This is a genomic window from Carnobacterium pleistocenium FTR1 (assembly GCF_000744285.1).
Classification (GTDB): Bacteria; Bacillota; Bacilli; order Lactobacillales; family Carnobacteriaceae; genus Carnobacterium_B; species Carnobacterium_B pleistocenium.
This window is the reverse complement of the sequence record NZ_JQLQ01000002.1, coordinates 1,384,114-1,614,799: the sequence shown is the minus strand read 5'-3', so window position 1 is coordinate 1,614,799 and position 230,686 is coordinate 1,384,114. Positions and strand designations below refer to the sequence as shown.

At 34.7% G+C, this 230,686-nt stretch carries 268 protein-coding genes, 1 other RNA gene, 1 riboswitch and 2 other annotated features (2 of these 272 running past the window's edge); of the genes, 233 read left to right on the top strand and 36 right to left on the bottom strand.

Annotated features, from left to right (window positions below):
• Positions 1-188, bottom strand: the 5' portion of a protein-coding gene (locus BP17_RS07950) for a YjzD family protein (RefSeq protein ID WP_035053235.1). 1 nt of this gene lie to the left of the window's left edge; the window shows 188 of its 189 coding nt (coding positions 1-188); it begins with the start codon at positions 186-188; only part of the stop codon is in view: it crosses the left edge, with 2 bases visible at positions 1-2.
• Between the two features lie 197 nt (positions 189-385).
• On the opposite strand from BP17_RS07950, the gene dnaE reads away from it, so the two are divergent.
• The 22 genes from dnaE to BP17_RS07840 all read left to right on the top strand — a co-directional run bounded on the left by dnaE (position 386) and on the right by BP17_RS07840 (position 26,697).
• On the top strand, positions 386-3,718 hold the full coding sequence (gene dnaE / locus BP17_RS07945) for a DNA polymerase III subunit alpha (protein ID WP_035053234.1): 3,333 nt from the start codon (positions 386-388) through the stop codon (positions 3,716-3,718).
• Positions 3,719-3,929: 211 nt separating this feature from the next.
• Positions 3,930-4,892 carry a 6-phosphofructokinase gene (gene pfkA, locus BP17_RS07940; RefSeq protein ID WP_035053232.1) on the top strand — a complete coding sequence of 321 codons (963 nt, stop codon included), beginning with the start codon at positions 3,930-3,932 and terminating at the stop codon, positions 4,890-4,892.
• 57 nt (positions 4,893-4,949) lie between these two features.
• Positions 4,950-6,707 (top strand): pyruvate kinase, encoded by a 1,758-nt coding sequence (pyk, locus tag BP17_RS07935; protein ID WP_035053229.1) that lies wholly within the window; start codon positions 4,950-4,952, stop codon positions 6,705-6,707.
• Between the two features lie 231 nt (positions 6,708-6,938).
• Positions 6,939-7,838 (top strand): CvfB family protein, encoded by a 900-nt coding sequence (locus BP17_RS07930; protein ID WP_035053227.1) that lies wholly within the window; start codon positions 6,939-6,941, stop codon positions 7,836-7,838.
• 87 nt (positions 7,839-7,925) lie between these two features.
• On the top strand, positions 7,926-8,816 hold the full coding sequence (gene xerD / locus BP17_RS07925; protein ID WP_035053225.1) for a site-specific tyrosine recombinase XerD: 891 nt from the start codon (positions 7,926-7,928) through the stop codon (positions 8,814-8,816).
• A 92-nt stretch (positions 8,817-8,908) separates the two neighbouring features.
• Entirely contained in the window at positions 8,909-10,078 is a 1,170-nt protein-coding gene (gene deoB / locus BP17_RS07920) for a phosphopentomutase (RefSeq protein ID WP_035053223.1), read from the top strand.
• 27 nt (positions 10,079-10,105) lie between these two features.
• The gene (locus BP17_RS07915) at positions 10,106-10,927 is read left to right on the top strand and encodes a purine-nucleoside phosphorylase (RefSeq protein WP_035053221.1); all 822 of its coding nucleotides are present in this window, start codon (positions 10,106-10,108) and stop codon (positions 10,925-10,927) included.
• A 225-nt stretch (positions 10,928-11,152) separates the two neighbouring features.
• Positions 11,153-12,466 (top strand): diaminopimelate decarboxylase, encoded by a 1,314-nt coding sequence (gene lysA / locus BP17_RS07910; protein ID WP_035053219.1) that lies wholly within the window; start codon positions 11,153-11,155, stop codon positions 12,464-12,466.
• A 61-nt stretch (positions 12,467-12,527) separates the two neighbouring features.
• Positions 12,528-12,935 (top strand): RibT protein, encoded by a 408-nt coding sequence (locus BP17_RS07905; protein ID WP_035053216.1) that lies wholly within the window; start codon positions 12,528-12,530, stop codon positions 12,933-12,935.
• Positions 12,936-13,709 carry a segregation and condensation protein A gene (locus tag BP17_RS07900; RefSeq protein WP_035053215.1) on the top strand — a complete coding sequence of 258 codons (774 nt, stop codon included), beginning with the start codon at positions 12,936-12,938 and terminating at the stop codon, positions 13,707-13,709. It abuts the gene before it with no gap.
• A 1-nt stretch (position 13,710) separates the two neighbouring features.
• Positions 13,711-14,304, top strand: a complete 594-nt coding sequence (gene scpB / locus BP17_RS07895; RefSeq protein WP_035055336.1) for an SMC-Scp complex subunit ScpB — start codon at positions 13,711-13,713, stop codon at positions 14,302-14,304.
• 9 nt (positions 14,305-14,313) lie between these two features.
• Positions 14,314-15,048, top strand: a complete 735-nt coding sequence (locus BP17_RS07890; protein ID WP_035053213.1) for a pseudouridine synthase — start codon at positions 14,314-14,316, stop codon at positions 15,046-15,048.
• Positions 15,049-15,321: 273 nt separating this feature from the next.
• Complete coding sequence (locus BP17_RS07885) at positions 15,322-16,047, top strand: response regulator transcription factor (protein WP_035053211.1); 726 nt, start codon at positions 15,322-15,324, stop codon at positions 16,045-16,047.
• Positions 16,048-16,055: 8 nt separating this feature from the next.
• Positions 16,056-17,852 (top strand): sensor histidine kinase, encoded by a 1,797-nt coding sequence (locus BP17_RS07880; protein ID WP_035053209.1) that lies wholly within the window; start codon positions 16,056-16,058, stop codon positions 17,850-17,852.
• A 79-nt stretch (positions 17,853-17,931) separates the two neighbouring features.
• A riboswitch (FMN riboswitch) is annotated at positions 17,932-18,055 on the top strand.
• Positions 18,056-18,196: 141 nt separating this feature from the next.
• Positions 18,197-18,778: an ECF transporter S component gene (locus BP17_RS07875; protein WP_035053207.1), complete on the top strand. Its 582-nt coding sequence runs from the start codon at positions 18,197-18,199 to the stop codon at positions 18,776-18,778.
• Between the two features lie 530 nt (positions 18,779-19,308).
• Positions 19,309-20,382: a helix-turn-helix domain-containing protein gene (locus BP17_RS07870; protein ID WP_035053205.1), complete on the top strand. Its 1,074-nt coding sequence runs from the start codon at positions 19,309-19,311 to the stop codon at positions 20,380-20,382.
• Complete coding sequence (locus BP17_RS07865) at positions 20,372-21,817, top strand: RecQ family ATP-dependent DNA helicase (protein ID WP_035053203.1); 1,446 nt, start codon at positions 20,372-20,374, stop codon at positions 21,815-21,817. The genes BP17_RS07870 and BP17_RS07865 overlap by 11 nt, the downstream gene beginning before the upstream one ends.
• 64 nt (positions 21,818-21,881) lie before the next feature.
• Entirely contained in the window at positions 21,882-22,490 is a 609-nt protein-coding gene (locus tag BP17_RS07860) for a LysM peptidoglycan-binding domain-containing protein (RefSeq protein ID WP_035053201.1), read from the top strand.
• A gap of 144 nt (positions 22,491-22,634) precedes the next feature.
• On the top strand, positions 22,635-23,312 hold the full coding sequence (cmk, locus tag BP17_RS07855) for a (d)CMP kinase (protein ID WP_035053199.1): 678 nt from the start codon (positions 22,635-22,637) through the stop codon (positions 23,310-23,312).
• A 103-nt stretch (positions 23,313-23,415) separates the two neighbouring features.
• Positions 23,416-24,636, top strand: coding sequence for a 30S ribosomal protein S1 (gene rpsA / locus BP17_RS07850; RefSeq protein WP_035053196.1), 1,221 nt, complete (start codon positions 23,416-23,418; stop codon positions 24,634-24,636).
• Between the two features lie 188 nt (positions 24,637-24,824).
• The gene (gene der / locus BP17_RS07845) at positions 24,825-26,138 is read left to right on the top strand and encodes a ribosome biogenesis GTPase Der (protein WP_035053194.1); all 1,314 of its coding nucleotides are present in this window, start codon (positions 24,825-24,827) and stop codon (positions 26,136-26,138) included.
• 283 nt (positions 26,139-26,421) lie between these two features.
• Complete coding sequence (locus tag BP17_RS07840) at positions 26,422-26,697, top strand: HU family DNA-binding protein (RefSeq protein WP_013710665.1); 276 nt, start codon at positions 26,422-26,424, stop codon at positions 26,695-26,697.
• A gap of 85 nt (positions 26,698-26,782) precedes the next feature.
• Here BP17_RS07840 and BP17_RS07835 read toward each other — a convergent pair whose 3' ends face one another.
• From BP17_RS07835 to BP17_RS07810, 6 genes are all read right to left on the bottom strand, one after another.
• Positions 26,783-27,928 (bottom strand): tyrosine-type recombinase/integrase, encoded by a 1,146-nt coding sequence (locus BP17_RS07835; protein WP_035053193.1) that lies wholly within the window; start codon positions 27,926-27,928, stop codon positions 26,783-26,785.
• Complete coding sequence (locus BP17_RS07830; RefSeq protein ID WP_035053191.1) at positions 27,928-28,245, bottom strand: hypothetical protein; 318 nt, start codon at positions 28,243-28,245, stop codon at positions 27,928-27,930. Before BP17_RS07830 ends, BP17_RS07835 begins: the two co-directional genes overlap by 1 nt.
• A 114-nt stretch (positions 28,246-28,359) precedes the next feature.
• Positions 28,360-29,028 carry an SHOCT domain-containing protein gene (locus BP17_RS07825; RefSeq protein ID WP_035053189.1) on the bottom strand — a complete coding sequence of 223 codons (669 nt, stop codon included), beginning with the start codon at positions 29,026-29,028 and terminating at the stop codon, positions 28,360-28,362.
• A 191-nt stretch (positions 29,029-29,219) separates the two neighbouring features.
• Positions 29,220-29,846 carry a DUF5067 domain-containing protein gene (locus BP17_RS07820; protein WP_035053186.1) on the bottom strand — a complete coding sequence of 209 codons (627 nt, stop codon included), beginning with the start codon at positions 29,844-29,846 and terminating at the stop codon, positions 29,220-29,222.
• A 72-nt stretch (positions 29,847-29,918) separates the two neighbouring features.
• Entirely contained in the window at positions 29,919-30,341 is a 423-nt protein-coding gene (locus tag BP17_RS07815; RefSeq protein WP_051910502.1) for an ImmA/IrrE family metallo-endopeptidase, read from the bottom strand.
• A 1-nt stretch (position 30,342) separates the two neighbouring features.
• Positions 30,343-30,777, bottom strand: a complete 435-nt coding sequence (locus BP17_RS07810) for a helix-turn-helix domain-containing protein (protein WP_035053184.1) — start codon at positions 30,775-30,777, stop codon at positions 30,343-30,345.
• A gap of 153 nt (positions 30,778-30,930) precedes the next feature.
• Here BP17_RS07810 and BP17_RS07805 point away from each other — a divergent pair, with 153 nt between their 5' ends.
• From BP17_RS07805 to BP17_RS07740, 17 genes are all read left to right on the top strand, one after another.
• Positions 30,931-31,155 (top strand): helix-turn-helix domain-containing protein, encoded by a 225-nt coding sequence (locus BP17_RS07805; protein ID WP_035053182.1) that lies wholly within the window; start codon positions 30,931-30,933, stop codon positions 31,153-31,155.
• Between the two features lie 103 nt (positions 31,156-31,258).
• Entirely contained in the window at positions 31,259-31,981 is a 723-nt protein-coding gene (locus tag BP17_RS07800; RefSeq protein ID WP_035053180.1) for an ORF6C domain-containing protein, read from the top strand.
• Positions 31,982-32,006: 25 nt separating this feature from the next.
• Positions 32,007-32,540: a helix-turn-helix domain-containing protein gene (locus BP17_RS07795; RefSeq protein ID WP_035053178.1), complete on the top strand. Its 534-nt coding sequence runs from the start codon at positions 32,007-32,009 to the stop codon at positions 32,538-32,540.
• 17 nt (positions 32,541-32,557) lie between these two features.
• Positions 32,558-32,857 (top strand): hypothetical protein, encoded by a 300-nt coding sequence (locus BP17_RS07790; protein ID WP_035053176.1) that lies wholly within the window; start codon positions 32,558-32,560, stop codon positions 32,855-32,857.
• A complete protein-coding gene (locus BP17_RS13425; RefSeq protein WP_156956020.1) occupies positions 32,854-33,027 on the top strand; it encodes a hypothetical protein in 174 nt (57 codons plus the stop codon). The genes BP17_RS07790 and BP17_RS13425 overlap by 4 nt, the downstream gene beginning before the upstream one ends.
• 94 nt (positions 33,028-33,121) lie before the next feature.
• On the top strand, positions 33,122-33,289 hold the full coding sequence (locus tag BP17_RS13420; protein WP_156956019.1) for a hypothetical protein: 168 nt from the start codon (positions 33,122-33,124) through the stop codon (positions 33,287-33,289).
• A complete protein-coding gene (locus BP17_RS07785; RefSeq protein WP_035053174.1) occupies positions 33,290-33,493 on the top strand; it encodes a DUF6877 family protein in 204 nt (67 codons plus the stop codon).
• 72 nt (positions 33,494-33,565) lie between these two features.
• Positions 33,566-35,614: an AAA family ATPase gene (locus tag BP17_RS07780; protein WP_035053172.1), complete on the top strand. Its 2,049-nt coding sequence runs from the start codon at positions 33,566-33,568 to the stop codon at positions 35,612-35,614.
• Entirely contained in the window at positions 35,614-35,913 is a 300-nt protein-coding gene (locus BP17_RS07775; protein WP_035053170.1) for a hypothetical protein, read from the top strand. The genes BP17_RS07780 and BP17_RS07775 overlap by 1 nt, the downstream gene beginning before the upstream one ends.
• Positions 35,914-35,932: 19 nt before the next feature.
• Complete coding sequence (gene bet / locus BP17_RS07770) at positions 35,933-36,718, top strand: phage recombination protein Bet (RefSeq protein ID WP_035053168.1); 786 nt, start codon at positions 35,933-35,935, stop codon at positions 36,716-36,718.
• Between the two features lie 2 nt (positions 36,719-36,720).
• Entirely contained in the window at positions 36,721-37,416 is a 696-nt protein-coding gene (locus BP17_RS07765; RefSeq protein ID WP_035053166.1) for an MBL fold metallo-hydrolase, read from the top strand.
• Between the two features lie 15 nt (positions 37,417-37,431).
• On the top strand, positions 37,432-38,430 hold the full coding sequence (locus BP17_RS07760) for a DnaD domain-containing protein (protein ID WP_051910501.1): 999 nt from the start codon (positions 37,432-37,434) through the stop codon (positions 38,428-38,430).
• 30 nt (positions 38,431-38,460) lie between these two features.
• Positions 38,461-38,700, top strand: coding sequence for a hypothetical protein (locus tag BP17_RS07755; protein WP_035053163.1), 240 nt, complete (start codon positions 38,461-38,463; stop codon positions 38,698-38,700).
• 11 nt (positions 38,701-38,711) lie between these two features.
• Positions 38,712-38,942, top strand: a complete 231-nt coding sequence (locus BP17_RS07750; RefSeq protein ID WP_035053161.1) for a hypothetical protein — start codon at positions 38,712-38,714, stop codon at positions 38,940-38,942.
• A gap of 83 nt (positions 38,943-39,025) precedes the next feature.
• Positions 39,026-39,541, top strand: coding sequence for an HNH endonuclease signature motif containing protein (locus BP17_RS07745; RefSeq protein ID WP_051910500.1), 516 nt, complete (start codon positions 39,026-39,028; stop codon positions 39,539-39,541).
• Positions 39,538-39,711: a hypothetical protein gene (locus BP17_RS13415; RefSeq protein WP_156956018.1), complete on the top strand. Its 174-nt coding sequence runs from the start codon at positions 39,538-39,540 to the stop codon at positions 39,709-39,711. Before BP17_RS07745 ends, BP17_RS13415 begins: the two co-directional genes overlap by 4 nt.
• Positions 39,712-40,464, top strand: a complete 753-nt coding sequence (locus tag BP17_RS07740) for a hypothetical protein (RefSeq protein ID WP_035053157.1) — start codon at positions 39,712-39,714, stop codon at positions 40,462-40,464.
• Between the two features lie 235 nt (positions 40,465-40,699).
• Here BP17_RS07740 and BP17_RS07735 read toward each other — a convergent pair whose 3' ends face one another.
• Positions 40,700-41,566, bottom strand: a complete 867-nt coding sequence (locus BP17_RS07735) for a DUF4393 domain-containing protein (RefSeq protein WP_051910499.1) — start codon at positions 41,564-41,566, stop codon at positions 40,700-40,702.
• Between the two features lie 110 nt (positions 41,567-41,676).
• Between BP17_RS07735 and BP17_RS07730 the strand changes: the two genes are divergently transcribed.
• The 41 genes from BP17_RS07730 to BP17_RS13120 all read left to right on the top strand — a co-directional run bounded on the left by BP17_RS07730 (position 41,677) and on the right by BP17_RS13120 (position 71,200).
• Positions 41,677-41,889 (top strand): helix-turn-helix domain-containing protein, encoded by a 213-nt coding sequence (locus BP17_RS07730; RefSeq protein ID WP_035053155.1) that lies wholly within the window; start codon positions 41,677-41,679, stop codon positions 41,887-41,889.
• The gene (locus BP17_RS07725; RefSeq protein WP_051910498.1) at positions 41,882-42,457 is read left to right on the top strand and encodes a Holliday junction resolvase RecU; all 576 of its coding nucleotides are present in this window, start codon (positions 41,882-41,884) and stop codon (positions 42,455-42,457) included. The genes BP17_RS07730 and BP17_RS07725 overlap by 8 nt, the downstream gene beginning before the upstream one ends.
• 75 nt (positions 42,458-42,532) lie before the next feature.
• Positions 42,533-42,667 carry a hypothetical protein gene (locus BP17_RS13765; RefSeq protein ID WP_269544487.1) on the top strand — a complete coding sequence of 45 codons (135 nt, stop codon included), beginning with the start codon at positions 42,533-42,535 and terminating at the stop codon, positions 42,665-42,667.
• 10 nt (positions 42,668-42,677) lie between these two features.
• On the top strand, positions 42,678-43,163 hold the full coding sequence (gene ssb / locus BP17_RS07720) for a single-stranded DNA-binding protein (RefSeq protein ID WP_035053153.1): 486 nt from the start codon (positions 42,678-42,680) through the stop codon (positions 43,161-43,163).
• A 27-nt stretch (positions 43,164-43,190) separates the two neighbouring features.
• The gene (locus tag BP17_RS07715; protein WP_035053151.1) at positions 43,191-43,562 is read left to right on the top strand and encodes a hypothetical protein; all 372 of its coding nucleotides are present in this window, start codon (positions 43,191-43,193) and stop codon (positions 43,560-43,562) included.
• Positions 43,563-43,567: 5 nt separating this feature from the next.
• Positions 43,568-43,759, top strand: a complete 192-nt coding sequence (locus BP17_RS07710) for an XtrA/YqaO family protein (RefSeq protein ID WP_035053149.1) — start codon at positions 43,568-43,570, stop codon at positions 43,757-43,759.
• A 97-nt stretch (positions 43,760-43,856) separates the two neighbouring features.
• On the top strand, positions 43,857-44,420 hold the full coding sequence (locus BP17_RS07705; RefSeq protein ID WP_051910497.1) for a sigma factor-like helix-turn-helix DNA-binding protein: 564 nt from the start codon (positions 43,857-43,859) through the stop codon (positions 44,418-44,420).
• A 263-nt stretch (positions 44,421-44,683) separates the two neighbouring features.
• Positions 44,684-44,818 carry a hypothetical protein gene (locus BP17_RS13760; RefSeq protein ID WP_269544486.1) on the top strand — a complete coding sequence of 45 codons (135 nt, stop codon included), beginning with the start codon at positions 44,684-44,686 and terminating at the stop codon, positions 44,816-44,818.
• Positions 44,818-45,450, top strand: a complete 633-nt coding sequence (locus BP17_RS07700; protein ID WP_035053147.1) for a hypothetical protein — start codon at positions 44,818-44,820, stop codon at positions 45,448-45,450. The genes BP17_RS13760 and BP17_RS07700 overlap by 1 nt, the downstream gene beginning before the upstream one ends.
• A 65-nt stretch (positions 45,451-45,515) precedes the next feature.
• Entirely contained in the window at positions 45,516-45,956 is a 441-nt protein-coding gene (locus BP17_RS07695; protein WP_035053144.1) for a terminase small subunit, read from the top strand.
• On the top strand, positions 45,946-47,238 hold the full coding sequence (locus BP17_RS07690; RefSeq protein WP_035053142.1) for a PBSX family phage terminase large subunit: 1,293 nt from the start codon (positions 45,946-45,948) through the stop codon (positions 47,236-47,238). The genes BP17_RS07695 and BP17_RS07690 overlap by 11 nt, the downstream gene beginning before the upstream one ends.
• Positions 47,239-47,249: 11 nt before the next feature.
• Positions 47,250-48,653: a phage portal protein gene (locus BP17_RS07685; protein ID WP_035053139.1), complete on the top strand. Its 1,404-nt coding sequence runs from the start codon at positions 47,250-47,252 to the stop codon at positions 48,651-48,653.
• On the top strand, positions 48,634-48,909 hold the full coding sequence (locus tag BP17_RS07680) for a hypothetical protein (RefSeq protein WP_035053137.1): 276 nt from the start codon (positions 48,634-48,636) through the stop codon (positions 48,907-48,909). Before BP17_RS07685 ends, BP17_RS07680 begins: the two co-directional genes overlap by 20 nt.
• Complete coding sequence (locus tag BP17_RS07675; protein WP_035053135.1) at positions 48,906-49,217, top strand: ribosomal-processing cysteine protease Prp; 312 nt, start codon at positions 48,906-48,908, stop codon at positions 49,215-49,217. Before BP17_RS07680 ends, BP17_RS07675 begins: the two co-directional genes overlap by 4 nt.
• Before the next feature lie 56 nt (positions 49,218-49,273).
• Positions 49,274-49,540, top strand: a complete 267-nt coding sequence (locus BP17_RS07670; protein ID WP_035053133.1) for a hypothetical protein — start codon at positions 49,274-49,276, stop codon at positions 49,538-49,540.
• Positions 49,541-49,590: 50 nt separating this feature from the next.
• A complete protein-coding gene (locus tag BP17_RS07665; protein WP_035053131.1) occupies positions 49,591-50,970 on the top strand; it encodes a minor capsid protein in 1,380 nt (459 codons plus the stop codon).
• Positions 50,971-50,979: 9 nt separating this feature from the next.
• Complete coding sequence (locus BP17_RS07660; RefSeq protein ID WP_035053129.1) at positions 50,980-51,189, top strand: hypothetical protein; 210 nt, start codon at positions 50,980-50,982, stop codon at positions 51,187-51,189.
• Positions 51,190-51,339 carry a hypothetical protein gene (locus BP17_RS13410; RefSeq protein ID WP_156956017.1) on the top strand — a complete coding sequence of 50 codons (150 nt, stop codon included), beginning with the start codon at positions 51,190-51,192 and terminating at the stop codon, positions 51,337-51,339.
• 214 nt (positions 51,340-51,553) lie between these two features.
• Positions 51,554-52,237, top strand: coding sequence for a DUF4355 domain-containing protein (locus BP17_RS07655; protein ID WP_051910496.1), 684 nt, complete (start codon positions 51,554-51,556; stop codon positions 52,235-52,237).
• 17 nt (positions 52,238-52,254) lie between these two features.
• Entirely contained in the window at positions 52,255-52,572 is a 318-nt protein-coding gene (locus BP17_RS07650) for a hypothetical protein (RefSeq protein ID WP_035053126.1), read from the top strand.
• 28 nt (positions 52,573-52,600) lie between these two features.
• Positions 52,601-53,668, top strand: a complete 1,068-nt coding sequence (locus BP17_RS07645; protein WP_051910495.1) for a major capsid protein — start codon at positions 52,601-52,603, stop codon at positions 53,666-53,668.
• A 19-nt stretch (positions 53,669-53,687) separates the two neighbouring features.
• The gene (locus tag BP17_RS07640; protein ID WP_035053124.1) at positions 53,688-53,945 is read left to right on the top strand and encodes a hypothetical protein; all 258 of its coding nucleotides are present in this window, start codon (positions 53,688-53,690) and stop codon (positions 53,943-53,945) included.
• Between the two features lie 15 nt (positions 53,946-53,960).
• Positions 53,961-54,278, top strand: coding sequence for a hypothetical protein (locus tag BP17_RS07635; protein ID WP_035053122.1), 318 nt, complete (start codon positions 53,961-53,963; stop codon positions 54,276-54,278).
• A gap of 11 nt (positions 54,279-54,289) precedes the next feature.
• Entirely contained in the window at positions 54,290-54,625 is a 336-nt protein-coding gene (locus BP17_RS07630) for a phage head-tail connector protein (RefSeq protein WP_035053119.1), read from the top strand.
• Complete coding sequence (locus BP17_RS07625) at positions 54,622-54,948, top strand: hypothetical protein (RefSeq protein WP_035053117.1); 327 nt, start codon at positions 54,622-54,624, stop codon at positions 54,946-54,948. Before BP17_RS07630 ends, BP17_RS07625 begins: the two co-directional genes overlap by 4 nt.
• Positions 54,949-54,952: 4 nt before the next feature.
• Positions 54,953-55,498 (top strand): hypothetical protein, encoded by a 546-nt coding sequence (locus BP17_RS07620; RefSeq protein WP_035053115.1) that lies wholly within the window; start codon positions 54,953-54,955, stop codon positions 55,496-55,498.
• Positions 55,498-55,860: a hypothetical protein gene (locus BP17_RS07615; protein ID WP_035053113.1), complete on the top strand. Its 363-nt coding sequence runs from the start codon at positions 55,498-55,500 to the stop codon at positions 55,858-55,860. Before BP17_RS07620 ends, BP17_RS07615 begins: the two co-directional genes overlap by 1 nt.
• A gap of 23 nt (positions 55,861-55,883) precedes the next feature.
• Positions 55,884-56,369 carry a phage tail tube protein gene (locus tag BP17_RS07610; protein ID WP_084676321.1) on the top strand — a complete coding sequence of 162 codons (486 nt, stop codon included), beginning with the start codon at positions 55,884-55,886 and terminating at the stop codon, positions 56,367-56,369.
• An 85-nt stretch (positions 56,370-56,454) separates the two neighbouring features.
• Positions 56,455-56,862, top strand: a complete 408-nt coding sequence (locus tag BP17_RS07605; RefSeq protein ID WP_035053111.1) for a DUF6096 family protein — start codon at positions 56,455-56,457, stop codon at positions 56,860-56,862.
• 35 nt (positions 56,863-56,897) lie between these two features.
• On the top strand, positions 56,898-57,251 hold the full coding sequence (locus BP17_RS07600; RefSeq protein ID WP_035053108.1) for a hypothetical protein: 354 nt from the start codon (positions 56,898-56,900) through the stop codon (positions 57,249-57,251).
• The gene (locus tag BP17_RS13640) at positions 57,252-62,150 is read left to right on the top strand and encodes a peptidoglycan DD-metalloendopeptidase family protein (protein WP_035053106.1); all 4,899 of its coding nucleotides are present in this window, start codon (positions 57,252-57,254) and stop codon (positions 62,148-62,150) included.
• A gap of 15 nt (positions 62,151-62,165) precedes the next feature.
• Positions 62,166-62,531, top strand: coding sequence for a DUF6711 family protein (locus tag BP17_RS07590; protein WP_035053104.1), 366 nt, complete (start codon positions 62,166-62,168; stop codon positions 62,529-62,531).
• 13 nt (positions 62,532-62,544) lie between these two features.
• The gene (locus BP17_RS13125) at positions 62,545-66,954 is read left to right on the top strand and encodes a tail fiber domain-containing protein (protein WP_051910494.1); all 4,410 of its coding nucleotides are present in this window, start codon (positions 62,545-62,547) and stop codon (positions 66,952-66,954) included.
• Positions 66,951-67,352 (top strand): hypothetical protein, encoded by a 402-nt coding sequence (locus BP17_RS07580; protein ID WP_035053101.1) that lies wholly within the window; start codon positions 66,951-66,953, stop codon positions 67,350-67,352. Before BP17_RS13125 ends, BP17_RS07580 begins: the two co-directional genes overlap by 4 nt.
• 1 nt (position 67,353) lies before the next feature.
• Positions 67,354-67,629 (top strand): hypothetical protein, encoded by a 276-nt coding sequence (locus BP17_RS07575; RefSeq protein WP_035053099.1) that lies wholly within the window; start codon positions 67,354-67,356, stop codon positions 67,627-67,629.
• Positions 67,630-67,704: 75 nt separating this feature from the next.
• Positions 67,705-68,490 carry a hypothetical protein gene (locus BP17_RS07570; RefSeq protein WP_051910493.1) on the top strand — a complete coding sequence of 262 codons (786 nt, stop codon included), beginning with the start codon at positions 67,705-67,707 and terminating at the stop codon, positions 68,488-68,490.
• Positions 68,491-68,670: 180 nt separating this feature from the next.
• Positions 68,671-69,099, top strand: a complete 429-nt coding sequence (locus BP17_RS07565; RefSeq protein ID WP_035053098.1) for a hypothetical protein — start codon at positions 68,671-68,673, stop codon at positions 69,097-69,099.
• Positions 69,100-69,200: 101 nt separating this feature from the next.
• The gene (locus BP17_RS07560; RefSeq protein ID WP_035053096.1) at positions 69,201-69,617 is read left to right on the top strand and encodes a hypothetical protein; all 417 of its coding nucleotides are present in this window, start codon (positions 69,201-69,203) and stop codon (positions 69,615-69,617) included.
• Positions 69,607-69,897, top strand: a complete 291-nt coding sequence (locus BP17_RS07555; protein ID WP_035053094.1) for a hypothetical protein — start codon at positions 69,607-69,609, stop codon at positions 69,895-69,897. The genes BP17_RS07560 and BP17_RS07555 overlap by 11 nt, the downstream gene beginning before the upstream one ends.
• Positions 69,897-70,262, top strand: coding sequence for a phage holin, LLH family (locus tag BP17_RS07550; protein WP_035053092.1), 366 nt, complete (start codon positions 69,897-69,899; stop codon positions 70,260-70,262). Before BP17_RS07555 ends, BP17_RS07550 begins: the two co-directional genes overlap by 1 nt.
• On the top strand, positions 70,262-71,200 hold the full coding sequence (locus BP17_RS13120; protein ID WP_051910492.1) for an N-acetylmuramoyl-L-alanine amidase: 939 nt from the start codon (positions 70,262-70,264) through the stop codon (positions 71,198-71,200). The genes BP17_RS07550 and BP17_RS13120 overlap by 1 nt, the downstream gene beginning before the upstream one ends.
• Positions 71,201-71,357: 157 nt before the next feature.
• On the opposite strand, the gene BP17_RS07540 is transcribed toward BP17_RS13120, so the two are convergent.
• Positions 71,358-71,996: a hypothetical protein gene (locus BP17_RS07540; RefSeq protein ID WP_035053090.1), complete on the bottom strand. Its 639-nt coding sequence runs from the start codon at positions 71,994-71,996 to the stop codon at positions 71,358-71,360.
• A gap of 317 nt (positions 71,997-72,313) precedes the next feature.
• On the opposite strand from BP17_RS07540, the gene BP17_RS07535 reads away from it, so the two are divergent.
• Both BP17_RS07535 and BP17_RS07530 read left to right on the top strand, forming a co-directional pair.
• Entirely contained in the window at positions 72,314-73,270 is a 957-nt protein-coding gene (locus tag BP17_RS07535) for a Shedu anti-phage system protein SduA domain-containing protein (protein ID WP_035053087.1), read from the top strand.
• Between the two features lie 14 nt (positions 73,271-73,284).
• Entirely contained in the window at positions 73,285-73,470 is a 186-nt protein-coding gene (locus BP17_RS07530) for a hypothetical protein (RefSeq protein ID WP_035053085.1), read from the top strand.
• Positions 73,471-73,545: 75 nt separating this feature from the next.
• On the opposite strand, the gene BP17_RS07525 is transcribed toward BP17_RS07530, so the two are convergent.
• The 3 genes from BP17_RS07525 to BP17_RS07515 form a co-directional block, all read right to left on the bottom strand.
• Complete coding sequence (locus BP17_RS07525) at positions 73,546-73,857, bottom strand: hypothetical protein (RefSeq protein ID WP_035053083.1); 312 nt, start codon at positions 73,855-73,857, stop codon at positions 73,546-73,548.
• On the bottom strand, positions 73,854-74,126 hold the full coding sequence (locus BP17_RS07520) for a hypothetical protein (protein WP_035053081.1): 273 nt from the start codon (positions 74,124-74,126) through the stop codon (positions 73,854-73,856). Before BP17_RS07520 ends, BP17_RS07525 begins: the two co-directional genes overlap by 4 nt.
• 95 nt (positions 74,127-74,221) lie before the next feature.
• Positions 74,222-74,464, bottom strand: a complete 243-nt coding sequence (locus BP17_RS07515; protein WP_035053080.1) for a hypothetical protein — start codon at positions 74,462-74,464, stop codon at positions 74,222-74,224.
• A 440-nt stretch (positions 74,465-74,904) separates the two neighbouring features.
• Between BP17_RS07515 and BP17_RS07510 the strand changes: the two genes are divergently transcribed.
• Positions 74,905-76,170, top strand: coding sequence for a tetratricopeptide repeat protein (locus tag BP17_RS07510; protein WP_035053079.1), 1,266 nt, complete (start codon positions 74,905-74,907; stop codon positions 76,168-76,170).
• Between the two features lie 47 nt (positions 76,171-76,217).
• Positions 76,218-76,793, top strand: a complete 576-nt coding sequence (locus tag BP17_RS07505) for a ReoY family proteolytic degradation factor (RefSeq protein ID WP_035053078.1) — start codon at positions 76,218-76,220, stop codon at positions 76,791-76,793.
• Positions 76,794-76,853: 60 nt separating this feature from the next.
• On the opposite strand, the gene BP17_RS07500 is transcribed toward BP17_RS07505, so the two are convergent.
• On the bottom strand, positions 76,854-77,744 hold the full coding sequence (locus tag BP17_RS07500; RefSeq protein ID WP_035055302.1) for a YitT family protein: 891 nt from the start codon (positions 77,742-77,744) through the stop codon (positions 76,854-76,856).
• 207 nt (positions 77,745-77,951) lie between these two features.
• Here BP17_RS07500 and dapB point away from each other — a divergent pair, with 207 nt between their 5' ends.
• The 9 genes from dapB to nth all read left to right on the top strand — a co-directional run bounded on the left by dapB (position 77,952) and on the right by nth (position 87,753).
• Complete coding sequence (gene dapB / locus BP17_RS07495; protein WP_035053077.1) at positions 77,952-78,743, top strand: 4-hydroxy-tetrahydrodipicolinate reductase; 792 nt, start codon at positions 77,952-77,954, stop codon at positions 78,741-78,743.
• The gene (locus tag BP17_RS07490; RefSeq protein WP_035053076.1) at positions 78,740-79,939 is read left to right on the top strand and encodes a CCA tRNA nucleotidyltransferase; all 1,200 of its coding nucleotides are present in this window, start codon (positions 78,740-78,742) and stop codon (positions 79,937-79,939) included. Before dapB ends, BP17_RS07490 begins: the two co-directional genes overlap by 4 nt.
• Before the next feature lie 105 nt (positions 79,940-80,044).
• Positions 80,045-80,647 carry a nitroreductase family protein gene (locus BP17_RS07485; RefSeq protein ID WP_035053075.1) on the top strand — a complete coding sequence of 201 codons (603 nt, stop codon included), beginning with the start codon at positions 80,045-80,047 and terminating at the stop codon, positions 80,645-80,647.
• A 210-nt stretch (positions 80,648-80,857) separates the two neighbouring features.
• Entirely contained in the window at positions 80,858-81,334 is a 477-nt protein-coding gene (locus BP17_RS07480; RefSeq protein ID WP_035053074.1) for a hypothetical protein, read from the top strand.
• 132 nt (positions 81,335-81,466) lie between these two features.
• Positions 81,467-84,286: an ATP-dependent DNA helicase DinG gene (dinG, locus tag BP17_RS07475; protein ID WP_035053071.1), complete on the top strand. Its 2,820-nt coding sequence runs from the start codon at positions 81,467-81,469 to the stop codon at positions 84,284-84,286.
• Positions 84,287-84,403: 117 nt separating this feature from the next.
• The gene (locus BP17_RS07470) at positions 84,404-84,880 is read left to right on the top strand and encodes a cell wall elongation regulator TseB-like domain-containing protein (protein ID WP_035053069.1); all 477 of its coding nucleotides are present in this window, start codon (positions 84,404-84,406) and stop codon (positions 84,878-84,880) included.
• A 105-nt stretch (positions 84,881-84,985) separates the two neighbouring features.
• Positions 84,986-86,284, top strand: coding sequence for an asparagine--tRNA ligase (gene asnS, locus BP17_RS07465; protein WP_035053067.1), 1,299 nt, complete (start codon positions 84,986-84,988; stop codon positions 86,282-86,284).
• A 102-nt stretch (positions 86,285-86,386) separates the two neighbouring features.
• A complete protein-coding gene (locus tag BP17_RS07460; protein ID WP_035053065.1) occupies positions 86,387-87,103 on the top strand; it encodes a DnaD domain-containing protein in 717 nt (238 codons plus the stop codon).
• Positions 87,104-87,117: 14 nt separating this feature from the next.
• Positions 87,118-87,753, top strand: a complete 636-nt coding sequence (gene nth, locus BP17_RS07455) for an endonuclease III (protein ID WP_035053062.1) — start codon at positions 87,118-87,120, stop codon at positions 87,751-87,753.
• A gap of 94 nt (positions 87,754-87,847) precedes the next feature.
• Here the strand turns inward: nth and BP17_RS07450 are convergent, their stop codons facing one another.
• Both BP17_RS07450 and recU read right to left on the bottom strand, forming a co-directional pair.
• On the bottom strand, positions 87,848-90,460 hold the full coding sequence (locus tag BP17_RS07450; RefSeq protein WP_051910491.1) for a PBP1A family penicillin-binding protein: 2,613 nt from the start codon (positions 90,458-90,460) through the stop codon (positions 87,848-87,850).
• 79 nt (positions 90,461-90,539) lie between these two features.
• Positions 90,540-91,169, bottom strand: a complete 630-nt coding sequence (recU, locus tag BP17_RS07445; RefSeq protein WP_035053060.1) for a Holliday junction resolvase RecU — start codon at positions 91,167-91,169, stop codon at positions 90,540-90,542.
• A 71-nt stretch (positions 91,170-91,240) separates the two neighbouring features.
• On the opposite strand from recU, the gene BP17_RS07440 reads away from it, so the two are divergent.
• The 4 genes from BP17_RS07440 to BP17_RS07430 all read left to right on the top strand — a co-directional run bounded on the left by BP17_RS07440 (position 91,241) and on the right by BP17_RS07430 (position 93,935).
• On the top strand, positions 91,241-91,786 hold the full coding sequence (locus tag BP17_RS07440) for a DUF1273 domain-containing protein (protein ID WP_035053058.1): 546 nt from the start codon (positions 91,241-91,243) through the stop codon (positions 91,784-91,786).
• Between the two features lie 151 nt (positions 91,787-91,937).
• Positions 91,938-92,270 (top strand): cell division regulator GpsB, encoded by a 333-nt coding sequence (gpsB, locus tag BP17_RS07435; RefSeq protein WP_035053056.1) that lies wholly within the window; start codon positions 91,938-91,940, stop codon positions 92,268-92,270.
• A 50-nt stretch (positions 92,271-92,320) separates the two neighbouring features.
• Positions 92,321-92,697, top strand: an RNA gene (gene rnpB / locus BP17_RS13280) — RNase P RNA component class B.
• A 92-nt stretch (positions 92,698-92,789) separates the two neighbouring features.
• Entirely contained in the window at positions 92,790-93,935 is a 1,146-nt protein-coding gene (locus tag BP17_RS07430; RefSeq protein ID WP_035053054.1) for a THUMP domain-containing class I SAM-dependent RNA methyltransferase, read from the top strand.
• Positions 93,936-93,973: 38 nt separating this feature from the next.
• Here the strand turns inward: BP17_RS07430 and BP17_RS07425 are convergent, their stop codons facing one another.
• Positions 93,974-94,381: a ribonuclease HI family protein gene (locus BP17_RS07425; protein WP_035053052.1), complete on the bottom strand. Its 408-nt coding sequence runs from the start codon at positions 94,379-94,381 to the stop codon at positions 93,974-93,976.
• Between the two features lie 90 nt (positions 94,382-94,471).
• On the opposite strand from BP17_RS07425, the gene BP17_RS07420 reads away from it, so the two are divergent.
• Positions 94,472-94,903: an EbsA family protein gene (locus tag BP17_RS07420; protein ID WP_035053050.1), complete on the top strand. Its 432-nt coding sequence runs from the start codon at positions 94,472-94,474 to the stop codon at positions 94,901-94,903.
• Between the two features lie 104 nt (positions 94,904-95,007).
• Here the strand turns inward: BP17_RS07420 and BP17_RS07415 are convergent, their stop codons facing one another.
• Positions 95,008-95,214 (bottom strand): cold-shock protein, encoded by a 207-nt coding sequence (locus tag BP17_RS07415; RefSeq protein WP_035053048.1) that lies wholly within the window; start codon positions 95,212-95,214, stop codon positions 95,008-95,010.
• A 376-nt stretch (positions 95,215-95,590) separates the two neighbouring features.
• Here BP17_RS07415 and BP17_RS07410 point away from each other — a divergent pair, with 376 nt between their 5' ends.
• From BP17_RS07410 to BP17_RS07350, 13 genes are all read left to right on the top strand, one after another.
• On the top strand, positions 95,591-97,492 hold the full coding sequence (locus BP17_RS07410; RefSeq protein ID WP_035053047.1) for an ABC-F family ATP-binding cassette domain-containing protein: 1,902 nt from the start codon (positions 95,591-95,593) through the stop codon (positions 97,490-97,492).
• A gap of 18 nt (positions 97,493-97,510) precedes the next feature.
• Complete coding sequence (locus BP17_RS07405) at positions 97,511-98,458, top strand: thymidylate synthase (protein ID WP_035053045.1); 948 nt, start codon at positions 97,511-97,513, stop codon at positions 98,456-98,458.
• A gap of 24 nt (positions 98,459-98,482) precedes the next feature.
• Positions 98,483-98,977, top strand: coding sequence for a dihydrofolate reductase (locus tag BP17_RS07400; RefSeq protein WP_035053043.1), 495 nt, complete (start codon positions 98,483-98,485; stop codon positions 98,975-98,977).
• Positions 98,978-99,073: 96 nt separating this feature from the next.
• Positions 99,074-99,910: an SGNH/GDSL hydrolase family protein gene (locus BP17_RS07395; RefSeq protein ID WP_035053040.1), complete on the top strand. Its 837-nt coding sequence runs from the start codon at positions 99,074-99,076 to the stop codon at positions 99,908-99,910.
• A gap of 33 nt (positions 99,911-99,943) precedes the next feature.
• Entirely contained in the window at positions 99,944-100,552 is a 609-nt protein-coding gene (locus BP17_RS07390) for a YpmS family protein (protein WP_035053038.1), read from the top strand.
• A 22-nt stretch (positions 100,553-100,574) separates the two neighbouring features.
• On the top strand, positions 100,575-101,093 hold the full coding sequence (gene msrA / locus BP17_RS07385) for a peptide-methionine (S)-S-oxide reductase MsrA (RefSeq protein ID WP_084676320.1): 519 nt from the start codon (positions 100,575-100,577) through the stop codon (positions 101,091-101,093).
• Positions 101,094-101,110: 17 nt separating this feature from the next.
• On the top strand, positions 101,111-101,332 hold the full coding sequence (locus BP17_RS07380; protein WP_035053034.1) for a YozE family protein: 222 nt from the start codon (positions 101,111-101,113) through the stop codon (positions 101,330-101,332).
• Between the two features lie 38 nt (positions 101,333-101,370).
• Complete coding sequence (deoD, locus tag BP17_RS07375) at positions 101,371-102,078, top strand: purine-nucleoside phosphorylase (protein WP_035053032.1); 708 nt, start codon at positions 101,371-101,373, stop codon at positions 102,076-102,078.
• Between the two features lie 60 nt (positions 102,079-102,138).
• Positions 102,139-103,641: a S41 family peptidase gene (locus tag BP17_RS07370; RefSeq protein ID WP_035053031.1), complete on the top strand. Its 1,503-nt coding sequence runs from the start codon at positions 102,139-102,141 to the stop codon at positions 103,639-103,641.
• Between the two features lie 159 nt (positions 103,642-103,800).
• Entirely contained in the window at positions 103,801-104,346 is a 546-nt protein-coding gene (gene lepB, locus BP17_RS07365; RefSeq protein WP_035053029.1) for a signal peptidase I, read from the top strand.
• Between the two features lie 27 nt (positions 104,347-104,373).
• Complete coding sequence (lepB, locus tag BP17_RS07360) at positions 104,374-105,027, top strand: signal peptidase I (RefSeq protein WP_035053027.1); 654 nt, start codon at positions 104,374-104,376, stop codon at positions 105,025-105,027.
• Between the two features lie 67 nt (positions 105,028-105,094).
• On the top strand, positions 105,095-105,949 hold the full coding sequence (ylqF, locus tag BP17_RS07355; RefSeq protein WP_035053025.1) for a ribosome biogenesis GTPase YlqF: 855 nt from the start codon (positions 105,095-105,097) through the stop codon (positions 105,947-105,949).
• A 10-nt stretch (positions 105,950-105,959) separates the two neighbouring features.
• Complete coding sequence (locus tag BP17_RS07350) at positions 105,960-106,733, top strand: ribonuclease HII (protein WP_035053023.1); 774 nt, start codon at positions 105,960-105,962, stop codon at positions 106,731-106,733.
• Between the two features lie 75 nt (positions 106,734-106,808).
• Here BP17_RS07350 and lexA read toward each other — a convergent pair whose 3' ends face one another.
• Complete coding sequence (lexA, locus tag BP17_RS07345; protein ID WP_035053021.1) at positions 106,809-107,432, bottom strand: transcriptional repressor LexA; 624 nt, start codon at positions 107,430-107,432, stop codon at positions 106,809-106,811.
• 164 nt (positions 107,433-107,596) lie between these two features.
• On the opposite strand from lexA, the gene BP17_RS07340 reads away from it, so the two are divergent.
• From BP17_RS07340 to BP17_RS07330, 3 genes are all read left to right on the top strand, one after another.
• The gene (locus BP17_RS07340) at positions 107,597-107,836 is read left to right on the top strand and encodes a DUF896 family protein (protein WP_035053019.1); all 240 of its coding nucleotides are present in this window, start codon (positions 107,597-107,599) and stop codon (positions 107,834-107,836) included.
• A gap of 135 nt (positions 107,837-107,971) precedes the next feature.
• Complete coding sequence (gene tkt, locus BP17_RS07335; RefSeq protein WP_198022526.1) at positions 107,972-109,975, top strand: transketolase; 2,004 nt, start codon at positions 107,972-107,974, stop codon at positions 109,973-109,975.
• A 160-nt stretch (positions 109,976-110,135) separates the two neighbouring features.
• Positions 110,136-110,381, top strand: coding sequence for a YneF family protein (locus tag BP17_RS07330; RefSeq protein WP_035053017.1), 246 nt, complete (start codon positions 110,136-110,138; stop codon positions 110,379-110,381).
• A 442-nt stretch (positions 110,382-110,823) separates the two neighbouring features.
• On the opposite strand, the gene BP17_RS07325 is transcribed toward BP17_RS07330, so the two are convergent.
• Positions 110,824-111,444 carry a lysophospholipid acyltransferase family protein gene (locus tag BP17_RS07325; RefSeq protein ID WP_035053015.1) on the bottom strand — a complete coding sequence of 207 codons (621 nt, stop codon included), beginning with the start codon at positions 111,442-111,444 and terminating at the stop codon, positions 110,824-110,826.
• Between the two features lie 269 nt (positions 111,445-111,713).
• Between BP17_RS07325 and BP17_RS07320 the strand changes: the two genes are divergently transcribed.
• The 31 genes from BP17_RS07320 (at position 111,714) to BP17_RS07170 (ending at position 154,173) form a co-directional block, all read left to right on the top strand.
• Positions 111,714-114,941 carry a DEAD/DEAH box helicase gene (locus tag BP17_RS07320; RefSeq protein WP_035053014.1) on the top strand — a complete coding sequence of 1,076 codons (3,228 nt, stop codon included), beginning with the start codon at positions 111,714-111,716 and terminating at the stop codon, positions 114,939-114,941.
• Positions 114,942-115,127: 186 nt separating this feature from the next.
• Positions 115,128-115,916 carry a 30S ribosomal protein S2 gene (gene rpsB, locus BP17_RS07315; protein ID WP_035053013.1) on the top strand — a complete coding sequence of 263 codons (789 nt, stop codon included), beginning with the start codon at positions 115,128-115,130 and terminating at the stop codon, positions 115,914-115,916.
• Positions 115,917-116,072: 156 nt separating this feature from the next.
• Entirely contained in the window at positions 116,073-116,954 is an 882-nt protein-coding gene (gene tsf, locus BP17_RS07310) for a translation elongation factor Ts (protein ID WP_035053012.1), read from the top strand.
• A 234-nt stretch (positions 116,955-117,188) separates the two neighbouring features.
• Positions 117,189-117,911, top strand: coding sequence for a UMP kinase (pyrH, locus tag BP17_RS07305; protein ID WP_035053011.1), 723 nt, complete (start codon positions 117,189-117,191; stop codon positions 117,909-117,911).
• Positions 117,912-117,913: 2 nt separating this feature from the next.
• A complete protein-coding gene (gene frr, locus BP17_RS07300) occupies positions 117,914-118,471 on the top strand; it encodes a ribosome recycling factor (RefSeq protein WP_035053010.1) in 558 nt (185 codons plus the stop codon).
• A 345-nt stretch (positions 118,472-118,816) separates the two neighbouring features.
• Positions 118,817-120,097, top strand: a complete 1,281-nt coding sequence (locus BP17_RS07295) for an ABC transporter substrate-binding protein (RefSeq protein ID WP_035053008.1) — start codon at positions 118,817-118,819, stop codon at positions 120,095-120,097.
• A 103-nt stretch (positions 120,098-120,200) separates the two neighbouring features.
• A complete protein-coding gene (locus BP17_RS07290; RefSeq protein WP_035053005.1) occupies positions 120,201-121,067 on the top strand; it encodes a carbohydrate ABC transporter permease in 867 nt (288 codons plus the stop codon).
• Positions 121,067-121,888, top strand: a complete 822-nt coding sequence (locus tag BP17_RS07285) for a carbohydrate ABC transporter permease (protein WP_035055293.1) — start codon at positions 121,067-121,069, stop codon at positions 121,886-121,888. Before BP17_RS07290 ends, BP17_RS07285 begins: the two co-directional genes overlap by 1 nt.
• Before the next feature lie 429 nt (positions 121,889-122,317).
• Positions 122,318-123,094: an isoprenyl transferase gene (locus BP17_RS07280; protein WP_035053002.1), complete on the top strand. Its 777-nt coding sequence runs from the start codon at positions 122,318-122,320 to the stop codon at positions 123,092-123,094.
• A gap of 21 nt (positions 123,095-123,115) precedes the next feature.
• Positions 123,116-123,901, top strand: coding sequence for a phosphatidate cytidylyltransferase (locus tag BP17_RS07275; RefSeq protein WP_035053001.1), 786 nt, complete (start codon positions 123,116-123,118; stop codon positions 123,899-123,901).
• 205 nt (positions 123,902-124,106) lie between these two features.
• On the top strand, positions 124,107-125,381 hold the full coding sequence (gene rseP, locus BP17_RS07270; protein ID WP_035052999.1) for an RIP metalloprotease RseP: 1,275 nt from the start codon (positions 124,107-124,109) through the stop codon (positions 125,379-125,381).
• Positions 125,382-125,439: 58 nt separating this feature from the next.
• Positions 125,440-127,146, top strand: a complete 1,707-nt coding sequence (locus BP17_RS07265; protein WP_035052997.1) for a proline--tRNA ligase — start codon at positions 125,440-125,442, stop codon at positions 127,144-127,146.
• Positions 127,147-127,479: 333 nt separating this feature from the next.
• Positions 127,480-131,820, top strand: coding sequence for a PolC-type DNA polymerase III (locus tag BP17_RS07260; RefSeq protein WP_035052995.1), 4,341 nt, complete (start codon positions 127,480-127,482; stop codon positions 131,818-131,820).
• Positions 131,821-132,023: 203 nt separating this feature from the next.
• Positions 132,024-132,497, top strand: a complete 474-nt coding sequence (gene rimP, locus BP17_RS07255; protein ID WP_035052993.1) for a ribosome maturation factor RimP — start codon at positions 132,024-132,026, stop codon at positions 132,495-132,497.
• Positions 132,498-132,532: 35 nt separating this feature from the next.
• Complete coding sequence (gene nusA / locus BP17_RS07250) at positions 132,533-133,810, top strand: transcription termination factor NusA (protein ID WP_035052991.1); 1,278 nt, start codon at positions 132,533-132,535, stop codon at positions 133,808-133,810.
• A 15-nt stretch (positions 133,811-133,825) separates the two neighbouring features.
• Entirely contained in the window at positions 133,826-134,110 is a 285-nt protein-coding gene (gene rnpM, locus BP17_RS07245) for an RNase P modulator RnpM (protein ID WP_035052989.1), read from the top strand.
• Positions 134,107-134,412 carry a L7Ae/L30e/S12e/Gadd45 family ribosomal protein gene (locus BP17_RS07240; protein WP_051910489.1) on the top strand — a complete coding sequence of 102 codons (306 nt, stop codon included), beginning with the start codon at positions 134,107-134,109 and terminating at the stop codon, positions 134,410-134,412. The genes rnpM and BP17_RS07240 overlap by 4 nt, the downstream gene beginning before the upstream one ends.
• A gap of 15 nt (positions 134,413-134,427) precedes the next feature.
• Positions 134,428-136,812, top strand: a complete 2,385-nt coding sequence (gene infB, locus BP17_RS07235) for a translation initiation factor IF-2 (protein ID WP_035052987.1) — start codon at positions 134,428-134,430, stop codon at positions 136,810-136,812.
• Positions 136,813-136,835: 23 nt separating this feature from the next.
• Positions 136,836-137,183, top strand: a complete 348-nt coding sequence (gene rbfA / locus BP17_RS07230) for a 30S ribosome-binding factor RbfA (RefSeq protein ID WP_035052985.1) — start codon at positions 136,836-136,838, stop codon at positions 137,181-137,183.
• A gap of 200 nt (positions 137,184-137,383) precedes the next feature.
• A complete protein-coding gene (locus BP17_RS07225; RefSeq protein ID WP_035052984.1) occupies positions 137,384-138,565 on the top strand; it encodes a LysM peptidoglycan-binding domain-containing protein in 1,182 nt (393 codons plus the stop codon).
• A 130-nt stretch (positions 138,566-138,695) separates the two neighbouring features.
• Positions 138,696-139,097, top strand: a complete 402-nt coding sequence (locus tag BP17_RS07220) for a DUF421 domain-containing protein (protein ID WP_035052983.1) — start codon at positions 138,696-138,698, stop codon at positions 139,095-139,097.
• A gap of 644 nt (positions 139,098-139,741) precedes the next feature.
• Complete coding sequence (gene truB / locus BP17_RS07215) at positions 139,742-140,659, top strand: tRNA pseudouridine(55) synthase TruB (protein WP_035055287.1); 918 nt, start codon at positions 139,742-139,744, stop codon at positions 140,657-140,659.
• Between the two features lie 15 nt (positions 140,660-140,674).
• Complete coding sequence (gene ribF / locus BP17_RS07210; RefSeq protein ID WP_035052982.1) at positions 140,675-141,637, top strand: riboflavin biosynthesis protein RibF; 963 nt, start codon at positions 140,675-140,677, stop codon at positions 141,635-141,637.
• 573 nt (positions 141,638-142,210) lie between these two features.
• Complete coding sequence (locus BP17_RS07205; protein ID WP_035052981.1) at positions 142,211-143,425, top strand: argininosuccinate synthase; 1,215 nt, start codon at positions 142,211-142,213, stop codon at positions 143,423-143,425.
• Between the two features lie 42 nt (positions 143,426-143,467).
• Positions 143,468-144,847, top strand: coding sequence for an argininosuccinate lyase (argH, locus tag BP17_RS07200; RefSeq protein WP_035052980.1), 1,380 nt, complete (start codon positions 143,468-143,470; stop codon positions 144,845-144,847).
• Between the two features lie 302 nt (positions 144,848-145,149).
• On the top strand, positions 145,150-146,187 hold the full coding sequence (gene hrcA / locus BP17_RS07195) for a heat-inducible transcriptional repressor HrcA (protein ID WP_035052979.1): 1,038 nt from the start codon (positions 145,150-145,152) through the stop codon (positions 146,185-146,187).
• Between the two features lie 19 nt (positions 146,188-146,206).
• The gene (gene grpE, locus BP17_RS07190; protein ID WP_035052977.1) at positions 146,207-146,785 is read left to right on the top strand and encodes a nucleotide exchange factor GrpE; all 579 of its coding nucleotides are present in this window, start codon (positions 146,207-146,209) and stop codon (positions 146,783-146,785) included.
• Positions 146,786-146,833: 48 nt separating this feature from the next.
• Positions 146,834-148,672: a molecular chaperone DnaK gene (gene dnaK / locus BP17_RS07185; protein WP_035052975.1), complete on the top strand. Its 1,839-nt coding sequence runs from the start codon at positions 146,834-146,836 to the stop codon at positions 148,670-148,672.
• A gap of 132 nt (positions 148,673-148,804) precedes the next feature.
• Positions 148,805-149,968: a molecular chaperone DnaJ gene (gene dnaJ / locus BP17_RS07180; RefSeq protein WP_156956016.1), complete on the top strand. Its 1,164-nt coding sequence runs from the start codon at positions 148,805-148,807 to the stop codon at positions 149,966-149,968.
• Between the two features lie 468 nt (positions 149,969-150,436).
• On the top strand, positions 150,437-152,260 hold the full coding sequence (gene lepA, locus BP17_RS07175; protein WP_035052972.1) for a translation elongation factor 4: 1,824 nt from the start codon (positions 150,437-150,439) through the stop codon (positions 152,258-152,260).
• Positions 152,261-152,673: 413 nt separating this feature from the next.
• Positions 152,674-154,173, top strand: coding sequence for an FAD/NAD(P)-binding protein (locus BP17_RS07170; protein ID WP_035052971.1), 1,500 nt, complete (start codon positions 152,674-152,676; stop codon positions 154,171-154,173).
• Between the two features lie 303 nt (positions 154,174-154,476).
• Here BP17_RS07170 and BP17_RS07165 read toward each other — a convergent pair whose 3' ends face one another.
• Together BP17_RS07165 and BP17_RS07160 are read right to left on the bottom strand one after the other, a co-directional pair.
• Positions 154,477-154,680 (bottom strand): hypothetical protein, encoded by a 204-nt coding sequence (locus BP17_RS07165; RefSeq protein ID WP_035052970.1) that lies wholly within the window; start codon positions 154,678-154,680, stop codon positions 154,477-154,479.
• A 7-nt stretch (positions 154,681-154,687) separates the two neighbouring features.
• Positions 154,688-155,662 (bottom strand): YeiH family protein, encoded by a 975-nt coding sequence (locus BP17_RS07160; protein WP_035055284.1) that lies wholly within the window; start codon positions 155,660-155,662, stop codon positions 154,688-154,690.
• A 115-nt stretch (positions 155,663-155,777) separates the two neighbouring features.
• Between BP17_RS07160 and BP17_RS07155 the strand changes: the two genes are divergently transcribed.
• The 5 genes from BP17_RS07155 to BP17_RS13560 all read left to right on the top strand — a co-directional run bounded on the left by BP17_RS07155 (position 155,778) and on the right by BP17_RS13560 (position 158,863).
• The gene (locus BP17_RS07155) at positions 155,778-156,656 is read left to right on the top strand and encodes a LysR family transcriptional regulator (protein ID WP_035052968.1); all 879 of its coding nucleotides are present in this window, start codon (positions 155,778-155,780) and stop codon (positions 156,654-156,656) included.
• Between the two features lie 399 nt (positions 156,657-157,055).
• Positions 157,056-157,205, top strand: coding sequence for a 50S ribosomal protein L33 (rpmG, locus tag BP17_RS07150; RefSeq protein ID WP_035052966.1), 150 nt, complete (start codon positions 157,056-157,058; stop codon positions 157,203-157,205).
• A 159-nt stretch (positions 157,206-157,364) separates the two neighbouring features.
• Complete coding sequence (locus tag BP17_RS07145; protein ID WP_035052964.1) at positions 157,365-158,270, top strand: NAD(P)/FAD-dependent oxidoreductase; 906 nt, start codon at positions 157,365-157,367, stop codon at positions 158,268-158,270.
• Between the two features lie 92 nt (positions 158,271-158,362).
• Positions 158,363-158,632 (top strand): 30S ribosomal protein S14, encoded by a 270-nt coding sequence (gene rpsN, locus BP17_RS07140; RefSeq protein WP_035052961.1) that lies wholly within the window; start codon positions 158,363-158,365, stop codon positions 158,630-158,632.
• 108 nt (positions 158,633-158,740) lie between these two features.
• Positions 158,741-158,863, top strand: a complete 123-nt coding sequence (locus tag BP17_RS13560) for a putative metal homeostasis protein (RefSeq protein ID WP_198022524.1) — start codon at positions 158,741-158,743, stop codon at positions 158,861-158,863.
• Positions 158,864-159,042: 179 nt separating this feature from the next.
• Here the strand turns inward: BP17_RS13560 and BP17_RS13755 are convergent, their stop codons facing one another.
• The 4 genes from BP17_RS13755 to BP17_RS07120 form a co-directional block, all read right to left on the bottom strand.
• The gene (locus BP17_RS13755; RefSeq protein WP_269544478.1) at positions 159,043-159,171 is read right to left on the bottom strand and encodes a hypothetical protein; all 129 of its coding nucleotides are present in this window, start codon (positions 159,169-159,171) and stop codon (positions 159,043-159,045) included.
• Between the two features lie 323 nt (positions 159,172-159,494).
• Entirely contained in the window at positions 159,495-160,163 is a 669-nt protein-coding gene (locus BP17_RS07130) for an SHOCT domain-containing protein (protein ID WP_035052955.1), read from the bottom strand.
• Between the two features lie 153 nt (positions 160,164-160,316).
• Entirely contained in the window at positions 160,317-160,688 is a 372-nt protein-coding gene (locus BP17_RS07125) for a hypothetical protein (protein ID WP_035052951.1), read from the bottom strand.
• A gap of 722 nt (positions 160,689-161,410) precedes the next feature.
• The gene (locus tag BP17_RS07120; protein ID WP_035052947.1) at positions 161,411-161,590 is read right to left on the bottom strand and encodes a hypothetical protein; all 180 of its coding nucleotides are present in this window, start codon (positions 161,588-161,590) and stop codon (positions 161,411-161,413) included.
• A gap of 340 nt (positions 161,591-161,930) precedes the next feature.
• Between BP17_RS07120 and BP17_RS13555 the strand changes: the two genes are divergently transcribed.
• On the top strand, positions 161,931-162,074 hold the full coding sequence (locus BP17_RS13555) for a hypothetical protein (RefSeq protein ID WP_035052944.1): 144 nt from the start codon (positions 161,931-161,933) through the stop codon (positions 162,072-162,074).
• A 99-nt stretch (positions 162,075-162,173) separates the two neighbouring features.
• Here the strand turns inward: BP17_RS13555 and BP17_RS07110 are convergent, their stop codons facing one another.
• From BP17_RS07110 to BP17_RS07100, 3 genes are read right to left on the bottom strand one after another with little or no spacing between them, the layout of a single operon-like run.
• Complete coding sequence (locus BP17_RS07110; RefSeq protein ID WP_035052941.1) at positions 162,174-162,485, bottom strand: single stranded DNA-binding domain-containing protein; 312 nt, start codon at positions 162,483-162,485, stop codon at positions 162,174-162,176.
• Positions 162,486-162,504: 19 nt separating this feature from the next.
• Entirely contained in the window at positions 162,505-162,876 is a 372-nt protein-coding gene (locus BP17_RS07105; RefSeq protein ID WP_035052938.1) for a hypothetical protein, read from the bottom strand.
• Positions 162,873-164,171, bottom strand: a complete 1,299-nt coding sequence (locus BP17_RS07100; RefSeq protein WP_035052936.1) for a Y-family DNA polymerase — start codon at positions 164,169-164,171, stop codon at positions 162,873-162,875. Before BP17_RS07100 ends, BP17_RS07105 begins: the two co-directional genes overlap by 4 nt.
• Before the next feature lie 280 nt (positions 164,172-164,451).
• On the opposite strand from BP17_RS07100, the gene BP17_RS07095 reads away from it, so the two are divergent.
• From BP17_RS07095 to dtd, 13 genes are all read left to right on the top strand, one after another.
• Positions 164,452-165,432: an aldo/keto reductase gene (locus tag BP17_RS07095; protein WP_035052933.1), complete on the top strand. Its 981-nt coding sequence runs from the start codon at positions 164,452-164,454 to the stop codon at positions 165,430-165,432.
• Between the two features lie 322 nt (positions 165,433-165,754).
• Positions 165,755-166,492 (top strand): SDR family oxidoreductase, encoded by a 738-nt coding sequence (locus BP17_RS07090; RefSeq protein WP_035052931.1) that lies wholly within the window; start codon positions 165,755-165,757, stop codon positions 166,490-166,492.
• Positions 166,493-166,581: 89 nt separating this feature from the next.
• Positions 166,582-167,439: an aldo/keto reductase gene (locus BP17_RS07085; protein WP_035052929.1), complete on the top strand. Its 858-nt coding sequence runs from the start codon at positions 166,582-166,584 to the stop codon at positions 167,437-167,439.
• Between the two features lie 149 nt (positions 167,440-167,588).
• Positions 167,589-168,035, top strand: coding sequence for a MarR family winged helix-turn-helix transcriptional regulator (locus BP17_RS07080; protein ID WP_035052926.1), 447 nt, complete (start codon positions 167,589-167,591; stop codon positions 168,033-168,035).
• Between the two features lie 18 nt (positions 168,036-168,053).
• Positions 168,054-169,790, top strand: coding sequence for an ABC transporter ATP-binding protein (locus tag BP17_RS07075; protein WP_035050832.1), 1,737 nt, complete (start codon positions 168,054-168,056; stop codon positions 169,788-169,790).
• Entirely contained in the window at positions 169,780-171,669 is a 1,890-nt protein-coding gene (locus BP17_RS07070) for an ABC transporter ATP-binding protein (protein ID WP_035050831.1), read from the top strand. Before BP17_RS07075 ends, BP17_RS07070 begins: the two co-directional genes overlap by 11 nt.
• A 323-nt stretch (positions 171,670-171,992) precedes the next feature.
• Positions 171,993-172,616, top strand: a complete 624-nt coding sequence (locus tag BP17_RS07065; RefSeq protein WP_035050830.1) for a DNA-3-methyladenine glycosylase — start codon at positions 171,993-171,995, stop codon at positions 172,614-172,616.
• 14 nt (positions 172,617-172,630) lie between these two features.
• Positions 172,631-173,125 carry a DUF3013 family protein gene (locus tag BP17_RS07060; protein WP_035050828.1) on the top strand — a complete coding sequence of 165 codons (495 nt, stop codon included), beginning with the start codon at positions 172,631-172,633 and terminating at the stop codon, positions 173,123-173,125.
• A gap of 46 nt (positions 173,126-173,171) precedes the next feature.
• Complete coding sequence (gene prmA, locus BP17_RS07055) at positions 173,172-174,125, top strand: 50S ribosomal protein L11 methyltransferase (protein WP_035050827.1); 954 nt, start codon at positions 173,172-173,174, stop codon at positions 174,123-174,125.
• A complete protein-coding gene (locus tag BP17_RS07050; protein ID WP_035050826.1) occupies positions 174,126-174,887 on the top strand; it encodes a 16S rRNA (uracil(1498)-N(3))-methyltransferase in 762 nt (253 codons plus the stop codon).
• 77 nt (positions 174,888-174,964) lie between these two features.
• Positions 174,965-175,615: a deoxyribose-phosphate aldolase gene (deoC, locus tag BP17_RS07045; protein ID WP_035050825.1), complete on the top strand. Its 651-nt coding sequence runs from the start codon at positions 174,965-174,967 to the stop codon at positions 175,613-175,615.
• 286 nt (positions 175,616-175,901) lie between these two features.
• Positions 175,902-178,112 (top strand): RelA/SpoT family protein, encoded by a 2,211-nt coding sequence (locus BP17_RS07040; RefSeq protein ID WP_035052923.1) that lies wholly within the window; start codon positions 175,902-175,904, stop codon positions 178,110-178,112.
• Between the two features lie 98 nt (positions 178,113-178,210).
• Positions 178,211-178,657 (top strand): D-aminoacyl-tRNA deacylase, encoded by a 447-nt coding sequence (dtd, locus tag BP17_RS07035; RefSeq protein WP_035052920.1) that lies wholly within the window; start codon positions 178,211-178,213, stop codon positions 178,655-178,657.
• A 65-nt stretch (positions 178,658-178,722) separates the two neighbouring features.
• On the opposite strand, the gene BP17_RS07030 is transcribed toward dtd, so the two are convergent.
• Complete coding sequence (locus BP17_RS07030; protein ID WP_035052919.1) at positions 178,723-180,039, bottom strand: N-acetylmuramoyl-L-alanine amidase; 1,317 nt, start codon at positions 180,037-180,039, stop codon at positions 178,723-178,725.
• Between the two features lie 204 nt (positions 180,040-180,243).
• Positions 180,244-180,454: a binding site (T-box leader), on the top strand.
• Positions 180,455-180,525: 71 nt separating this feature from the next.
• Here BP17_RS07030 and hisS point away from each other — a divergent pair.
• The 7 genes from hisS to BP17_RS13750 all read left to right on the top strand — a co-directional run bounded on the left by hisS (position 180,526) and on the right by BP17_RS13750 (position 188,331).
• Entirely contained in the window at positions 180,526-181,851 is a 1,326-nt protein-coding gene (hisS, locus tag BP17_RS07025; protein ID WP_035052916.1) for a histidine--tRNA ligase, read from the top strand.
• A 31-nt stretch (positions 181,852-181,882) separates the two neighbouring features.
• Positions 181,883-183,652, top strand: a complete 1,770-nt coding sequence (gene aspS, locus BP17_RS07020; RefSeq protein ID WP_035052914.1) for an aspartate--tRNA ligase — start codon at positions 181,883-181,885, stop codon at positions 183,650-183,652.
• Between the two features lie 210 nt (positions 183,653-183,862).
• On the top strand, positions 183,863-184,900 hold the full coding sequence (sppA, locus tag BP17_RS07015) for a signal peptide peptidase SppA (RefSeq protein WP_035052912.1): 1,038 nt from the start codon (positions 183,863-183,865) through the stop codon (positions 184,898-184,900).
• 1 nt (position 184,901) lies between these two features.
• Positions 184,902-185,678 (top strand): RDD family protein, encoded by a 777-nt coding sequence (locus tag BP17_RS07010; protein ID WP_051910487.1) that lies wholly within the window; start codon positions 184,902-184,904, stop codon positions 185,676-185,678.
• An 86-nt stretch (positions 185,679-185,764) separates the two neighbouring features.
• Complete coding sequence (locus BP17_RS07005; protein ID WP_035052910.1) at positions 185,765-186,667, top strand: deoxyribonuclease IV; 903 nt, start codon at positions 185,765-185,767, stop codon at positions 186,665-186,667.
• A 211-nt stretch (positions 186,668-186,878) separates the two neighbouring features.
• Entirely contained in the window at positions 186,879-187,466 is a 588-nt protein-coding gene (locus tag BP17_RS07000) for a LemA family protein (protein WP_198022523.1), read from the top strand.
• Positions 187,467-187,500: 34 nt separating this feature from the next.
• Positions 187,501-188,331 carry a TPM domain-containing protein gene (locus BP17_RS13750; RefSeq protein ID WP_035052907.1) on the top strand — a complete coding sequence of 277 codons (831 nt, stop codon included), beginning with the start codon at positions 187,501-187,503 and terminating at the stop codon, positions 188,329-188,331.
• Between the two features lie 140 nt (positions 188,332-188,471).
• On the opposite strand, the gene BP17_RS06990 is transcribed toward BP17_RS13750, so the two are convergent.
• Complete coding sequence (locus BP17_RS06990; RefSeq protein WP_035052906.1) at positions 188,472-189,305, bottom strand: pyruvate, water dikinase regulatory protein; 834 nt, start codon at positions 189,303-189,305, stop codon at positions 188,472-188,474.
• A gap of 163 nt (positions 189,306-189,468) precedes the next feature.
• Here BP17_RS06990 and BP17_RS06985 point away from each other — a divergent pair, with 163 nt between their 5' ends.
• The 14 genes from BP17_RS06985 (at position 189,469) to BP17_RS06920 (ending at position 202,982) form a co-directional block, all read left to right on the top strand.
• Positions 189,469-189,891, top strand: coding sequence for a Fur family transcriptional regulator (locus tag BP17_RS06985; RefSeq protein WP_269544562.1), 423 nt, complete (start codon positions 189,469-189,471; stop codon positions 189,889-189,891).
• 175 nt (positions 189,892-190,066) lie between these two features.
• Complete coding sequence (gene rpsU / locus BP17_RS06980; protein ID WP_013710786.1) at positions 190,067-190,240, top strand: 30S ribosomal protein S21; 174 nt, start codon at positions 190,067-190,069, stop codon at positions 190,238-190,240.
• 33 nt (positions 190,241-190,273) lie between these two features.
• Positions 190,274-190,720 carry a GatB/YqeY domain-containing protein gene (locus BP17_RS06975; RefSeq protein ID WP_035052901.1) on the top strand — a complete coding sequence of 149 codons (447 nt, stop codon included), beginning with the start codon at positions 190,274-190,276 and terminating at the stop codon, positions 190,718-190,720.
• Positions 190,721-191,086: 366 nt separating this feature from the next.
• Positions 191,087-192,100 carry a PhoH family protein gene (locus BP17_RS06970; RefSeq protein WP_051910561.1) on the top strand — a complete coding sequence of 338 codons (1,014 nt, stop codon included), beginning with the start codon at positions 191,087-191,089 and terminating at the stop codon, positions 192,098-192,100.
• Between the two features lie 4 nt (positions 192,101-192,104).
• Complete coding sequence (locus BP17_RS06965; protein ID WP_035052899.1) at positions 192,105-194,333, top strand: HD family phosphohydrolase; 2,229 nt, start codon at positions 192,105-192,107, stop codon at positions 194,331-194,333.
• A gap of 27 nt (positions 194,334-194,360) precedes the next feature.
• Positions 194,361-194,837, top strand: a complete 477-nt coding sequence (gene ybeY / locus BP17_RS06960) for an rRNA maturation RNase YbeY (protein ID WP_035052898.1) — start codon at positions 194,361-194,363, stop codon at positions 194,835-194,837.
• On the top strand, positions 194,821-195,216 hold the full coding sequence (locus BP17_RS06955) for a diacylglycerol kinase family protein (RefSeq protein WP_035052896.1): 396 nt from the start codon (positions 194,821-194,823) through the stop codon (positions 195,214-195,216). The genes ybeY and BP17_RS06955 overlap by 17 nt, the downstream gene beginning before the upstream one ends.
• Before the next feature lie 15 nt (positions 195,217-195,231).
• Positions 195,232-195,642: a cytidine deaminase gene (locus BP17_RS06950; RefSeq protein WP_035052895.1), complete on the top strand. Its 411-nt coding sequence runs from the start codon at positions 195,232-195,234 to the stop codon at positions 195,640-195,642.
• A complete protein-coding gene (era, locus tag BP17_RS06945) occupies positions 195,642-196,550 on the top strand; it encodes a GTPase Era (protein WP_035052894.1) in 909 nt (302 codons plus the stop codon). The genes BP17_RS06950 and era overlap by 1 nt, the downstream gene beginning before the upstream one ends.
• An 83-nt stretch (positions 196,551-196,633) precedes the next feature.
• Positions 196,634-197,449, top strand: coding sequence for a DNA repair protein RecO (recO, locus tag BP17_RS06940; RefSeq protein ID WP_035052893.1), 816 nt, complete (start codon positions 196,634-196,636; stop codon positions 197,447-197,449).
• Between the two features lie 39 nt (positions 197,450-197,488).
• Positions 197,489-197,666: a binding site (T-box leader), on the top strand.
• Positions 197,667-197,753: 87 nt separating this feature from the next.
• Positions 197,754-198,665 (top strand): glycine--tRNA ligase subunit alpha, encoded by a 912-nt coding sequence (glyQ, locus tag BP17_RS06935; protein WP_035052890.1) that lies wholly within the window; start codon positions 197,754-197,756, stop codon positions 198,663-198,665.
• Between the two features lies 1 nt (position 198,666).
• Entirely contained in the window at positions 198,667-200,751 is a 2,085-nt protein-coding gene (glyS, locus tag BP17_RS06930; RefSeq protein ID WP_035052889.1) for a glycine--tRNA ligase subunit beta, read from the top strand.
• Between the two features lie 93 nt (positions 200,752-200,844).
• Complete coding sequence (locus tag BP17_RS06925) at positions 200,845-201,219, top strand: DUF488 domain-containing protein (protein WP_035052887.1); 375 nt, start codon at positions 200,845-200,847, stop codon at positions 201,217-201,219.
• Positions 201,220-201,266: 47 nt separating this feature from the next.
• On the top strand, positions 201,267-202,982 hold the full coding sequence (locus tag BP17_RS06920; RefSeq protein ID WP_035052884.1) for an ABC transporter ATP-binding protein: 1,716 nt from the start codon (positions 201,267-201,269) through the stop codon (positions 202,980-202,982).
• Positions 202,983-203,072: 90 nt separating this feature from the next.
• Here the strand turns inward: BP17_RS06920 and BP17_RS06915 are convergent, their stop codons facing one another.
• From BP17_RS06915 to BP17_RS13115, 5 genes are all read right to left on the bottom strand, one after another.
• The gene (locus tag BP17_RS06915) at positions 203,073-204,239 is read right to left on the bottom strand and encodes a tyrosine-type recombinase/integrase (RefSeq protein WP_035052880.1); all 1,167 of its coding nucleotides are present in this window, start codon (positions 204,237-204,239) and stop codon (positions 203,073-203,075) included.
• The gene (locus BP17_RS06910; RefSeq protein ID WP_035052878.1) at positions 204,221-204,550 is read right to left on the bottom strand and encodes a hypothetical protein; all 330 of its coding nucleotides are present in this window, start codon (positions 204,548-204,550) and stop codon (positions 204,221-204,223) included. Before BP17_RS06910 ends, BP17_RS06915 begins: the two co-directional genes overlap by 19 nt.
• Before the next feature lie 93 nt (positions 204,551-204,643).
• Complete coding sequence (locus BP17_RS06905) at positions 204,644-205,663, bottom strand: SAP domain-containing protein (RefSeq protein WP_035052875.1); 1,020 nt, start codon at positions 205,661-205,663, stop codon at positions 204,644-204,646.
• A gap of 26 nt (positions 205,664-205,689) precedes the next feature.
• Positions 205,690-206,025 (bottom strand): hypothetical protein, encoded by a 336-nt coding sequence (locus tag BP17_RS06900; protein ID WP_035052873.1) that lies wholly within the window; start codon positions 206,023-206,025, stop codon positions 205,690-205,692.
• A 10-nt stretch (positions 206,026-206,035) separates the two neighbouring features.
• A complete protein-coding gene (locus tag BP17_RS13115) occupies positions 206,036-206,668 on the bottom strand; it encodes a LexA family protein (RefSeq protein ID WP_051910486.1) in 633 nt (210 codons plus the stop codon).
• A gap of 165 nt (positions 206,669-206,833) precedes the next feature.
• Here BP17_RS13115 and BP17_RS06890 point away from each other — a divergent pair, with 165 nt between their 5' ends.
• The 3 genes from BP17_RS06890 (at position 206,834) to BP17_RS13550 (ending at position 207,778) form a co-directional block, all read left to right on the top strand.
• Positions 206,834-207,070 carry a helix-turn-helix transcriptional regulator gene (locus BP17_RS06890; RefSeq protein ID WP_035052871.1) on the top strand — a complete coding sequence of 79 codons (237 nt, stop codon included), beginning with the start codon at positions 206,834-206,836 and terminating at the stop codon, positions 207,068-207,070.
• 49 nt (positions 207,071-207,119) lie between these two features.
• Complete coding sequence (locus tag BP17_RS06885; protein ID WP_156956015.1) at positions 207,120-207,380, top strand: hypothetical protein; 261 nt, start codon at positions 207,120-207,122, stop codon at positions 207,378-207,380.
• Between the two features lie 254 nt (positions 207,381-207,634).
• Positions 207,635-207,778: a hypothetical protein gene (locus tag BP17_RS13550; protein ID WP_198022522.1), complete on the top strand. Its 144-nt coding sequence runs from the start codon at positions 207,635-207,637 to the stop codon at positions 207,776-207,778.
• Here the strand turns inward: BP17_RS13550 and BP17_RS13400 are convergent.
• On the bottom strand, positions 207,771-207,935 hold the full coding sequence (locus tag BP17_RS13400) for a hypothetical protein (RefSeq protein ID WP_156956014.1): 165 nt from the start codon (positions 207,933-207,935) through the stop codon (positions 207,771-207,773). The two genes, BP17_RS13550 and BP17_RS13400, sit on opposite strands and share 8 nt — an antisense overlap.
• Before the next feature lie 64 nt (positions 207,936-207,999).
• On the opposite strand from BP17_RS13400, the gene BP17_RS06880 reads away from it, so the two are divergent.
• The 45 genes from BP17_RS06880 to BP17_RS13085 form a co-directional block, all read left to right on the top strand.
• On the top strand, positions 208,000-208,758 hold the full coding sequence (locus tag BP17_RS06880) for a phage regulatory protein/antirepressor Ant (protein WP_035052867.1): 759 nt from the start codon (positions 208,000-208,002) through the stop codon (positions 208,756-208,758).
• A gap of 2 nt (positions 208,759-208,760) precedes the next feature.
• A complete protein-coding gene (locus BP17_RS06875; RefSeq protein WP_035052865.1) occupies positions 208,761-209,282 on the top strand; it encodes a hypothetical protein in 522 nt (173 codons plus the stop codon).
• 4 nt (positions 209,283-209,286) lie between these two features.
• Positions 209,287-209,514 carry a helix-turn-helix domain-containing protein gene (locus tag BP17_RS06870; protein ID WP_035052862.1) on the top strand — a complete coding sequence of 76 codons (228 nt, stop codon included), beginning with the start codon at positions 209,287-209,289 and terminating at the stop codon, positions 209,512-209,514.
• Positions 209,495-209,623 (top strand): hypothetical protein, encoded by a 129-nt coding sequence (locus BP17_RS13745; RefSeq protein WP_269544476.1) that lies wholly within the window; start codon positions 209,495-209,497, stop codon positions 209,621-209,623. Before BP17_RS06870 ends, BP17_RS13745 begins: the two co-directional genes overlap by 20 nt.
• Positions 209,624-209,636: 13 nt before the next feature.
• Positions 209,637-209,777, top strand: coding sequence for a hypothetical protein (locus BP17_RS13545; RefSeq protein WP_198022521.1), 141 nt, complete (start codon positions 209,637-209,639; stop codon positions 209,775-209,777).
• A 25-nt stretch (positions 209,778-209,802) separates the two neighbouring features.
• Positions 209,803-210,111, top strand: coding sequence for a hypothetical protein (locus BP17_RS06865; protein ID WP_035052861.1), 309 nt, complete (start codon positions 209,803-209,805; stop codon positions 210,109-210,111).
• A 73-nt stretch (positions 210,112-210,184) separates the two neighbouring features.
• Positions 210,185-210,394 carry a hypothetical protein gene (locus BP17_RS06860; protein ID WP_035052860.1) on the top strand — a complete coding sequence of 70 codons (210 nt, stop codon included), beginning with the start codon at positions 210,185-210,187 and terminating at the stop codon, positions 210,392-210,394.
• On the top strand, positions 210,381-211,148 hold the full coding sequence (locus tag BP17_RS13110; protein ID WP_051910485.1) for an ERF family protein: 768 nt from the start codon (positions 210,381-210,383) through the stop codon (positions 211,146-211,148). The genes BP17_RS06860 and BP17_RS13110 overlap by 14 nt, the downstream gene beginning before the upstream one ends.
• On the top strand, positions 211,148-212,068 hold the full coding sequence (locus BP17_RS06850) for a DUF1351 domain-containing protein (protein ID WP_035052858.1): 921 nt from the start codon (positions 211,148-211,150) through the stop codon (positions 212,066-212,068). Before BP17_RS13110 ends, BP17_RS06850 begins: the two co-directional genes overlap by 1 nt.
• 11 nt (positions 212,069-212,079) lie before the next feature.
• Positions 212,080-212,778: a putative HNHc nuclease gene (locus tag BP17_RS13105; protein WP_051910484.1), complete on the top strand. Its 699-nt coding sequence runs from the start codon at positions 212,080-212,082 to the stop codon at positions 212,776-212,778.
• The gene (locus BP17_RS06840) at positions 212,771-213,658 is read left to right on the top strand and encodes a phage replisome organizer N-terminal domain-containing protein (protein WP_051910483.1); all 888 of its coding nucleotides are present in this window, start codon (positions 212,771-212,773) and stop codon (positions 213,656-213,658) included. Before BP17_RS13105 ends, BP17_RS06840 begins: the two co-directional genes overlap by 8 nt.
• Positions 213,603-214,427: an ATP-binding protein gene (locus tag BP17_RS06835; RefSeq protein WP_232219640.1), complete on the top strand. Its 825-nt coding sequence runs from the start codon at positions 213,603-213,605 to the stop codon at positions 214,425-214,427. Before BP17_RS06840 ends, BP17_RS06835 begins: the two co-directional genes overlap by 56 nt.
• The gene (locus BP17_RS06830; protein WP_035052856.1) at positions 214,420-214,830 is read left to right on the top strand and encodes a YopX family protein; all 411 of its coding nucleotides are present in this window, start codon (positions 214,420-214,422) and stop codon (positions 214,828-214,830) included. The genes BP17_RS06835 and BP17_RS06830 overlap by 8 nt, the downstream gene beginning before the upstream one ends.
• The gene (locus BP17_RS06825; RefSeq protein WP_035052854.1) at positions 214,823-215,011 is read left to right on the top strand and encodes a hypothetical protein; all 189 of its coding nucleotides are present in this window, start codon (positions 214,823-214,825) and stop codon (positions 215,009-215,011) included. Before BP17_RS06830 ends, BP17_RS06825 begins: the two co-directional genes overlap by 8 nt.
• On the top strand, positions 215,008-215,241 hold the full coding sequence (locus BP17_RS06820) for a hypothetical protein (protein ID WP_035052853.1): 234 nt from the start codon (positions 215,008-215,010) through the stop codon (positions 215,239-215,241). Before BP17_RS06825 ends, BP17_RS06820 begins: the two co-directional genes overlap by 4 nt.
• The gene (locus tag BP17_RS06815) at positions 215,213-215,422 is read left to right on the top strand and encodes a hypothetical protein (RefSeq protein WP_035052850.1); all 210 of its coding nucleotides are present in this window, start codon (positions 215,213-215,215) and stop codon (positions 215,420-215,422) included. The genes BP17_RS06820 and BP17_RS06815 overlap by 29 nt, the downstream gene beginning before the upstream one ends.
• Complete coding sequence (locus tag BP17_RS06810) at positions 215,379-215,585, top strand: hypothetical protein (RefSeq protein WP_035052848.1); 207 nt, start codon at positions 215,379-215,381, stop codon at positions 215,583-215,585. The genes BP17_RS06815 and BP17_RS06810 overlap by 44 nt, the downstream gene beginning before the upstream one ends.
• A gap of 1 nt (position 215,586) precedes the next feature.
• Positions 215,587-215,778, top strand: coding sequence for a hypothetical protein (locus tag BP17_RS06805; protein WP_035052845.1), 192 nt, complete (start codon positions 215,587-215,589; stop codon positions 215,776-215,778).
• Positions 215,779-215,961 carry a hypothetical protein gene (locus BP17_RS06800; RefSeq protein ID WP_035052843.1) on the top strand — a complete coding sequence of 61 codons (183 nt, stop codon included), beginning with the start codon at positions 215,779-215,781 and terminating at the stop codon, positions 215,959-215,961. It begins immediately after the preceding gene.
• Positions 215,958-216,482: a DUF1642 domain-containing protein gene (locus BP17_RS13100; RefSeq protein ID WP_051910482.1), complete on the top strand. Its 525-nt coding sequence runs from the start codon at positions 215,958-215,960 to the stop codon at positions 216,480-216,482. The genes BP17_RS06800 and BP17_RS13100 overlap by 4 nt, the downstream gene beginning before the upstream one ends.
• A gap of 229 nt (positions 216,483-216,711) precedes the next feature.
• Positions 216,712-216,891: a hypothetical protein gene (locus BP17_RS06785; RefSeq protein ID WP_035052839.1), complete on the top strand. Its 180-nt coding sequence runs from the start codon at positions 216,712-216,714 to the stop codon at positions 216,889-216,891.
• A gap of 2 nt (positions 216,892-216,893) precedes the next feature.
• A complete protein-coding gene (locus BP17_RS13095; protein ID WP_051910481.1) occupies positions 216,894-217,214 on the top strand; it encodes a hypothetical protein in 321 nt (106 codons plus the stop codon).
• Between the two features lie 142 nt (positions 217,215-217,356).
• Entirely contained in the window at positions 217,357-217,539 is a 183-nt protein-coding gene (locus BP17_RS06775) for a hypothetical protein (RefSeq protein WP_035052837.1), read from the top strand.
• Positions 217,536-217,934: a class III extradiol ring-cleavage dioxygenase family protein gene (locus BP17_RS06770; RefSeq protein ID WP_035052835.1), complete on the top strand. Its 399-nt coding sequence runs from the start codon at positions 217,536-217,538 to the stop codon at positions 217,932-217,934. Before BP17_RS06775 ends, BP17_RS06770 begins: the two co-directional genes overlap by 4 nt.
• Before the next feature lie 13 nt (positions 217,935-217,947).
• The gene (locus BP17_RS13395) at positions 217,948-218,094 is read left to right on the top strand and encodes a hypothetical protein (protein WP_156956013.1); all 147 of its coding nucleotides are present in this window, start codon (positions 217,948-217,950) and stop codon (positions 218,092-218,094) included.
• Positions 218,094-218,531, top strand: coding sequence for a single-stranded DNA-binding protein (gene ssb, locus BP17_RS06765; protein ID WP_035052833.1), 438 nt, complete (start codon positions 218,094-218,096; stop codon positions 218,529-218,531). Before BP17_RS13395 ends, ssb (BP17_RS06765) begins: the two co-directional genes overlap by 1 nt.
• A gap of 12 nt (positions 218,532-218,543) precedes the next feature.
• Entirely contained in the window at positions 218,544-218,699 is a 156-nt protein-coding gene (locus BP17_RS13390) for a hypothetical protein (RefSeq protein ID WP_156956012.1), read from the top strand.
• The gene (locus tag BP17_RS13540) at positions 218,660-218,902 is read left to right on the top strand and encodes an XtrA/YqaO family protein (RefSeq protein ID WP_198022520.1); all 243 of its coding nucleotides are present in this window, start codon (positions 218,660-218,662) and stop codon (positions 218,900-218,902) included. Before BP17_RS13390 ends, BP17_RS13540 begins: the two co-directional genes overlap by 40 nt.
• Positions 218,903-219,004: 102 nt before the next feature.
• On the top strand, positions 219,005-219,562 hold the full coding sequence (locus BP17_RS06755) for a sigma factor-like helix-turn-helix DNA-binding protein (RefSeq protein ID WP_035052827.1): 558 nt from the start codon (positions 219,005-219,007) through the stop codon (positions 219,560-219,562).
• 58 nt (positions 219,563-219,620) lie between these two features.
• Positions 219,621-220,409, top strand: a complete 789-nt coding sequence (locus BP17_RS06750; RefSeq protein WP_051910480.1) for a terminase small subunit — start codon at positions 219,621-219,623, stop codon at positions 220,407-220,409.
• The gene (locus BP17_RS06745; RefSeq protein WP_084676314.1) at positions 220,399-221,706 is read left to right on the top strand and encodes a PBSX family phage terminase large subunit; all 1,308 of its coding nucleotides are present in this window, start codon (positions 220,399-220,401) and stop codon (positions 221,704-221,706) included. Before BP17_RS06750 ends, BP17_RS06745 begins: the two co-directional genes overlap by 11 nt.
• Before the next feature lie 12 nt (positions 221,707-221,718).
• On the top strand, positions 221,719-223,206 hold the full coding sequence (locus BP17_RS06740; protein WP_035052825.1) for a phage portal protein: 1,488 nt from the start codon (positions 221,719-221,721) through the stop codon (positions 223,204-223,206).
• Positions 223,207-223,210: 4 nt separating this feature from the next.
• The gene (locus BP17_RS06735) at positions 223,211-224,296 is read left to right on the top strand and encodes a phage minor capsid protein (protein ID WP_035052823.1); all 1,086 of its coding nucleotides are present in this window, start codon (positions 223,211-223,213) and stop codon (positions 224,294-224,296) included.
• Positions 224,297-224,448: 152 nt separating this feature from the next.
• Positions 224,449-224,640: a hypothetical protein gene (locus tag BP17_RS06730; RefSeq protein ID WP_035052820.1), complete on the top strand. Its 192-nt coding sequence runs from the start codon at positions 224,449-224,451 to the stop codon at positions 224,638-224,640.
• An 87-nt stretch (positions 224,641-224,727) separates the two neighbouring features.
• A complete protein-coding gene (locus BP17_RS13090; RefSeq protein ID WP_051910479.1) occupies positions 224,728-225,345 on the top strand; it encodes a hypothetical protein in 618 nt (205 codons plus the stop codon).
• Between the two features lie 17 nt (positions 225,346-225,362).
• Positions 225,363-226,232, top strand: a complete 870-nt coding sequence (locus BP17_RS06720; RefSeq protein ID WP_232219606.1) for a N4-gp56 family major capsid protein — start codon at positions 225,363-225,365, stop codon at positions 226,230-226,232.
• Positions 226,233-226,243: 11 nt separating this feature from the next.
• Positions 226,244-226,465, top strand: coding sequence for a hypothetical protein (locus BP17_RS06715; protein WP_035052817.1), 222 nt, complete (start codon positions 226,244-226,246; stop codon positions 226,463-226,465).
• A gap of 9 nt (positions 226,466-226,474) precedes the next feature.
• Positions 226,475-226,852 carry a head-tail connector protein gene (locus BP17_RS06710; RefSeq protein WP_035052815.1) on the top strand — a complete coding sequence of 126 codons (378 nt, stop codon included), beginning with the start codon at positions 226,475-226,477 and terminating at the stop codon, positions 226,850-226,852.
• Positions 226,845-227,171 (top strand): putative minor capsid protein, encoded by a 327-nt coding sequence (locus tag BP17_RS06705; RefSeq protein ID WP_035052813.1) that lies wholly within the window; start codon positions 226,845-226,847, stop codon positions 227,169-227,171. The genes BP17_RS06710 and BP17_RS06705 overlap by 8 nt, the downstream gene beginning before the upstream one ends.
• A complete protein-coding gene (locus BP17_RS06700; RefSeq protein WP_035052811.1) occupies positions 227,171-227,512 on the top strand; it encodes a minor capsid protein in 342 nt (113 codons plus the stop codon). The genes BP17_RS06705 and BP17_RS06700 overlap by 1 nt, the downstream gene beginning before the upstream one ends.
• Positions 227,512-227,898: a minor capsid protein gene (locus tag BP17_RS06695; RefSeq protein WP_035052809.1), complete on the top strand. Its 387-nt coding sequence runs from the start codon at positions 227,512-227,514 to the stop codon at positions 227,896-227,898. The genes BP17_RS06700 and BP17_RS06695 overlap by 1 nt, the downstream gene beginning before the upstream one ends.
• Position 227,899: 1 nt before the next feature.
• Positions 227,900-228,346: a phage tail tube protein gene (locus tag BP17_RS06690; protein ID WP_035052807.1), complete on the top strand. Its 447-nt coding sequence runs from the start codon at positions 227,900-227,902 to the stop codon at positions 228,344-228,346.
• A gap of 64 nt (positions 228,347-228,410) precedes the next feature.
• Positions 228,411-228,788 (top strand): hypothetical protein, encoded by a 378-nt coding sequence (locus tag BP17_RS06685; RefSeq protein WP_035052805.1) that lies wholly within the window; start codon positions 228,411-228,413, stop codon positions 228,786-228,788.
• Between the two features lie 11 nt (positions 228,789-228,799).
• Positions 228,800-229,390, top strand: coding sequence for a Gp15 family bacteriophage protein (locus tag BP17_RS06680; RefSeq protein WP_051910478.1), 591 nt, complete (start codon positions 228,800-228,802; stop codon positions 229,388-229,390).
• A gap of 2 nt (positions 229,391-229,392) precedes the next feature.
• On the top strand, positions 229,393-230,686 hold the 5' portion of the coding sequence (locus BP17_RS13085; RefSeq protein ID WP_051910477.1) for a phage tail protein. 1,121 nt of this gene lie beyond the right edge of the window; the window shows 1,294 of its 2,415 coding nt (coding positions 1-1,294); its start codon is at positions 229,393-229,395; its stop codon lies beyond the right edge, outside the window.

Below are 230,686 nucleotides of genomic sequence, written 5' to 3'. Positions count from 1 at the left end.
TATTTAGTAGCATGTTCATGTCTTTGGTCAGGAAGACTTTTAGCAATCAAAATGACCATGACTCCGATAAATAAACCCATACCTGAAGCAACTACAAAATCATATGAACTGCCGGACAATGAACTTCCAATGTAATTTACGGCTTGTCCTATAAAGAATCCCCAAAATAAAGTTATTAGATATTTCATAAATTTGACCTCTCTTCTTTTACACATTTATTCTATCACTTTCAAGAAGTTTGTAAAGCAGAAGTTAATAGGATTTTTTTACAAACGTTTCGCATTAAAATGAGTAGGCAAGAATAAAAAATTCGTTTAGAAGGTTTGCGTATACGAATCTCAGAAGGGTATAATGGTAAATAGCGAGTTAGAATGGAGTGACAAAAATGTCATTTGTACAATTACAAGTTATAAGTTCTTATAGTCTGTTACAAAGTACCATTACAATTGAAGAATTAGTGATCAAAGCTAAAGAAAGAGGTTATCAAGCAATAGCCTTGACTGATCACAATATCTTATATGGGATGGTTGATTTTTATAAAATGTGTAAAAAACATCATATCAAACCTATCTTAGGATTAACATTGGATGTTGAAGGTATTATAAAAGAAGAGGAGAATCACTCGATTATATTGTTAGCTAAAAATGCTGCAGGATATGAAAATTTGATGACTCTTTCAAGTGAAAAAATGTTGTTAACTGAAAATAAACGATTAACGATCGAACAGATCAAACCCTACAGTCAAAATTTAATTGCGCTGACACCTGGAGAAACAGGAGAAGTAGAAAAGTTATTGCTCCAAAATGAAAAGGATTCTGCAGCAATAGTCGTAAAAAAATGGCAAAATATATTTCCAGAGAACCAATTTTATTTGGGAATCCAACTCCATCAAAATTTGGAATCCATTAAAGATGAGTTAAGCACATTAGCAAGCGGAACAGGAGTCTTAACCGTTGCATTACAAGATATTCGATACATTGATGCAACAGACGATTTTAGCACCCAAGTTTTAAAAGCAATTAACAAAGGCGAAATTCTCTCGCTTCAAACTGCAACTGGCGAATATTATTTGCCTGAAAGTAGTCAAATAGAAAAAATATTCAAAGACAACGGCTTAGAAGAGGCTGCTCAACGAACCAATAAAATAGCTGATATGATCGATGTAGAAATAGCATTGGACCAGCAATTGTTGCCGAAATTCCCTCTTGAAAATGAGAGAATGACAACTGAATTTTTAAGAGAACAATGCCTGAAAGGTCTGAATCTAAGAGTACCAAATTCAGATGAACGATATACTAAACGCTTAGATTATGAGTTAACGGTCATTCAAAAAATGGGATTTGAAGATTATTTTTTAATCGTTTGGGACGTAATGGCTTATGCTCATAAAGTGAAAATTGTGACAGGTGCAGGTAGAGGTTCAGCAGCTGGGTCGTTGGTTGCTTACTTGCTTGAAATCACGGATGTTGATCCAATTGAATATAATTTATTATTTGAACGGTTTTTAAATGAAGAAAGGTATACAATGCCTGATATTGATTTGGATTTTCCAGATAATCGACGAGAAGAAATTCTACAATACGTAAAAAATAAGTATGGACAAAATCATGTTGCTCAAATTGCTACTTTTGGGACTTTAGCGGCTAAAATGGCTTTAAAAGATGTAGCGCGGGTATTTGGTCTAAGCCCTGCAGAAGCAAATGTGTGGTCTAAAGCTATTCCAAAAGTACTGGGGATCACGCTAGAAAAAGCTTATCAACTATCAGCGACTCTCAAAAAGTTAGTTGGAGAAAATGATGAAAACAAGCTCTTATTTGAAACGGCTAGAAGAATTGAAGGGTTACCGCGACACATATCAACACATGCAGCAGGTATTGTTATCAGTGATAAACCCTTAACGCAATATGTTCCTTTGCAACAAGGTGGGGGAGAAATTTTATTAACACAGTATCCGATGGGAAATGTGGAAGAAATTGGTTTGTTAAAAATGGATTTTTTAGGATTGAAAAATTTAACTATTATAGACAATGCGTTAAAACTGATTCAAAGAGAAACTGGAAAACGCATTAATTTGCTGAAAATTTCAATGCAGGACCAAAAAACGCTTCAATTATTTCGTCAAGCAGATATGGTGGGAATCTTTCAATTTGAATCTGAAGGAATTAAAAATGTTCTTCGTAGATTAGAACCCTCCTCGATTGAGGATATCGCAGCTGTAAATGCATTGTATCGTCCAGGTCCTATGGAACAAATCGATACGTTTATTAAAAGAAAGAAAGGCATCCTCCCAATTGAGTATCCTCATGAAAGTTTATCTGCTATTCTAGCGGTCACATATGGTGTAATGGTTTATCAAGAACAAGTTATGCAAGTGGCGGCAAAGATGGGTGGATACACATTAGGCCAAGCGGATATTTTAAGAAGAGCGATTGGAAAAAAACAAAAGGCAATTATTGATAAAGAAAGAAATCACTTTGTATCTGGTGCTAGTCAACTAGGCTATACTAAAGTGGTGGCCACGCAGGTCTATGATTACATCGAAAGATTTGCGAATTATGGCTTCAATCGGTCTCATGCCGTAGCTTACTCTTTTATCGCCTACCAGATGGCGTATTTAAAAGCACATTACCCCAACGCTTTTTTTGTGGCCTTATTAAATTCTGCTTTAAATAATTCAACTAAAATGAAGGAATATATTATTGAAGCAAAGAAAAGAACGATTAAGGTTCTTTCACCAGATATCAATGACAGTCTGAGTGGTTTTACATTAACTGGGAACAATATCCAGTTCGGATTTAACTCAATTAAAGGATTAAGAAGAGATATGATTGTCGAAATGATTCAAAAGCGAAAAAACGACGGGAACTACTTAGATTTAATCGATTTTCTTAAAAGAATAGATAAAAAATGGTTAAAGCCAGAATATATTAAACCGTTGATTTATGCTGGAGCATTTGATCGATTCGAGCATTCGAGAGGAACGCTTTTAGCCTCAGTGGAAGGAATTGTTCAAAGCATAAAAATGAGTGGAGAAAATATTAATTTATTTGAATTATTGAAACCTAAATATGAATTTGCTCCGGATCTAACAATAGAAGAAAAATTAGAGACAGAAGAGCAATATTTAGGAACCTATTTATCTGGCCATCCAACAGAAAAGTATGATCAATTGCGACAATGGAAACAAGTTGACTACATGAGTGAACTAACAGCTGGGAAAACTAGTAGTGTAATCGGAATGATAAAAAATATCCATAAAATCCGAACAAAAAAAGGCGAACAAATGGCTTTCGTGACGATTAGTGATACTTCTGGCGAATGCTCACTTACCCTTTTCCCAACAAAATATCGTCAGTTTATTGACTTGCTTACTAATGGAACGATTTTATATGTAACTGGAAAAGTCGAATCAAAACAAGATGGTCCACCGCAGATGATCGTTAATCAAATGGATGACGCTAATCAGATTGCGGATAATCATACAACTAAAAAATGTTTCATCCGTATACAAGTAGAACAGAATAATAATCAAATTTTAGGACAGATGAAAAATTTGATTATAAAATCAAAAGGGAATATACCGGTTGTTTTATTCTATATGCAAACAAACAAAAAAATTGTTTTAGCGGAAGAAAATTGGATCGATGACACTCCTGAACTTCTTGAACAATTAAAAGCACTTCTCGGAAAAGATAATGTCGTAATCAAAAATAATTGAATCTAAATGAAATTTTAGTAAAATACCATTTTAAAAGACAAAACGGTAAAAGAATGGTAGAATAGTAGCTGAGCTTATGTTTGTAAGTTTGAAAAAAGAATATTGTGCTAAGATATTAAGTTTAATGAGTAAAAAATTTTTTGAATGATTTTAATTGTGAATTGTTTAGAAAAGCTGATTACTTTAATCTATTTTATGAGGTGAAGTCAATATGAAACGCATTGCTGTTTTGACAAGTGGTGGAGATGCTCCAGGAATGAATGCAGCTATTCGAGCTGTTGTACGTAAAGGTCTTTATGAAGGTATGGAAGTATATGGTATTAACTATGGCTATGCTGGTTTGGTAGCTGGTGATATACGTAAACTAACTCGTAGAGATGTAGGCGATAAAATTTCAAGAGGTGGAACTTTTCTTTATTCTGCTCGTTACCCTGAATTCGCTACTAAAGAAGGTCAATTAAAAGGTATTGAACAACTGAATAAATTTGGGATTGAAGGCTTAGTTGTTATTGGCGGAGATGGTTCTTATATGGGAGCTGCTGCGTTAACTAAACATGGCTATCCAACAGTTGCATTACCAGGAACAATCGATAATGATATACCAGGTACTGATTTTTGTATTGGATTTGATACTGCTATTAATACAGTATTAGACTCTGTTGATAAAATACGTGATACGGCAACAAGTCATGTGCGTACTTTCATCATTGAAGTTATGGGACGTAATGCAGGAGATATCGCATTATGGACTGGTGTAGCAGGAGGAGCAGAACAAATAATCATTCCTGAAACAGAATTTAATATGGAAGAAATAGCTAATACGATTCAAAAAGGCCGTGAACGCGGTAAAAAACATAGTATCGTTATTCTGGCTGAAGGCGTAATGAACGGAAATAAATTTGCAGAAGAATTAGCAAAACATGGAGATTATCAAGCACGTGTTACTGTCTTAGGACATGTTCAACGTGGAGGTTCTCCAACAGCTCGTGACCGTGTTTTATCAAGTGTTTTCGGTGCCAGAGCAGTTGATTTATTGAAAGTTGGCAGAGGCGGTTTGTGTGTAGGTATCGTGGATAATAAAATTGTTGAAAATGACATTATTGAAACGTTAAATACTAAGAAACATATGCCTGATGTTAGTTTATATAAATTAAATCAAGAAATATCTTATTAATTAGATTACAAACTTTAAAAAATTGTAATAAAAATTGCTGTTAGGAGAGATAATAGAATGAAAAAAACAAAAATTGTATGTACGATAGGTCCAGCAAGTGAAAAAGTTGAACAACTGGTTCAAATGATAGATGCAGGTATGAACGTAGCTCGCTTAAACTTTTCACATGGGGACTTCGAAGAGCATGGTGCACGCATCATAAATATTCGTGAAGCTTCAAAACGTACTGGCAAAATGGTAGCTATTCTATTAGATACAAAAGGTCCTGAAATGCGTACACACAACATGAAAGATGGTCTTGTTGAGTTCGAAGAAGGAGACGTTGTTCGTATCTCAATGACAGAAGTTGAAGGAACAAGAGAAAAATTCTCAATCACTTATCCTGAATTAATCAATGATATAGAAGTAGGTACTCACATCTTACTAGACGATGGTTTAATAGATCTTGAAATAACAGAATTAGACCATGCAAACAATGAAATTGTTGTTTTAGTTCAAAATCCAGGAATACTAAAAAATAAAAAAGGTGTTAACGTACCAGGCGTATCTGTGAATTTACCAGGAATCACTGATAAAGATGCTGCCGATATTCGTTTTGGTCTAAAAAATGATATTGATTATATTGCGGCAAGTTTTGTGCGTCGCGCATCTGATGTATTAGAAATCACTCAAATTCTTGAAGAAGAAAACATGACTCATGTTCAAATCATTCCTAAAATTGAAAATCAAGAAGGCGTAGACAACATTGACGAAATCTTGAAAGTTGCAGATGGAATAATGGTTGCTCGTGGAGATTTAGGAGTTGAAATTCCTACAGAAGAAGTTCCAATCGTTCAAAAAGCACTTATCCAAAAATGTAATCAAGCTGGTAAACCAGTTATTACCGCTACACAAATGCTTGACTCAATGCAAAAAAACCCACGTCCAACACGCGCTGAAGCAAGTGATGTAGCAAATGCTATTTTCGATGGAACAGATGCTATTATGCTTTCTGGAGAAACAGCTGCTGGAGAGTACCCAATTGAAGCTGTACAAACAATGACTCGTATTGCTATACGTACTGAAGAAGCATTAGTAAACCAAGATGCATTTGCATTAAAAGCTTACAGCCAAACAGATATGACTGAAGCAATTGGTCAATCAGTAGGACACACTGCACGTAATCTAAATATCCAAACGATCGTTGCAGCTACTGAATCTGGACATACTGCACGTATGATCGCAAAATACCGTCCAAAAGCTAACATCGTTGCTGTTACTTTTACAGAACGTCAAATGCGCGGTCTTGCATTAACATGGGGAGCTTATCCAGTTGTTTCTGAAAAACCAGCTTCAACAGATGATATGTTCCACTTAGCAACTAAAATTGCTCAAGAAACTGGATTTGCAACCGCAGGAGATTTAATTATTATTACTGCTGGTGTACCAGTTGGAGAACGTGGCACAACTAACTTAATGAAAATTCAATTAATTGGAACTAAATTGGTTAGCGGACAAGGTGTTGGAACAGATGCTGTTATTGGTAAAGCAGTTGTTGCAGCAAATGCTGAAGAAGCAAATGAAAATGCTGTAGAAGGTGGAATTTTAGTTGTGAAAACAACAGATAAAGACTACTTGCCAGCAATTGAAAAATCAGCAGCTTTAGTAGTAGAACAAGGCGGCTTGACTAGTCATGCAGCGGTTATTGCAATTGCAATGAATATCCCTGTTGTCGTGAATGTTGAAAATGCTACAACAATTATTAAAGATGGTGAATTGATCACTGTTGACTCACGTCGTGGAATCATCTACCGTGGAGCAACAACAGCTATCTAATAAAAATCAAAATTTGAATAAACAAAACTCTCTTGAGGATTGATTTTGGATCTAATAGGGAGTTTTTTTTTGATTGATTGAAAGTTTTTAGTTTACATAAAAATATGGTAAACTTATATTGGACGTTTATCTACTTTTCTATTATGCTTTGCTTTTTCATATAAGATAAAGAAGATAAATCAATGAATTGAAAAATCACTTACTATTTCTAAACTTATGGAGGAAAAAAATATGAATCAATCATTAGGAACAATCATTATTGGACTTGTTACAGATGTAAATGATACAGCATTTTTTGTACAAAAAGATGGCGTAACCTATCAACTGACTAAAACTGAAGGTATGGAGTATAAATTAGGCGATACAGTAGAAGGATTTGCCTATATTTCAATGGATAAAGATTATATGTTGACACAAGAAATACCTAAAGTACAAGTAGGTCATTTCGCGTGGGGAACGGTTATAGACACAAGAAAAGATTTAGGTGTATTTGTTGATATTGGCTTGCCGGATAAAGAATTAGTTGTGTCACTTGATGAACTACCTACGATTAAACATTTGTGGCCTAAAAAGGGCGACCGTTTATTGATAACTATACGAGTAGATGATAAAGACCGTATGTGGGGAGAACTAGCTAGCGATGAAGTGTATCAATCGATGGCAAAAAAAGGAACAGAAGAATTGATCAATCAAAATATCAAAGGAACGGCTTATCGTTTGAAAGTTATTGGAACATTTATTTTAACCGAAGACGACCAAATTGGCTTTGTTCACCCTTCAGAACGCAAAGATGAGCCTCGCTTAGGAGAAGTTGTATCCGGACGTGTTATCGGAGTAAGATCAGATGGCGTGATAAATGTTTCTTTAATGCCACGAGCTTATGAAGCAATAGGTGACGATGCGGCAATGTTAATGGCAATATTAGAACGAACAAAAACGGGTAGTTTCCCATATACTGATAAAAGTTCTCCAGATGATATTGCAGATCGCTTTGGTATCAGTAAAGGACAATTTAAACGAGCAATTGGAAATTTAATGAAACAACGTTTGATCGTGCAAGAAGATGGCGAAACAAAACTTGTTGAACCTTTAGTGAATCTTGAAAAAGAAGAAGGAGAAGAAGAAGATTAAAAAATTAATTGTATAAAAGAGGGCAGTTCACAAAGTGTTCGTGCTTTCTTTTTTTACATCGCTAAAATTGATTTGAGGTGATAAAACATGAATGAAGATCTAGAAGAGTACCTTCGTTTTCTTACCATTGAACGTGGACTTTCAAAAAATACAATTGAAAGTTACAAAAGAGATATCAGACAGTACCTTGCTTTTATTTCAGAAAGTAAGATAACCGAATGGAATCAAATCGATCGGTATACTGTGTTATCCTTTTTACAAAAGCTAAAAGAACAAAAAAAAGCTGCTGGTACCATTATTCGGATGATTTCTTGTTTAAGACGGTTCCATCAATTTTTAAAACAAGAACAACTGTCTAAAGATGATCCTATGCTGCATATCGATACACCAAAAAAAGCACAAAAATTACCAAAAGTATTGTCTATTAAAGAGGTTGATCAATTAATAGAAACACCCAATACCGGTGAAACACTAGGTTTAAGAGATCGAGCAATGCTTGAAGTGCTTTATGCAACTGGATTACGCGTATCTGAATTAACAGAGTTAAAGTTAGATGATCTACACTTATCACTTGGGCTGATTCAAACAATTGGTAAAGGCGATAAAGAAAGAATCATCCCTTTAGGTGATATGGCAATTGAATGGATCGAAAAATATCGACGATATAGCCGGTCAAAATTAGAAAAAGAAAGCCACCGTTCGCCTTATCTATTCCTTAATCACCATGGCCGAAAATTGACCAGACAAGGTGTTTGGAAAAACTTAAAGATAATCGTAAAAAAAGCTGGAATAGAAAAAGAAGTGACACCCCATACTTTGCGGCATTCATTTGCTACGCACTTATTAGAAAACGGGGCTGATCTTAGAGTGGTGCAGGAGTTGTTGGGTCATTCAGACATCTCTACAACTCAAATTTACACACATATTACGAAACAAAGAATGTCGAGCGTTTACAAAACTTATCACCCTAGAGCTTGAAAATAGTCGGAATGTAGAGTTTTGCTCGCTTTATTAAGTGCTTTTTAATATAATGAGAATGTAGAAACCTATAATTAGGAGGATGAAAGCGAATGTCATACAAAAGAATACATTTAATCGTTATGGATTCAGTTGGTATTGGGGAAGCTCCTGATGCTGATAAATTTAATGATTTAGGGAGCGACACACTGGGACACATCGCTCAAGAAGTAGAGCTAACGATACCACATCTTGAACAATTAGGATTAGGAAATATCAAGCCTTTAAAAGGTGTTCGCAATGTTGTGGACAGCTTGGGTTATTATACAAAACTTGAAGAAGTATCTGTTGGTAAAGATACAATGACTGGACATTGGGAAATCATGGGTCTAAATATTCAAACGCCATTTCGTGTTTTTCCTGAAGGTTTTCCAGCTGAATTATTAAAACAAATTGAAGACTTTTCTGGCCGCAAAGTTGTGGGAAATAAACCTGCTAGCGGAACAGCTATTATTGATGAATATGGCAAACACCAATTAGAAACGGGCGATATAATCATCTATACCTCAGCAGATCCTGTACTACAAATTGCTGCACATGAAGAGGTGATACCGCTAGAAGAATTGTACCGTATTTGTCAATTTGTAAGAGATATAACGAAAGATGATCCTTATATGATCGGTAGAATTATTGCGCGTCCATATATTGGTGAACCAGGTAATTTCACAAGAACAAGTGGACGACATGACTATGCGTTAAATCCTTTTGGAAAAACTGTATTGAATTACTTAAGTGAAGAGGGCAAAGAAGTTATTGCAATCGGTAAAATCAATGATATTTATAATGGAGCAGGAATTACAGAGTCTGTTCGAACAGAGCACAATATGGATGGTGTAGATAAGCTGTTAAACGTTATGGATAAAGAGTTTGAAGGTATCAGCTTTTTAAACTTAGTTGATTTTGATGCTAAGTTTGGACATCGTCGTGATGTTTTGGGCTATGCTCAAGCAATAAATGAATTTGACACTCGTATCGAAGAAATTGTCGGGAAATTAAAAGAAGACGATTTGTTATTGATCACAGCTGACCATGGAAATGATCCAACAGCTCCTGGAACAGATCATACAAGAGAATATGTTCCTTTGCTCGCTTATTCTCCATCTATGCAAGAAAATGGTAAAATACCACAAGGGCATTTTGCAGATATCGGAGCCACTATTGCAGAAAACTTTGGTGTTCAAGATACCGGTCTTGGTAAAAGCTTCTTGAAAGAATTAAAGTAAAAGAGGATAAGTAAACGGAGGATGGTTATGACTGTAGCACTTTTAAAAAAAGTAAATGAAGCAAAAAATTATATTATAGAAAATGGTATTCAAGATATCGAATTTGGTTTGATTTTAGGATCGGGCTTGGGTGAATTAGGAGACGAAGTTGAAAATCCAATTGCTATTTCATATAGTAAAATTCCACATTTTCCAGTCTCAACGGTAGAAGGACATGCTGGACAATTAGTATATGGTACGCTTGGTGGTAAAAAAGTAATAGCGATGCAAGGTCGTTTTCATTTTTACGAAGGTTATTCCTTAGAAGAGGTAACTTTTCCAATACGTGTAATGAAAGCTCTTGGCATTCATTCTTTGATCGTTACCAATGCTGCTGGCGGAATCAATACTGATTTCACTCCTGGTGAATTAATGATGATCACGGATCAAATCAACTACACAGGAACCAATCCATTAATTGGTCCTAATGATGATGCAATGGGACCACGTTTTACGGACATGAGCCATGCTTATGATCCAGCTTATCAAGAGATTGTCCGTTCAGTAGCTAAAAATATGGCGATCGACTTGAAAGAAGGAGTATATATCGGATTTTCTGGTCCGACCTATGAAACTCCTGCTGAAATAAGAATGGTTCGTTTATTTGGTGCTGATGCGGTTGGGATGTCTACTGTCCCTGAAGTTATTGTAGCAAAACATGCGGGTATGAGAGTAATCGGTATTTCTTGTATTACCAACCTAGCAGCGGGGATGCAAGCAAATTTAAATCATAAGGAAGTTGTAGAAACAACTCAACGCGTTAAACACACTTTTAAAGCTTTAGTAAAAAATATTCTTTCCGAAATATGATCTATTAGACTCTAAAGAGAAACTGTGAAAAAGCTATGGTTTACTAACCGTACTTTTAAATAGTTTCTCTTTAGTTCATCGTCCATTTTTTCGTTATATAAATAGATTCTTTAAAATTATTGATACCTCTACATATGGTATCAACCTATATTGAGAAAAGCTTTTTTTTGTGTTAAAGTAGGTAAAGCAAAAAACAAGAGAACCTGAAATGGGGATAGTCGATTGATGGACAAAAGATTACTGACCGGAACAATGAAAATAAATCAAGACAACCATTTAGAAATTGGGGGAATAGACACAGTTTCATTGGTTGAAGAATATGGAACACCTTTATATGTCTATGATGTCTCTCAAATTAAACATAGAGCCCAAGCTTTTAAAAAAACTTTCCAAGATAGAAATGTTTCTGCTCAAGTGGCCTATGCAAGTAAAGCTTTCTCTTGTTTAGCTATCTATCAACTAATGGCTAAAGAAGAGATGTCTCTGGATGTTGTTTCCGGGGGAGAACTATACACGGCTATTCAAGCAAATTATCCGAGTGAAAAAATTCATTTCCATGGGAATAATAAATCTGATTCAGAGATTATTGCGGCATTGGATTATGGTATTGGCTGTTTTGTAGTTGATAATTTTCACGAATTAAAAAAATTAAATGACTATACACAGCAACGCAAGGAAAAGGTATCTATTTTGTTGCGGGTCACACCAGGTGTTGAGGCTCATACCCATGATTATATAACGACTGGACAGACCGATTCTAAATTTGGGTTTGATCTAAATAATGGTCAAGCTCAGCAAGCCTTACAATCCGCCCTAGAGATGCCATATATCGATACGATGGGTCTCCATTGTCACATTGGTTCACAGATCTTTGAAACAGATGGATTTAGTTTAGCTGTCGATAAATTATTGATGCAATCTAAGAAATGGCAAGAATTATTTGGTTTTCATTTACGCGTGCTAAATGTTGGTGGAGGTTTTGGTATTCGGTACACGTCAGAAGATGAACCATTGCCAATTGAGGATTATGTGAATAATTTGATTGACGAAGTTCAAACTGTTTCAGCAAAGCTTCAATTGCCGATGCCTGAAATTTGGATTGAACCAGGACGTAGTTTAGTTGGGGAAGCAGGTATTACTTTGTATCAAGTCGGTTCGCAAAAAGTCATACCAGATGTTCGAAATTATTTAGCTATTGATGGAGGGATGTCTGATAACATCAGACCGGCCCTATATGATGCGAAGTATACTGGTATTCTAGCAAACCGTGTAGAAGATAAAGTGGAAGAGACCTATTCTATTGCTGGAAAATGTTGTGAATCTGGGGATATGCTGATATGGGATCTTCCATTGCCAAAAGCTGATGATAAAGATGTCTTAGCCGTTTTTAGCACAGGGGCATATGGGTATGCAATGGCTAGCAACTACAATCGTATTCCAAGACCACCGGTAGTATTTGTTGAAAATGGGCAAGCTTTTTTAGCTATTAAGCGAGAAAGTTATGCGGACTTGATGAGATTAGAATGCTCTCTTTATTAATTTTAAATAAGGTATGCGTTAACATTAAGTTGTTGCAAACTTATAGCACTAGGAGGAGAATATGTTACTCGATTACAAAAATGATTATGAAAAAATTTCAATGGGATTGCTTTCATTCATTCCAGATTTAAAAGATGTTGCGCGTTTGAAAGATGAAATGGAATGGTATCAAAATAAAGAGAATCATAAACTTTATTTATGGAAAAGCGAAGAAACCCAAGATATTATAGCTGTAATAGGTGTAGAAAGTGCAAACGATATGATTTTGTTAAGACGTATCTCAATTAATCCTTCATTTAGAAATGAAGGAATTAGCTATAGTATTTCTGAGGCATTAGAACGTCAATTCCCGCAAAAAAAAATAATGGGAACTTTGGAAACAGCCCCTTTAGTTGCTAAATGGGAACAAGAAAAAAGTAAAAAAAACGAGCAGCAAGAGTTAAGTGCTGATGGAAATAGCGAGGATTAAATGTCATCTGATATAACGATAAAAATTGATGCATTTGAAGGACCGCTGGATTTATTGCTACAATTGATCAAACATTTAGAAATTGATATTTATGACATTCCTATTGCTGACGTAACAGCTCAATATTTAAATTATATTCGAGCAATGAAAGTGTTACAGTTAGATGTTGCCGGTGATTACCTGGTTATGGCCGCAACTTTAATGGCCATAAAAAGTAAATTGTTACTACCTAAACAGGAAATAGATGTAAGTCTAGATGATGAAGACTCTTACCAAACGGGTGAGGATCCTAGAGATGCATTAGTAGAGCAGTTGTTAGAATATCGAAAATTTAAAACAGCAGCAGCGATATTGAAAGTAAAAGAAGAAGAACGAAGTCAATATTTTTCTAAGGAACCAGCCAATCTAGAATTGTTACAAGAAAAAGTCCCTCTTGAACCTCTTCAAATCAGCACGTTTGATTTAGTGGCTGCTTTTCAAGAAATGTTTAATAAAAAAGTGAAAAAAATACCTTTACAAACAAAAATCAAAGCAGAAGAAACCTCTATTAATGAAAAAATAGAATTTATTATGGGGAAATTAAGAAGCGTAAAAAAAAATCAGGGTATTTTATTTACTAATCTTTTTGACACTCCAACAAAAAATGAAATGATAACGACTTTTATGGCTTTACTTGAATTAATTAAAGAAAAAAATGTATTTATTCAACAAAAGGTAACTTATGGAGATATTATCGTCTATCCATCAGTGATAGAAGAAATAGGTGATGAGTAAAATGGATGAATTAGCAGCAATTGAAGCTCTTCTTTTTGTAGCGGGAGATGAAGGTCTGTCTTTAGAGGAAATCTCTGTTTTGCTAGAGTGTTCGACTCAACAAGTTTACCAATTTCTGATGCGTCTCCAAAAAGAATATGAAAGTTTAACATATAGAGGGTTGATGCTTATTGAAGTTGGAAATCAGTATCAATTAGCAACCAAAAAAGAGTATGCTGATATTATAAAGAAATATGCTGTTTCACCTTTGACAACAAATCTTTCACAAGCTGCGTTAGAGACACTTGCGATTATCGCTTATAAGCAGCCTTTAACACGAATGGAAATCGATGAAATACGCGGTGTCCAAACAAGTGGAGCGCTACAAAAATTAACGCTTAGGGGTCTTGTAGAATCAAAAGGCCGCGTAGAAGGTCCAGGAAGAGCTATTCTGTATGGGACATCAGCGTATTTCATGGATTATTTTGGACTCAAAGATTTAGATGATTTACCTGAAATAACCGATTTAGAAACAGTAAATAATGAAAAAGAGTCTGATTTATTTTTTGAACGTTTTAATCAGCAATTTGAAGATGAAAAAAATAGAGTATATTGAGGAGAAAATATGGAAAGATTACAGAAAGTTTTAGCGCATGCCGGGGTAGCTTCACGACGCAAATCAGAGGAACTTATTTCTAAAGGCCACGTTAGAGTAAATGGAAAAGTTGTTAAAGAAATGGGAATTCAAATTGGAAATTCTGATGTAGTTGAAGTTGATGGAGTTCCAGTTTATAGGGAAGAACCGGTCTATTTTTTATTGAACAAACCTAGAAACATGATCACAGCCGTTTCAGATGATAAGGGACGTCCTGTGGTAACTGATTTGTTTCAAAATATTGAGCAACGTATTTACCCAGTTGGTCGCCTGGACTATGATACAACAGGAGCATTGGTATTAACAAATGATGGGGAACTTTCCCAATTATTAATGCATCCTAAGCACCAAATAGATAAAACATATGTTGTTAAAGTAAAAGGCTTAGTAGACAAAAAATCACTGAATAGACTTGAAAAAGGTATTGTTATTGAAGGTAAAAAGACAGCACCAGCAAAAGCAAAAATCCTTTCATCAGATCGTGCTAAGGATGTTACTATGGTAGAATTAACTATACATGAAGGCCGTAATAGACAAGTTAAAAATATGTTTCAAGTTATTGGACACCCAGTAGAAAAATTAAAAAGAGAGTCTTATGGTACGTTAAATTTAGATGGATTACAAACAGGTGAATGGCGTGAGTTAAAAACGTTTGAAATTTACCAGTTACGTAATTCAGCGATACAAGAAGAGACGACTGAATAAGCAATCTAAAAAAATAAAATGTGCGACCCCCAAAAAGTTGGACCTAAAAATCTAATTTCAGGGGGTTTATTTTTATAGCTGAATAAATTTTATTCGAGTAATTAATAAGTTGATTACTTTTTGTCTTATAAAAGGATCATACTAGAGACGTTTCATCTTTTAAACATGGAATCATTTGAATTAGTTGAAAAATGGAACAAATGTTGTGTATACTAACACTAGGATTGGTATCTTATAAAAAAGACCTAATGTAAATTGATGGGGTGTAAATAAATGGAAAATGAAGTAATACATTTGTTAGTAGTAGATGATGAGGACCGAATTCGCAGACTATTAAAAATGTACTTAGAAAGAGAAAATTATCTTGTATTTGAAGCAGATAATGGGGAAGATGCAATTAAATTGGCTTTAGAGAATGATTATGATTTAATTTTATTAGATTTGATGCTTCCTAAGATGAATGGGATTGAAGTGGCTGAGAAAATACGTGAAACAAAGAATACTCCAATTATGATGTTAACGGCTAAGGGAGAAGAAGTAAGCCGAATAGAAGGATTTGAAGTCGGTGCGGATGATTATATTGTGAAACCGTTTAGTCCTAGAGAAGTGGTTTTAAGGGTATCGGCTATTTTAAAAAGAACCCAAAGTACCAAGCCGAAAGAAAAGGTGAATCCCAATTTAATTGAAATGCCGCATTTTGAAATAGATGACCAATCTCACCGTGTTTTGGCAGATGGAAATCCAGTCAACCTAACGCCTAAAGAATATGATTTACTAGTATATTTAGCTCAATCTCCTGATCAAATTTTTGGAAGAGAACAGTTACTGCGCGAAGTATGGAAGTATGAATTTTTTGGTGATTTAAGAACAGTAGATACCCATGTTAAGCGACTGAGAGAAAAATTAACGAAACACTCAGAGCCTGCTGCCAAAATGATTGTAACGGTTTGGGGACTCGGATATAAATTTAATTCTTTTCCAGAAGAATCTGAAAAGTAGGCAAAAATATGTTTAAACTAAGCAGTTTAGTTACTCGTACATGGCTAGCGACAATGTTGGCTATAGGATTTTGTTTTTTCATCTCCACTCAAGTATACGGAATGATTTATAAAAAAAATATAGAAGACAATTATATAAAGGATTTTGAGAGTTCTATCAATTCTTTAATTGATATCCTAGAAGAAGATCCAAATTTTCTAATAGAAAATATTGATAAACTACAAGCTTATGATTCTCACTTATCTTTGATGGTGAAATTAGGAGATGAACCTCCGATTTACTCTTCAAATAATCATTTAGATGACCAATTAAATAACTTTAATCAAGTTAAGTTAACAAGTAAAGTTGAGACTGCTCTAGCAAGTGGTGCAAATTTTTTAATAGTAGATGAACTCAAGTTTGACAGAAAGATAAATACACCATATATTTTAAAAAGTCAAAATTTCGACTCAAATGGTCAAAATGGCCAGCTTTATATTTATGGCGATTTATCATTTTTAAGTAGCACATATAGTAGAATGACAACGTGGTCAGCCATTAATGGTATTTTTTATATCGTTGTAGGAATCCTGTTATTTTACTATTTCCAACGTAGAATGGGAAAACCATTAACACAATTGAGAGATATAGCCTATGACTATGCCAAAAATGACTTTTCTAAACAAGCACAGTCGAATTATAAAGATGAGTTAGCTCAGTTAGCCTTAGCAATGAATAAAATGGGGAAATCATTGGAAGTTACAGGAGCAGCAACTCGCCAAGAAAAAGAACTGTTAGAAAATATTGTTACCTCTATTTCTACTGGAGTGTTGTATTACAATCAAGATAAAACCTTATTAATGTCTAATCCACTGGGAGACGAATTTTTACAACATTCGTACCGAGCCAATCGATTGATGAAAGCGGTTATACCTGAAGCGTTAGAGTATCGAATCGATGCTGTTATAAGATTTCCAGAGAAAGTAAGCTTCGAGAATAATATTGAAGATTACTATTACAAGATAACTTTAATACCTTTATTTGATGAAAATCTAGAAAGTGTACGTGGTGTATTAGTATCTATTCAAAACATAACAAAAGAAAAACGACTTGATATTATGAGAAATGACTTTATAAATAATATCTCTCATGAATTGCGAACACCTTTAGTTATGATACAAGGATATAGTGAAGCTATCTTAGATGATGTGGCTGAAACTCAAGAAGAAAAAAAAGAAATGGCCAAAATAATTGGAGAAGAATCCATTAGAATGAATCGTATGGTGAATGAAATGCTCGATAGTTCTAGGATGGAAGCCGGTTTCATCAAGTTGACAAAGATGGATGTTAATTTTGAAGATTTTTTTGAAAACTTATTTACTCGGTTTGCTACTATGTCTGAGAAAAATAATATCCAATTGAATTTGAAAATTGATCCAAATTTAAATTCATATTTTATGGATGAGGATAAAATGAATCAAGTATTTGTAAACTTGATCAATAATGCTATTAGACACACTAGTTTGGTAGAAAAAGAAAGTAAAAAAGTAGAAATTTTGGTTCATTTAGATAAAATTATGGATGAAGTTTTAATTGAAGTAGTCGATAATGGAACTGGAATTTCAGAAGAAGACATTCCTTATGTGTTTGATCGCTTTTACAAAGCGGATAAATCTCGCATGGTTATAAAAGGAAATAAAGTGGGAACAGGCATTGGTTTATCAATCGTAAAAAACATTGTGGAAGCACATAGTGGATTTGTTGAAGTTAAGAGTAAAGTAAATGAACAGACGAGATTTATTATTCATTTACCCTATTTAGATTAATATACTAATTAAAAGTAAGGAATATGTTGATTTTTATTTTCTTATGTTATACAATGAACTTGTTAAAAAAAATATAAAGATTCGTCTTCAGGGGCAGGGTGAGATTCCCGACCGGTGGTATAGTCCACGAGCTAAATAGCATTATTTAGTTGAACTGGTTAAATTCCAGTACCGACAGTAAAGTCTGGATAAAGAAGATGGAGTTTATTTGAATAGGTATCATTGTTCAAGTGCTCTGTTTAGTTATCTATCTGAAGATAACATAGACGAGCATTTTTATATTGTTTTTTATTTGAATAGACTCAGAAATGCCTAGGCTGATGAATCCTTTTAGGAGGATTTTTATGCAAACTAGTAATACAAAAAAAATGGTGGGAATCGCCATGTTGGCTGCTTTTTCAACCATTTTGATTTCATTTGGCTTTCCAATAATTCCAGGAGTTACTTTTCTAAAAGTAGACTTTAGTGACATTCCTGTTTTGGTTGGTATGTTTTTATACGGTCCAGTTGGTGGAATAATGATTGCGTTTATTCGTTCATTGCTTCATTATATCCAAACGGGCGGTGATGCAGGATATCCTATTGGGGATACTGCAAGTTTTATCGCTTCAATCGCGTATACATTACCGATTTATTTGATTATGAAGTCTAAAATTCATGATACAAAAAATATTATTTTTGCAAATGTGATTGGAACTGCATCATTAACAGTCGTTCTATCAGTTGTAAATTATTTCTTATTGCTTCCTTTATATTTAAGATTATTAAACTTTAGTGTAGGACCTATTAGTGATTATCTATTAATGGGTGTTATACCTTTTAATATAATAAAAGGAGCAATAGTAAGTGCTGTATTTATTTTACTATTTGCAAAATTAAAAACTTGGTTATTTCGTAATCAAATGACAAAAGTTAGTTTTAAATAAAAAAGAAACCTAAAAATTAAAATGGACCCTATAGAACGGACACTAAAAAAAGTGCTTTCTATAGGGTCTATTTTTTGGTTCTCCGCCAAACGGTAAGGATGCTTTAAAAAGAAATTTTTTTATGATGTAACGTGTTTGCTTGTGTAGAGCCAGTACACCTGAAATGGTGTTCTAGAAGGTGTTTTAGAAGGTGTTCCAAGAAGCAGACCCAATGTCCACTTTGTCATGACTGTAGTTGCTTGAACTACGTACAAGCATGATCACTGACCATCTTGCGCTTTTTCTCGCCCCAGGTGCCCCTAGCACTTGAGGCTTCAACCACTGGTTAGTAATTTATAGTGCTTAAAGATTCCTTAAAAGCATTCATATAAACTGTCAAATAACCAAGCTAGATAGGAAATTTGTTATTAATATTCTTTTAAATTTAGAAAAGAATTCCCTAAAAACAATTATTTTTGGTATATTAGATTTAATGATAGATATATTCTATTAAAAAAATTTTATATGTAATCAGAATGTGGGTGAATGTCTTGGAACAATCTTTATATAGCCAGTATTTCTGTCTTTCATTATATTCTAAAGATCATCCTGTTAAACCTTCAACGCTATACCATATTTTAACTGGGAAAAGAACGGCCTCGATTTTATTCAAGGCTCATTCTTATCATATGATAAACTTTTTTTCGATTTTTCCTCATTTACAGCGTGGACAATATGATAAAATGATTCAACGTTTTATTGCCAAAGGGTGGATCAATTCAAAAAAAACCAATGAAGATCTTTATCTTTGTGAAAAAGGAAAGAAAGAAGTAGAAAAATATTTTTCGAAACATTTTTATCCAATAAATATAAATCAAATGACCCAAGGAAAACCAACTAAAGAGTTTTGGAAAAAAATCTTATTTTTGACTCAAGTTCTTTCGGAATTACGGTATAAAAATAACTATTATTTGCCCATTGAAAAAGAATGGAACAGGCAACTATGGGTGAAAAATTGGTTGAAAAGGAATTCATTAGAAAAACAAGAACTAGCTGTTTCTTTTGGAAAAGAATGGATTCAACTGCTAAAAGAACTGAATACGATTGATGCAGAGATAATCGTATCACAATTAACAGGTCATGAAAAATTTGGTAAAACCAGTGCTCAATTAGCAGTCAAATATGGAGTTGAACCAATTGAAATAGCCTTTTTACTACAACGTATTGTTATTCAGTTAATGAATAAAGTAAACGATAAAAAAGAAAATTATCCATTATTTTATTTTATTTATCAAGAATGTGTTAGAGATCGATTCAGCAGTCTAAGCCAAAGTACCAAATTAACGGCTCAATATTTGGAAGAAGGACTCTCGATTGAAAAAATTGCTATGAGAAGAAAACTAAAAATCAACACTATTTCAGAACACATTATTGAATTAGCCATTATTTTTCCGGATTTCAAGGTATCTAGTTTTATACCGCAGAATGAGTATAAACAACTAAATACCTTGTTTAATAGTGATGAAGAAATAACGTACAAGGAATTGTTAATCAAGATGCCTCAAATTCCTTTTTCGTGGTATCGCTTAGTTCAAGTTGAGAGGAGTCGTACTTTTGGACAATAAAGATCTCATAAAAAAGAATTTAGAGACCTATTTTGGATATACCTCTTTTAGAGACGGACAAGAAGAAGCAATTTTAGCAGCTTTAGGAGGTAACCATACATTGGTTATGTTACCAACAGGGATGGGAAAGTCCATTTGCTATCAATTGACCGGTTATTGTTTAGAAGGTTTGGTTGTGATTGTTTCTCCTTTATTATCTTTGATGCAAGACCAAGTAGAACAATTAAAATTAGCGGGTGAAAAAAGAGTTGCTGCTATCAACAGCTTAATGGATGCACATGAAAAAGAATCAGTATTAAACCATCTTTCTGAGTATAAATTTATCTTCCTCTCACCAGAAATGCTTCAACAGACTTACGTCATGACTTGTCTAAAAAAAGTTTCTATTAGTCTTTTTACAATTGATGAAGCTCACTGTATTTCTCAATGGGGATTAGATTTTAGGCCTGATTATTTAGATTTAGGACTTATTCGTAAGCAATTAAATTTCCCTTTAACAATGGCGCTAAGTGCTACAGCTACGAGTCGTGTTAGAGAAGAGATTTTAACATCTTTAAAAATTGATAATGAAAATACCAAGCAGATTATCTATTCGGTCGATCGGTCAAACATTGCTTTTTCTACCGTGATTTGTGAACATGATAAGAATCAGCAACTAATGAATCAAATTCAAAAATTAGAGAAACCAGGAATTATTTATTTTTCTAGTAAAAAAACTGCTGATGAAATTGCTAGATTGATTCGAAATAAAACGGATATTGTTGCTGAAAGCTACCATTCAGATGTAGACTCAGAGGATAAAATTAAAATCCAGCAGCAATTTGTTCATGATGAGATCGATATCATCTGTGCAACAAGTGCCTTTGGAATGGGAATAAATAAAAGTAATATTCGATTTATCATACATTACCATTTGCCAGGTAGCCCAGAGGCTTATTTACAAGAGATTGGAAGATGCGGTAGAGATGGAGAACCTAGTCTAGCACTTTTATTATACGAACCGGGAGATGGCATGATCCAATTCCGTTTACAAGAATATACCTTGCCAACGGTTGACATGTTGGAATATAGTTACAAAAAAGGAGAAGTATTAGAAGGTAGTTGCAGCCCTACACAAAAGCAATTAATAGAAAATTATTTAAAATCTAATTTATCAATTGAAACAGCCAAAAATCAAGTAAAAAGTAGAACGGTTTATAAACAGCAACAATTATCCTACATGGTAGATTATGCTGAAACATCAAGTTGCAAAAGGGCCTTTCTTTTACATTATTTTGATGAAAAAGTAGAAAACAAACCAACTCTTTGCTGCTCTAACTGTAATGTAGGAATTAATGAATTTTATAAGGAAAATGATTTGAAAGAAAAAAGACTATCCGCAAAAGAAAAAAATGCAGAAGAGACCTTAAAGGAATTATTTTTAATTAGAAATTAGTAAGACAATTCTATGTAACAATGATATAATAATAGTGATTTTGGTTTTAGGAGGAGTACTAAAAATGAGTAAAAAAAATTCGAAAAATAACCCTAAAAAGGAAAAAGCATGGAATCGTAAATTTGATGATGATGATAGTTTAGTAGATGATAAATATTCTAGAACGGCAAGAAAAAATGCGAAGAAAAGTGTGCATCCGGTTATAACTTCATTATTGATTTTTTTAGCATTAGTTATTATCTTACCGTTATTAGCGTATTTTTGGTGGTCCAATGAAGATTCTGAGACGACTCAAACGCTGAGCTCTTCTGAAGAAAGAATGATCATTACAGAAAATAGCAATAGTGAGGTAAGCAGTTCTGAAGAATCTGAATCTGAAGAAGAATCTGAAGTTTCGTCTGAAAGCGAAAGTATTGAATCAGAATCTGAACCCGAAAGTGAAGCAATAGTGCCAGAAGAACCAGAGTCTCAAATAGTAGAAGAACCGGTTGTTGAAGAAGAATCTGAATCTGAAGTGGTGGAAGAAGAAGCCATGAATACTTATACCGTTCAAGCAGGAGATAATCTTTATCGAATCGCATTGAACCATAATATGACAACTGAGGAATTAAAATCCATAAACGGAATATCAGGTGATTCGGTCAGTGTAGGAACTGTTTTAAAAGTAAATTAAACAGTAGGTTATACCTTATCTTTAAAGTGGATGCTAAATCTACTTTTTGGAGCACAGTTTAAAATAATCATTTGGATATAGGAAAGGACTGGGGTGGTTTGCCCCAGCCCGTTTTTTACATAAATAAGAAAGTAGGACAAAAATTTGGAAAAAACAATAAAAATTGCAATCGATGGGCCGGCATCTGCTGGGAAAAGTACGGTTGCTAAGGTAGTAGCGAAAAAACTAGGGTACATTTATTGCGATACTGGAGCAATGTATCGTGCGTTAACATATCAAGCAATCGAAAAAAATATAGCAGTAACCGATGAAAAAAGACTAGTAGAGTTGTTGAAAGAATTAACAATCTCTTTTGAACCAAATGGGGACAATCAAAAAGTGTTTGTCAATGGTCAAGAGGTTACAGAAACGATTCGATTGCCAAAAGTAACTAATTTAGTTTCCGCTGTTTCAGCACATGGTGAAGTTAGAACTGAGTTGGTTAAACGACAACAAGAAATAGCTGCACACGGTGGAGTCGTTATGGACGGGCGAGATATTGGGACTGCCGTATTGCCAACAGCAGAAGTTAAAATATTCCTTGTAGCAAGTGTAGATGAACGAGCGCAAAGACGTTATAAGGAAAACATGAGCAAAGGGATAACAACTTCATTAGAAATCTTGAAGCAAGAAATTGCGGATCGAGACTATAAAGATTCTCATCGTGAAGCATCACCGCTTATTCAGGCTAAAGATGCCATTCTTTTAGATACAACTAGTTTATCTATTGAACAAGTTGTTGGAAAAATTAGCGAAATTATCCAGAACAAACTTACAAAATAGAGTTCTTTTTTGGTTTTCAGCCGTTATTGTGGCAATATTTTGTTATATTGGTTAAAATACAAATAGAAAGAATTTTATTGGCTAGTTATAGGAGGGCAAACATATGACGGAAAATGAAAAAAACCACGAAGTCGAAGAACAAGAATCAATGATGGATGCAATGAACAGTGTTCAAGAAATCAATATCGGGGATATTGTCAAGGGTGAAATCTTAACTATCCAAGATAATAAACAAGCTATAGTTGGTATTATCGGTGGCGGAGTTGAAGGGGTCATTCCTAATAATGAATTGTCAGCTGCACCATTTGAGGATGTTACAGAGATTGTAAATGTTGGAGATATCGTTGACTTAGTAGTGATTAAAGAAATTAAAGAAAAAGAAAATGGCAGTTATCTGCTATCTAAGCGTCGGATCGATGCTAAAAAAGTTTGGGAAAAGATTCAAAAAGAATTTGATGAAGGAACGATTATTGAGGCGCCTGTTAAAGAAGTAGTAAAAGGTGGTTTAGTCGTAGATGTCGGAGTCAGAGGATTTGTACCCGCTTCTATGGTAGATGTCCATTTTGTAGAAGATTTTTCTAGCTATAAAGGACAAACATTAAAATTCAAAATCATTGAGATCGAACCAAGTGAAAACCGCTTGATTCTTTCACATAAAGCAGTTGTTGAAGCTGAAAATATAGAAAAGAAAAAAGATTTATTGAGTCATCTGGTTGAAGGCGAAATTGTAAAAGGGAAAATTGCCCGTTTAACAAATTTCGGAGCATTTATTGACCTTGGTGGAGTAGATGGGCTTGTCCACATCTCGCAGATTGCTTATGAACATGTCAAAGATCCTTCAGATGTACTAACTGTTGGAGAAGATGTTAATGTTAAAGTTCTTTCTGTAAATGAAGAAGAAGGTCGCATTTCACTTTCCATCAAAGAAACATTACCTGGACCATGGGATAGTATTGAAGAACGTGCAGAAGTAGGTTCTGTTTTAAACGGTTTAGTTAAACGTCTAACAAGCTTTGGAGCTTTTGTTGAAGTATTCCCAGGTGTTGAAGGACTCGTTCACATTTCACAAATTTCACACAATCATATTGCAACTCCACATGAAATTTTAAGTGAAGGTGACGAAATTAAAGTAAAAGTTTTAGAAGTAAATCCAACAGATCAACGCCTTTCTTTAAGTATCAAAGCTTTAGAAGAAAAGCCTAATCAACCAAAAGAGAAACAAGGTGAAACAAATTACGATATGCCTGAAGAAGATACCGGGTTTACGTTAGGCGACATTCTTGGAGATCAGCTATCTGATATCACAACAGATGAAGACAATTAATAACTAATTTAAAAAGGATATGTGAACAATTTTTGTTCTCATGTCCTTTTTTATGTGAATTTTAATGAAAATAGATCAAATGAATAAGGTTTTTATGAGAGTTTGCCTTATTCCTTAAGCAAAAGCTTGCATGTTTAAAGGTATTTCTATAAACTTACAAGAGAATAAAAAAAAAGGAGGCAAAAACAATGGCAAAACCAGTTGTAGCCATCGTTGGTCGCCCTAACGTAGGAAAATCAACTATTTTTAATCGTATTGTTGGAGAACGTATCTCAATTGTAGAAGATGTATCAGGGGTAACTCGTGATCGTATCTATGCACCAGCAGAATGGTTAGGAAAAGAATTTAATGTGATTGATACAGGCGGGATCGATTTAGGTGACGAACCATTTTTAGAACAAATAAAACACCAAGCTGAAATAGCTATGGATGAAGCAGATGTGATTATTTTTATCACTAGCGTAAAAGAACACATTACTGATGCAGATGAGAATGTAGCAAGAATTCTTCATCGCACGAAAAAACCAATATTGTTAGCAATAAACAAAGTGGATAACCCAGAAATGCGTAATGATATTTTCGATTTTTATGCTTTAGGATTAGGGGAACCTTTCCCAATTTCAGGAAGTCATGGTTTAGGAATTGGAGATCTATTAGATGCGGCTATTAGCCATTTTCCAGATGAATCAGAAGAAGAATATGATGATTCTGTTATAAAATTCAGTTTGATCGGTAGACCGAATGTTGGGAAATCATCTATTATAAATGCCATGTTAGGAGAAGATCGTGTAATCGTTTCAGCAATCCCTGGAACAACTCGTGATGCTATTGATACTTCTTTTGTGGGTCAAGATGGTGCTGAATTTGTTATGATCGATACTGCTGGAATGCGAAAAAAAGGTAAAGTTTATGAAAACACTGAAAAATATAGTGTTTTAAGAGCTCTTAGAGCTATTGAACGTTCAGATGTTGTATTGTGTGTACTGAATGCTGAAGAAGGTATCAGAGAGCAAGATAAGAAGGTTGCTGGATATGCTCATGAAGCTGGAAAAGGTATTATCATTGTCGTAAATAAATGGGATACTCTTGATAAAGACAACCATTCAATGAAAAAATTCGAAGAACAAATTAGAAGCGAATTTTTATACTTGAGCTATGCACCAATTATTTTTGTGTCAGCTCTAACGAAACAACGTCTAAATAAGCTTCCTGAAATTATTGAACGCGTAAGTATGAATCAAAACTTACGTATTCAATCAGCTACCCTTAATGAAGTCATATTAGATGCAGTAGCAATGAACCCAACTCCAACAGATAAAGGGAAAAGATTGCGTATTTATTACGCTACTCAAGTAGCTGTTAAGCCGCCAACTTTTGTGGTATTTGTAAATGAACCGGAAATGATGCATTTTTCTTATGCTCGTTTCTTGGAAAATCGTATTCGTGATGCCTTTACTTTTGAAGGAACGCCTATTCATCTAATTATAAGAAGAAGAAAATAAGTATAAAGAATTATTAATAAGCTGAGCATTTTAACATAACTTTCAAGGGGTTTCAAATAATTTGTTGAATATTTGAAAAATGCTTAATAATATCTCTTAATGCAGTAAAAATCATTGCAGTATCAGTATTTGTGTGATATCTTTTTAAAAGAAATGTCATTTAGAACTACTAATATTGCATTTCGTAATAATTCATTTTTGGGCCACTCAAAAATGTCTAAATGATGTTTATTTGCTTATAAATAATGCATCAATTCTTCTTTCCGAGGGAGGTGAAATACACATGGCTAACAAAGCAGAATTAATCGAAAATGTTGCAACTTCAACAGGTCTTACTAAAAAAGATGCAACTTCAGCAGTAGATGCTGTTTTTGAATCAATTCAAACTTCATTAAGTGAAGGAGAAAAAGTTCAAATTATTGGTTTTGGTAACTTTGAAGTGCGCGATCGTGCTGCACGTAAAGGTCGTAACCCTCAAACAGGGGAAGAAATCCAAATCGCTGCAAGTAAAGTACCTGCATTTAAACCAGGTAAAGCACTTAAAGACGCAGTTAAATAATACAGCACTAAAAACCCTTGATACGTCAAGGGTTTTTGCTGTTTTATGAGATAAAATAATTAAGAAATAGCAAAAAAATAGCTTTCTACAAACCGTTCGATTCGAGTTGATCAATGATGTTGGTTTTCATTTGGCTTGTAACGTGGGTATAAATACGATTGGTGATATCCGCATCCTCGTGGCCAACTCTATCCATGATTGCTTTCAAAGGTATGTTTTTCTCTGCCAATAAGGAGACGTGAGAGTGTCTGAAGATGTGAGAGGATAATTCCTTGTCTTCTAGTCCAACACGTTCTCCTGCTCGTTTTAGAGCTATATTGAAAGAGTTATTTTGAATTGGGGTTCCACTTTTTGTAACAAAAATATATTTTCCTTTCAAAAACTGCTTATTATCTAAATTAGCTAATTGATTTTCTCCGAAAGATTGCTTCACTAATTCGGACGTTCTGGAAGTTATCGAAATATCTCTCATGGACTTCGCTGTTTTGGTGGGTCCTTTTTTTGCGTTTTTATATCCTTTGGTCCTGTCTATGGTACCTGTAATTTTAACAAGCTTATTTTCTAGTTCAAAATCTTTCTCAGTAAGTATGACCGCTTCTCCGAATCGCACTCCAGTTAAATACATAAATTCTGCTAATCTCGCTAAACGATAAGTAGAAGGTCTTCTATAAAGTTCGCTCAAAAGAGATTCAGCTTCGCTTTGTTCAAGGAATTTATTTTTAATTCGTTGTATATCCGCAAATGTTTTAGTGCGTTTATTTAAAACAACATTATCTAACGGGTTTTTATCAATGTACTCCATCAGGTGTGCATACTTAAAGACTAATCCTAAAGTCGATTTAAAAGAAGATATATATTGATCTGAAAATTCTAATTGATTAAAAAATTTCTGGAGAAACTTGGTATCGATTCTGTTAATCAATATATCTTTTTTTATATAATTTAGTACGTGTTTTTTTATAGAGTCATAAACAACGATAGAAGAGGGGCGCAAAGAACGGATATGAGTTTTATACCATTCTTCATAAACTTCATGGAAAGTGATTGATTGTTGTTCTTTTGCATCTAAAGCCTTTGCTATTTTTTTATCTAATATTTTTTGAGCTTTTTTTCTAGATTGAGAAGAGTCAGTGATAAGTCTTACTGATTTAGTTTTATAGTTTTGAGTATATGGATCCTTATATCTCTCAAAATATTGAAAGTTACCATCTTTTGTTTCTTGAACCCACATTAATATCGACTCCTATTTTCATGTTTAAGTGATGCATGCATCGTGTTTCCTTCTTCGTTAATCCACATAGCATCATCATTGTTAAAATAAATATCAGGGTAGATAACTCCAACATCTTTTAATTTGTTCCACACTGTCTGATTAAGAGGACCATCATCATTCCTAGCAATAGCCAAATGGATGCCATCCTCGTAATAATAAGCGAACATCGTATATTCGAAGTCTATTTCAAATACCCTCAATTGTTCAGAACCTATAAATTCCGAAGTTTTTGTACAAAAATCCATCTCTTTTAATGAATTATCTATGATTAACATAAAAACTACTCCTTTTGTGTATTTTTTTACTAAAAATACGAACTTATGTTCTTTTTAATTAAAAAAAGAAAAGCCTTAAAAGGCATTTCTTAGTAAAATAGATTATTATCTATTCTATAGATTTAATAATTCAGCTTTCTTTTTATTAAATTCTTCTTGGCTAATAATGTTCAAATCAAAAAGCTCTTTATATTCTTTTATTTGATCAAGGAAACTTTTTGAATCGTCTACTAGTATGGTATTTTTAGGTTTTGTAGTTTTAAAATTTATTAATTGAGCATTTTTTAAAGAGTCACAGACAATTTGTATGCTAAACTCTTCTGAAGTTTCAACATTTTTAAATCTTAGAGTTGCAATACTAGGAACTTCTACTTGTCTTTGAGTTTCAATAGACTGTGAGCTGTCTTTAGTAACAGAACTATTTTCACCTTTTTTCTTATTTTTACCTTTTCCACCAGCATATGCACCGACTACAGTTCCTACACCAGGAAATAATAAAGTTCCTAAAATAGCTCCGCCAACAACTTTACCCGATTTTCCTTTTTGTTTTGATTTATCTTTTCCCTTAGTGGAAGACATCCCATTTTGTCTTGATTCAACTACGGTATTGTAAACGGGCCCATCAAAAGTATATTCAAGGTATTCAAAATAAACAGGATTTTTTTTATTGAAATAGATTAAACCATCTTCATTTTGTTTCATTTCTCCTAAACCGGTAAAACCTACACCAATTTTTTCTCGTCCACTTTTAATTTGCAACATTGCTTTATTAACTACAATCATTTGAAAGCCTCCAATTTTTTATTTAATAAAAATGTTATCTTCAATCTAAAATAATAAAAACTTATTCTAATTTGTCTAGCAATTTGTATATAATGCCTTATCATATATTCCACATAATAAAATATCGAAATTGAAGCGATTAGTATTAGACTCAATAGCAAGAAGTACTTAAAAAATTCTTCTTGAATAAACTAATTTAAGCTTTCTATAGTATAAAAATCTAATTCTTCAAATGTTTCAGAATCATAAACAAAAACTTCAATCGGTAAATTTTCATCCTCTAAGTAATATGCATAACTTACCTCAATAGTCTTATGTGGTAATAGTTCGTTAGATAAGTCATTATGCTTACCCACCATCATGTTATAGGAATCAGTGTCATCTCCAAATGCATCTAGCTCATAATAGGTATTATCTAAGAAAACAACTGAGGTATCTGTAGTTTGCTGCATTGAAATGTAATCTGTAAGTATCTCAAATGGGACAATATTATCTTCAGCTGTATTAGTTAAATCAAAAGTAAGGTAAACACCTTTAGAATCCTCTGAAGGACTCTGAATTACTTCAGCTTGTTTAAATTTTAATTCAAATACGTCAGAAGATAGGGTGCTGTCATTCGATATAACAGAAAAACTATCTGAGGTCGCTTCTTCGTTTTGTTCCATCCATTCTGCTTGTGTAAGCTCACTTGAGGACGATTCGATAGTTTCTTCTGATATGGTTGTTTCAGTTTCCACTGGAGATTCTGCGGTATTGTTGCATGCAGCCAGAACAATACCGCTTAAACCAATTATTGATAATATTTTAATTTTTTTCACTATAAAGTTCCTCCTAGATAATTTAAGTTGAATGTCTTATGTACTACAATAGTTATTTAAAATAATAAAAAATTAAAAGAATCTTTCTAAGTCATTAGGTAGTCCTAGTGATTCTAATAGCTGAAATTTTGTATATAATTCTTTGTCATCTATCCCACTTAGTAAAACATCAAAAGCGAAGCGGTTAGCCTCATACTCTATAGAAGGAATAAAAGATCCTTTAGCAACTCTGCGTAGAAAAGGGGTATTTATCCCACTATGTAATCTAACATGCCCTAGTTCGTGAGCGATTACAAATTCTTGAACGTTCTCTTCTAAAGCTTGATTTATGACAATAGTATTGATTCGACTTTTTTTAACCGTAAATCCCCAGGTATCGTCGCTCAAATTTAAATAGATGACTTCACATCCGCAAAGCTTAGCTAGTTTAGAGGGGAGAGAGGTATTATGAATGTTAACAACTTTATTGGCTTCTCGGCTTACAAAGTCTTCCATATTAATCACCACTCTTTTTTTTATAGTCATTTCTAGTAAATTTCTTTTTAGCAGCACGTTTACTTATTTGTAGAGCAGTTTCTAAAGCAGCAGCTAAAAGTTCTTTGTCTTCATCTGACATTGGTTCCCCGTAAAAATTAATCTCTGCGTCTGTATTCATTCCATCCAACATATTCTGTACCTCAACAGCTATATCCTTTGTTTCTTTATTTGTTAAATTATATGGGTCTCGGTTAACATCTGTACGTCCTCGTAAATAATCTAAAGATACTCCAAAATAATCAGCAATTGCATTCAACGTATCTGGATCAGGAGATCTGTTGCCAGTTTCGTATCCCGAAACTGAAACTTTAGAAACATGAATTATATCTCCGAGTTCTTGTTGAGTCATTTTTTTCGCTTTTCTTAGCTCTTTTAAACGTTGACCAAATTCCATGTTACCACCTCGCTTGATTATTATATTAACGTTAACTAGAAGTTAACACAAAGAGAAATAAAAAAAGTTAACTAAATGTGTATTTATGTGTTGACAATTAACTATTAGTGAATTATAGTTAACTCAAGGTTAACAAAGGAGGTGCAAAAAGAAATGTCTTTAGAAAAATTAGCCGAAATAAGAAAACTAAAAGGTTTGAGTTTTAAAGAAGTAGGGGAATCGGCTGGTATTACCAAAGAATACTATTGGATGATTGAAAACGGTCAAAGAGGACTGAGTTATCCACTAGCTGTTAAGATTGCTGCTGTTTTTGAAATGAAACCTGATGATATTTTTTTACAATCCGAGTTAACTAAATCGGAACTTAATGATGAATAAATTAACTTATAGTCACAATTTTTTCTTCTTAAACTTAATCTTAATGTTAACTCATAAGTTACAGGATTTAAATACTTGAAAATACGGAAAGTGAGGAAGAAAAATGAACGAACTTCAGATTTTTAATTTCGGACAACAAGAGTTAAGAACTCAGTTAATTGATGGTGAACCGTGGCTTTTAGGAAAAGATGTTGCAGATAGCCTGGGATACCAAAACGGTAGTCGAGATATTAACAGACACGTGGACAATGAAGACCGGAAAATTATTACCATTTTCGACGGTAACCAAAATAGAGAAATGATTTTTATCAATGAATCCGGAATGTTCTCGCTAGTTTTTGGATCTAAGTTGAAGGTTGCTAAAAAATTTAAACGATGGGTAACAAGCGAAGTTTTACCAGCAATCAGAAAAACAGGTTTCTACCAATTACCAACGGAACCAGAAGATATCATGATTGAAACTTTAAAATCTCAAAAAGATATTAAAGCGAATTTGAAATTGGTGCAAGATGATGTCGAGGATTTAAAGCAAGAAATCAACTTAAGTCGGTCGCAAAAACATCATTTGGCTGCGAAAGTTCGAATAAATGTTTACAACGCTTTAGGCGGTAAAAAAGCACAATCTTATAACGATAGAAATTTAAGAGCAAGACTTTACAGTAATCACTGGAGAGAAATAAAAAATTACTTTGATGTAGAAGCTTACGAAGAAATACCAAAACTAAAATTTGATGAAGCTGTCGAGTTCGCTGAATTATGGGAGCCATCTACTGAATTAAAAATGTTAATTAAGGAAAAAAATAATCAGATACCATTAGTAATTTAAAAAAATAAAAGGAGGAAATAAAAAAATGACAGTTTCAAGAACAATCGGAAGCCAATTAAAGAAAGCAATAAAAAGAAAGGATATGTCACAAGTTCAATTATCAGTACAAATCAATCGGTCTGCTTCTACGGTTAATTCATATCTTCAGAACCAGCCAACACCTATCGAAGCGATTCAGGATATAGCAGAGGTCCTTAACGATTCAATGCTAAACCAAAATTTATCAAATGAATTTTTCGGGACATTACCTGCTATGGAAACAATCGTTTACCAGGACAATCCTCACGTTTTAGATTTTCTTCAGCAACAAGAAGCGAATGAAAGAAAAACTAAAAAAGAAGTTGCGCTAAGATCTTTGAGCAAAAATGATCACTGCCTTACTCGAGAAGACCTAGATATCATTAAAAGTTATGCGAACGAATATTTAGATGAAATGTTACTCGAAACAAGACTAGTAATGTCTATGTTAGCAAAAACAGACTTATCTATCATGCAAGCTGTTAGCAACAGAAAAAGTTATTGGAAGATGCAAGGATACCTTGGTGAGGAAAGAAACTAAGAAAAGGAGTGTTACTTATGAAAACACCAACCATTAAAGAATTAATTGAAATTTCTGAGAACAAAAATGTCGAAACTGAATGGGACAGAAAGAAGGAACTTTTAAAACGATTTAACGGATTGTCTAGATCATCACTTGATAATTATCAAAATGAAATGGAGGCTATTCCAGAATTTTCTGAAGGAGTTATCAAACCAGGTCATTCAACTACTTTTATCAATATCCATACTTTTATCTGGTACCTAAAGTGGAAAGAAGCTAATCGTTACTTGAGTAAAAAAATATCTCCAAAAGAAGTCTTAGAGGTTCGTTCATGAGCTTAGAAAAAGATTTAAATAATTTCAGAGCAATCCGTGAAAAACAAATCGGAGCATTAGAACAACAATGTTTTGGAATTTCTGCAGCATTGGATAAGAAGTTGAAAGTTTTGTCTAGGAAGATTGACAGAGCAACCATCAAGGAGGAAGTAGTTTGTTGGAGGGCTTAATTTTAGCACTAACAGGTTTATTCGTAATAATCGGATCTATTTGCTGGTTAGTATTAGTCACCATATTAGTTACACAAATAAAGGAGGAACAATAATGTCAGCAGAAACAGTCAAAAGACTCATTTGGGCTTCAAATATGTATTTTTTCGGAAGTAAAAAGATTAACAAAAAAGACTTCATTTGGTTTTACGGTTTCTTCGGAATACTAACAGTAATAGCAATGATCTCTTTAGTAGTTAAAGGAATTATATGGGTGGTTTAAATGGAAAATAACCATGCAACTGAAATCTCAAAAGCCCTCAGTAATGTTCCTAACGAAGTCGCATTGATTGCTTTAACTGACATAGACAAAAGAGTATCTGATTGGTTAGCAAGTGGAGGTGATCCGGATGCTCCATATATTCAACAACAAGTTAATTATGCAAAAAGACTATCTCAAAGATTTGGAACACAAAAAAATCACTGACCGCCGGCAAGCAAAGTCAGTGACTCGAGTAATATCATTTCTTATATTTTAACATAAAAAAGGGGAGAGCACATGAAAACTATCACGATTAAAAACATGAAAATGCGTAATTTCAAAGGATTCAAAGAATTTGAATTAAATGCTAACGATACCGACTTAACGATTTTTGGCGAAACTGGTTCAGGTAAAACAACTGTATTCGACGCTTTCTGGTATGTGTTATTCGGAAAGAACTCTCAGAACAAACAAGATTTTCCATGGAAGCCCCTGGATGAAGACAATAATCCGCTTCATCATTTAGAAACAGAAGTTGAAATGATTCTCACGGTAGATGAACAAGAATTAAAACTGACCAGGATGACTAAAGAAAATTGGACTAAAAAGCGTGGTTTCGAAACAAGCAAATTTACCGGGCATACAACCACCTACCGTGTTGATGATTTAAAAAAGTCTAAGGCAGACTTCAACAAAGTTGTTGCTGAGTTAATTGACGAAGAATCATTCAAACAGCTTACAAATATCTATTATGTACCGGAAGTTATGGATAAAAAGGAACGTCGGAAAATGTTGTTCGAATTATCAGGAGATTTAAGCGATCAAGCTGTAATTGAAAGTGATGAAAAATTGGCTCCTTTAACTAAAATGCTTGAAGGAAGGTCTATCGATGACAAACGTTCATTAATCTCTGAAGAGGAAACTAATCTTAAAAAACAAATAAAAGAGATTGCGATTCGTATCGATGAAGCAGATCGTTTTAGCGCTGCATTAGAAAGCTCATTAACTGGTATTGACAAAACAGAGTTAGAAAAACAAAAAGAGGCACTGCAAAAAGAGTTGCTTGAATTAGAACAAGAAATATCATCTTTTATCAACGGCAGCTTCATATCAAATAAACGTTCAGAAATACAAACAGAGCGCGCGAAATTAGAAACAAAAAGAAGCGACTATCAAGTCAATCAAAATAAAAAAATAGACGGTCTTCAAAAAGGAAAGCAAGAATCTTTTGATTTGGCCATGGATGCACAAAACGCATTTCTGAAAGAAGAAGAAAAAATAAATAAATATCAATCAGAGATAACGATAAAAGAAACCTCTATCAATTTAATCAAAGAAGACCAAGAAAAACTAAGAAACGAGTTCTTTAAAGTTCGTGATGATGCATTCCCAAGTTTTGACGAACATAAAACCACTTGTCAATTTTGTGGCCAAGAGTATCCTCCGGAAGAGCAAGGTAAAATTAAAATAAGCTACGAAACTGAAGCTGCGGATTTCAATGTTAAAAAAGCTCAAAAGCTTGAAGAAATAAATAAAAAAGGTGTTACTTTAAATGAAAATAAATCCCTTTTAGAAGCTGAAATATCTGATTTTAAAACAATTTTAGAAGTTAAAACTGCTTATAAAAAAGCTGAAAAAAAACGTGATGATTTAAAAGCACAATACGAAGCGATTCAAGGACAAATCAAAACGATTCAATCCGCTGCTATTCCGTTTGAAGATACGAAAGAATTCGCAGCTATCGACAAAGTTATTAAAGAAATTGAATTAGAAGTTGAATCAGCTAACCAATCATCCGAAAGCGAACTGCTCATTAAAAAAACACGATTGAATTCTTTGAAAGCAAAAATTGAAGAAGTTAGCGACACTCTTTACCAATTCGTGATGGTGAAAAAACAAGAACAACGTAAAGACGAATTGATTGCAGAAGAAAAAATGAAAAGCGTCCGTTATGGAGAACTAGAAAAACAATTGTTCCTGCTAGATGAATTCGTTAGAACTAAAGTCGCTTTATTAACAGATAAAATCAATAGCCAATTTCAAATTGTTGAATGGAAGTTGTTTGACACAGCTATAAATGGAGGCCTAGAAGAAGTTTGTGAGCCCACGGTTGAAGGTAGACCATTCACCGGAGGATTGAGCAACGGAGAAAGAATCAATGCTGGTGCAGACATCGTAAACACGTTATCAAGAATGAAAGAAGTAAAAGTTCCGATATTTATTGATAACGCTGAAGGGGTTACGAATTGGAAAGTCGAAGTTGAACCACAACTAATCCAACTAATCGCTATCAAGGATCAAAAAGAGTTGAAAATCGAATCTAAAGAGATGGCAGGTGTAGCTTAATGAAACTATTTGAATTCAACAAAAAAATAGAGTCTCAATTCAATGAATTTGGGAGAGTCAAAATGTCTTTAAACTCTCATGTCAATAAAACTCATTTAGAAGTTGCGTTCCTTCAAGATGAATCAATTCCATTCTCTCCGCCGGTGCCAATTGGTGAGCATTTCATAGCATTAATAGACTTAGAGTCGTGCCACGGTTTAAAAGAGTCAAATTTTGATAACGTTCCTGAAAAAATAAGAACTGCAGTATTTGATACAGTAGTTGAATTTATTGCTACACCATTAGACAGAAGATTTTAAAAAATAGGAGGAAAATAAAATGGCAAACGAAAACGCATTAACTAAACCAATGGAGTACGAAGTTAACGGAAATGAAGTGAAATTGAGTGGAAATATGGTGGCTCAGTATTTAACTAGAGGTAATGGAGCTGTATCGGAACAAGAAGTTGTAATGTTCATGCAATTATGCAAGTTCCAAAAATTGAATCCATTCTTAAATGAAGCATATTTAATCAAATTTGGTAGTCAACCAGCGCAAATCATTGTGTCAAAAGAAGCGTTCATGAAACGTGCTGAATCACACGCTCAATACAGTGGATTAGAAGCTGGAATCATCGTAGAACGCAAAGATGAACTGACTGAAATTGAAGGAGCGGTGAAGCTTAAAAGTGATGTGCTGATAGGCGGATGGGCTAAAGTTTATCGCAAAGATCGTGAACGTCCAATCAGTGTAAGGCTTTCTCTTTCTGAATTTAGCAAAGGTCAAGCAACGTGGAAAGATATGCCTTTGAACATGATCCGTAAAACAGCAATCGTTAACGCTTTGCGTGAAGCTTTTCCGGACAATACCGGAGCTTTATATACAGAAGAGGAAAGCGGCGTTAATGAAGGAGCAGACCTATCCGGACAAGCCCAACAAGAGATTGACAAAAATGCTAATAAGCAAGTTATCGATTTTGAAGAAAAACCAAATAATATTAAAAAAGCAGATAAATTAGATAAAACAGAAAAAGAAGATGAAAACAAAAATGATGCATCCGAGTTTAAACAAAACGCTTTGTTCGATTCAAAGAACCCACCTTTACAAGATGAACCAGTATTCTGATCATGATTAAAGTAAATGTTTACGGCTCTAATAGTGATGGGAACTCTTATGTTATATCTGATGGTGAGAGATCCTTAATGTTAGAGGCTGGCATAAGTTTAAAAAAGATGAATGAAGTTGATTGGCAGTCTGTAGATGGCTGCCTGATTACTCACGAACACGGTGACCACAAAAAATACGTAGACCAAGTTATTAAACAGACTGGAATGAACGTTTTTTTAAGCGAAGGCACACAAGGAGTATTGAACCTGCCTAGTTATCGGTCAACTATTTTAAAACCCTTAAAGCAGCAAAATATTGGCAGTTGGGAAGTCCTTCCCTTTGATGTAGAACACGATGTGAATGAACCACTTGGATTTTTCATTAAATCAAAAAACGATGATCGTTTATTATTCGCGACAGACACTTTTTATGTCAGGTACAAATTTCCAGGCATTACACATTTAATGGTCGAATGTAATTATTCGTTAGACATCCTGGATAAAAACATAGCTTCAGGACGTATCGGAGCCTATCGAAAAAAAAGATTGTTAAAAAGCCATTTTGAATTAGAAAATGTAAAAACGTTTATTAGGTCGAATGACATGAGTCAGCTGCAAGAGGTTTGGTTGCTCCACTTATCCGATGCTAATTCAGACGCAGCACGCTTTAAAAAAGAAATACAAGCAATAACCGGAGTTCCGGTTTACGTCGCTTAGGAAGGAGCGGTATCAATGGCGATTTATAGACAGATTCAAATTAGCTTTTGGCAAGATGAGTTAATCATTGAGTTGGATCCTGAAGAAAAATACTTTTATCTCTATCTGATGACCAATGACAAAACGACTCAATGCGGAATCTATAGAATCAATAAAAAAATCGTTGCATTTGACACAGGTTGGTCAATTGAAAAAGTCGATTTGATGTTGAACAAATTTATCAATCACGGACGTATTGAATACAACGATAAAAATAAAGAAATATTTCTAAAAAACTGGTTGAAATTTAATAAAGGTACTTCTCCAAAAGTTGCTACGGTTATAGATAGAGAATTGGTAAATGTAAAAACTACTAAATTCCTTAACGAAGTGGTCGAACAATGCAAAAGCTATAAATACCCTATCAAAACAAAAAATATAGAGTATCCATACAGTATCGATAGTGGTTCTGAAATTGAAAATACAGTACCGATAGGGGTCGGCAATAAGAACCAGAACCAGAACCAAAACCAGAATAATAACCAGAACCAGAATAAAACCGAAAATGATGATGTTGTTCCTGCTGGTCCTAACGCTCATGAATTTTATCAAAATAACTTTGGAGTAGAAAATTCAATCACTTCTCAAAATATAGAGTACTGGATTGATGATCTAAGCGAAGAGTTGGTTATCGAAGCGATGAAGAGAGCAGCGCTAGACCAAAAAGGCTATAGATACGCTGAAGGCATCATGAAAAACTGGGCTAAAAAAGATATCAAGAATATGGACCAAGTCAAATCTGCAGATGTATCTTTTGAGAATAGCAAGAACAAGTCTTCTTACGGCAATCAATCCACTAGAAAAGAAACGTTACCTGATTGGGCAGCAGAAGATAGTCAACCAGTTAAAGAGACTCCTATGAGCGATGAAGAGAAAGCAGCGTTCACGGAAAGACTTAAAAAGATTCAGAACTTTGATAAAGAAAAAGAATCAAAAATAGAAGATACACTTCATGGATTTAAAGTCGGACACTAGTGACTGTTAAATCCTTCCAGGAGGCAAACGATGCAAGTTACTGCGGAAATTTTGATAAAAGAATTAAAAAAATTCGACAAAAACAAAAAAGTTTTTATACCAGGTGTATTGATCACTGAAAAGTTTCTTTATATCGACGATGATTTTCATATTGAAGAAATGCCAGGAACTTCAGGAAGCAAAGAACCAAGCTTGGTATTTGTACCAACTGAATACAGTAAAAATCGTAAAGAAAATCTTCATTTTGTAGAACAAATAACATTATTCTAGGAGGAAATGTCATGAGAAACACGCTAGGAGATTTAAACAACCATTTATATGCTCAATTAGAACGATTAGGGGAAGAAGATTTGATAGGCGAAGCTTTGACCGAAGAAATTGGCAGAACTAAAGCTATCACGTCCGTAGCTACTCAAATCATTAACAACGGATCATTGGTATTGAAAGCTGAAACATTCAGAAATGAGTTTCCACATTCTGAAAACGTCACACCAAAAATGTTGGAGGGCTAACATGACTAAGCTGCTGAACGAAACACAAAATCGTTTTTTTTCGAGAAAATGCTTTCGGCACACCTAGTCAAAAGTTAGCAGACATGATCAATGAAAAATTTGGTTTAAATCTGCAAGCAAGCCAGGTTAAAAGTTACAAAAGAAATCATAATATTGCTAGTGGTCTTACTGGTAATTTTGAGAAAGGTCACGTTCCTGTAAATAAAGGGAAGAAGTTTCCTGGCCAAACGAACAAAACATCATTCAAAAAAGGCCAAGAGCCTCCAAATAAAATGTCGGTAGGGTCTGAAAGAGTTAATGGAGATGATTACGTCGATATCAAAATAGCTAACCCTAATATTTGGAAGGCAAAGCATAAAGTGATCTACGAAGAGTTTTTTGGAACTATAAAAGCAAACAACGTAGTCATCTTCGCGGATGGAGATAGGCGTAACTTTGATATCGATAACTTAATTATGATACCTAAAAACAAGCTATTGGTTATGAATCGATACCACTTGATTAGGAATAATTCAGATATGACTAGAACAGGCCTAATTATCGCAGATATTCATATGAAAACAGCTGAATTATCAAGAATGAAGGGAACAGCCAAATGATTATTGCTGTGTTAGTAAACTTAGTCGCAACATTTTGTTTCGGATTTTCTTCAGGAAAAAGGTTTATTACTAAAGGGCTAACGCTAAGAGTCGCACAACTCATTAAAGAAGGCGACGACGAAATGGCCAATGTATTTATAAAACTATTAAAAGAAAAGGTGGATAAATAAATGAACTTAGAAAATAGTATTCAAGACGTCATCACTAAAAAAATGCAAGACGGAACAATTGAAAAAATAGTATCAGAGAAATTAGAAGAAGGAGTAAACAGTGCTTTAGATCAATTGTTTGGTCGTTATGGTGACGTGACTGAAGTAATTCAAAAGCAAATTAAGTCAGTTATGGTTCCTTATTTAGAGAACCGAGATTACTCAGAATACATTGTTAAATTAGATGATGTGATGGTCAAAGTGTTGAAGGAAACAACGATAGATAACAAAAAAATACTTAAAAATTTCAAAGGTTTGATTACTCCGGTCGCTGATTTAGAAAAGGAAACTACGGTAACTAAATTATTTGGAAAGTGGATTGAATACGTTTCTGGAGACGTTGATACATCCGGTTTAGAAATTGATTATGACGATGAACCTTGTTACGTAAACGTTCCAGTAAGCGCGCGGTTTGAAAAAGATGAAGCAGGCCGTTCGTGGAGTTCGATTGAACGCGCAACCTTAATATTTGAATGTGAACATGATGAAAAAATGAATGTATTAATACCTTTGTCACGCTGGGAAAAATATTCAAACGGTACCTGGGATATTGATTTCAAATCAACTAGCGATTTAAATAGCTTAAGACATTTAAACGACTTCGAAGTATACATGATGAATCTAACTCAAGCATACGTCAAATTAGAAGTAGACGAGGAAGATCTTGATGAAGACGTTGAACCGGAAGAAAAACCAGAAGCTAGCTTTAATTAAGGAGGTAAATTAAATGAAAGCTTACATCATAGCAACATTAAACAGACCATATATGGTTCCAGCTCACGAAAATATTTTTAAAAGTTTAGGAGGTAAGAAATATGAAAAAAAGTAAGCAGAATAAAGAAAACAGACACAGTGGGTGCCTGATGCAAAAAGATATCAAAAAAAAATTATTAATACAATTAATGAAGCGCTTCAGGTTAAATTAGATTAAAAACATATTAAGTAAGGTTTAAAAACAAATTTTTAGAAAAGCAGAACCTAAAGGTGTAGTAGTAAGAACACCTTTAGAAATGGCTATTTGACTTTTCTTTAAATTTTTATTTAATTGATCATCATCAAGTTTTAAATTTTTTTTTGCTTCCTCTCTACCCGAGAAATCTACGTATTTTGCATAATCTTTTCTAATAGCTTCAAAACTGTTATTTTCTTTTAAATTCAAATAAAAATTATTATTAGAAAACTTATCATATTCTGTCTCATCAATTAACCATTTATCATTATTTATTTTTATAAGACCTAATCTTTCTAGATTAATAATAGATATAGAGTGCATGTTGTAGTTGTTACCTAGCTCCATAAAGAATAATTCAGAATTAATTACTTTGTTCTCAAAAGAATCATGGGTAATTTTATAATCAACAAACGGTAAGGCTTTTTGTTGGCTAAATAATGCAAAAATGTCTGCATCATTTGGTGACATTTGCTTAATTATTTCTACGAATGAATGATGAATGGTTTCATTTTTTCTTTGGTCTAAAGAAGAGGAAATTAAGTTAGCAAACATTTTACGAATTTCTTCCTCATCTATATAAAATCTTGAGGCTTCAATCGCAGGTCCTAAAATACTAATAGGTGGTTCTTGTAGATGTTCATCAGGAATATCAGTTACTTTTTCGAAAATTTCTGATTTAAGCAAATTTACTTTTTGCTCTTGAGCAGCTACTAATAAAGCTCTTTCTTCAGAAGATTTATGGCCATACTTAACATACCACCAATCATTTAATGTTTGCATTGGTCCAGAAAAAAGTTGAGAACCAGTATTTGTTGCAAGAGAAGTTCCAAATGCTGTTGCCATCGTTAAAAGTGTAGGATCCATCTTCTACCTCCAATATTATATTAGTTTTATTATCTACTATATCACAATAAATTGTGTACAAAAATAAATACTGAATTCAATTAATTGATTGAGAGAGGGGTTTCATAATAATGTTATGGGAAGTAATAGAAAAAGAGATTAATAAAAAACAAATAAGCATTTATCAACTTACAAAGAAAGCAGGGTTAAGTGTAAACTGCCTTTATCACTTAAAAAGTGGAAGAACGAAAGATATGTCATTTTTAAATATGTGTTCTATTGCTGAAGTTTTAAATGTGAGTTTGGATACATTTAATATAAAAAAGGGAGGCAACGATGAATAAATTTATCCCTAAAAATTACGCAAACGGATCCCGAACAATATCTAAGCCAAAAGAATATTTTAAAAAGACTCGCAATGATAAACAAATAGCTGGGGCTTCTGCAAAAAAGAATGGCCAATATTTCGAAAGCGTCATAGAAATTACTTGTCGCTACTATAAGCAGCACCAGATAGCGGATATCCAAAAGACGCCAGAGCCTATGCGTATTCTTGAAACATTGGATAAATCAAAAGGAATATTTAAAGCAGTGTTTGAGAAACAAGCACAACCAGATTTTAAAGGCGTTTTAAAAGGTGGCCGTACTATTATTTTTGAAGCCAAACACACGAACGGAAAATCAATCGCACAAGATAGATTAAGCCTCGAACAAATTGAAAACTTTACAAGTCACCATAAATTAGGAGCCGAATGTTTTGTGCTAGTTAGTTTTGAAATGAGAAACTTTTATAAGATCCCTTGGGAAATTTGGAGAGATATGCAGTTCATCTTTAAGAAAAAATCAGTCAATCAATCAGATATTAAAGGTTATGAGGTTGAATACATGAACGGCATTTTAAATTTCATCTAAAAAGAGATATAAATAAAAATTACAGAAGAACCAAAAAAATGGAATATATTAAAAAATGAAAAGGTGGTTAGGTAAATGAAGAATGATAATTACTTGAGTTACAGTTCAAACAGTCGTGATCAAGCAAGGTTTGATGCACAGATTAAACATGATCAATTTAAAAGGAAAATAAACGAACGTCCAAAAAGAAAAAATAAACGTAAAAAGTAGGAGGGTATAAATGATTAATAATGTGGTGCTGGTTGGACGACTAACGAAAGATCCTGAATTAAGATACACATCAAGTGGAACAGCTAACGCAACAGTTACTTTAGCTGTAAACAGACAGTTTACAAATCAAAAAGGAGAAAAGGAAGCAGATTTCATCAATTGTGTCGTTTGGAGAAAAACGGCAGAGTCTTTAGCAAATTATACAAGCAAAGGTTCGTTAGTAGGAATTGAAGGAAGGATCCAAACTCGTTCTTATGACAATCAACAAGGACAACGTGTATATGTTACCGAAGTAGTGGCAGAAGTCATCAGTTTCTTAGATGCCAAAAATAGCCAAAAAACAACCGATACAGAGCGACAAGCTCCTGCTCAGACAAATACCCAAAACTACAATTCAAACCAGACAAGCTCAAATTATTCAAGGCCAGAAACGAAACCATACTCAAAGGATGGAGTAGCGCAGCATGATATATCAGATGATGATTTACCATTCTAATAAATCTCATATAAGGAGTAATTAATTATGAAGACGAGAATAGATAGAAAACATGTACAATTAGCTCAAAGTACAAACTTTATTGATGAATATCAGCCCAATAAAAATCAAAATGTAGCAGATGATTCAGCATTTATCAAAAAGATGAATGGAATAAAGTTTAATGAATTTACTATCGGCCAACATAAAAGAGTTTATAGAATTGCTCTTAGGGGGTTAGGTTTAAGAAGAGCTATCGATAAAGAAATAGCTCTTCAAACAAAAAATAGAGCGGAAATTGCTCATGAAATGGTCATGAATTCTGACTCGTCCATCCTACATCATGAATGGCATAGTATAAATAACATAATAAGAGTACTAAATTCTTTAGTTAAAGATAACAACCAAGTTGGGGGTTAAATTAAATGGATTTTACTCGAATGGAATTGGAAGATTTAAAGCTAACTGAAATAAAAAATGGTATAATAGTTTTAACAAACGGCATAGCAATGCTTAAGGAATTGCCTGATTACGGTAAATCAACTGTAGAGGTACTTACTCATGAAGGAAAAGTTACTTATATTGAAGACCTAACAAAAAAGAAAATTAAAATATAGTCTGACTTGACATACAAGAGGACATTTAACTTTAACGTATTAATTTACGTTGGGTTAGGTGTCCTCTTTTTTTGTAAATAAAAAAGGAGGTATATTTATGTGGCATTATGCAGATGAGTTATCAGATGAGTATAAAAAAGGACTCAGGGAATTGCGTTTGGAAAGAATGAAACGAAAGTCCTTTAAAGATGAACTAAAACTATCAAATAGGATTGATGAATGGACGAATGATATGGAAGTTGAATTAAGAACAATTAGTGGAATGATTAGTGATATGGAGTATGCTATTTCTTGGTTAGAAAACGCTAGAGAACCTGGTTTGAAAAGAGGTATTACAAATAAATCAAGATATCAAAGAACAGAGTTATGGGCAGAAATAGATATTCTTTCAATGAAAGCTTATCGCATGCAATCAACTGTTGAAGGTAGAGAATTGACTCTTGAAGAAGATACTCGGATGAACGAGATATTAGATTGTTTGTCAAAACGTGAAAGAGAAGCTTATAGATATATAATGGGTGAAGGACATACTTATGCTGAAACAGCTTATTTTATGGAAATCACAAGGGGAGCGGTACAAATGTTAGTGAACAGAGCTAAATCTAAAATCCAAGACTGTTTAGAAACGGGAAAAGTTCAGACGACTCTTGTATTTGCATGAAAATATTTTTTACTTTTGTAATACAAGTACCACCAACTAATAGAAGTAGCGAATTCGCTTAAGGTATACTTTCTATAAATACTTATACAAGAATAATCAATAAAAGAAAGATTTAAACTAGATATTCTTTAATGTGAAAATAAATTAAGAGAACATCATAAAATTGACAGTGCAATCAATTTTAAGGTAAACACCTTCTTTATAAAAATTCTGCATTAATTAGTAGGATTTTTTGTTATAATTGAATTAAAAGGAGGGATAATATGAAAGAAGAAGAGTTGAAAAAAGTAATTGAAACATCAGGGAAAAAGTATTCCAACGAAGAAAAAAGTATAAAGCGACCCACAACTCCAGGAAAAAAGGTTCCTGATAGATTACCTAAGAAAGATGATAAATAATGTCAGATTATGTTTCTTTAATAACAATATCAGGAATTTTAGGATTAATAAATTATTGGGTTTTTAGCGCAATGAATTTATTAGATTTTTTTGACCATAATGAATCAGACGAGAAAATTAGTTTGATTATTGGTCTAGGAATGATAAATTTTGTCATAAACGACATACTTATCTACTTGTCGAAAGATAAATGGCTTCTTGGTTTATATATTATCGCATCTTTTAGTATTGCTTTTTTTATTGAAATTCTATTATTTTTTATTCTTAAATGGATTAGTGGTTTTATCAGAAAACAATTCTTTAAGGATAAAAAAAGTATACGTTCGTACTCAACGGTTATAAAAAATTTATTAGAAGAGGATATTGGTTCTGATAAAGAATTATATGGATATATATATGATTTCAGTGATAATATTATTGAACATGGGAGAATAAAATATTATGCTCCCAACAATAAAGAAGAACATTCAATGGCTATCCAAATAGACCCTGGATCTGATAAAATTGAAACTGATTTTAAAAAATTAAGACCAGAATTACCTATTGATAAAACTATGGATGTTTATATTAACTTTGAACATCAATACAAATTGTACATTTTTATAGAAGATAAAGCAGAAAAAGACTCCTGAAAAAGGTCTTTTTTTTATGTCAAAAATAAGCTGAGAAAATATCGTGAGAGTGGTGGTAGATGATTATGAGTAAATTAACAATAAAACAGAAGAAGTTTGCTGATGAGTACATCATCAGTGGAAATGCAACAAAAGCAGCTATTATAGCTGGTTATAGTAAAAAGTATGCTAATACTAATGCTAGTAAATTACTACAAAATACTACAATAAAAACTTATATAGAAGAACGGCTGAAAGAAATTGATTCAGAAAAAATTGCTGATCAAGCTGAGGTTCTTCAATATCTCTCTTCAATCATGCGAGGAGAGCAAAAAGAACAAACGTTGAGAGGACTAGGTGAAGGCTATCAACAGATTGATGATATAGACGTCTCTGCAAAAGATCGAATTAAAGCCGCAGAACTCATCGGTAAGAGATATGCACTGTGGACCGACAAGCAAGAAGTATCTGGTGATCTATCTGTGATTTTCGTTGACGATATCGGAAGTGATCCAAATGGCGGTTAAAAAGGTATCTGAGTTTTTGCCTAATGCTTTTCATAAAACGTGGAGAGCAGCTTTAAATTCAGACATATTGAACATTGTAGAAAAAGGTGGGCGTGGTTCTGGTAAATCTTCGGATGTTGCTCACATTATTACTCAATTGCTTATGAGGTTTCCAGTCAATGCTATTGGTATCCGGCATGTTGATAATACTTTGGAGCTATCAATATTTGAGCAAATGAAATGGGCTATAAGTGAACAGGGTGTATCGCATTTGTTCAAGGTCAACAAGTCACCGATGAAAATAACTTATATTCCACGTGGGAATTACATGGCATTTCGTGGTGCGCAGAACCCAGAACGTTTGAAATCTTTAAAGGATGCAAAGTTTCCTTTTGCGATTGGATGGATAGAAGAATTAGCCGAGTTTAAAACTGAAGATGAAGTAACGACTATTACCAACTCTCTTTTACGTGGAGAATTAGGTAATGGTCTTTTTTATAAGTTTTTTTTTACTTATAATCCGCCAAAAAGAAGACAGTCTTGGGTGAATAAAAAGTATGAGACATCTTTCCAGGCAGCTAATACACATGTTCATCATTCAACTTATTTAGACAATCCCTTCATATCTAAGGCTTTCATCAATGAAGCTGAAGCAACAAAGGAACGCAACTTAAAACGATATGAATGGGAATATTTAGGCAAAGCAATTGGTTCTGGAGTTGTTCCTTTTGATAACCTACAAGTTGAAGCTGGATGCATTACAGATGAAATGGCCGAGAACTTCGACAACATTAGAAACGCAGTCGATTTTGGTTATGCTACGGATCCTTTAGCATTCGTTCGCTGGCACTATGATAAAAAGAAGAATGGCATCTATGCAATTGATGAATACTTCGGACAGAAAATTAGTAATAGAGAGTTTGCTAAATGGCTTAAGAAGAAAGGCTATCAATCAGATGCAATGTTTGCTGATTCTTCAGAGCCTAAGTCCATCGCTGAACTAAAGACTGAACACGATATAAAACACATCAAGGGAGTAAAAAAAGGCCCTGATAGTGTTGAATATGGCGAGGAATGGCTAGATGATTTAGATTTCATTTGTATTGATCCATTAAGAACACCAAACATTGCTAGAGAGTTCGAAAACATCGATTATCAAACGGATAAAGATGGCGATCCTAAACCTCGTTTAGAAGATAAAGATAATCACACAATTGACAGTACTAGATACGCTTTTAGTGAAGATATGAAAGCACCAAAAATTGCTGTAACAAGTAGCAAGTCTAAATACGGCATAAGATAAGGAGGTAAAGCATGGCAATAGCAATTGATAGAGAGTTAGCAGGAGAGATTAATAACCCTTCTGTTGCAGTATTAAAGTACTGTATAGAGCAACACCAAAAAGAATTAGAACGACTTGATAAGCTATCTGACTATTACGATGGCAAACATGAAGTTTTAGAACGGAAATTAGACAACGAGAATACCAAAAATAATAAAGTGATGGTCAATCATGCTAAGTATGTGACTGATATGAATGTTGGTTTCTTAGTAGGTAATCCAATTTCTTATTCATCTGGAGATAATAAAAACCTCGACTCAATACTCGAGTCTTTTGAAGAAATGGATATCGTCTCTCATGATACTGAATTAGAGAAAGATTTATCTGTATTTGGTATTGGATTAGAACTTATTTACCTAAGGAAAGTACCTGGTACGGAAATTGAAACTGAAATGATGATTAAAGCAGTTGATCCAAGAGGTATCTTCTTAGTGACTGATGATACGATTGAAAAGAACCCTTTGTTTGCGGTCCATTATTATAAAAAGTATGACCTAGATGGAAAAATGACTGGATGGCTTTTAAATATTTACACATTTAAGGCAATTATCACACGAAAATCAAAGGACTTAACCTTATCAGAATCAACTATAGTTAAGGCATTACCTCAATACTTTGGTGGTGTTCAAGTCATAGAATACCGGAACAATGAAGAGAAACAAGGCGATTTCGAGCAAGCTATCTCTCTTTTTGATGCTTATAACGTTCTACAAAGTGACCGTATCAGTGACAAGGAAGCATTTATTGATGCATTGCTTATTATTTACGGATTTAAGCTAGAAGGAAACATTTCTGATGGCTTGATAGAGGCTCCAGGTAAAGGAGAAGATGGTGCAGGCGCTGAATGGCTCACTAAAACATTTGATGAATCCCAAGTCCAACTATTGTCTAAATCAATTGAGGACAACATCCATAAAGTAACTTATGTGCCTAATATGAATGATGAAAAATTCGCCGGCAATATCAGTGGTGAGGCCATGAAGTACAAATTATTCGGCTTACTCCAGTTAATGTCAATCAAGTCTCGTTACATGACTAAAGGTTTACGCCAACGTCTTCAATTAATGGCCAACATGATGAATGTCAAAGGCGGCAATGTTGATGTAAGTGGTGCAAAGATTAAAATCAAACCTAATCTACCAATCAACACAAGTGACATCATTGATCAAATTGTTAAAGCAATTGATATTTTACCTTTAGAGACACTTCTTTCTTGGTTGCCTGATATTGATGATCCAGGAGAAGAAATCAAGAAGTTAATCGAACAAAAGAAACAAAACATAGAGTTAGCTAATAAAATGGGCGGTGAAGGTGCAAGTCATGATAATTTAGATAATGAACCAGAGGAGGACGAAGATGAAGTACCAGAAGATTAAAAAGGTAACAATTGATGCTATTCAAATTCAAAGCCAAAATATCAATGAAGTAATGGTATTCGTTGGTAGTGAACCTTTAAATGCTGAAGAGTTTGATAAATTCATAGATGAGATAGAGTCTAAAGGTATTTATGTTCAAGCGCTCGATGGAACAAAGAAAGCCTCTATTGGCGATTACATTGTTAAGACTGAAGAAGGTTACAACGTTGTGAAAGGCACTTTATTTGAATCTATGTACGAGAAGGTGTTGGAATGATTCAGGCCGTATTTCATAAAGACAAAGAAGATAAGATAACTTCGTTCAAAGTAGAAGGACACGCGGGTTATGCTCCTTCTGGACGTGATGTTGTCTGTTCTGCTGTTTCTGCACTAGTTGTTGGAACAGTAAATGGATTGGAAGTGTTAACTGATGCGACTTTTGAAACATCAGTCAGCCATGGATTCACAAAAGTGAATATTAAAGAACCAACCGCTTATAGTAATGTTCTTTTAAACTCGATGCTGCTTTCGTTGGAAGGGATACAAGAAGAGTATCCTGAAAACATTGAAGTTGAAATTAAATAACTTTATTTCTTTTTATATCTATTAAAGATATAATTTAGAAAAAGGGAGGTTAAATGATGTTTTTTTCAACGGGAGATATTAAAGAAAAGTATGAAATAATTGATGTTATAATGACTCATAGTCAAAGTGAGTCTGGATTTTTTAAGCAAGCAAATTACAATGAATCATTTAAAAATGTGAATGTTTCTTTAACTCAGCTCGTTACGGGTTTAGGAGCAGATGGTGTAATTAATCTAAACTATGAACCACAGATGCTGCTAGACAGCAAACGAACATATGCTGGGATATTTGTTACAGGAACAGCAGTAAGATTAGTTAATTAAAAGACCTCTAACCAGGTCTTTTTATTTTACCCAGAAAGGATAGTGAGTGAATGGCAAAGAAGAAAAAGAAGCTACCTTACTGGGATAGACGAGCTATTGATCAAGACATAAAGGTCCACGAAGAATTGAATGCAGTTGAAAGTAAGGTAATGAAGTCTTATCAAAAAGCTCAGTCTTATTTATCGGATGAAGTCAAAAAGATATATAGACGATACCTTACAAAATCAGAATTATCAAAAGATGAAGTCAAGAAAGTTCTTAATATGTCCGTTAATCCAAATAATATTATTGATCTGCAAACAATAGTTAAGACAGTTAAAGATGTTGATATAAAGAAGCAAGCCCAAAACTATTTAACCGGCATGGCCGTAAAGAGCCGTATCACTCGTCTAGAAGACTTAAAGGCAAAGTCTTACCTGGTATCAAAACAAGTGGCAGATGTGCAACTTAGTCGGTCCACTGATTATTATATCGATGTAATCAAAGAAGCCTACAATCAAGCGAGTGCTGAAGCGATCATAGGAAAGTCTGAATCAGCTTTACGGTTGTACGATGATGGCAAATATCCGACTTATGTATTCGAAGATGACAAAACGTTTATTGAGATTGCTGATACGAAAAATGGCAAATCAGTTAAACGTATTGAGATTCAAAGAGATGAAGTTATTCCAAAGTTTAAAGAAATGTCTACTAAGCAAGTTCGAAACGTTCTTGATACGAGATGGCAGGGATCTAACTACTCAAAGCGTATTTGGGATGATACAGATTTATTAGCTAAGAAATTAGAAGAACTCTTCACTGTTGAAGCGATGACTGGTATGTCAGAAAGAGACATGGTCAAAGAAATCCAAACGGCTTTTGATGTTTCTAGAGGAGTAGCTAGACGTTTAATCAGAACGGAAGCTAATTACATGGCTGGTCAAGGGAAACTTAAAGGATGGATAGCACAAGGCGTTGAGTATTATGTCATTGTGGCTACTTTAGACTTAAGAACTTCTAAGATATGCCATGAGCAAGATGGCAAGAAGTATAAAGTATCTGAAGCAAAGGTAAATATCAATTATCCTCCATTTCATCCTTGGTGTAGATCAGTTGTGAAAGCTTGGTTCAATGAACGAACTTTAAGTGCTAAACGAATTGCTAACGATCCAATTACTGGTGAACGCTTTGAAATATCGCATGCTGACTCCTACAAGAAATGGGAACAGATGCTAATTGATAAGCATGGTAAAGAGGATTTACAGATTGTCAGAAAGAAAGTTAAGAACTTTAATGCTGATTTAGAGCAGTTTAACCGTTATAAGAAAGCATTAAATGTTGAGGACTTACCTAAGACATTAGATGAATTCCAGGATATTAAGTATTCAGATTCTGTTAAATATGAGGAGCTTAAAAAGAAATACCTGCAATTATTCAAGAAAACTGGTTAGGAGGCTGTTATGGACTGTGTAATTGAAATATCCGTAACCGACATTGAGCCAATGTCTGATTTTATCCAGGACATGTCTGACATAGTGGGTTATTTGAGGTATAAAGCGAACCCTTCAGTAATGGAATTAAAAGTTATTGAATCATATGATTCTTTTTATAACCAGATTGACAAAGACATAGATGGAAAGCCAAATCTACAATTACTGAGAGGTGATTAAATGATATTTGTAAGGTTGTTCATTGCATTAATAACTTTTATTGCAATGTTTGGTGTAATTGGTGAAAGAGAAAATGAACAGTTGCGTTCAGGAATGGTTATAATTGTTTGTTTTGGACTTGTTGCTTTGTTAGGAACGTTATTATTTTAAATTTAAGTCGCTACCAAAATGGTAACGGCTATTTTTATTGTCCTTTTTCTTGTTGCGGACGCTATAAAGAACAATAAGAAAACAAAAGTGTGTGAGTGTTTAATAACTTATATCTGAAAATGAAATACGGTGTGTGTGGGCCTTAGGGTGTTCATGGGGCGTGAGTAGTTGGTGTGAGGGTAAATGTTCATGGGCTAAAAAGGAGAGAATTACAATGCAAAAAATATCATTAAAAGAAAGTCTATTAAACAGCAAAAATTTGATGCCTTTAAAACTCCAACTATTCGCTGAAGGTGACGATGCAGGAGCAGACCCAGGTGGCGATGGCGGTACAGGAGAATTAGGCGGAGGTAATCCGGGATCTAATGGTGCAGGCGGTGGCGAATCTTTATCATTTTCTTCAGAATCTGAACGTGATAGTTACTTTGATAAACGTACAGCTAAAGCAATAGAAACAGCCAAATCTAACTGGGAAAAAGAAACACAAACTAAAATTGAAGCAGCTAAAACGGAAGCTGAAAAGATGGCCGAGATGACTGCTGAACAAAAAGCACAACATAAAGAACAAGAACGACTTGATGAAATCAGCAAGCGTGAAGCAGATATCACTCGTCGTGAATTACGTGCTCAATCATTAGAAAAACTAGCTGAAAAAGAACTACCAAAAGAACTAATTGACGTTGTAGTCTTTACTGATGGTGAATCTTGTAATGCTTCTATTGATGCGATTGAAAAATCTTTCCGTAAATCAGTTGAAGATGGTGTAAACAAACGTTTAGCTCAGTCAGCTGAAATTCCTGGTTCGGGTGGAAGTTCAGCTAAGTTAAGTGTTGGAGAAACGATGGCCAAACAATTGAATGAACAAACAAAACCAGCAGCTAAATCACTTTGGGATTAAGAAGGAGGAAATAAATAATGGTCTATGTAGGAAAAAAAGAAACAGTAGAAGAAATTAACTTTTTAGGAAGTGCCCATTTTATCAGCTTCACTAATCAAGCAGAAACAAGCATGGTAGAAACTGCAGGAGCAGATGGACGTAAAGTATTGCCTGCTGGAAGTATCTTCCCAGCAAACGACGCAACAGCAATAGGTATCACGATTAATCCAGTTGATGTAACTGATGGACCTCAACCAGTAGGAGTTATCGTAGAAGGATATGTAATTGCTGAACGGTTACCAGTTGAACCATCTACAGAAGCAAAAACAGCTATGAAAGAAATCAAATACCGTTAAAGACGGATTGAAGGAGGAAATGAAAAATATGAAGAAAAACCGATTTTATCAAATTAATTTACAACGCTTTGCTGCAACAAGTATTTTAGATTTATTTAACCAACGTGAAGTATTAGATTACACAAGAAATCGTGAGTTACCAGTTTTATTAGGTGAAACATTATTTCCTGCTCGTAAAACACAAAGCTTAGAATTAGAACAGATCACAGGTGGTGGAAGTTCACCAATCATTGCTTCTGTTCATGCATTTGACACTGAATCTGAAATTGGTTCTCGTCAAGCTTCTAAGGCAACCCTAGAATTGGCATTGATTAAACGTAAAATGCAATTAAAAGAAAAAGATATCATTGCTTTGGAAAATCCGCGTACTCCAGCAGAACAACAATATCTTATGAGTCAAGTGTACAACGACATTGACGTATTGGTACGTGGGGTTAATGCTCGTACTGAATTAATGCGTATGGAAGTATTGGCCAATGGCAAAATTACACTTAATGAAAACGGATTGAATGCAACTGTTGATTACAATGTTCCTGCTGATCATAAAGAAGCATTAACTGGTACAAGCATGTGGACAGATCCTTTAGCTAAACCGCTTGAGGATATTGATCGTTGGTCTGAGGCAATGGATACTACTCCAACTCGTGTATTAACATCTAAAAAAATCTTGAATGCTTTGTTACGTCATCCTCAAGTAAAAGCTTCTGTGTTTGGTAGTGATACTGGTAAAGTGTTAACTCGTGCCGAATTAGACTCATTTATGCAATCTAATGGTATGCCAGTTATTCGTACCTATGATGAAAAATACCGTAAACAAAACAAAGATGGTACTTACACAAAAGTTCGTTACTTCCCTGAGAACAAGTTCGTTATGTTCAATGACGACTTACTTGGTGAAACTATTTACGGTCCTACAGCAGAAGAAATTCGTTTGTCTCGTGATCCTTCAATTGATACTAGCATGGTTGAAAATGTCTTTACTGCTGTTTATGAAGAAGGCGCTGACCCAGTATCTACATGGGAAAAGGCTGTTACCGTTGCATTACCATCATTTGCAGCTGCAGATGAAGTATTCCAAGCTCAACCAATTGCTTAACTAAAAGGAGGAAACGAACATGATTGTTAAAGTTAAAGATGTTGCAGTATTTCATGAAGGGGAACGTTATGAAGTTGGAAAAGAATTAGAAATTAAGAAAGAGGATCATAACGATTCTCTTTTTTCTATTGTTAAAAAAGAATCAGCTATTGATCAAACTGATTTAAGTAAAATGAAAAAAGAAGAATTGCAGGTCTTACTTGATGAAAAAGGAATTGAATATGAAGCTGCAGCAACTAAGAACGATTTGCTTTCGTTATTAGAATCTATTAAATAGAAAGGTTGGTAATACATGGGTTATAAAGTTATAAATGCATTTGTTGATCACAATGATAATGATCGTGTGTATAAGGAAAATGATGTGTTTCCTCACAAAGACAGCAAAACAGAATTAACAAAAGAATGGTTAGAAGTACTTTCTACAAACAAAAACAATTCTAAGGTTCCATTTATCATTGATGATGCTACAAAAGAACCAGAAGAAGATAAACCTCTCAGTAAATACACAAAAGATGAATTAAAACTTTATCTAAGCAAACAAGGTATTGCTTTTGAAGAGGATGCCAAAAAAGATGATCTATTAGCACTTGCTAAGGTAGATGAAGAATAGGAGCGGTCCTATTGGCTGAGAAATATGATTCAATTAAGCAGTTTGAAATACTGTTGAGACGTTACAAAGAAATTGAAAAAGATTCAGATGAAGCAGTGTTATTGAAAGATGATTTTAACGATGCTGAACAAGAAGCTTTGAATTATTGTAACCGAGAAGAATTAGTAATCGGAATGGCTAGCAGTGTACGAGATTTAGCGAAAGTAAGGTTTAATCAAAGAGATGTTGAAGGAGAGACAGGCCGTTCTGAAGGTGGTGTCTCTCAATCTTTTGAAGAAGGCATCCCTAAAAAGATTCGTAGTCAATTAAACAGCTATCGTTTAGGGAGAGCGAGGAAACTTTCTTGAAACTAAGAGAACGTGACCTTTCTACTGTCTATTTAAAGCGATGGCAAGAACTTGAAGATGATGAGGGTAATTCTATTAAAGGATACCCTGAAGAAGCTATAGGTGTAAGGATGAACATACAAAGCGCAGGTGGTCAAATAGCTGCAACTCTTTATGGTTCAGAGCTTCCTTATGTTAAAGCTTGCAAGTATCAAGGAAATGTAGGTATTCGAGAAAAAGATGGTATCTGTTTATACGTTGATAAAAAGGAAAAGCCTGACTATGAAGTGATATCCATTCAACCATTTTCTACGCATTTGAATATCACTTTAAAAAGGATTTGATGTAATGGGTGTTGAGATTAGAGGTCTAAGTAAATTCAATCAGCAAATGAAATCAGTACCTAAATTGATTTCTAAGGCAGTTGAAGGAGCAAATGGAGAATTAGTCGAGTTGGTTCAAGGAGACGCAGAAAGCAACCTTGCTTCAAGTGTGAAACACGGAAGCGGCGAATTAGTAGGAAGTATAAAAACAGAAGTCGCTAGTGATGGTAAAGGTAAAAGCACTGGCCATGTATGGACTGATAAAAAGACTGGTGTTTTTAGAGAGTTTGGTACAGGACCCAATGGTGAAGCTTCTCAAAAGGATTTACCTGAAGGTATTCATCCTGTTTACACTCAAACACCATGGTTTTTCCCTGTTGATTCTGTTGATCAAGATCTAACTGCTCTATACGGAATGTTTAAGATTACGATCAAAGGAAAAGAATACTACAAAACTAGTGGACAACCGGCTAGACCTTGGTTATATCCAGCATTGAAATCAGGAACAAAAGATTCAGGAGAAATCGTTAAAAAACATGTACAAAGCAATATAAGAAAGGGGCTTAGATAATGGATGTCATCAACATTAAGCCGATTATCGTTGGTTTATTAAAAGAAATACCCGAGATTAAGAAAGTGGCCACGGAATACCCAGTGATTTGGACGACATTTCCTGCAGCTATCTATCGTACAACTCAAACTCCTTATGCTATCGATGCGGATAAGAATGAGATGCAGACATTATGGACAGTTACCATTGATTTATATGCTGAGACTAGTTTAACGGCTATTCATTCTAAAGTATCTGAGAAGATGAAGAGTATCGGATTTATTGGTAATGCAGTAGATTCAAACAATGCTTCTCTAATTAGAGTCGCGCGAGAGTTTAAAGCAATTGTAGACAATGAAGAAAGACGAGTATATCAACCATAGAAATAAGAGGAGGAATATTAAATATGAAAAAATTATTGTTAAATAGCACAGGATTGGAAAAGATGAACATTCAATTGTTTGCAGATGATCCTGCAGGTTTATTATCAAAGGGGTCAACATTAGGTTATAAACCATCGGGATCCGCAGAAGGAACTTATACAACTATCGGATCTGTTACTTCGATTCCTGACATTGGTTCAGAACCAGAAAAAGTTGATGTTACGACTTTGGCAGATGGTAATCGTAAATACATTAAAGGATTACAAGATCAAGACAATTTAACATTTGCTTCTTTATATCGTAAATCTATCTTTAATACTTTAAAAGCTGCTGAAAAAACGGATACTGTTTATGATTGGAAAATTTCTTATCCAGATGGCACATCATTCACATTCACTGGTAGCTTCTCACTAATCTTCAGTGGAGCTGAAATCAATGGAGCGTTATCATTCTCAATTGTAGTCGTAGTTTCTAAAGGTCCAGACTTTGTACCGTCACCAACGGCTTAATCAAATTTAAAACAGAAAAATCACTATGAAGGCTAGTTAAATCTAGTCTTCTTTATTTTTATATAAAAATTGGAGGAAATTATACATGGCTACTTTATTGAAAACAAAGAAAGTTTATTTTGGTGGGAAAGAACTCGTTTTACGTTTAGATGGTAAGACAATTGTACAAATTGAAAACAAATTAAATAAGAACTTAATAGGGCTATTTGTTGATAACGGAAAGATGACGTTCCCTAAAACTGGTGAAATGTTATTGATTTTACAAGCTGCTAATACTACACATGGCATAAAAGAATCAGACATGTTTGATCTGCTAGATATTTATTTAGAGGATGGTAATAGTACTACTGATTTGATGACTACTATCCAAGAATTATTGGAAGAATCTGGTTTTTTCGGAAAGGAAAAGACGGAAGAAGAGAACCAAGATGGGGGATTAGTACTTCTGGAAGAAGTAGAGGAAATGGAAGAGACAAGCACTCTCCTGGACTAAAAACTTACGATAGAGCGACTGATTTATTAAATGAGATGGAACCTAAAGCAATTGACTTTGGGATTCCAGCTACTGAATTTTGGATGATGACATTCGGAGAAATAATGTCTCAAATAGAATCTAATCAACGTAAACGTGAGATTGAGTTGAAAGAAAAAGCTTTGTTTGATTACAAATCAGCTCAATTGAATATGTATGCCTTTAATGATCCTAGTAAGATGCCTGCTGCAGAAAAGCATTATCCATTTTTAGTTGATAAAGAAATTAAGAAAATCGTACAACCTGAGCCAGATTTAGAAGATTGGCAGTCAGACAAATCATTAATGATGCAACAAGCAATGCAGTTTAAGGCTACTAGAGAAAGAAGAAACAGGAATGGAGGTGAGTAGATGGATTTAGAGACACTGCAAGTTGTTCTTGAGATGAATGTTGAAAAGGTTCAAGCAAGTATTGATAAAATATTACCGTCAATTAACAACATGATGTCTAAAATTGAACGTGTAACTGGTAAGTCAATGGACCAAACTGAAAAGAAAATGGACATTGATAAAGGTACAGCCAATGTAGAAAAACAATTAGTACAAATGAATAAAATTGTTGAAAAGCAGTTGGCTTCAACAGAAAAACTTGTTGAACGAATGAGCACTAATACGGGTAAAAATTTGTCTAAAGGATTTGCAAAAGGCAGAACTCAAGTGAACAAAGATGTGGATGCCCTTGTTAAAGATATCAACGCAAAAATGATGCAAGCCAAATCTCAACAAGAAAAACTAGCTTTTATTAAAACGCAAAGACAAACAGCATCCAGTATTGGTGATACAAGTGGTGTTATTCGATTTGATGAGCAAATAGCGAATGCACAAGCCGCAATGACACGTTACCAAACGTCTGCAGAGAATTTAGCACGTAGTATGAGGCAAGAGTTCATTTCACTACCTAAGTCTTTAGAAGGTATCTCTACTGCAATGAATAAGAATGAAGCTCAAATAGAGAGTATGCGTTCAAAAATTAAAAATCTGCAGGTTACTTACAATGATCAATTAAAACCAAAAGGAAGTTTTAGCGAAGGATTCAAAGGCGGAGATGAGACAAAATCATCTACTAAAACTGCATCGTTGATTGAAAAGCAAACAATAGCAATGAATAAACTTATTGCACAAAATGACGGACTTCAACAAGCTTATGCGAAAACTCAGGACCGTGCAAAAGCATTGAGTCCTATAATAAGCAAATTGAATACCAACTTAGGAGACACAAACGGTTATACAGCCACAAAAGAGAACGTAAAAGATATAGGGACTAATTTTAAATCAAGTGGTGGAAAACTAGCGAAATTCGGTAGTTTATTTAGTGGTTTAGGAAATAAGATGAACAAGAGTGGTCCTAAGATGAATAAACCTATGAATTCTATCAACAAAACTCTCTCATCTTTTGTTAGACGACTTTTGATTGCTGGATTAGCTTACAAAGCTTTTGCTGGCATGGCTTCTTATATGGGTAAAGCGGTCTTGTCAAATGAACAGTTCTCAAAATCACTTAACGAAGTGAAAGTTAATCTAGCCACTGCTTTCTTTCCGATTTATCAAGCTATAATGCCGGCTTTAAATGCTTTGATTGCTTGGTTAGCTAAAGCAACTGCTTATATGGCTTCTTTTATTGCTACTTTGTTTGGTACTACTTATAGTGCTGCTAAAAAAGGTGCAAATGCATTGAATGAAAACATAGCTGCTATGAGTGATACTGGTTCAAATGCAGATAAAGCAAAAGAAAAAGTAAAGAAATTCCAAAACGTATTAGCTGGATTCGATGAAATTAATACACTCGATTTTAAAACAGATACAGACGATGAAAGTTTAACTGGTAAAGGTCCAGCAAACGGCATTAATTTTGGGATAGCTGATCCTGGTATACCTGCTTGGGTTAATACGTTTGCTGATCGATTTAAATCGATTCTAAAAGATTTATTTGCCCCAATTAAAGCAGCTTGGAATAAACATGGCCAAAAGGTTATGGATGCCTGGAAATATGCTTTAAGTGAAGTAGGAGGATTGCTTTCTTCTATTGGAAAAAGCTTTATGGAAGTTTGGACTAATGGAACTGGAGAAAGATTTGTTGGTAACTTATTGATTCTACTAGCTGATGTATTAAATATTATTGGAGATATTGCAAAGGCATTCAAAGATGCTTGGAACGATGATAACCGAGGTACTAATCTCATTCAGTCTATATTCAATGCATGGAACGGCGTGCTTGAATTGCTACATGAGATAGCAGATTCATTTAGAAAAGCTTGGAATAACGGTAACGGAGAACGTATTGCTGCTAATATATTAGAAATTTATACAAATATTTTTAATACGATTGGAAATATAGCAGATGGACTGAAAGAAGCTTGGCTTGAAAATGATAATGGCTACCGGATATTTGACAATATTTTAGGTGTTGTCGGAGGTTTACTCGAGGATATCAAACAGATGTCAAAAGCTACTGAAGAATGGGCTGATAAATTAGATTTCACACCATTACTAACTTCGATAGCTGGATTGTTTAGTAATGTCAGACCAATAATTAGTACTATTGGTGATGCATTGAGTTGGTTATATGAAAAAATACTCCTTCCAATAGCTAAATGGGCTATAGAAAATGCATTACCAGTGGCAGTAGATGCTATATCTGAAGCATTTAGATTTTTAGGTAACGTTATTGAAAAAGCGAAACCCGTTCTTTCTTGGTTATGGGAAAATCTATTAAAACCAATGGGAGAATTTGCAGGAAAACGTTTAGTTAGTGAACTTGAATCTATTAGAGATGCATTTAAATTTCTTGCTGATGCAGTAGAGGACCCTAAAAAAGCTTTCTCAGATTTATCAGACAAAGCCAAAGAAAAGTTCACGGATTTAAAAGAGAAGTCTGGTGAAATTTGGGGGAAAATCTCAGAATATATTACTGGCGGATCAAAAGAAGCCAAAGACAATGTGAAATTGAACTTTGATGAAATATCTGTAAAAAGTTTCAGTGTTTTTTCTGGTGTAGGTGAGTTAGCTTCTAAAATTTTCCCTAAATTGAGTAAGACAATTTCTGATAATGTTGGAGCTGCTAAAAATGCAGTATCAACAAAATTCAGTGAAATGTACACAGCTACCAGTAATTGGTTTGGAAAAATAGGAGCCAAAACAAAAGAAATTTTTGATGCTGTAAGTTCTAAAGTTTCAGAAAAAGCTAAATCAGCCTATGATGCTGCTTCAACAAAATGGAAAGAATTATCTTCAAACACATCTACAAAATGGGAAGAAATACGTTCAGCAACTAGTACAAAATGGTCTGAGACCAAAGATGCAATTTCAAATAAAGCTTCAGAAGCAAAGAATAACGCTATAAGCGCCTGGTCTATCATGAAATCTAAAACAAGTGAATACATGGATGGTATTAAAGAAAATTCACGAAAAGGTTTTGATCAAGTCGTCTCATGGGCCACTGGTTTAGGCGGGAAAATAGCTGAAGGTTTAAGAAAAGGAATAGAAGGCGTTAAGAAAGCAGCAAAAGAAATGTCACAAGGTCTAGTAAACGTACTTGGAAAAGGTGTTAATGGAACGATTAAAGGGGTCAATTGGGTACTAAGCAAGGTTGGTTCTGATAAAAAATTAGCTGAATGGAAGGTCCCAGAATATGCTAAAGGAACAAGCCGACATCCTGGTGGTCCAGCGTTAGTTAATGACTCAAGTGGTTCAGTATATCAAGAAGCCTACGAATTACCAGATGGTACTAGAGGATTATTCCCTAAGATCCGAAATATGATGGTTGATATGCCAGCTAATACAAAAGTATTAACTGCAGCTAGAACGGTTAAAGAACAAATACCACACTACAAAAATGGTGTTGGAGATTGGATTAGTGAAAAATGGAACGGTGCTAAAGAAATGGCTGGAGATGTATGGGACTATGTCAAAAAACCAGAAGAACTTGTTAAAAATGCTATTTCTAAGTTTACAAATTTGAGTAAAGCAAAAGACCCTGGTGTATCTATTGCAAAAGGAGCTATCGCTACTGCTTCATCTGGAGCTATCCAAATGGTTAAAGATGCTTTTGCTTTTGATAACGGAACCGGTGGAATTGATTTCAAAGGTTTAACAAAGACTTCTGATTTTGGTTACCGTATACATCCAATTACTGGTGTACGCAAACTACATGCTGGTGTCGATTATGGCGGTGGACAAGGTATTGGTCACCCGATTCATGCTCAAGCAGGTGGTAAAGTAACGGCTGCTGGTCCTAATGGAAATGGATTTGGAACAATGGTTAAAGCTTCTAAAGGAGTTTATGATTATATTTATGCTCATTTATCTAAAGCGTTAGTTGATAAAGGAGACAATATCAAAGCTGGTCAAAAGATTGGTTTGATGGGTAATACTGGAGCAAGTACTGGTCCTCATGTCCATTACGAAGTTCGTAAAGATGGTAAACCTATTAATCCTTTATCTGGTACTGGTGGTGAATCGAATAGCCCACAAGGAAGTGGAGTAGCCAGATGGACCTCTACAATCAAACGTGCTTTATCAATGAATGGATTACCATCAACGGCTTTATATACAAATGCATGGCTTAAACAAGTACAATCAGAATCTGGCGGTAATGAAAAAGCTATCCAGGGAAACATTGGAGATATAAATAATAAAACTGGTGACTTGGCCAAAGGTTTATTACAAACAATTTCTTCTACATTTAATGCCTATAAACACAAAGGACATAACAATATTTTTAATGGATATGATAACTCTTTAGCAGCAATTAACTATGCTAAGAGCCGTTATGGAGCCAAGAAAATGTTGAATGTTATCGGTCATGGCCACGGTTATGAAAATGGAGGTTTAATCTCAGAGGAGCAGATGATTAGAGTTGGTGAAGGAAATAATGATGAAATGGTTATTCCTTTAACCAAACCAAGTCGTGCGCTTGAACTGATAGGACAATCATTAGATTACCTAGGTATGGACTTTGGAGATTTAACAATGCCAACGGCCTTACAACCTTCTTACGAATCGTTTGCTTTTGATGGTGGAACTTTTGAAGGTTCTGGAAGTAGTGATCAATTTGAAAGTATGGCTGATTCAATGAGCAATGCAGTTAAAAAAGCATTTACTATGGTTATGGGCGAGAAACAAAGTTCAAATAATGATAGTGGACCTATTGAAGTCACAATGGTTATCGATTCGGATACTTTCGGAAAAGTAGTTGTAAAAAGCGTTAATAAACTAACAAAGAAAACCGGAAAACCGCAAATTATTATGTAGAGAGGGGGTATTTTTTTGGCTGGTTCATTAGCAATAAATGGTGTTACTGTAAAGCAACCTAAATCATTCAATTTTGGTGTGATGGACCTAGATGGAGAATCAACTCGTAATGCAAAAGGGAAAATGACAAGAGATATTATTCGTACTGGCATTCGTAAAATGGAATTAGAATGGGGTTCGCTTAGTGATGGAGAAATATCCTCTATTCTACAAGCGGTTAATACTTCTTTCTTTTCGGTTACCTATCCAGATGCTTTAACAGGTGGACAAAGAACGGGAACTTTTTATGTAGGTGACCGTTCTGCTCCATCTTATTCTTGGAATGACAAGTACAAATCAATGAAGTGGGAAGGTTTATCCATGAACTTCATTGAACAGTAGGAGGTGATGTTATGTGTTAACAGTAAGTAATGAATTAAATAATGCGTTTATGAAAGCAGAAAGAACCATTTATGTACGAATAAAGATAGGGAATCGAACGTTTGATAATGACAACGTTGTTTCTATCGAATATGATTCTGGAAGTTTATCTGGTGAAATTTTTGCTATCGGTTCAACTTATTCAAACTCTATCAAAATCACATTTAGTGAACTAGTAGAAGGTTTAAAAGAATTAGATGAAGTGTCCTATGAAATTGGTATTAAATTATCAAGTGGTGCGATTGAATACGTTCCTATGGGTATTTTTATTATCAACGATGCAATAGGTATGGATCGAAATAATAACAAAACAACAATTGAGTGTATGGATAGAATGATTATGATGGGCGGCACTTATGTGTCGTCTTTAACTTATCCTGCAGCCATTCGTGAAGTAGCTTTAGAGATAGCAAATAAATCAGGTTTGGTAGTTGATTCAACTTCTTTTGAACGATTAAGTGCTGATAAGATAGCAAAACCAGAAGGCTATAATTATCGTGAAGCGATTGGATTAATTGCTCAATTTGAAGCAGGATTTGCAACATTTAACCGATATGGAAAGTTAGAAATTAGAACTTTATCTGATCCAAATTTTGCAATACCTCCAGATAACTATTTTTCAAAAGGTCTCGTAAAAAACGAGGTCTTTTTTCGTTTAGGTGGAATTAGTTGTGTAACAGATTATAGTGATGCAACGATACAAAGCGGAAATACAGCTGGTAATCAAGTAGTTTTAGAAAATAGAATAATGACTAAATTATTATTGGATAAAGTATATCAAAAGATACAAACAATAAATTATTATCCTTTTTCATTAAATTGGCAAGGTAATCCAGTTTTAGAAGCTGGTGATTGGGTTGTAGTAGAAGATTTACAAGGAAATAAATTCAAGACACCTAACCTTAATTACTCGCTATCATTTAGTGGTGGATTAACGGCTAAGAGTAGCGCAGAAACAACAACGCAATCCGATGTGACTTATGGGTACAAAAGTCAGTTACAGCAAAAAATAGAATGGATTTATGCGCAAATTGATGCAGCCGGTGGAAATCTTATTTATGAAGGCATAAATGAGCCGACAAATCCTAAAGAAGGCGATTTATGGTTCAAAATTATTGGACCAGATAAACAAATCCTTATTTTTAAGAAAAAGGCAGATGGAACTTTATTTTGGGAACCTCAGATTTCTACTGCAGATATAAACAAAGTGGCAGAAGAAGTTAATAAGATTATTGATCAAGCTGACAAAGACCGAACAAAAGCAGAGCAAGAAATCAGCCAAGCCCTCCTTGATGCCAAAAACTACACTGAGATAAAGGCTCAAGAGTTTGATAACCAATTACTCATTGTTAATCAAAACGTTACTACAGCTACTAATTCAGCTAATGCTGCAGTACTAAAAGCCGATAAAGCAATTGAAGATGTCGGGTTTTTAAAACCGGATGTCGCTGCCGCAAAAGCAAACGCAATTACGGCAATTCAATATGCTGATACTGCAACACAAAATGCAACAACAGCTATTCAAAACGCTAAAACTGCCTTAAATTCAGTTGCAACATTGTCACAGGAAGTTGAGGTTACCATTACAAATATTAATGGTGAATTGACAAGAAAAGTATCTCAAACAACATTCAATACACTAAACGGAACCGTCGGAACCCACACAACACAAATTGGTCAAACGCAAAATGCCCTTTTAGCGAAAGCGGAAAGCAGTTTAGTCAATACAATTAAGGGAACAGTAGATACGCATACAACACAAATTAAGATTGTTTCTGACGGTTTAGAGGTAAAGGCTGAATCTAGTCTGGTTAATACTGTAAAAGGTACGGTGGATAATCACAGCTCATTAATATCGACAAACTCACAAGCGATTAGCGCGCGACTAACATCTGCACAAATTGAAACGCTATTGACTGGAAAGCAGTACGTTAATCAAACAACACTAGCTGCTACTTCTAGTGGTTTAACGGCTCAAATCACGCAAGTGAGTACTGATTTAAGTAACCTTGATTTTGATGGTAAAGACTTGATAAACAGAGATACATTAAATGAAGGTTATTTGATAAAAACCGGTGAACTTAGAGTTGACACCGCTTGGGTATATACCGACTATATACCAGTTGTAAGTGGTGATACATTATTGGTAAGCCCTAACTGGATAAATTTAGGTATTGCGCCATCAACTGTTTTTTATAATTCAAGTAAAATATTTATTTCTGCAGTAGATAGAGTTGAAGGGCGATATATTGTGACTGTATCTGAAACTGGTTTCGTAAGATTCTCATTTATGAAAACAAACTTAAATATAGTTAAACTTCAAAAAGGAAGTGTCGGTTATGCAAGTAATCTTGAAAAATTTACAACATTAAACGCTACAGTCGATGGTATTCAAAAAACTGTTGGAACAAAAGCTAGTCAAACACAAGTAACGCAACTGGCAAATCAAATTAGTACAAAAGTAGAATCGACAACTTATACTTCTAAAATGACACAATTAGACAGTGCAATCAATTTGAGAGTTGTTCAAGGTGATGTAACGGCTGCTATTTTGGCTGACAAAACTATCATTGATAATAGGAATGATAATCAGTTGCCGGCTTGGTATATGTCAAACTATCCAAAACAAACTGTAGAAGAATTTAAATTAAGAAATGTTATAGGTGCTCCCGGTTCAGCAACATACGGTCATATGACAACTAAAGTGCCGTGGAAGGATACTGCAGGAGGATCACTAACCCAAACATTTTCTTCAAATGACGGTATATTTCAAAGGCAAGGTACGACTTCTTGGGGTGCTTGGGATAAGATTGCAGAAACCGGGAAACTTTTATCACAAATAAACCTTTCAAGTGAAGGTATATTGATTCAAGGTAAACGTATTCAGTTAGATGGTGATGTCACTATGACAGCTGCTTTTGTAACTAGACTAGATGCATTAACATTAACTGCTGTTTATGCAGATATTGCTACATTAAAAACTAAAGTTTTAACAGCAGACGTCATTACTTCTACTCAGCTAAAAACTGATACAGCTTTGATTACTAAACTATTTGCTACAGATGCAAATGTAAATGTGTTAACGGCTAAATCATCATTTATTAACTCAGTAAAAGCGATAGACATAGCAGCGGATCGTATTACTGCTGGAACATTGAATGGGGCGAATGTAAATATTATCAATCTAAATGTTTCTAGTTTGGTGGGTAATATTTCAAGTTTTATTCAATCCTACTGGAATGGAATAAGTACTTCAGTAAGTATTGATAATACTGGTGTGTTAGTAAAAAATAATACGAGCACCGTTACTGCTAGACTTAAAAATGGTTTTATTGAATTTGGTGATAATACGTCAGATATTGTAGGTGGTATTTCTACTGCTGAAATTTACGACCAAGACACCTATTACAAAGGCGCGACTATTTATACAAACTATGATAAATTTTTTGCCATTAATAAAAAATGGGTAAGTAATGGAGCTTATGAACCCGTAATCAGAACCGCTATTCGTTCGAAAGGTTTAGACATATTCGTCCCTACTAACATGAACGGAACCCTTAACATGGGTGGAAATGAAATCCACAATACAGATAGGCTTTATCTAGGAAATACTACACAAGGTATTTTTAGGAATGCAGTCGAGAATGGAACACTTATGATTTCTGCTGGTGGTACTAGAATTGCAACTGGTACTGGTTTGGGTTCTTATGAAACACAGTTAAGAATAAATGCTTCTGCTGTTACGGTAAGCCCAGATTTAATTGTGAATGGATTTTCTCAATTTTATAAAACTATGAATATGAATGGTAATCAGATTCATGGAGTCGATAGATTATACTTGAATGGAACAACTAATGGCCTTCAGCTTTCTGGATCACGACCAATGTTAAATGGTAGTACAGGTGTGTTCTTAGCTTATAACGGAGCTATGAAATTAGATATCTTGAATACCGTTATTAGGGCATATGCTACACTAGACATGAACGGAAACTCATTAATTGGCAACTCGGATAGAAGACTAAAGAAGAATATTGTCAACTCTAATGATCAATCATTAGAGTCTATTAGTCGTTGGAGATTTGTTAATTATGAATGGATTGATACTAACAAACCCAACGGTGTACATTTAGGGGTTATTTCGCAAGAAACGCCAGAATTATGCGTATATGACCAAAAACGTGACATCTACAGTATAGATTCTAGTAAACAAATGATGATGAACAGCCATGCTATTAAACAGTTAAATCAAAAAGTTGTTTCTATATCAAACATTGCTAATGCTAGTAACACACTAGCAAGTAGGGCTTTCTCAGAAATGCAACAGTTAAAAAATAAAGTCACAGAATTAGAACTTAAAATAAAAAAATTGGAGAGTGCAGCATGAAAATAAAAAACAGTGAACTAAACTCAGTCATTACATTTTTAGATGGAATAAAACTAATTGGTGAAGCAAGTATTGGACGAACAAAATTAAAAGATGGATTATCTTTTTTAAACGAGGCATACGGTAAAGATCAAACGATAACTATTGATGAATTTGACCAATGGGCAGATGAGTCAAAAACATCATTCAAAACAACGAACGATAAACTAATGAAAGCAATTAATAAACTAAACAATAAAGAGGTAACCATAAACATTGATGATGTGCTATTTATAGATGATTTAAAAAAGGCTTTAGATGATTATAAAGGTGAGTTAGAGGGTAAAAACGCTGATGCATACGCTATGTTGGTACTGGAATTTAAAGAAAATGAAAGTAAAAAAGAGGAGGTAAAATAATATGAATGGAATCGTAGGAAATCAAATCAAATATATTTTAGTACAAACGAATACAGTAGAGGGCAGTACTGCTCCCCAAGAGGCTATGTTCTACAACGAATATAACAATACCTTAACTTCTTCAGGTGATATTAATACGGCTACTAAATTCAAAGAAGAAGACTTGGAAAAAGTACAATCAATTGCTAGTCTACAAACTCAATTAGCTGCTTTGTTTGGTAAATCTATTAAGTATGAAGTTATTAAAGAAATGATTGAGCGATCTGTAGTCGAATAAATTTTATATTCATAGTATGTAATGTTAATCTTTTCCGATATAATGTTATCAAATTATACCGGAGGTTTATATACTATGAGTAATAATGAATTAGATAAATTTAAAGGGTTTAACAAAATTTCAAAGGGAAATCAGTTACCTAAGCCAAAACTTGATAATATAACTTTATCAGGAGAAGAAATAACTGAAGTTACAAAAAAGCAGACTGTGAAACTCTTAATAGATAAGGGTTTACTTTTATTTGGTCCGTTAGGAGAGGTCGCATCAACAATAATAGGATGGAATGATAATATGAATGATGAGATAGAGAAAGTGAAAGAAAAGAAACTCCTATTACAATATTTTGAAAAGACAGATGAACAAACTGGAACAGTAGATAAATTAACAAATTTTGTCACAGACCCATATGGTTTCACTATTTTCAATAAGATTTTAAGTATTTTAAAAGATACACCTCCTGATTCAGAGCTTGCTGATCACTTGTCAACAGTTCTAAAAAATGTAGTGAATAGTGAAGATTTCGAATTATTGTTTGAAAGTCAAAAGTATGTTTTAACACAGATAGAAAAATTAACTCCTCAAGCTTTAACTATAATATCTGACATGGTTTCTTGGCCATTAATAAAAATTAATGCTAGTACATCTTATACAAAAAAAGTAACCTCCGATTACCATGAAGAGTTTACAAAAGAATATTGTAAAGTTAAAAACATTAAAGATGAATCAAAAATAAAAAGGGTAGAACACTCAATTAGAGAATTGCAAAAAGAAGGATTGCTAGAAGCATATGATAAAGATGGTCCGATAGAGTGTAGATTAACTTCAATTGGTAATGAAATTTATCAATATCTAAAAAATTAGATTAGTTTAAAAGGCTGTCCAAATTCACAGCCTTTTTAAATTACTTAAGAGTAGCTAGAAATGAGCACCCTGTAATGACGTATATGCTATTGAAGATCAAATTGCTGCAGAAATAGCTGAATAATAATGTATACATTGATTCTTTAAATAATAATTATAAAAATAGGAAGTGTGATATTTATGAGTTATGAAGAGTATACAAGGCAAGCACTACCAGAAAGAAAGTATAGAGAATTAATTGGAAGTTCAATAAGTGTTTTTAATTCAAACAATAATTTTATAATTGAAAATATTCTGAATAATGATCATAGCAAGGAGTACAGTTGGCACCAACTTATAGATGTAACTTCTGGTCAGTTAACTAAACCAATTAAAGAAACGATAACTAAAATTTCGGATACCAAAATAAGTAATCTATTTGCAGATGTTGTTTTAATGAGAAATAGAATTATCCATAGTTTTCAAATTACCGATACAGATGGTACTCAAAAATTAGCTACAAAGGAAAAAAAGGGCACACAATTTGTGATAACTGAAGATTATCTTTATAGGTTTATTAAAAAGAACGAAGAATTGAGCATCCTTTTACATGCCTTTAGAGGATTCTAGTTTGAAAAACTTGAACGGTCGAATAGACTATTTATAATTTATTAAATGAAGAGGGACCAGAAATGGTCGCTCTTTTTAATTTGAAAAAAGGAAGGTAAGGAATGGAAAATACAAGATTAAAAAAAGAATTGATTGTAGCAAAAAACAAACGACCATCAGATTTTTGGGGATTTATGGTTGCATTTACCAGCATTCTTCATGGATCTTTTTTGTTTAAATTTGTTGATTATTTAACCGCAAATGCAGAACCTTATTTGAGTGGACTACCAGGAAGATGGATTGGATTAACTCTATTAATAGCTGGGATTATAAAACTAATAGGGGTGTTGATAAGCAATAAGCATCTAAAAGAGTGGTCAATATGGGTCTTAAGCGCCATATGGGGAGGGTTATGGATGGTCAGCTTAACATTCGCTTTTGGAACAGGTTATCCAGACCCTTATCATACATTCATGTTTTTTGTATTCGTTGCTTGTTTGAGGGTCTCTTTGAAAGGAGACTATAAATATGACGTTTGAACAACTACTTGTTTTATTGATTGGAGGAGGAGGAGCTGCTGGTCTTTTATCTGCATTCTTTACACGTAAGAGTGGAAAAGAAAAGACAAATATTGATTTACTAGATCGAGCGTATAAAGAAATTGAACGGATTGATAAAAAACTAAAAGAAGCTTATGCAGAATTGGAACTGGAAAAAGGAAAAAACGAGAAATTAGAAACAATCATTGAAGACATGGAGAAAGACAAGTTTAATTTAGAACAAATAATTATCAAATTAAAAGAAGGTAGGGATAAATAATGGAACAAATACAAACGGCTCTTATTGGAGCGTTAGGAACTATAATAGTTAGCTTGATTGGAGTCATTACCAAAAAGGTAGTGGCTTTTTTAGATGAAAAAGGAATCAATGAAAAACTTAACCGGAAACAATATCTAGTGGATATTGCCGTTAATGCTGCTGAACAGATTTGGCAAAATGAAGATGGATCAATTAAGTTGGCCAATGCTCGTAAAGAAGCAATTAAATTGTTGAATGAAAATAAAATTAACATTACAGATGTGGAATTACAAAACTTAATTGAAGCATCTGTAAAGGCTATGAATGATGCATTTAATAGCACTAAAGTCGGAGTTATTGAATTAGAGAAAGTGGGGAAAGAATAATGGTAGAAATTATTAATAAAAATGTTGCTGGTGGAATTGCTGGTAGACGATCTGGAAACCCAAAAGGAGCCGTAATTCATAATGATTATGGTGCCATGACACCTAAAGACTATGTTTCATGGCTTGCTAAGCGCAAAGCTAACGGTCAATTGAATTTAGGGTTTGCACAATACTATATTAATCGTGATCAAATAGCTAGAATTGAAGATACTTTTAATAAAGCGTGGCACACAGCAACCAACGAAGGTAACGGTTGGTTCTTAGGTTACGAAGTTACACAAAGCTTTGGTGATGTTGTGACGGATGCTGAGTTTATAGAAAACGAAAACATGACATTTATGCAAGTAGCTGAGGACTTCCATTTTTATGGTTTGAAGCCAAATACAACCACAATCAGACTGCATAAACAATTTTCAAGTACGTCATGCCCTCATCGTTCGTGGGAATTGCATGGGTGGTCAAATAGTTCTGTACAAAATTACTTTGTCAAAAAAGTTAAAGAATATATGAATTTAGGGAAGACGGTGGATCAAATGATAAAAGCAACAAATAAAAAAGTGGTGATTATTGCTGGTTCTGGTCATATTGAAACAGAAGGCTGGAAGACAATGAATAATTTAACTGTTGGAATGACGGGTAAATCTAGAAGATTAGAAGCATTCAATTTGATTGTTAAAGTGGATGGTAAGCCAGTCAATGTCAAAGGTTCATTGCATATTGAGGATTTAGGTGATGTAACAAACAACACAAATTTGTTTGGAACAATGGGAATCTCTAAGAGAATTGAATCGGTTAAACTAAACATAGATGCAGCTATAGAATACCGAGTTCATCAGCAATCCTCTGGATGGTCTAAATGGACTAAGAACAATCAATGGTGTGGTATTAAAGGAAAAAGAAAACGAATTGAAGCGATTCAATTTAGAGTTGTTCAATAGACACAATAAAACCCTATCTCTTAATTGAGGTAGGGGTATTTTTAGGAGGGTTAAAATGGTGTGTTTAAAGGATTTTATACATTTAACTCAAGGTGAATTACTAGTAAAGTATTGGTGGGTATGGCTAATCATTATAGTTATTGTAGTTGTTTATGAATTATTCAAAAATAAAACTGACAAATTTTGAACCTAAGTCACTTACAGCAAAACTTTGATCAATATAAGCACCTTGCCCACCTGACAACAGCGTCCCAAATACTAAGTCTAAAAGACCGAAATCTGATAATCTATTTATATTTCCTGTCACAATATTTATATTGCTTTTGTCCTTCTTATAGAAGTCGCCATCGACCACTTTTTTATGCTCATTTTTATTAGAACTGAACAAAATATTTAATTCCAATTCAGTTAAATCAGGTAATAGACGTATAAAATATTTTTCTTCATCAAACGAATCGTTATTAAATCTAAACAGTACATTTTTAAAAGCTTTTTTATAATTATCAATTTTAGATTGAGATGAGGCTTTTTCAACTTCATCATTTATTGACTCTAAAATACTAATAGCTTCATCAGCATTCTCAGTCTCATGAATGACAGGTAATTTTTCTTTCATACTACCAATCTCTATGGATATTTCTTCATAAAATCTTTCCACTCTCTTAAATCTTTTCTCATTTTTGGCTCCAAAATATAAGGTTTGTAGAGCTCCACCAACAGTAGGAATACTACCTATACCTGCTTCGATAATAAGATCCCTTCGATCTTTCCAGCTTAACTTTTCATCATTATCCAAATTAACAACTCCTTTATATTTTATTCTACTTTATTAAACAAATATAAGGTAGGCAAATTATAAATAACCCTATCTCTTGATTGAGTTAGGGTTATTTTTTTGTATATTTTTTTACTAATTAGAAAGCAACATTGTTTGCATTCTTATTCCTTTGTGATTAGCTGAAATTAAATATGCTGTTTCATTTAATTGAGGTGGCTTTTTTGTGTTAAAATAAATAAGAGCCCCACCGTGGAAAGTGCAAGAGCTCATGGATTGTTCTATCTGCTTGCAGCATACCACATCCAGATAGAATTTACTGGAGGAATGATTGGGAAATGTATAATAATAGCCATCAAATATTAATGGGTAATTTACTAAAAAACCTGACATCACGCACTAAAAGTTATTTAATAGAAAATAAAAGTTACTTAAAGGAACTTGATTTTGATATTAAAGCAGATTCTTTAGGGATTGATATTATATTTGCTAAAGAAGATAATAACTTTTTGATAAATTTTAACAACGAAGATCGGCTTTCTTACAATACATTTGATACCAATCCGTTTTATATACGTGTAGAAAATGCAGGAATTGCGAGGTTATCAAATGTTACTATAAATAATGTTACAATTGATAAAGGATTTATAGTAGGAAAAGTACACTACAACTTTTTCTTACTTCATACAGAGAAATTTATGGATAGTTATATATACTCATTGGATAATCCAATTATCGATAAAAAATATAAAATTGAGATTCTTAATCAATTTGAATCTTTGTTAAAGGAGAATCCTAAAGAACTTAAAATCGATAAATTCATAGAGAAGAATCCTTTCATATTAGAACTTTCTCTTCATTTAACTGATTTGCAGCATCAAGTAACATTATTAAACATAGAAGAAGAATTTGAACAAAACTTAAGACCTGATGTTATCGCTTATAAACCTTTAGACAAAAGATGGTATATTGTAGATTATAAAAGAGCTGAACGAAGTCTATTAAAAAATTCTGGTAAAGTCAGAAGCGGTTTTCTTGCGGAAGTTAATTCATTAACAAATCAGCTGAGTGATTACATTGACTATTTTACTGCTTCTAAAATGCAAACAAAATATATAAAAGAAAAATATGATATTCACATAAAATATCCTAAAGGAATAGGAATAATCGGAGATTTAAACCCAAAAGATGAAGAAGCTTACTTGAAAGCCACAAGAAATTTACCTAGAGAAATAGAAGTTTATCCATATAATTATATGGTAGATGAATGCAGAAGGGTGCTAGCTTTTAACTAGATAGGAGGGGTAAGGTGGAAAATTCACTTAGGAAAAAAAGAGTTGAGGAAATAAATGAGATTTATAAAAATGCTAAAAAGCTTAGTGACGAATTAACGGAAACTGGAGAAGACGATACTTTCACAGCAATTATATTGACTAGCGCGACTATCTATCTCCGAAAAGCGTATAAAGAAGCCCAGCATGAAACAAGTATATAGGAATTGAATTTCTTAATAATGTAAACATAAAAATGCTAAAAGCCCTGTCCGTAATTGGATGGGGCTTTTTTTGTATTAAAACATAGTTTTCTTAAAAGGCAGCCGTCTTCCTTTATAATCCCATAATTGCCCTATAAGAGTAGGCTGACTGTCAATTTTATATTCTTGAATAATCAGTTGCTTACGTTCGTTAATCGTACAGTCAACAGTTAAACCAGTACTATTTTCAACCTCGTAAACAAATTTAAAAGCTTTACGTCCAGCAATCAAGCAGTTATGGATTTTCCCATTTACCTCTAAAGCAATGTAGCAAAATGGATATCCTTGTTTTGTATTGATCACTTTGACATCTGAAACCACTTTACCAGTAAACATTGCAGTGTTCATAGTTTCTCATCCTCCACTTCGATAGTAATGATGATTGCATTAACTCCAAAAGGTACGCCATCCATTCGATACTTGCCAACTTCACCCATGTGTATGAGTTGCAGCATAGCTGAGTATTTAACTTCATACTCTTTAATCTCAGGATGATAAACCTTGTTAGTTATGTAATCAAATTGTTTTTTGTCTGGATACTCTTCTTCAAAAATCATTACTTTTTCGTCTGTCATCATATAGTTTGGGTTGAATTCTTGAATAGTTAACTTTTTCATATCGCTCACCTCGTACTTATTATACGAACGTATGTTTGTTTTGTAAAGCGAACAGAATAAAAAAACTCCCACAAAAGTGAGAGTAGAAAATATGCTTATATTTCATCGAAAAACTCTTCAACAGATTTTACTTTATTTAAATATTCATTGATTAATGAATCAGCAAGATGTCGCGTATCATCAATAGTACGGCAATGGTAGGTAGTTGAATCTTTTTCATAGCTAACAATCACGTATGGCAATTTTATAACGGATCTAAATGCCTCTATTTTCAATCTTTCATGCTTAAAGCAACTTATACTGGTATCTGGTGGTAAAAATTCTATAAATGCTTTCATTCAAAATTCTCCTTTAAATGTGATACTTATAATATACGCAGATTAATTTAAATGATTTAATTATGGTATAATCATTTCATCGTCCTACTCACTGATAATATTTATAAATAAAGTTTATATTTTCTTGATTAAAAATTGAAAAAAAAAAGTGCAAAAAAATAGCATTTTAAACAACCGAGTTTAAGTCAGCTGGGTTTAAAAAATCATTTTAAAAGCTTTTAACCCCTTGTATAGCTGTAATTTAGGCGAGTGTGTACCTATGTGTGATTCGGTTATCAAAAAGACGCAGTTAAATAAATTACAAAATAAGAAAAGGGTTAGTGCCTTGCACTAGCTCTTTTTTTATTTGGTTGTAAACAAGCTACGGTGGGTTCTAATCCTATTGGTTTGTGGTAAAATAGAGTAAATAAAAGATCGTTAAATGGAAGAGGTTTTTAGACATGTCATATGGACAAATGATGATTGATTCACTTAAAGAAAATCAATTGGATGAAGCAATGAATTATTTTGAAGAAGCTATAGCTCAAGATACAGATGAAGAACTTTACAATTTATCTGACTCTCTTTACCATCTTGGTTTCTTAAATGAAATAAAAAAAATAAATTTGCATTTACTTGAACGTTATCCTGAAGACGATGAATTAAGGGTAGGTTTAGCAGAAATAGCTATCGAAGCTAATGAATTGGAAGTAGCGATGGATTGGTTATTAGAAGTTTCAGAAGAAAGTACTGTTTATCCGCAATCTTTGCTCGTTTTAGCTGATTTGTATCAAGTCCAGGGTCTTTATGAAGTGAGTGAGCAAAAGCTGCTCAAGGCGAAGGAAATCATACCTGATGAGTCAGTTATTGATTTTGCATTAGCAGAGTTACATTTTTCGATGGGGAAATATGCTCAGGCGCTTCATGGCTACGAAGAATTGATGACCCAAGGCCTCACGGAATTTTCTGGTATTAATCTTGCAGCTCGTTGTGGCAGTTCTTATAGTGCTCTGGGTGATTTAGAACAAGCTATTTTATATTTAGAACAGAGTTTAGAAGAAAAAGAAAATATCGATACATTATTTCAACTAGGATTTTCCTATCTGCAAGACAAACAATACCGTCGTTCAATTGAAATGTTGAATAAACTAAAAGAATTAGATCCGAATTACACAACTTTATATCCTTATCTAGCTAAAGGACTAGAAGAAGAAAACGAACTAGATAAGGCTTTAGAAGCCATCACAGAAGGTCTAAGAGTTGACCAATACAACTACGAACTATTCTACTATGGAGCGGATATAGCGATTAAATTAGAAAATAATGAGTTAGCTGAAGATTACTATTTAAAAGCGATTCAACTTGTCCCAGAAAATTCAAGTATTCAACTAGCTTATACTAATTTATTGCTGCAACAAGAACGCTACGATGAAACCGTCGAGTTAATCCAAAAAATCTTGATCCAAAATGAAGTTGATCCTCAATTTTATTGGAATTTAGCCTTAGCAAATGAAGGATTAGAAGAATATTCTGCAGCGGGAACGGCCTATCAAAAAGCATATCCAGCATTTCGAGGGAATAAGGATTTCTTGAAATCTTATATTTATTTTCTGCGAGAAGAAGGAGAGCGTGTAGTTATTAAAGAGGCAATAAATGATTACTTACTCCTTGAACCAGCAGATGCAGAAATATTAGAAATTTTAGAAGAAATAAATAGCAACTATTAATTGATTAAGTTATAATGAGAAAAAGAGTAAGATAGGGAGGTTTTTACATGAACATCCAAATTTCTTTAGAAGCTAAAAAAATTTTTCTTAGCTGGTTTTTAGACCGCTACCAATTGAAAAGAAGAGAATCTATGTGGATCCTGAACTACTTACTAAACCATGATATTGTATTAAATAAAGTTCATTTTGTTGAAGCCGTTGAAAAAACTCCAAGAGGTATGATGATGTCCACAACTGAGATGGGAAGCGAACCATTTTTATTTTATAAAAATGGTACAGTATTTAGTGATCCAGAACAGGCCTTCCATGAAGTTAGATTAAATTGGCAAGAAGAAATGTATATTGAATTGATTTTTTCAAATCCTTGGAAATCTGCCGAATACCTTACTGTATTAGAAGATAATCCTTATTTTAAATGGAATGAAATGATTAGTGGGAAACTAATTGAGGAAGTTGAATTAGCCCTAGAAACTTTGTCATTAACTGAACGCAAACAAAACACGTTGCATCAAATTGATTTATCTTTAGAAGAAGACGATCGAGAAAAATTTATTCAATTGTCTAATCAACTAAAAAAAATTGAAGATGATTTAAAGAATGAACAAAAAAAGCCAAACCATTGATGTGATGTCCTCAAAATTAGAAAAGTTAGCTACTTTTCTAATTTTGGGACGTATGACACATCAAAGGACGGCTTTTTTTTTGAAAAGAGGCTGTTTAGGTTTAGGATCAAACGAAAAACCTTCGCCTAAAACTTCATGTACTGTTAAAAGGGAAAGAAAAGCTTTTGGATCTATTTCGTGAATAATTCGTTTAGCTGTTACAATTTCATGACTGCCCAAGACACAATATAAAACTTTTTTTTCTTCTTTTGAGTAGGCACCTTCAGCTTTAAAGAAGGTTACTCCTCGTTCCATTTCTAGCATAATGTTTTCAGCTATAATATCGTTTCTATCTGAGATAATTAGCAACCCTCTGGCAGCATAAGAACCATCTTGCATAAAGTCAACGATTTTAGAAAACACATAGGAAGCAAGTAATGTATACATCATATGAGGCAAGTCAATATAAGTAAGCGATAACGTTAAGATGAAGATATCAAAGACCAGTAATGTTTTACCCATTGAAATACCTTTTTTCTTTTCAAGAATGCGGGCAAGAATATCACTTCCACCGGTAGTTCCACCAGAACGATAAATCATGCCGCTGCCTATTCCGCCGCATAAACCAGCTAAAATTCCAGCGATGAAAAGATCATTATCTATATTAATTGCAATAGACGTTCTTTGCCAAATAAATAAAAAGAAAGACAACATAGTTGTGCCATATATCGTATAAATCAGTGAACGATTGCCTAACAATTTCCATCCAATCAAAATAGTTGGAATATTTAGTAATAATGTAGAAAGTGCTGGATCGATTTGAAACCAATACCTTAATAGAAGGGAAATCCCTGTCATTCCGCCCTCGGCTAATTCATTTGCAATGTTGATGTAGACTAATCCAAATGCATAAAGTGCACAGCCAATTGTTATAATAAATAAATCTTTTACTGTTACCTTTTCGTTTATCATACCGTCACTCCAAACTTTATTTACTTTATAAATAATACATTTTTTTTTGAAAACAAGCAACAAGTCTTGCAACCTTCTCGCTTTTTGGTAGACTTAGAAGGTGAGATATCGGTTAAACGAATAATTGGATAGTCGATTAGCATCGGTAATCAATAAGATAAAAAATTTAATTGGCGGTTGAAAAACCGTTTGAAAGGAAAGAATAAAATGATTAATATTGTTGTTGCAGGTTTTAAAGGTAAAATGGGTTTAACAGCCACACAGATGGTAATAAAAAATGATAAATTTACATTAGTGGGTGTCCTTGACCCTCACGCTTCTGAAAAAAATCTAAATGAAATAAGTGAGTTTTCGACAACTGATGTACGTGTTTTTCAAGATAAAGAAGAGTTAGTGAAAGAAATCCAAGCAGATGTGTGGATCGATTTCACTATTCCCGCTGTTGCTTTTCAAAATACTTGTTTTGCTCTAGAACATGGGATCCGTCCAGTAGTAGGGACAACGGGTTTTGCAGAAAGTGAAGTTAAAAAAGTCCAAGAATTAGCGAAAGAAAAGAATGTCGGTGGATTGATAGCCCCTAATTTCGCAATAGGAGCTGTTTTGATGATGGAATTTGCGGCTAAAGCAGCTAAGTATTTTCCAGATGTTGAAATAACTGAGATGCATCACGATAACAAATTAGATGCTCCAAGTGGAACAGCGATAAAAACAGCTGAGATGATTTTCGCAGAACGTGGATATCACTTACAAGGAAATCCAGAAGAAAAAGAAACAATCAAAGGGGCGCGTGGCGCAGATTACGAAGGGATAAAGATTCATAGTGTACGATTACCAGGTCTAGTTGCCCATCAACAAGTTCAGTTTGGAAGTGTCGGTGAAGGGCTGTTGATTCGCCATGATTCATTTGAACGTTCTTCATTTATGACAGGTGTTGCTTTGGGCTGTGAAAAGGTCATGACTTTAAATGAATTAGCTTATGGATTGGAAAACATTCTATGATTTTGTTAGATGATCAGTTTAAACAGGCTTTACCGATCATTGATAAAATACAAGAAGCTGGATTTGAAGCTTACTTTGTTGGTGGAAGCGTCCGTGATACATTATTAAAAAAAACAATCAACGATGTAGATATTGCCACTAGTGCAAAACCTGATGAAATTAAGCTTATATTTCAAAAAACAATTGATGTAGGAATTGAACATGGGACTGTAATGGTTTTATGGAAAGATGCTTCTTATGAAATCACAACTTTTAGAACAGAATCAACGTATCAGGATTTTAGACGTCCGGATAATGTTGAGTTTGTTCGTTCGTTAAAAGAAGATTTGAAGCGTCGTGATTTCACCATAAATGCTTTAGCTATGAATAGAGATGGTCAAATTATTGATTATTTTGATGGTCAAAATGATTTGAAAAAGAAAATGATTAGAGCTGTTGGTATCCCTGAAGAGCGTTTCTTTGAGGATGCTTTGCGTATGATGCGTGGAGTACGTTTGGTTAGTCAGTTGGATTTTGATATGGATAGTGAAACTGAACGAGCTATCAGAATGAATCATGCTTTGCTTGAGAAAATAGCCATTGAACGAATTCAAGTTGAGTTTACAAAACTTCTATTAGGAAGTGGAAGAAAAAAAGCTTTAGCGTTATTTATTCAAACTAATTTATTTTATTATTGCCCAGGATTGAAGTCTTATAAAAAAGAGTTAGAAGAACTAGCTAAACTAGAATGTATGATCGATAATCGAATCATTGCTTGGACGTTATTGATTCATTACTTAAGAATACCAACTACAAAAGCGGAACTATTTTTAAGAGAATGGAAATGCTCAAAAAAAGAAATCAATCAGGTGCAATCAGCTTTATTCGCTTTAGAGTATCGCTTGGAAAATAACTTTAATCGTCAAGTCCTTTATCAGGTAGGATTGCAAATAGCTTTGGATGTTGAAACCATGATGGAATGTCTAGAGCATCCAGTTAATTTTGAGTCTGTTCATTTGTTAGATCAGGAACTGCCAATTCATAGTAAGAAAGAAATAAGGATAAACGGCAACGATTTAAAGGATATGTTAGACAGAAAGCCTGGCAAGTGGCTGGGGGATTTGATGATTGAAATAGAAGAGGCTATTTTAGCTGGAAGTCTGCTTAATGAAAAACAAGCTATTTTTGATTGGGTTTCACATTATTATAAAAAATGAGATTGAAGAGTTAACTACTTTTAAAATAAGTAAGAAAAAGGTTTACTAACTAAAAATAAGTTGCTATACTTAAAAAGTAAGTTATTTTAAGGGGGATTTTAAATTATGGAAAACGAATATACAAAATTATTAGAAGAACGCCGTTCAATTTATTCTTTAGGAAAGAATGTTACTTTATCTGAAGAAGAAATCACTGGATTTGTAGCGAAAGCTGTTAAAGAAAGTCCATCATCATTTAATTCACAAACTTCACGTGCAGTTATATTATTTGGAGCTGCTCATAACAAACTTTGGGATATTACTGAAGAAGCTTTACTTAAAGCAATTCCAGCAGGACAAGATGTGACACCAACTAAAGAAAAATTAAATAGTTTCCGTGCCGCATTTGGAACAATTTTATTCTTTGAAGATACTAGTATTGTTAAAGCTTTACAAGAACAATTTGCATTGTATGCAGATAATTTTCCTGTCTGGTCTGAACAATCTACAGGAATTGCACAACACTCTGTATGGACAACATTAGCTTCTGAAAATATTGGAGGAAGTTTACAACATTATAACCCACTAATCGATAGTGCTGTTCAAGAAGAATGGAACATTTCTGCAGACTGGAAACTAACTGGACAAATGCCTATTGGTTCTATTGAATCGCCAGCTGGTGAAAAAGAATACATGGATGATTCTGCTAGAATTCTTGTATTTAAATAATAATAATCAATTAAAATAAGGCTACATCTAAAAAATAGAGAAATAGAAAACTTGGTGAGTTTTCTATTTCTTTATTTTTTTTGCTATATTGTTAATAAATTCACAAAATATAAACAAATTTATTTACATTCGTTTATTTTATGGTAAGATGAATTTATCAAATGAATCACAAACTTTTTGATTAAGAAAAGAAAAAGGGGAGAAAATAAAATGAAAAAAGAAGTTATGGCATTAAAAATAATGTTTAAAAATGGTGAAACTTGGACAATCAATAAAGGCTTGATAGGTGATTTGTGGATTAAGCACATTGCAAAAAGTTTTGGACGAATCGGTAATAGTGATTTTCAAGAAATCTTCCCTTGTGAGTCTCTAAAAATAGAGATTTTCCCAGAAGCGGATAGAACAAATTCAAGTGACATTAATTTAGGTGGCCTAGAAACGGGTATGTTTGAACGTGCTGTAAAAAATCCAGATATTGAAAAAATGGATATTTTGTATAAAGACGGTGAAAAAGCAGATTCTACAGATGTTGTTGCTGAAGAGACTGTTTACTTTCCTTATGAAGCAATAGATTCTGATCGAATTGACAATGCTCATCAAAGTTCATTTATTTCAAAAGAAAATAAATTGTATATTGTTATTGATAAAAACAAAACAGCAAAAGAAATTTATAAAGAAAAATTTTAAGATTTTTTAATTGTTTATACACTCAAGAAAAAATGGAATCTAGCCATTTTTTCTTGAGTTTTTTTGTTTTTTTTTAATCTTCATAGTATGATGGTAGAGAAGATATTATGTCTAAAGAATTAGGTGAAGAGAGTGAAAAATAAAGATACATATGCCGTGGTAGATATTGAAACAACAGGCGGTAATGTGGCTAGCGGAGATCGCATGATTCAGTTTGGATGTGTTTTAATAGAAGATGACCAAATCGTCCATCGGTTTGCAACAAATATCAATCCTTTAATTACGATTCCAAAACAAATTGAACATTTAACTAATCTGTCAAACAAATCGGTTGCACTTGCTCCATATTTTGAAGATATTGCAGCAACAATTTATAATTTATTAGATGGATGCATTATCATTGCACACAATATCCAGTTTGACTATGTATTTTTATCAGGTGAACTACAACGTTGTGGGATGCCTCCACTACAAAATAAAGGAATCGATACTGTTGAATTAGCACAGATATTATTGCCTACTGAATCCAGTTACCGATTAAATGATTTAGTCAGCAAATTTAATATTGAACATACTAACCCTCATCAAGCGGATAGTGATGCAGCTGTTACGGCAGAACTTTTTCTTGTATTAAAACAGAAGTTGAAAGAATTGCCATTAGTTACTGTAGAAAAGATGGTTGAACTATCAGAAAATCTCACAATGGAGACCGGTTACTTTTTCAAAACAACGTTAGCTGAAATGAAAAATAATCGTTTATCACTTTCTGAGTCGCTCATGATAAAAAATGGGATTGCTTTAAAGATAAAACAACCTATCTTCGAGCAAAAAAATTATCGCGAAGATGCCCATTACCCAACAACTGTTAGTAATAAGGAACAGTTGTTTCAAACAAAATTGACAACTAGAAATCAACAAATAAAAATGATGGATGCTGTTTATGATTATTTTACAAGTAATGAAACAAGTCACTTTGCGATTGAAGCAGCAACCGGAGTTGGGAAAACCTTAGGATACTTACTGCCATTAGCTTATCTGGCCACTATTGAAGATCCAGTAGTCATCAGCACGTATACGACATTGTTGCAAAAACAATTATTAGATAAAGATATCGTTCAACTAAATACGATTTTACCTTTTACGGTACAGGCTGCTATTTTAAAAAGTAAAAATCATTACATTCACTTAACAAAGTTTGAAGAGGCGTTAAAAGATTCTGTAGACCAAAAAGTAGAAGTGATTTATAAAATGAAACTATTAACTTGGTTGACTGAAACCGAAACTGGAGATCTTGATGAATTAAATTTAACCAATTATAATCATTTATTTTGGAATAAAATCAGACATCGTGGTTGGTTGACTAAACATGAAGATGATCAATGGCATAATGAAGATTTTTATTTGCATGCGCAATATAAAATTAAGCATGCCAGTGTGATCATTACCAATCATTCTTTTTTATGTCATGATTTAAATCGCAAAGAAAAAGAATTGCCAAAGATTAAAAAATTAATTATTGATGAGGCACAACATTTACCAGATATAGCGATGGAAGCTTCAAGTGAAGTTTTTGGGTATTACCGAATGCAACAATTAATCAAACTAATTGGTCATGCTTCAGATGAAAAAAGTTTTTTAGGAAGAATCACTCAGTTGAGCCAACAACTGTCTAAAATCAAACTTTCTTATATAGAAAATATGGAAATGAATCTTTTTTCATTAGAAGATGAATTAACTGATTTTATTTATCAATTGTTGGTTTATTGCAAAAATACAGCCGGTAATGAGCTTTATCAACAAGAGCAATTGGATATTCAATTCAATAGAGAGACGCAGTGGAACTTAACTTTAAAAAAATCTTCAAAAAAAGTTCTCGCGTTGATGAATGAAATCAGCTATTTAGGTTTTGAATTAGTTAACCAAGGATTAAATGAAAGTCATCAGTTAACCCAAAGAGAACGTTATTTATTAGAAGATTTTTTTGATGTGATTGAGACCTTTGAAAGTCAGAAAGATATTTTCAATGCTGTATTTCAAAAAAATGAAGAGAATGAAGTAACGTGGTTTTCATATAAAGAAAAAAGCCCTAAAAATAGTTTTATGATAAAGCGTTCAAAAGTGGATAGTAGTAAGTTTATAAAAGAAAATTTATTAGATAAAACAGCTTTTGTTTTATATACAGGAGCTACATTGGAGATCAACAGGTCCTTTAGTTATTTTGAAACACAATTAGGGGAAGAAAATTTAAAAGAATTAATTATTGAATCTCCTTATGACTACAAAAAACAAGCAAGACTTTGGGTTCCTAAAGAGCTGAAATCAATTAAAGAACTATCAAAGAAAGACTATGTTCATATGATTGTTGAACAAGTAGAAAATATTATTAAAAATTCAACTGAAAATACGATGGTTTTATTTAATTCTTATGAGATACTTCAAGAGGTGTATTTTGCACTCCAACGAAAACCGACGGCTGCTGGTCGAGAATTGTTGGCACAAGGTTTTTCAGGAAGCCGTGAACGGATCTTGAAACGATTCTTCAGATCTACAGGAGGTATTCTATTAGGAGCAGATAGTTTTTGGGAAGGCGTCGATTTACCAGGGAAATCACTAAGCATTATTGTTATTACCCGACTGCCATTTGAATCTCCAGACAGGCCATTTGTAAAAGTTAAACACCGTTATCTGGAACAAAAGCATCTAAACCCTTTTACTATCGACTCATTGCCAAAAGCTACTTTACGTTTAAAGCAAGGTTTTGGAAGACTGATTCGTTCTGAGAGTGACAAAGGCATCATGATTGTGTTGGATAACCGGTTGATTCAAACAAGTTATGGCAAGCAAATCATAAAGTCACTTCCCAAAGGACTACCAATTGAAGAAATAGCTACAAAGAATATCGGTAAAAAACTACAGCAATTTTTTAATTCTGAAGAGAATAAAGACAACTAAAAAAGTCGAGTTTATACTAAATCTCTCAGTAAAGAAGATATATTTTCTGTTATAATAAACTATTGAAGGCGACGATTAAGATGGTACTAAAATAATAAATTATAGGTAGGGATATTCATGAAAAAAGCAATACTCATCACTTTAGCAGTTGTCATGTCTGTTGTCCTTGTGTTTTCAATTACCCTTTTAATGATCAGTCAAGATCCTATGAAAGATGCAGAAAAAGAAACGACAGCCATTGCGAAAGAAACTGCAGGGCTAGTAACAGTATCAGATTTTTATTGGTATAATCGTAGTGAAACTTATTTTTCGGTTTTTGGATTGAATGAAACGGATGAAGAAATTATGGTGATTGTTGCTAAAGATGGCGGAAAAACAATTATTCTAAATCAGGATGAATTTATTACAGAACAAGAAGCTAAAGAGTTGACACGTGAAGATAAGGGGTCTGTTGACATTCTTGAAGCTCGCATTGGACTTGAAGGAGAACTTCCTATTTGGGAAATATCTTATAAAGAGGAAAATGGACGACTTGGGTATTATGTTCTGACCGCTAAATCGGGCGAATGGGTGAGCGATATCGAAAATATTTAAAGATTCTTTGAAAAGAAACGATACACAGCCCATTTTTCTTGTATAATAATTAAGGCAGTAAAGAATAAGTGAGTCATCAAAATTTATTTAAAGGAGTTTTAAACTGTGAATCATATTACAATTGTCGAGTCTAAGAATCATGTTGGAGAAGAAGTAGAAATTGGAGCGTGGGTAGCTAATAAACGTTCAAGCGGAAAGATTGCCTTTTTACAATTACGTGATGGTTCTGGATTTTTTCAAGGAATCGTTGTAAAAAGTGAAGTTGAAGAAGAAGTATTTCAATTAGCTAAATCGTTAAATCAAGAAACTTCTATTCGTTTGACTGGTGTTATTCAAGAAGACAGTCGCTCAAAATTTGGTTATGAAATAGCTGTTAACTCTATTAAAGTAATTGGAGAAAGTCATGATTATCCAATCACTCCAAAAGAACATGGAACAGAATTCTTAATGGATCATCGTCATTTATGGTTGCGTTCTTCTAAACAACATGCCATTATGCATATTCGAAATGAAATTATTCTTGCTACTTATAATTTTTTCAATAAAGAAGGATTCATCAAAGTTGATCCACCAATTCTAACAGCCAATGCTGCAGAAGATTCAACAGAACTATTCCACACACAATATTTTGATCAAGAAGCTTTTCTTTCACAAAGTGGTCAATTATATATGGAAGCAGCAGCAATGGCATTTGGCAAAGTCTTTTCTTTTGGTCCAACTTTCAGAGCTGAAAAATCAAAGACTCGTCGTCATTTAATTGAATTTTGGATGATTGAACCAGAGATGGCTTTCATGGATCACGAGCAAAGCTTAGAAGTACAAGAAAAATATGTCGCGTACATTATTCAAAGTGTTCTTGATAACTGTGATGATGCTTTAGATGTATTAGAACGTAACAAAGAAACGTTAAAAAAATACACTGAATTACCTTATCCTAGAATTTCATATGATGAGGCCGTTAAATTATTGAATGAAAATGGATTTGATGATATTACTTGGGGAGATGATTTTGGTTCGCCTCATGAAACCTTTATCGCAACTCAATATGACAAACCGGTCTTTATCTTAAATTACCCTAAAGCAATAAAACCTTTTTATATGAAACCACATCCTGATCGTGATGATGTTGTATTGTGTGCAGATTTAATCGCTCCTGAAGGTTACGGAGAAGTTATCGGCGGAAGCGAACGTGAAGTTGATTTTGAGGCCTTGACACAACGCCTTAAAGACTTTGGCTTAGCTGAAGAAGATTACGCATGGTATATGGATTTGCGTAAATATGGCAGTGTGCCACACTCAGGGTTTGGTCTAGGGTTAGAACGGGCTGTAACTTGGATTTGTGGGACTGAACATATCCGTGAATCAATTCCATTCCCACGTTTATTAAACCGTATTTATCCATAAAAATAGGACTACAGTAACTTGAGTTTTCTTAAGTTGCTGTTTTTTTAATCGTATCAGCTAAAAGAAAAAACTTTTTTTTAGAGCAGCAAGGAGGGGGAAAATATGAATAATCATCTTTTGCAAAAATGGCTTAAAGCAGGAAATACCACGGTATCAAATATATTGTTAACTTATTATAGAGAAGTGGGATTAACTAGTGAACACTTGATTCTAATCTTACAATTGAAGTCATTTATTGATGCTGGGAATGATTTTCCAGACATTGAAATTATTTCAAAACGGATGCAACTTCCTTCTGCCGATGTATTTCAAATGATTCATGAACTGATCAATAAAAAATTGATCAGAATTGATACAGAAAAAAATAATGATGGAAAAACACGTGATAGTTATCGACTAGATTTACTATGGGATAAATTAATATTAGTTATTTCGCAACAAGAAAACCAACAACGTTTTGAAAAACAGCATTTATCTGAACAGGAATTATTTCAATTGTTTGAAGCTGAATTTGGTAGACCGTTGTCCCCAATTGAAATGCAAACAATCGGTATGTGGTTGGATGAGGATCATTATGCGATTGAATTGATTGAATTAGCCTTAAGAGAAGCTGTTTTGAGTCAAGTATACAATTTGAAATATGTTGACCGCATCTTGCTAAACTGGGAAAGAAAAAACATTCGTACGAAAGATCAAGTTGATAAAGAAGCAAATCGACGAAGGCAAGGGAATGCTAAGCCAAAAAATTATTCGATATCTAAAGAACAGACAACAAAAGTACCGTTGCATAATTGGTTGAATAATAATGATCATTCTTAATGAGGTGGAAAGGTATGTTGTCTAAAAAAGAAACGATGCAACTAGTTGAAGCGATGGGGGAATTATTTCCTCATGCGACATGCGAATTAAATTATAGAACCCCTTTTGAACTATTAATTGCAGTGATGTTAAGTGCTCAAACGACAGATATCTCTGTTAATAAGCTTACTCCAGCGCTTTTTGAAAAATATCCTACAATTGAAGCATTTGAAGCTGCACCAGTAGAAGATATTATGGAACAACTGAAGACAATTGGCTTATACCGTAATAAAGCTAGATTTATTAAAGGGTGTTGTCATAAATTGCTTACCGAATTTAATGGAGAAGTTCCTCAAAAGCGTCATGAATTGGAGTCCTTACCAGGAATAGGAAGGAAATCAGCAAGTGTGGTCTTAAGCGAGGCCTTTAATGTGCCTGCTATTGCTGTAGATACTCACGTTGAACGTGTAACTAAACGATTGGGTATATGTCCACCAAATGCTACTGTTCGTGAAGTAGAGGAAGTTCTAATGAAGCAAATTCCTAAAGACAAGTGGAGTATTGCTCATCACTGGATTCTTTTTTTTGGACGCTATCAATGTATAGCTAGAAGTCATGATCACAATATATGTCTCCAGTTGTTAAAAGCAAATGGACCAATAAAAGTATAAAAAAAAGCAAGATGAAGCGTATCTTAGTAACAGATACATCTCATCTTGCTTTTTTTGTTTAAAACTTGAATTTTTAATTTAATAGGAAATCCTTTTATTCTGCTGGAGCAGAACTAGAAGGATTTGATTCAGGTGTCGAAGAGCTGCTACTTGAAGGAGCACTACTAGAAGAATCGCTGGTAGAAGAAGAACTTTCAGGTTGACTACTGCTGGAAGCAGCACTGCTACTTGATGACGAACTTTCGCCGCCTTCTTCTTCAGGTTCCTCCTCAGGCTCTTCTTCTTCAACTGGTTCTTCTTCCTCTTCTTTAGGAGGGATAAGAACGCTTGTTGAAGCGGCTGGTCCGGTATTGCCCTCGGCTTGTACAGCGAGAGTAATTGGGGTTTCACCAACAGGAGGGCTTTGAATAATATAAGAAAGATCATTAGTTGAATAAGACTCAGAGCCGACAGTTAAAATGTAAGAAATACCTTCTTGGGAATAAGCATTCCACTTGATCGATAAAGCATCCGTTTCTTCACTGTAGGCAGCTGTTAAACCTGAGGGAGCTTCTAATTCGAGTGATTCTTCCTCGTCATTTTCACTTTCTTCTTCAGAGCTTGGTGCTGCTACAGCAGTGGGCTGCGTTCCTTTGACAAATAATTCGTTAACAATGTTTTCTTTTGGAGTACTTGAACTTGCAAGTTTTGCAGGCATTGAGCCTTTTTCAATTGCAACTTCTACAACGGAACTTGGTTTTTCCCAGTCACTAGATTCAACAGATGCTGAAACATAAGACATCAATGCTTGATAGATTTGTTGAGGCAACAAACGCTCACTTCCTGCATTGTCGATTGAATCAAAATAGTCATCTTTTCCTACCCAAACGGATACTGCGTAATTAGTAGTATAGCCTGAATACCATTTATCGGGTACACCATCAGCTGGAATATTATGTTCTATTTTTTTATCATCCTCATAGTTAGTGGTTCCCGTTTTTCCAGCTTGTGGAATCCCGTTTAGCCCCACTCGAGCAGCATTATTTGAAGCTACATCTTTTAACATATCTGTAACCATATAAGCTGTTGAATCAGCCATCGCTTTAGTAGACTCAGGTTGAAGGTCAATTTCTTCACCATCCTCTAAAACGACTTTTGAAACGGTGTAAGGTTCAGTGTACGTTCCGCCATTTGCAAAAGTCGCATAAGCACCAGACAAAGCAACTGGCGTAATGTTTCCAGTGAAACCATTTGACTCAACTAAACCATCAGAATCAGGGTTCAAAGTAGACGTATTGATTCCAATATTGGTTAGAAATTCATCTACTTGGTTTGTTGGTACGTCTTTATAAACTTTTGTTGTAGGAACGTTTCGTGAGTCAACTAGTGCTCGACGAATACTGATCTGACCTTCGTAATTATTATCATAGTTATTGATAGGTGTTCCATCATTAAAAGTATAAGGTTCATCTACTACTTGTTCATAAGTAGAGTATTGCAAATATTCGATTGCTGGACCATAAGCAGATAATGGTTTGATATTCGATCCAACGCTTCGGTTTAATTCAGTAGCGTAATTTGTTCCTAATTGTACTTCTTGATTTCGCGCACCACCTAATGCTTTTAGTTGGCCAGTGTTAACATCTACTAAAGAAACACCCGTTTGAATATCGTCATCTTCAATTAAGACGTATTCATCTGTATTTACAACATCATACAGACGTTGCTGTGCGTCCATATCTAAGTTAGTGTAGATAGTTAAACCCGATGTATACGGATCTAAATTTGTTTTTCTTTCAACTTCAGCTAGTACTTCTTTAACGTATGGATCGAAAACAAGTTGATTCGTTTCTTCTTCTCCAGAATGGCTGATCAATCCTTCTGAGACATCAACAGCTTTAGCTTCTTGGGCTTCTGAAGCGGTAATAGCTTCAGTTTCTAGCATCATATCTAAAACTAAATTGCGGCGTTTTGTTGCATCTTCAGGATTAGTAATAGGGTTATGGGCATTTGGAGCTTGAGGCATTCCAGCAAGCAACGCAGCTTCGGGTAAAGTTAATTCAGCTATTGGTTTACCAAAATAATATTCGCTAGCGGTGCCCATCCCATATTTATTGTCGGACATGTACACTTTATTGATATAAAAAGTTAAAATTTGATCCTTGGAGTATTCTCGTTCTAATTGAAGAGATAACCAAGCTTCTTGTGCTTTTCGTTTTAGCGTTTGGTCTTGCGCCCCTGTAGAAAAGACAGAAAGTTTAATTAATTGCTGAGTGATGGTACTCCCACCCTCAGAAGCAAAACCATCCGTTACATTTGCGACAACTGCTCCTCCAATGCGGATAGGATCAATACCGATGTGGCTGTAAAAGCGCTGATCCTCAATTGCAATAATAGCATCTTTTAGAACTTGGGGTATATCGTTTTCTGTAACCATTTCGCGATCTTCATTGCCAAGAGTCAAAAATTCATTTCCTTCCGCATCAAGCAATGTCGATGAAACCGTATCGGTTAAATTAGCTTCGGTTAAATCAGGTACTGAGGAAACATAATAAGCAAATAATCCCATGCCTCCAATTAAAGTTGCTAAAATTAAAAGCAATATTCCAATAAGTGCTTTTTTCCAAATAGAAGAAGAGGATTTTTTGCTTTTCCTTCTCTTTTTTGAATGGTTTGATTTTTTCGTTTGTTTGTTTGATACACGTGACATTTCTTTTTTTTCTGGCATAATTAAATCTACTCCTTATTTCTCTTGTTGGATAAAAATCACAAATTATTTCCTCAATAGATGAACGAAACAATTATTTTTATGTCGATTTATCCTTATTCTTACTAATTAAACGATCCACGATTTCTAAATAAGGAATACGTGGCGAAAGTTCATAATACATTTCGTACCCTTTTTTTTCAAGTTCTTTTAATGGAATTGATTTTCTTCCATCTTTTTGTTGATCATTCCAATAAACAAGTAAATATTTTGCTTCTAATAAAAAAAGACGCTCACTTATCGTAAAACGCATGATTACAAAACAAATGGCTTGTTGATCTATGCATTGCTGCATATGGATAATTTGATGTTCATGAAAATTTTTCAAAGGAAAAGAAAGCTTGTTTTTCGTTTCCTTTGCCTCGAAATCCAAGTAATGACCTTGATAAACGCCGTTGTAATCTGTTGTAGATGCATGCCTAAAGTAGGCTTCTTTAATAACGGCGGCACTTCTTTTAGGATAGTCTACTTTAACGATTTGAACAGGGGTGGGTTTTTTATGAATAACCGCATTTCCTTTTGCTAAATAATATTGATTGCTTGCATTCAAATCTTCTTCTAAGGACATCCCTCGTTTGCTAAATGAGGTCAACTGATTAGTTAGTTGCTTTTTTGGTGAAGATTTGTCACTATGAACATAGGTTTTACCATTAGGATATCGTATCGTCAATTGAAATCACACTCCTAAATACTATTATATCAAATAAAGACCTTTAAAGAAAAGGAGAATCAAGTGAGTTTATGAGAAATTTATACATTAGTGGCTACCGAACATTTGAACTTGGCGTATTTAAGGATGATGATCCCAAAGTAGCGGTAATAAAAAAGTGTTTAAAACAAGAAATTAGTCAATTTATTGAAGAAGGGGTTGACTGGATTCTAACAAGTGCTCAATTTGGAACGGAACAATGGGCAATCGAAGTAGTTGACGAATTGAAAAAAGAATATCCAACGATTAAAATAGCTGTTATTTTACCTTTTCTAGAATTTGGATCAAATTGGAATGAAAAAAATCAAAGTAAGCTGGCTTCATTGAAAAAGCTAGCTGATTATGTTGAAGCAACCTCACATAAGACGTATCAAGATCCATCCCAATTGAAGAATCATCAAGCTTTTTTATTGGAACATTGTCAAGCGGCGTTATTAGTGTATGATCCAGAGTTTGAAGGAAAAACAAAGTTTGTCTATCAAGCCTTAAAAAAGAAACAAGAAACGATGGAATTTGAGTTGAGATTGATAGATGTAGATCAACTACAAAACAGTAGCATTGAAGAAGAATACGAATGATTCCTCAAACTTTTTGATCTATTTATTCTTGAAGCGGCAAGATTATATAAAAATAAGTTTTTTTTTTTGTATATCTTTGGTATAATAAGAAATATCGAGATAACTAGAATAATGTTTTGTTAGAAGATGAAGCAAACAAAGAGGTGTAAACATGGCAAATAGATCTTTAACAACAAAAGATATTCTTCAAAAAGAATTTAAACAAAGTATGCGCGGATACAGTCCGACTGAAGTAGATGAGTATCTAGATGAAGTGATTCGTGATTATGAATCATTTAATAAAGAACTTACTCAAGCAAAAGCTGAGAATGATCGCTTATTAAGTAAAATCGATGAATTAACAAAACAAGCATCAATTTCTCAACCAAATTATTCTTCTCAACCTAATAGTACGGCAACTAATTTTGATATCTTAAAACGTCTATCTAATTTAGAACGTCATGTATTTGGTTCAAAATTAGATGAAACAGAAGATGAACTTTAATCTTCTTATGTTAAAAGAGTCAAATTAACGAGTATTAAAAAACATTTGTAAATTTCGGGTAATTGCGGTTTAGCTTGACTAAACTGAGGAAAGTCCATGCTCGCACAAGCTGCGATGCTTGTAGTGTTCGTGCCTGGCGAAATCATAAGCCAGGGCCTTCATTTAATTATGAAGAGACGGCAGAAAAAAGAGCTAAGGCTGTAAAGCTATGCTTGAGTATTCTTGAAAGTGCCACAGTGACGAAACAATACGGGAAACGGTATTGGTGGAACGCGGTAAACCCCTCGAGCGAGCAACCCAAACTTTGGTAGGGGCACTTTTCCTAGGGAATTGAACCGATGGAAGAGGCAGTAATTGCAGACAGATAATTACCTCCGGATAAAACAGACCCTGACTTTTTATCTGAGACAGAACATGGCTTACAGAAATTTACAAATTCAGGTATAGAACCCTCCTTTTAGGAGGGTTTTATATTTTATTTAAAATAATAATTAAAAAGAAAAGAATTGGAGAAAACACATGAAAACATTTAAGCTTGTTGCAACAGCGGCCAGTGGCATAGAGGCCTTAGTAGGAAAAGAAATTAAAGATTTAGGGTATGAATGCCAAGTAGAAAATGGGAAAGTCTTTTTTGAAGGAACTGAAAAAGATATTGCTAAGACAAATCTTTGGTTGAGAACGGCAGATCGTGTCAAAATCATTGTTGGTGAATTTGATGCTTATGAATTTGATGAGTTATTTGAAAAAACAAAAGCTTTACCATGGGAAGACTTATTACCGATGGATGCTAACTTTCCTGTAGCAGGAAAATCAATCAAATCAAAATTATACAGCGTATCGGATTGTCAAGCACTTGTGAAAAAGGCGATCGTCAATCGATTGAGTGAAGTTTATCACCGTAATACACGTTTACCGGAAACAGGTTCTTTATATCAATTAGAAGTAGCCTTATTGAAAGATAAAGTTACCTTAACATTAGATACAACCGGACCAAGTTTATTTAAACGAGGATACCGTACTGCTAAGGGTGGAGCACCATTAAAAGAAAATATGGCTGCTGCTCTGGTTCAATTAACCAATTGGCGTAAAGATCGTCCTTTCTATGATCCTGTTTGTGGTTCAGGTACAATCGTTATTGAAGCTGCATTGATGGGTCATAATATTGCACCTGGATCTAATCGCTCATTTAGTTGTGAGGAATGGGAATGGTTTGATCAAAGTGTCTTTGAAGAGGTTCGGGCTGAAGCTGAAGCTGCTGTAGATTACGATATCGAACTTGATATTATGGGTACAGATATTGATGGCACTATGATTGATATTGCCAAGACGAATGCAGATGAAGCAGGAGTAGGAAGCAGTATTACATTTAAACAAATGCAATTAGCTGATTTTACAACTGAAAAAGAATATGGGGTTATTTTAGCTAATCCTCCCTATGGAGAAAGATTAGGTGAAGAAGAAGAAGTTCATAAACTTTACAAACAAATGGGTCAAGTATATCGTCCGTTAAAAACTTGGAGTAAATATGTTATTACAAGTGATTTAGCTTTTGAAACATTCTACGGAGAAAGAGCTACTAAAAAACGCAAACTATATAATGGAGCCTTAAGGACTGACTTATTCCAATTTTGGGGTGAACGTCCACCTAGAGCACCTCGTAAATAAAAATAGCAGCCATAAGAAAAGTTTCTTTCTTATGGCTGTTATTTTTTTGAAATTACTTTCTGTAAGGCTTGTTTAGCCAAATGATCTGCACCTTTGTTATGTGATTCAGGAATCCATTGAATAAAAAAAAGAGGAAAATAACTTAATTTTTCTTGAATAAGAAGCAGGTAACTTTTGAAAATATCCTTCTTTACGTAATTTTTTTTGATTGCGGATGCTAATAATTTGCTATCAGTGTACATCATTAAAGTTTCATGGTTCAACTGATGTTCAATTAAGTAGGTGAGGCCCTTCAAAAGAGCTTCAAATTCAGCTTCATGATTGCTTAAATTACCTTCAAGAGGAAAAGATAATTGATTGTATCTATTTTCATTGCTGATTACAATTCCTACACCACTAGGTCCAGGATTGTTTTTTGTAGAAGCATCGGTATACATTTTAATCATATCTACTTAGCTCCTTTCTTTTGAATGGGTTTTTAATTTAGGATATGTTAAAATAATAGTACTTTTATAAAGTATAAGGAGTGTAATATATTGGATGATAATTCTCATGTGAAATTTTCTCTGTCATTAGAACCTGCTTTTCAAGTTATTTATTGGTCCATTTGTTGGCTAGTTTTTTTTTCATTGCTTATTTTATTTTTGGAAACTCAAACTATTAGTCTAATGATTATTATTTTGGTCATTATTTTTGGAGTACTTTTATTTTATGGATTTGGTTCTACCTTAAGAATAGAAAATAATAACTTAAAAAGCAATTATTTTAGAGGTATCAAAAAAGAATGTATTTCGCTTGATGAGATAAAAAAAATAACCTTTTCTACTAAAAGAGAAATCAGTTTATTTACTAACCAAGATAGAAAAGTTTCCTATATTTATTTAAATACGAAAAATAAAAAGAAATTTTACAATTACTTGAAAAATAAAGCACCGCTGATTCAATTAGAAGAGCTCAGTTTACAGTGAATTGGGTGAATTATACAGGTTTAAATACCTAAAAGACGGTATGCTTAATTTAAGCATATCGTCTTTTAGGTATTTTTAGTAATCATTAAATTAAATGAGTCGAACTATTCAAGGACAATAACATTAGTTGCTTGAGGACCTCGGTTGCCTTCTAAAATTTCAAATGAAACATGTTGTCCACTAGTCAAATATTTAAATCCTTCGTCGCTAACAATACCCGTAAAGTGAATGAAAATATCTTCGGTTTCGTTATACTCAATGAATCCATACCCTTTTTCGTTACTGAACCATTTGACTATGCCATTTTCCATTTACGAAACCCTCCTTAATGAACTTATCAAGTTAGAGCCTGTCTGTTTCTTTAAAAGCAATAAAAACAAAGGACTTAGTACTATTATAGAAATAATTTAGCTATCCGTCAATTTTGTAAAGCTTGAAAATTAGAATAGGAATAATCTGTTAGATTTTTAAGGAAACAAATAAATTTTTTTAAAATAAAGCAAACGAAAATAAGGTTATAATACGACAATTATCTAAAGCCGTCGTTACTCTTGTAAAGAATTTAGAATTATTTAAAAAACGATTAAATAAAACTTAATTAGGGCAACCTACAGATATTATGGATAAAAAATGGTAGAATGTCTAAGATGAATTAAAATGTTTAATAGAGGAAAGTGGAGATAAGCGATGAAAGAATTAAAAGTACAGAATTTAACAAAAACATATGGGGAAAAAGTATTATTCGATGATATCAGCTTTTCAATTATGGAAGGTGAAAGAATCGGTCTAATTGGTGTAAATGGCTCTGGGAAAACTAACCTACTGAATGTGATCACTGGAAATGATACGGGTGAAAAAGGCAGTATTCAAAAACAAAAAGATTACACTATCAGTTATTTGATGCAAGAACCAGATTTAAATCCTGATAAATCCGTTTTCGATGCTGTTTTTGAAGGAGATTCTCCTATTTTAGCAGCTGTTAGAAACTATGAAAAAGCATTAGACTTATTGATAGCAGATCCAATGGATGAAAAATATCAAAACAGATATTCTAGGGCTGAACAAGTAATGAATGATGAAAATGCTTGGATAGCTGATACAAATGCAAAAATGATTTTGAGTAAATTAGGTCTCACCAATTTAGAACAATTGGTAGGAACTTTATCTGGTGGACAGAAAAAACGAGTGGGTATAGCGCAAGTGTTGATCCAAGAACCTGATTTATTGGTTTTAGATGAACCAACCAACCACTTAGACTTTGAGACGATCACTTGGTTAGAAGGCTATTTAAGCTCTTATAGAGGAGCACTATTACTTGTTACTCATGACCGTTACTTCTTAGACCGAATTGTTAACCGCATGATTGAATTGTCTCATGGAAGTGCGACATTTTATACAGGGAACTATGAACAATACGTTATCGAAAGAGCAGAGAGACAAGAAGCAGCAGTAGTTGCTGACCATAAGAGAAAACAAATGTATACAAAAGAATTAGCATGGATGCGTACAGGTGCAAAAGCACGTTCAACAAAACAACAAGCTAGAATCGGACGATTTAAAGATTTAGAAGACAATTTGAATCAATCTAATTTAGACGAATCAGTCGAAATGAATTTAGAAGGTTCTCGCTTAGGAAAAAGAGTATTCGAGTTGAAAGATGCGTCGCTTAATTTAGGTGGGAAAGTAATTCTGGATCATTTCAACATGCTGATTCAAACGAAAGATCGAATTGGGATCAGTGGTGAAAATGGAGCTGGTAAATCAACTTTCTTAAATACTTTAGCTGGACGATTCCCATTAGATTCAGGGGAAATAGTTGTAGGAGAAACGGTGAAAGTTGCTTATTTCACGCAAGTTATTGAAGAAATGGATCCTAATAAACGTGTGATTTCTTATTTACAAGAAGTTGGAGAAGAAGTTGAAACCACCAATGGTGAACGAATCAGTGTAACAAATTTATTGGAACAATTTTTATTTGAGCGACAAACACATGGTACTCTTATTGGGAAATTATCCGGTGGCGAAAAAAGACGATTGTATCTATTGAAATTATTGATGCAGCAACCAAATGTATTGTTGCTTGATGAACCGACAAATGATTTAGACATTGCAACGTTGACGGTCTTAGAAGATTACATTGATACTTTTCCTGGAGCAGTGATTTCAGTTTCCCATGACCGTTACTTCTTAGATAAGACAGTTGGAAAATTACTAATATTTGATGGCAATGGAAAAATCAGACCATTTTATGGAAGTATTACAGACTATATAGAAGAAGAAAAAGAGAAAAAGCAAGGTCGTTCTGTCCAAAGTAGCGAATCAAGTGCAAAAGTTGACACACAACCGGAACAACCCACTGAGGATGGAAAAGTGAAATTAACATTTTCAGAACAAAAAGAATGGAGCACAATTGAAGAAGAAATGTTTCATCTTGAAAATAAAATAGAAACTGTGAAAAAAGAAATGGCAAAATCTGGCAGTGACTTTGGTCTACTACAAGAACAACAAGAGCAATTAGCAGCTTTAGAAAAAGAGCTAGAAGAAAAAATGAACCGTTGGGAATATTTAAGCCAATATTCAAATGATTAAGTTATAGGAGGTAAAGTCGTGGAGTCAGAATATTTAAATTTAGGAAAAAAAGTTTTAGAAGAAGGTCACAAAAAGACAGACCGAACAGGAACAGGAACCAAAAGTCTTTTTGGTTATCAAATGCGCTATGATCTTCAAAAAGGTTTTCCTTTGCTAACAACTAAAAGAGTGCCATTTAATTTAATCAAAAGTGAATTGCTGTGGTTTATTAAAGGAAATACAAATATTCGCTATTTATTACAACATAATAATCATATCTGGGATGAATGGGCTTTTGAGCGTTTCGTAAAAAGTGACGATTACACAGGACCAGACATGACTGATTTTGGCAGAAAAGCTTTAGTTGATTCTGACTTTAACGTCATTTATCAAGCCGAAAAAGAAGTTTTCTGTACTCGTATTTTGGAAGATGAAACATTCGCTGCTAAATATGGGGAGCTTGGCAATGTGTATGGGGCGCAATGGAGAAAATGGAAAACAACTCAAGGTGAAACTATTGATCAATTAAAAGAGGTTATCCAGCAGATCAAAACAACGCCAGACTCAAGACGGTTAATCGTTTCAGCGTGGAATCCAGAAGATGTACCTAATATGGCATTGCCTCCTTGCCATACACTCTTTCAATTTTATGTTGCTGATGGTAAATTAAGCTGCCAATTGTATCAAAGAAGTGCAGACATCTTTTTAGGTGTTCCTTTTAATATTGCGAGTTACGCTTTATTAACCCATCTGATTGCTCTTGAAGTTGGATTAGAGGTTGGAGAGTTTGTCCATACTTTGGGAGATGCACATTTGTATTCAAATCATAACGAACAAATGGAAAAACAACTAGCTAGAGAAACTAAAGGCTTCCCTTCATTAGTATTGAATCAATCAAAAACAAGTATTTTTGATTTTGAAATGGAGGATATACAAATCGAAGGATATGATCCACATCCTGGAATAAAAGCTCCAATAGCTGTGTAATAAAAAAAGAAAGTAGGTAATGATATGATTGCTTTTTTATGGGCTCAAGACAAGAATGGAGCAATAGGATACCAAGGAACTTTGCCTTGGTCGTTGCCGAATGATCTGAAATATTTTAAACAGATGACAATCAACAATGCTGTTGTCATGGGGAGAAAAACATTTGAAGGAATGAATAAACGTTCTTTACCTAACCGTATCAATATTATCCTCACCACTGATCCTAATTATCAAGCTGAAGGGGTCAAAATTATGCACAGCCGAGAAGAGGTACTCGATTTTGCTAAAGAATATCAGGGAGATACATTTATCACTGGCGGTGCAAATGTTTTTGATTTCTTTATGGATGATGTAGATATATTACACCGGACCTTGATTGACGGCGAATTTAAAGGAGATACGTTTATCTCTGAAATAGACTGGACAAAGTGGAAACTGGCTAAGACAGAAGTGGGTATGCTTGATGAGCGCAATAAATACCCACATGTATTCGAAACGTATGTACGAAATAACGAATAAGTAAAGACACTCAAGCTTTTTAGATAGAAATGTATACGTAAAATAGAGAATCTGGTATACTATTTTCATATATTAACCAGTAAAGGAGTTTTTCTTATGAAAAAAGGACGGTCAATTGTTGGTATCTTCCTTTTTTTTAGTATAGTCAGCCTTCTTATAGCTGGCATATTAATTTACCTAAATCAAACTAATGGATCTAATGATGAGGAAAAAGTGGCAATAAAAAAAGAGTCAGTCCACATCGTTGCCATAGGAGATTCTTTAACTGAGGGTGTCGGAGATGCTACGAATACTGGTGGTTATGTTCCTGTAGTTGCTGATTTATTAGAAAAAACGGATGCTTATGAAGAAGTAACCACAAGTAATTATGGGAAAAACGGAGACCGAAGCGATCAAGTTTTGGAACGTTTTCATGAAAATAAGTCTATCCAAGAAGATATTGCATCTGCCGATATAGTTGTTCTCACTGTAGGTGGAAACGATATCATACAAACCTTCAAACAATTTTTTTTAACCGCTACGGAGGAAAGTTTTATCTCTCCTGAAAAAGCTTACCAGGTGAATTTAACTGCCCTTTTAACTGAGTTTAAAAAGGAAAATTCTGAACTTGAATTATATGTTTTTGGTGTTTATAACCCTTATGATATTTATTTTCCTGAGATACCTGAAATGCAAAATATAGTAGAAAAATGGAATAAAACCACTCAAAAAATAGTAAATGAAACGGATAATGCTACTTTTATTTCTACGATGAACCTATTTAATCCAACATTGAAGCAAGCTGAGCTGAAAAACTTATCGCTAAATGAAGAAAATCCTAGTGGAACAGAAATCAATAATCCTTATCTATATGAAAAAGATTTATTTCATCCTAACGAAGACGGATATAAATTGATGGGAGAGACATTGTTTCAAGCTATTGAAGCTGAATAAAGAGGAATCTGAAGAAAGTAGAAGGGCATTTTTATGGAGATAAAAAGAAAGCAACAAAAGAGAGAATTGAATGGATGGAAGTGGGCTTTTCTTGCGCTGCTTTCAATTATTATTGGAATGAGTATCTGGTTTTTTACTCAGCTGACACCGGTTGTTATAGGTGAACCAAACCTAGAGACAAGAGACAGTGAAGAAGAAGCAATGTTTCAAGTATCTGCAGAAAAAGAGGATATCAATCAATTGGTAGCCTCATATCTTAAGAATGAAGAAATAGTAGAAGGTCCTGTCAATTACCAGTTTACATTAGAAAATCAAGCTCGATTAGTTGGAACGTTTCAACTATTTGGTCAAGATGTACAATTCCAGTTATTTATGGAACCTTTTGTAATGGAAAATGGCAATCTCCAATTTAAAGCGACTAGTCTCTCCATTGGGAGATTCAACGTACCCATTACTTTTGCAATGAATCAAATTAAAAATCAATTGAATCTTCCAGAGTGGGTAGCCATCGATAGTGAGCAAGAAACAATTGTATTTAATCTGAATGAATTCACTTTAGCTAGTGGGATGCATTTTTCGGTCGATAAAATTGATTTAGCTGAAAATGATATTCGAATCAATGCCTATATGCCAACCAAATAGGCATAAATATAAACAAGAAAGGATGAGGTTTGTGAAAGATACTGCGATATTTGCGGGAGGATGTTTTTGGTGCATGGTTTCTCCGTTTGATGAACAACCAGGAATTGAAAAAGTAATTTCAGGTTACACCGGAGGACATACTGTAGATCCTACTTACGAAGAAGTTTTGACCAAAACAACAGGTCATACTGAAGCTGTTGAAATAACCTTTGATTCTTCTGTTATTTCTTATGAACAATTGGTAGACATCTATTGGAATCAAACGGATCCAACAGATGCTATGGGTCAATTTCAAGATAGAGGAGATAATTATCGTCCTGTTATTTTTGTATTAAATGAGAATCAAAGAACGATCGCAGAAAAATCAAAACAACGATTAATTGCTAGTAAAAAGTACAAAAAAACGATTATTACCGTTATTGAAGAGGTCCAGCCTTTTTATCCAGCTGAAGAACAGCATCAAGAGTTTTATAAAAAAAATCCGGAAAAGTATGCTCAAGAGCAAGAAGAGCGACTGCACTACCAGCAAAGTAAAAAGTAAAGAAAGGAATTAGCTCAATGCAACGGCCATTTTATCATTATTTAATGACTGAAAGAGATCCACATAAAAGAGATGTCGTTACCTTGTTCGCAAATGCTGTTTATTTAGATGATAGTTTTCCTAAACAGTCAGAAGATTATCATGAAATCAGTCATTATTTAGAATTAAATGGCACATATTTAGAAGAAATGACAACTTTTGATAAAGCTTGGGAAATCTATTTAGACAGAGACAACTAAAAGCAATTAACCGACAGAACAAATAGGAGGAACTAATCATGAGTATACACATTGAAGCTAAAGAAGGTCAGATCGCCGAAACGGTATTGTTGCCAGGAGATCCATTAAGAGCAAAATACATCGCAGAAACCTTTTTAACAGAGGTAGAACAATATAATCGCGTGAGAAATATGTTTGGTTATACTGGGATGTATAAAGGGCGCCGTGTTTCTGTTCAAGGAACGGGTATGGGAATCCCTTCTATGATGATTTATGCTGAAGAATTGATTACGGGTTATAATGTGAAAAATTTAATACGCGTAGGAACTGCTGGCGGGATGCAAAAAGATGTTAAAGTGCGTGATGTCATCTTAGCTCAAGGTGCGACAACTGATTCAGCTATTGTAAAAAATACATTTGATAATCAAGTTCAATTTGCTCCAATTGCTGATTTTGATTTACTAAGAACAGCATATGAGATTTCGATCGAAAAAGGCATGAAAGTTAGAGTAGGAAATGTCTTATCCGCTGACCGCTTTTACAATACTGAACTAGATAAAAAGAAATTGGCTGATTATGGCGTATTAGCTACTGAAATGGAAGCAGCTGGTTTATATACAGTAGCAGCTAAATATAACCGTCGCGCTTTAGCTATTTTAACGATAAGCGATCATCTGATTACGGGAGAAGAAACGTCTTCCGATGAACGTGAAAAAACATTTAATGATATGATGGTCGTTGCGTTGGAAACAGCTTTAAAATTCTAACTAAATGGTTAAATAAGCATGAATCTTGGGTCAAATTGAAAGCAGAGAGGAACCTTGAAATTGGAGAATGAACCAAAAAAAGAAAAGAAACAAAAAGGAATCAAACCTTGGACTTATGGCGCTTCTCTCCTAATCGTTGCTGCACTTTCAATTGGTGGGACCGTTGCTGTTTTGAATGCCAATGATGATACAGACGGACAGGTTCAAAATCAATTAAGTTCTTCAGAATCTTCAGAAGCTAGTGTAGAAATAAATGCAGAAGATTTTGAAAAAATACAGGCAGTTTATGATACTTTGATGACGGATTATTATCAAGGCGTTGAAGAAGAAACCTTAATTGAAGGTGCCATTACTGGTATGACCGAAGCTGTTGGAGATCCATATACACAATACCTTGACGTAGAAGAATCATCTTCCTTAGATGAAAGTATTTCAGCATCTTTTGAAGGAATCGGTGCAGAAGTGATGATGCAAGGAGATAATGTTATGATTGTTTCTCCTATTGCCGAATCACCAGCCGAACAAGCCGGATTACAACCGAACGATATTATTTTAAAAGCTGATGATCAAGAATTAACGGGTATGAATTTAAATGAGGCTGTCTCGCATATTCGAGGGGAGAAAGGTTCTGAAGTTACCTTGACTATTAGACGTGGCGAGTCCACTTTCGAAGTGAAAGTAATTCGCGATACGATTCCTGTGGAAACAGTTGTTTATCAGCTAGACGAAGCAGACCCAACAATTGGATATATTGCCATCACTAGCTTTTCTTCACCGACGTACGATGATCTAGTGGCTGCTATAGAAGATTTAAGGGAGCAAGGTGCGGAGTCCTTTGTATTTGACGTCCGACAAAATCCGGGCGGTTTATTAGACGCAGGGTTAAATATTTCTAATCTGTTTTTAGAAGATGGGGATACTATTTTACAAACTCAGGAAAAAGATCAAGAACCTGTTCCAATTGTTGCTGATGACGCTACAATGGGTGATTTTAAAGTTACTGAGCCATCTGTTTTATTAGTGAATGAAGGAAGTGCTAGTGCCTCTGAAATTTTAGCAGGTGCAGTTAACGAATCTGGTAATATCAAACTAATCGGAACGCAAACATTTGGTAAAGGAACGGTCCAAAATGTAGCGCCATTTGAGGATAGCAGTGAATTGAAGATAACGATTGCAAAATGGTTGACACCAAGTGGTAAATGGATAAATGAAGAAGGAATTATGCCTACTATCGAAGTGGCTTTACCAGAATATGCAAATTTATTGATCATTGATAGTTCAAAATCTTATCAATTAGAAGATGTTTCTGAAGAAGTTGAAAACTTAGAAAAGGTGCTCGATGCCCTAGATTACTCTGTAGGAAATAGCGATGGATATTTTGACAAATCAACTCAAGAAGCCGTTCAACAATTTCAAACAGACAAAGATTTACCTATCGATGGTGTAGTAACAGGTGAGACAGCTACTCAATTGGTTGAATCTTTAAGAGAGCTGATTGATGAAAATGATACGCAATATGAAGCAGCGATAAAAGAGTTGCAATCAGCTGAATCTAGCAATTAAGAAACGAATGTTTTACAAACTAGAACCGGTTAAACTTACTAAGGAAGAGAGGTAGGAATTTTCTATCTCTCTTCCTTAGTAAGTTCGGCTTTAAATAAGTAGGTATTTTTAAAATTTTCTTGTATGATAGAACAAATAGATTGGTTTGGAGCGAATGATATGTGGAAAGAGTCCTGGAAGGAGTTTTCTTGGAAATGGTTTAAGGCAATAGTATTAGCTGGATCGATCACTATTTTATTGCGAAATTTTATCTTTATTCCTATGACCATTGAAGGTTCATCTATGATACCAACCTTTCAACCAGATGATCAAATTATTGTCGAAACAATATATGCTATAGAAAGATTCGATCTAGTTGTATTTCACGATTCGTCAAACCGGACTCTTGTAAAAAGAGTGATTGGTTTGCCAGGAGAGAAAATCCGATATGAAAATGATCAGCTCTATATAAATGATAAGAAAATTGAAGAAGATTTTTTAGACAACGATTTAGTTAATAACGCTGGAGGGGTTTGGACTTCTGATTTTACTCTAGAAGAATTGACCGGTGCTCAGACGATACCAGCAGATGAATATTTTGTGTTAGGTGACAATCGTAGATCAAGTAATGATAGCCGGTACTTTGGAAATATTCCACTAGATTCGATTATTGGAGAAACTTCCTTTACCTACTACCCTTTTAATCGCATAGAAAATGTCCAATAATTAAATAAAGAAAGTAGGGGAAAGCAGTTGAGTAAAATTAATTTTTCTGATGGTCGAAATCAACCAGAAAGATCTTTTGAGCCTAGAAAGTCACGTCATTCTTCTTCAAGTCAAAAACGCAAAGAAAATAAAAGTCTTGGAAGTGAAATTTTAAGTACGCTACTATATTGTGTAGTAGCATTGATTATTTTTTTTCTTATTCGAAACTTTTTATTCGCTCCAGTAAGTGTAGATGGCGAGTCGATGGTTCCTACTTTAGAAGATCAGGATCGCTTGATCTTAAATAAAATCAATAATATAGAACGGTTTGATATCGTTGTTTTCCCTGCTCCGGATGAGCCTGAAAAACAGTATATTAAACGCATTATCGGTCTTCCAGGAGACTCTATTCGTTATCAAGACGACACTTTATACATCAATGAAGAACCCGTTGAGGAAGATTATTTGCAAAGCTCCATTGAGGAAATGGCTATCGGAGGCAACTTTACAGAAGACTTTTCATTAGCATCTAAAACAGGTGTAGAAACGGTTCCTGAAGGAAAATACTTTGTTATGGGAGATAACCGTCAAAATTCAAAAGATAGTCGTATTTTTGGGTTCGTAGATGCTGCAACTGTAAGTGGAACAGCTTCTCTACGTATTTGGCCCCTTAGAGAAATTGGTTCTATCGATAACGATTAAAAAAGAAATAAGAAAAAGACTTTAAGCAAGCTGTTCTTTTTTTGTGTAAATAGAAAGGTGAAAAAGTATGAACATTCAATGGTTTCCAGGACATATGGCAAAAGCGAGACGCCAAGTAACAGAAAAAATAAAACTAGTAGATATTATATTTGAACTAGTGGATGCAAGAATTCCACTATCAAGTCGTAATCCAATACTAGATGAAATAATCGGTGAAAAACCTAGAGTCATTATTCTAAATAAAAGTGACTTAGCTGATCCTATTCAAACAAAAAAATGGGTAGCGTATTTTAATGAGCAAGGAATAGCAGCGGTCCCTATTGTTGCGCAAGAAGGTAAGGGCATGAAACAACTTATGGAAAAAGCAAAAGAACTTTTGCAACCTAAATTTGATCGAAGAGCTGCTAAAGGTATTAAGCCTCGTGCAATTCGAGCAATGAGCATTGGGATTCCTAACGTTGGGAAATCGACCTTGATCAATCGTTTTATAAAGAAAAATGTTGCCATAACAGGGAATAAACCGGGAGTGACAAAAGCACAACAATGGCTAAAACTAGGCAAAGAATTGGAATTACTCGATACCCCAGGTATTCTTTGGCCAAAATTTGAAGACCCAGCAGTCGGCGAAAAATTAGCATTGACAGGTGCAATCAAAGATACCATTTTACAAATGGATGAAGTTGCGATGTATGGAATCGGTATAATGAAAACTTATTATCCAGAAACATTTGCTAAACGATTCCTTCTAACTAAAGAAGAATTAGAATTAGGAACACCTGAACTATTAATGCTGATTAGTGAACGAAGAGGTTTTCGAGAAGACTACAGCCGCGCAGCAGAAATGTTGATCTATGAAATTAGAAGTGGTAAAGCAGGACGATTCACATTAGATATTGCTCCGGTTTCTTTACCTAAAGAATAGGAGAACAAGAGTGGAAAAACCAGTAACTATTTTGGCAATTAAAAAACTTTTAACAACAATCACTGACCCGGCGGATGAACGATTGGCTCAAATCATGAATGATTCACGTAAAGGCGTGGTAAAAGCTTATCACACTTGGGAAAATCAGTTAAAAAAACAGCAATTGATTCTTGAAAAACAACAAGAAATGCTCCAAATCGAGCACTATTTTTGGGAAAAGGGAACACAATACATTGCTGGAATTGATGAAGTAGGAAGAGGGCCATTAGCTGGACCAGTTGTGGCTGCTGCTGTTATATTACCAATTGATTTTGCTGTGTTAGGGATCAATGATTCTAAGCAATTATCTAGTACAAAACGAGAATTATTATTCGACCAAATAAAAGAATCAGCTATAGCTATTGGTATTGGTATAAAAAATCACCAAGTGGTTGATGAAGTAAATATATATCAGGCAACTAAATTAGCAATGATCGAGGCCGTTCAGCAGTTGCCCCAACAACCTGAACAGCTATTGATTGACGCCATGCATTTGCCTACCAGTATACCTCAAGAAAGTTTTATTAAAGGAGACGCCAAAAGTTTGTCTATCGCTGCGGCCAGTATCATTGCCAAAGTAACAAGAGATAGAATGATGGCTGACTACGACGAGGTATATCCTGGATACGGTTTTTCTGAAAATGCCGGTTATGGAACTAAAGTGCATTTAGAAGGCTTAGAAAAACATGGGGTATGCCCAATCCATAGGAAAACATTTGCTCCCGTAAAAAAAATGCTACAGTAATAAAACTCTTTAAATCACCAAAATAAAAACAAAAAACGAATGAACAGGAGTATGCTCCTATTCATTCGTTTTTTGTTATTGGATATGGCTACGATATAAACCAATGACTTTACCTAAAATGCTGACTTCGTTAAGTAGGATAGGATTCATTGTATCATTTTCAGGTTGTAATCGATAATGATCTTTTTCTTTATAAAATCTTTTACAAGTCGCTTCATCATCAACAGTCATAGCGATGACAATATCGCCATTATTAGCTGTGCCTTGCTTGCGAATAATAACCTCATCGCCATCAAAAATACCTGCGTTGATCATACTTTCTCCTCGTATGGTCAACATAAATAGGGATTCATTTTCAAATTGTAAATTTGGTGGAAGTGGGAAATAATCTGTTGCTTCTTCTACTGCTAAAATAGGTTCGCCGGCTGTTACAGTTCCTAATAAAGGAATTTTATCTAACGCAATACCTAATTTACTTAAACCTAATGCTGTTAATTCAATTGCTCGTGGTTTACTAGGGTCTCGTTGAATATAACCATTTTTTTCTAAGCGAGAAAGATGCCCATGTACTGTTGAGGTTGAAGATAATGAGACAGCAGTTCCAATTTCTCTAACAGTTGGAGGGTATCCCTTCAATTTAACTTGACTATAGATATATTGCAAGACCTCGACTTGTCTTGATTCTGGATTTTTACTCATAATAGATATAAACACCTCGTTTCTTTTTTTATCATTTTAAGATTACCATATATGGTATAACAAATCAAACAAACGTTCGTAGATAAAGAGGATAAAAGAATGTTTTTTTTAAAGAAGTTTGTTACAATTGAACAAGAAAATAAAAATAATGTTGGAGTGATTAGATGTTGCCAAAAGAACAAATTGAAAGAATAAATGCTTTAGCTAATAAATCGAAAACAAAAGGCTTAACCATCCAAGAACAAGTCGAACAAAAAAAACTTCGTGATGCTTATATTGAAGCTTTTAGAGGTGGAATGAAAAACACAATTGAGGGTGTGAAAATAGTTGATGAAGAGGGCAATGATGTAACTCCTGAAAAATTGAAAGAAATACAAAAAGAAAAAGGCCTTCATGGCAGATAAGAACAAATAAATGTTCTTGAATGTGATAAGTATTAGATACTCCCAATCGTTAACAATCGTTTCGTGAAAGCGTTGCACTTAATCTGGAATAATAGTAAACTAAAGGAGTATTAAAAGAGAGTTCAAATCGAAAGGATGATTTTTTTGTTTGATAACACAGATCAATTAGCAGTAGCTACAATTAGAACACTAAGTATGGATGGTATACAAAAAGCCAATTCGGGACATCCAGGGTTACCTATGGGAGCTGCACCAATGGCTTACACATTGTGGACAAAACAATTAAAAGTAAATCCAAAAAATGCGAAATGGTTCGACCGTGACCGTTTTGTTTTATCAGCTGGGCATGGTTCAATGTTACTTTACAGTTTATTACATTTAGCTGGATATGACGTGAAAATTGATGATTTAAAACAATTCCGCCAATGGGATAGTAAAACTCCTGGACATCCAGAAGTAAATCATACAGATGGGGTAGAAGCAACGACTGGTCCTTTAGGACAAGGAATTGCAAATGGCGTTGGGATGGCAATGGCAGAAGCTCACTTAGCTGCCACTTATAATAAAAAGGGCCACACCATCGTTGATCATCACACCTATGCTCTATGTGGAGATGGTGATTTAATGGAAGGTGTTTCAGCCGAATCTGCAAGCTTAGCTGCTCATTTGGAGCTCGGAAAATTTATTGTTCTTTATGATTCAAATGATATTTCTCTAGATGGACCAACATCTAAAGCATTTACTGAAAATGTTGGACAACGGTTTGAAGCTTATGGTTGGCAACATATTCTTGTCAAAGATGGTAATGATTTAGAAGAAATCAACGCAGCAATCAAAGCTGCAAAAGCTGAAACAAAAAAACCTACTTTAATCGAAGTTAAAACAGTTATTGGTTTTGGTGCTCCTAACGCAGGAACACATAAAGTCCATGGTGCACCAATTGGAGCAGAAGGAATTACAGCTGCTAAAAAGGCTTACGGATGGGAAAATGTCGACTTCTTCGTTCCTACTGAAGTAGCGGATCGTTTTAAAGAAACAATGGTAGAAAAAGGTGCTAAAGCTGAAGAAGAATGGAAAACAGCATTTGAAGATTACCATGCTGAATATCCAGAATTAGCTGAACAATTTGAATTAGCTCTAAGTAATGAATTACCAGCAAATTGGGACGCTGACTTGCCATCTTATGATGTTGAAGATAAAGCATTAGCTTCTCGTGTTACAAGCAGCCAAGCTCTAAATGCAATTGCAAAAAGAGTTCCTTATTTATGGGGCGGTTCTGCTGATTTGTCTTCATCAAATAATACAATGATATCAGATGAAAAAGATTTCCAAGCTGGTCAATATGACGGAAGAAATATATGGTATGGTGTTCGTGAGTTTGGTATGACAGCTGCTATGAACGGAATTGTCTTACATGGTGGTACTAGAACGTATGGTGGAACATTCTTCGTATTTACTGATTACTTGCGTGCGGCTGTTCGTTTAGCAGCTATTTCTAAATTACCGACAACATACGTGTTCACACATGATTCAATTGCTGTTGGAGAAGATGGTCCTACTCATGAACCGATAGAGCAATTATCTAGCTTACGTGGTATGCCTAACCTTTCAATTATCCGTCCAGCAGATGGAAATGAAGTTGTTGCTGCTTGGGAATTGGCTCTAACGTCGACAGATCACCCAACAATGTTAGTCTTATCTCGTCAAAATTTACCTGTATTACCTGGGACTAAAACAGGAGCTCGTACGAATGTTGCTAAAGGAGCTTATGTCATTTCAGCTCAAACTGGTGAAAAACCAGAAGGTATTTTATTGGCATCTGGTTCAGAAGTAGCTTTAGCTATTGAAGCTCAAAAAGCTTTGAAAGAAAGTGGACAAGATGTTTCAGTTGTTTCTGTCCCAAGTTTTGACTTATTTGAAAAACAAGATTCAGCTTATAAAGAAAGTGTTTTACCAAATGAAGTTCGTAAACGTGTATCTATTGAAATGGGTGCTACATTTGGTTGGGAACGTTATGTCGGCCTAGACGGAGCTTCAGTTGGTATCGATAAGTATGGTGCAAGTGCACCTGGAGATACTGTTATTAAAAATTATGGTTTCACAGTAGAAAATGTTGTGAAAACATTTAATAACTTATAATATTAGGCCCTGTAAGTTGAACTTCACACTTGCAGGGCTTTCTTTTGGATATTTTTTGGTGAAATATGTCTTTTTAACGAAAGAAATAGAATTTTAGTTTATTTTTATACTATTATTTAGTACAATTAAGTCTTGAGAGGTTTGAAAGGAGTGAATAAAAATGAATTTAGGTCTTGCTATTTTTTTAATTATATTAGCTTTGGTTGGTGGAGCTGTCGGTGGATTCTTTATCGCTAGAAGATACATGATGGATTATTTCAAAAAAAATCCACCTGTTGATGAAAACATGTTGCGTATGTTAATGATGCAAATGGGACAAAAACCATCAGAAAAGAAAATTAAACAAATGATGTCATCAATGAAAACACAAACAACCAAGACAACAAAAACAAGTAAAAAGAAATAGTCGCATACACTGGCCTATGAAAATCAAAAGGTGCGCACAGATAATTATCTGTGCGCACCTTTTGATTAAATAAGGGTAAATAAGGGGCAGCAAAAAAGTGAAGTTTGTTAATAAAGGTATGGTATTTTTTGTTTTGGTTGTAAGGTTAGTCATTAAAAGAAAACTTAGTTGCTTTGATTCAACCCTTAATTTCTTCACTAAAGCCCCTCTTGGTGTAAATTACTAAGCTGTAGGAGAAAGTGAAAGATTTGCGAGCGGCTTTAAACATAATTGGTAAAACTCAAAAGAGTACCTTAAAAGTAAACGTGATAAAGATAGTTGGTAGAGAAGACAAGAATTTTGAAGAGAATAGCCAAATGACATAATAAATTTTTGGAAAGTTGTCTCAATCAATCAATAATGAAAAAAGCGAAAAGTCATTAACGACTTTTCGCTCTTTTTATTATTTTGTACGATCGTATTTAAATGAAGGGTCAATTTCTATATCCAATTGATCAAAAGCTTGTTGCATTTGTTCGTCGATCATTTTTAAATTTTCTTTTGAAAGTTTAATTTTAGGATCTATGTTGATTGGATCTCCAAAACGAATGGTTACTTTCTGTCGTTTTAAAATTCCAGCTAAAGTTATAGGTCCTTGATAGACTGCAGGAATGATTGGAACACCGCTTAATTTAGCAATCGTAGCTGCTCCTCCTTTTATTTCGTCAGAATGCCTTGTTCCAGTTGGGAAAATCATAAGACTCAAATTTCCGTTCTTCAGGATTTTAACAGGTGTTTTAATAGCGCTAGGCCCTGGATTAGCGCGATCCACTGGAAAGGCGTTGGCATGTCTAATGATCCAACTTAAGATAGGATTCTGGAACAATTCTTTTTTTGCCATAAAAGTAAAGGGTTTAGGGCTAGCCGCTATAGCTAGGTAAACAGGATCAATCCAGGTTCTGTGCGGTGCTACTAAGATGTAAGATGTATCAGTTGGCAACTTGGTACGATTTTCATAATGTGCATTGCCATTTAAAATGGCTAACAGAAAACGCAAAGTGCCACGTAGAATTCTATAAAACAAATTTATTCAACCTCTCATTAGTTCAGTTTTCTGAAGCATTTTTTATAATAATAGTATGATTCATAACTGATATTTTAGCAAGTTATTTTTAATCTATCCAATAACTAATAAAAATGTGCAGGTTATTTGTGGAAATAAAATAGCAGAATCGTTTAGACTTAAAAGAAAAAATTTTCTTTTTTAGCTATAATGACGTACAATAGAGAGATAGAAAAAAACGCGCTTTTAAAGAAAAAATTATGAAAAGCAAGAAAGTAGGGGAATGTTGAATGAAATGGAGTATACCAGAACGCGTTATTGAGCAAGGAAGACAATATGTTGCAGAGAAACGCGTCCTTTCAGTCAACTCATTTTTAGAAAAAAAAATATGGTCCGCCGAAGTTATGGGAAGTGATATTTTTCATGTTGAATTAGACGGTTCTACAAAAGAAGATGATTTTTGTGAATGTCTTTATTGGAAAAATCACGGATACTGTAAACATACAGTTGCTGTTGAGTTGGAGTTGAGAGATAGAAAAATCAGTCGGGTCATGACAGCTGAAAATGCTAAGCAAATTGCTGTGGATTCTCCAAATCCTGGTCAGGAGTTAACAGAGTCATTTACTCGTATATTCTTAAATGAAAATAGAAAAAAAACGACTATCTCTAAGCAAAAACAGTCATTAAAATTAGAATATAGAGTTGAAATAAAACCAATGACTACTGCACTTATAAGGTCCTCATTTGATGTGTTTACTCTCAGTCTTAAAGCTGGAATAGACAAGATGTATATTGTGAAAGATTTACCTTTATTTTTAGAAAGTTTTATAAAAAAAGAAACGGTTGAGTTGAAAGCTGGTCAAGAAATCAATTTTAAAGATGTCTCTATTGAACAAGAAGATAGTGAAATCTTAGAAAATCTGCATAAGCAGTACAAATCTATTCAATTGATTTCTGGAGAGTATAAAGATGCAAAATCACTTTTAACAAATAACCGTTATTTGATTCTAATGACTGCCTTAGCAGAAGAAACTATTCAAAATTTACAAGACAGTGGGAATTTACAATTTATTACAAAAGCAACCACGTACAAGACAATGATGTTTGTGGAAGAAAAAATGCCTTTTTCTTTTGAAATCTCACAAAAAAATAAAACGGTCACTTTAGCTATTACAGGTTTAGCAGATAGTCACTTGAAAGAATACGATTGGTTTGTATCAGATAATATTGTTTTTCAACCTTCTTTAGAACAAATGCGTGCTTATCGTCCGTTGCAACAATTTTTACAACGGTATGATGGCGATAATATCATTATAGAATCTGCTGATATGCCTGATTTCACAGCTTATGTTATGCCATTGCTTGTGAAGATAGGAAATGTCTCTATTGATGATCAATTAAAAGAATCTTTTGTACAAGAACCTTTATTAACATCTATTTATTTTGAGTACCATAACGAGGCAGTACATGCCACAGTTGAGTTTAATTACAGATATATGATTTTATCAACGGATCCCTCTAAAAATCAGTTGCCTGAAGAAGGCGTTCAAATTATTAGAGACAGTGAAAAAGAAATGATGATCATTAATCAATTGACTGGGTTTGACTATCATCGAACAGAAACTAATTATGCTAAACGAATGGTTCGTGATGATGAATTTTATACATTATTCACGAAAGAAATCCCAACTTTAGAGTTGGATGCCACGGTATATGTAGATGATTTGTTAGATAGTATGTTTTTAAATCAAATAGATCCAGAAACAATCATCGATGTTCAAAAGGAAGGTTCATTTTTAGATGTCCGTTTTGACATCAAAGGAATCACTCCTGAAGAAGTAGATGATGTGTTAAAAAGTTTAATGGAAAAAAAAGCTTTTCATAAATTTGACAATGGAACCATTCTTTCCTTGGAATCAGAGAGTTTTAAACAAGTAAGTGATGTACTAAATGAGTTGAGAGTTACCAAAAAATTTCAAAATGGTGGAATTCAACTCCCTAGCTATCGCGGACTTGAATTAAATGAAAAAATTTCATTGGATGAAAAAACAAAAGGTACTGTTTCAAAAAAATTCAAAAATTTAATTCATGATTTGAATTTTCCTGAAGAGTTCGAAGCTGAGGTCCCTAAATCGTTGAATGCAGATTTAAGACCTTATCAAAAAACAGGATTTCAATGGTTGAAAATGTTATCTAAATATGGATTTGGCGGTATTTTAGCAGATGATATGGGGCTTGGGAAAACAATTCAAGTAATTACTTATATGTTATCTGAAATAGAGGAAAAAGGAGAAAATGATCCTTTCCTTATCGTTGCCCCAGCTTCATTGATTTATAATTGGCATTACGAAATTGAAAAATTTGCGCCATCTATTGAAAGTATCGTTGTTTCTGGCACGGCTGAAGAAAGAATGCAATTAGTTGAAAATGTTAAACCAAATCAAGTTTTGATTACATCTTATCCTAGTTTTAGACAAGATGTCGTCCATTATAAACGTTTCCCTTTTAGTACGTTGATTTTAGATGAGTCACAGATGGTTAAAAATCATAATACTAAAACTTCTCAAGCATTAAGAGATTTAACTATTAAAAAAAGATTTGCTTTAAGTGGGACACCTATAGAGAATAAAATCGAAGAATTATGGGCTATTTTTCAGCTAATCATGCCTGGTTTCTTTCCTTCAGTTAAAAAATTCAAAACTCTTCCAAATGAACAAATTGCTAAAATGATTCGTCCCTTTGTACTAAGACGAATCAAAAAAGATGTTTTGAAAGAACTACCTGATAAAATTGAAACCAATTTATATAGTCAAATGACTAAAGAACAAAAAACAGTCTATCTTGCTTACTTACAACGAATCCAAGAAAGTGTAAACAGCATGAATGGAGCAGAATTTAAAAAGAATCGGATTGAAATCTTAGCTGGGTTAACACGTCTAAGACAAATTTGCTGTGACCCTAAATTGTTTATTGATGATTATGAAGGCGACTCAGGGAAACTTGAGCAGCTAAAAGAAACGATCCAAACTGCAAGAGAAAATGGCAGACGTATTTTGATCTTTTCACAATTCACTTCAATGCTTGCAATTATCGAAAAAGAATTGGCTGAGCAGGAAGTAGAAACATTTTACTTGAGTGGCCAAACAAAGCCGAAAGAACGAATTAAAATGGTTAATCGATTTAACGCAGGAGAAAAAGATGTTTTTCTTATCTCACTTAAGGCTGGTGGCACAGGTTTAAATCTTACAGGTGCAGATATGGTCATCCTCTACGATTTATGGTGGAATCCAGCAGTTGAGGAACAAGCGGCTGGACGTGCTCATAGAATTGGACAGAAAAAAGTTGTTCAAGTCTTACGGTTGATTGCAGAAGGAACGATTGAAGAAAAAATTGATCAATTGCAACAAGAGAAAAAAGCATTATTTGATCAAATCATTACTGAAGATGGCTCTATTCAAAAAGAAGCAAGTCAATTATCAGAAGATGACATTCGTGAAATTTTGAATATTGGAATGTAGTCAGAAATAAAAAACGATAGTTAGACTTGATATTTCTAATTATATGATATACAATTATCTACGGTGCTAAAAGCACTGAAAATTATTTCACACTTCAAAGGATGTAAAGGACGGTGCTTGATTAGTCAAGTCTCCTTACAGTTGAATTTGAAGGAGGAAAATTAAAACCAATGGAGGAAATATATTATGGCAGTAATTTCAATGAAACAATTGCTTGAAGCAGGAGTACATTTTGGTCACCAAACACGTCGTTGGAACCCAAAAATGAAACGTTTTATCTTTACAGAAAGAAACGGTATCTACATCATCGACTTACAAAAAACAGTTAAGTTAGCTGATACAGCATACAACTACATGAAAGAAGTATCTGAAAATGGCGGAATCGCTTTATTCGTTGGTACTAAAAAACAAGCACAAGAAGCTATCAAAGATGAAGCAACTCGTGCTGGACAATACTTTGTAAACCACCGTTGGTTAGGTGGAACATTAACAAACTGGGATACTATCCAAAAACGTATCAAACGTTTGAAAGCTATCAACAAAATGGAAGAAGACGGAACTTTTGATGTCCTTCCTAAAAAAGAAGTTGGGATTTTAATCAAACAACGTGACCGTCTTGAAAAATTCTTAGGTGGTATTCAAGATATGCCAAGAATTCCAGATGTATTGTTCGTTGTTGACCCTCGTAAAGAACGTATTGCAATCCAAGAAGCACACAAATTAAACATCCCAGTAGTAGCAATGGTTGATACTAACTGTGATCCAGATGAAATCGATGTTATCATCCCATCAAACGATGACGCTATCCGCGCTGTTAAATTGATTACTTCAAAAATGGCTGACGCTATGATCGAAGGAAATCAAGGTGAAGATGAAGTAGTTGAAGAAACATTCACACCTGAAGCACCTGTAGCTTCTGAAACAGCTTCAATCGAAGAAATTGTTGAAGCCGTTGAAGGAAAAAACGCTGAATAATTAAATTATTAACACTAAATAAGGCTGTCTCGAGTAGGGAGAAGTGAAAAGCGACTTTTTGCGAAGCGGCGTCATTTCTTTCTTGACGGGTCAGTCTTTTTTTGTGAAATTTTATCTAAAAAAAGAATAATGAAATTTATTAGGAGGAAATATAGAATGGCAAAAGTAACAGCTCAACTAGTTAAACAATTACGCGACATGACTGGCGTAGGAATGATGGACGCTAAAAAAGCATTAGTTGCCGTTGATGGAGACATGGACGCTGCAGTAGATCACCTAAGAGAAACCGGTGGAGCAAAAGCTGCTAAAAAAGCTGACCGTATTGCTGCTGAAGGTTTAGCTGGCGTATACGTAAACGGAAATATTGGTTCTATTACTGAAATAAACTCTGAAACTGACTTTGTTTCTAAAAACGTACAATTCCAAAAATTAGTTAAAGATGTAACTGAAGCAGTTGCTGCAGGAAACCCAGAAACAGTTGAAGACGTTAAGGCTCTTAAAGCAGGAGACGGCACGGTAGCAACTGAGCTATTAGCAGCAGTAACTAAAATTGGTGAAAAAATTGAATTGCGTCGTTTCTCACGTGTTGAAAAAACTGATGCAGATGCTTTTGGAGCTTACATCCACATGGGTGGACGTATTGCTGTATTAGTCGTTCTTGAAGGAACTAATGACGAAGAAGCTGCTCGCGATGTTGCTATGCATATCGCAGCTAGCAATCCAAAATATGTTTCTAGCGATCAAGTTTCTCAAGAAGAAATCGACCATGAAACAAAGGTTTTAACTGAACAAGCTTTAAATGAAGGCAAACCAGCTAATATCGTTGAAAAAATGATCACAGGCCGCATGAATAAATATTTAGCAGAAATCAGTTTGGTAGATCAACCATTTGTTAAAGATCCAGATCAAACAGTTGGTAAATATATCGAATCAAAAGGCGCTGTAATTAAATCATTTGTACGTTTTGAAGTTGGCGAAGGAATTGAAAAACGTGAAGAAAACTTTGCTGAAGAAGTTATGAATCAAGTTAAAAAATAGAAATCTTATTTAGAAAAGGAACGCAATTGTTGCGTTCCTTTTTTATAGTGTTTTTTATTTGAATTGGGTACTACTGAAAGTTAATTAAAATATGGGACAGAGGCATATTTAAGAAAGAATTTTGCCTAGCAATCTTAATAAATAGAACCAGTACACGCTCTATCTTTTAATGAATTTTTCATCAGAGTATGGTAAAATAATAAAAGTGAATGAGCCAATGGAGGGAAAACTTAAATGATTGAACCAAAGTATAAACGTATCGTTTTAAAATTAAGTGGGGAAGCCTTAGCAGGGAATACTGGATTTGGAATAGAACCACCAACGATAAAAGAAATTTGTAAAGAAATTAAAGAAGTAAAAGAATTAGGTGTAGAAATTGCCATTGTTGTTGGTGGCGGAAATATTTGGCGTGGCCAAGTTGGTTCTGAAATGGGAATGGAACGAGCACAAGCAGACTACATGGGAATGCTTGCTACAGTAATCAATGCTTTAGCACTACAAGATTGCCTTGAAAATGAAGGAGTACCAACGCGAGTACAAACTGCAATCGAAATGCGTCAGATTGCTGAGCCGTATATTCGTAGAAAAGCAGTACGTCATTTAGAAAAAGGAAGAGTAGTCATCTTCGCTGGTGGAACTGGAAATCCATATTTCTCAACAGATACAACTTCTGCTTTAAGAGCAGCTGAAATTGAGGCCGATGTGATATTAATGGCTAAAAACAATGTTGACGGTATTTACTCAGCAGATCCAAAATTAGATAAAACAGCAACCAAATTTGAAGAATTGACACATTTAGAAATCATTAATAAAGGTTTGCAAGTGATGGATACGACAGCAAGTTCTCTGAGCATGGATAATAATATTCCATTGGTTGTCTTTAATTTAAATGAAACAGGAAATATTAAACGTGTTGCACTAGGTGAAACTATTGGAACAACTGTTAGGGGGAAATAATTATGACAAATGCAATTTTACAAACCACTAAAGAAAAAATGGTCAAAACGGAAAATGCTTTACAACGTGAACTAGGAATGATTCGTGCTGGACGCGCAAATGCTAGTCTATTAGACAGAATTAGTGTAGTCTATTACGGAGCACCTACACCGTTAAAACAATTGGCTCAAATTTCAGTACCCGAGCCTCGCGTTCTAATGATCACACCTTTTGATAAAACATCTATTTCTGATATTGAAAAGTCAGTTATGCAAAGTGATATTGGAATCAGTCCAACAAATGATGGAAATGTCATTCGCTTAGTGATTCCACAATTAACTGAAGATCGCCGTAAAGAATTAGCAAAAAAAGTGGGTAAGGAAGCTGAAAATGCTAAAGTTTCAGTTCGTAACATTCGTCGTGAAGCAATTGATGAATTGAAAAAGGCTGAAAAAAATAATGAAATCACTCAAGATGACTTACGTACTTTTGAAGAAGATATTCAAAAAATCACAAATGAGAGTGTTAAAAATCTTGACGTGATAGCTGCTACTAAAGAAAAAGAACTATTAGACGTATAATTAGTTGAAAAGCAAAAAAAGGATTGGGATGCATTATTCCAATCCTTTTTTGCGTTTACATAATCGTGTGATCGAGTGAGTTTAAAATTAAATCAAAGTGAGCAGCTTTATTTATTAAGTGTTTTTAGATCTTTAATTTATGAAACCGTTTTATAATATGTTAAAATTTGAATGTAAGTTAAATACTAAAATCCTTCAATCTTTACGTTTAACACAAGTTGAAAAACTGAGTAGCTAGATTAAATTAAGAAGGGAGGTTGGGTATAAGAATTTATGACTAAAAATTACGATAAATTGATATCGTTTATATAAGTAGAATTAAATTGATTATGGGGGTCGAAAGAAATGAAAAAGCGATTTAAATTGACATCCTTACCATTTCTTATCTTAACTTTACTATTGGTAGGTTGTAGTTCTGATAGCAGCTCGTCAGGAGAAGAGGAAATCATTGTTGATTTTTTTAATCAGAAAATAGAAATCAATGATCAATTAGAATCACTAGCAGAAAAATATAGTGCAGAAAATCCGAATGTACAGATTCGTTTTACAACGGTTGGGAGCGGAGACGGAGCAGCAGCTATGCAGGCAAAATTTGCTTCAGGAGATGAGCCAGCAATTCTGATGTTAGGAGGACTGCCAGAGATTGAGCGTTATAAAAACACTTTATTAGATGTATCTGATATGGCTGCAGCCACATCAACTATAGAAGGTCAACTTGATGGAGGAACAATTGATGGTGTTCCTTATGGTATTCCAATGAACAATGAAGGTTTTGGTTGGATGTACAATAAAGAAATTTTTGAACAGGCTGGGATTGATCCAGAGGAAATTCAGTCTTATTCTGACTTCGTAACTGCGGTTGATACATTAGAAAGTCAAAAAGAAGATTTAGGACTAGAAGCAGTATTTGCATATAGCGGGAGTGAAGATTTTGTTACAAATCAATTTTCAGCTAATTTTACGGCACCAGAATTCGATAATAATATTCTTACAGCATACGAAGCTACTGAATTAAATTGGGAGTATGGCGATAAGATGAAGGCTTACACAGATTTAATTATTGAACATACTGTTCAGCCAATTCTAACTGTTGACTATAGTTCATCTGTTGAGGATTTGTTCATTAATGGACATGTCGCAATGGTTCATCAAGGGAACTGGATCGTTCCTACACTAAATGGATTAGATTCCGAATTTGCAGAGACGAAACTAGGGATTCTACCGTTGTTCGTTGAAAGTGATACAGAAGGCAAACTTGTTGTTGGAGCTCCTTGGTATTTAGGAATCAATAAAAATGTAGATGAAGAAATTGTAACAGAAGCTGAAAATTTCCTGGATTGGATGTTTACTTCTGAGATTGGAAAACAAACCATTGTTGAAGATTTGCAGTTTATTCCTGCTCATGAAGGTTTTGATATAGACAGCATCAGTGATCCTGTCTCAAAAGAAATCTACCAAGCATTGTTGGACGGTGAGACAACTGCAATGGCCCACAAACAATATCCCGATGGGTATTTTCAAAATGTATTACATCCTGAATTCCAAAGATATTTAAATAACGATATTACTTGGGATGAATTTGAACAAACAACTTCAGAACAATTTTCTAGTATGAAGCAAGAGTAAGGTCAATAGAACTTAATTACTTTTAGTTATGAGGTAGATTCAATTATTTAGTGGAGCTACCCATAACTATTTACAACGTATAGGTCACTAAGGGGGGAATAAGATGAACAAAAGAAAAAACACATTCTATTATTGGGCTTTTTTATTGCCTTGCTTGTTGGCACTATTCTTTATCATCTTTTTACCTTTAGTTTACGGCATCTATTATTCTTTTACTGATTCGGATGGTTTTCAATCTACTTTTATTGGATTAGAAAATTACACAAGAATTCTTAATGATGCTCAATTTTTAAAAAGTCTTTCATTCACCTTCAGGTTTACGCTTGTATCAGTTATTGGAGTCAATGTTATAGGTCTAGGTTTTGCCTTATTAGTTACACAAAACTTGGGTAAACTAAGTACTGTTTTTCGAACCATCTTTTTTATGCCAAATCTTATCGGTGGAATTATATTAGGATTTATTTGGCAATTTGTATTTATCAATGCCTTCGAAGGAATTGCTGAGTTAACAGGTATAGAATTCTTTAATGGTTGGTTAGCTGATGCTACAACCGGATTCTGGGGACTAGTTATCTTATTTTTATGGCAAATGAGTGGGTATATCATGCTGATTTATATTTCTTTTCTAAATGGGATTCCAGCTGAATTGTTAGAATCTGCTGAAATAGATGGAGCAAGCTCATTGCAAAAGTTTTGGAAAATAAAATTTCCAATGGTGGCACCAGCATTTACGATCAGTTTATTTTTAACTCTTTCAAATGCATTTAAAGTTTACGATCAGAATTTGGCTTTAACAGCTGGAGGACCTTTTGGATCTACTGAGATGGTTGCAATGAATATCTACAATACAGCTTTTGTATTATTTGAACAGGGGTATGCACAGGCAAAAGCCATTATTTTCTTTGTCATTGTAGCTATTATTTCAATTGTGCAAATTTATGTCACGAGAAAAAGGGAAGTGGATCTATGATGAAATCAACTAAAATGACTAGAAACCTAATTTTCTTTTTAGCTGGAGTACTTTCGTTAATGTGGTTGTACCCCTTTATTTTAATATTTATTAATTCTATTAAAACTAAAGGAGAGATATTTTCTAATACGTTATTCTGGCCGGAAAATTTAACGACTGAAAATTATCCAGCAGCATTTGAGGATTTGGATTACGTTAAAAGTTTTTTAAACTCGTTCGTGATTACAGCAGTGAGTGTGGTACTTATTGTATTTTTCACTTCAATTGCCGCATATGCGCTCTCTAGAAATAAACGAAAATCCAGTTCAATTATTTATTTTTTGTGTGCGTTAACTATGCTGATCCCATTTCATTCTATCATGATACCCTTAGTTGAACTATTTGGAGAAGTTAATATGCTGAATCGGACAGGTTTGATTTTTATGAATTTAGGTTTTTCTACTAGTTTGTCTGTTTTTCTTTTCTACGGAGCATTAAGGTCTATTCCTCAATCCTTAGATGAAGCAGCAATATTAGATGGTGCAAGTCCTTTTCAAATTTTCAGGTATATTATTTTCCCGTTATTAAAACCCACAACAGTAACCGTTATCATTTTGAATACAATAAAGATTTGGAATGATTATTTGTTGCCATCTTTAGTGATCAATAAAGATGGTATGCACACAATACCGTTACAAATGTTTTATTTCTTCGGTCAATACACAAGACAATGGCACCTAGCTTTAGCAGGACTTGTACTGGCTATCCTACCTATTATTATTTTGTATATGTTTCTTCAAAAGTACATTATTAAAGGCATCACAGAAGGAGCTACAAAATAAGAATCACTTACAAATAAAAAGGGTGGTTGTCCTTTTAAAATGGACAGTCACCCTTTTTAGCATAAATAGTCTCTAATTAAGCTTTTTCTTTGTTTTCATCCATTAACAAGTTAGTTAGTTTGCTTACTACAGCAGAAATGATTAAACCAACTATAAACTTTTTGATCATTCTTTTCATTTTTAGAGCCCTCCTTAAGTGACAAACGTTGTGTAGACTATTATAGCATCTTTCATTTTTAGAGCATACTAAAAGGCATTCTTTAAGTATAAAAAGACTACTAGTATAGTTTATACTTAAAATTTAAAAAGCAAACATTGTTCATTTCTTAAATATTTGCTAAAAAAGTTATTTCTTATTGAATTTGATAGGTTTTTACCCCCTTTTTTGCTACAATGAATAATGGTGATTTACGAAGTGGAGGGAAATACTTGAAAGGCTTATTTAATAAAAAAAATCGAAAAATAAAAGAAAATACAACTGTTTCTTTTAATATTGAGGAAACAATTCCACAACATATTGCAATTATTATGGATGGAAATGGACGCTGGGCTCAAAAAAAATTTATGCCTCGAATCGCTGGTCATAAAGAAGGAATGAATACTGTAAAAAAAGTAACCAGAAGAGCAAGTCAAATCGGGGTTAAGGTACTATCTCTTTACGCATTTTCAACTGAAAATTGGAAACGACCAGATGATGAAGTGAATTTTTTAATGCAATTACCGGTTGATTTTTTTGATACTTTTGTACCTGAATTAATGGAACAGAATATTAAAGTACAGGTCATCGGTTTTACAAATGAATTGCCAAAACATACGCAGAAATCTGTTGAACAAGCAGTATCTGATACTGAAAAGAATACAGGTATGGTATTAAATTTTGCGCTTAATTACGGAGGACGTAGTGAATTACTTGAAGCTTCAAAAATACTCGCAAAGAAAGTTAAAGCGGGAGAAATCGATGTAGAAGATATTACAGAATCTTTATTTGAAGAATCTTTAATGACACATTCCTTAAAGGAATATCAAAATGTTGATTTCATGATTCGCACGAGTGGCGAAGAGCGAATCAGTAATTTTATGTTATGGCAAAATGCCTACAGTGAGTTTTATTTTTCTCAAGTGCTTTGGCCTGACTTTAACGAGCAAGCCTTAGAACAAGCTATAGGAGTTTATCAAAAAAGACACCGACGTTTTGGTGGATTATAATTAAGTTAGGAGGAAATCTTAGTGAAACAACGCATTATTACGGCAATTATTGCTCTTATACTTTTTGTTCCAGTAGTTTATATGGGTTCTTGGATTTTAAAATTGGTTGTTGCTGGATTGGGGATAATCGCACTATTTGAACTATTTCGAATGAAAGGTAATAACATTTTTTCATTTGAAGGTATTATTTCTATTTTAGCTTTACTAGGATTATTGTTACCATATGAGTTATCAATGATTTTACCAACATATATGGATACACAATTAATTTTGTATCTTTTTGTATTATTATTATTAGTCTGTACCGTATTCTCAAAAAACAATTTTACGTTCGATGATGTTGCGGTTTCAGTTTTAGGAATAATGTATATAGGGTACGGATTTAGATTTTTATTGTTGACAAGGCAATCTGGATTAGATTTATTATTATTTGTTTTGTTTGTTGTTTGGGCAACAGATATAGGAGCTTACTTGATTGGAAGAAAATTAGGCAAGCGTAAATTAGCTCCTTCTATCAGTCCTAATAAAACAATTGAAGGAGCTCTAGGTGGTATAGTCATGGCGCTGATCGTAGCTTTCATCTATTTAACCTACTATCCACAAAATTACAATACAGGTTGGATGTTAGCTTTAACATTTGTTCTTTCAATAGCTGGCCAGTTAGGTGATTTAGTTGAATCAGCATTTAAACGTTATTATGATGTGAAAGATTCTGGTAAATTGCTACCTGGTCACGGTGGGATTTTAGATCGGTTTGATAGTTTATTATTTGTTTTGCCGATTCTTTATTTCTCAGGGTTAATCTAAGCTAAATATCGAATGAAAAAGTAGTTGTCCTTTACTGTGATGACTACTTTTCGCTTATCAGTAATAAATTAATAAGTCGATTGGTTATTGTACCTAAATTATGATAGAATTAGACTTGTTTTGTACGTATTAGAAATCAGCAAATCAATCATAAAATTCAATTTTTAAGAGCAGTACTTTAAAAGCAGAACAAAGGAGAGAGTATATGATCACTACTATTATTACTTTTATTATAGTGTTTAGTATTTTAGTCATTTTTCACGAATTCGGACATTATTATTTTGCAAAAAAAGCAGGGATCTTAGTTAGAGAATTCGCAATTGGGTTTGGCCCAAAAATATTTTCCTATCGAAGGGGAGAAACGACATTTACGATTCGCATCTTACCTGTGGGTGGATACGTTCGTATGGCTGGATATGAAGAAGAAACAGAAATTAAACCAGGCACACCTATTGGATTGTTATTAAATGACACGAATGAAGTGACCTTGATTAATAATTATAAGAAAAAGCAATTGTTGAATGCAGTTCCAATGGAAATTAGTTCGATTGATCTAGAAAACGAATTATATGTTGAAGGCTTTTTAGCAGGAGACGAAACGAATCTAGTTCGCTATCCAGTACTAAGAAATGCAATGATTATTGAAGAGGATGGAACTGAAGTCCAAATTGCACCGCTTGATGTTCAATTCCAATCGGCTAGTTTGCCAAAAAGAATGATGACCAATTTTGCTGGACCGATGAATAACATTATCTTAGCCATCGTTGCATTCATTGTACTTGCTTTTTTACAAGGGGGCGTTGTCAGCCAAGAAAACACACTAGGTACGATTGTGCCAGATAGTGTTGCAGAAGAAGCAGGCTTAAGCGAAGGCGATCGAGTGGTTCAAATTGATGATGAAAAAATTACTAACTGGCCTGAAATGGTGGAAATTATTCGAGTTAATCCTGAAAACGAATTGATTTTCTACATTGAATCAACGGATGGAACTGAGAAAATAGTGCCAATAACACCCGTTGCTAGTGAAGCAACAGACGGGACAGAAGTCGGTCAAATTGGTGTCCAAAATGTGTTGAAAACTTCATTATGGGATAAAATCAGTTTTGGTTTTTCCAAAACTTGGTCTTTGATGACGCAATTATTTACAATACTTGGTTCAATGTTTACAAGTGGCTTCTCAATTGATATGTTCGGTGGTCCGGTTGCTATTTATGCAACAACAGAATCAGTGGTTCAAGTGGGACTTATAGGCGTGGTCAATTGGCTAGCGGTTTTAAGTATTAATTTAGGGATCGTCAATATGTTGCCTATCCCAGGTCTTGATGGTGGGAAATTGCTATTAAACATCGTAGAAGGTATCCGAAGAAAACCATTAAGTGAAGAAAAAGAAGGTATCATTACTTTAATTGGGATCAGTTTGTTACTATTGCTGATGGTATTAGTTACATGGAATGATATCCAAACGTATTTCTTTAATTAAGAACGATTAAGTATAAGACGAAAATGAATTTAACGTATCAAAAAGGAGATAGTAAATAATGAAACAATCAAAAGTATTTATCCCAACGCTAAGAGATGTACCTAACGAGGCAGAGGTTTTAAGCCACAAAATGTTATTAAGAGCAGGATACATCAGACAAATTTCAAGTGGTGTATATAGCTATTTGCCATTAGCAACTCGAGTGATCGAAAAAATAAAAAATATTATGCGTGAAGAATTCGAAAAAATCGATGCTGTTGAAATGCTAATGCCTTCACTATTGCCTCGCGAATTATGGGAAGAGTCAGGACGTTATGAAACGTATGGCGAAGACTTGATGAAACTACAAGATCGTCATGGTCGTGACTATCTCTTAGGGCCTACACATGAAGAAGCCTTCACAACTTTGATACGTGATGAAATTACATCTTATAAACGTTTGCCGCTCTCATTGTATCAAATCCAAACAAAATTCCGTGATGAAAAACGTCCTCGTTCTGGATTGTTAAGAAGTAGAGAGTTTATTATGAAAGATGCGTATTCTTTTCATGATAGTTTTGAAAGTCTAGATAAAACCTATCAAGATTTTGAAAAAGCCTATACGAGAATATTTGAACGTTGTGGTCTGGATTTCAGAAATATCATTGGAGATGCAGGCGCAATGGGTGGAAGTAATTCTAAAGAATTTATGGCACTATCAGATATCGGAGAAGACACGATTGTCTACTCAGATTCAAGTGATTATTCAGCCAATTTAGAAATGGCTACAAGCTTCCATATGCGTAAAAAATCACTCGAAGGTGAAAAAGGATTGGAAAAAGTTGAAACACCTAACAGTAAATCCATTACTGAAGTTTCATCATTCCTAGAAATAGAGCCTGAAAAAGTGATGAAGAGCTTATTGTTCATGGCAGATGAAAAACCTGTTCTAGTTATTGTTCGAGGCGATCATGAGGTAAATGAGGTCAAATTGAAAAACTATCTTGATGTGACCTTTTTGGAATTAGCAACTGATGAAGAAACGGTAAATCATTTGGGAGTAAATGCTGGTTCAATCGGACCGGTTGGGATCAGTGAAGAAATCAGAATTATCGCAGATGTTTTTGTTCAAGATATGGTAAATGCTGTAGCAGGAGCCAACGAAAATGGCTATCATTACTTAAATGTAAACTTAGAACGCGATTCAAACGTTGAAGTATATGTTGATTTACGATTTGTTCAAGAAGGTGAATTGTCTCCTGATGGACAAGGAGTCTTAAAATTTGCAAAAGGGATTGAAATAGGACATATTTTCAAATTAGGAACCCGTTATTCTGAAGCGATGAATGCTACGGTTTTAAATAATAATGGACGTTCTATTCCAGTTATCATGGGTTGTTATGGAATTGGTGTCAGCCGATTATTATCAGCGATCACAGAGCAACAATCGAATGAGGAAGGCCTAAACTGGCCGAGACATCTTTCACCATACGAACTTCATTTGATTCCTGTTAACATGAAAGCAGAAGATCAAGTCAATTTATCAAATGAATTGTATAGCTCTTTACAAAATGCTGGATTTTCTGTTTTGCTTGACGACCGTAATGAACGAGTGGGTGTGAAATTCAAAGATTCAGATCTAATTGGATTGCCTATCCGTATAACAGTAGGTAAAAAAGCTCAGGAAAATATCGTTGAATTGAAACTTAAAAAAACCGGTGAAGCTTTAGAAGTACGCACGGATGAATTAATAGATACATTAAACATTCTATTAAGTTCTATCTAATCGCACAAAAATACTACTGTGAAAGGAGTTCAAACAAGTACGTTCCTACACTTGTCTGCACTCCTTTTGCAATTGTTTAGTTTGGCTCTTCGTCAAATGGTGTGGATGAATTTTACCAAAAGTGGGTATATCATAAATAGTGTTTGTAATCCAAAAAAATTTCTTATAGAATAGACGGTTTTGCTTGTGAAGCCATGGGGGATCTATTTGAAGCATTGAATCTAATGAACGGCTACAAGTAAATCCTATTCCTCCAGAATTTTTGGGTGAGTAATTGGATTAAATTTAGCAACACTATATTAGATGTATCTTAGCAAGTGAAAGGAGCTTCTCATGAGTTTAAACCAAGAAGAATTATTTCAAAAATTACTGGAACAAGTAGGTTTGCAGCATGAAGAGCGCTATAAAGAATATTTTTCGCAAGCAAAGATTTTAAAAGTCACCGTTCATAAACTATCAAAATCTTGGAATTTTCATTTGCAATTCCAAGATATTTTACCTTTTGAAATCTATCAAAATCTTTCAGAAAAAATGCAGTTGGCTTTTCATTCAATTGCAAGCGTCCAAGTAACTATCGAAACCTTGCAGCCAGTGCTAACAATTGAAAAATTGGAACATTATTGGTCTGCTGCAGTCAAGCTAAGTACAGTCTCTTCACCGATTTGTGACAAACCCTTCAGAGAGCAGTTTCCACTTTTAAACGGGAAAAAAATTCAATTTCATGTTGAAAATGAAATTGTAAAAAGTCATTTAATGAATCAGTACCTGCCTCCTGTTGAAGATGCGTATGTTTCTTTGGGATTTCCAAAATTTAAAATTGAGCCAGTTATTGATGAAGAAGCACATTTGAAAAAAATAGCAGAATTCCAAATAAAAAAAGAAGAATCAGAAACACTATTGGCAATTCGGGCGAATGAAAATATTCAAAAAGCCGAACAAGAAAAAAAACAAAATAAAAATCAAGTTCAAGCGCATAAAGGGCTGGTCGTTTTAGGACGGAAAATCACAGCAAAAGAAGAAATTAAACCGATGGATCAAATTATCGAAGAAGAGCGTCGTGTAAGCATTGAAGGGTATGTATTTGATGTTGAGGTACGCGTATTAAGATCTGAAAGACAATTGCTGATTTTAAAAATGACTGACTATACGTCTTCTTTTTCAGTGAAGAAATTTTCGAACACTCCTGAGGACGAAGCAGCCTTTGCAGCAATCAAAAAAGGGATGTGGATCCGAGCAAGAGGAAGCGTTCAAGAAGATAATTTTATGCGAGATTTAGTATTAAATGCGCAAGATATTACTGAATGGGAACATGAATCACGTAAAGATACAGCCCCTGAAGACAATAAACGTGTAGAGTTGCACTTGCATAGCAATATGAGTCAAATGGACGCAATTGATACTGTTACAGATCTAGTCGATCAAGCGGCTAAATGGGGACATAAAGCAGTTGCAATAACGGACCATTTTGGTGCTCAATCATTTCCAGATGCATTTCATGCAGGTCAAAAGAATGGGATAAAGATTCTTTATGGAATTGAAGCTAATATTGTTGATGATGGTGTACCGATTGCATATAATGCTGAACATATTGAATTGACTGATGCTACGTACGTTGTTTTTGACGTAGAAACGACCGGTCTTTCAGCTGTATACAATTCCATTATTGAATTATCTGCAGTTAAAATGCATAAAGGAAATATCATTGAGTCATTTGAACAATTTATTGACCCTGGTCATCCGTTATCGCAAACTACAATCAATTTAACCGGTATTACCGACGAAATGGTTCATGGTTCAAAATCTGAAGAAGAAGTTTTGACTTTATTTAAAGCTTTTGCTGGAGAATCTATTCTAGTTGCACATAATGCCAGTTTTGACATGGGATTTTTAAATACGAGTAATGCTAAATACAACATACCGGATGCTGTAAATCCGGTCATTGATACGTTGGAATTGTCACGCTATCTACATCCGCAATTTAAGGGTCATCGTTTGAATACATTAGCAAAAAAATATGGCATTAATCTAGAACAACATCACCGGGCTATTTATGATTCTGAAACAACGGGACAGTTGTGCTGGATTTTTCTAAAAGAGGCTAGAGAAGAGCATGATATGCATTATCATGATCAGTTGAATGATCATATTGGAGAAGGCGATACTTATAAAAGAGCTCGGCCATTTCATGCAACCATTATTGCGACTTCTCAAGCAGGGTTAAAAAATCTTTTTAAACTGATTTCTTCATCTATGGTTGATTATTTCTTTCGAACGGCACGTTTGCCACGCTCTGAATTAAACAAACTTAGAGAAGGCTTAATTATTGGAACAGCATGCAGCCAAGGAGAAGTTTTTGAAGCCATGATGCAAAAAGGGTATGATGAAGCAAAAAACAAAGCGAAATTTTATGATTACATTGAAGTTATGCCAAAGGAAGTTTATGCTTCGTTGATTGAAAAAGAGTTAGTGAAAGATGAATCAGATTTGGAAGAAATCATTCGTAATCTGGTTAAAATTGGTAAGGAGCTAGATATTCCAGTAGTTGCAACTGGAAATGTTCACTATTTGAATCCTGAAGACCGTATCTACCGTAAAATACTGGTCAATTCCCAAGGTGGAGCGAATCCTTTGAATAGATCTGAGTTACCTGAAGTACATTTTAGAACGACAACAGATATGCTCGAATCTTTCTCATTCTTAGGAGAAGAGACAGCTCAAGAAATTGTAGTCAAAAATACCAATAAAATTGCGGATATGGTGGATGATTCCATTACACCAGTGAAAACAGATCTTTATACGCCTAAAATTGAAGGATCAGAAGATGAAATACGTCAATTGAGTTATGATGAAGCACATCGATTATATGGCAATCCACTACCAGAAATTATTGAAAAAAGAATCGAAAAAGAATTGAACAGTATTATCGGAAATGGTTTTTCGGTTATTTACTTGATTTCGCAAAAATTGGTTCATAAAAGTATGTCAGATGGCTATCTAGTGGGTTCTCGAGGTTCCGTTGGTTCTAGTTTCGTCGCAACAATGACTGGAATCACAGAAGTAAATCCTATGCCGCCACATTATAGTTGCCCTAATTGTCAGTATTCTGAGTTTTTTACTGATGGATCAGTGGGTTCAGGTTATGATCTTCCGGATAAAAATTGTCCAGAATGTGAAACCCGTCTGCATAAAGATGGACATGATATTCCATTCGAAACCTTCTTAGGCTTTTATGGGGATAAAGTGCCAGATATTGATTTGAATTTCTCAGGCGATTACCAATCTAAGGCACACAATTACACAAAAGAATTATTTGGTGAAGAAAATGTATTTCGTGCTGGAACAATAGGTACCGTAGCGGATAGGACGGCTTTTGGTTATGTAAAAGGGTATGAACGCGATAACAGTTTAACCTTACGTGCTGCAGAAATCGATCGCTTAGCAAAAGGATTTACAGGAGTTAAAAGGACCACCGGTCAGCATCCCGGCGGTATTATCGTTATCCCTGATTATATGGATGTATATGACTTTACGCCTATTCAATTTCCAGCTGATGCACAAGATTCAGAATGGAAAACGACTCACTTTGATTTTCATTCTATTCATGATAATGTCTTGAAATTAGATATACTGGGTCATGATGATCCAACCGTTATTCGAATGCTGCAAGATCTATCTGGGATCGATCCTAAAACGATCCCAACCGATGATCCGGAAGTAATGAAGATTTTTGGTGGTACTGAAGTTCTTGGCGTAACCCCAGAGCAAATCCAATCGAAAACAGGTACGCTAGGTATTCCAGAATTTGGTACGCGTTTTGTAAGAGGAATGTTAGAAGAAACGTTGCCGACAACGTTTGCTGAATTGTTGCAAATATCAGGATTGTCACATGGAACGGATGTATGGTTAGGAAATGCGGAAGAGTTGATCCGGATGAATGATATTCCTTTGTCAGAAGTAATCGGTTGTCGTGATGATATTATGGTTTATTTGATCCATAATGGTTTAGAAGATGGGTTAGCTTTTAAAATTATGGAATCCGTGCGTAAAGGAAAAGGAATTCCGGATGATTGGCAAAAAGCGATGCGCGATGAAAATATACCAACGTGGTACATCGAATCTTGTTTGAAAATCAAGTACATGTTTCCTAAAGCCCATGCGGCTGCTTATGTGCTGATGGCTTTACGTGTAGCGTATTACAAAGTTCATTTTCCAATTCTTTATTATGCTGCTTACTTTTCCGTACGTGCAGATGACTTTGATTTAGTAGCTATGGCGAAAGGGAAAGAAAGCATAAAAGTAAAAATGAAAGAAATCACTGATAAAGGGCTAGATGCTTCAACTAAAGAAAAGAATCTTTTAACTGTTTTGGAATTAAGTAATGAAATGGTTGAACGGGGATTTAATTTTAAAATGGTAGATTTAGCAAAATCAGATGCTTCCGATTTTGTGATTGAAGGGAATTCACTTATTGCCCCTTTTAGAACGGTACCCAGCTTGGGAGCCAATGTCGCCAAGCAAATTATTGAAGCGAGAAATGATAAACCGTTCCTTTCAAAAGAGGACTTAGCTAAAAGAGGAAAAGTTTCTAAAACTGTTATTGAATATCTAGATGAGAATGGAGTATTAAAAGGATTACCTGATGAAAATCAATTGTCTTTATTTGATCTCTTTTAATTATTTATTTTCTAACTAGCTAAGCTGGAATACTTTTTAAGCTGAAAAGCAACTGGAAAGACTTATTTAATGGTGTTTTGTTGCTTAATACTCGGTTTTATGGTATTATTTATTTGGATTTAGATATTCTGTTGAGAGTGAGCGGTAACGCTCACTCTTTTTCGGCAGTAAGTTAGAAAACTAACTATAAGGAGGCGAAAAAGTTGAGTAATGTTATAGAAGCAGTAACTGAAATCGTGCAACCTATTGTTGAAAGAAATCAGTTTGAATTAGCAGATATAGAATTTATCAAAGAAGGCAAGAATTGGTTCTTACGCGTTTATATTGACAAACCTGAAGGAATTGATTTAGAAGATTGCGCATTAGTTAGCGAACAAATAAGTGAACGAATGGATGGAATTAGCCCAGATCCTATACCGCAAGCATACTTTTTGGAGGTTTCATCACCTGGAGCTGAAAGACCACTAAAAAAAGAAGAAGATTATATAAACGCAGTTGGAGAATACATTCATGTCTCTTTATATGAACCAATAGATGATGAAAAAACATATGAAGGCATACTAAAAGAAGTGAATGATGAAACGTTGACGTTGACTATTCGCGTTAAAACGAGAGTAAAAGATATCGAAATAAACCGAAAAATTGTTGCAAAGGCTAGAAGAGCCATTCAATTTTAATTAAATGATTGTTAGAGATAGGAGAGAAGTTAAAAATGAGCAAAGAAATGTTAAATGCTCTTGATGCTTTAGAACAAGAAAAAGGAATTTCTAAGGAATTCGTTGTTGAAGCATTAGAAATTGCTTTAATTTCAGCTTACAAAAAAAATTATGATCAAGCACAAAACGTTGAGGTTGAATTTGATTTAAAAAAAGGGAATATTCATGTTTATTCTGTTAAAGAAGTTGCAGATGTCGTTTATGATTCTCGTTTGGAAGTAAGCATTGCAGAAGCTTTGGAATTAAATAAAGCCTATGAGTTAGGCGATAAAATTCGTTTTGAAGTAACACCAAAAGACTTCGGGAGAATTGCTGCTCAAACAGCTAAACAAGTAATCATGCAACGTGTACGAGAAGCTGAAAGAAATATTATCTACAATGAGTTCATTGCTTATGAAAATGACATCATGCAAGGTATTGTTGAAAGACAAGATCACCGTTATATTTATGTTAATTTAGGGAAAATCGAAGCTGTCTTATCTAAACAAGAACAAATACCTAATGAAGTTTACAAACCTCATGATCGTATAAAAGTTTACGTAACAAAAGTTGAAAATACGTCAAAAGGACCACAGATTTTCGTTAGTCGTAGTCATCCTGATTTATTGAAACGTCTATTTGAACAAGAAGTTCCTGAAATTTATGATGGAGTTGTCGAAATCGTTTCGATTGCTAGAGAAGCTGGAGATCGTGCTAAAGTAGCTGTTCGTTCTAGAGATGAACACATTGATCCAGTTGGTACATGTGTTGGGCCTAAAGGACAACGTGTACAGGCTATTGTGAATGAGCTAAAAGGCGAAAACATGGACATAGTAGAGTGGAATGCTGATCCTGCAACTTATATTGGAAATGCGTTAAATCCTGCTCAAGTCGTCAGTGTAACGTTTAACGAAGCTGCCGGAAGCTGTTTGGTAGTAGTACCAGATTACCAGCTGTCTCTTGCTATTGGTAAACGAGGTCAAAATGCTCGATTAGCGGCTAAACTAACAGGATACAAAATCGATATTAAATCTGAAACTGATATGGCAGCTATAAATATGGCTAAAGAAGAAGTTGGATTAGAAAAAGATGTTGAGTATGCTGAAGTCATTGAAGCTATTGATAGTCAAGAACAAGAAATGAATGAAGAAGAAATCATTGAATCTGTTGAAGATCTAGATACTCAATTTGACGAAATCTCAATCGATGCTGACGTTGAAGAAGGAAATTTAGATGCTGAAGCAACTGAAGAATTGATTGAATTAGCTGAAGAACGAGATAACCTGGAAGACTAACAAGAGGTGAAGATAATGCCAAAACGTAAAATTCCTATGCGAAAATGCATCGTTTCTAATGAAATGAAGCCTAAAAAAGAGATGATTCGAATTGTTATCAATAAAGAAAATCATGTATCTATCGATCCAAGTGGAAAATTGCCTGGGCGAGGAGCTTATGTCTCGATTGAACCTGATATCGTACAATCTGCATGGGACAAACATGTGCTTGATAAAGTATTAGGTACAGCTCTAAGTGATGTTTTTTACCAAGAATTATTGGATTATGTTACGCATCAAAAAGCTAGGATGAGTTTATGATAGAAGAACAAAAGGTATTAAATCTTTTAGGCATGGCAATTAGAGCTGGAAAGCTTACAACTGGAGAAGATTTAAGTCTAAAAGAAATTAGAAATTTGTCTGCAAAAGTTGTTATTGTAGCAACTGATGCAAGTGAAAATACTAAGAAAAAAATCTCGGATAAATGCAATTATTATCATATTCCTTTTATAATTCACTTTACGAGAAGTGAGTTAAGCCAAGCAATAGGAAAAGAACGAACAATTTGTACCATCACGGATAATGGCTTTGGAAAAAAATTCCGAGAATTATTATCAATTTAATTGGAGGGGAATATCATGGCTAAAAAACGTGTATATGAATATGCCAAAGAATTAGATGTACCAACTAAAAGTGTTATTGATAAAGCAAAACAACTTGGCATTGACTACAACAGTCACATGTCTTCAATGGAAGATAAACAAGTTGAACAGCTAAATAGCTTTTTTGTTTCAGATAAGAAAAGTAGTGTAGCTCCTAGTAAGAGTGTCCAAGAAAAATCAACAGGTACTTCAAATATAAAAAATCAAAAAGGTGGTAATCCTATAACGAATCAGAAGAATCAATCCAATCAACCAAGCCGTCCAGCGGCGAAAGAAAATCAAACTAGTACAAATAAACCAACAACAACTAATAACAAACCAGCAGCAACAAACAAACCAGCTGCAACAAGCAGACCAGCAGCAACAAACAAACCAGCTGCAACAAACAAACCAGCAACAAATGCTCCAGCTGCTCAAACAGGGGCAACTGGTCAAACACCACAACGCGCCGCACAAGGGGTCAATAAGAGTAAACGCTCAGGTAACAGACCTTTCAATCGTGGAAGCGTAGGAACGCATGGTGGATTTAATAAACGTAAGAGAAAAGGTAAGAAAGGTGAAACTAAACCTGTTGCACCTCCTGTAGCTCGTAAATTTAGAGAGTTGCCAGAAATACTTGTTTATACAGATGGTATGACTGTAGCAGATATTTCTAAAAAGATTTACCGTGAACCTGCTGAAATCATCAAAAAACTATTCATGCTAGGTGTTGCAGCAACTTTAAATCAAAGTCTAGGTAAAGAAGCTATTGAATTGCTAGCTGAAGAATATGGCATTAAAACAGAAGAAAAAGTTCAAGTAGACGTTTCTGATTTAACTGCTTATTTTGATCAAGAAGTTGTTGAAGAAAATCTTATGGCTCGTCCACCAGTCGTAACAATCATGGGACACGTTGACCATGGTAAAACAACATTGTTAGACACCCTTAGAAATACGAAAGTAACGCAAGGCGAAGCCGGCGGAATCACACAACATATTGGTGCTTATCAAGTCAATGTTGATGGAAAAATCATTACTTTCTTGGATACACCAGGTCATGCTGCGTTTACAACAATGCGTGCTCGTGGAGCAGATGTAACGGATATCACAATTATCGTTGTAGCTGCAGATGATGGCGTTATGCCGCAAACAGTTGAAGCTATCAATCATGCTAAAGCCGCAGAAGTTCCAATTATCGTAGCGGTCAACAAAGTTGATAAACCGGATGCAAATCCTGAACGCGTAATGCAAGAATTAACTGAATATGGTTTAGTTCCAGAAAAATGGGGCGGAGACACTATATTCGTTGAAATCTCAGCATTATTAGGACAAAACTTAGAAGAATTACTAGAAATGATTTTACTTGTTGCTGAAGTTGAAGATTTAAAAGCAGATACTAAACGCTTAGCAATCGGTACAGTTATTGAAGCAAGATTAGATAAATCAAAAGGTCCAATTGCAACCTTGCTTGTTCAAGGGGGAACATTGAACGTAGGAGATCCAATCGTAGTCGGAAATACTTACGGACGTGTTCGTGTAATGGTAAACGAAAAAGGTCGTCGCGTAAAACATGCTGGACCTTCTGCTCCAGTTGAAATCACAGGATTGAATACTGCTCCTCAAGCAGGAGATCAGTTTGTTGTCTTTGAAGATGAAAAAACTGCTCGTGCAGCAGGAGAAACACGTGAGAAGAAAGCAATGGCTGAGCAACGTTCAGTAACGAATCGTGTAACGATCGACAATTTATTCTCTAGCTTGCAAGAAGGAGAACTAAAAGAAGTCAATGTTATTATAAAAGCAGATGTACAAGGTTCTGCAGAAGCATTAGCTTCAAGTTTACAAAAAATTGATGTAGAAGGCGTACGTGTGAAAATGATTCACACTGCAGTCGGAGCAATTAATGAAAGTGACGTTACTTTAGCAGCTGCAAGTAATGCTATCATTATTGGTTTTAATGTTCGTCCAACTCCACAAGCTAGAGTTCAAGCTGATCAAGAACAAGTTGATATTCGTTTGCACCGTATCATATACAATGCAATTGATGAAATTGAAACAGCTATGAAAGGTCTATTAGACCCTGAATACGAAGAAAAAATAACCGGACAAGTTGTTGTTCGTGAAACATTTACAGTATCTAAAGTTGGTACGATTGCTGGTGGATTTGTTACAGATGGTACTATCAAACGTAGCAGCGGTATCCGCTTAGTTCGTGATAATATCGTAATCTTCGAAGGCGAATTGGCAAGTTTGAAACGCTTTAAAGATGACGCTAAAGAAGTGAAAAAAGGTTTTGAATGTGGCTTTATGATCAAAGATTACAACGAAGTTAAAGTGGATGATGTTATTGAAGCTTATGAAATGGTTGAAATTAAACGTAAGTAATACGTAAGAAAGAAGGGTTAAACATGGCAAATCACAGAATTGGACGTGTTTCACAAGAAATTCAAAGAGAAGTAAATGATATCTTGAAGAAACGTGTGAAAGATCCCCGAGTTGCTGATGTAAATATAACCGACGTACGTGTAACCGGTGATCTTCAACAAGCAACTGTTTTCTACAGTATTTTATCTGATAAAGCTAGTGACCGTGAAAAAACGCAATTAGGATTAGATAAAGCTTCTGGCTTAGTTAGAAGTGAATTAGGCAAGCGTTTGACGCTTTATAAAACACCAGAAATAAGTTTTGAACGTGATGAATCTGTTGAATATGGAAATCGTATTGATGAATTGTTGCGTAATTTAAATAAAGACTAATAAAAATCTCGTTTTAACCTCCAAAGGGTAACTTTTGGGGGTTTTTTTTAACTAGAAAAAGTAAAATACAATAAATAGAGAAGTCCATTAAAGTTTAAATAATTGTCTGAGGTGGTATAATAAGAGTGAAAGGAGAGCTAGGAACCTAAAGTGAAAATGCATTGAAAAAACTTACTTTAAAAAATAAAGGGGTGAGTAACATGCGGTTTAGAATTGGATTGGCTAGTCTTCTACTGACACTCATGCTCTTATTCAGTTTAACTTTCGCTTTACCGGTCACTGCTGCCAGCTCTCAATATATAACTAAAGGGAATACAACATCTAAAATAGTCGCTCTTACGTTTGATGATGGTTCAGATGGTAAAAATATTCCTAAAATTCTACAGATCTTAAACACGAATAAAATCAAAGCTACTTTTTTCGTTACTGGTAAAGCAGCAGAAAATCATCCGCAATTAATCAAAAATATTGCTGACCAAGGTCATCAATTTGGCAATCACTCATATTCTCATCCTGATTTTACTAAAATAAGTGCAGCTCAGATCAAAACGGAATTAGATAAAGGGGAAGCTGTTATTAAAAAGATTAGTGGAAAGACTACTAAACCCTATTTTCGTGCACCTTTTGGCTCAATGAATGCAACTTCATTGTTAACAGTTGGTAATTTAGGCTATACAAAAACGATTGGTTGGACAATTGATACAGTCGATTGGAAAGGGGTCTCTTCTAGCGCAATCACGAGTAAAGTTGTAAATAACGCAACTCCAGGAATGATTGTTTTGATGCATGCAGGAGAAGGTGCTACAGGTACCCCAGGAGCACTCCAAAATATGATCAACCAATTGAAGGCTAAAGGATACAGCTTCGTTACAATCGGGCAAATGTTGTCTACTAGCACACAAACAGCTACTAGCGGTCAACACATTGTTAAATCCGGTGAGACTTTAACTAAAATTGCCAGTCTTTACGGAGTAACTGTTCAACAATTGGCAACAGCTAATAAATTAACCAATATAAACGTGATTCGTGTCGGCCAACTTCTTATTATTCCGACTACTAACTATACCGTCAAAGCAGGTGATACCTTAACCAAGATTGCTAAGTCATATAACGTAACCGTTCAACAGTTAGTGTCGGCCAATAAATTGACCAATCCTAATATCCTAAAAATCGGCCAAATCCTAAAGATTCCTGCTAAAACAGGAACGACTGTTCCCAAACCGGTACCAACCACCGTTAATTACACGGTTAAGTCTGGTGATACTCTTTACAGTATTGCTAAAAGATATGGTGTGACCGTTCAATCGATCGTCACAGTAAACAAATTGGCTAGTGCAAATATAATAAAAGTTGGTCAAGTTTTAAAAATCCCCACAATTTGACAATGCTAGGCAATAAAATAATGTAAGGATAAAACATACAACTGATTTTTGTTTGTATGTTTTATCCTTTATTTGAATTCTTTACTCTTTAACTTTTTATCTACACTGACTACTTAAAGGAGGATGTTAGATGTCGGATTTTTTGATAACTATCCAAACAGAAATAGGAATACCAAAACTTTTATTTGATAGTTGGACACCAATTATTAGAATCATTTTTTCAACAATTATAACTTTCATATTGTTAATGGCCAGCTTAAGGATTTTTGGAAATAGAAGTGTCTCAAACATGAGTATTCAGGATATGATCACTTCGTTTACGATAGGATCAACCATATCATCTACTATGATTTTAAAAGACGTGACTATAGTGAATGGATTTTCAGCTATTATAGTACTTTTATTCTTGCAATTTTTCGTTTCAAAAATCATTAGTAAATGGTCTTTTTTTTCAAAATTTATCAACCCGCCTCCAAAAGTTTTATTTTTAGAAGGTGATTTCTTAGAAAGTAGCATGAAAAAAGTCGAGTAACTAAAGAAGATATTTATGCTGCTATTCGAACCCAAGCTAGATGTTCTTCAGATAAGGTTTTTGCGGTAGTGCTAGAATCTAATGGAAATCTCTCAGTTGTTACAGATGTGAGTCTAGATTATGAAGGAGAGATCAGGAAATATTTAAAATGAAAAGGGTCGGGAAGAAATTTTTCAATCCTTTTCCTATATCAGATAATGAAAAAATTGAACTTTTAAGTCTCTTTTTTACTCCTAAAATTAAATAGATATAAGGGTGTTGGCTACTCCTAATTAAGTATAAACCTTCTGTTGGTTGGCTAATAAACGGTTGAGGGGACTAGGACAATCTAGGCTTTCATTTATCACGTATAGAACTCCGCATTAAAAAGAGAAATGTCATCATAATGTAGATATCCTAATATTGTGGCTAAAAGTACAAACATAATCGCTTAGTTGTCTAATTCTTTTTTGGATAATCGAGAGGTAGACTCTTTCACTGTTTTAATAGTCCCATTTATAATTCTCCTAAAGCACCCTATTTAACAGCAAATTTCCAATTGAAAACTAGCGGAATTTAGGGTTTTGTCTTTTTTAGTGACTGACGAATTTTCTGAAATTGTGGTATACTTGAAGAGTTGAAAAATGGAAGGTTGGGATCAAGTAATGGAAGGTATTCTCCCTTTATGGAAAGAACGTGGCATGACTAGCCATGATTGTGTATTTAAACTTAGAAAAATATTAAAAACAAAAAAAATTGGACATACAGGTACTTTGGATCCAGATGTCGACGGTGTATTGCCTATTTGTGTTGGAAAAGCTACAAAAGTTGTGGAATATATGATGGAAACAGGTAAAGGTTACATAGGCGAAATTACACTTGGCTATTCAACAACCACAGAGGACCGCAGCGGTGAAATCGTTGAGCAAGTCGAAGTGCAAGAAATACCAACACTAATTGCTATTGATGCGGCTATGAAAAACATGGAAGGAAAAATCACTCAAATTCCACCAATGTACTCAGCTGTAAAAGTAAATGGAAAAAAATTATATGAGTATGCTAGAGCTGGCGAAACTGTTGAACGACCAGAACGAATTGCAGATATAAAGCAATTTAAACGAACATCAGATATAGTTATCGATAAAGAAACCGGAACCGTTTCTTGGAAATTTGAGGTAGCTTGTGGAAAAGGGACTTATGTTCGCACATTAGCTGTAGATTTAGGTAAAAAACTTGGGTATCCAGCTCATATGTCTGATTTAACACGTATACTTAGCGGAACGTTTAAAGCGAGTGACTGTTTAACGTTAGCCCAAGTTGCTGAAAAAATGGAACAAGAAGAAATCGAAGAAGCTTTATTTCCTTTAGAATTTGGTTTGAAAGAGTTGGCTTCATTCGCTATTGATGAACCTTTATGGAACAAAGTTAAAGACGGTGCGGTGTTGCCAATTGATACCATTCCAGCTGATTTACCTATGCCAGTAGTCTTTACTTATTTGCAAAAAGCAGTTAGTATTTATGCTGTTCACCCGCAAAAAGCAGATTATTTAAAGCCAATCAAAGTGTTACGGAATAATTTATAGAGGAGTTTTTACACTATGGAAATCATTAAACTGCACCATCCGTATCGAGCAAATGAAATTCCTGAAGACAAAGTAGTGTTAGCTTTAGGTTTTTTTGATGGTGTACACAGAGGTCATCGAGAAGTAATCGGCAGAGCAAAAAGTATTGCTGATAAAAATAATTTTAAATTAGCTGTTATGACGTTTAATCAACATCCTTCGATCGTTTTTAAAAAATTAAATCCTGATCAACATAAATATCTTTCGACTGTTTCTCGTAAAGAACAATTGATGGAGAAAATTGGTGTTGATTATCTTTATGAAGTAGATTTTACATCTGCATTTGCTGGATTGAATCCACAAGATTTTGTAGATCAATATATTGTTGGATTACATGCACAAACCGTTGTAGCGGGTTTCGATTATACTTTTGGTAAAAAAGAAGTCGCTTCGATGGCTCATTTACCAACCTACGCCAACAATCGTTTTGAGGTAGTAGTGATAGAAGAACAAAAATTACAAGAAGAAAAAATCAGTTCGTCACGTATTCGTTTGGCTTTAGAAATAGGAGATATGGCTGTTGCTAATAATCTCTTAGGTTATGCCTATGCTACTCCTGGAAGAGTCGTACATGGAGATGCTAGAGGAAGGTTGTTAGGCTTTCCAACAGCGAATATTGAGATTGAGAACTTTGTTAAACTGCCTCGTAAAGGGGTATATGTTGTTGAAATTTTAGTAGGCGGAATAGCCTATAGTGGAATGGCTTCAATTGGACACAATGTGACGTTTGAACCAAACCGCCCGTTAACAGTAGAAGTGTATATCCTCGATTTCAGTGATGATATCTACGGCGAGGAAGTAACGGTATTTTGGTATGATTATTTACGAGATGAAGAAAAATATGATTCGATTGATGCCTTAGTCGCTCAACTTAAACAAGATGAATTGGATACTGCCGCTTTTTTTGAAAAAAATAAGGACTTACCACCGAAAGATTAAAAGCTCTTAGTCAAATAGTGTGGATGAGTCTTACCAAAAGTGGATATAGGACAAATAGTGTTTATACGTCAAAAAAATTTCTTATGGAATAGACGGTTTTGCTTGTGAAGCCATGGGGACCACTTAAAGTCTGAAAACCACAGTCTTAAGGTTTTCAGACTTCAACAGTGCGTTAACGTGCTGTTGTTAATCGCATTGAATTCAATGCACGGCTACATGAAAATCCTATTCCTCTAGTGTTTTTAGGTAGGTAATTGAATTAAATCTATCAATTTTAAAAATTATAAACCCGAATTAAACGATTTATTCAAAAGTAACCGAATATCTTAGACAAGAAACAATTGTTTCTTGTTTTTTTTTGCTTAAAAATGATAAAACAATAAGCTGTTTGTTTTTCAAAATTATACTTTATATACATTTTTTATGAATAAACACGTATAATATACAACTTAATTTCAGATATAAGCTAAAAAATACAAAAAAAAGCATAAAAAAACATTTTGTGCTTGTTTTAATCTTTTTGCCATGTTAGGATACATTCATGCAATAAAATTAATCGGATGAGGTGTTTTTATGAATAAAGGAAAAGTAGTTTTAGCTTACTCAGGAGGATTGGATACTTCAGTATCCATTAAATGGTTGATAGATGAAGGGTATGAGGTCATCGCTTGTTGTTTAGATGTTGGAGAAGGAAAAAACTTAGAGTTCATTAAAGAAAAAGCGGTAAAAATTGGCGCTTCTGCTTCATATACGATTGACGCTAAAGAAGAATTTGCAAATGAATTTGCATTAGTTGCTTTACAAGCGCATACGTATTACGAAGGTAAATACCCATTAATTTCAGCGTTGTCTCGTCCACTGATTGCAAAAAAACTTGTTGAAGTAGCCATAAAAGAAAAAGCAGTAGCGGTAGCACATGGTTGTACAGGAAAAGGGAATGATCAAGTTCGTTTTGAAGTAGCTATCCATTCTTTAGCTCCTCAATTAAAAGTACTTGCACCTGTTCGTGATTGGACTTGGTCAAGAGAAGAAGAAATCAAATATGCTATTGAACATGCTATTCCAGTTCCAATTGATCTAGATAATCCTTTCTCTATTGATCAAAATCTTTGGGGAAGAAGCAATGAATGTGGCGTTTTAGAAAATCCATGGATCGCACCACCGGAAGTAGCTTATGATTTAACAGCAAGTTTAGAAAATACGCCAGATACTCCTGAAATGATTGAAATTGAATTTGTTGCAGGTGTCCCGGTAGCTCTTGATGGGTCAAAATATGAGTTATCCGATTTGATTCAACAGCTGAATAGCATTGCTGGCAAGCATGGAGTTGGACGGATCGATCATATCGAAAATAGATTGATCGGAATCAAATCGCGTGAGGTTTATGAAGCTCCTGGAGCAGTAACACTTATGACAGCTCATAAAGAATTAGAAGATTTGACTTTTGTTAAAGATGTAGCTCATTTTAAACCGATTATTGAACAAAAAATAACAGAAATGATCTATAACGGTTTATGGTATAACCCATTAACCGAAAGCTTGCTTGCCTTTTTGAAATCGACTCAAAAGTATGTAAATGGAACTGTACGGGTGAAATTGTTTAAAGGACATGCAATTGTGGAAGGTAGAAAATCACCAAATTCACTTTATGATGAAAATTTAGCAACGTACACTTCTTCAGATACATTTAATCAAGAAGCTTCTGTTGGATTCATTAAATTATGGGGTCTGCCAACAAAAGTTCATGCAGAAGTTAATAAACCAAAGGATGCAATCAAAAATAAGTAAGCGATAGAGAACGTACACTTAGGTAAGGATGGGATAACTACTATGAAAAAATTATGGGGCGGCCGTTTTGAAGGAGAAAATCAAAAATGGATCGATGAATTTGGTGCTTCGATTGAAGTAGACCAAGTTTTAGCTGAAGAAGACATTACGGGAAGTTTAGCGCATGTCAAAATGTTAGCTAAGACATCTATCATTCTTCAAGAAGAAGCAGATGAAATCGTCAGAGGGTTGTTAATTCTTTTGGGAAAAGCTCAAAAGAAAGAGCTGGTATTTTCTATTGAAAATGAAGACATTCATTTGAATATTGAAACGCTTCTCCATAAAGAGATTGGTCCGGTTGCAGGGAAATTACACACTGCAAGAAGCCGGAATGATCAAGTAGCCACTGATATGCATCTTTATTTGAAAGGTCAAGTTGGCGAAATTTCTGAATCTCTGATAGATTTAGAAAAAGTCATTCTGATAAAAGCAGAAAAACATGTTGAAACGATTATTCCTGGATATACGCATTTGCAACATGCACAGCCGATCTCTTTTGCACATCATTTGTTGGCATATTACAATATGTTTAAACGTGATCTAGAAAGATATCAAGATAGTCTGAAACGCATTGATTGTTCTCCACTAGGAGCAGCGGCTTTAGCAGGAACGACTTTTCCAATTGATCGTTTGTATACTGCTGAACAATTAGGTTTTAGTTCGGTTTATTCAAATAGTATGGATGCTGTGAGTGATCGTGATTTCATCTTAGAATTTCTATCGAACAGCAGTATATTAATGATGCATCTTTCACGTTTTTGCGAAGAGATGATTCTTTGGACAAGTCATGAGTATCAATTTGCTAGTTTAACGGATGCTTTCTCAACAGGCAGCTCGATTATGCCGCAAAAGAAAAATCCAGATATGGCAGAATTGATTCGTGGTAAAACAGGCAGAGTATATGGTAATTTATTTTCACTATTGACGGTTATGAAAAGTTTGCCATTAGCTTATAATAAGGATTTGCAAGAAGACAAAGAAGGTATGTTTGACACCGTCAAAACCGTTAAAGACTGTTTGGCTATCTTTGCTGGTATGTTGGAAGATATGGTCGTGCATGAAGAAAAAATGAATGAAGCGACAAAAAAAGATTTTTCCAATGCAACTGAGTTAGCCGATTACCTTGCTTCTAAGGGTGTTCCATTTAGAGAAGCGCATGAAATAGTTGGAAAACTTGTTTTGAAATGTTTGAAAAATGGCAGCTATTTACAAGATATTTCATTAGCTGATTTTCAAGAAGCAGCTCCTATTATTCAAGAAGATGTGTATTCTTTGTTAGACTCTCGCGTAGCGGTTGAACGCAGAAATTCTTTAGGTGGTACTGGTTTTGCACAAATAAGAATTGAACTAGAAAAAGCAAAAGTAGAGTTGCCGTTAAATTAGGATTACTTGTCTCATCAGGAAATGTATGTAGTTGATTCAACTCATCCATTAGTTTTAAATAGTTTTAAAATTTTAACCCCTAAATAATTAAGAAAAAGTATTAAAGATGAGTTAGTTCATTTTTAATACTTTTTTTCTAGGGTAAAATTGAATAAATCAAGCGGAAAATCAGTGTTTTGGCTAAACGTCAAAATTAGTCAAAAAAGTAAGCAAAAATTATTGACAGGAACAGTTATATTTGGTAAATTAATAAATGTATTAGCACTCAATAGTTTCAAGTGCTAAAAAAGAGGTGAGGCAACATGTTAACTGAAAGACAGATTTTAATTTTAAAATCTATCATTCGTTTATACACTTCACACGAGACACCCATAGGATCTAAAACTTTGATGAATGAAGCTGAAATAAATTTTAGTTCAGCAACTATTCGTATTGAGATGGGACGTCTTGAAGATTTAGGCTTCATTGAAAAAACACACTCCTCATCAGGTCGCGTTCCTTCACTAAAAGGCTATCGTTTTTATGTAGACTATCTGGTACATCCAGTAAAGATTCAGAAAAAAGAACTTGCAGTTATAAAAAATGCTTTAGGAAATCAGTTTAGACAGTTGGATGAGATTGTTTTCCAATCGGCTGAATTGCTTTCTCAGTTGACCAGTTACACAGCAATCACATTAGGTCCTGAAATCAAAGAGAGTATTCTAACCGGGTTTCGTTTGGTACCATTAAATGAGTATCAAGTCATGGCTATATTAGTTACAGATAAAGGCCATGTCGAAAACCAAATAGTGACTATCCCAAAATCGATGGATGTTAATGAGTTGGAAAAAATTGTTCGTATCTTTAATGAACAATTAGTTGGTCTTCCGTTATTGGAGGTATTTAAAAGGCTGAAAACCGAAATTCCTTTACTACTTAATAAGTATGTTAAGACAAATGAAGGAATCTTGGATATCTTTGAAACAGTCTTTTTGAAAGCTGGACAAGATAGGATGCATGTCGGTGGAAGAATGAATATATTAGATTTTTCGAATGAATTGAATGTCGAAAAATTCAAGTCTATTTATTCGTTAATGGATGGGACTCATGACTTATCTTCCTTAGTAATTCCGAGTACTACTGGAATTACCGTGAAAATTGGTACGGAGTTAAACAATGAGCTTTTCAATGAGTTCAGCTTAATTACGGCAAGCTATGACATTGAAGGATACAGTTCAGGTGTTATTGCATTGTTAGGTCCAACAAATATGCCTTATTCAAAAATGATTGGACTTGTGGATGTATTTCGAAATGAGCTTTCAAAAAAAATAATCGACTACTATGATTCTGTAGAAGATTAATCAAAAAGGAGCTGTTGATGTGTCTAGAAATAAAGATAAGAAGCAAGAACAAGAAGAAGTTAAAGAACCCACAACAGAATCAGTAGAAGAAACGGTAATTAAACCCGAAGAAACGACTGAATCTGTAGAAGTTGACCAACCAGAAGTGGATGAACTTACTGAAGCGAAAAAAGCTTTAGAAGAGATGGAAAATAAATATTTGCGTGTACAAGCTGAAATGGCAAATATCCAAAAACGTAATGCAAAAGAACGTGAAGATGCGGCTAAATTCCGTGCTCAATCTTTAGCAACTGAATTGCTTCCCGTTATTGATAACTTAGAACGAGCTATAGCAATTGAAGTGACAGATGAGCAAGGGAAAAGCTTGAAAAAAGGAATCGAAATGGTTAAAGATACCCTTAACACGGCACTAAAAAGTGAAGGGATCGAAATTATCGACCCACTAAATGAACATTTTGATCCAAACTTCCATCAGGCTGTTCAAACAGTTCCGGTTGAAGAAGGTCAAACAAGTGAAATAGTTGTACAAGTTTTACAAAAAGGGTATGATTTAAAAGGACGGGTATTACGCCCAGCAATGGTTATCGTTGCTCAATAAAGATTAAAACATGTTTTAAAAAATAATAAATAAATGAGGGATTTTATAATGGGTAAAATGATAGGTATTGACTTAGGAACAACAAATTCAGCAGTTGCAGTATTAGAAGGCGGAGTAGCAAAAATTATTCCGAATCCAGAGGGTAACCGTACAACTCCATCAGTAGTAGCATTTAAAAATGGAGAAATGCAAGTAGGAGAAGTTGCAAAACGTCAAGCTGTAACAAATCCAAATACAATTAGTTCAATCAAACGTCATATTGGTGAAGCTGGCTTCTCAGTTGAAGTTGATGGCAAAAAATACACTCCACAAGAAATTTCTGCAACTATTCTGCAATACTTGAAAGGTTATGCTGAAAGCTACCTAGGAGAAACAGTTGATAAAGCTGTTATTACTGTTCCTGCTTACTTTAATGATGCACAACGTCAAGCAACTAAAGATGCTGGTAAAATCGCTGGTCTTGAAGTTGAACGTATTGTAAATGAACCAACTGCTGCTGCATTAGCATATGGTTTAGACAAAACACACAAAGAAGAAAAAATTCTAGTATTTGACTTAGGTGGAGGTACATTTGACGTTTCTATTCTTGAATTAGGAGATGGCGTTTTTGATGTATTGTCTACTGCTGGAGACAACAAATTAGGTGGAGATGATTTTGATAACAAAATCATGAACTATTTAGTAGCTGAATTCAAAAAAGAAAACGGTGTTGACTTATCTAAAGATAAAATGGCCGTTCAACGTTTGAAAGATGCTTCTGAAAAAGCTAAAAAAGATTTGTCAGGCGTAACTTCAACACAAATCAGCCTACCATTTATTACTGCTGGAGAAGCTGGACCGTTACACTTGGAAATCAACTTAACTCGTGCTAAATTTGATGATTTAACTTATGACCTAGTTGAACGTACGAAAGGACCTGTTCGTCAAGCTCTTAAAGATGCAGGCTTATCTACATCTGAAATTGATGAAGTTATCTTAGTAGGTGGATCAACACGTATTCCTTCTGTTATTGATGCTGTACGTAAAGAAGCAGGAAAAGAACCAAATAAATCAGTTAACCCTGATGAAGTTGTCGCAATGGGTGCTGCAATCCAAGGTGGAGTTATCACTGGTGATGTTACAGATATCGTCTTGTTAGATGTTACTCCATTATCATTAGGTATCGAAACAATGGGTGGCGTGTTTACAAAACTGATTGAACGTAACACAACGATCCCAACAAGCAAATCACAAGTATTCTCAACTGCTGCTGATAACCAACCAGCTGTTGATGTACACGTTATGCAAGGTGAACGTCCAATGGCAGCCGACAACAAAACATTAGGTCGCTTCCAATTGACTGACATTCCTACTGCACCTCGTGGCATTCCACAAATCGAAGTAACCTTTGATATTGATAAAAACGGAATCGTTAACGTAAGTGCTAAAGACTTAGGAACTCAAAAAGAACAAACAATCACAATCAAATCATCTTCAGGTTTAACCGACGAAGAAATCGAACGTATGGTTAAAGATGCAGAAGCAAATGCTGAAGCAGACAAAGTTCGTAAAGAAGAAGTAGAATTACGTAACGAAGTGGATCAATTATTATTCCAAGTTGACAAAACTATTGGCGAATTAGAAGGTAAAGTTGACGAAGCTGAAGTTAAAAAAGCTGAAGAAGCTCGTGATGAATTGAAAGCTGCTGTTGAAGCAAACGATCTTGAAACAATGAAAACAAAACGCGATGAATTAAATGAGATCGTACAAGCATTAACAGTTAAATTGTATGAACAAGCTGCTCAAGCACAAGGAGAAGCAAATCCTGAAGGCTCAGAACAAGCACAAGATGGATCTGATGATGTTGTAGATGCTGATTTTGAAGAAGTCGATGACGAAAATAAATAATCTTTAACATTAAAGGGTGGAAGAGAAAAGCCGAGGCAAATTGCTTTTGGCTTTTTCTTCTAGATATGCTATGCTCATTAAGGCGAATTTGAGGATACATTAAAAAACTGTTATTCGTAACGATGGAGGGAAATCATGGCTAAAAGAGATTTATACGAAGTATTAGGCGTATCAAAAGGTGCTTCTGATGAAGAAATAAAGAGAGCGTATAGAAAATTATCAAAGAAGTTTCATCCAGATATCAATAAAGAAGCTGGGTCTGAAGATAAATTTAAAGAAGTTGCGGAAGCTTATGAAGTATTAAGTAATGCGGATAAACGTGCAGCTTATGATCAATATGGTCATGCAAGTACAGATCCAAACTTTGGAGCAGGTGGCGGCGGCGGTTATGGCGGCGGTGGCTTCGGAGGCGGCGGCTTTGGCGGCGGTGGCTTTGAAGATATTTTTGAATCATTCTTTGGTGGCGGTCGTTCACAAAATCCAAATGCTCCTCGTCAAGGAGAAGATTTACAGTACTCAGTGAATCTAGAATTCGAAGAAGCCATTTTTGGTAAAGAAACAACGGTCAGTTACAATCGTGAAGAAGAATGTAAAACATGTCACGGTGATGGAGCTAAACCAGGCACCAGCCCGGTAACGTGTTCTCGATGCCATGGTACAGGTTCATTAAATGTTGAACGGAATACACCACTGGGTCGAGTAATGACTCGTCAAACCTGTGATGTTTGTCATGGTACAGGTAAAGAAATTAAAGAACATTGTCCAACATGTCATGGTTCTGGACATACGAAAGACAAACATACAGTTAAAGTAACTGTCCCTGCAGGTGTTGAAGATGGAAATCAAATGCGCTTAAATGGACAAGGAGAAGCCGGAAAAAATGGCGGACCTTACGGAGATTTATACGTTGTTTTCCGTGTCAAAGCCAGCAATCAATTTGAACGAAATGGATCAGAAATTTATTACGAATTGCCAATTAATTTTGTCCAAGCTTCATTAGGGGATGAAGTTGAAGTTCCGACTGTTCATGGTAAAGTGAAATTAAAAATACCTGCTGGAACACAAACAGGAACGAATTTCCGTCTGAGAGGCAAAGGAGCACCAAAATTACGTGGTTCAGGCACTGGGGATCAACATATAAAAATTAAATTGGTCACTCCGAAGAATCTATCAAAAGAACAAACAGACTTGTTGAGACAATTTGCTAAAGCTAGTGGCATGGAAGTTGAAGAACAAGATGGTTCTATTTTTGATAAAGTAAAAGATGCTTTTAAGGCAGATAAGAAAAGGAAATGAACTGACTTTTTTAAATAAAGTATAGAGAAAGCCTAAGCACTAGCTTAGGCTTTCTTTTGGCTTAAAGGGATTTTCGTCAAATAGTGTGGACAAGTCTTACCAAAAATGGGTATAGGACAAATAGTGTTGATGCTTCAAAAAAATTTCTTATGGAATAAACGGTTTTGCTTGTGAAGCCATGGGACCACCTGAAGCCTGAAAACCACAGTCTTAAGGTTTTCAAGCCTCAGCAGCGCGTAATCGCTGAAGCGGTAATGCGCTGCTATTCGCATTGAATCCAATACACGGCTACAAGCAAATCCTATTCCTTCAGAATTTTTGGGTGAGTGATTGAATTAAATCTAGCAACACTAAAAAATTATCTCCTTAAAAGCTGGTTCCCTCTAAGTTTATTGTAATTCAGGGGTTTCACTGGTATAATTTACAATGACACTTTTCGGAATAAATAAAGAAGGTAGGCACGACTAAATGAATAAAAATGACTTAATTGAAAGACAAAAACGTATTCGAAACTTTTCTATTATTGCCCATATTGACCATGGGAAATCAACTTTGGCCGATCGTATCCTGCAAATGACGAATACCGTTGCTGATCGCGATATGCAAGCACAGTTATTGGATTCAATGGATCTTGAACGTGAACGAGGCATTACGATCAAATTAAATGCAATTGAATTGAACTATACTGCAAAAGATGGCGAAACGTACACCCTACATTTAATCGACACACCAGGACACGTCGATTTTACGTATGAAGTTTCAAGAAGTTTAGCAGCCTGTGAAGGAGCTATCCTAGTTGTTGATGCAGCACAAGGTATCGAAGCCCAAACGCTAGCGAACGTTTATCTAGCGCTAGATAATGATCTTGAAATCTTACCTGTAATCAATAAAATTGATTTACCTGCGGCAGATCCAGAACGTGTCCGTGCGGAAATAGAAGATGTTATCGGGATCGATGCTAGTGAAGCTGTTTTTGCAAGTGCTAAAGCAGGTATTGGGATCGAAGAAATCTTAGAACAAATCGTTGAAAAAATTCCAGCTCCAGTAGGCGATACAGATAATCCTTTAAAAGCGTTAATCTTTGATTCAGTTTACGATGCTTATCGTGGAGTGGTATTGAATATTCGTGTGATGGAAGGGATGATCAAACCTGGAGATACCATGAAGTTGATGAGTAACGGAAAAACGTTTGAAGTAGCTGAAGTAGGGGTCTTTTCACCTAAAGCAATCAAACGCGAATTTCTAATGGTTGGGGATGTTGGATACGTTACTGCAAATATCAAAACTGTCCAAGATACTCGAGTTGGAGATACCATTACGCTAGCAAATAATCCTGCTACAGAAATATTAAAAGGGTACCGTAAAATGACGCCAATGGTCTATTGTGGGATGTACCCAATTGATTCTTCTCGTTATGGCGATTTAAGAGACGCGTTAGATAAATTACAATTAAACGATGCAGCACTGCAATTTGAAGCTGAAACCTCTCAAGCGCTTGGATTTGGGTACCGTTGTGGATTCTTAGGCCTATTACACATGGACGTGATTCAAGAGCGCCTTGAGCGTGAATTCAACTTAGAATTGATCACAACAGCTCCATCCGTTATCTATCACGCAAACTTAACGGATGGCACACAAAAAATCGTAGCTAACCCAGCTGAAATGCCTGAACCAGGTGTGATCGAATCGATTGAAGAACCTTACGTAAAAGCAACGATCATGGTTCCAAACGACTATGTCGGAGCTGTAATGGAAATTTCACAACGCAAACGTGGCGACTTCTTAACGATGGCGTACCTTGATGATAACCGCGTAAACGTGGTTTATGAAATTCCACTATCAGAAATCGTCTATGATTTCTTTGATAAATTAAAATCAAGTACTAAAGGATATGCTTCTTTAGATTATGAATTGATTGGCTACAAACAAAGTAACTTGTCTAAGATGGATATATTATTGAACGGCGAAAAAGTAGATGCTTTAGGCTTTATCGTGCATAAAGACTTTGCTTTCCACCGAGGAAAAGCAATCGTTGATCAATTAAAAACAATTATTCCAAGACACCAATTTGAAATTCCTGTTCAAGCAGCAATCGGACAAAAAATCGTTGCGCGTTCAAACATCAAAGCTTTACGTAAAGACGTTACAGCGAAACTTTATGGTGGTGACGTAACCCGTCGTCAAAAACTATTGAAGAAACAAAAAGCTGGTAAGAAACGAATGAAACAAGTCGGATCAGTAGAAGTTCCGCAAGAGGCGTTCATGTCTGTTCTTAAGATGGATGACGAGTAAATTGTTGATATAACAGTAGTTTTATTGGAAATTTTATGACTTGATATAATGATTTGCCTACCATTTGCCTACCAAAATAAATTGGCTTTTCGTCAAATGGTGTGGATGAGCTAAATTTAGTTAAAAATAAAATCTGATTTAGGCAGCGTGAGGCAACGGACTCACGCTGTTTTTTAGTCTCTTGGCATACAGTGTGGTTAATTTCTTGCGTACCATTTGTTTTGAACCAAAATCAAAATTCGTGGGATGAGACAAAAAAATTTTCTTTAGCTTTGAAAATCGATAAAAACATTTTAATTTCGATAAACCGATCCGAAATTGAAAAATAACGACTAAAATAACTTGATATTTAAAAGTATGAATTATTCAGGTATAATTAGGTGGATTAGTTTTGTAGTTATAGGAGGATAACAATGGATATTGCTATTGTAGGAGCTGGAATTTCTGGTTCCAATGTATTAAAAAGTTTAATAACCCATCCGAATTTCCAAGCGGATGACTTAATTGATGTCTATGAACCCCGTCAGTCTCTAGGCTCAGGATTACCTTATGAACCAACTGATGACGAATCAATTATGTTAAACACCTCTTCGGATGTGTTGAGTGTGGATGAAAATAATGAATTAGATTTTACGGAATGGTTAGAACGTCATTTTAAAGAACCAACGAATTTTGAGCAACTCGTTTCACGGCCACATTATGGAAAATATTTAGTGGAGCGCTTTTCCCCATTCTATACGCACGAACAAGTACGCCACGTTCAAAATACTGTTGTTGACGTTGAAGTGCTAGATGCTGCAACAAAAGAACCAGCAGATGACACACAAGACGGCAATTTTGTGTACCGTATTAAAACGGAAGACGGCTGGCAAGATAGTGTCTATGATGCGGTATTCTTTTCAGTCGGACATCCTGAATACAATGATTTCTATGATTTAAAAGGTACTGAAAATTATATTCATAACCCTTACCCAATGAAAGAAAAATTGGCAAATTTTGACAATAATCAAAAGATTTCAGTTGTTGGAAGTGGTGCTACAGGTGTTGACTTGATGCGTTTCTTCATGTCAAATTATGAATTAGAGCAACCTCTAACATTTTATGATTTAAAAGAACCGTTTTACTGTGTAGCTATTCCTTATGAGAAGGATGATTTTACATATCATTTAACAAAAGATTGGGTGGAAGAACAAAAAGAAGTACACGGTGGGTTTATTCCGCTCCAAGTCATACTCGATACGATTAAAGATGATTTAAAACAAGAGAATGCTGAGCCTATGGCAGTTTATAATCGTTATAAATCAGGAACGCTAGACGTTTTCCGCAAAGCATTTGATATGAAAGACCAGGAATTGGCAGCTGTTCAGAAATACGCGGCTAATTCTGTTCCAAATCTTCCGCATTTATATAATGCATTGTCAGGTGAAGACCAACAAAAGTATATGAAAAACTATCATCAGATTATGTTGTTTTTCAAAACGAAAGTACCTTATTACAGCTATCAGTGGTTATTTGAATTAATCGATGCGGGTAAAGTAGAAACCGTTGCTGGTTTAAAAGAAGTAAATGTTTTAGAAAATGGACGCTTCCAATTTGTGACGGAGGATAGCAAAGCCGAAGCTGATATTGTCGTTAACGCGACAGGTTTTATAAACAATATTGAAATACTGACTAAACACTCTGAGTTAATTAAAAATCTGTTCCATCGCCGCTTAATTATGCCACATGTGAATGGGAAATTTATCTTAGTCGATTGGCCACAGTGTCGTGTGATTAACCAACAATATGGACGTATGGATAATTTATTCTTCCTCGGTCTATTAATTGGTGGAACACAACATGAGAATAATGATGCCGGGCAAACGATTCAGCAAGCCCAATATACAGCAAAAGCGTTTATGGACGAACGATAATTTAACAATGAAATGAGCTCAGAACCCTTTGTGGTTCTGGGCTTTTTTGTTCACATGCGTATAAATTTCGGAATGGCCGGATTATTGTTATATTAAGGGTACGCAAATGGAACAAGCTATATGAATGCAAGAGGAATTTATATGGAAATCGAAGGTTACGAAAAATTAACGCTATGAGGTAAAAAAGTATTCGATCGAACACATGTGGAGCATAAGAAAGTTGTAGATGACGAATCAACTCAACTGCTTGTATGTCATTCATATATTCATAAAATAAACTTTGAACTGGAACGGTTAATTCGTTTAGTCGGATAAGTTTAGTGTTCCTTCATATAGATAGTAAATTTCTAAAGTATCATTATTTCCTGGTTCCCAATAATATTTTTTCTCAGCTACGCGGGATAGACCTTTGTGTTCATAGTATTGATAATCAGAAGAATTGTCGGTAAACAAATAGAAATTTTCTGCTTGATGTTGTTTAAGGTAATCATAAAAATAATTATACAACAGTCCATCAATACAGCATAGTTCGAGGTCCTTCTTTTAAGATATCTGAGAACTTGACCTGTAATCCAATTGCAGCTAAAGCAGCGATCTCAAATTGATTGCTGATGACTTCCGAGCTGTGAATCATGAGGGAAGGCAAAGGCAGAAAGCTTCTAAGCACGAACAAAATGAAGAAGCCGATAATAAACCAAGGAACAGTCATTAGACTAGCATTCTTTTTCACTTCAGAAGTTGAGCTAGTAGTCGTTTTAGAAAATAGCGATTCTTCCTCTTGGGTATTTAATTTGCTGAAACATAAGGCTACACCAACAATGAGGAGAACTCTCATGAGTTTAAAGACAATGGACAAATTGGTTACGTCGACGCTGACCAGCTTTGCTGAAGCAACGACTTGTCCTATAGATTGGACCGTTCCTCCGATCAAAGCAGATGTTTGAACGACTTCATTTTGATACAGAATAGAAGAGAGGATAGGCAATAAGACCATCAATATCGTACCGATGACATTGACTATAGTAATAGACATGGCTTTATCTTTCTTATCAGCTTCAATCACCGGAGCAACGGTTCCGATAGCAGAAGAGCCACATACTGCGTTACCTGTACCCATCAATAAAGACATCTTTTTATTGAACTTCATAGTTCGACCAATCCAATAAGCAAATAATATCGTCAAGATCATTTGGAGAATCACAAAGATAAACCCGGTAGAACCAACTTGCTTGATGATCTGAAAATCTAAAATCATCCCATTTAATACAATCGACCATTCTAAGAGTGTTTTTTCAGAAAATTTAGTTCCTCTTTTTAAATAAGGTTTGTTCAAAAAGGTGTTTCCTAGAAGGATTCCTAAAAAAATGGCAATCAATGCTGCACCTATGTTCGGTATAAAATTGGTTAAATACTGACTAATGAATGAAATTATGACGCTGATCATTAAACCAGGTAAGATGGAACGATTATTTTTCATTTGAGGATACATATTATACCTCCTCCAATTTTTTATTTATAGGATTATCATATAAGGTAATTTGTATAAAATAAAATAATCATTTATTATATCTTTATAAGATAACCTTATGAAGGGGGTGTTTGAAATGCTAGATTACCGATACCAAATGTTTCTTAAGCTGACAGAAGAAATGAATTACACAGCAACAGCCAAAAGACTGCACATTACTCAACCCGCTGTCACTCAACACATCCAATATTTGCAACAGGAATTAGGAGTCGAACTGATTCGCTATGAAAACAGACAACTATCCTTAACAGCTAAAGGCAAGCAACTGCAAAAGGATCTTTATTTGCTGCAAAGAGAGATCAGTAAAGTACAAAAACAATTGGCCTCTACTGTAGAACGCACTACTCTTACATTTGGAGCTTCTTTGACAATCGGGGAATATATGATGCCGGACATCATTGAGTCGTATTTAAATCAATACCCAACACATGATATTTCGATGGTAATGGACAACACTCAACACTTAATCGAACTATTGGAACATGGGAAAATCGATTTTGCACTTGTGGAAGGAGAATTCAATCAATCTGTATTTGAATTTCAAAAGATTGCTGAGGAACCATTTATCGCGGTCTGTTCTGAGAAATGCTCTTTATGGAAAAAAGAACAAAGCATAAATAACTTATTTTCTACGACGATTTTGGTGCGTGAAGAGGGATCTGGATCACGGCGTATTTTTGAAGCAGCCATAAAAAATAAAGGAGTCCATTTAGATAGTTTTTCAAAAGTTATGACAATTGGAAGTATCGGTGCAATAAAAAAACTGGTGGAAAAAAATTTAGGTATTACTTTTGTGTATCGAAAAGCTGTTGAGGAAGAACTGAAAAACGGCATCTTAAAAAAGATTCCGTTAAGTGATTTTAATGTAGTCCATCCGTTTTATTTGATTTATTTGAAAAGAATTCAGTTAAGAGAAGTGGAAACAATAGAAAAGTTTTTAAAATTAATAGAATGAACAAATAAAAAATAAAATTTGAAAATTGATTTTACAATCGGAGGTACCTTAGTTTACTCCATAGTTAACCGAGTGCATATTGCACAAGTTTTTTTCTAGTGAATTAAAAATCCTTAAATTTAAAATTCCGGGTATTTAAAATTAAACATTAATTCTTATACATAAAGGCATCCTTTTGATAACCTTCCGTTAAAAATAATTTCTATACTATTTTTAACGGAAGCTTTATTTTTTTTTGAAATAAAAATTATGTTGCAAATTTGTAAGGTAGGTATCACTTTAAATGGATGCTCAAATTAAAAAATAATGTTCTTTTAGATATTTAAGTTGACGGGATTATTAAACTGTGCTATTTTTAAAACGTAATCATTACGTTTTAAAAAGAAAGGTGGACCATATATGCGAGTAAAAGTGATACTTGAATGTATTGAAACAGGTGAGAGGAATTATCACACAACTAAAAATAAACGAACTCAACCAGAACGGTTAGAGTTAATGAAGTACTCTCCTAAATTAAGAAAGAAAACTATGTATAAAGAAACTCGGTAGTTCACTTAGTTATAGAATTTTTATGCTGTTATGTACAAGTCTTTTTTTCTTATACATAAATCCAATTTATCTTTTTTGTAAATGCAAACTTAGAGTTGCAATAAGGCCATAAAGTAGAAAGTACGGATCATACAAACTGTTTATAAAAAGGAGAAATTTATGGTATACGATTGCGTGATTATTGGAGGAGGCCCTGCAGGTCTTAGTGCAGCACTTGTTTTAGGAAGAGCCAAACTTAATGTTCTTTTGATTGACAATAACGACCCGCGTAATAAAGTAACAAATGAATCGCATGGATTTATCACGAATGACAGTTTATCTCCATTCACTATTAGAGAAAAAGCAAAAAAAGACCTCCTGAAATACTCAAATATTCAACTGATATCTGACACTGTTGCCGATATTTCTGATCAACGTTCTTTTTTTATCATTGAAACGCTAAAAAATAAATTTGAAACAAAACGAATTATTTTAGCAACAGGCTTAAAAGAAACTCTTCCTACTGTTAAAGGGTTAGAGTCAGTATATGGCGATTTATTTTTTAACTGTCCTTTTTGTGATGGTTGGGAGTTGAAGGATCAGAAATTAGCTATCATTGTCGAACAAGAAGAACACTTATTACATTTTTCAACAATGATTTTTCATTGGAGCAAACAATTAACTGTTTTAACAAATGGTATGAAAGTTGCTGATTCTATTAAATCAATTCTTTCCAAAAATAAGATTGAATTGTTTGAGGATAAAATTGAATCCATTGAAAAAAAGGAAAGTAAAGGTAAAATCAATTTACACAACAGTCAATCTATAGAAGTTTATGGAGGATTTTTAATACCTCGGTTTGAATTGAATCTGGCTTTTACTAAAAATCTTTCGATAACATTAAACGATGCAGGCAGAATTCAAACGGATGAATTTGGAAGTACATCGTTCAAAAATGTTTATGCAGCTGGAGATAGTAATGCAACATTTGGAGAACAACTCGTTCACTCAGCAAGTTCCGGAAGTAAAGTAGCATCCGGAATCGTAAAAGAGATTGCTTTTGGGAACTTTATTACGAATGTATAAGAAATAAAGATCATTGATTATAAAATGGCTCTATTGGTTTATCAATTTTTAGGTACTGAATGTTAGATAAATAGGAAATGAGGAAATGAATAATGGCTAAAAAAAGTAAAATTGAAAAACATAAACGCCAACAAGCAACAGTTGAAAAATATACTGCTATTCGAAAAGAGTTAAAAGCAGATGGAAATTATGCAGCTTTACAGAAGTTGCCTCGCGATGCTTCACCAACTCGCTTACATCATCGTGATCTTACAGATGGTCGGCCAAGAGGTTACATGCGCAAATTCGGCATATCAAGAATTACGTTCAGAAATTTGGCTCATGCTGGACTTATACCCGGTGTAAAAAAAGCCAGCTGGTAATACTTTAGGTTTTAGTAAACTATTAAATAAAAAACGGCATCAACTAGAAGATATAAACAGTTACTAGTTAGCCATATTTAATGAAATTAAAGATTAGGAGAAAATAGGATGTCTGAAAAAGAAGATTTAGCGAGTGCTAGACGAAGAATGAAAAGTCCAAATATAAAAACAAAGAAACGTGCATTGAAAATTATTTTAGATGATAAAAGAAGAAAAAAAGGAATTAAATAAATTTTTATTCTGCATCGAATGTACGATCAAGCTAGATAAAAATTAGTTGATTCTAACTAAGAACACAAAAAAAAGCACCCGAAAAGTTAAATTTTTGGGTGCTTTTTATTTAATAATTAGAGTTATAGTAATTTTCGTGCAATAGATTTAATCGATGAAGTTTTATAAAAAGTAGCGAATTAAATATCTTTTCCTACTGTAATCCAATCTGCTTCATTAATTAAACTAGCATACCCTAATTGAAGTGTACTTATAGCGATTAAAGAAAAAACATCTGTATGCAAACCATCAAATGAGTTTGAAAACATTTTTTCGAGTCCATTTTTTGTATTTTGCTTATGTGTATTCACGTAACCATTAAGAAATAGAAGACTCAATTAGTTCAAGTTCTTCTCCATTAATAAATGTAATAACTAACTTCATGTTATTACATCTCCTTTCTAGGAGTATTGCACACAATATCAGAATTACGAATTATTATGACCTTTATTAAAAATTAAGTTGAAAAATATAGTCAAATTAGCCATATTCACAATAAAAATAGTTTGAAAAAATGTCATAAGTATTTTAGTTATTAGTCACTAATAGTTTTATTTAATTTTGTATTAAACGATTAGGTACATATCTATATTTATAGGTCTAATAGCTCTACTTTCTTTTTGTTGAATTCTTCTTGATTGATAATTTCCAAATTTAAAAGTTCTTTGTATTCTTTTATTTGTTCAATATTACTTTTATAATTCGACACAAGAGAGGCAGATTTAGATTTTGTAGTTTTAAAGTTTATTAATTGAGCATTTTTAGAAGAATTACAAATAATTTGTATGCTGAATTCTTCTGAATTTGTTACGTTTCTAAATTTTAACGTAGCTGTGCCAGGAACTTCTACTAGTTTTTTTGTTTTAACATACTGAATATTATCTTCTGTAACTGAATTATTTTTATCTTTTTTCTTATCTTTACTTCGTCCTCCGGCATAGGCACCTGCTATTGTACCTGGACCTGGGAATACCATCGTGCCTAAAATTGCTCCACCAATAATTTTTTTCAGTTTAGCTTTTCTCTTTGATTTATTTTTTTCGTTGGTAACAGACATCCTATGCTGTTTTGATTCAACAACAGTATTGTAGATGGGCCCATCAAAGACGTATTCAAGTAATTCAAAATAAACAGGATCCTTTTTATTGAAAAAGACTAAACCATCTTCATTTTGCTTCATTTCTCCTAAACCAGCAAAACTAATACCAACTTTTTGTCGTCCATTTTTGATCTGTAATAATGATTTATTAACCACAGTCATTTGATTCCCTCCAATGTTTTCTTTTGACACATTCGTTATTTAAAAGAAAAAAATTTAAAAATTATTTTAAATCACCAGGCAGCTTGGTTAAAGGATATATAGGAGTGCCGTTTCTGTTGTTTTCAAAATAAGAGAAGGAAACCCTAGTTGTTCTTACTGTTTTTGAGGAAGTATAAAATAAAGTGAAATCAAGAGTAGAATCATTATTGGAAATGAATAGAGAGTGATTTGGTATAATTTAGCTGTTTTCTTAGAAGTATCAGCCGGATTAAACATATTGAGTCCCATTTTGTATTTTTTAACAATATGGTAAAGAAAAAGTGAAAAAAACAATGACAACAAACCTGAGTAGAAAATCCAATTTGAATCAAAATCGGCAAATAATATCCAAGCGAACATTAAAGCATTACCTAGTGGATTGATCCATTCTGGTTTATTGTTTTTGTACTTAATAAACGAAATCAAAGCCCATATCAGCAAAATTGGAATAGCGATTAATGATAAAACATCTATAAACCTTTCCATTAAAGAACCTCCATAATGTTACTTTCACTGTGTTTATGTATGACATTTTTTCTCAGAAAATTATTCTGGCTCGTGTTCTATATCTTTTCTGTGTTAGTTAATTTATATCAGCCGTATGTGTATTTGCTAATAGTGTGCATATATATAACGTCTTTTATATAATTGATTTTAGCACTATAAAAGCACATTGTGTATCTGAAAATAGAAAAATACCTACTTTAGTACATAAAATATCTAATAACTATGATTTTTCGAAGATTAGTGTTGTAACAAACGATTCAATGGGGATTGAGATCAACATAAATGCAGAGAGGTGACGTGAAATAGTTCCTATCTAGTGTCAAAAGCGTATCGTACAAACCGTTCTTTTATGTGTGTATTTTCTAGTAGGCTAACTACATCGAGTTGAGAGTGCTTTCTGATATAGGCACCAGAAAGGAGGGAGAAATATGATGTATAACTATAGAGTTTTAATACTCCTTTTGGAATCGTTTTTTATATTAAATTAATTCATTAGTGTAGTAATTGATAATGAAATTGTTAGTTTAAAGAATATTTACAATGAAATAGTAAACTGCCTCGCACATGAAATGCAAGGCAGTCGATGAATCTATTGGTTAATTTACCTAGTGATTGATTTAGTTTGGTTGTTCTTCATAAGTGCCATCTTTATAAATTTTATATGTACCAGCAGTTCCAAAACCTTCTTACTATTGTAAGGATTAGCTTATTAATTTCAAATTAGAAGGGTCTCCACCTGATTCTAAAACTTCATAGACGATGTTTGCACTATCGGCTTCAATTCCAATTTCCAGGTTGTTCTTTATTAGAATAAAAGCTTCTTTTTCAGCATTGACGATACTTTCAGATGTACTTGGAGTACTTTCTGCGTGTTCTTCCAAGCTATTTGAGCTTGGTGATTCACTTTGTTTATCAGAATTCGATGTATCGCTTTGTGTAACGGAAGATCGTGAAGAAGCTTATCTATTTTCATTGCTAGTACCACATTAGAGTATAGCACTTCAAAAATTGTATTAAAAATATTGTAGAGTAATCAATTGATAAAAATATTTTGTTTGTTACTTCAAGGTTTATCCTGTATTATTATTCGAGAATGTAAATTCAATTATTGTGAAGATGGATTGAAAAAACGGAAAAAGAAGTTTCCTTTAATCAAGCAATTATTTACAACCTCTCAACGCACGTAGAGTGTGTATTAATAGGAACAAGGTGGTGTGAAAAGTGAACTCAAAAGAAAAAATGTTAGAGTTAATTAAAAAGAAACAAGAAGGTGGCGGAAAGTCTAAACAAGCCAACGCGCCAAAAAATGATTTTAAAAATATGCGAAAAGGTCCAAAGATTTTTAATAAGCAAACGGGCTTATAATTAAAAATATACATCCAAACAGGTAGCACCCCTAAAAAGGTTAGAGTGAAATCTAATCTTTTTAGGGGTGCTTTTCAGTGTGGATTATTAAGATAATCATTAAAATAATACTTTCTTATGAGGCATCCGATGGCCTTTGTAATCAAATGCCTGGCTAAGATAATTTGGAGGATTTGATACGTTAAATTTTTGTACGACTAATTGATTACGATTATTAATGACTGCTTCAATCTTAATTTCTGAACCTAGTTGCACCTCATAAACAAAGCCAAAAGCTTTTTTACCAGCAACCAGACAATTATATTTACGGCCATCTGATAGTAGAGTGAATCTGCATAGTGGTGTGCCGTTTTTTGTATTGAGCACTTTAACATCTGAATCAACTTTTCCGGTAATCATAGTGGTGTTCATAATTTTCCCTCCATTCATGTCAATTATAATCCGTAAGATGAGTCCATTTTTTTAGACTAATAAATTGAATGTTGCGAATCTCATCAAAATCAACTTTTGTATCATTTACATAGATACCCAATTCATCTCCACCAACAATAAGACCAACAACATCATCTTTATAACAGCCATTTTGATCGACTGCTTCGATTTGAATTGCAATGGATTTATTTTTTAAGATAGATTCATTCACTACTGAAGCAATTTCTTGTGGATCCATTTGTTGTTTTTGAGGATTGACCTCATGTCTTTCGTTTGTCAATTTTTCTTGTACAGCTGTATGTTCTGATAAATAGAACCCTGCCCATTTCTTTATGCCACGATCGTGGTATTCCTTATTTAAATAATTCATTGTATACCCTCCATTCCGCCAGCATGACCACCAACAAGAGAACTGCGGTTGATAGCTGTTGCGCCATCCATAAGACTACTAGCATGTACTAATGATTGAAAACCGTATTTATCTCTTATTTTATCCACTAGCAAATCTAATTTTTCATTTGTAATTTGTTCAGTAGGATTTTCAAATAAATCCAATTGGATATCACTCGTATAGACTAATTTTGAATACGTGATGCCTATATGCCGCACAGCTTTATCGTCTTCGTAATACTTATTAAAAATTTCAAAACAATAATCAACGAGCTTTTTTGTATTAGAAGTACTTGGTATCTTTAACTGGCGAGAAAAGCCAGATTGTTCTTCATACTTAGAGTAACTTATGGAGAGGCTGATAGATCCAGTTTGACAATGATGCTTTCTAATTCGAGTAGCAACTTGTTCTGCCATTTCACGGATAACAATCTTAATTTCTTGTCTTTTAAAATAATCTTTTTTTAAAATCTGGGAATTCCCGTAACTTTTTTCTAATGGTCGATACGAATCTCTAATGTCGCTGCGATCGATGCCCCAAGCGTTAGCATAAAGTTGTTCGCCAATAAGACCTAAAGAATCTCTCAATTGATAGAAGTTTGCGTGAGCTAAATCATAGACCGTCTTAATTCCTAAACTATTTAATCGTTTCTCGGTTCGACTTCCGATACCCCACATATCTGTCAGGTGTTCAATTTTCCAGACGGTTTTAGGAACGTCTTTGTACCGCCATTCGGTGATAAAATCTGAATTGTGTTTGGCTTCATTGTCTAAAGCAAGTTTTGCCATTAGCATATTATCGCCAATGCCAATCGTTACGTATAAACCGGTTTTCTTGAAAATATGGTATTGCATCATTCTGGCCATATCATAAGCAGTTTTTCGTTTGAAAAGTTTTAAACTCCCCCTAACGGATACAAATGATTCATCAATACTGTAAATATGTAAATCTTCATCGGAAACGTACTTACGAAAAATATCGTTGATTTCAGTGTTTTTTTCAATATAAAAGCTCATTCTAGGTGGTACGATGATCAAATCAGGATGAGGAGGGATCTCCCACTTTCGAGAAACGTTACTAATACCTAATAGTTTTTTGGCCATAGGTGAAGCAGCCAACACTAAACCACCAGAATTTTCTGCATTACTCATGACAACAAGTAATGCTTTAAGGGGATGCAAACCACGTTCCACACATTCGACAGAAGCGTAAAATGATTTAACATCGATGCAAAAAATATCATTGCTTTTTTCTTCAACATAATTGAATTCCATCATAACCCCTCCTTTCTATTTTCATTATACGAACATGTGTTCGTTTTGTAAAGCGAACACTCTCAAAAAAATTAGATCTGGAGAAAATTTTTATAACGCAAGTCGTTTTTTCCAGGGATCTCCATAAAAAAAGTTGTTTTTACTTGACTTGAAGTTAACTCAAAGGTGTATCCTAATAGATAAGTAATGAACTTAGTAAAATAATTTTAATTAAAGTGTTCAGCAATTAAGTAGAAATAATGTAAGAAGGGATTTAATCATTCGTGAAGGGGATAAAAAAATGGAATATACAAAATTAGGAAATACAGGTATGGATGTTTCAAAAATTTGTCTTGGGGCCATGAGTTTTGGGGATCCAGAAAAATGGATTCACAAATGGGTACTAAATGAAGCTGAAAGTCGTCCAATCATTAAACGAGCGTTGGATCTTGGAATCAATTTTTTTGATACAGCAAATATCTATTCACTTGGAAGAAGCGAAGAAATTTTAGGCCAAGCATTAAAAGACTATGCGAACCGAGATGAAATCGTATTAGCAACAAAAGTTCATGGACAAATGTTTGATGGTCCAAACGGCGGAGGACTTTCAAGAAAAGCTCTTCTTTCTCAAATAGACCAAAGTTTAGAGCGGTTGCAGACAGACTATGTTGATTTGTATATTATTCATCGTTGGGATTACAATACACCGATTGAAGAAACGATGGAAGCCTTGCATGATATTGTAAAAGCTGGCAAAGCAAGGTATATAGGAGCGTCTTCGATGTACGCTTGGCAATTTCAAAAGGCACAAAATATTGCAGAACAGAATGGGTGGACCAAATTTATCTCTATGCAAGATCATTTAAATTTGATCTACCGTGAAGAAGAACGCGAAATGTTACCTTATTGTTTATCGGAAGGTATTTCTTTGACACCCTATAGTCCTTTAGCTTCAGGACGATTGACTCGAGATTTATCTATTCAAACCAAACGTACAGAAACAGATAAAATCGCGCGTCTTAAATATGATAAAACAGCTGATCAAGATAGTGAAATTATTGGAAGAGTTGCGCAGTTAGCGGAACGTTACGATGTTAGTAGAGTACATGTGGCACTCGCTTGGCTTTTGCAAAAAGAGGGAGTGGCAGCACCGATCATTGGAGCAACGAAACTTGAACATGTTGAAACGGCCGTTGCTGCAGTTGATTTTAAACTTACCCAAAAAGATATCAGTTTTCTAGAAGAACCGTATATTCCACATGACATTGTCGGCTTCTCATAAAAAATGATTAACGTGTGAAAGTAAGGGAAATGAACTAAGGTAAAGTCAACAAGCGTAATGGCAAGAAGACCGTAATGCTAAAAAGATAGCCAGCATCTATTTATTTTGTAAATGGACTGAGTGGATCAAAAAATCCATGGATTAGTTTGATTATTTTCTGATTCACTTTTATTGACTTAGAGTGAACTCTAAGTTGTATGCTGTCATTAGCATTTAAATAAAAGAGGAGGTTATGATAGGTAGCATTGAAGGCATTAAAGAGGGTATCAGTCGGCGTTATATAAAGAAAAACAGGTAATTATTTATGAGAGAAGGAAAATAAATGTCAAAAGTTATTGTTATTACGGGAGCATCAAGCGGTATTGGAAAAGAAACGGCCTTGATTATGGCAAAAGATGGGGCCAAATTAGTTTTAGGTGCTCGTCGTGAGAACTTATTACAAGAAATCGTTAAAGAAGTAGAAGCATTAGGTGGAGAAGCTGTTTATGCAGTCACAGATGTTACAAAAGCTGACCAAGTAGAAGCTTTGGCAAAATTAGCAGTAGATAAATTCGACCGAATCGATGTTTGGGTAAACAATGCAGGTATCATGCCCCAATCGTTACTGAAACAAAAGAAAATTGAAGACTGGGATGCTATGATCGATATCAATATCAAAGGAACGTTATATGGTATCGGGGCTGCCCTTCCGTATATGGAAGAGCAAAAAGCTGGTCAATTCATCAATATCTCTTCAGTCGCAGGACATATGGCTCATGCAGGTAGTGCGGTTTATTCTGCCACTAAATGGGCTGTTCGTGCTATCAGTGAATCGTTACGAGAAGAAGCTGCGCAAGATGGATCAAATATCCGTGTAACGATTATCTCGCCAGGTGCGATCAATACAGAATTATTAAGTTCAGTGACAGATAAAGAATTCCAAAGTAACTTTGAAGACTTTTATAAAGCCTATGGCATCTCTGCTAATCGGGTAGCTTTAACGATCAAACAAGCGATTGATTTGCCCGAAGATGCTACTTGGAATGAAGTGATCATCCGTCCAACTAAGCAAGAGAGGTAACACTATAAAAACTTTTTAAAGTTTTGCATCTCTGATAGGTTTTTGTTACGCAATTAATCAATCGATAAAATTTATAGGAGGCACTAAATATGGAAACTGTTACATTAGCTAATGGCATAAAAATGCCGATTTTAGGTTACGGAGTATACCAAGTAGATGATTTAGAAGAATGCGAACGGGTGGTAAGTGAAGCCATTGAGGTAGGGTATCGCTCTATCGATACTGCGCAAGCTTATGGAAATGAGTCAGCTGTTGGGAATGCTATTAAAAACAGTGGGATCCCAAGAGAAAAATTCTTCATTACCACAAAAGTATGGATTTCAAATGCTGGCTATGAAAAGGCTAAAGCTTCTATTGATGAATCAATGCGGTTATTACAAACAGACTATTTAGACCTCGTTTTGATCCACCAACCGTTCAATGATTATTACGGTACTTACCGTGCGTTGGAAGAATACTATAAAGCTGGGAAATTAAAAGCTATCGGGGTAAGCAATTTTTATCCAGATCGATTTATTGATATTTCTGAGTTCAGTGAAATCCCACCAATGGTAAACCAAGTAGAAACACATGTGTTTAACCAACAAGTGGAAGCTCAAAAAATTATGGAAGAATACAACACTCAAATTGAATCTTGGGGACCGTTTGCTGAAGGTAGAAATGATTTCTTTAACAATGAAACATTGCGAGAAATTGGAGATAAATACGGTAAATCCGTAGCTCAAGTAGCTTTACGTTATTTGATTCAACGCAGTATTGTTGTCATTCCGAAAACAGTCACAAAGGAACGCATGATCCAAAATTTTGATGTCTTTGATTTTTCATTAACGGATGAAGATATGGCTACGATTCTAGAATTGAATCAAAAAGAAAGTTTGTTTTTCTCTCATTCTGATCCTAAAACGGTCAAATTTTTAACCGGCTTAGGCAAAAAAAATAAAAGTTAAACAACTATCAAATTAAAAAAAATTAAATCGTTCTCATAAAATTACTTTGAAAGAATAAGTAGATTTCACTATCTATTTATTCTTTTTTTTGCTAATATAGTTACCTGTGGTAATTATATTAGGTAATTTAATTTAAGGAGGAAAGAGTAATGGATAGTAAACTATCTGAGGAATATATTGATGCCTGTTTGAACGCAAAACAAACGTTACGTTTTTTACCTGAACCGCCTCCGGAAATACAAAAAAGACATATTTATATTATTAAAACCTTGTACAATTTGTCAAAAAAATTAACGGAAGTGCGTGTAAGTGACGTTGCTGAGGAAATTGGTTTAACGCTGCCCAGTATTACGAAAAACATCGCTTTGCTAGAAACGTTAAGTTACATCAAAAAAGAACCGAATGCAGCAGATAAGCGAGTAGTAAATATTCGATTAACCGAAAAAGGGTTATTGTTGCATCAAGAAATTGTGTATGACTTTCACTATAAAAATGGTCAAATTTTAAAAGATATTCCGGAAGAAGATATTCGTTTGACGATAAAAACGATTTACCGGATATATGCTTTAATGGAGCAGGCGCATTCGCTTGATTAAAAGGAGAGAAGTTTAATAATGTATAAAACGTTAATAAAATCACTGCGACAATACAAGAAACCTTCATATTTAACGATGCTATTTATGGCATTGGAAGTGGCTGTTGAGATTTTTATCCCCTTTCTCATGGCAAAAATCATTGATAACGGATTAATAGCAGGGGATCTCAATTATGTTTTGAGAATAGGGTCACTAATGTTTGCATTGGCGTGTCTTTCTATGCTGCTTGGAGTATTAGGCGGAAAGTTTTCTGCGGACGCTGCAGTGGGATTTTCAACGAATCTTCGCCAAGATATTTACAAAAATATTCAAACATTTGCTTTTGATAATATTGATAAATATTCCTCATCCAGCTTGATCACGAGGCTTACAACAGATATTACAAATATCCAAATGGCTTTTCAAATGGTATTAAAAACGATTATTCGAGCACCTTTCATGATCGCCTTTGCCTTTGCGATGGCAGCTTATACGAATTTGAAATTATCTTTAACGATTTTAGTCATCGTTCCCATCGTAGGCTTTATTTTAATTGCCCTTATCTACCGCGTGCATCCTTATTTTATTGCGGTTTTTAAAAAATATGATCGATTAAATCAAACCGTACAAGAAGACATTAACGGCGTACGCGTTGTAAAATCATTTGTTCGTGAAGAGAAAGAAATCGAAAAATTTAAAGTAGCTTCTTCAGATATCAAAGATTTATTTACAAAGGCTGAAAAAATTACGGCTCTTAATGCTCCGATTATGCAGATTGCCATTTATTCTAGTTTACTTCTTGTTTATTGGTTTGGAGCAAGGTATGTTGTTGGTGGAACAATGAGTACGGGTGAATTAACAAGTTTCATCACATACATGATGCAAATCTTAAGCAGTATTATGATGATTTCGATGATCTTTATTATGATCGTAATTTCTGAAGCTTCAGTAGAGCGGGTTGCTGAAGTTTTGCAAGAAAAAGCAACCTTAACGAATCCTAAGAACCCAATCACCACCATTGAAAATGGGGACATTGAGTTTAGAAACGTTCAATTTAAATACAATGAACTATCCGAAGAGTCCGATTTGAGTCAGATTAATTTCACAATCAAATCTGGTGAAACGATTGGGATCATTGGTGGAACAGGTAGTGGTAAGACTTCACTGATCCAACTGATTCCTAGGTTGTATGATACGACTGAAGGAGAAGTCTATGTCTCAGGACGTAACGTGAAGGAGTACGATTTAGTAACGTTGCGTGATCAAATTGCAATGGTATTGCAAAAAAATACGTTATTCTCCGGAACGATCAGTACCAATTTGAAATGGGGAGATGAAGAAGCATCTGAGGCAGAAATTCGACGTGTCGCTAAGTTAGCTCAAGCAGATGATTTTGTGCAATCTTTTCCAGATGCTTATGAAACGGTACTAGATCAAGGTGGTTCAAATGTATCTGGTGGTCAAAAACAACGGTTAACGATCGCACGTGCTTTATTAAAACAACCTAAAATTCTAATTCTAGATGATTCTACAAGTGCTGTGGATACGAAAACAGATGCCTATATTCGAAAGGCATTTATAGAAGAAATTCCGAATACAACGAAGATTATTGTGTCGCAACGTATTTCATCTATTCAAGATTCTGACCGCATCATCGTATTAGATGAAGGGAAAATCAACGGAATTGGCACACATGAAGAATTACTAAAAAACAATACAATCTATAAAGAAGTATATGATTCTCAAGTAAAGGGAGGGACGATAGTTGAAAAATAAACCAATCACGAAACCAACTGTTAGTCCATTAAAAATATTTAAAAGAATTCTTTCTTACGCGACGACTAAGCAGTATAAATTACGGATCATCATCGTAATTGTCAGTATCATCATTAGTGCAGCTACCAATGCGATTGGGATCAGTTTTACGAAAACGCTGATTGATGATTACATTGCTCCGCTTCTTACTCAAGAAACACCTGATTTCTCGGGTTTAGCACGCATTATCGGTTTAATGGCGCTGTTGTATTTGACTGGTGCACTCTTCACTTACATTTTTAATCGCACAATGGTTACTGTATCACAGGGAATCTTAAAAGATATCCGAGATGAAATGTTTACGCATATGGAATCTTTGCCTATCCGTTATTTCGATAGCAATGCAACGGGCGATATTATGAGTCATTACACGAATGATACAGATACGTTAAGACAAATGATCAGCCAATCGATTCCACAAATATTTTCGGCGTTGGTTATGATTTTATCAATCATTATTGCGATGTTTATTATTAATATACCAATGACCGTAGTTGTTTTAAGTATGTTAGGGATAATGATCCTGGTCATTCGTACAATTGGTAGTAAAAGTGGCCGTTACTTCTCAATACAACAAGCTGCATTGGGAACGTTGAATGGTTATGTAGAAGAAATGATTGAAGGCCAAAAGGTTGTGAAAGTATTTAATCATGAAGAAAAAGCAATTGCTGATTTTAATGAATTAAATGAAGTGTTAAGAGAAAATGCTACAAAAGCAAATACGTATGCAAATATTTTAATGCCGATCATGGGAAATATAGGAAACTTTATGTATTTATTAACAGCTGTCATAGGATCTGTTCTTTCGATTACAGGACTTACGGTTTTAACAGTAGGGAGTATCGCATCTTTTGTTCAGTTCACCAAAAGTATCACCATGCCTGTAGCACAAATTTCGCAACAATTTAATGCGATCATCTTGTCGCTAGCAGGAGCAGAACGTATTTTCAATTTATTGGATGAAAAACCTGAAGAAGATAGTGGAACGATCGAGTTAGTAAATATTACTAAGCAAGTTGACGGAAGAATCGAAGAATCTGCTCAACGTACCGGTCAATGGGCTTGGAAACAACCAACGGCGACTAATGAAGCTATGTATACAGAATCAACGGGTGATGTGCGTTTTAAAGATGTAACATTTGGCTATAATGCCAATAAAACGATCCTTCATCACATTGATTTATTTGCAAAACCAGGTCAAAAAATTGCGTTTGTTGGAGCAACTGGAGCTGGGAAAACAACTATTACCAACTTGATCAATCGCTTCTACGATATTCAAAAAGGAACCATCACTTACGATGGCATCGATGTTAAAAATATCAAGAAAGATGATTTGAGAAAATCTTTAGGTATTGTATTACAAGATACGCATCTGTTCTCAGGAACCATTAAAGATAATATTCGTTACGGCCGTTTAGATGCTACAGATGACGAAATTGAAGCGGCGGCAAAACTGGTCAATGCTGACTTTTTCATCAGACAATTGCCACACGGGTATGAAACAGAGTTAACTGGGGATGGCGGTTCGCTTTCACAAGGCCAAAGACAATTATTGGCAATCGCTAGAGCAGCTGTAGCGAATCCTCCAGTGCTGATTCTTGATGAAGCGACGTCTAGTATTGATACGCGTACGGAGAGGGTTGTACAGAGCGGAATGGACGCATTGATGAAAGGCAGAACGGTATTTGTGATTGCCCATCGCCTATCAACTGTACGCAATTCTGATGCGATCATGGTCATGGATCAAGGACGCATTATCGAAAGAGGAAATCATGAAGAGTTGATTGCTCAAAAAGGAGAATACTACCAATTGTACACTGGTGCATTTGAGATGGACTAACAGTACGTTTTAGGTCAAGCGACTAAAAAGCCTTATTGAAGACGATAATCGTCGTCAATAAGGCTTTTTTAATTGGCTCTAAGTCAAATGATGTGGGTGATTTTAAAAAAATTCTTCTGGAATAAGTGGGTTTGTTTGTAGAGAGTCACGTGTTTTGTAAAATAAACAGATTTCCATCCTCTTTTCTGATCATGGCATCCGGTTAGTTTTCAAAATATCTTTAGCTGAAATGAGTTTCTTTTTATCTAAGGGTTCTTTTATTGTATACTAGTAAATGAAGCATTAGTCACTAAAAATGAAATACACTAGAAAGAGGAATACATTTGAATTTTTGGACAGATCAAACAAAAACAACGGAAGAAATAGCGCAAGATTTACTTGGTTGTTTGGTTATCAAAGAAACAGATGAAGGGGTGACATCTGGTTGGATCGTAGAAACAGAAGCTTATTTAGGTGAGATAGATGAAGCTGCTCATAGTTATGGCTTAAAAAGGACTCCTCGTCTGGACTCTATGTATAAAGAACCTGGAACAATTTATGTCTACAGCATGCACACGCACTTAATGCTAAATGTAGTTGTTCAAGAAAAAGGGGTACCAGAAGCCATTTTAATACGCGCTATTGAGCCTTTAAAAGGTGTAACACTAATGTCTGAAAGAAGAGGAAAGGTTGGCTTTGCAGTAACAGATGGACCCGGAAAACTAACTAAGGCAATGGATATCACTAAATTGGATGATGGGACATCCGTTGCAGAATCGCCTTTGCTCATAGATATAGCTACAAGGAAAACACCTAAAAAAATTCAATCATCTCCTAGAATAGGCGTCCCCAATAAAGGCGAATGGACGGATGCACTGCTCCGATATACTGTAGTAGGAAATCCATATGTATCAAGAAAAAAAGGTGCAATAGAAACAGATTTTGGTTGGGAAGAACCAATCAACTAATGGAGGCGGAAATAATGGCACAAGAATCAGTATTAGATTATTTAGGCGAAGCGTTAGAAGAAAATGACTTTGAATTTGATTGGAAATTAGAATGGGATAAAAAACAGCACGCGATTGAAGTTTATTTTTCGATTTTCGCTGAAAAAAATGAAGAAAATATTGTGATTGAAGACATTGAAGGAACAACAGCTCAAGGCGATATTATTCAATTTGAAGATGCTATCTGCCTTTTTGATCCTAAAAAATCAAAAATTCAAATGGATAACTACTTAAAAGCCTTCCCGGTTGATTTTAAAATAGGTATCGAAAAAGGATATATTGATGCACTTTTAAAAACACTGCGTATCGTTGTAACAGAAGGACAATCTGATTTGTTAGATTTTGCTACTGACCCAACAATCGAAGAATTTGAATTAAACTGGAACGATACCAATTTTGATGGAACAATCAAAACATTAAAAGATATCAATCGTTATAACGAAGAAAAACTTTCTTATCCAAAGTACTAAACTAGTCACAACTAAATGAATGATTAATTGGAGGTAAAGCAACAAGATGAAGTGGATTGAATTACAAATACAAACCTCAAATGAAGCTGTAGAAGCTGTATCGAATATTCTTATTGAATCAGGTTCCCAAGGAGTAGCTATTGAAGATAGACAAGATTTTTTAAATAATCCTGATGATGGATTTGGTGAAATATGGGCATTAGATGAAGCGGATTTTTCTAAAGAAGGGGTGATCATAAAAGCCTATTTTCCAGATACGCTATTTTTACCTGAATTGGTTCCAAACATTAAACTTAGAATCAATGAACTCAAAACATTCGGCTTAGATATTGCACCAAATAGTGTGAAAGTAGATGAAGTTGCGGAAGAAAACTGGGCTACGGCTTGGAAAAAATATTACCATCCTTTGCAAGTAACGCGCTTTCTAACGGTCGTTCCAAGCTGGGAAGAGTATGAGCTACAGCATCCGGATGAACGTGTGATACGCCTAGATCCTGGTTTAGCTTTTGGTACAGGTACTCATCCAACAACCATGCTTTCTTTACAAGCTCTTGAAACGTATATTCGTGGCGATGAAACCATTTTAGATGTAGGGACAGGTTCAGGTGTATTAAGTATTGCTAGTAAAGCTTTAGGTGCCAAGCATGTTCATGCCTATGATTTAGATGATGTGGCTGTAAAAGCAGCCGTTGAAAACATTGAGTTGAATGATTACGCTACAGATATTATTGTAAAAGCCAATGATTTGCTGAAAGGTGTAACGATCGAAGCTGATATCGTAGTAGCCAATATTTTAGCAGAAATCATCATTCCACTTATACCGGAAGCTTTTGAAGTGTTGAAACCAGGCGGTCTATTTTTAACTTCAGGAATCATCGAGGATAAAAAAGAGCTTATTCTTTCTGAACAAAAGAAACAAGGCTTTACGATCATCCAAGTACAACAAATGAAAGACTGGTGCAGCATTGTCGCTCAAAAACCATTAGCGGAGGATGAATAAATGCAACGCTATTTTTTAAACGAAGATTTAACAGATTATCAAAATCAAACTATTTCAATTGATGGAGACAGTTTTCACCATATGATAAAAGTGATGCGGATGAAAGTCGATCATCGTGTGTACCTGGTAACAAAAGATCAGAAAGCTTTTATTGCCAAAATCAATGCAATTGAAGAGAAAAGAGTTCTTTTAAGTTGGGTCGAAGATGATCTTAGACAACAAGAATTGCCAATTGAGGTAACGATTGCTAGTGGACTTCCTAAGGGCGATAAGTTAGATTTGATTGTCCAAAAAGGAACAGAATTAGGTGCAAGTGCGTTTATTCCCTTTGCAGGGTCGTTCTCAATTTCAAAATGGGATGCCAAAAAAGCCGTTAAAAAAATTGAGCGGTTGCAAAAAATTGCACAAGAAGCAGCTGAACAATCGCATCGCACAAAAATTCCAACACTTCAGCCACTTGCTTCGGTAAAGCAGCTGATTGAGATGAAAGAACACTTTGATGTCTGTTTAGTCGCTTATGAAGAAAGTGCTAAAGTAGGAGAAGATCAAAATTTTGTTAAAGGATTAAAGCAGCTGCCTATTGGCGGGAAGTTACTCATTATTTTTGGTCCTGAAGGTGGGCTATCTAAAGATGAAGTAGATGCATTCATTCAGAATGGCTTTTTGCCTTGTGCATTGGGCCCAAGAATTTTAAGAACAGAAACCGCTCCACTATATGCATTAGCAGCGGCTTCGTACCACTTTGAGTTAATGGATAAGTAAGAAATTTCTTTTGCTCCGAACCAAAAAATCGAGTATAATGAAAATGCTATCATCAAGATAAGAAAGAGGGATATAATATGACAGTCGAATTAAATAAAACAATTGATCACACATTATTAAAACCAGAAGCAACGGAAGCACAAATCAAAACGCTTTGTGAAGAAGCAGCCAAGTATGATTTTATGTCCGTTTGTATAAACCCAACTTGGGTTAAAAAAGCGGCAGAATTACTTAAGGGTACAGACGTAAGAGTATGTACAGTCATTGGTTTTCCTTTAGGAGCTAATACATCTGAAGTAAAGGCTTTTGAAGCAGAAAATGCGATTCAAAATGGTGCAACTGAAGTAGATATGGTCATCAACATCGGTGCTCTTAAAGGTGGAAATGACGCTTTAGTTCAACGCGATATTGAAAGTGTTGTAGCTGTTTCAAAAGGAAAGGCATTATCAAAAGTAATCATTGAAACAGCCTTATTGACTGATGAAGAAAAAGTACGTGCATGTGAACTGGCTAAAAAAGCTGGAGCTGATTTCGTGAAAACATCTACTGGTTTTTCAACAGGAGGAGCAACACTTGAAGATATCAAATTGATGCGCGCAACTGTAGGACCTGATATGGGTGTTAAAGCAAGTGGCGGTGTTCGTACACAAGAAGATGCTAAACAATTTATCGCAGCAGGAGCTACTCGTTTGGGATCTTCAAATGGCTTAGCAATCGTAAACGGATAAATAAATTCAAGTCAAAATAACCAGCAAACTGAATAAATAAGCTAGAAAGAATAGGAGTCTGAAGCGACTTTTATTCTTTTTTTCATAGAATAATTTACAAAAGTAAAAATAAAGACTGTTTTATTTGATTTTTCTATTAGTATTGAAATTTATCTCTAATATGAGTATAATGTAGGGTGAATCAGTATTTGAAGCACTCAGTTGGAGTGCTTATTTTATACTCATTGATTTGAACTGAAATCGAGCATAAGACTTAATTAGTGATAAATGAAAAGAAGGTGACAAGATGCCCAAAAATAAAGATTATACTGCACAAGAAGTAATTGCCTTAACCGTTACTTATATGAATAGCAGTCATGTGGCTTTTGTCAAAAAGGCTTGTGATTTTGCCACAAATGCTCATAAGGACCAGTTCAGAAAATCAGGTGAGCAGTATATAATCCATCCGATACAAGTTGCTGGTATTTTAGCAGAATTGAAAATGGATCCTGTAACAGTAGCAACCGGATTTCTTCATGATGTTGTAGAAGATACTGAATATACCTTTGAAGATATTTCAAGAGAATTTTCTCCTGAAGTAGCTATGCTTGTAGATGGTGTTACCAAATTAGGGAAAATAAAATTTCAATCACATGAAGAACAACAAGCAGAAAATCACCGTAAAATGTTGTTGGCAATGGCAAAAGACTTAAGAGTGATCATGGTTAAATTAGCTGACCGTTTGCATAATCTGCGGACACTAAAATTTCATAGACCCGAAAAGCAACGACAAATTGCAAATGAAACACTTGAAGTTTATGCACCGCTGGCTCATCGATTAGGGATTAATTTAATTAAATGGGAATTAGAAGATACTTCCTTGCGTTATTTGAACCCGCAACAATATTATCGCATTGTTCATTTAATGAATTCTAAAAGAGAAGAAAGAGAAGCTTATATTTCTGACTCCATTTCAAAAATTCAAGAATCCGTTGAAGAATTAAACATATCGGCAGATATCACGGGTAGACCGAAACATATTTATTCTATCTATCGCAAAATGCGCGATCAGAAAAAACAATTTGATCAAATTTATGATTTATTAGCGATTCGTGTCATTGTGGATTCAATAAAGGATTGCTATGCTGTATTAGGAGCAATTCATACCCGGTGGAAACCAATGCCCGGTCGATTTAAAGATTACATTGCTATGCCAAAAGCAAATATGTATCAATCGATCCACACTACGGTTATTGGACAATATGGTAAACCTATAGAAGTTCAAATTCGGACAAAAGAAATGCATGCAGTTGCTGAGTATGGGGTTGCAGCTCACTGGGCATACAAAGAAGGTATCACTAAAAAAGTTGAAGGCAATCCAGAAGGCAATAAATTAGCCTGGTTTAGTGATATTATCGATTTACAAGATGATTCAAAAGATGCTAGTGATTTTATGGCAAGTGTTAAAGAAGATATTTTCAAAGATAAAGTGTATGTTTTCACACCAAAAGGAGACGTCAGCGAATTACCTTCTGGAGCCGGTCCGTTAGACTTTGCCTTTAATATCCATACAGAAATAGGCAATAAGACAATTGGTGCTAAAGTAAATGGTAAAATTGTTCCCTTAAATTATAAATTGAAAACGGGAGATATCATTGAAATAATGACGTCTACAAATTCATACGGACCAAGCCGAGATTGGATCAACTTAGTATCCACTAGCAAAGCCAAAAATAAAATCAAACGTTTCTTCAAACTGCAAGATCGCGAAGCTAATATTGTAAAAGGCCGAGATATGCTTGAAAAGCAATTGCATGACATGCAATTCCAGCCTAAAAATTTCTTGACGAAAACTAATGTGAAGATGCTTTTAGAACGCTTCAATTTTACAACAGAAGATGATTTATTTGCTGCAGTAGGGTTTGGTGAATTAACGGCTCTTGCAATCGCTAATCGCTTAACGGAAAAAGAACGCAAAGAGCGAGAAAATGAAAAGAAAGTCCAAGAAGTTACATCAAGTGAAGCGAAAACTAAAAAAGAGCCTGAGAAGATCAAGGTAAAACACGAAGGCGGTATTGTCATTCAAGGAATCGACAATTTGCTTATTCGCATTAGTCGCTGTTGTAACCCTGTACCAGGTGATGAAATCGTTGGATACATTACAAAAGGGCGAGGCGTTTCGATTCACCGAAAGAATTGCCCTAATGTCCTTGTAGCAAAAGATGCAGAAAATCGCTTAATTGAAGTTGAATGGGAAGAAGCTACGTCTAAAAGCCAAGATTATAATGCTGAATTACAAATTATTGGCTATAATCGTTCTGGTTTATTAAACGAAGTCTTACAAGTTGTGAATAGTATGACAAAAAATTTAAATAATGTAAATGGAAAAGTAGATAATGATAAAATGGCTACTATTACATTAACAGTGGGCATTCAAAATATCTATCAACTAGATAAAATCGTTGAAAAGATTAAATCTATTCCTGATGTCTACAATGTAAAAAGAATGTCATCCTAATCAATAGTGATTAAAAAACAGAAAGTTGTCTGTCTTTTGAGACAATTTTCTGTTTTTTTTTATAGTTGAAATCAAAATTTTTAAGGTGGTCCGTAAAAATGAAAATCGTTATTCAGAGAACCAAAGAAGCAAGTGTTAGTATCGAAGGAGCGATTGTGGGTAAAATCTCTCATGGATTGGTATTGTTAGTTGGGATAGAAGAAGAAGATCAAAAAGAAGACATCGATTACCTAGTACGCAAGATCAGAAAAATGCGTATTTTTGAAGATTCTCAAGGGAAAATGAATTTAAGCATAGAAGATGTTGGTGGAGAAATTCTTTCTATTTCTCAATTCACACTATATGCTAATACAAGAAAAGGAAACCGCCCAAGTTTTACCAAAGCTGCAAAACCAGACACAGCCATTCCAATTTACGATGCATTCAACGCTCAATTAAAAGCAGCCGGTCTAAATGTTCAAACAGGAATATTCGGTGCAGATATGCAAGTTTCACTTTTAAATGATGGTCCAGTCACAATTATAATCGACAGCAAGCAACATTAAAAAAAGGCTAGAAAAAGAGAACGACCAGTAGGAGTAGTGATTCCTACTGGTCGTTCTCTTTTTAATTATGGGATAAAATACTGGTTTAATGATTGATAAATGATTTCAGACACAGATGATTGATAAGTGGATGAATTGACCGTGAGTTGGTCCACATCATTATTTAGATAGCCTAATTCAATCAAAATCGCGGCTTGAGTATTTTCTCTTGTGACATAGAAATCGCCAAAGCGGATGTCATTATTAGGCAATATACCATTTTGTTGGAAATTGGTACTAATAATTTCAGCTAAAGGAATGTCTTTATCGTGGTAATAATAGGTTGTAGTTCCACTGATCTCGTTTGCAGTTTCAGTTGAATCATAGTGTAAACTGATAAATACATCTGCATTAGATTGATTACTGATAACCGTTCGCTCATCTAAACTAAGAAATTCATCATCTGAACGAGTCAAAATAACATTTGCTCCAGCATCACGCAATCGATTAGCAACCAGTTTAGCCGTACTTAAAGTGACTTCTTTTTCGAGAAAAGTATTTGCTAAAGCGCCGGGATCATTTCCACCGTGTCCTGCATCAATGACAATAGTAGCTTCTGCTAATGAAGTGACACTAGCTGTGGGAGCAGGTGTTTGGTCAGCTGATAAGTCTACTACCCAATTGGCTACGTAACCTGTTTGGCCATCCGGTAATTCTACTTGATACCAATCACCTTCTGTAGAAAGGTAATTGAAACTTTCACCTTTTTCAGCAGTTTCGACAACTGAACTGCTGATTGAAGCACTATTTCGGATATTTGTACCAGCACTACGAGTTGTAACTGTTTGAATTGTTGCAGAATCGTCTTTTGCAACCGCAACAGTCGTTGTTTCAGTTGCAGTTTCGGAAATTTCAATTAAATCAGAACTTATCCAAGCAACTTGTCCATTGTATTGAACTTGAGTCCAACCTTCTTGTTGAAACAGAACGGTCAACTCCGTCCCATTTGTTACTTTTCCAAGAATATCAGAGTTAATATTGCTTTCAGTACGAATGTTTACCTCTTGACCTGTAACGATTCCCATTTTATTGGTTGCAGCACTTACCTCGGTATTCTCAATGAGCCAACTCGCTATCCAGCCAATCTGGTCATTGCTCAAACGTACTTTGTACCACTCATTTTCCTCTGATAACATGGTGACTTTTTCTCCACCAGTAACTTGGGTCATAATGTCATAAGATAGACCTGGCCCCGTTCGAACATTGACCACACTTGCATCGACTTTGATCGTTCCTTGATTAGCAAGGACGACTGTAGCAAAAGCGGTTAACCCGATAAATAAGGCAATGAGCAACAATGAAACAATTTTTTTTGGTTTCTTTAATGTCAATTTATTTTCCACTGATAGGTTCACTACTTTCTTAATTGCGAAAACGCAATCAACGTTAGATTATATGTATTCTCTAATTATAACAATGTTACGCTTTAATATGCAATTAAATCCTAATATTCCTCTGTTTTTTTTAGTGACCAAAAGAACCAGTCTTTTTAGTTCTTCTAGTCTTGACAATGGTTATACTTTCTTGTAGTGTTGTATTATTATATGAAATACCCAATGAAAGAAAAAGTAAGTAGTTCTAGCGTGTGAATAGAGAGAATTTCCTTTGGCTGAAAGAAATTCCCGTAGAATAAACTGAAAGACATTCTTGAGGGTTAGCAGTGAAAAGCTGCTACGTTACGAGCGTTAATCGTTGAGGAAAGCTTAGCTTTCAAATAAAGGTGGTACCACGTATAGTGAAAATTCATTCGTCCTTATTCTATTCAGAATAAGGACTTTTTTTGCGTTTTTTTATAAATTTCAATTGTAGAAAATAAGGAGTGTTGAGGAATGGCGATTCAAAAACCTAAGGGAACAGCTGATTTATTACCAGAAGAAGCAAGAAAATGGCAATACGTTGAAGAAATTTTGAAGATGGTATTAGCAGACTATCAATTTGGGGAAATAAGAACCCCTATTTTTGAAAGTTATGATTTGTTTTCTCGCGGAGTAGGAGAAACAAGCGATATCGTTTCAAAAGAAATGTATGATTTTTATGATAAAGGGAATCGGCATATATCGCTTCGTCCAGAGGGAACAGCTCCTGTTGTGCGTGCATTTGTTGAAAACAAATTATTTGGTCCAGAACACAATAAACCGTATAAAGTGTATTACAAAGGTCCAATGTTCCGCTATGAACGTCCCCAAGGTGGCAGGATGAGACAATTTCATCAACTAGGTGTTGAGGTTTTTGGCAGTACGAATCCTGCAACAGATGTAGAAGCAATGGCTCTTGCAATGGCCTTGTTTGAAGAATTGGGATTAGAAAAATTGACATTAGTAATCAATTCATTAGGTGATGCTGAAAGTCGTTTAGCTTATAGAGAAGCACTTATTGCTTATTTAGAGCCTCATTTTGACGAACTAAGCTCAGATTCGCAAACACGTCTGCACAAAAATCCTTTACGTGTTTTAGACAGCAAAGATAAAAAAGATAAAGAAATCGTAGAAAAGGCTCCATCTATTTTAGATTATCTAAGTGTAGATTCAAAAGAACATTTTGAATCTGTTAAAGAGATGTTAACGGCTTTAAACATTCCTTTTGTAATAGACCCTAACATGGTTAGAGGATTAGATTATTACACACATACGATTTTTGAAGTTATGAGTGATGCTCCAGGATTTGGCGCAATTACAACTATTTGTGCTGGCGGACGTTACGATGGATTAGTAGAAGAAATTGGCGGACCAGCTACACCTGGTTTTGGTTTTGCGTTAGGGTTAGAGCGTTTAATGATGACTCTAGAAGCAGAAGAAATTGAGATACCAGATACGCATGAAGTCGATGTTTATGTGCTTGGGTTAGGGGAAGCAACTAACCTTGAATCGCTTAAAATTGTTCAAGCGATTCGTGGAGCAGGATTATCTGCTGACCGCGATTATATGAACCGTAAAATAAAAGGGCAATTTAAAACAGCGTCAAAATTAAAGGCTAAAGTGGTCATTACTTTAGGTGATGCAGAATTAGAAAGAAAAGAAGCAAATTTTAAAGTGATGAAAACTGGAAAAGAATCAAGTGTTTCATTAGCAGAGATCTACAAAGATTTCGAAAAATTATTTAATCTAAAAATAGCAGATATGACAGCTTTTAATGATTTTTTCAATAAAGAAGATTAAAACGAACGATTAAGGATAGGAGCTGGAATAATTGGGAAAAAGAACAGAATATTGTGGGAAAATCTCGCGCGATTTATTAGGGCAAGAGATCGTATTAAAAGGATGGGTACAAAAAAGAAGAGACTTAGGGGATTTAATTTTTATTGATTTACGTGACCGTGAAGGAATCGTTCAAATCGTTTTTAATCCCACTTTTTCAAAAGAAGCTTTGGCTAAAGCTGAAGATATTCGTAGTGAGTATGTTCTTGAAGTAAAAGGAAAAGTTGTTGAACGAGATAGATCAGTCGTAAACAAAAATATTGCAACCGGTGAGCTTGAAGTAGAAGCCTATGAAGTGACCGTTTTAAACACATCGAAAACAACGCCTTTTTACATTGAAGATGGGGTAGCAGTATCAGATGATAAGAGAATGCAATACCGTTATTTGGATCTAAGACGTCCAGAAATGACTCAAAACATGATTTTACGTCATCAAATGACAAAATCTATTCGTCATTATTTAGATGACCATGAATTTATTGATACTGAAACACCTTATTTAACAAAATCAACTCCAGAAGGCGCTAGAGATTATCTTGTGCCCTCTCGTGTACATCCAGGTCATTTTTATGCCTTGCCTCAATCACCACAATTATTCAAACAACTCTTGATGGGTGCTGGATTTGACCGGTATTATCAAATCGTTCGTTGTTTTAGAGATGAAGATTTACGTGGAGACCGTCAACCTGAGTTTACACAAATCGATATCGAGACGAGCTTTTTAGAACCTGAAGAAATTCAATCGTTTACTGAAGAATTGTTAGCCAAAGTATTGAAAGATACAAAAGGTGTTGAATTGACTTTGCCGTTCCAACAAATGGGCTACGATGAAGCAATCAGTCGTTACGGTAGCGACAAGCCAGATGTCCGTTTTGGATTGGAATTAGTAGATGTTAGTGAACTTGTTAAGGAATCTAGTTTCAAAGTCTTTAGTGGAGCAATTGAAAATGGTGGAGCTGTAAAGGCCATTAATGCTAAAGGAGCTGCAAGCAACTATTCTCGCAAAGATATTGATGCATTAGGCGAATTTGTTTCGGTTTATGGTGCAAAAGGCCTAGCTTGGTTAAAAGTTGAAGAAGATGGGGTAAAAGGACCAATCGCTAAATTCTTTAAAGACGATTCAGAAGCCTTGATTGAAAAAATGGAAGCAAAACCTGGTGATTTACTGTTGTTTGTGGCAGATAAAAAATCAGTTGTCCACGATTCACTAGGAGCTTTGCGTTCGAAGTTAGGTAAAGAGTTAGAACTAATTGATGAATCAGTATACGCCTTCCTTTGGATCGTTGACTGGCCATTATTGGAGTATGATGATGGAGCAGAGCGTTACACCGCTGCACATCACCCATTCACTATGCCAAAAGAATCCGATATCGATTTATTGGAAACAGATCCTGGAAAAGTGTATGCTCAAGCCTACGATATTATATTAAATGGCTATGAATTAGGTGGAGGATCGATCAGAATCCACAAACGCGATTTACAAGAAAAAATGTTTGCAGCGTTAGGCTTTTCAAAAGAAGAAGCCGAAGAACAATTTGGTTTCTTATTAGATGCGTTAGAGTATGGTTTCCCGCCACATGGTGGAATTGCATTAGGACTTGATCGTTTTGCGATGTTGCTTGCGGGCAAAGAAAATATTCGTGAAGTAATTGCGTTTCCTAAAAACGGAAGAGCGACTGATCCATTAACAGAAGCTCCTAGTTTAGTGAGTGAAGCACAACTAAGTGAATTGTCTATTCATACAACAAAAATTGAAGATTAGTCTTTAAAAGACTCCTTTTTGGACAGTAAAGAGCGCAGGCAAACTAGATTTGCCTGCGTATTTTTCTGTGTTTTTTTGTTTATTGGGCCACTAATACTTGTTAAATCATTTTTTTACCGGAAAAAATAGACAATATAGAAATATAACTTGTTATTCATATTCAATTTTGTCAAAATAGAATAAGGAAGAAAATTCAAGGAGGGTTTACATATGAATGCAAAAAGATGGTCTGCAATAGGGGTTGCGCTTGGTATTTTTATTTTCTCACTATTTTTCAGTAATTATTTTTCTTATATGGTACAAAAGCAAGAAACTACGGAATCAGTAAGCGATAGTCTTATGGGCTTACTGGGCACAACTACTTTAGAAGAAAACCTAGTAACAGCTGGGGATAGTTCAAACCGAATTGCTGTTTTATCTGTAGATGGGACTATTTTAAGTGGACAAACAACTAGTTTGACTGGAGATTCAGCGTACGATCATGCTGGCTTTTTACAACAATTAGAGCAAATTTTAGTTGATGATACAATCAAAGGCATTATTCTATCGGTTAATTCTCCAGGTGGCGGAACGTATGAGAGTGCTCAAATCAAAGACAAATTGAGTGCTATTCAACAAGAAACAGAAATACCCATCTATGTTTCTATGGGCAGTATGGCTGCTAGTGGAGGGTATTATATTTCCGCTTCAGCAGAAAAAATATTTGCTTCTGAAGAAACATTAACCGGATCAATCGGGGTCATTATGTCTGGAACCAATTTCACTGAATTATTTGAAAAAATCGGTGTGGATGACACGACGATTAAAAGTGGCGAATTTAAAGATATCGGTTCTACAACTCGTGCAATGACTGAAGAAGATGAAGCCATTTTGCAAACTATGGTAGATACTTCGTATAATCGATTTGTAGAGATCATTGTCGAAGGACGCGGCATGGAAGAAGATGTGGTCAGGAATTTAGCTGACGGTCGTATTTATGATGGAGCTCAAGCCGTTGAAAACGGGTTAGTTGATGAGATTGGGTACCAAGAAGACGCTCTTGAAGCGATTCAAGAAGACTATGATTTAAAAGATGCAGAGATTTTCAGTTACCAAAATCCTTCTTTATCTTTTGCCTCTTTATTTAGTGCAACAGCAAGTAACCTGTTTCAAACAGGTGGAACAGCAGAGTCAGAGATAGAAAAATTAATGTCTGTGATCGGAACAGCGGATTCTCCAAAGATGATGTACTATTACGGAGGCCAATAACATGACTAAAACTCCTGAAGAGAATGAACAAAAAACGGTACAACCAAAAAAAGACGACACAAAAGAAATAGACTTAAATGAATTTAAAAAAACATTAGCGATTGAAGAAGCGGAAATTGAAAAAGTAAAACGTTTAAAGAAACTAGCAGAAAAAAAGAATGAACCAATTTTTTCAGATAAGAGTGATTTTAAATCTTCTTTAGAGGAAACAAAAATTAAAGAGGAAAAACCAACAAGTCCACAAAATCTTAGAGATGCTCGAAGAAAGTATTGGCAAGAAAAACAAAAAGAAGAAGAGCGTCAGCAAAAACCGTTTCACAATTTCCCTTCATTTTTTTATGTAGGCTTTTGGCTGCGAGTGTTTGCTTTTTCGATTGATGTGCTTGTTATCTGGAGTATAAATCGATTAATTGTTCAATCGCTATTTTTAGTATTGCGTTATCCACTTAGTGAGGAATCATTCTCAGCTTTTTCATTAAGCAAGTTAGGTGTATATCTTCTTTATTTTGTTGTCTTAACAAAACTGACAAATGGACAAACAATTGGAAAAATAATTTTTGGAATTCGCGTAATCAGTTTTAAAGAAGAAACGTTAAGTTGGGGAACGGTACTAATTCGTGAATGCTTTGGCCGCTATATTCTGAAAACATTCCCCTTTATTTATTTAATGGTACTGTTCACTCATGAAAAACAGCATTTAGCTGATTTCTTCAGTGATACATCCGTTGTTTCAGAAAATTTGATTCGGGCAAGTGAGCTTTCTCTAAAAGAACAATAGAAAATAAATGAGCTGAATCTAGGTTGTTCTTTTAAATCAATTAGATTAGAATAAAAAGAAATACGGTTAAGAGTAGGAGAAAAAAGATGGTTTTATTAGGTTCGCACGTTTCAATGGGTGGAAAAAAAATGTTGCTAGGTTCTGCGGAAGATGCTGCCAGTTACAATGCTGAAACATTTATGATATACACTGGAGCCCCACAAAATACAAGACGTAAATTAGTTGAAGATATGAATATTCCTCAAGGTACATCATTCATGGAGAAAAATAATTTATCACATATGGTTGTTCATGCTCCTTATATTATCAATTTAGGAAATACAGTCAAACCTGAAAACTTTTCTTTTGCAATCGAATTTTTAAGGGCTGAAATTGTCAGAGCAGAAGCGCTAGGTGCAAGACAAATCACATTGCATCCAGGAGCACATGTTGGCGCTGGAGCAGATGCTGCGATTGCTAACATCGTAAAAGGGTTGAATGAAGTGCTTCATAAAGATCAATTAGCACAAATTGCCTTAGAAACTATGGCTGGTAAGGGAACTGAAATTGGACGAAGCTTTGAAGAAATTGCAAAAATCATTGAGGGAGTAACCTTAAATGATAAACTATCTGTAACGATGGATACTTGTCATATAAACGATGCTGGTTATAATATGAAAGAAGATTTTGATGGCATCTTGAATGAGTTTGATAAGATCATAGGATTGGACCGTCTTAAAGTGATCCATGTGAATGATTCAAAAAACTTGCAAGGTAGTCATAAAGATCGCCATGCGAATATTGGTTTTGGAACAATTGGGTTTGACGCTTTAAATAAAGTTGTCCATCATCCTCAATTAACAGCCTTACCTAAGATATTAGAAACTCCGTATGTAGGAGAAGACAAGAAAGATAAAAAAGCGCCTTATGGTTATGAAATTAAAATGTTAAAAGAACAAACTTTTAATCCAAATCTACTCGAAGATATCTTGAATCAGGTAGGTTACTAATATAAAAAATAATCGTGTAGGAGAAAAAGAAGCTGTTTTTCTTTCTCTCCTTTTACTTGTTTTTATCATTTCCTATAACTCGAGTTTTATGTCATAATTGAGTTAATAAAGAGTTGAAAAGCTAAAGTTTTCATCCTTTAGACGGATGTGCTAATTAATGAAATAAAGTATACTAATTGCATTAGAATAAATTAAGAAAGAAGGATGACACATGAAAAACATGAAAAGTGGTACAAAAATAATCATTGGGATTATTATAGCTGTATTAATTATTGCAGTTCCCTTAATTAGTTCATACAACAGATTGATTCAAGAAGAAAGTAATGTGAATCTTGCTTGGTCACAAGTTGAATCGCAATTGCAACGTAGGAATGATCTGATCCCGAACTTAGTCAATTCAGTTCAAGGAGCAATGGACCAAGAACAAGAAGTATTTTCAGCGATTGCAGATGCCCGTGCTTCACTAAGCGGTGCAGGTTCCATGGAAGAAGAAGTAGAAGCTAATAATGAAATGAACTCAGCTTTATCTCGTTTATTAGTTGTTGTTGAAAGTTATCCAGAATTAACATCCAACGAAAACGTAACGGCGTTAATGGATGAATTAGCAGGCACAGAAAATCGTATCGCAGTTGAAAGACAACGATACAATGAGACAGTACAAGGGTACAACAACCGTGTAAACCGTTTCCCTGGATCTATTATAGCCGGAATAACTGGATTCTCAGAAAAACCTTACTTTGAAGCAGTTGAAGGTGCTGAAATAGCGCCAGAAGTAGATTTTGATAACAATGAGGAATAAGCTGATTACATCTAATACACAAGGAGGGAAATCAGTGGAAAAAGTGAATCGATTTTCAGTTTTACGTTTATTGGCTCTTTCTTTTGGTTTATTGCTTTTGATTATTTTCCCTCTATCTGTTGAGGCAGCAGTCGATTATCCAGAAGCTTCTAACGAATTTTATGTCTATGATGAAGCAAATTTACTTTCTGATGAGACAGAACAATTTATCATTGATGTCAATAAGCATTACGAAGATACCAATGAGCAACCACAAGTAGTTGTGGCTACTGTAGATAGCTTACAGGGTGTTACGATCGAAGAGTACACTGTAGAGTTATTTGAAAAATGGGAAATTGGAAGTTCCGATTTGGATAATGGAGTCTTGATTCTTTTATCTGCTGAAGAGCGGGAAATTCGTTTTGAAATTGGTTATGGTTTAGAAGGTGCCTTGACGGATAGCGGGACTGGAGCTATCTTAGATCGGAATATTGATGCCTTATCAAATGATGATTACGATACAGCATTGAAAAGTATCTTTACTGAAACAGCCGTAAAAGTTAATGAAGAGTATCAGTACGATAATGACACGATTTTTTCAGGTTATACTGTAGACCCAACTGACTATGAGGATGATGGAGATGGTGGTTTTCCAGCTATTCTAATCGTAGTTTTAGTCTTCTTTATTGCTAGTATCTTTTTTGGCGGCGGATCTGGTGGTGGAAGAGGAAGACGAGGAGGTAGCTTGTGGCCTTTATTGCTTGGCATGTACGGCGGAAGCCGTGGCGGCGGCGGTTTTGGCGGCGGTGGCTTTGGCGGCGGAGGCGGAGGCGGCTTCGGAGGCGGCGGTGGATCCGGTGGTGGCGGATCAAGTCGAGGGTTCTAAAGTCAGATTCCTTAGTTGAACTAAAGCACTTCTCAATCGTTTCATCTGAAAGATGACAAAATTAAAAAGAGATTAAATCGAGGGTTGAATTCCTTGATTTAATCTCTTTATTTTGAAGATAGTGCTTTAGTTTATAGACATCAGTTTTGCTCATGATGCTTGTGTTCTATTTGGAGGGTATTAATAATAATTGCGGCTGTCTCTTCAATCGATTTGTTTGAAACGTTGATCACTAAACAATTTAATTTTTCATACAAGTCTTTTGCAAAAGTCAATTCTCTGTCAATTCGGTCTAACTTAGAATATTCTGTATCAGGATTCATTCCGTAAGTTAACATTCGTTCTCGACGAATAGAATTTAGCGCTTTTCTATCACTTGTTAAACCAACTATTTTTTTAGGATCTACTTGAAAAATTTGTTCAGGAATGTGTGCTTCTGGTAGAAGAGGCAGATTAGCAACTTTGTAATTTTGATTAGCTAAAAACATGCTTAATGGCGTTTTTGAAGTTCGAGAAATACCAAGGATTACGATATCTGCTTCTAAAAAACCTTTTGGGTCACGGCCATCATCGAATTTTACTGCAAATTCAATGGCTTTAATTCGGTTAAAATAAGTTTCATTCAAAAGATGCAACGCTCCTGGTTTTTGCAATGGAGTCATTTCAGAACGTTTTTCTAATTCGCCGATTATTGGCGATAATGGGTCAAAACAAATCAAATTATATTCGTTGCAAAATAGTTGAATTGCTTTATTTAAATTTTTATCTACAAAGGTATGAAGAACTATCGCATTATCAGAAGCTGCTTTTTCTAGTATAGATATAAGCGTGTCTTCGCCACGAATGAATGGGTACGCCGAAACTTTTATATCTGCATCAGGAAACTGAGACATAGCTGCTTGACCAAGTTGACTAGCTGTTCCGCCTACTGAATCAGAAATAACATATAAATTGATTGGTTTATGTGAAGACATTTTGTTCCTCCTCATTGTTTCTGTTTACTACTTTAATAGTATACAGGAAGAGTTAGTGAAACGACAATGAAGTACCTATAAAAATTGCAAGATTTACAACTTGATTAAGCTAAGATAAATAAGTTATACTAAATAATAGTGAACAGTTCATATAAAGGAGGCGATCATCTATATGACAGCAGTTGAACAAGCTATTGAGACATTGAAAGAACATGGTTATAAATATACAGATAAACGCGAAAATATGTTATCCGTATTTGTCTCTGAAAACCGATATCTAACAGCAAAAGAAGTGCAACTAGGTTTAAAAGAAAGATACCCTTCTATTAGTTATGATACAATTTATCGAAATATCTATACTTTTGTAGAATTGAATGTCCTTGAAGAAACCGAATTGAATGGAGAAAAAATGTTCCGCTTTGGATGCAAACATACCGGACATCATCATCATTTTATTTGTACAAATTGTGGAAAAACAAAAAAAATTGAAATGTGCCCAATGAATTTTTTTGAAACGCAATTAAATGGGTGCACGATTGAGTCTCATCGGTTTGAAATTTTTGGGAAATGTGAAAATTGTGCTTAAATAATGAGAAAAAAGGCAATAAACTGTTGATTTTTATTAAAATATGGAAAAGTTGTATTGACGTGAAAAAATACATTCGATATAATAAGTAAGGACAGTGTTTATGAATGCAGTAATTTATTAGTGTATTCTAAATAACAGTTACTTATTCAAGCACGGAGGGAGGGAATCTAATATGTCAAAAACAGTTCTTAAGAAAAATGAATCTCTTGATGATGCTCTTCGTCGCTTTAAACGTTCCGTTTCAAAAACAGGTACTTTACAAGAAGCTCGTAAACGCGAATTCTATGAAAAACCAAGTGTGAAACGTAAGAAAAAATCTGAAGCAGCTAGAAAACGTAAATTCTAGTCAAAAGCTTTTAGAATTGAGGGTGGGAAAGTCTTGTCACTTTTAGAAACCATTAATGACGACATTAAAATTGCGATGAAAGCCAGAGATAAAGAATCTTTAGCTGTTATGCGCATGTTAAAAGCTGCATTGCAAAATGATCAAATCAGCAAAGGTAATGAATTAAGTGAGGATGAAGAGTTAACAGTTCTTTCTCGCGAAATGAAACAACGACGTGAATCTCTTGTAGAGTTTAAAGATGCTGGTCGAGAAGACTTAGTTGAACAAACAGAAGCAGCTATTCATATCGTTGGAAACTATTTACCTCAACAACTTTCTGAAAACGAGCTTAAAGCGATCATTCAAGAAGCGATTACTAAGGTAGATGCTAAATCTATGAAAGATTTTGGAAGTGTTATGGGAGTTGTTATGCCTTTAACAAAAGGTAAAGCAGACGGTAACGAAGTAAATCGATTAGTAAAAGAATTATTGAATGCTTAAAAGATAAGCAATAATCTTTTGAAAAAGGTAAAGTTAAGGTATCTCTTAACTTTATCTTTTTTTTTACCTTTAATGCTTAAATGGGCTCTACGTCAAATGGTGTAGAGTCTTCAAGAGGAAATTTCTTTTACAAATAAACATAGTTGCCCGCGAAGCTATAAAATCCTCTACATAGCTAGAAGCAACGCTATTCCTCTGGAAATTTTGGATGAGTCAGTTAATTAAATTGTTTAGCAACACTAAAAATGATAGTCACGTAAGTATCAGTCTCCCATCTAAGAAGGAAAGCTTCATTTTAAACGAAAAATGTGCTATTCTTTAAACTATAGAAAGAAAAAGGAGAGTGTTGTTTGTTTGACTAACTTAATGAACGAACCCCGTTTAGTAAATTTGAAAAACGAAGATACTACAGCTATTCTATTTGGTGCTCAAGATAAACATTTAGCTTTATTAGAAGACTCAATGGAAGTTGTTATTAACAGCCGTGGTAGCCATATAGAAATTGTTGGTACAGAAGAAAACACAGCTATGGTTGAAGAAATCCTTAATCAATTACAAGAATTAATAAAACGCTCAATTATTATAGGCTCATCCGATGTCATTACTGCCATCAAAATGGCAAAAAATAATACGCTGCATTTCTTTATAAGTATGTATGAAGATGAAATTGGAAAAGATCATGCTGGAAAACCTATTCGGGCAAAAACATTCGGTCAGCGTGAATATATCCAATCAATTAAAAAAAATGATATCACATTTGGAATAGGCCCAGCAGGAACCGGTAAAACTTATTTGGCAGTAGTGATGGCTGTTGCTGCTATGAAAAAAGGTGAAGTGAAAAAAATTATTCTAACTCGTCCAGCAGTTGAAGCAGGCGAAAATCTTGGGTTTTTACCAGGCGATTTGAAAGAAAAAGTAGATCCTTATCTACGTCCAATCTATGACGCCTTGTACAATGTATTTGGTGTAGAGCACACAACGCGTCTAATGGATAGGAATGTTATTGAAATTGCTCCGTTAGCCTATATGAGAGGGCGGACATTGGAAGATGCTTTTGTTATTCTTGATGAAGCACAAAATACAACAAAAGCTCAAATGAAAATGTTTCTTACTCGTTTGGGTTTTGGTTCAAAGATGATCGTAAATGGAGATGTTACTCAAATTGATTTACCAAGAGGAGCTATGAGCGGACTCGTTCATGCTGAAAAGGTTTTACAACAAATCAAGCGTGTAAATTTTGTCCAATTTGATTCGAATGATGTAGTCCGTCATCCGGTAGTAGCGAGTATTATTGATGCTTATAGCAATGAAAAAAACCTGAATGAAGTTAAAAAAAACGATGCTGAAAAATCAAGTGCAGAAAAAACGACTAGGAAGTGAATGAATGCGAAGAAACTTAATACGCCTTCAGAAAAAAATGGGAAAATTATATATTCCTTCTATTCTCTTGCTTACATCTATCATTTTATTTTCAATCATGTATAGTGCTGTTAAACCAAAAGCTCTAGACATCGAACTTTTTCAAGTAGCAGAAGAAACAATACGTGCCAATGCAACGGTTGAAGACACAGAGAAAACAAAAGCAAATAAAGAAACAGTTGCTACAACCGTTTCTCCTGTGTATACGTATAATGCTGACTTAAAAGATATTCAAACATCAGAAATAGAAATTTTGTTTGCTACTCTTGATGAGACTATTCAAGAGGCAAATAAAATATATGAAGCAGATTTAAAAGAAGCCAGAAAAAAAGCTTCAGAAGATAATTCTTCGGTATCCTCTCAACAATTATCAGAGGTAAAAGTAGCTGAATTAGCAGATGATGAACTATTAAGGTTATTCAAAGAAAAATTGAACAATCTGGATGATTCTACAACCGCTTTTATTGAGCAGTTCCCCGATTGGGCTATCTTAGATTTATTAGCAGCAGATGAAGCTAGTTTAACTAGTATGAAGGAATCAATTGTCTCAGTAGTTTCCGAATTTATGTCTCAACCGATAAAAAGTGAAGAACTAAATGAAGTTAAACTGGAAGCAAATAATAATTTAGATTATTCTGATTTAGACTCAGACATGCAAAGAGTAGCCGGATTAATCGTTGACAATGCAATTGTTGAGAATAATAGTTACAATGAAATTGCTACCGAGCAAGAAATTGAAGAAGCAATGGCGAATGTTCAACCATCATTAATTTTACAAGGTCAGGTAATTATTCAAGAAGGACATGTAGTCGACAGTAATAACATGCATCAGCTTGAATTGTTGGGTTTGCTGGATAATAATTCTTCTAGACAAGCCTTGTATGGTTTAATCGTTTTAATTTTCACTCAAGCTCTGTTATTGTTTTATTTAGGAAAAACCAGAAAAGAAAATAGGATAGAGCACGGACGCCAAATTACCTTTTACTCAATTATTATGGTAATCTCACTATTATTGATGAAAGGTTTGCAGTTGATTCAAAATGCTGATGTAGAATACATAGGTTTTTTATATCCTGCTGCATTGGTAACCATTTTGCTGACATCATTTGGCGGAAGACGTTTTGGAATATTAGCTAATGGATTCACTGCTGCGTTTTCTATCTTTATTTTTAGTCCTGATTCAGGAACAAGTTTTAGTATTATATTAGTTCTGTTTTATCTATTAAGCGGTATGATGGGTACAATGATCACGCGCACCAAAATCACAAACCAGTTTTGGTCAAGCTTCATTTGGGTAACAGTCTTTAATGCCTTGTTTATCAGTTCCTTTATCTTATACTTAAATATTCATCTATGGTCTCAACAGGTCTTTTTAATGGTAATATATGCTTTATCCAGTGGCATTATTTCTTATTTTATGGCTGTCCTGCTATCGCCATACGTTGAAGTTATTTTTAGTGAAAATGCTGTTTTAACGTTAACTGAATTATCCAATCCCAATAATCCTTTATTAAAAGAATTGCTGACAAAGGCTCCGGGTACTTATCATCATAGTTTGATGGTAGCCAACTTAAGTGCAAATGCTGTTGGTGCAATTGGAGGAGATTCATTATTCGCTCGAGTAGCTTGTTATTATCATGATGTTGGTAAATTGCGTCATTCACTCTTTTTTATAGAGAATTTACCTCCTGGAATGGAAAATCCACATAACCTGTTGACTCCTTTTGAAAGTAAAGAAATTATTTTTGGTCATGTTTCTGAAGGTGTGAAAATGCTAGAAAAAGCTAAGTTACCTCAATCAATCATTGATATTTGTGCTCAGCATCATGGAACGACACTTATGAAATTTTTTTATGTGGTAGCTAAAGAAAAAGACGATACTGTAGCTGAGAGTGATTTTAGGTATCCTGGTCCAAATCCACAGACAAAAGAAGCAGCAGTTATCAATATCGCTGACAGTGCTGAGGCAGCTGTAAGGGCCATGTCGCATCCAACTAAAGAGACCATTGAAAATTTCGTTCATAATTTAATTAATGGAAGAATTACGGATGGTCAGTTTAATGAGTGTTCCATTTCTTTACAAGAATTGAAGATAGTTGAAAAATCCATATGTGAAGGGTTAAATGGTACATTCCATTCGAGGATCGAATATCCGACTTTAAAAAAGAATGACCAACTGAGCGTGAAAGAGTAAATTAAAAAAGGAGTGGGAATAATACCTATGGAATTAGATTTGTATGATGAAACAAACCGAATTACAACAGAACAGAAAGAACTAGTCAATTCCTTATTAGAGTTTGCTGGAAATCATTTAAAGTTGCCAGATGATACAGAAATGTCAGTAAGTTTTGTTGAGGATGACGCTATTCAAAAAATTAATAAGACTTATCGTGGAAAAGATCAGTCTACGGATGTTATTAGTTTTGCAATTGAAGATGAAGTAGAAGATGAACTAACAATCAACTTTGATGATTTGGAAGAACCGATGCCAAGGAACATTGGCGACATTATCATTTCAGTTGATAAAACCGCGAGCCAAGCCATTGAATATGGACATTCTTTTGATCGAGAATTAGGATTCCTTGCTTTACATGGTTTTTTGCATCTGAATGGGTATGATCATATGGATCCTGAAGATGAAAAAGAAATGTTTGGGCTGCAGAAAGAGATACTAGAAGCTTATGGACTTAAAAGATAAAGGGGAAGTTGGGAAAAATTCTGCATTTTTAAACTCTTTTAAATACGCCTTTAAAGGAATTTTAACTGCGTTTCAAGAAGAAAGAAATATGCGCTCACATCTTTTAATTGGTTCAGTCGTTTTGATATTGTGTGCTTTTCTTAATTTAGCTAGCAATGAATGGCTATGGGTTATTTTTAGTATCTTTTTAGTGATCATAATGGAAGTTTGGAATACTGTAATTGAGAATGTAGTCGACTTAACTACAGGAGAACAATATCATCCGTTAGCAAAGAAGGCCAAAGATATGGCAGCGGCTGCTGTTTTAGTTACAGCAGGATTTGCCATTATTGTAGCAGCAATTATTATTTTACCTAAACTATGGCAAATTCTATCTTAAAGGGGAGCAACATTTATGCACGCTACAGATCAAAAAGTCGAAGAACTAATCAATAAAGCAACAGATATGTTAGAAAAAGCTTATGTTCCTTATTCCCACTTTCCAGTTGGAGCAGCTCTTTTAACAAAAGAAGGAGAAATTTTTTCAGGATGCAATATTGAAAATGCTTCTTTTGGTCTAACCAATTGTGCAGAACGCACTGCAATTTTCAAAGCCGTTTCTGAAGGGAAAAATACGTTTGAGTACTTGGTAGTAACCGGCGATACAGATGGTCCAATTTCACCTTGTGGGGCATGCAGACAAGTACTGGCAGAATTTTGTGGACCAGAAATGCCTGTTTTGCTAACGAATAATAAAGGAAATAAACAATTGACAACGGTTGGCGAATTGCTGCCCGGAGCTTTTAAATCGGAGGATATGGTTTAATGAAAAATAATAATGAACATAAATCAGGTTTTGTTTCAATCGTAGGACGTCCAAATGTAGGAAAATCAACGTTATTGAATAAAATTGTTGGACAAAAAATAGCAATCATGAGCGACAAAGCACAAACAACAAGAAATAAAATTCAGGGTATTTATACTACTCCAGAATCACAAATTGTATTCATCGATACTCCTGGTATCCACAAACCTAAACATCGTCTAGGAGATTTCATGGTTAGTTCAGCTTTCAGTGCATTTAGAGAAGTCGATGTTATTTTATTTATGGTAAACGTGGCTGAAAAACGTGGCCCTGGTGATAATTTTATTATGGAAAGATTAAAAACCGCTAAAAGCCCAGTATTTTTAGTGCTTAATAAAATCGATAAAATTAATCCCGATCAACTATTGCCAATTATTGAGGATTATCGTTCATTGGTCGACTTTGCGCAAGTTATTCCGATTTCAGCTTCAGTTGGAAACAACGTAGATACATTACTGGCTGAATTGCAGAACTATCTTCCAGAGGGACCTCAATTTTATCCGGATGACCAAGTAACAGATCATCCTGAGTATTTTATTGTTTCTGAACTGATTCGTGAAAAAGTTCTTGAATTAACGAGAGAAGAAGTTCCTCACTCTGTCGCTGTAGTAGTGGAGAGTATGCAACGAAATGAATTAGGTAAAGTTCAAGTGCATGCAGCAATCATTGTTGAACGTTCAAGTCAAAAAGGTATCATTATTGGCAAAGGCGGGAAAATGCTGAAAGATATCGGTATCCGAGCTAGAAGAGATATCGAAGTGTTATTAGGAGACAAAATTTATCTTGATTTATGGGTAAAAGTTCAAAAAGATTGGCGTGACCGTCAATCGAGTCTGCAAGACTACGGTTACCGTAAAGATGATTACTAAAAAGTACTGACCATTAAAAAAAACAAACCATATCATTATGGTTTGTTTTTTTAAATAAAGATCGTATCGTAGGGGGTTTCTAAATGGCTCAAATAGAAGAAGTAGAAGGCATTGTGTTATCTGTACGAAACCATCGTGAAAATGATCAATTAGTCAAATTATTTACAAATCGTTTTGGGAAAAGAATGTTTTTTGTCAAAGGAGCTCGAAAGCAAAAAAACAAACTTAGAACTGCGGTATTGCCCTTTACAAAAGCAACTTATATAGCCGATATGCGAGACACGGGACTGTGTTTTATACGAGATGTAAAAGAAGTTGATCAATATAAAAGTATGCAAACGGATATTTTTTTGAATGCCTACGCGACATATATCTTAAGTTTAGCAGATGCGGCTTTAGATGATGGTATTGTAGATGGAACGTTGTTTCATAAAATCGACCGCTGTTTAACCGAAATCAATGAAGAAACAGATCCGGAAATAGTAGTCAATATCTTTGAAATCCAAATTCTGCCTTACTTTGGTGTTTCTCCGGAATTAAGAGGTTGCCGTATCTGTGGGAAAACTGAAGGCCCGTTTGACTATTCTGGCAGCTATGGTGGATTATTATGTCAAGAACATTGGCAGCTAGACCGTTATCGGTACCATTCTAGCCAAAGAGCGATTCATTTCGTGCGTTTATTTTCAGCTATTTCGTTAGATCAATTAGGCTCTATTACGGTTAAAGAAGAGACGAAACGAGAAATCAGGACATTGATCGACCTTATCTATGACGAATCGGTTGGAATTAAGTTGAAGAGTAAAAAATTCATTGATCAGATGTATACGTGGGGCAACCTTTTGATTGATAGAAAAGTTACTCCTGATGAAACACTTGATGAGAATGAAAGTAATGATTGACAAAAGTTCTTGTTACAAGCTATGATAGAAACAACTGAATAACCAGCGATGAAAGAAAAAAGTAAAAATTTCACCTCTATATGAGCGAATTTGGGATAGTGCGAGCCAAATATAGACAAAATTTTGAAAGGCCTTCTGGAGCTGTTCAATAAAAAAGATGCTAGTTTTTAGTAAACTAGAATTAGGGTGGAACCGCGATTGTATTATCGTCCCTATGCTGATGACTAACTGTCAGCATAGGGACTTTTTTTGTATATTTTTTTAGCTAACCAATATAATTTGAAATAAAAAGGAGAATGCTATAATGAAAGAAAATAGTCTAACATTTCAAGAAATCATTTTAACGTTACAAAAATATTGGTCAGATCAAGGCTGCTTGCTGCTTCAATCCTACGATACAGAAAAAGGGGCAGGAACGATGAGCCCTTATACATTCTTGCGTGCGATTGGACCTGAACCATGGAATGCTGCATATGTAGAACCTTCAAGACGTCCAGCTGACGGCCGTTATGGCGAAAATCCAAACCGCTTATTTCAACATCATCAGTTTCAAGTAGTTATGAAACCATCACCGGATAATATTCAAGAACTTTATTTAGGCAGTCTGCGTTTATTAGGAATCGATCCTTTGGAACATGATATTCGTTTCGTTGAAGACAACTGGGAAAATCCTTCAATGGGTTGCGCTGGTTTAGGCTGGGAAGTTTGGTTAGATGGAATGGAAATTACGCAATTTACCTACTTCCAACAAGTTGGTGGGTTAGAATGCAGCCCTGTAACAAGTGAAATCACATACGGACTAGAACGTTTAGCGTCATACATTCAAGATGTCGATAGTGTTTATGACATCGAGTGGACAAAAGGCGTGAAATACGGTGAAATATTTATTCAACCTGAATACGAACATTCAAAATATGCTTTTGAAAATAGCAATCAAGAATTACTTTTGATGTTATTTAATGAATATGAAAAAGAAGCTCTAGCTCAAATTAAAGCAGGTCTAGTTCATCCTGCCTACGATTATGTTTTAAAGTGTAGCCATACCTTTAATTTATTAGATGCAAGGGGAGCAGTATCGGTCACAGAACGTGCAGGATATTTAGCCCGTATTCGGAATATGGCCCGTTCAATCGCAAAAGCGTTTGTTACAGAACGCGAAAAATTAGGTTTCCCTCTGCTTCAAGGCCAAACTATCGAAACTAAGGAGGTAAACTAATATGACTAAGAATCTATTGTTAGAAATTGGTTTAGAAGAAATTCCTGCTCATATCGTTACCCCAAGCAGTGAACAATTAGTCCAAAAAATAACTGCCTTTTTAAAAGAAAAACGTTTAGCTCATGGAGAAGTCATTCCTTTTTCGACTCCACGACGACTAGCAGTCATTGTTAAGGATATTGCAGAGAAACAAGAAGATATTCAAGAATCAGTCAAAGGACCTGCTAAAAAAATAGCGCAAGATGCTGACGGCAATTGGAGCAAAGCTGCCATAGGATTTGCCCGAGGACAAGGAGTAACACCTGATGATATTTATTTTAAATCAATCAAAGAGGTTGATTACGTTTACGTCGATAAATTCATTTCAGGAAAAACCGTTAATGACAGTTTGATTGATTTAGATAAAGTGATCACATCTCTAACATTTCCAGTAAGCATGCATTGGGCAAACCACTCATTTAGATACATCCGCCCGTTCCATTGGTTGACAGCTATGCTAGATGAAGAAGTGATTCCTTTTAAATTACTAGATATCCAAACAGCAAACACGTCACGCGGTCACCGCTTTTTAGGGCATGAAGTGACATTTGCTAATGTGTTGGACTATGAAAAAACGTTGGAGAGTGTCTTTGTTATCGCGGATAGCGCAAAACGTAAACAAATGATTGTTACCCAAATTGAAGAGTTGATAAACGAAAATCAATGGTCTGTTTCATTGGATGAAGATTTACTAGAAGAAGTGAATAACCTGATTGAATACCCGACTGCCTTTTATGGTTCATTTGATAAAAAATACTTGGATCTGCCAGAAGAAGTATTGATTACTTCAATGAAAGATCATCAGCGCTATTTTGGAGTAAAGGATAACAAAGGGGCTATTTTACCTTACTTTATCTCCGTTCGTAATGGAAATGCCAACCATATTGATACTGTTGCTAAGGGAAATGAAAAAGTATTAACTGCGCGTTTAGATGATGGTCGCTTTTTCTATGAAGAAGATCAAAAATTAACCATAGCCGCCTGTGTGGAACGCTTAAAACAAGTAACGTTCCATGAGAAAATTGGTTCTATTTATGAAAAAATGAACCGCGTACAAGCAATCGCTCAACTAATCGGAAAACAAGTTGGTCTGACTACTGCTGAATTAAAAGATTTAAACCGTGCATCTGAGATTTATAAATTTGATTTAGTAACCAATATGGTTGGAGAATTCCCTGAATTACAAGGGATCATGGGTGAAAAGTATGCTTTAGCGCAAGGAGAAAATCCAAGTGTAGCTGCAGCTATTAGAGAACATTACATGCCGGTCTCAAGTGAGGGAGAGCTTCCGCAATCATCTGTTGGAGCTGTCTTAGCTATCGCAGATAAATTAGAAAGTGTCTTAAGTTTCTTTGCGGTTGGCATGATCCCAACTGGATCAAATGATCCATATGCCTTGAGACGTCAAACCTATGCGATTGTTCGCATTATTGAAGCAAAAAATTGGATTTTCCCAATGGTTTCATTAAAAAAAGATATTCTAATGACTTCTGCTATCGCACAAAGCTCTTTGGTCGAAGGCTATAAGTCAAGCACTACGGAAGTGGGAGATTTTACCAAAGCTCGCATTCGTCAATTATTAGCGGCAGAGAGTGTACGACATGATGTTGTTGATGCAGCTTTAAGCTCTCGTCAAGAAGACTTGCTTAAATTAATCGAATCTGGGCGTGTTATCAACAGCCATGTAGCAGATGCACTATTTAAACCGACTATTGAAGCATTGACCCGTGTGGTTAATCTGGCTAATAAGGGTGAAGAACTGCTTAACCAAGTCCAATTAACAGTAAACACTGACTTGTTTGAAACGAAGTCTGAACAAGTATTGCATGAAACGTTTGAAGAGATCATAAAATCGATCGACAAAGACGACAGCGCCAAAAACTATGAAGCGTTTGAACAGTTGCAACCGTTGATTGAAGAATTTTTCAATGAAAATATGGTCATGACTGACAATGAAGCTATTCGTAATAATCGATTAGCTTTATTGATGAAGATCTCTAATTTTGTATTATCTTTTGCTAGTGTAGATAAATTAGTGGTTAAGTGACCTTTAACAAATCAGTTTACTTTATGCTCTACTAAGGATAGAATTTTCCTTAGTAGAGTTTTATTTTTAGTTAGATAAAGGGGGCGAACAAAGATGAGCAATTATCCATTAACAATGAAACGCGTTTATGAAAAAAGTGAAAAAGAAGATGGCTATCGTATGTTAGTAGACCGAATATGGCCTAGAGGAGTATCGAAACAAAAAGCGACTGTAGATATTTGGGCAAAGGAAATTACTCCAACGACTGAGATCCGTAAAGAATTTAACCATCAACCACAAAAATTTGATTGGTTTAAACAAGCTTATTGGGCTGAATTAGAATCCAACCCCCATTCAGAAGTCTTTATCAAACATGTTTTTGAAGAATTGCAGCACTCGCCAGTAACATTTGTCTACGCCGCAAAAGATGAGCAGTTCAATCATGTAGTGATTTTAATGGAGTTTGTTCAAACAAAGAAGCAAAAGTAGACTTATTAAATGGATTGAAAAATAAATAATTATGTTTGGAGGAAGCTATGTTAAAACGCTTTTTTAGTTATTATAAGCCTTATAAGAAACTATTTATTTTAGATTTTGGTTGTGCCATACTCGCAGCCATTTTAGAACTGTCTTTTCCAGTGGTGGTCAATCGCGTAATCGATGATTTATTGCCTTCAGCAAATTGGACATTGATTGTGACGATTTCATTATCTTTGCTCTTTTTGTATTTCGTGAATACTGCTTTGCAGTATGTTGTCGTTTATTTTGGCCACAAACTAGGAGTAAATATGGAAACAGATATGCGCCGTGAATTGTATGGACATTTGCAAGAACAACCGTTTAGTTATTACGATAATCAAAAAACCGGTAAATTAATGACACGTTTGACTACCGACTTATTTGAAATATCTGAAGTAGCCCATCATGGTCCAGAGGATGTCTTTATCACTTTTATTACTTTGTTTGGGGCTTTCTTATTAATGTTAACGGTTCATGTTCAATTGGCTTTAGCAACATTTGTGATGGTTCCTTTTATCACGATCGCATTAGTCTTTTTTAATAAACGAATGACTAAGATCAATACAAAGATTTTTAATGATTTAGGAGAATTTAATGCGGGTATTGAAGCTTCTGTCAGCGGGATACGTGTTATTCAAGCTTTTGCTAACGAAGAGCATGAAGCTGGCAAGTTTGAAGTGTTGAACCAAGCTTATCGAAAGTCAAAAATCTTGTTTTATAAAATGATGGCCATCAGTTCTTCTTATAATTATTTTCTGATTCGCTTAATTAATTTATTTGCTTTGTTTTTTGGTGCGTACTATACGATACAAGGTGAAATCAGTTATGGCGATTTTGTAGGCTTTATCTTATTAGCCAATATATTTGTTCGACCAATCGAAAAAATCAATACCATGATTGAAAGTTACCCTAAAGGAATTGCTGGCTTCAAACGGTTAACAGAAGAATTGGATAAAAAACCGGCTATTCAAGACAAGGAAAATGCGATTGAAGTAGACCGCTTGAAAGGTGATATTAAATATAGCAATGTGTCCCTTTGGTATGATTCATCAAAAAAAGTGTTAGATCAAATCAATTTATCCATTCGTGCGGGTGAAACGGTTGCCTTTGTTGGACCAAGTGGCGCAGGGAAGACGACTATTTGTAATTTGTTGCCTCGTTTTTATGAAGTGAGTGAGGGTGACATAACCATTGATGGCATTAATATTCAAGATATGACTATGCAGTCATTGCGGAATCAAGTTGGCGTAGTTCAACAAGATGTCTACCTTTTCCCAGGGAGTATCAGGGAAAATGTTGCTTATGGGAAACTGGATGCAAGTGAAGTAGAAATCAGTGAAGCCATCCGATTGGCTCATTTAGAAAAAGTTGTAAAGGATATGCCTAACGGGCTAGATACGATCATTGGTGAAAGAGGTGTGAAATTATCTGGTGGACAAAAACAACGATTATCTATTGCGCGGATGTTTTTGAAGAATCCGCCTATTTTAATATTAGACGAAGCAACTTCTGCTTTGGATACTGAGACAGAACAAGTGATCCAAGAATCGCTAAATTCATTAGCAAAAGGCCGTACGACATTAATTATCGCCCATCGATTAGCGACTATCAAGCACGCTACGCGTATTATTGTGGTAGATGAAGATGGGATAGCTGAACAAGGCAGTCACCAAGAATTAATGGCAACTGCTGGCACATATAAAAGATTGTATGAGGCACAATTCAGTCAGTAACACTTAAAACCACTGTTGCATAAGCGTTTATAACGCTATATGTCAGTGGTTTTTTTTCGTTTAGGGCAGGAAAAGGGCATAAACGTAAAATTACTTGAAAAAAGCATCGAAAGTAGCAGATGCATTTTGATCCATTTCTTTTTGAACATGAGTATAGACATTCATAGAAGTTTGAATGTCGCTATGTCCTAAACGTTCTTGAATAACTTTAATATTTACATTTTGAGAGAGCAACCAAGAGGCGTTGGTATGTCTTAAATCATGGAATCGAATATGTCTCAAGTTATTTCTTTTTAAAAATCGTTTCCATATCCTCGAAATCCCACTTGCTAACTTCGCATCTCCGTTTGCATTACAAAATAAAAAATCTCTCTTAGGCTTTATAGAAACAGCTGCTAGGTCATGTTTGCGTTTATCGTCAAATAACTTGATTTTAGTTATTAAGTCTTGAGGAACAGAAACAGTTTTTGCAACTCCAGTTTTAGTTGTGTGGTGTAATGTCGCGCCTTTGCTTTTTTCGTCAATGATCATTTGTTCAAATGTAATTGAGTTAGTTTGACTATTAATATGTTTGCTTTCTAAAGCAGCTATCTCACCTCTACGTGCACCTGTTACTAATGCGATGAGCACAATCAATTGTAGTTCTTCTCGTTCGTTATCTAACGCCTTAATCAACAAAGGAATTTCTTCTAGAGTATAATAACCTACACCTTTTATTTCTAAAGATCTATTTTTCGCAAGACTAACTTTATCAAGCGGGTTATTGTTTAAAAATTGGTAGTCGTTTGCAAATTTAAAAACAGATTTAATAGCTGAAAATCTTTTTGTTTGGCTAGACCTAGATAGAGGTTGTTTTTTTCCGTCATATCTAGTTTGATCGTCCACGATTTTTTTCAAGTGAATTGGCTTAATCTCTTTTAATTTTTTATATCCTAGAGTGGGCATGAAGTAATGTTCTAATTCTTCTTTATAACCAGTAGACGTATGGTAACTGTATTCTTTTTTAGCGTAGTTTGGATACCATTCTTTATAAACAAAATCTTCGAACTTCATTTCTGTAAAAGATAAATAGTTATCTTTTTCTAATAAGTGAATAAAATCAATCAGCATTTTTTCAGCTTTTTTTTCACTTTTAGCAGTAATTGTTTTGCTTTTACGAATTGGATTCCCTTTAGGGTTATATCCTACAGTTACGCGAAGCCTATACTTATCTTTTTCTATAGCTTCTATGGATCCGTTTAATCTCCGTTTTCCCATTTTATCACATCCTTATAATGCAACTTTGCATGTAACTGTTGTTTTTCTTTATTGATCCACATATCCTCAACGTCGGTTAAACCGACATCAGGGTAAATCATACCCATATCTTGTAATTGCTCCCAAACTTCCTCGTTAATGTCTTTGTCATCATACCTAGACAAAGAGAGGTGAATGTAGTCTTTGAAGTAGTAGACGAACAAACTATACTCCATATCTATGTCCATTGATCGTACACGAACTGAACCGGTATTAACCGTAGCTTGACGGCAGAAATCCGATTCTAGTGTAGATAAGTCTTTAATTATCATGTCATTTCCTCCAATAATCGTAGTTTGTACCCTAAATATACGAATGTATGTTCTTTTTGAATTAAAAAGAAAAGGCCGTTAAGCCTAAACTTTTTAAGTTTTGAATCTTTTGAAAATACTTACAACATTTTTAAAAACATTACTGCTTTTTTCCTTTTGTAAGTCTAACGGAAGTTGTTTTAAATCTCTTGATCTATTTTTTTGTTTTCCTCCAGCTCTTTTAAATACATCTGAATAAATTTTAAAAAATGTTTCATCATCTTTTTGTAAGCTTGCTAAAATGATTAAATAAACATCTTTGGAAGTAAATAGATGAATTTTTTCTATATCAATAACAAAGGAATCAACTAAAGATGAAATCATTTCCGGAAAATTTTCATTAGATGATAAAGATAGTTTTAAGTCATTTATAATAGCGCTGGGTATTTTGTATTGATCAACAAAATAATCGAAATCATTTAACAAAAATTCTAAAGAATATTCTTCTCGATAATTTATGAAATTAGCTACACAACTTTTTATCAGGTAAGTGAATTGTTCGTAGTTATTTCCATAATTTCTACATACTTTTGATAATTCCCACAAAGCAAAACCTATATTAACACCGTAAGATGATGTTTTTCCGTTAAATTCAGTTACATCGTTTATTGATTTTACTAAAATATCTTTGCTGCTTAATTCCTTGTTAGCAAATATGTTGTTGTAAACATCTATAACATTCAAATATCCTGCTAATTTTTTATGGGCATAAAAAACGGATTCAGTGGTAGACAATACCTTTTTTCCTTTATCAGTAGGAAGCCAAACTTTTTTTAATAGTGTTTGATATGTATCAGAATCACTTTCTGCAATAATTCTATTAATCAGTTCTTTTTTATTTCCATTTAGCTTTAATTCATTTAACTTTAAAATTTCTTTTATTTCTGGAACTTTTAAAGAGTTTAATGATTTTTCTAAATCGATATCTAGTTGAATATATTTTTCTGAAATTAATTTTCTAACTATCTTTCCTGTATTAGCACTGTATCTTTCTTTCCAAAAAACTTGTTTCAGTTCATAATCTTCATCTTTTTCATTTAAATAATGTAAAACTAAAACATCAACTCCGTTCATATTCTCGCCACCTCGTATTGGTTATTTTAATTAATTCTATCGTTTAACATTGAAATAAACTTATCTGCTTGAACGCCTTCTTTTTCACGATTGTAATCGATAGTTCTTGTAGAGGCTGCTTTTTTCTCATTAGCCAATTTCACTTCGATTCTGTAACGATTTCCGCCAACTAATTTATGTTCGATTTTTTCTATTTGTTTCATACTATAACTTTCTTCACTTGTCATTTTGCCTTTTTTATTCATCAACCGAACTACAAATGTATTGTTATTAATGATGTATTTAAAAAAACTCATTGAAAACTTAAATTCGTTATCAGCTAGTGTTAACAATTCTTCTTTATTTCTACTGAATAAACCCACGATACCCCTCCTAGTAATAGTTTCTTTTTATGTTAATCAATCTACCAATTATTTGAAACATTTCTAATTCTAAACCAGTAATGATACGTGGCTCATATTTAGGATTAGAAGGTGAAAGAATAACAGAATCATTTGTTCTTGTTACTCTCTTTAAAGTAGCTTCCTCCGAATCAACGATAACTGCATATATTTTACCTTGAACAAAATCCGGTTCTTTCTGGATCAATGCAAGGTCTCCTGCGTTTATTCCATCACCTATCATTGAATCACCTGTAGCATTCAAGACAACATATTCATGGCTTGAATCTAAGTCTGATTTAGGATAAGAAGTAAAACCCTCTATATCTTCATAAATAATACCACCAGGACCGCATTTAATTGTTCCAACGACTGGAACGCTAACCCAATCATCTTTTTCCACTTGTTTAACTTCTGCAGATTTACGCATATTATTTCTACCAAGTAAATAGTCGGTAGTAACATCGAAATAATCAGCCAATCGATTCAGTATTTCACTATCTGGTTCATTGCGATTATTTTCAAAATGAGAATAGTTTGCTCTAGAAATTTTTATTGATTCGGCAACTTCATTTTGTGTTTTATTTAATTCATTTCTTAAATATTTTAGACGTTTACCTAACATATTCAACACCGCCCTTAAAGCAATAATAACAGACAAGAGATACGAAATGTATCTTTAGCAAAAAAAGATACAAAAAATATCACAAAACACTTGACGATACAAAACGTATCGTGTATATTTAACACATAGAGATACAAAACGTATCAAAAGGAAGGAGTGAAAAAAATGCGTGAACGATTAATCAAAGAACGAAAAACTAAATCTCTTTCAAGAGAAGAGTTAGCTAGAAATCTTGAAATTGCTGAAATAACTGTTAGAAAATTAGAAGAAGGTAGCAGAAATCCGAGTGTTAACATGGCTAAAAAATTTGCTTTATATTACGAGAAAGATTTAACAGAACTATTTCCGGATATTTTTTTAATCAAGTTCGATACAAAACGTAGCAAAAATAAGGATAACTAACTTAAGTTAATTATATAACACAATCAATCAAATCGAAATACTACAAGCTATGGAGTTTGAGGGTAAAAAAACAGCAAGTATCTTACTAAAAAGAAAGAAGTTGACTTTAGTGGAAAAAGAAATAGATAAACCATATCTATTAGTCGGAAATTGTCCGAAATGTGGAGGCGATCATTACACAAAAAATGCCACAACTAAAGTTTGGATGTGCTTTAGCTGTGGCAGACATGGAAAGTTAACTAGTAACCTAGATGAAATTTCAACAGGTTTTGAAAATTATAATCATAAAAAGGAAGGTAGGTTATCGTAATGAAATTTTTTACAAATTTGATTCTTAAAGCTTTAGTAAAGAACCCTAATACTTTACATGTGGTTAATCATAAAAATAAAGTCTACTTCGTACATGTTGAAGAATTCGTACCTTTGGAAAAAGAAATAAAAAAACTTAAAGAGAGAATTCAAATATGAGTATTCCAATTATTTTATCTGCAATATCAATATTATTTTCCCTAATAACGATTTTAAAAATCAACAAAAAATATAAATTGAAAGAAGGAAAACAACATGTCAGATGGAAAAATAGTAGTAGACGTATTGATTACTGATGAAGCGTTAGAAAAAACAAGGAAATTTGTTGAACTATTAAAAGAAGCCAAAACGCTGGCGGGCGAATTGGCTTCAATCGAAATTATGAAAAAAATTAATTAACTTTAAACTCTACGTCAAACGTTTTGTGGCAGTTCGGGCATTCAACGAGCATACTCTTACCGATAAATTTATTTTTGCAACTAGGGCAAGTAATCTCAATACCTTTAGTATTCAAAACGTTCTCAGCTTTATCTTTAGCTAAATTTTTTAGATCCATATTATCACCTCCTTAAAGGAGATTATCCCATTCAAATATAAAAATAGAAAGAAGGAAAAATAACATGTCAAATTTAGTAATCATGAAAAATAGACAAGCGCTAACAACTTCTTTACAAATAGCTGTTGATTTTGAAAAGGAACATTACGACGTAATTAAGTCGATAAATAGATTAAAAGAAGATGTCGGAAGTTTTTCCGAGATGTTTGTAGAAGATTCCGAACCAGATTCTTATGGTAGGCCAAGAAAAATTTATTTTATGAATCGTGATGGGTTCGTTCTACTAGCGATGGGATACAACGGGAAGAAAGCTTTAGATTTCAAAATGAAATATATTCAAGCCTTCAATCAAATGGAAACTCAACTAATCGAACAAGCTAAAGATTCATACATGATTGAAGATCCTGTCAAACGAGCTGAGAAGTGGATTCAAGAACGTAAGCAAGTCCAACAGTTGGAACTAGAAAATTCACAACTAAAACCAAAAGCAATATTCGCAGATAGTGTAGCAGCATCTGATACGTCAATCCTTATTAATGACCTAGCAAAACTATTAAAACAAAATGGAATTGAGATTGGTGGAACAAGATTGTTCGCCTGGTTAAGAGAAACTGGTTACCTAATCAAACGAAAAGGCACGGATTACAATATGCCTACTCAAAAATCAATGGAGCTAGAGTTGTTTCAAATAAAAGAAACGGCAATCAATCACAATAGTGGTCGAATCTCAATATCTAGAACGCCAAAAGTAACTGGCAAAGGCCAATTGTATTTTATTAACAAGTTTATAACTGCAAAAAATAAAATCGGAATAGAGGGATAAAAATGGAAGCACTACATGTAAACGCAGAATTAAGAATGGCAGCAAAGAGACAGAACATCACTCAACTAAATCTATCAAAAAAAGCTAATAAAGGTCACTCAACAGTTAGCGGATATTTCAACAGTGAACCAAGTCCAATTGGAGCAATAGCAGATATGGCAGCCATTTTAGATGATTCAACTTTCACACACCAAATGGCAAATAAAACTTATGGCACGTTGCCGATTATGGAATCAGAAACGTATTACGAAACGCCACACGTGTTAGAAATGCTTTCTGTTAAGGAATCAAACGAACGCCAAATGCGAAAAAATGAAGCTCTCATGATTCTTTGCAAGCAAGACAAGTGTTTAACTGCTCAAGATAAAGCGGAGCTTAGGACTTATGTAAATGAATTTCTAGATGAAATGTTAATCGAAATGAAGCTTGTTATATCTATTTTGAGCAAAACAAACGTTTCATTCATGCAAGCGATAAAAGATAGAACGCCTTATTGGATCGTTCAAAAATACCTAAAGGGGTGATTGCATGACGACAAAAATTATCATGGCTAAACCGAAACAAGCATTAAACACAGAAGAAGCTTGCGAGTTCCTTCAAATAAGCAAGCCAAGCCTTTACAAATATGCACGAATTGGAGTGATTCCAGGACGCAAAATAGGCACAGAATGGCGTTTTAGTAAAGCAGCGTTAGAAAAATGGTTGTCTGGATATGAATATAAAAGAGGTGAGAGATATGAAACTAATCATTACTGATGAATTTAAAGACAAAGCAAAAACGGTTATTGCAGTGATGTTGATTGTTGGAATTGTTGTATTGCTAGCAGGCATAGCAGGCGGAATTGAAATGGGAACCATTGGATAAGGAGGAGAAAATAATGAGTAGAGCAGCAGAACAAATTTCAGAAAGTGCTTATTACGAAAGACCGGGTTATTGGGAGCAACAAGCTCGTTTTATCGGTGGAATTGAAATATGCGATGACAAAACTGGCGAACCGTTATTCACGATAGGATTATAACCAATTAATTAGAGGAGGACTAAAAATGAAAAAGAGACTAAAGAAAAAACTATCTAATAACAATAAATACGAATTAAACGAGTTGGAGGAACTAATTTTTTTAGCACATCGCATTAATCAAACCGAAACAGGTTGTGTCTTTATTTATGACAGTCCACATGTAAACCAGTTAAAACTTGAAATACGCTCAAGCAAAATTAATTTCCAAGAAGAAAGTAACGCTTTTAGCATCTATTATGATGAATTCAAATCAGGTTGGGCTTCTGATGAAATGAAAGAATTCAAAAAAACGCTTATCAAATTGTTAGAAGAATTAGGCGCAAAAAAAGACTGAGAGGACAGCAATCCAATCAGTCGGTTAAGAAATTAAGTTAACCCTATTATATCAATATTTAGGAGGAAAGTATATGGCAATAGTAGAGATAAAAACGGACAAGATTAAAGATAAGTATGGTGCTTATCTAAAAGTTGAGGAATACATCAACAACGGCGAAGAACGTGTTCAACTATCGACTGCAGATTTCGAAAGTGATTTTACAACAGTTGATTTAAAAAAAGAAGATTGGATTGAGTTTCTGAAAGAACAATTAGGAGGAATTAAACATGAAAACGAGTGAGAACATTGGTGAAATAGCAGCAGCTCTAGCAAAGTTTCAAAACGTAGTAGAAAGTCCTAAAAAGAGTTCAGATAACCCGGCATTTAAGCGTGAAGGTAAAAGTCTTAAATATGCTGATCTAGATGCCATTATCAAAGTAGTAACACCAGCGTTAAGCAGCAACGGACTATCACAAATGCAATTTACAAGTTCTGACATTGAAACAAAGACAGTCAAAGTTTACACGATGATCCTTCATAGTTCCGGACAATTCATGATAAGTGACGAGTTAATTTTACCGGCTGAAAACTTCGGAAAATTCAACTCTCAAACAATTGGCTCAGCAATCACTTATGGCAGGCGTTACAGCTTATCAGCAATATTAGGAATTGCTAGTGAAGATGATGACGACGCTAATTCTCAAAGTTTACCAGATGATAAAAAAGGTAAAGAGGCACCAAAAAGTAATCCTAAACCAACGAATACTGATAATGATTTCTTCAAAAATAAAAAAGAACTTGAAGATCGCATTCATGAAGTTGCAAATAAAACCGGAACTACTTATGAAGCTTGTAAAAAATTCGTATTAGATAAATCAAACGAACAAATGAACAAAGATTTTAAAGACTTCAATTCAAGTAATTTACCTTCTTCAATGGGTTACTTAAAAGTTCTTGAGACTAAGTCTAATAACAAGCCAGAAACAAAGCAAGGCGCCATTTTAGATGGTATGACTAACCAACCAGCAGAAGAAATCAATTGGGGGAATAGATAATGACAAATGAAGTAATGGAAACAGGCGAAGTTGAATTTTTCGGAGTTGACTTCACGCCTTCAACAATCGTGATCAACAATGAAGATGAACTGACAAATACGATTGAGGACTATGCAGCTAAATACAAGGGCCTTGTCTTCAACGAAGACGGTGTAAAGGATGCTAAAAATGTACGTGCTGAAATGCGTGGCGTAGCTAAATCATTAGATGATAAACGCAAAGAAGTGAAAAAGGAATACAACAAGCCTTTAGCGTTGTTCGAGAAACGGATCAAGAAGTTAACTGAAACAATCCAAGAAGTGATTACTCCAATTGACGAGGGTATCAAAAACTTAGAAGAACAAGAAAGGCTATCTAAGCAAAAAGAAATTGAAACGCAGGTAAACAATCAATTAGAAGAACAGTCTGAGTACGTTAAAGAATCATTTTTATATAATCCAAAATGGTTAAACAAAGGGCCTTCAATGAAAAAAGTTGCAGAAGAAGTTGAGGAACAAATTCAATTGCTTCTAAAAGAGGAACAACAAATAAACGCAAATGTGGACATCATTACCAACTACTGCAAGGCCGTCAAAGTTGAGCCACAAGGTTGGTTGACCGTATTAAAAAATGGCAATACAGCACCAGAAGTAATGAAGATGATTGATAAGTCACTAGCGGATGCAAAAGAGCGTGAGCAAACTGAAATTGACCGTAAACAGCGCGAAGAAGAGTTAGCACGTATCAAACAAGATAGCTACGTTGAGTTGAGCGTAGAAAGTGTAGAAACTATACCAGAAACACCTTATGAACCAGATTTCACTGATTTAGAAGAACCAGAAGTACAAACGTATTATTTAGAAGTCACTGGAACAATCGAACAGTTAAGCGCATTAAATAGCTTCATGGTAGAAAACGGAATACAGGTTAAATCAGTTTAGGAAGTGATCAAATGGAATTTGTTGGAAAGCTAGAATCTTATTCTGGTAACAAGATGATAATCGACATCCCGGACGGTTTCGATATGAACGAAATTGTTCGGAAAAGTGAGCAAGGTGAGTTGGTCGTTGATTTCTACGAGAAAGATACGATAACAAACTTGCAGCGCAAACATTATTGGGCCTTGGTTGGAGATATCGAAGAGTATACAGGCTATACGAAAGACGTGATCGATTCCTTTTTGCGAGTTGAGTTTATGAAGTTAATCAGCTTAGAAGAATATCCAAGCTTGAAACGTAACCAGATGAAGAAAACAGTTGCTAGTGAGCTATTAGAGTATGTTATCGACTTATGTATCACAAATGGTATTCCATTCCGTAAGCAGCAATTTTACTTGACGATTAACACAAGCAAGATGTTATACGCTTTGACACTTAAAAGGCTTTGCTGGGTATGTGGCAAACCGAATTCAGAAATCATGCATGTGGAGACAGTGGGTAGTGGTCGGGACAGAAAAAAAATTGACCACTCGAAACATCACTTCATGTGTGGTTGCTGGAAGCATCACCAAGAGCAGCATGCGATTGGAATTGACACCTATATGACTAAGTACCATTTCAAACCGATTACTTTAAATTATGAGGATCTAATCAAGTTAGGATTAATGAGCAAAAAGAAAGTTGAAGAACTGGAGGCAATCGAAATTGGCTGACAACAAGAAATATTACTATATCAAATTAAAAGAAAACTTCTTTGAAACAGAGGAAATGATTGTTTTAGAAAGTATGCCGGATGGCTATAAGTATTCAAATATCTTGTTGAAAATGTATCTAAAAAGTTTGAAGCACGATGGAAAAGTAATGTTGAATGAACGCATCCCATACAACTCAAATATGCTCTCAAGTGTTACAAGACATAGCGTAGGAGATGTTGAGAAATCTATTAAGATTTTTAGGGAATTAGGGTTAATAGAAACCTTTGATAACGGAACAATCTTCATTTCTGACATTCAACAGTTTATTGGAAAATCGAGTACAGAAGCCGAACGAAAGAAAGAGTATAGAGAAAGAATTAAAACGGAATCTTTAAAGATAAACGGACAAATGTCCGGACAAATGTCGGACGTTAGTACACCAGAGTTAGAGATAGAGTTAGAACTAGAGAAAGAGTTAGAGAAAGAGATAGAAAAAGATATTTTCGGGCAACCCGACCGCGCTCCTTATAAAGATGTCATTGATTATTTGAATCAAAAAGCCGACAAGCAATTTCGAAAAAATACTTCATCTACTCAAAAAGTAATTAAAGCTAGATTTAAAGAAGGATTCACGATTGAAGACTTCAAAAAGGTTATCGATAACAAAACAGCCGATTGGTTGAACGATAAAAAAATGAGTGAATATCTACGACCTCAAACATTATTTGGAGCAGATAAATTTGAGGGGTACTTAAACCAAGAATCTAAAGCCAAAAAAGAACCTGCAGCCGATCGTTATGACTTGAAGCAACTAAGTGAAAGGATTGATCCGATTGAAAGACATGCAACCGATTTTGGAACAGATGATGCAGCGAACGAAGACGACTTTCCTTTCTGAACATTGCGAAGTTGAGGGCCATGAGAAATATCAGCTTATGAAATTAAGTAATGGAACAGTATTGTGTCCTCGTTGTGAAACGGAACGCAAAAATGAGGCTATTGAGAAGAAGAACGAGGATTTATTCGAACGATTAGAAAATAGGCTTAGACACGCATATTTGAAAGATAAAAGCCTAGTATCTGATAAACCATTATGGGATGCAGGATTTAAAAATTACGTCGCTGAAGAAGAAGAAGTAGTTAAAAATAAACGGTATATCAATATTTTAGTCAAACGATATCTATCTGGCGAAGTATTTAACACATGGTTAATGGGTGATCCCGGAGTCGGTAAAAGTCATTTATCAATGGCAACAATCAAAAATATCAATGAGTACGGAGCTAAGGATAAAAAATGTTTGTATATCAGTGTCGCAGCAATGTTGCGCAAAATAAAATCTAGTTATGGCAACAAAGAATCTATTTACACAGAGGACTACTTCATAGAACTGATGGGCGAAGTTGATTTTCTAGTGTTAGATGATATCGGAAGTGAATCGGGCAGTATTGGTACGGATAAAAAAGCAACAGACTTTGTTCATCGGGTACTTTATGAAATTGGAGATATGAGACAAGGTAAATCAACTATCATCACTACCAACGCTTCTTGGGAAGAATTAGAGGGTTTGTACGACAAGAAAATCATATCCAGATTAAGAAGCAAAATTGAGTTAATCAAGTTTACGAATACAACAGATAAACGAATTGGAGGCTGTTTAAATGAGTAGAGAGATTAAATTTAGAGCGTGGTTAAAGGATATAAAACAATTTGCTGAGATAAGACACATTAGTTTTTTTGAAGGCGAAAGGATTTTTAAAATATATGACCAACCTATGAGTGAAGAAGTTTGGTTCGAATTGGAAGATTTAGAGTTGCTGCAATATACAGGATTAAAAGATGCAAATGATGTTGAAATTTACGAGGGAGATATTGTTTGTTTCACAACAGAAATTTATATAGATGGTGTCTACGTTGAACGTAATTATATTGAATACGTTAACTACAGAAATAGTTCCTTTTGTTTAGATGGATTACTTTTAGCAGACATATCCGATACCGATGATGAAATTGAAGTCGTCGGCAACATCTACGAAAATCCAGAACTATTGGAGGCGAAAAAACATGAGTAAATGCAACCATCCAGATTGTGTCGACGGAGTTAGATACGAAACAACAAGTTTCGGCCTAATGAACATTACGAAATGTGAGTATTGTGTCAGTAAAGAAGATAGCTGGGAAAAGTCAAAAGCGATGATGAAAGCTAAATTTGAAGCGCTTGGGTATGAATGGATATTGGAGGGTAAAGCATGACAATTATTCTTGAGGATCGTAAATTCATCTGGGAAAACGATGAAATGAAAGAGTTTAGAAAAATGTGGAAGCAAGGCGATAGCGTGAACAATATGGCTAGACGATTCCACTGTAAAAATATTGATATTGCAATGCTGGTATTGGACCAGGCGGAACGCAAATTGATTCATCCAAGACCTACTGGATTGATAGGAGGTAAGTATGACGACAGTAAAAGTAAAACTAACTGAGGATTACGAAACAACGATCGTTAAGCTTATCATGACGCAATTAAGACTTGCTGACGTAGTAGGTCCAGAACAGAAAAAAGAAGTCATTGAGGAGTTAGAACATTTAGGGATAACGGTAATGGATAAGGGGGAGAAATATGGAACAACCAACGTATCAGATAGCAACAATAGAAAAAGGTAAATTCGTAATCATGCAAAACTATCAATCGTTTGCAACGTTTTGGATTAAGAACGCTGGTGGGTTAACTGTTTCATACAACTTAGTTTATAAGACTTTAGACGTTCAAGAAAAAATTATGTTGAATATACAGATAGATAAATTTATAGAATCGGAGGGTAAATGAGATGGCTAAAAAAATGTCAGCAAGTGAACAAGCTAAAACTTTTTTAGAAATGAATCAAGAGGATAAGTTGCAATGTTTAAATACGATTAGAGGGTTTGTAACGTTAAATTCAATATCAAAAGATACGTTAAAAGTAATGTTTGATTGGTTGTTTGATGAAACGGTAACTGTCGAAAAAGCAGAGGTCAAATAGATGGCTAAAACATTCGCAATATACAAAGATGAAGAACTCCTAACTTCCGGCACAGCTAAAGAATGTGCTGGGGAGTTAAACGTGAAAGTAGAGACGATTTGGCATTACAAGAGTGCTACTTATCAGAAGAAAGTTAGCGGTAAGAATAGACGGATTGCTATTGAATTGGAGGAAGCGGAATGAATAAACAAGAATTGATTAAATGTTTAGATAGTGCAATAGACATTGGAGAAAAACAACAAGACGATTGGAACAAAGGTTATGTGATGGCATTATACGACTACAAAGATTTAGTTAGAAAATTAAGAGAACCAGAACTACCAGTAATCCCTCAATTTATTGCTGATTATTTAGATGATTTCAAAAAGCAAAATCTTACATTAGGGGATGCTTTAGATACTCATTTCGAGGACGACAAACAGATACACGCATGGCTATATGAAGATGGAGAGGTTAGGAATGATGAAGCATTCGCTAGAGCCTGGCTTGATGATTACACGATTGAGAAAGAGAAGTTATACAAAGTTGTCCTTACAACTAGTGAAGGTAGAGTCTTAGCTAAAACAATACCAGATAATATTGTGTTTATTTCTCATGTTATGGATGATGGAAACAAACATAGCAAAAAAAAGTTTACTGAACAAGAAATCAAAGCAATTGACGAACGTTATTGGGCGTTTGCTGAAGAGGTGCCTAATGTATAACGAAAAAATGCATTACTACCGGTGCACAGACCCGAAAAATGCTCCGCCATATGAATTTTACGATTACGCTAATGGTTTAGTTAGCTATCCAAGCAGACTAGCACAGCAAGTGGCAAATTACGCAGGTGCCTACTATTTAGGATATATGACAGAGAAAGAGGTTATGAACCGTCCGAAAGTTGGGAGACGACCAGTTAAGGCAGCTAAGAGACTTTAGGAGGAATGGAAGATGAAAGTAAAGGACCTAAAAAAAATAATTGAAAAATTACCTGAAGAAATGGATATCGCTTCATTGGATCGACAAGGTAGTTACGAAAGCGCGATAGCATATGTTGACGGGAACGGCGATGAAGATGAATATCCTATGGAATGGTTGGTAATTGCAGTCAGAGATGAATTGGAGGACTAACAATGAATCGTGCAGAGAAGCGCAGGCAAGACCGTCTAATAGTCAAACAAACTAAAACGTACACTTTCACGCAAGCACAGATAGACAAAATAAAAGAAGACGCAACGATGGCAGCGACTAAGCGAGCATTTGCAATCATGTTAGCTATGCCAATGATGGTATTGAGAGATCAATTCGGATTTGGAAAGAAACGGTTAAGTCTCTTTACAGATAAAGTATTCGACATTTACGAAGCATATGAAGATGAACGATTGAGTTTGGTTGATATGCACGAAACGATTGAATTAGAGACAGGGGTAGTTATCAAGGAGGTAAATGAATGAGATATAACATAATGAGAGCAGTTGGATTGGTGATATTGTCAGTCATAGTCAGAGATAAATTAAATATAGATTTAGAAATGTTTGAATGGTTCCTGTGGTGTTTTGCATTATCACTATGTTCATATGATAAGGAGGTATCAGAATGAGTAAATGGGCAATCAATGTTGGCAACGGATACTTTTCAGGATTTGAAGAGATGAAAGCAACTTATGTAATGAATGATGTACCAGGATCACTGGACGAAATGGTCACTTATTTGGACAAGGAACTAGCTGAAATCACCAGAGATTGTATTGGTGGAGAAGTTGTGGAGGCACCAGAATGAAAATGACGGTAGAAAATGTAATATCAGCGTTTGGCGAATTATCAATACGTAAATTGAACGATAAACAATTAAAAGTTTTGATGGCTGTATCTCGCGATATGGAACACTATGCACGAGATGAAACAAAGAACAGATTAGATGGAGTTTACGCTACTAGAATTTATCACAATGAAAGCAAAGAGGAAGAAGCGGTTAGGCGTGGCTTAGAAGATAAAATAAATTTTGTACCTAAAGTTAATTTAATTAGCATAATCAATGAAACAGAAGAAGAATGCAAGCAACAAAACGATACGTTTGGATCGTTCATGAGAAGTCTATCTGAAATCGGTCGTAAAGAATCGGAGGTAAACAATAAAATAGCAACGCATTATGCAGGTACTAATCCATTAGACTGAGGAGCTGATAACCATGATTGATAGTATTATCATAACTAAAAACGGTGACAAGTTTGAGGTATCTATTAAGCAAGGCAAGCAATCAAGGTGGTTTACTATTGACGAAGAGGAAGCTAAAGAATTGATAAACAAACTAACAAAGGAAATAGGAGTGAAGTAATGATAAACAATATTGTACTTACTGGAAGATTAACAAAAGATGCTGATTTAAGATATACAGCAGCAGGCAAAGCGGTAGCAACATTCAATTTAGCGGTTAATAGACAGTTTACCAATGCTAAAGGCGAACATGAAGCAGATTTCCCTAGTGTGGTTATATGGGGTAAATCAGCAGAAACATTAGCTAACTTTACAAGAAAAGGAACATTGATAGGCATTACCGGACGTTTGCAAACACGTTCGTATGATAATAAGGACGGCCAACGAGTATATGTAACCGAAGTAGTTGCTGAAAGCTTCACCTTCTTAGAAAAGAAAGCAGATAACGTACAATCTAACGGTTCATCTCATAACCAATCAAGTAACGAGCATAGAGATCCGTTCGACAAAAGCAATGGTCAACCGATTGATATTCAAGATGATGATTTACCATTATAAGGAGCTGACAAAATGAAGAAGGCAAATAATAAAATAGGGTATGCAATTGGAACAATTTTTGCAACAGTTTTTGCGGCTATGTTATCTATAGCAATACTTGGGTTAATCGGTATTGGAATACTTAGAATATGGATGTATGTTATAGACTTAATGCAAGCGATATTTTAGGCGGTGTGCAATTGGAATTTAAGCAAATAAAACCAGAGGATATAGCGACAATTATAGGTAAAAATGTTATAATGGTAGTAACGAACGGCACTATTCATTACAAAGAATTACCTAATTTCGGCAAGACGAACATAACACTAACGAACGCTGATGGAAAAGTTATGTACATCGAAGAAGAGACGAAGGTAAAGACTAAATTATAATTAAATAAAAGGCACTGACCAGAAATACTGGAGGTGACGATTAATTCCTAGAAATAGGGTTAGTTGTCACCTCTTTTTTTGTACCTAAAAGGAGGACAGGACGTGAAGTACACCTATGACATAGCTAGTGAGTACCGTGAAGATTTGAAGAGGTTAAACAGTGATAAGTTTGCAAGGGATCGTGAGCGAGCATTCTTAAAAGAGATAGAAGACTTGAGTATTGAGCAAATTGAGCGATTGAGTGAAGTTGAAGCAGAGATTAGCTTAGTTAGTGGAATGATATCAAGTACAGAGTATGCCTTATTTTGGATTGAGAGTGGACACGAGCGAAGGTTAGGAGAAAAGCGTCCTATATCAAACCAGAGCAAGAAGAAGCGAACGCAATTGTGGGGGAATATAGAACATAGCCATTACTTATCCTATGAAGCACCTAGAGAGCTATCCAGAGAAGAGTTAGAGCTGCTAGATGACATAATGAGGGCTTTGTCTGAAAGAGAGCGAGAAGTCTATTTATCTGTATATGGTAAAAGCAATACGCAAGAGCAGACAGCAGAGTATTTAGGCATACAAACAGGAACGGTGAAGAAATACTTAGATAGAGCAAGAGCAAAGATCGATAGAGAGTTGAAATACGGTAGTCAAGCTTCATTAATCATATAGACCCGTATAAACAACTAACTAGTGAAGGAAACTTTAATAAGGTAGGTGGTGATTCAATGTGAATTGGGAAGAGATACGAAAGGAATATGAAACAAGCTCTATAACGATGAAAGAATTAGCAGAGAAGCATGATGTTAAACCAGCTACTCTAAGAAGCAGAAAGACTAGAGAAGAATGGCAACGCAACACTGCAAATAAAGTTGCAACAAAACGTGCAACAAAACGCAAAAAAGTTGCAACACAAAAAGCTGAAAAGATTATCGAAAGTAACAATGAATTAAAAGGATGGGAAATTGAATTTTGTTATGAGTATCTAATGACATGGAATGCCACTAAATCATATATGAAAGTAAGAGATGTAACTTACGGAACGGCTAGAGTTGAAAGCTCAAGGCTGTTAGCAAAACCTAGCATTATAAAGGCTATTAAAGACATTAAGAAAGAAACAGATACAGAACTGTTGATTAGTGTTGAAGATATCAAAAGAGAATACTTTAAACAGTCATTTGCTGATGTAACAGATTTCGTAGAGTACGGAGCAAATGAAATACAGGTTCAAGATAAGCACGGCAATCCGTTAATGAACACTAAAGGCGAGCTGGTCACGTACATGGATTCATACATTAACTTTAAAAGTATGAGTGAAATAGATGGCTCATTGATTAAAGAAGTCCGAATGGGTAAAGATGGTCCAGTTGTTCAATTATACGATAAGCAGAAGGCTATGCAAGAGTTGCTTAAACTTATGTCTGATAAAGACGAGGGCAACGGTGGAGTGGTGTTTGTTGACAATAATGAAGCAATGGAGCAGTACATGAAAGAACACGGTGAAGCTTATGCCGATTAAAGTAAATGATCCGTTTAAAAAGCTAAACCCTAAATTCTATCCGGTATGGATATCATTTAAAACGGACATCATTCTAAAAGGTGGCCGGTCGAGTACGAAATCATCGGTTATCAGCCAAAAGCTTGTTGAGAAGAAAATGCGTTATTCAATGGGTAATGCAGTTATCTTGCGTCAAGTTGCAAATACGTTGCGTAAGTCGGTTTATTCGCAGATTTCATGGGCGTTACATGATGCAGGTGTTGCAAATCAATTTGTATTTCAATCTAACCCTATGCAGATTATCCATAAGAAATGGGGAACGGGATTCCATTTTAGTGGAGCTGATGATCCTGAGAAACTGAAATCATTAAAGATTCCAGTTGGTTACGTGCAAGACTTATGGTTTGAGGAAATGAACGCATTTGACGGAGAGAAAGCGTTAGACACGATTCAAGATACGTTCATTCGTGAAACGTTGCCGGACAATCGAGAAATGCAGACATGGTATTCCTGGAACCCAGAACGCAATCCGTATCATTGGAGCAATGAATTTGCTGAGAAGCATAAAAATGATGATAGCTTCATGGTCCATCATTCAACTTATTTAGATGATATACGAGGTTATAATTCAAAACAAATTTTGAAGAAGATTGAGAATTACAAACTAAACGATATTGATTACTGGAATTGGATGTACAAAGGAGAAGTTATTGGAATGGGTGATAACGTCTATAACATGGAAAACTTCCATTCTATTGACGAGATACCAGATGATGACCATTTAATCGGATTGTATTTTGCAACCGATACAGGTCACCAAGTATCAGCTACTACAACGCTAGCGTTTGGATTGACCAGAAAAAGAAACGTTGTATTGCTCGATACTTACTATTATTCACCAGCAGGCAAATTAGTGAAGAAGGCTCCTAGTGAATTGACGGAAGAACTTAATCAGTTTTACGAGAAAGTTCGCAATCAATACAACATTCCGGTTTATCAAAAGACGATTGACTCTGCAGAAGGTGGCATAAGGAATCAATACTTTAAAGATTATAGTGAGCATTTACATGCGGTAGCAAAAGGCAAAAAAGTAGACATGATTGATTATGTACATGACTTATTGGCACAAGGCAGATTCTTTTATTTTGATATACCAGCTAACGAAATCTTTATCGAAGAGCATCGTAAGTACCAATGGGACCAGAAGTCATTAGCTCCTGGAAAAGAACCAGAAGTAGTCAAGGAAGATGATCATACTTGCGATGGATTTCAATACTTTGTGAAGGATAACTTGAGGGACTTAGGACTTAAATATTAAGGCGGTGATTGAATGTTTGACAAAACTATAGCAACCGTAAAGGGGTGGTTAACTAAAATGGGGATATTAACGCAGCTAAAGACGATTAAAGAGCATAAAGATGTAAATGTAGATGATGATGCCTATAAGCGAATAGCGAAGAATAAAGCTATTTATTCCGGTCATTTGTCAGAGTGGCACGATATTGAATTCAGGACATCTGCAGGCGTTAATAAGAAACGTAAGATGTTCTCGATGGGAATGGGTAAAAAGATTGCTGAAGAAATGGCCACGTTGATCTTTAATGAAAAAGCAACGATCACGATTGACGATGCTATTGCTCAAGAGTTTATTGACGATACGTTAAAGAGTAATGGATTCCATAAGAATTTCTCTCGTTATCTTGAGTACGCTTATGCAACTGGCGGAATGGCCGTTAAGGTGTTTGCTTATGATGGACAAGTCAAACTAGCCTATGCAGTAGCAGATGCCTTTTATCCGCTGTCTAGCGATTCAGAGAACATTGACGAAGCTCTATTCATCAGCGAAGAAACGAAAGGTGATAAGTACTATACGTTGCTTGAGTGGAACGAGTGGGAAGGCAACCAATATGTTGTCACGAATGAATTGTATCAATCAACAGTTGAAGGTGAGTTAGGCATTAAAGTAGGATTAGCAGCTCTTTATCCAGATTTAGAAGAAAAGGTTTATATCAATGAGTTAAGACGTTCATTATTCGTTTATTTCAAGCCTAACATTGCTAATAATAAAGACATGACCAGTCCGTTAGGGATTAGCTTATTCGAGAATTGCTACGATGACTTGTACTTGCTCGACTATATGTATGATTTCTTTTTCAATGAATTTAAATTAGGCAAAAGACGGATTGCTGTAGATAGAAGCATGATTAAAGCTTATCCAGATGCTAACGGAAACATGGTGCAAGTGTTAGATCCAGAAGAAACAGTTTATGATGCATTCACACTGGAAGATGGCAAAGGCGTAACAGATATGTCGGTAGATATCCGTTCAACTGACATTATCAACTCGATTAACTCAATCCTAGACGTTCTAAGCATGAAAGTAGGATTTAACCCAGGCTCATTCAGATTTGACGGTACAGGGATAAAAACAGCAACAGAAGTAGTGTCTCAAAACTCAAAGACTTATCAGACTAAGAATAAACATGAGGTATTGATTGAAGAAGGTATCAAAGAATTAATCACATCCATTATCGACGTTGCAATTCTTTACGATTTATACAGTGGCGAAAAAGAATTTGAGATAGGCATTGATTTCGATGATTCGATTGCTCAAGACCGTCAAGAGAACTTTAACTATTATTCAGCAGGCGTAGGAGCCGGAATGATTCCTAAACTTATTGCTATTCAGAAGACTTATGATGTGCCAGAAAAAACAGCTCAAGAATGGCTAGATATGATAGCAGCTGAGCAACCTGGAACTGTTACACCAGAATCGGCAGACTTGTTTGGAACTGGTGCAACTAACGTAGGAGAGTGATTGAATGGCCGTTCAAAGCAATATTTTTATTGAACAACTTTATCAGCAAGTCGAATTAGAAATGCTTCAAAACATCGGTAAAGTAATTGGAAATGGCGAAGGCGTAAACAAAGACGGTGTCACTCAATGGCGAGTGGCCAAACTCTCACAGTTAGGTGTATTGAGAAACGACCAAATAAAGGTGTTAGCTAAGTATAGTGGCATGAGCGTATCGGAGATAACAAAATACATTAATGAGTTAGGTGCTGCAGAAATTGAGGCATTTGAGGGACGCAATGAAGCATTGGTTAAAGCAGGTGTTGGTTATGTACCACCTAGCAATAATGTCTATGATCGTTTGTTAGCATTAGAAAAGCAATCTAAAGACGTTATGAACATGGTTAATACAAACATGCTGACGTTTAGCAACCAAGCATGCATTGACATCCTAACAAAGGCTAGTACAGATGTTTTAACCGGTAACTCAACACTTAACCAATCACTGATTAAAGTTGCGGGAGAATGGGCAGAAAGTGGCATTCCGGCAATCATTGATAAAGCAGGTAAAAAGTGGAGTAGTGAGGCTTATATTAGTATGGTATTGCGATCAACTCAAAAGAATGTAGCTGTATCTATGCAAGAAGGCCGCATGGATGATTACGACATTGATTTGATTGAAATATCAAGCCATGCAGGTAGTAGACCGAGTCATGTTGGTTATCAAGGGAATATCTACTCAAGAAGTGGCAAATCAAAGAAATATCCGGCCCTTTCATCTACAAGTTATGGTGAGATTGACGGAATCGTTACAGGAATAAATTGTTCACACCAAGAATATGCCTATGTTGAAGGAGTATCGACTAAGCGTAACGAGCCATTCGATAAAAAAGAATCAGAAGAGAAATACATCCAATCTCAGCGACAAAGACATCTTGAGAGAAATATCCGTAAAGCAAAGAAAGAAAGAGCTATGTTGGACTCGATGGAAGTCAAAAAAGAAGAGTTACTCATAGCAGATGAAAAGATTGAGAAGAGAAAACGTGAAATGGCTAAGTTTATCAAAGAATCTGGTCGGACAAGACGTAAACAAAGAGAGAATATCGTTTCTTAATCTTTGACCCTAACAAGCGACTAATAGGTGAAAGGAGAAATGCGTATGCTTCATTTACACCAAGCGAGTTATCCAAGTTGTAAGAAAGGAAGTGATCCATTTCTCTAAGCTAGTTAGTGACTAGCTATTGTAAATTATGAGAGGGTGAAACGATGGATAAAAAAGATATGCAAGATCTAATAGACTTAGCGGTCAATAAATTAATGGCAGTGCCAATCGAAAGCATTGAAACCGTAGAACTTAATCAAACAAAATATGATGATGGTTCTGTTGGTTGGTCAGTTAATTTAACTTTTCCAGCTAAAGGATCAGATGACGCAACTTCCTATGGAGAAACTGTCTAACCTTAATAATTACCAAGCCCAACCGTGCTCAAGGCTCTAAACTGGCAAGAGAACGTCAAACAAGACGATAAAAAGGAGATTATAAAAATGATTAAACTATTTAAAATGCCTATGAGATTACAATTCTTTGCTGAGGACTTAGGTGGAGGCGGTGCTGGTACGGATAATCCAGAAACACCAGCTGACCCAAAAACATTCACACAAGAAGAAATGGATCAAGTAGTTGCAGATAGAGTTGGAAGAGAAGCTAAGAAAGCGACGAAGGCTCAAAGCGCTTTGCAAACACAACTAGACGAAGCGACAGCTAAGTTGAACAGTGCTGGTAAAACAGATGAAGAGCAAGGCAACGTTGAATTAGAAGCTCTAAAAGGTAACCTATCTACCGCACAAGGAGAACTAGCGAACACAAAAGCTGAACTTGAAGCTCTAAAACAAGGTGCAGATGTTGAACAAATCAATAAAGTTATCAAATTAGCTAAACTTTCTGATGAAGACGACATAGAAGATGCAATTAAATCAGTATTAGAAGAATATCCAATGTTTAAAAAAGGGAAAGAAAAGGATAACAATCCTAATTTTTCTAAAAATGGAAATCCTTCTAAAAATAGTGGAGAAATCACGAAAGAAAGTTTTGTCAAAATGGGGTATAAAGAACGATTGGAATTACGAAAAGCCAATCCGAAATTATACGACCAACTAAAATAACAGGAGATGAATTATAAATGGAAAAGAACGCAAAACAATTATTAGCGCCAATGAAAATGAATATTCAAATGTTTGCAACAACTGTATTGTCTGACATGGTAGACCCAGAAGTTTTAGGCGACATGATTGCTGCTGAACTGCCTAATGCAATTAAATTTAGTGGTATCGCTCCAATTGATACAACTTTGCAAGGACAACCTGGTAGCACGATTACAATACCTAAATATGCTTATATTGGTGACGCAGTAGAAGTAGCAGAAGGAGCAGCAATTGATTACACAAAATTAACAACTTCTAATTCTAGCTATAAGATTAAAAAGGTTGGTAAAGGGGTAGAAATTACCGATGAAGCTGTTTTAAGTGGATATGGCGATCCGATTGGTGAAGCTAAGAGCCAAGTGACTACTGCTATTGCTAGTGGGATTGATAACGATACTTTGGTGCAAGTTAAAAAAGCTACATTAGCAACAACTAATGATGCTTTTGACGCTACTTTGATTGATTCAATTGAAGATGTATTCAATACGGAAGACCAAGAAACTGGTGTATTGTTCATGAATCCTAAGGACGTTACTAAATTGCGTAAAGGGATTGCTGAGGGTTGGACTCGTGCTACTGACTTAGGAGACCAATTATTAGTAACTGGTGTTTTCGGTGATGCATTAGGATGGCAAGTTGTTCGTACTCGTAAAGTCACTCAAGGAGAAGTTTATGCGGTTAAAGTCGGTGCTTTGAAAACTTACTTGAAACGTGGGGTTAATCCAGAAACTGGACGTGACATGGACCATAAATTGACTAAATTCAACGCTGACCAACATTACGTTGTCGCTCTTGTAAATGACAGCAAAGTATTGAAAGTAGTTGTTACAGAAATTCCAGCAACATAGGAGGATAAATAATGGCTAAACATGAAACTAAAATCAAATGGCGCGACTTGTTAGATAAAACAAAAGCTTTTCCTTTGGGGCGTATTTATGAAGCAGGTGACGAGTTCCCAGCAACTAAGCGCAAAGTATCTGATGAACGCATCGAAGTTCTTAAACAAAAAGAATTTATCGTAGAAGTTGAAGAAGAATCTAAAATTGAAATTGCAGAAGAAGTGGAACAACCAAAAGAATAGAGGTGTCTTATGTACGTAGACGCAAATTATTATGAAGAAGAATATGGTGGTATCGCAATTAGCGGTACCGCTTTTTTGTTTCAACTAATCAAACGTGCTGAACGCGATATTAATGTCCGTACGAACTATCGCATAACTGATTTCAGTAAGTTAACCACGTTTCAACAAGAACGCGTTAAAGAGGCTGTATGTGCTCAAATAGAGTTCTTAGCTGAGAATGGTGAGTTGTCATCTACCGTTTCAAATGGTGGTGGTTCTGTCAGCATTGGATCGTATTCAGAAAGTGGTGGATCCGCAGATAGTAAAAAGGTTTTGTTTGCTGATAACGTAGATGGTTTTCTCTGGCCTACAGGCTTATTGTATGGAGGGATTGGTGTCGTTGGCTAATCCAATTAAGCGAAGATTATTGATTCATTCAATTGTCTATCAAGAAACTCAAGAAGATGATGGATGGGGCAATTTATTTAAAACGCCGCAGACTATCAACCAAGTTAGAGTTGAACCAAAAACAAAACTCGTTCGTTCTGGTACAGGTGAAAGCGTAGAGAGCACGACAACGATTTTTTGGGACGTTGTATTTAGCACACCAGTAACGTTCGTTAAAGGTTCTAAAATAACGTTTAACACTAACGAGATGGAATTAAGGCAGGTTGATGAGTTTTACGATGGCGAGAAACTTCATCATTTGGAATTGAGGCTGATTTAATGGGTGTGAGTGTTAAGTCAAACTTTACAGGTGCTTTTAAGAAGATTGAACGTAAGACAAAACGAACTCAATTTATATTAGATCAGCAAATAGTGAAAGATTCAAACTATTATGCGCCTTTTGCTGACGGTTTATTAATTGGAAGTGCATTAATTGCATCTGATTTTGGTAAAGGTAAATTAGTTTGGGACACACCTTATAGTCGCAGAATGTATTGGAACCCTCAGTATAATTTTAGCACGGATAAAAACCCAAATGCAGGTGGTAAGTGGTTTGAGAGAGCTAAAGCAGAGCATTTGAGTGAATGGTTACAGATAGCACAATCGGAGGTGAGCAAGTAGTGTTTGAATTTTATCTAGCGTTAAAAACTCATTTAGAATCGAATATGAGCTTGTTCACAACGATTGCGTTAAATGGGCTAACAACTAATACAAGAAGCATATCGATTGGTTCTATGCCGTCTGGTTTGGGAACTAAATACTATGACGATGAAAGACAACGATTGATTCAGATACAAGTATTAGTAAAGTCACCGGATTCTCAAGAAGCAATGGACACAGCAGAAGCAATAGATAGTTTTTTAGATGGTAGTACATTCAATGTTACTGGATATGAAGTTGAAAGTTGCGAAAGCTACGTTCCACCCGCTTATTTAGAAAAGACAGCTACAAGCGAATGGATATACAACGCTGCTTATAAAGCAGAAATTATGAAGGAGAGTGAATAGGATGGCAAGAACAAAAAATGCGTTACGAAAACATGAAATTGCACCAAGAACAGATGAAACTATTCCAACTGATGGCTATTTAGAATTAGGCAAGTATATCAGTTCAATTACAGATGATACTGAAGAAGAAAAAGACGAGGAAGTCTACTACGATGGTGACGGCACACCAAGTAATGAGGTTATTTCATTAGCGGAAGCTTGGACAGTCGAAGGAACATACGATCCAGAAGATGCAGGACAAAAGCTAGTTGCAGATATGAAACGAAAACTAGGAACGAACCGTAATGTCTGGCACAGAATCACTTATCCTAGTGGGATAATTGTTGAAGGACCTGCTACAGTGAATGACATTATTGCAGGTGGTGGAGACGCTGCAGACTACGATGCGTTTAGTTGCGTTTTAAATTATTCTCGTATTCCAACCGTTACACCAGCTACTACAACTTGATAAACGCAAGGTTATCCGAAGAGGGTAGCCTTTTTTTATTTGAAAAATTAGGAGGAATTTAATCATGGCAATCAAAATTCAATTAGGTAGTTCATTAGTAGACGTTGATTTAGGTGGAAGAATCTTTGAAGCGGATATTTCAGATAGAAATGTTGAAAAATTTACAAACGCAGTAGCTTCAATGGAAGGATCTTTAGATAAATTTGAAAATGCAAAAACAGAACAAGAAGTTTTTGACATTTTAACAGAAGAATTTAGAACAGTTTTAGGTGTTGTATTCGCAGAAAACCCTTGTGATTATATCTTAGAAAAAGTTGGACGTGCTGCTGCTTTAATGGACGTTGTTATTGATATCAGAGAAGGTATTACAAACGAATTAGGGAGATCCACTCAACAAAAAATCGCTAAATATACTGCTAAACCTAAAAAGAAAAAAAGATAGTAGGTGGCTAAATGCTGTCACTTGGCTATCAAACAGAAAATGAAATTGACATAAACGGAAAAACTTATTTGGTAGATATGTCGTATGACAACATTATCCGACTATTTGACTTATTAGAAGATCCTACGATTAGCGATTTGGATAAAATTTTTATTGGCATGAAGATGTTGTTGGATTGCAATGTACTGAAAGAAGATGAAACATGCGACGGAGAAATGCTCGCGGCAGCTTTATTAGCAATAGAAACAGAATTCATTATTGATAAAGGTAATGGAGAGCCTCTCGTGGATTTGCAAGGGAATCCAATGCCACAACCAAAAAGCAAAGAGCTGTATTCATTGAAACACGATGCAGATTACATATATGCGTCGTTTATCCAAGCTTATGGGATTGATTTGATTGAAGTACAAGGCGAGCTAGATTGGCGTAAATTCAATGCCTTGCTTCAAGGATTGCCTACAGATACGAAATTCAAAGAAGTTATCGACATTAGACAACGGCCTTTTGCAACTGGTAAAGGTAGCCAAAAAGAAAATAAAAATTTGCGAGAGTTAAAGAATATATATGCATTGCCTGGCCACAACGTGGAAGAAGGTGAATAAATATGGAAGATGGTAAAGTTCTAATAGAGGTAGATTTAAACGATGATGGCGTTAATAAAGCGTTAGGCAGAGTTGAGAACAAAGCTATAGATAGTAGCAAGAAGATAGGTAATTCAGTATCTAAGCTTTCAGATGAATCTCTAAACATGGCTAAAAGCGCCGCTATTGGTATTTTAGCGATTGCCGGAGCGTTTGCGGGTTTCAGTATCAAGTCAGCCGGTGATATGCAAGCAACTAATGCACAATTTGCAGAAGTATTTAGTGGAATGGAATCCGATGCAACAAAAAGCGTTAATAATATAGCAAAAGAAACTGGAATGTTACCTAGTCGATTAAAGGGAACGTTCACACAAATGGCGGCCTTTGCTAAGACGACTGGTTTAGAAACAGCAGACGCGCTTAAATTGACTGAAAGAGCTACAATGGCCGCTGCAGATAGTTCAGCTTTCTATGATAAATCGATTGAAGAAACAACGGAAACGTTGCAATCTTACTTAAAAGGAAATTATGAAAATGATGCCGCACTAGGTATTTCATCAACTGAGACAACTAGAAATGCAGCCGCTAACGATCTTTATGGTAAGTCATTCATTGATCTATCTGAGGATCAAAAACAATTAACACTTTTAAAAATGGTTGAAGATGGAAACAAACTAGCCGGAGCATTCGGACAAGCAGCTCGTGAAACAGATGGATTAGAAAACGTTATGGGTAACTTGAGACAAGGTGTTGTTGACGTTACTGCTGCTTTTGGCGCTCCTATACTAGCTGGATTCATTTCAGCGGCTAAAGGTGCAGTAGGTGTTTTAAGTGGGTTTGCAAAAGCTTTAACAGACAATCCTGCATTAGTTTACGCGATTTCAGGAGCGTTGCTAACATTAGCAGCTGCTTTTGGAACTGTCTATTTAGTAGCCAACAAAATGAAAATACTTGCTTCAATACAGTCTGGTTTTGCTTTGTTAACGAACCCAGTCTTTTTAGTGGTTTTAGCAATCGGAGCATTAGTTACAGCGTTCGTTTATTTATGGCAAACTAACGAAACATTTAGAACTAAAGTTATCGAAATTTGGACTGCTATATCAGCGTTTTTAATGCCTATTATTCAAACGATTGTTGCTTTCTTGTACAACACGTGGAATACAGTATTAGTTTGGTGGACTACTAACCAAGATTCGATAAAGAATACTCTTATAAATGTTTGGAACGCGATATCTGCTTTCCTTGCCCCAATTATTCAAGTTTTGGTTACATTTATAATGACAACTTTCGGTATTTTATCTACATGGTGGAATGCAA

What these genes read in the sequence shown, in the direction of transcription:
- tsf (WP_035053012.1), top strand. Translation starts at nt 116,073, where the DNA reads ATGGCAAAAGTAACAGCTCAACTAGTTAAACAATTACGCGACATGACT.
- dnaK (WP_035052975.1), top strand. Translation starts at nt 146,834, where the DNA reads ATGGGTAAAATGATAGGTATTGACTTAGGAACAACAAATTCAGCAGTT.
- BP17_RS06680 (WP_051910478.1), top strand. Translation starts at nt 228,800, where the DNA reads ATGCTGTCACTTGGCTATCAAACAGAAAATGAAATTGACATAAACGGA.
- nth (WP_035053062.1), top strand. Translation starts at nt 87,118, where the DNA reads ATGTTGTCTAAAAAAGAAACGATGCAACTAGTTGAAGCGATGGGGGAA.
- BP17_RS06800 (WP_035052843.1), top strand. Translation starts at nt 215,779, where the DNA reads ATGGCTAAAACATTCGCAATATACAAAGATGAAGAACTCCTAACTTCC.
- BP17_RS06850 (WP_035052858.1), top strand. Translation starts at nt 211,148, where the DNA reads ATGACAAATGAAGTAATGGAAACAGGCGAAGTTGAATTTTTCGGAGTT.
- msrA (WP_084676320.1), top strand. Translation starts at nt 100,575, where the DNA reads ATGAGGTTTGTGAAAGATACTGCGATATTTGCGGGAGGATGTTTTTGG.
- BP17_RS07260 (WP_035052995.1), top strand. Translation starts at nt 127,480, where the DNA reads ATGAGTTTAAACCAAGAAGAATTATTTCAAAAATTACTGGAACAAGTA.
- BP17_RS07675 (WP_035053135.1), top strand. Translation starts at nt 48,906, where the DNA reads ATGATTCAGGCCGTATTTCATAAAGACAAAGAAGATAAGATAACTTCG.
- BP17_RS06990 (WP_035052906.1), bottom strand. Translation starts at nt 189,305, where the DNA reads ATGTCTTCACATAAACCAATCAATTTATATGTTATTTCTGATTCAGTA.
- BP17_RS07320 (WP_035053014.1), top strand. Translation starts at nt 111,714, where the DNA reads ATGAAATGGAGTATACCAGAACGCGTTATTGAGCAAGGAAGACAATAT.
- rpmG (WP_035052966.1), top strand. Translation starts at nt 157,056, where the DNA reads ATGCGAGTAAAAGTGATACTTGAATGTATTGAAACAGGTGAGAGGAAT.
- BP17_RS07620 (WP_035053115.1), top strand. Translation starts at nt 54,953, where the DNA reads ATGGGTGTTGAGATTAGAGGTCTAAGTAAATTCAATCAGCAAATGAAA.
- pfkA (WP_035053232.1), top strand. Translation starts at nt 3,930, where the DNA reads ATGAAACGCATTGCTGTTTTGACAAGTGGTGGAGATGCTCCAGGAATG.
- BP17_RS07400 (WP_035053043.1), top strand. Translation starts at nt 98,483, where the DNA reads ATGATTGCTTTTTTATGGGCTCAAGACAAGAATGGAGCAATAGGATAC.
- BP17_RS06820 (WP_035052853.1), top strand. Translation starts at nt 215,008, where the DNA reads ATGACAATTATTCTTGAGGATCGTAAATTCATCTGGGAAAACGATGAA.
- BP17_RS07900 (WP_035053215.1), top strand. Translation starts at nt 12,936, where the DNA reads ATGTCATCTGATATAACGATAAAAATTGATGCATTTGAAGGACCGCTG.
- BP17_RS07645 (WP_051910495.1), top strand. Translation starts at nt 52,601, where the DNA reads ATGAAGAAAAACCGATTTTATCAAATTAATTTACAACGCTTTGCTGCA.
- ylqF (WP_035053025.1), top strand. Translation starts at nt 105,095, where the DNA reads ATGAACATTCAATGGTTTCCAGGACATATGGCAAAAGCGAGACGCCAA.
- BP17_RS07635 (WP_035053122.1), top strand. Translation starts at nt 53,961, where the DNA reads ATGGGTTATAAAGTTATAAATGCATTTGTTGATCACAATGATAATGAT.
- BP17_RS13090 (WP_051910479.1), top strand. Translation starts at nt 224,728, where the DNA reads ATGATTAAACTATTTAAAATGCCTATGAGATTACAATTCTTTGCTGAG.
- BP17_RS07075 (WP_035050832.1), top strand. Translation starts at nt 168,054, where the DNA reads ATGTATAAAACGTTAATAAAATCACTGCGACAATACAAGAAACCTTCA.
- BP17_RS07415 (WP_035053048.1), bottom strand. Translation starts at nt 95,214, where the DNA reads ATGGAAAATGGCATAGTCAAATGGTTCAGTAACGAAAAAGGGTATGGA.
- BP17_RS07110 (WP_035052941.1), bottom strand. Translation starts at nt 162,485, where the DNA reads ATGAACACCACTATGATTACCGGAAAAGTTGATTCAGATGTTAAAGTG.
- BP17_RS07880 (WP_035053209.1), top strand. Translation starts at nt 16,056, where the DNA reads ATGTTTAAACTAAGCAGTTTAGTTACTCGTACATGGCTAGCGACAATG.
- glyQ (WP_035052890.1), top strand. Translation starts at nt 197,754, where the DNA reads ATGAAAGAAAATAGTCTAACATTTCAAGAAATCATTTTAACGTTACAA.
- BP17_RS07610 (WP_084676321.1), top strand. Translation starts at nt 55,884, where the DNA reads ATGAAAAAATTATTGTTAAATAGCACAGGATTGGAAAAGATGAACATT.
- BP17_RS06965 (WP_035052899.1), top strand. Translation starts at nt 192,105, where the DNA reads ATGCGAAGAAACTTAATACGCCTTCAGAAAAAAATGGGAAAATTATAT.
- dtd (WP_035052920.1), top strand. Translation starts at nt 178,211, where the DNA reads ATGAAAATCGTTATTCAGAGAACCAAAGAAGCAAGTGTTAGTATCGAA.
- BP17_RS07155 (WP_035052968.1), top strand. Translation starts at nt 155,778, where the DNA reads ATGCTAGATTACCGATACCAAATGTTTCTTAAGCTGACAGAAGAAATG.
- BP17_RS07660 (WP_035053129.1), top strand. Translation starts at nt 50,980, where the DNA reads ATGGACTGTGTAATTGAAATATCCGTAACCGACATTGAGCCAATGTCT.
- BP17_RS07040 (WP_035052923.1), top strand. Translation starts at nt 175,902, where the DNA reads ATGCCCAAAAATAAAGATTATACTGCACAAGAAGTAATTGCCTTAACC.
- BP17_RS07425 (WP_035053052.1), bottom strand. Translation starts at nt 94,381, where the DNA reads ATGATTAAAATGTATACCGATGCTTCTACAAAAAACAATCCTGGACCT.
- BP17_RS07860 (WP_035053201.1), top strand. Translation starts at nt 21,882, where the DNA reads ATGAGTAAAAAAAATTCGAAAAATAACCCTAAAAAGGAAAAAGCATGG.
- BP17_RS07470 (WP_035053069.1), top strand. Translation starts at nt 84,404, where the DNA reads ATGAAAAAAGCAATACTCATCACTTTAGCAGTTGTCATGTCTGTTGTC.
- BP17_RS07810 (WP_035053184.1), bottom strand. Translation starts at nt 30,777, where the DNA reads ATGGAATTTGGTCAACGTTTAAAAGAGCTAAGAAAAGCGAAAAAAATG.
- BP17_RS07825 (WP_035053189.1), bottom strand. Translation starts at nt 29,028, where the DNA reads ATGATTGTAGTTAATAAAGCAATGTTGCAAATTAAAAGTGGACGAGAA.
- BP17_RS07520 (WP_035053081.1), bottom strand. Translation starts at nt 74,126, where the DNA reads ATGAAAAAGTTAACTATTCAAGAATTCAACCCAAACTATATGATGACA.
- argH (WP_035052980.1), top strand. Translation starts at nt 143,468, where the DNA reads ATGAAAAAATTATGGGGCGGCCGTTTTGAAGGAGAAAATCAAAAATGG.
- BP17_RS13120 (WP_051910492.1), top strand. Translation starts at nt 70,262, where the DNA reads ATGGTAGAAATTATTAATAAAAATGTTGCTGGTGGAATTGCTGGTAGA.
- BP17_RS06720 (WP_232219606.1), top strand. Translation starts at nt 225,363, where the DNA reads ATGGAAAAGAACGCAAAACAATTATTAGCGCCAATGAAAATGAATATT.
- BP17_RS07570 (WP_051910493.1), top strand. Translation starts at nt 67,705, where the DNA reads ATGAGTAATAATGAATTAGATAAATTTAAAGGGTTTAACAAAATTTCA.
- BP17_RS13390 (WP_156956012.1), top strand. Translation starts at nt 218,544, where the DNA reads ATGAAGAAGGCAAATAATAAAATAGGGTATGCAATTGGAACAATTTTT.
- BP17_RS07005 (WP_035052910.1), top strand. Translation starts at nt 185,765, where the DNA reads ATGGTTTTATTAGGTTCGCACGTTTCAATGGGTGGAAAAAAAATGTTG.
- BP17_RS06740 (WP_035052825.1), top strand. Translation starts at nt 221,719, where the DNA reads ATGTTTGACAAAACTATAGCAACCGTAAAGGGGTGGTTAACTAAAATG.
- BP17_RS07710 (WP_035053149.1), top strand. Translation starts at nt 43,568, where the DNA reads ATGGATTTTACTCGAATGGAATTGGAAGATTTAAAGCTAACTGAAATA.
- BP17_RS06925 (WP_035052887.1), top strand. Translation starts at nt 200,845, where the DNA reads ATGAGCAATTATCCATTAACAATGAAACGCGTTTATGAAAAAAGTGAA.
- rpsU (WP_013710786.1), top strand. Translation starts at nt 190,067, where the DNA reads ATGTCAAAAACAGTTCTTAAGAAAAATGAATCTCTTGATGATGCTCTT.
- BP17_RS06715 (WP_035052817.1), top strand. Translation starts at nt 226,244, where the DNA reads ATGGCTAAACATGAAACTAAAATCAAATGGCGCGACTTGTTAGATAAA.
- BP17_RS06825 (WP_035052854.1), top strand. Translation starts at nt 214,823, where the DNA reads ATGAGTAAATGCAACCATCCAGATTGTGTCGACGGAGTTAGATACGAA.
- scpB (WP_035055336.1), top strand. Translation starts at nt 13,711, where the DNA reads ATGGATGAATTAGCAGCAATTGAAGCTCTTCTTTTTGTAGCGGGAGAT.
- lysA (WP_035053219.1), top strand. Translation starts at nt 11,153, where the DNA reads ATGGACAAAAGATTACTGACCGGAACAATGAAAATAAATCAAGACAAC.
- BP17_RS06685 (WP_035052805.1), top strand. Translation starts at nt 228,411, where the DNA reads ATGGCAATCAAAATTCAATTAGGTAGTTCATTAGTAGACGTTGATTTA.
- BP17_RS13100 (WP_051910482.1), top strand. Translation starts at nt 215,958, where the DNA reads ATGAATAAACAAGAATTGATTAAATGTTTAGATAGTGCAATAGACATT.
- BP17_RS07705 (WP_051910497.1), top strand. Translation starts at nt 43,857, where the DNA reads ATGTGGCATTATGCAGATGAGTTATCAGATGAGTATAAAAAAGGACTC.
- BP17_RS07430 (WP_035053054.1), top strand. Translation starts at nt 92,790, where the DNA reads ATGAAAACATTTAAGCTTGTTGCAACAGCGGCCAGTGGCATAGAGGCC.
- BP17_RS07780 (WP_035053172.1), top strand. Translation starts at nt 33,566, where the DNA reads ATGAAAACTATCACGATTAAAAACATGAAAATGCGTAATTTCAAAGGA.
- BP17_RS07000 (WP_198022523.1), top strand. Translation starts at nt 186,879, where the DNA reads ATGAAAAACATGAAAAGTGGTACAAAAATAATCATTGGGATTATTATA.
- BP17_RS07650 (WP_035053126.1), top strand. Translation starts at nt 52,255, where the DNA reads ATGGTCTATGTAGGAAAAAAAGAAACAGTAGAAGAAATTAACTTTTTA.
- BP17_RS07885 (WP_035053211.1), top strand. Translation starts at nt 15,322, where the DNA reads ATGGAAAATGAAGTAATACATTTGTTAGTAGTAGATGATGAGGACCGA.
- BP17_RS07295 (WP_035053008.1), top strand. Translation starts at nt 118,817, where the DNA reads ATGAAAAAGCGATTTAAATTGACATCCTTACCATTTCTTATCTTAACT.
- BP17_RS13560 (WP_198022524.1), top strand. Translation starts at nt 158,741, where the DNA reads ATGTCTGAAAAAGAAGATTTAGCGAGTGCTAGACGAAGAATGAAAAGT.
- BP17_RS07605 (WP_035053111.1), top strand. Translation starts at nt 56,455, where the DNA reads ATGGCTACTTTATTGAAAACAAAGAAAGTTTATTTTGGTGGGAAAGAA.
- BP17_RS07480 (WP_035053074.1), top strand. Translation starts at nt 80,858, where the DNA reads ATGAAAAAAGAAGTTATGGCATTAAAAATAATGTTTAAAAATGGTGAA.
- BP17_RS07265 (WP_035052997.1), top strand. Translation starts at nt 125,440, where the DNA reads ATGAAACAATCAAAAGTATTTATCCCAACGCTAAGAGATGTACCTAAC.
- rnpM (WP_035052989.1), top strand. Translation starts at nt 133,826, where the DNA reads ATGCCAAAACGTAAAATTCCTATGCGAAAATGCATCGTTTCTAATGAA.
- BP17_RS07615 (WP_035053113.1), top strand. Translation starts at nt 55,498, where the DNA reads ATGGATGTCATCAACATTAAGCCGATTATCGTTGGTTTATTAAAAGAA.
- deoD (WP_035053032.1), top strand. Translation starts at nt 101,371, where the DNA reads ATGAGTATACACATTGAAGCTAAAGAAGGTCAGATCGCCGAAACGGTA.
- BP17_RS06785 (WP_035052839.1), top strand. Translation starts at nt 216,712, where the DNA reads ATGAAAGTAAAGGACCTAAAAAAAATAATTGAAAAATTACCTGAAGAA.
- BP17_RS06770 (WP_035052835.1), top strand. Translation starts at nt 217,536, where the DNA reads ATGAAAATGACGGTAGAAAATGTAATATCAGCGTTTGGCGAATTATCA.
- dapB (WP_035053077.1), top strand. Translation starts at nt 77,952, where the DNA reads ATGATTAATATTGTTGTTGCAGGTTTTAAAGGTAAAATGGGTTTAACA.
- BP17_RS07805 (WP_035053182.1), top strand. Translation starts at nt 30,931, where the DNA reads ATGTCTTTAGAAAAATTAGCCGAAATAAGAAAACTAAAAGGTTTGAGT.
- BP17_RS07505 (WP_035053078.1), top strand. Translation starts at nt 76,218, where the DNA reads ATGAACATCCAAATTTCTTTAGAAGCTAAAAAAATTTTTCTTAGCTGG.
- BP17_RS07740 (WP_035053157.1), top strand. Translation starts at nt 39,712, where the DNA reads ATGAACTTAGAAAATAGTATTCAAGACGTCATCACTAAAAAAATGCAA.
- hrcA (WP_035052979.1), top strand. Translation starts at nt 145,150, where the DNA reads ATGTTAACTGAAAGACAGATTTTAATTTTAAAATCTATCATTCGTTTA.
- BP17_RS07105 (WP_035052938.1), bottom strand. Translation starts at nt 162,876, where the DNA reads ATGAATTATTTAAATAAGGAATACCACGATCGTGGCATAAAGAAATGG.
- gpsB (WP_035053056.1), top strand. Translation starts at nt 91,938, where the DNA reads ATGGCAAATAGATCTTTAACAACAAAAGATATTCTTCAAAAAGAATTT.
- BP17_RS07600 (WP_035053108.1), top strand. Translation starts at nt 56,898, where the DNA reads ATGGAACCTAAAGCAATTGACTTTGGGATTCCAGCTACTGAATTTTGG.
- BP17_RS13395 (WP_156956013.1), top strand. Translation starts at nt 217,948, where the DNA reads ATGATTGATAGTATTATCATAACTAAAAACGGTGACAAGTTTGAGGTA.
- BP17_RS07330 (WP_035053017.1), top strand. Translation starts at nt 110,136, where the DNA reads ATGAATTTAGGTCTTGCTATTTTTTTAATTATATTAGCTTTGGTTGGT.
- BP17_RS07565 (WP_035053098.1), top strand. Translation starts at nt 68,671, where the DNA reads ATGAGTTATGAAGAGTATACAAGGCAAGCACTACCAGAAAGAAAGTAT.
- BP17_RS13420 (WP_156956019.1), top strand. Translation starts at nt 33,122, where the DNA reads ATGTCAGCAGAAACAGTCAAAAGACTCATTTGGGCTTCAAATATGTAT.
- BP17_RS07095 (WP_035052933.1), top strand. Translation starts at nt 164,452, where the DNA reads ATGGAATATACAAAATTAGGAAATACAGGTATGGATGTTTCAAAAATT.
- BP17_RS07930 (WP_035053227.1), top strand. Translation starts at nt 6,939, where the DNA reads ATGAATCAATCATTAGGAACAATCATTATTGGACTTGTTACAGATGTA.
- BP17_RS07525 (WP_035053083.1), bottom strand. Translation starts at nt 73,857, where the DNA reads ATGAACACTGCAATGTTTACTGGTAAAGTGGTTTCAGATGTCAAAGTG.
- BP17_RS07765 (WP_035053166.1), top strand. Translation starts at nt 36,721, where the DNA reads ATGATTAAAGTAAATGTTTACGGCTCTAATAGTGATGGGAACTCTTAT.
- BP17_RS07730 (WP_035053155.1), top strand. Translation starts at nt 41,677, where the DNA reads ATGTTATGGGAAGTAATAGAAAAAGAGATTAATAAAAAACAAATAAGC.
- BP17_RS07715 (WP_035053151.1), top strand. Translation starts at nt 43,191, where the DNA reads ATGAAGACGAGAATAGATAGAAAACATGTACAATTAGCTCAAAGTACA.
- BP17_RS07700 (WP_035053147.1), top strand. Translation starts at nt 44,818, where the DNA reads ATGTCAGATTATGTTTCTTTAATAACAATATCAGGAATTTTAGGATTA.
- BP17_RS07440 (WP_035053058.1), top strand. Translation starts at nt 91,241, where the DNA reads ATGAGAAATTTATACATTAGTGGCTACCGAACATTTGAACTTGGCGTA.
- deoB (WP_035053223.1), top strand. Translation starts at nt 8,909, where the DNA reads ATGTCATACAAAAGAATACATTTAATCGTTATGGATTCAGTTGGTATT.
- BP17_RS07130 (WP_035052955.1), bottom strand. Translation starts at nt 160,163, where the DNA reads ATGACTGTGGTTAATAAATCATTATTACAGATCAAAAATGGACGACAA.
- BP17_RS07060 (WP_035050828.1), top strand. Translation starts at nt 172,631, where the DNA reads ATGGCACAAGAATCAGTATTAGATTATTTAGGCGAAGCGTTAGAAGAA.
- BP17_RS07225 (WP_035052984.1), top strand. Translation starts at nt 137,384, where the DNA reads ATGCGGTTTAGAATTGGATTGGCTAGTCTTCTACTGACACTCATGCTC.
- deoC (WP_035050825.1), top strand. Translation starts at nt 174,965, where the DNA reads ATGACAGTCGAATTAAATAAAACAATTGATCACACATTATTAAAACCA.
- rseP (WP_035052999.1), top strand. Translation starts at nt 124,107, where the DNA reads ATGATCACTACTATTATTACTTTTATTATAGTGTTTAGTATTTTAGTC.
- tkt (WP_198022526.1), top strand. Translation starts at nt 107,972, where the DNA reads ATGATTTTTTTGTTTGATAACACAGATCAATTAGCAGTAGCTACAATT.
- BP17_RS06970 (WP_051910561.1), top strand. Translation starts at nt 191,087, where the DNA reads ATGAACGAACCCCGTTTAGTAAATTTGAAAAACGAAGATACTACAGCT.
- BP17_RS13640 (WP_035053106.1), top strand. Translation starts at nt 57,252, where the DNA reads ATGGATTTAGAGACACTGCAAGTTGTTCTTGAGATGAATGTTGAAAAG.
- BP17_RS06810 (WP_035052848.1), top strand. Translation starts at nt 215,379, where the DNA reads ATGGAACAACCAACGTATCAGATAGCAACAATAGAAAAAGGTAAATTC.
- BP17_RS06835 (WP_232219640.1), top strand. Translation starts at nt 213,603, where the DNA reads ATGCAACCGATTTTGGAACAGATGATGCAGCGAACGAAGACGACTTTC.
- BP17_RS06890 (WP_035052871.1), top strand. Translation starts at nt 206,834, where the DNA reads ATGCGTGAACGATTAATCAAAGAACGAAAAACTAAATCTCTTTCAAGA.
- BP17_RS07170 (WP_035052971.1), top strand. Translation starts at nt 152,674, where the DNA reads ATGGATATTGCTATTGTAGGAGCTGGAATTTCTGGTTCCAATGTATTA.
- BP17_RS07290 (WP_035053005.1), top strand. Translation starts at nt 120,201, where the DNA reads ATGAACAAAAGAAAAAACACATTCTATTATTGGGCTTTTTTATTGCCT.
- BP17_RS13760 (WP_269544486.1), top strand. Translation starts at nt 44,684, where the DNA reads ATGAAAGAAGAAGAGTTGAAAAAAGTAATTGAAACATCAGGGAAAAAG.
- BP17_RS06905 (WP_035052875.1), bottom strand. Translation starts at nt 205,663, where the DNA reads ATGAACGGAGTTGATGTTTTAGTTTTACATTATTTAAATGAAAAAGAT.
- BP17_RS06710 (WP_035052815.1), top strand. Translation starts at nt 226,475, where the DNA reads ATGTACGTAGACGCAAATTATTATGAAGAAGAATATGGTGGTATCGCA.
- BP17_RS07835 (WP_035053193.1), bottom strand. Translation starts at nt 27,928, where the DNA reads ATGTGGGTTCAAGAAACAAAAGATGGTAACTTTCAATATTTTGAGAGA.
- BP17_RS13410 (WP_156956017.1), top strand. Translation starts at nt 51,190, where the DNA reads ATGATATTTGTAAGGTTGTTCATTGCATTAATAACTTTTATTGCAATG.
- BP17_RS07485 (WP_035053075.1), top strand. Translation starts at nt 80,045, where the DNA reads ATGGAAAACGAATATACAAAATTATTAGAAGAACGCCGTTCAATTTAT.
- BP17_RS07460 (WP_035053065.1), top strand. Translation starts at nt 86,387, where the DNA reads ATGAATAATCATCTTTTGCAAAAATGGCTTAAAGCAGGAAATACCACG.
- BP17_RS07735 (WP_051910499.1), bottom strand. Translation starts at nt 41,566, where the DNA reads ATGGATCCTACACTTTTAACGATGGCAACAGCATTTGGAACTTCTCTT.
- BP17_RS07760 (WP_051910501.1), top strand. Translation starts at nt 37,432, where the DNA reads ATGGCGATTTATAGACAGATTCAAATTAGCTTTTGGCAAGATGAGTTA.
- BP17_RS13115 (WP_051910486.1), bottom strand. Translation starts at nt 206,668, where the DNA reads ATGTTAGGTAAACGTCTAAAATATTTAAGAAATGAATTAAATAAAACA.
- BP17_RS07010 (WP_051910487.1), top strand. Translation starts at nt 184,902, where the DNA reads ATGACTAAAACTCCTGAAGAGAATGAACAAAAAACGGTACAACCAAAA.
- BP17_RS06880 (WP_035052867.1), top strand. Translation starts at nt 208,000, where the DNA reads ATGTCAAATTTAGTAATCATGAAAAATAGACAAGCGCTAACAACTTCT.
- rpsB (WP_035053013.1), top strand. Translation starts at nt 115,128, where the DNA reads ATGGCAGTAATTTCAATGAAACAATTGCTTGAAGCAGGAGTACATTTT.
- BP17_RS06955 (WP_035052896.1), top strand. Translation starts at nt 194,821, where the DNA reads ATGGACTTAAAAGATAAAGGGGAAGTTGGGAAAAATTCTGCATTTTTA.
- prmA (WP_035050827.1), top strand. Translation starts at nt 173,172, where the DNA reads ATGAAGTGGATTGAATTACAAATACAAACCTCAAATGAAGCTGTAGAA.
- BP17_RS07410 (WP_035053047.1), top strand. Translation starts at nt 95,591, where the DNA reads ATGAAAGAATTAAAAGTACAGAATTTAACAAAAACATATGGGGAAAAA.
- ssb (WP_035053153.1), top strand. Translation starts at nt 42,678, where the DNA reads ATGATTAATAATGTGGTGCTGGTTGGACGACTAACGAAAGATCCTGAA.
- BP17_RS13550 (WP_198022522.1), top strand. Translation starts at nt 207,635, where the DNA reads ATGTCAGATGGAAAAATAGTAGTAGACGTATTGATTACTGATGAAGCG.
- lepA (WP_035052972.1), top strand. Translation starts at nt 150,437, where the DNA reads ATGAATAAAAATGACTTAATTGAAAGACAAAAACGTATTCGAAACTTT.
- BP17_RS07915 (WP_035053221.1), top strand. Translation starts at nt 10,106, where the DNA reads ATGACTGTAGCACTTTTAAAAAAAGTAAATGAAGCAAAAAATTATATT.
- BP17_RS13110 (WP_051910485.1), top strand. Translation starts at nt 210,381, where the DNA reads ATGAAAACGAGTGAGAACATTGGTGAAATAGCAGCAGCTCTAGCAAAG.
- rpsA (WP_035053196.1), top strand. Translation starts at nt 23,416, where the DNA reads ATGACGGAAAATGAAAAAAACCACGAAGTCGAAGAACAAGAATCAATG.
- lexA (WP_035053021.1), bottom strand. Translation starts at nt 107,432, where the DNA reads ATGAGTAAAAATCCAGAATCAAGACAAGTCGAGGTCTTGCAATATATC.
- ribF (WP_035052982.1), top strand. Translation starts at nt 140,675, where the DNA reads ATGGAAATCATTAAACTGCACCATCCGTATCGAGCAAATGAAATTCCT.
- dnaE (WP_035053234.1), top strand. Translation starts at nt 386, where the DNA reads ATGTCATTTGTACAATTACAAGTTATAAGTTCTTATAGTCTGTTACAA.
- infB (WP_035052987.1), top strand. Translation starts at nt 134,428, where the DNA reads ATGGCTAAAAAACGTGTATATGAATATGCCAAAGAATTAGATGTACCA.
- BP17_RS07725 (WP_051910498.1), top strand. Translation starts at nt 41,882, where the DNA reads ATGAATAAATTTATCCCTAAAAATTACGCAAACGGATCCCGAACAATA.
- BP17_RS07750 (WP_035053161.1), top strand. Translation starts at nt 38,712, where the DNA reads ATGAGAAACACGCTAGGAGATTTAAACAACCATTTATATGCTCAATTA.
- BP17_RS07840 (WP_013710665.1), top strand. Translation starts at nt 26,422, where the DNA reads ATGGCTAACAAAGCAGAATTAATCGAAAATGTTGCAACTTCAACAGGT.
- BP17_RS07665 (WP_035053131.1), top strand. Translation starts at nt 49,591, where the DNA reads ATGGCAAAGAAGAAAAAGAAGCTACCTTACTGGGATAGACGAGCTATT.
- BP17_RS13765 (WP_269544487.1), top strand. Translation starts at nt 42,533, where the DNA reads ATGAAGAATGATAATTACTTGAGTTACAGTTCAAACAGTCGTGATCAA.
- BP17_RS07680 (WP_035053137.1), top strand. Translation starts at nt 48,634, where the DNA reads ATGAAGTACCAGAAGATTAAAAAGGTAACAATTGATGCTATTCAAATT.
- BP17_RS07510 (WP_035053079.1), top strand. Translation starts at nt 74,905, where the DNA reads ATGTCATATGGACAAATGATGATTGATTCACTTAAAGAAAATCAATTG.
- BP17_RS13095 (WP_051910481.1), top strand. Translation starts at nt 216,894, where the DNA reads ATGAATCGTGCAGAGAAGCGCAGGCAAGACCGTCTAATAGTCAAACAA.
- BP17_RS07080 (WP_035052926.1), top strand. Translation starts at nt 167,589, where the DNA reads ATGGATAGTAAACTATCTGAGGAATATATTGATGCCTGTTTGAACGCA.
- ybeY (WP_035052898.1), top strand. Translation starts at nt 194,361, where the DNA reads ATGGAATTAGATTTGTATGATGAAACAAACCGAATTACAACAGAACAG.
- xerD (WP_035053225.1), top strand. Translation starts at nt 7,926, where the DNA reads ATGAATGAAGATCTAGAAGAGTACCTTCGTTTTCTTACCATTGAACGT.
- BP17_RS07240 (WP_051910489.1), top strand. Translation starts at nt 134,107, where the DNA reads ATGATAGAAGAACAAAAGGTATTAAATCTTTTAGGCATGGCAATTAGA.
- BP17_RS07090 (WP_035052931.1), top strand. Translation starts at nt 165,755, where the DNA reads ATGTCAAAAGTTATTGTTATTACGGGAGCATCAAGCGGTATTGGAAAA.
- BP17_RS07575 (WP_035053099.1), top strand. Translation starts at nt 67,354, where the DNA reads ATGAATGGAATCGTAGGAAATCAAATCAAATATATTTTAGTACAAACG.
- BP17_RS07670 (WP_035053133.1), top strand. Translation starts at nt 49,274, where the DNA reads ATGTTTTTTTCAACGGGAGATATTAAAGAAAAGTATGAAATAATTGAT.
- BP17_RS06830 (WP_035052856.1), top strand. Translation starts at nt 214,420, where the DNA reads ATGAGTAGAGAGATTAAATTTAGAGCGTGGTTAAAGGATATAAAACAA.
- BP17_RS07535 (WP_035053087.1), top strand. Translation starts at nt 72,314, where the DNA reads ATGTATAATAATAGCCATCAAATATTAATGGGTAATTTACTAAAAAAC.
- BP17_RS07890 (WP_035053213.1), top strand. Translation starts at nt 14,314, where the DNA reads ATGGAAAGATTACAGAAAGTTTTAGCGCATGCCGGGGTAGCTTCACGA.
- BP17_RS07515 (WP_035053080.1), bottom strand. Translation starts at nt 74,464, where the DNA reads ATGAAAGCATTTATAGAATTTTTACCACCAGATACCAGTATAAGTTGC.
- pyk (WP_035053229.1), top strand. Translation starts at nt 4,950, where the DNA reads ATGAAAAAAACAAAAATTGTATGTACGATAGGTCCAGCAAGTGAAAAA.
- BP17_RS06910 (WP_035052878.1), bottom strand. Translation starts at nt 204,550, where the DNA reads ATGATAATTAAAGACTTATCTACACTAGAATCGGATTTCTGCCGTCAA.
- BP17_RS13400 (WP_156956014.1), bottom strand. Translation starts at nt 207,935, where the DNA reads ATGGATCTAAAAAATTTAGCTAAAGATAAAGCTGAGAACGTTTTGAAT.
- BP17_RS13545 (WP_198022521.1), top strand. Translation starts at nt 209,637, where the DNA reads ATGAGTAGAGCAGCAGAACAAATTTCAGAAAGTGCTTATTACGAAAGA.
- era (WP_035052894.1), top strand. Translation starts at nt 195,642, where the DNA reads ATGAAAAATAATAATGAACATAAATCAGGTTTTGTTTCAATCGTAGGA.
- glyS (WP_035052889.1), top strand. Translation starts at nt 198,667, where the DNA reads ATGACTAAGAATCTATTGTTAGAAATTGGTTTAGAAGAAATTCCTGCT.
- BP17_RS07685 (WP_035053139.1), top strand. Translation starts at nt 47,250, where the DNA reads ATGGCAATAGCAATTGATAGAGAGTTAGCAGGAGAGATTAATAACCCT.
- lepB (WP_035053029.1), top strand. Translation starts at nt 103,801, where the DNA reads ATGTGGAAAGAGTCCTGGAAGGAGTTTTCTTGGAAATGGTTTAAGGCA.
- BP17_RS06950 (WP_035052895.1), top strand. Translation starts at nt 195,232, where the DNA reads ATGCACGCTACAGATCAAAAAGTCGAAGAACTAATCAATAAAGCAACA.
- BP17_RS07830 (WP_035053191.1), bottom strand. Translation starts at nt 28,245, where the DNA reads ATGTTAATCATAGATAATTCATTAAAAGAGATGGATTTTTGTACAAAA.
- BP17_RS07145 (WP_035052964.1), top strand. Translation starts at nt 157,365, where the DNA reads ATGGTATACGATTGCGTGATTATTGGAGGAGGCCCTGCAGGTCTTAGT.
- BP17_RS07340 (WP_035053019.1), top strand. Translation starts at nt 107,597, where the DNA reads ATGTTGCCAAAAGAACAAATTGAAAGAATAAATGCTTTAGCTAATAAA.
- BP17_RS06775 (WP_035052837.1), top strand. Translation starts at nt 217,357, where the DNA reads ATGAGTAAATGGGCAATCAATGTTGGCAACGGATACTTTTCAGGATTT.
- rbfA (WP_035052985.1), top strand. Translation starts at nt 136,836, where the DNA reads ATGGCAAATCACAGAATTGGACGTGTTTCACAAGAAATTCAAAGAGAA.
- rpsN (WP_035052961.1), top strand. Translation starts at nt 158,363, where the DNA reads ATGGCTAAAAAAAGTAAAATTGAAAAACATAAACGCCAACAAGCAACA.
- BP17_RS06920 (WP_035052884.1), top strand. Translation starts at nt 201,267, where the DNA reads ATGTTAAAACGCTTTTTTAGTTATTATAAGCCTTATAAGAAACTATTT.
- BP17_RS07555 (WP_035053094.1), top strand. Translation starts at nt 69,607, where the DNA reads ATGACGTTTGAACAACTACTTGTTTTATTGATTGGAGGAGGAGGAGCT.
- BP17_RS07285 (WP_035055293.1), top strand. Translation starts at nt 121,067, where the DNA reads ATGAAATCAACTAAAATGACTAGAAACCTAATTTTCTTTTTAGCTGGA.
- der (WP_035053194.1), top strand. Translation starts at nt 24,825, where the DNA reads ATGGCAAAACCAGTTGTAGCCATCGTTGGTCGCCCTAACGTAGGAAAA.
- pyrH (WP_035053011.1), top strand. Translation starts at nt 117,189, where the DNA reads ATGATTGAACCAAAGTATAAACGTATCGTTTTAAAATTAAGTGGGGAA.
- BP17_RS07795 (WP_035053178.1), top strand. Translation starts at nt 32,007, where the DNA reads ATGACAGTTTCAAGAACAATCGGAAGCCAATTAAAGAAAGCAATAAAA.
- BP17_RS07690 (WP_035053142.1), top strand. Translation starts at nt 45,946, where the DNA reads ATGGCGGTTAAAAAGGTATCTGAGTTTTTGCCTAATGCTTTTCATAAA.
- BP17_RS06865 (WP_035052861.1), top strand. Translation starts at nt 209,803, where the DNA reads ATGAAAAAGAGACTAAAGAAAAAACTATCTAATAACAATAAATACGAA.
- BP17_RS07550 (WP_035053092.1), top strand. Translation starts at nt 69,897, where the DNA reads ATGGAACAAATACAAACGGCTCTTATTGGAGCGTTAGGAACTATAATA.
- BP17_RS07390 (WP_035053038.1), top strand. Translation starts at nt 99,944, where the DNA reads ATGGAGATAAAAAGAAAGCAACAAAAGAGAGAATTGAATGGATGGAAG.
- bet (WP_035053168.1), top strand. Translation starts at nt 35,933, where the DNA reads ATGGCAAACGAAAACGCATTAACTAAACCAATGGAGTACGAAGTTAAC.
- BP17_RS07160 (WP_035055284.1), bottom strand. Translation starts at nt 155,662, where the DNA reads ATGTATCCTCAAATGAAAAATAATCGTTCCATCTTACCTGGTTTAATG.
- BP17_RS07785 (WP_035053174.1), top strand. Translation starts at nt 33,290, where the DNA reads ATGGAAAATAACCATGCAACTGAAATCTCAAAAGCCCTCAGTAATGTT.
- BP17_RS07905 (WP_035053216.1), top strand. Translation starts at nt 12,528, where the DNA reads ATGTTACTCGATTACAAAAATGATTATGAAAAAATTTCAATGGGATTG.
- BP17_RS06745 (WP_084676314.1), top strand. Translation starts at nt 220,399, where the DNA reads ATGCCGATTAAAGTAAATGATCCGTTTAAAAAGCTAAACCCTAAATTC.
- BP17_RS07755 (WP_035053163.1), top strand. Translation starts at nt 38,461, where the DNA reads ATGCAAGTTACTGCGGAAATTTTGATAAAAGAATTAAAAAAATTCGAC.
- BP17_RS07395 (WP_035053040.1), top strand. Translation starts at nt 99,074, where the DNA reads ATGAAAAAAGGACGGTCAATTGTTGGTATCTTCCTTTTTTTTAGTATA.
- BP17_RS13540 (WP_198022520.1), top strand. Translation starts at nt 218,660, where the DNA reads ATGGATGTATGTTATAGACTTAATGCAAGCGATATTTTAGGCGGTGTG.
- BP17_RS13105 (WP_051910484.1), top strand. Translation starts at nt 212,080, where the DNA reads ATGGAATTTGTTGGAAAGCTAGAATCTTATTCTGGTAACAAGATGATA.
- BP17_RS07085 (WP_035052929.1), top strand. Translation starts at nt 166,582, where the DNA reads ATGGAAACTGTTACATTAGCTAATGGCATAAAAATGCCGATTTTAGGT.
- BP17_RS07050 (WP_035050826.1), top strand. Translation starts at nt 174,126, where the DNA reads ATGCAACGCTATTTTTTAAACGAAGATTTAACAGATTATCAAAATCAA.
- BP17_RS07500 (WP_035055302.1), bottom strand. Translation starts at nt 77,744, where the DNA reads ATGATAAACGAAAAGGTAACAGTAAAAGATTTATTTATTATAACAATT.
- BP17_RS07775 (WP_035053170.1), top strand. Translation starts at nt 35,614, where the DNA reads ATGAAACTATTTGAATTCAACAAAAAAATAGAGTCTCAATTCAATGAA.
- BP17_RS07450 (WP_051910491.1), bottom strand. Translation starts at nt 90,460, where the DNA reads ATGCCAGAAAAAAAAGAAATGTCACGTGTATCAAACAAACAAACGAAA.
- BP17_RS07490 (WP_035053076.1), top strand. Translation starts at nt 78,740, where the DNA reads ATGATTTTGTTAGATGATCAGTTTAAACAGGCTTTACCGATCATTGAT.
- BP17_RS07640 (WP_035053124.1), top strand. Translation starts at nt 53,688, where the DNA reads ATGATTGTTAAAGTTAAAGATGTTGCAGTATTTCATGAAGGGGAACGT.
- BP17_RS13415 (WP_156956018.1), top strand. Translation starts at nt 39,538, where the DNA reads ATGATTATTGCTGTGTTAGTAAACTTAGTCGCAACATTTTGTTTCGGA.
- sppA (WP_035052912.1), top strand. Translation starts at nt 183,863, where the DNA reads ATGAATGCAAAAAGATGGTCTGCAATAGGGGTTGCGCTTGGTATTTTT.
- BP17_RS06815 (WP_035052850.1), top strand. Translation starts at nt 215,213, where the DNA reads ATGACGACAGTAAAAGTAAAACTAACTGAGGATTACGAAACAACGATC.
- frr (WP_035053010.1), top strand. Translation starts at nt 117,914, where the DNA reads ATGACAAATGCAATTTTACAAACCACTAAAGAAAAAATGGTCAAAACG.
- BP17_RS07875 (WP_035053207.1), top strand. Translation starts at nt 18,197, where the DNA reads ATGCAAACTAGTAATACAAAAAAAATGGTGGGAATCGCCATGTTGGCT.
- BP17_RS07125 (WP_035052951.1), bottom strand. Translation starts at nt 160,688, where the DNA reads ATGGAAAGGTTTATAGATGTTTTATCATTAATCGCTATTCCAATTTTG.
- BP17_RS07100 (WP_035052936.1), bottom strand. Translation starts at nt 164,171, where the DNA reads ATGGAATTCAATTATGTTGAAGAAAAAAGCAATGATATTTTTTGCATC.
- BP17_RS06860 (WP_035052860.1), top strand. Translation starts at nt 210,185, where the DNA reads ATGGCAATAGTAGAGATAAAAACGGACAAGATTAAAGATAAGTATGGT.
- BP17_RS13425 (WP_156956020.1), top strand. Translation starts at nt 32,854, where the DNA reads ATGAGCTTAGAAAAAGATTTAAATAATTTCAGAGCAATCCGTGAAAAA.
- BP17_RS13755 (WP_269544478.1), bottom strand. Translation starts at nt 159,171, where the DNA reads ATGTTTTCAAACTCATTTGATGGTTTGCATACAGATGTTTTTTCTTTA.
- BP17_RS06870 (WP_035052862.1), top strand. Translation starts at nt 209,287, where the DNA reads ATGACGACAAAAATTATCATGGCTAAACCGAAACAAGCATTAAACACA.
- BP17_RS07815 (WP_051910502.1), bottom strand. Translation starts at nt 30,341, where the DNA reads ATGGAAGACTTTGTAAGCCGAGAAGCCAATAAAGTTGTTAACATTCAT.
- nusA (WP_035052991.1), top strand. Translation starts at nt 132,533, where the DNA reads ATGAGCAAAGAAATGTTAAATGCTCTTGATGCTTTAGAACAAGAAAAA.
- BP17_RS07580 (WP_035053101.1), top strand. Translation starts at nt 66,951, where the DNA reads ATGAAAATAAAAAACAGTGAACTAAACTCAGTCATTACATTTTTAGAT.
- BP17_RS06690 (WP_035052807.1), top strand. Translation starts at nt 227,900, where the DNA reads ATGGCAAGAACAAAAAATGCGTTACGAAAACATGAAATTGCACCAAGA.
- recO (WP_035052893.1), top strand. Translation starts at nt 196,634, where the DNA reads ATGGCTCAAATAGAAGAAGTAGAAGGCATTGTGTTATCTGTACGAAAC.
- BP17_RS06735 (WP_035052823.1), top strand. Translation starts at nt 223,211, where the DNA reads ATGGCCGTTCAAAGCAATATTTTTATTGAACAACTTTATCAGCAAGTC.
- BP17_RS06915 (WP_035052880.1), bottom strand. Translation starts at nt 204,239, where the DNA reads ATGGGAAAACGGAGATTAAACGGATCCATAGAAGCTATAGAAAAAGAT.
- BP17_RS06730 (WP_035052820.1), top strand. Translation starts at nt 224,449, where the DNA reads ATGGATAAAAAAGATATGCAAGATCTAATAGACTTAGCGGTCAATAAA.
- BP17_RS07220 (WP_035052983.1), top strand. Translation starts at nt 138,696, where the DNA reads ATGTCGGATTTTTTGATAACTATCCAAACAGAAATAGGAATACCAAAA.
- BP17_RS07655 (WP_051910496.1), top strand. Translation starts at nt 51,554, where the DNA reads ATGCAAAAAATATCATTAAAAGAAAGTCTATTAAACAGCAAAAATTTG.
- truB (WP_035055287.1), top strand. Translation starts at nt 139,742, where the DNA reads ATGGAAGGTATTCTCCCTTTATGGAAAGAACGTGGCATGACTAGCCAT.
- BP17_RS06875 (WP_035052865.1), top strand. Translation starts at nt 208,761, where the DNA reads ATGGAAGCACTACATGTAAACGCAGAATTAAGAATGGCAGCAAAGAGA.
- BP17_RS06885 (WP_156956015.1), top strand. Translation starts at nt 207,120, where the DNA reads ATGGAGTTTGAGGGTAAAAAAACAGCAAGTATCTTACTAAAAAGAAAG.
- BP17_RS06805 (WP_035052845.1), top strand. Translation starts at nt 215,587, where the DNA reads ATGGCTAAAAAAATGTCAGCAAGTGAACAAGCTAAAACTTTTTTAGAA.
- BP17_RS07800 (WP_035053180.1), top strand. Translation starts at nt 31,259, where the DNA reads ATGAACGAACTTCAGATTTTTAATTTCGGACAACAAGAGTTAAGAACT.
- BP17_RS07560 (WP_035053096.1), top strand. Translation starts at nt 69,201, where the DNA reads ATGGAAAATACAAGATTAAAAAAAGAATTGATTGTAGCAAAAAACAAA.
- BP17_RS07790 (WP_035053176.1), top strand. Translation starts at nt 32,558, where the DNA reads ATGAAAACACCAACCATTAAAGAATTAATTGAAATTTCTGAGAACAAA.
- BP17_RS07695 (WP_035053144.1), top strand. Translation starts at nt 45,516, where the DNA reads ATGAGTAAATTAACAATAAAACAGAAGAAGTTTGCTGATGAGTACATC.
- BP17_RS07205 (WP_035052981.1), top strand. Translation starts at nt 142,211, where the DNA reads ATGAATAAAGGAAAAGTAGTTTTAGCTTACTCAGGAGGATTGGATACT.
- BP17_RS07745 (WP_051910500.1), top strand. Translation starts at nt 39,026, where the DNA reads ATGATCAATGAAAAATTTGGTTTAAATCTGCAAGCAAGCCAGGTTAAA.
- BP17_RS06700 (WP_035052811.1), top strand. Translation starts at nt 227,171, where the DNA reads ATGGGTGTGAGTGTTAAGTCAAACTTTACAGGTGCTTTTAAGAAGATT.
- BP17_RS13745 (WP_269544476.1), top strand. Translation starts at nt 209,495, where the DNA reads ATGAAACTAATCATTACTGATGAATTTAAAGACAAAGCAAAAACGGTT.
- BP17_RS07380 (WP_035053034.1), top strand. Translation starts at nt 101,111, where the DNA reads ATGCAACGGCCATTTTATCATTATTTAATGACTGAAAGAGATCCACAT.
- ssb (WP_035052833.1), top strand. Translation starts at nt 218,094, where the DNA reads ATGATAAACAATATTGTACTTACTGGAAGATTAACAAAAGATGCTGAT.
- hisS (WP_035052916.1), top strand. Translation starts at nt 180,526, where the DNA reads ATGGCGATTCAAAAACCTAAGGGAACAGCTGATTTATTACCAGAAGAA.